At 44.7% G+C, this 230,686-nt stretch carries 220 protein-coding genes, 3 tRNA genes and 1 riboswitch (2 of these 224 running past the window's edge); of the genes, 133 read left to right on the top strand and 90 right to left on the bottom strand.

The annotated features are described in order from the left end of the window. Window positions 1-124: the 5' portion of a DUF429 domain-containing protein gene (locus F8C82_RS08995; RefSeq protein WP_151693255.1), read on the bottom strand. The gene continues 650 nt to the left of window position 1, outside the view; the window shows 124 of its 774 coding nt (coding positions 1-124); its start codon is at window positions 122-124; the stop codon falls past the left edge of the window. Window positions 125-192: 68 nt separating this feature from the next. Between F8C82_RS08995 and F8C82_RS08990 the strand changes: the two genes are divergently transcribed. Next, window positions 193-1,050 (top strand): GIY-YIG nuclease family protein, encoded by an 858-nt coding sequence (locus F8C82_RS08990; protein WP_151693254.1) that lies wholly within the window; start codon window positions 193-195, stop codon window positions 1,048-1,050. Window positions 1,051-1,390: 340 nt separating this feature from the next. Here the strand turns inward: F8C82_RS08990 and F8C82_RS08985 are convergent, their stop codons facing one another. Further along, a complete protein-coding gene (locus tag F8C82_RS08985; RefSeq protein ID WP_170266206.1) occupies window positions 1,391-5,152 on the bottom strand; it encodes a M43 family zinc metalloprotease in 3,762 nt (1,253 codons plus the stop codon). Between the two features lie 451 nt (window positions 5,153-5,603). Then, complete coding sequence (locus F8C82_RS08980) at window positions 5,604-6,638, bottom strand: right-handed parallel beta-helix repeat-containing protein (protein WP_151693252.1); 1,035 nt, start codon at window positions 6,636-6,638, stop codon at window positions 5,604-5,606. Window positions 6,639-7,076: 438 nt separating this feature from the next. Between F8C82_RS08980 and F8C82_RS08975 the strand changes: the two genes are divergently transcribed. Both F8C82_RS08975 and F8C82_RS08970 read left to right on the top strand, forming a co-directional pair. Then, window positions 7,077-7,994, top strand: coding sequence for a DUF6615 family protein (locus F8C82_RS08975; RefSeq protein ID WP_151693251.1), 918 nt, complete (start codon window positions 7,077-7,079; stop codon window positions 7,992-7,994). A 265-nt stretch (window positions 7,995-8,259) separates the two neighbouring features. Next, on the top strand, window positions 8,260-10,068 hold the full coding sequence (locus tag F8C82_RS08970) for a hypothetical protein (protein WP_151693250.1): 1,809 nt from the start codon (window positions 8,260-8,262) through the stop codon (window positions 10,066-10,068). A gap of 134 nt (window positions 10,069-10,202) precedes the next feature. Here the strand turns inward: F8C82_RS08970 and F8C82_RS08965 are convergent, their stop codons facing one another. From F8C82_RS08965 to F8C82_RS08935, 7 genes are all read right to left on the bottom strand, one after another. Then, a complete protein-coding gene (locus tag F8C82_RS08965) occupies window positions 10,203-13,310 on the bottom strand; it encodes a type I restriction endonuclease subunit R (RefSeq protein ID WP_151694071.1) in 3,108 nt (1,035 codons plus the stop codon). Beyond that, window positions 13,297-14,505, bottom strand: coding sequence for an AAA family ATPase (locus tag F8C82_RS08960; RefSeq protein WP_151693249.1), 1,209 nt, complete (start codon window positions 14,503-14,505; stop codon window positions 13,297-13,299). Before F8C82_RS08960 ends, F8C82_RS08965 begins: the two co-directional genes overlap by 14 nt. A gap of 1 nt (window position 14,506) precedes the next feature. After that, window positions 14,507-15,703, bottom strand: a complete 1,197-nt coding sequence (locus tag F8C82_RS08955) for a restriction endonuclease subunit S (protein WP_151693248.1) — start codon at window positions 15,701-15,703, stop codon at window positions 14,507-14,509. After that, window positions 15,700-17,247, bottom strand: coding sequence for a type I restriction-modification system subunit M (locus F8C82_RS08950; RefSeq protein WP_151693247.1), 1,548 nt, complete (start codon window positions 17,245-17,247; stop codon window positions 15,700-15,702). Before F8C82_RS08950 ends, F8C82_RS08955 begins: the two co-directional genes overlap by 4 nt. Continuing rightward, a complete protein-coding gene (locus F8C82_RS08945; RefSeq protein WP_151693246.1) occupies window positions 17,244-17,435 on the bottom strand; it encodes a helix-turn-helix domain-containing protein in 192 nt (63 codons plus the stop codon). The genes F8C82_RS08950 and F8C82_RS08945 overlap by 4 nt, the downstream gene beginning before the upstream one ends. A gap of 88 nt (window positions 17,436-17,523) precedes the next feature. Then, window positions 17,524-17,757, bottom strand: coding sequence for a hypothetical protein (locus F8C82_RS08940; protein WP_151693245.1), 234 nt, complete (start codon window positions 17,755-17,757; stop codon window positions 17,524-17,526). Window positions 17,758-18,116: 359 nt separating this feature from the next. Further along, window positions 18,117-18,189: transfer RNA gene (locus F8C82_RS08935), tRNA-Phe, on the bottom strand. A 100-nt stretch (window positions 18,190-18,289) separates the two neighbouring features. Here F8C82_RS08935 and F8C82_RS08930 point away from each other — a divergent pair. The 6 genes from F8C82_RS08930 (at window position 18,290) to F8C82_RS08900 (ending at window position 26,130) form a co-directional block, all read left to right on the top strand. Continuing rightward, a complete protein-coding gene (locus F8C82_RS08930; protein ID WP_151693244.1) occupies window positions 18,290-19,015 on the top strand; it encodes a type III pantothenate kinase in 726 nt (241 codons plus the stop codon). Further along, complete coding sequence (locus tag F8C82_RS08925; RefSeq protein WP_151693243.1) at window positions 19,005-20,321, top strand: hypothetical protein; 1,317 nt, start codon at window positions 19,005-19,007, stop codon at window positions 20,319-20,321. The genes F8C82_RS08930 and F8C82_RS08925 overlap by 11 nt, the downstream gene beginning before the upstream one ends. 46 nt (window positions 20,322-20,367) lie before the next feature. Further along, window positions 20,368-21,765 (top strand): tetratricopeptide repeat protein, encoded by a 1,398-nt coding sequence (locus F8C82_RS08920; protein WP_151693242.1) that lies wholly within the window; start codon window positions 20,368-20,370, stop codon window positions 21,763-21,765. 3 nt (window positions 21,766-21,768) lie between these two features. Then, on the top strand, window positions 21,769-22,368 hold the full coding sequence (lptC, locus tag F8C82_RS08915) for an LPS export ABC transporter periplasmic protein LptC (protein WP_151693241.1): 600 nt from the start codon (window positions 21,769-21,771) through the stop codon (window positions 22,366-22,368). 161 nt (window positions 22,369-22,529) lie between these two features. Beyond that, window positions 22,530-23,774 (top strand): hemolysin family protein, encoded by a 1,245-nt coding sequence (locus F8C82_RS08905; RefSeq protein ID WP_151693239.1) that lies wholly within the window; start codon window positions 22,530-22,532, stop codon window positions 23,772-23,774. 169 nt (window positions 23,775-23,943) lie between these two features. After that, window positions 23,944-26,130, top strand: a complete 2,187-nt coding sequence (locus F8C82_RS08900; RefSeq protein WP_151693238.1) for a peptidylprolyl isomerase — start codon at window positions 23,944-23,946, stop codon at window positions 26,128-26,130. Between the two features lie 371 nt (window positions 26,131-26,501). On the opposite strand, the gene rodA is transcribed toward F8C82_RS08900, so the two are convergent. Genes rodA through purH form a run of 6 tightly spaced genes read right to left on the bottom strand, consistent with a single transcriptional unit; the run spans window position 26,502 to window position 33,523 of the window. After that, entirely contained in the window at window positions 26,502-27,770 is a 1,269-nt protein-coding gene (rodA, locus tag F8C82_RS08890; RefSeq protein WP_151693236.1) for a rod shape-determining protein RodA, read from the bottom strand. Then, window positions 27,767-29,617, bottom strand: a complete 1,851-nt coding sequence (gene mrdA, locus F8C82_RS08885) for a penicillin-binding protein 2 (protein ID WP_151693235.1) — start codon at window positions 29,615-29,617, stop codon at window positions 27,767-27,769. The genes rodA and mrdA overlap by 4 nt, the downstream gene beginning before the upstream one ends. Then, entirely contained in the window at window positions 29,614-30,120 is a 507-nt protein-coding gene (gene mreD, locus F8C82_RS08880) for a rod shape-determining protein MreD (protein WP_151693234.1), read from the bottom strand. Before mreD ends, mrdA begins: the two co-directional genes overlap by 4 nt. Next, complete coding sequence (gene mreC, locus F8C82_RS08875) at window positions 30,113-30,952, bottom strand: rod shape-determining protein MreC (protein WP_151693233.1); 840 nt, start codon at window positions 30,950-30,952, stop codon at window positions 30,113-30,115. The genes mreD and mreC overlap by 8 nt, the downstream gene beginning before the upstream one ends. A gap of 6 nt (window positions 30,953-30,958) precedes the next feature. After that, window positions 30,959-31,987: a rod shape-determining protein gene (locus F8C82_RS08870; RefSeq protein ID WP_151693232.1), complete on the bottom strand. Its 1,029-nt coding sequence runs from the start codon at window positions 31,985-31,987 to the stop codon at window positions 30,959-30,961. 9 nt (window positions 31,988-31,996) lie between these two features. Continuing rightward, window positions 31,997-33,523 (bottom strand): bifunctional phosphoribosylaminoimidazolecarboxamide formyltransferase/IMP cyclohydrolase, encoded by a 1,527-nt coding sequence (purH, locus tag F8C82_RS08865; protein ID WP_151693231.1) that lies wholly within the window; start codon window positions 33,521-33,523, stop codon window positions 31,997-31,999. A 102-nt stretch (window positions 33,524-33,625) separates the two neighbouring features. Here purH and F8C82_RS08860 point away from each other — a divergent pair, with 102 nt between their 5' ends. Further along, the gene (locus tag F8C82_RS08860) at window positions 33,626-34,864 is read left to right on the top strand and encodes an ABC transporter permease (RefSeq protein WP_151693230.1); all 1,239 of its coding nucleotides are present in this window, start codon (window positions 33,626-33,628) and stop codon (window positions 34,862-34,864) included. On the opposite strand, the gene F8C82_RS08855 is transcribed toward F8C82_RS08860, so the two are convergent. Next, window positions 34,865-35,311 carry a GAF domain-containing protein gene (locus tag F8C82_RS08855; RefSeq protein ID WP_151693229.1) on the bottom strand — a complete coding sequence of 149 codons (447 nt, stop codon included), beginning with the start codon at window positions 35,309-35,311 and terminating at the stop codon, window positions 34,865-34,867. It lies immediately after the preceding gene. Then, entirely contained in the window at window positions 35,308-35,667 is a 360-nt protein-coding gene (locus F8C82_RS08850; RefSeq protein WP_151693228.1) for a diacylglycerol kinase family protein, read from the bottom strand. The genes F8C82_RS08855 and F8C82_RS08850 overlap by 4 nt, the downstream gene beginning before the upstream one ends. Window positions 35,668-35,821: 154 nt before the next feature. Between F8C82_RS08850 and F8C82_RS08845 the strand changes: the two genes are divergently transcribed. The 3 genes from F8C82_RS08845 (at window position 35,822) to F8C82_RS08835 (ending at window position 41,534) form a co-directional block, all read left to right on the top strand. Beyond that, window positions 35,822-37,945, top strand: a complete 2,124-nt coding sequence (locus tag F8C82_RS08845; RefSeq protein ID WP_151693227.1) for a gliding motility-associated C-terminal domain-containing protein — start codon at window positions 35,822-35,824, stop codon at window positions 37,943-37,945. 6 nt (window positions 37,946-37,951) lie between these two features. Continuing rightward, window positions 37,952-39,508, top strand: coding sequence for a PorP/SprF family type IX secretion system membrane protein (locus F8C82_RS08840; RefSeq protein ID WP_151693226.1), 1,557 nt, complete (start codon window positions 37,952-37,954; stop codon window positions 39,506-39,508). Window positions 39,509-39,602: 94 nt separating this feature from the next. Next, window positions 39,603-41,534 (top strand): T9SS type B sorting domain-containing protein, encoded by a 1,932-nt coding sequence (locus tag F8C82_RS08835; RefSeq protein WP_151693225.1) that lies wholly within the window; start codon window positions 39,603-39,605, stop codon window positions 41,532-41,534. Window positions 41,535-41,610: 76 nt separating this feature from the next. On the opposite strand, the gene dnaJ is transcribed toward F8C82_RS08835, so the two are convergent. From dnaJ to F8C82_RS08805, 6 genes are all read right to left on the bottom strand, one after another. Beyond that, complete coding sequence (dnaJ, locus tag F8C82_RS08830) at window positions 41,611-42,738, bottom strand: molecular chaperone DnaJ (protein ID WP_151693224.1); 1,128 nt, start codon at window positions 42,736-42,738, stop codon at window positions 41,611-41,613. A 5-nt stretch (window positions 42,739-42,743) separates the two neighbouring features. Next, entirely contained in the window at window positions 42,744-43,340 is a 597-nt protein-coding gene (locus tag F8C82_RS08825; protein ID WP_151693223.1) for a nucleotide exchange factor GrpE, read from the bottom strand. A gap of 122 nt (window positions 43,341-43,462) precedes the next feature. Then, window positions 43,463-44,032: a TlpA family protein disulfide reductase gene (locus tag F8C82_RS08820; protein WP_151693222.1), complete on the bottom strand. Its 570-nt coding sequence runs from the start codon at window positions 44,030-44,032 to the stop codon at window positions 43,463-43,465. Between the two features lie 12 nt (window positions 44,033-44,044). Next, window positions 44,045-45,355: a UDP-N-acetylglucosamine 1-carboxyvinyltransferase gene (murA, locus tag F8C82_RS08815; RefSeq protein WP_151693221.1), complete on the bottom strand. Its 1,311-nt coding sequence runs from the start codon at window positions 45,353-45,355 to the stop codon at window positions 44,045-44,047. A gap of 24 nt (window positions 45,356-45,379) precedes the next feature. Next, complete coding sequence (locus tag F8C82_RS08810; RefSeq protein WP_223279525.1) at window positions 45,380-46,051, bottom strand: DUF4290 domain-containing protein; 672 nt, start codon at window positions 46,049-46,051, stop codon at window positions 45,380-45,382. Between the two features lie 12 nt (window positions 46,052-46,063). Then, the gene (locus F8C82_RS08805) at window positions 46,064-48,427 is read right to left on the bottom strand and encodes an ATP-dependent helicase (RefSeq protein ID WP_151693220.1); all 2,364 of its coding nucleotides are present in this window, start codon (window positions 48,425-48,427) and stop codon (window positions 46,064-46,066) included. A gap of 282 nt (window positions 48,428-48,709) precedes the next feature. Between F8C82_RS08805 and F8C82_RS08800 the strand changes: the two genes are divergently transcribed. The 39 genes from F8C82_RS08800 (at window position 48,710) to F8C82_RS08610 (ending at window position 73,802) form a co-directional block, all read left to right on the top strand. Then, window positions 48,710-50,059: a T9SS type A sorting domain-containing protein gene (locus tag F8C82_RS08800; RefSeq protein WP_151693219.1), complete on the top strand. Its 1,350-nt coding sequence runs from the start codon at window positions 48,710-48,712 to the stop codon at window positions 50,057-50,059. A gap of 232 nt (window positions 50,060-50,291) precedes the next feature. Continuing rightward, a complete protein-coding gene (locus tag F8C82_RS08795) occupies window positions 50,292-51,608 on the top strand; it encodes a T9SS type A sorting domain-containing protein (protein WP_151693218.1) in 1,317 nt (438 codons plus the stop codon). A gap of 222 nt (window positions 51,609-51,830) precedes the next feature. Continuing rightward, on the top strand, window positions 51,831-52,211 hold the full coding sequence (rpsL, locus tag F8C82_RS08790; protein WP_151693217.1) for a 30S ribosomal protein S12: 381 nt from the start codon (window positions 51,831-51,833) through the stop codon (window positions 52,209-52,211). A 25-nt stretch (window positions 52,212-52,236) separates the two neighbouring features. Continuing rightward, entirely contained in the window at window positions 52,237-52,707 is a 471-nt protein-coding gene (rpsG, locus tag F8C82_RS08785) for a 30S ribosomal protein S7 (RefSeq protein ID WP_151693216.1), read from the top strand. A 14-nt stretch (window positions 52,708-52,721) separates the two neighbouring features. Next, window positions 52,722-54,824: an elongation factor G gene (fusA, locus tag F8C82_RS08780; RefSeq protein ID WP_151693215.1), complete on the top strand. Its 2,103-nt coding sequence runs from the start codon at window positions 52,722-52,724 to the stop codon at window positions 54,822-54,824. Window positions 54,825-54,837: 13 nt separating this feature from the next. Next, window positions 54,838-55,143: a 30S ribosomal protein S10 gene (rpsJ, locus tag F8C82_RS08775; RefSeq protein WP_151693214.1), complete on the top strand. Its 306-nt coding sequence runs from the start codon at window positions 54,838-54,840 to the stop codon at window positions 55,141-55,143. Window positions 55,144-55,167: 24 nt separating this feature from the next. After that, window positions 55,168-55,782: a 50S ribosomal protein L3 gene (rplC, locus tag F8C82_RS08770; protein WP_151693213.1), complete on the top strand. Its 615-nt coding sequence runs from the start codon at window positions 55,168-55,170 to the stop codon at window positions 55,780-55,782. Continuing rightward, window positions 55,782-56,414 (top strand): 50S ribosomal protein L4, encoded by a 633-nt coding sequence (gene rplD / locus F8C82_RS08765; RefSeq protein ID WP_151693212.1) that lies wholly within the window; start codon window positions 55,782-55,784, stop codon window positions 56,412-56,414. Before rplC ends, rplD begins: the two co-directional genes overlap by 1 nt. Continuing rightward, entirely contained in the window at window positions 56,414-56,707 is a 294-nt protein-coding gene (gene rplW, locus F8C82_RS08760) for a 50S ribosomal protein L23 (RefSeq protein ID WP_151693211.1), read from the top strand. Before rplD ends, rplW begins: the two co-directional genes overlap by 1 nt. 5 nt (window positions 56,708-56,712) lie before the next feature. After that, window positions 56,713-57,537 (top strand): 50S ribosomal protein L2, encoded by an 825-nt coding sequence (rplB, locus tag F8C82_RS08755; protein WP_151693210.1) that lies wholly within the window; start codon window positions 56,713-56,715, stop codon window positions 57,535-57,537. Between the two features lie 10 nt (window positions 57,538-57,547). After that, the gene (gene rpsS / locus F8C82_RS08750; protein ID WP_151693209.1) at window positions 57,548-57,829 is read left to right on the top strand and encodes a 30S ribosomal protein S19; all 282 of its coding nucleotides are present in this window, start codon (window positions 57,548-57,550) and stop codon (window positions 57,827-57,829) included. Between the two features lie 12 nt (window positions 57,830-57,841). Next, window positions 57,842-58,270, top strand: a complete 429-nt coding sequence (gene rplV, locus F8C82_RS08745; protein WP_151693208.1) for a 50S ribosomal protein L22 — start codon at window positions 57,842-57,844, stop codon at window positions 58,268-58,270. An 8-nt stretch (window positions 58,271-58,278) separates the two neighbouring features. Continuing rightward, complete coding sequence (rpsC, locus tag F8C82_RS08740; protein WP_151693207.1) at window positions 58,279-58,998, top strand: 30S ribosomal protein S3; 720 nt, start codon at window positions 58,279-58,281, stop codon at window positions 58,996-58,998. A 26-nt stretch (window positions 58,999-59,024) separates the two neighbouring features. Further along, a complete protein-coding gene (gene rplP / locus F8C82_RS08735; RefSeq protein WP_151693206.1) occupies window positions 59,025-59,444 on the top strand; it encodes a 50S ribosomal protein L16 in 420 nt (139 codons plus the stop codon). A 4-nt stretch (window positions 59,445-59,448) separates the two neighbouring features. Further along, window positions 59,449-59,655, top strand: coding sequence for a 50S ribosomal protein L29 (gene rpmC / locus F8C82_RS08730; protein ID WP_151693205.1), 207 nt, complete (start codon window positions 59,449-59,451; stop codon window positions 59,653-59,655). A gap of 6 nt (window positions 59,656-59,661) precedes the next feature. Continuing rightward, complete coding sequence (rpsQ, locus tag F8C82_RS08725; protein ID WP_151693204.1) at window positions 59,662-59,922, top strand: 30S ribosomal protein S17; 261 nt, start codon at window positions 59,662-59,664, stop codon at window positions 59,920-59,922. A gap of 1 nt (window position 59,923) precedes the next feature. After that, entirely contained in the window at window positions 59,924-60,292 is a 369-nt protein-coding gene (gene rplN / locus F8C82_RS08720) for a 50S ribosomal protein L14 (protein ID WP_151693203.1), read from the top strand. 19 nt (window positions 60,293-60,311) lie between these two features. Next, complete coding sequence (rplX, locus tag F8C82_RS08715) at window positions 60,312-60,629, top strand: 50S ribosomal protein L24 (RefSeq protein ID WP_151693202.1); 318 nt, start codon at window positions 60,312-60,314, stop codon at window positions 60,627-60,629. Then, on the top strand, window positions 60,629-61,174 hold the full coding sequence (gene rplE, locus F8C82_RS08710; protein WP_151693201.1) for a 50S ribosomal protein L5: 546 nt from the start codon (window positions 60,629-60,631) through the stop codon (window positions 61,172-61,174). The genes rplX and rplE overlap by 1 nt, the downstream gene beginning before the upstream one ends. Before the next feature lie 6 nt (window positions 61,175-61,180). Then, window positions 61,181-61,450, top strand: coding sequence for a 30S ribosomal protein S14 (rpsN, locus tag F8C82_RS08705; protein WP_151693200.1), 270 nt, complete (start codon window positions 61,181-61,183; stop codon window positions 61,448-61,450). 19 nt (window positions 61,451-61,469) lie between these two features. After that, on the top strand, window positions 61,470-61,868 hold the full coding sequence (gene rpsH / locus F8C82_RS08700; RefSeq protein ID WP_188477377.1) for a 30S ribosomal protein S8: 399 nt from the start codon (window positions 61,470-61,472) through the stop codon (window positions 61,866-61,868). Between the two features lie 18 nt (window positions 61,869-61,886). Beyond that, window positions 61,887-62,444: a 50S ribosomal protein L6 gene (gene rplF / locus F8C82_RS08695; RefSeq protein WP_151693199.1), complete on the top strand. Its 558-nt coding sequence runs from the start codon at window positions 61,887-61,889 to the stop codon at window positions 62,442-62,444. Window positions 62,445-62,451: 7 nt separating this feature from the next. Beyond that, on the top strand, window positions 62,452-62,808 hold the full coding sequence (rplR, locus tag F8C82_RS08690; RefSeq protein ID WP_151693198.1) for a 50S ribosomal protein L18: 357 nt from the start codon (window positions 62,452-62,454) through the stop codon (window positions 62,806-62,808). A gap of 6 nt (window positions 62,809-62,814) precedes the next feature. Next, entirely contained in the window at window positions 62,815-63,339 is a 525-nt protein-coding gene (rpsE, locus tag F8C82_RS08685; protein WP_151693197.1) for a 30S ribosomal protein S5, read from the top strand. Between the two features lie 20 nt (window positions 63,340-63,359). Further along, a complete protein-coding gene (gene rpmD / locus F8C82_RS08680; RefSeq protein ID WP_151693196.1) occupies window positions 63,360-63,542 on the top strand; it encodes a 50S ribosomal protein L30 in 183 nt (60 codons plus the stop codon). A 23-nt stretch (window positions 63,543-63,565) separates the two neighbouring features. Further along, window positions 63,566-64,015 (top strand): 50S ribosomal protein L15, encoded by a 450-nt coding sequence (rplO, locus tag F8C82_RS08675; protein ID WP_151693195.1) that lies wholly within the window; start codon window positions 63,566-63,568, stop codon window positions 64,013-64,015. Window positions 64,016-64,030: 15 nt separating this feature from the next. After that, window positions 64,031-65,371, top strand: a complete 1,341-nt coding sequence (gene secY, locus F8C82_RS08670) for a preprotein translocase subunit SecY (RefSeq protein WP_151693194.1) — start codon at window positions 64,031-64,033, stop codon at window positions 65,369-65,371. A gap of 3 nt (window positions 65,372-65,374) precedes the next feature. After that, window positions 65,375-65,590 (top strand): translation initiation factor IF-1, encoded by a 216-nt coding sequence (gene infA / locus F8C82_RS08665; RefSeq protein WP_151693193.1) that lies wholly within the window; start codon window positions 65,375-65,377, stop codon window positions 65,588-65,590. A 14-nt stretch (window positions 65,591-65,604) separates the two neighbouring features. Beyond that, window positions 65,605-65,721: a type B 50S ribosomal protein L36 gene (gene ykgO, locus F8C82_RS08660; protein ID WP_015361145.1), complete on the top strand. Its 117-nt coding sequence runs from the start codon at window positions 65,605-65,607 to the stop codon at window positions 65,719-65,721. A gap of 21 nt (window positions 65,722-65,742) precedes the next feature. After that, window positions 65,743-66,120, top strand: coding sequence for a 30S ribosomal protein S13 (gene rpsM, locus F8C82_RS08655; protein WP_151693192.1), 378 nt, complete (start codon window positions 65,743-65,745; stop codon window positions 66,118-66,120). A 13-nt stretch (window positions 66,121-66,133) separates the two neighbouring features. Beyond that, a complete protein-coding gene (gene rpsK, locus F8C82_RS08650; RefSeq protein WP_151693191.1) occupies window positions 66,134-66,523 on the top strand; it encodes a 30S ribosomal protein S11 in 390 nt (129 codons plus the stop codon). A gap of 24 nt (window positions 66,524-66,547) precedes the next feature. Next, window positions 66,548-67,153 (top strand): 30S ribosomal protein S4, encoded by a 606-nt coding sequence (gene rpsD / locus F8C82_RS08645; protein ID WP_151693190.1) that lies wholly within the window; start codon window positions 66,548-66,550, stop codon window positions 67,151-67,153. A 22-nt stretch (window positions 67,154-67,175) separates the two neighbouring features. Next, window positions 67,176-68,168, top strand: a complete 993-nt coding sequence (locus tag F8C82_RS08640) for a DNA-directed RNA polymerase subunit alpha (RefSeq protein ID WP_151693189.1) — start codon at window positions 67,176-67,178, stop codon at window positions 68,166-68,168. 6 nt (window positions 68,169-68,174) lie between these two features. After that, complete coding sequence (gene rplQ, locus F8C82_RS08635; RefSeq protein WP_151693188.1) at window positions 68,175-68,699, top strand: 50S ribosomal protein L17; 525 nt, start codon at window positions 68,175-68,177, stop codon at window positions 68,697-68,699. Between the two features lie 101 nt (window positions 68,700-68,800). Then, window positions 68,801-69,913: a glutamine-hydrolyzing carbamoyl-phosphate synthase small subunit gene (carA, locus tag F8C82_RS08630; RefSeq protein WP_151693187.1), complete on the top strand. Its 1,113-nt coding sequence runs from the start codon at window positions 68,801-68,803 to the stop codon at window positions 69,911-69,913. A gap of 12 nt (window positions 69,914-69,925) precedes the next feature. After that, window positions 69,926-71,215: a phosphopyruvate hydratase gene (eno, locus tag F8C82_RS08625; RefSeq protein WP_151693186.1), complete on the top strand. Its 1,290-nt coding sequence runs from the start codon at window positions 69,926-69,928 to the stop codon at window positions 71,213-71,215. 9 nt (window positions 71,216-71,224) lie between these two features. Beyond that, complete coding sequence (locus F8C82_RS08620; protein WP_151693185.1) at window positions 71,225-72,529, top strand: citrate (Si)-synthase, eukaryotic; 1,305 nt, start codon at window positions 71,225-71,227, stop codon at window positions 72,527-72,529. Between the two features lie 162 nt (window positions 72,530-72,691). Then, entirely contained in the window at window positions 72,692-73,204 is a 513-nt protein-coding gene (locus F8C82_RS08615; RefSeq protein WP_151693184.1) for a hypothetical protein, read from the top strand. Window positions 73,205-73,283: 79 nt separating this feature from the next. Next, window positions 73,284-73,802, top strand: coding sequence for a hypothetical protein (locus F8C82_RS08610; RefSeq protein ID WP_170266204.1), 519 nt, complete (start codon window positions 73,284-73,286; stop codon window positions 73,800-73,802). Between the two features lie 11 nt (window positions 73,803-73,813). On the opposite strand, the gene hisIE is transcribed toward F8C82_RS08610, so the two are convergent. The 9 genes from hisIE to F8C82_RS08565 all read right to left on the bottom strand — a co-directional run bounded on the left by hisIE (window position 73,814) and on the right by F8C82_RS08565 (window position 81,830). Beyond that, a complete protein-coding gene (gene hisIE / locus F8C82_RS08605) occupies window positions 73,814-74,401 on the bottom strand; it encodes a bifunctional phosphoribosyl-AMP cyclohydrolase/phosphoribosyl-ATP diphosphatase HisIE (protein ID WP_151693182.1) in 588 nt (195 codons plus the stop codon). Next, a complete protein-coding gene (gene hisF / locus F8C82_RS08600) occupies window positions 74,398-75,153 on the bottom strand; it encodes an imidazole glycerol phosphate synthase subunit HisF (protein WP_151693181.1) in 756 nt (251 codons plus the stop codon). The genes hisIE and hisF overlap by 4 nt, the downstream gene beginning before the upstream one ends. Then, window positions 75,147-75,860, bottom strand: a complete 714-nt coding sequence (hisA, locus tag F8C82_RS08595) for a 1-(5-phosphoribosyl)-5-[(5-phosphoribosylamino)methylideneamino]imidazole-4-carboxamide isomerase (protein WP_151693180.1) — start codon at window positions 75,858-75,860, stop codon at window positions 75,147-75,149. Before hisA ends, hisF begins: the two co-directional genes overlap by 7 nt. After that, complete coding sequence (hisH, locus tag F8C82_RS08590) at window positions 75,857-76,435, bottom strand: imidazole glycerol phosphate synthase subunit HisH (RefSeq protein ID WP_151693179.1); 579 nt, start codon at window positions 76,433-76,435, stop codon at window positions 75,857-75,859. The genes hisA and hisH overlap by 4 nt, the downstream gene beginning before the upstream one ends. Continuing rightward, entirely contained in the window at window positions 76,432-77,523 is a 1,092-nt protein-coding gene (gene hisB, locus F8C82_RS08585; RefSeq protein ID WP_151693178.1) for a bifunctional histidinol-phosphatase/imidazoleglycerol-phosphate dehydratase HisB, read from the bottom strand. The genes hisH and hisB overlap by 4 nt, the downstream gene beginning before the upstream one ends. Beyond that, on the bottom strand, window positions 77,520-78,548 hold the full coding sequence (gene hisC, locus F8C82_RS08580) for a histidinol-phosphate transaminase (protein WP_151693177.1): 1,029 nt from the start codon (window positions 78,546-78,548) through the stop codon (window positions 77,520-77,522). The genes hisB and hisC overlap by 4 nt, the downstream gene beginning before the upstream one ends. Then, complete coding sequence (gene hisD, locus F8C82_RS08575; RefSeq protein ID WP_151693176.1) at window positions 78,541-79,830, bottom strand: histidinol dehydrogenase; 1,290 nt, start codon at window positions 79,828-79,830, stop codon at window positions 78,541-78,543. The genes hisC and hisD overlap by 8 nt, the downstream gene beginning before the upstream one ends. Beyond that, window positions 79,830-80,687: an ATP phosphoribosyltransferase gene (hisG, locus tag F8C82_RS08570; RefSeq protein WP_151693175.1), complete on the bottom strand. Its 858-nt coding sequence runs from the start codon at window positions 80,685-80,687 to the stop codon at window positions 79,830-79,832. Before hisG ends, hisD begins: the two co-directional genes overlap by 1 nt. 270 nt (window positions 80,688-80,957) lie before the next feature. Beyond that, window positions 80,958-81,830: a hypothetical protein gene (locus tag F8C82_RS08565; protein WP_151693174.1), complete on the bottom strand. Its 873-nt coding sequence runs from the start codon at window positions 81,828-81,830 to the stop codon at window positions 80,958-80,960. Between the two features lie 280 nt (window positions 81,831-82,110). On the opposite strand from F8C82_RS08565, the gene rpsA reads away from it, so the two are divergent. After that, window positions 82,111-84,000 carry a 30S ribosomal protein S1 gene (gene rpsA, locus F8C82_RS08560; RefSeq protein ID WP_151693173.1) on the top strand — a complete coding sequence of 630 codons (1,890 nt, stop codon included), beginning with the start codon at window positions 82,111-82,113 and terminating at the stop codon, window positions 83,998-84,000. A gap of 82 nt (window positions 84,001-84,082) precedes the next feature. On the opposite strand, the gene F8C82_RS08555 is transcribed toward rpsA, so the two are convergent. Both F8C82_RS08555 and F8C82_RS08550 read right to left on the bottom strand, forming a co-directional pair. After that, a complete protein-coding gene (locus F8C82_RS08555) occupies window positions 84,083-85,114 on the bottom strand; it encodes an LIC11966 family surface protein (protein ID WP_151693172.1) in 1,032 nt (343 codons plus the stop codon). 1 nt (window position 85,115) lies between these two features. Then, window positions 85,116-87,176 carry a carboxy terminal-processing peptidase gene (locus F8C82_RS08550; protein WP_170266203.1) on the bottom strand — a complete coding sequence of 687 codons (2,061 nt, stop codon included), beginning with the start codon at window positions 87,174-87,176 and terminating at the stop codon, window positions 85,116-85,118. 108 nt (window positions 87,177-87,284) lie between these two features. On the opposite strand from F8C82_RS08550, the gene F8C82_RS08545 reads away from it, so the two are divergent. The 3 genes from F8C82_RS08545 to F8C82_RS08535 all read left to right on the top strand — a co-directional run bounded on the left by F8C82_RS08545 (window position 87,285) and on the right by F8C82_RS08535 (window position 90,693). Continuing rightward, on the top strand, window positions 87,285-88,376 hold the full coding sequence (locus F8C82_RS08545) for a Nif3-like dinuclear metal center hexameric protein (RefSeq protein WP_151693170.1): 1,092 nt from the start codon (window positions 87,285-87,287) through the stop codon (window positions 88,374-88,376). Window positions 88,377-88,381: 5 nt separating this feature from the next. Continuing rightward, window positions 88,382-89,176 carry a zinc ribbon domain-containing protein gene (locus F8C82_RS08540; RefSeq protein ID WP_151693169.1) on the top strand — a complete coding sequence of 265 codons (795 nt, stop codon included), beginning with the start codon at window positions 88,382-88,384 and terminating at the stop codon, window positions 89,174-89,176. A gap of 119 nt (window positions 89,177-89,295) precedes the next feature. Continuing rightward, a complete protein-coding gene (locus tag F8C82_RS08535) occupies window positions 89,296-90,693 on the top strand; it encodes a tetratricopeptide repeat protein (RefSeq protein WP_170266202.1) in 1,398 nt (465 codons plus the stop codon). Here F8C82_RS08535 and F8C82_RS08530 read toward each other — a convergent pair whose 3' ends face one another. From F8C82_RS08530 to pepE, 6 genes are all read right to left on the bottom strand, one after another. Then, window positions 90,694-91,452 (bottom strand): class I SAM-dependent methyltransferase, encoded by a 759-nt coding sequence (locus F8C82_RS08530; RefSeq protein WP_151693167.1) that lies wholly within the window; start codon window positions 91,450-91,452, stop codon window positions 90,694-90,696. It lies immediately after the preceding gene. Beyond that, on the bottom strand, window positions 91,449-92,255 hold the full coding sequence (gene map, locus F8C82_RS08525) for a type I methionyl aminopeptidase (protein WP_151693166.1): 807 nt from the start codon (window positions 92,253-92,255) through the stop codon (window positions 91,449-91,451). Before map ends, F8C82_RS08530 begins: the two co-directional genes overlap by 4 nt. 9 nt (window positions 92,256-92,264) lie before the next feature. Beyond that, window positions 92,265-92,672, bottom strand: coding sequence for a BT0820 family HAD-type phosphatase (locus tag F8C82_RS08520; RefSeq protein ID WP_151693165.1), 408 nt, complete (start codon window positions 92,670-92,672; stop codon window positions 92,265-92,267). Then, window positions 92,669-94,180: a 2,3-bisphosphoglycerate-independent phosphoglycerate mutase gene (gene gpmI / locus F8C82_RS08515; RefSeq protein WP_151693164.1), complete on the bottom strand. Its 1,512-nt coding sequence runs from the start codon at window positions 94,178-94,180 to the stop codon at window positions 92,669-92,671. Before gpmI ends, F8C82_RS08520 begins: the two co-directional genes overlap by 4 nt. A gap of 125 nt (window positions 94,181-94,305) precedes the next feature. Then, complete coding sequence (gene elbB, locus F8C82_RS08510; RefSeq protein ID WP_151693163.1) at window positions 94,306-94,986, bottom strand: isoprenoid biosynthesis glyoxalase ElbB; 681 nt, start codon at window positions 94,984-94,986, stop codon at window positions 94,306-94,308. Window positions 94,987-94,998: 12 nt separating this feature from the next. Further along, entirely contained in the window at window positions 94,999-95,697 is a 699-nt protein-coding gene (pepE, locus tag F8C82_RS08505; protein ID WP_151693162.1) for a dipeptidase PepE, read from the bottom strand. A 168-nt stretch (window positions 95,698-95,865) separates the two neighbouring features. Here pepE and F8C82_RS08500 point away from each other — a divergent pair, with 168 nt between their 5' ends. Then, window positions 95,866-96,552 (top strand): hypothetical protein, encoded by a 687-nt coding sequence (locus F8C82_RS08500; RefSeq protein WP_151693161.1) that lies wholly within the window; start codon window positions 95,866-95,868, stop codon window positions 96,550-96,552. Between the two features lie 80 nt (window positions 96,553-96,632). Here F8C82_RS08500 and F8C82_RS08495 read toward each other — a convergent pair whose 3' ends face one another. Both F8C82_RS08495 and F8C82_RS08490 read right to left on the bottom strand, forming a co-directional pair. After that, the gene (locus tag F8C82_RS08495) at window positions 96,633-98,216 is read right to left on the bottom strand and encodes a hypothetical protein (RefSeq protein WP_151693160.1); all 1,584 of its coding nucleotides are present in this window, start codon (window positions 98,214-98,216) and stop codon (window positions 96,633-96,635) included. A gap of 95 nt (window positions 98,217-98,311) precedes the next feature. Further along, a complete protein-coding gene (locus F8C82_RS08490; protein ID WP_151693159.1) occupies window positions 98,312-99,589 on the bottom strand; it encodes a sialidase/neuraminidase family protein in 1,278 nt (425 codons plus the stop codon). 83 nt (window positions 99,590-99,672) lie between these two features. On the opposite strand from F8C82_RS08490, the gene F8C82_RS08485 reads away from it, so the two are divergent. From F8C82_RS08485 to F8C82_RS08475, 3 genes are read left to right on the top strand one after another with little or no spacing between them, the layout of a single operon-like run. Beyond that, a complete protein-coding gene (locus F8C82_RS08485; protein WP_151693158.1) occupies window positions 99,673-100,173 on the top strand; it encodes a DUF6702 family protein in 501 nt (166 codons plus the stop codon). 8 nt (window positions 100,174-100,181) lie between these two features. Beyond that, window positions 100,182-100,757 carry a HupE/UreJ family protein gene (locus F8C82_RS08480; RefSeq protein ID WP_151693157.1) on the top strand — a complete coding sequence of 192 codons (576 nt, stop codon included), beginning with the start codon at window positions 100,182-100,184 and terminating at the stop codon, window positions 100,755-100,757. Between the two features lie 22 nt (window positions 100,758-100,779). Further along, window positions 100,780-102,822 carry a M1 family metallopeptidase gene (locus F8C82_RS08475; RefSeq protein ID WP_151693156.1) on the top strand — a complete coding sequence of 681 codons (2,043 nt, stop codon included), beginning with the start codon at window positions 100,780-100,782 and terminating at the stop codon, window positions 102,820-102,822. 65 nt (window positions 102,823-102,887) lie between these two features. Here the strand turns inward: F8C82_RS08475 and F8C82_RS08470 are convergent, their stop codons facing one another. The 3 genes from F8C82_RS08470 to F8C82_RS08460 are packed head-to-tail and all read right to left on the bottom strand — an operon-like array spanning window position 102,888 to window position 104,792. Continuing rightward, window positions 102,888-103,421, bottom strand: a complete 534-nt coding sequence (locus F8C82_RS08470; RefSeq protein WP_151693155.1) for a DUF2911 domain-containing protein — start codon at window positions 103,419-103,421, stop codon at window positions 102,888-102,890. Window positions 103,422-103,475: 54 nt separating this feature from the next. Continuing rightward, window positions 103,476-103,742, bottom strand: coding sequence for a hypothetical protein (locus F8C82_RS08465; protein ID WP_151693154.1), 267 nt, complete (start codon window positions 103,740-103,742; stop codon window positions 103,476-103,478). A gap of 36 nt (window positions 103,743-103,778) precedes the next feature. After that, the gene (locus F8C82_RS08460; RefSeq protein WP_151693153.1) at window positions 103,779-104,792 is read right to left on the bottom strand and encodes a helix-turn-helix transcriptional regulator; all 1,014 of its coding nucleotides are present in this window, start codon (window positions 104,790-104,792) and stop codon (window positions 103,779-103,781) included. Window positions 104,793-105,415: 623 nt separating this feature from the next. Between F8C82_RS08460 and F8C82_RS08455 the strand changes: the two genes are divergently transcribed. Further along, window positions 105,416-106,519: a slipin family protein gene (locus F8C82_RS08455; RefSeq protein ID WP_151693152.1), complete on the top strand. Its 1,104-nt coding sequence runs from the start codon at window positions 105,416-105,418 to the stop codon at window positions 106,517-106,519. Window positions 106,520-106,569: 50 nt separating this feature from the next. Here the strand turns inward: F8C82_RS08455 and F8C82_RS08450 are convergent, their stop codons facing one another. Genes F8C82_RS08450 through folE form a run of 6 tightly spaced genes read right to left on the bottom strand, consistent with a single transcriptional unit; the run spans window position 106,570 to window position 111,882 of the window. Continuing rightward, window positions 106,570-107,130 (bottom strand): DUF192 domain-containing protein, encoded by a 561-nt coding sequence (locus F8C82_RS08450; RefSeq protein ID WP_151693151.1) that lies wholly within the window; start codon window positions 107,128-107,130, stop codon window positions 106,570-106,572. A 3-nt stretch (window positions 107,131-107,133) separates the two neighbouring features. Continuing rightward, window positions 107,134-108,240, bottom strand: a complete 1,107-nt coding sequence (locus tag F8C82_RS08445; RefSeq protein ID WP_151693150.1) for a prolipoprotein diacylglyceryl transferase — start codon at window positions 108,238-108,240, stop codon at window positions 107,134-107,136. Window positions 108,241-108,261: 21 nt separating this feature from the next. Beyond that, the gene (locus F8C82_RS08440; RefSeq protein WP_151693149.1) at window positions 108,262-109,362 is read right to left on the bottom strand and encodes a TolB family protein; all 1,101 of its coding nucleotides are present in this window, start codon (window positions 109,360-109,362) and stop codon (window positions 108,262-108,264) included. A gap of 53 nt (window positions 109,363-109,415) precedes the next feature. Next, the gene (yidD, locus tag F8C82_RS08435; RefSeq protein WP_151693148.1) at window positions 109,416-109,673 is read right to left on the bottom strand and encodes a membrane protein insertion efficiency factor YidD; all 258 of its coding nucleotides are present in this window, start codon (window positions 109,671-109,673) and stop codon (window positions 109,416-109,418) included. After that, window positions 109,673-111,160 (bottom strand): cysteine--tRNA ligase, encoded by a 1,488-nt coding sequence (gene cysS, locus F8C82_RS08430; RefSeq protein WP_151693147.1) that lies wholly within the window; start codon window positions 111,158-111,160, stop codon window positions 109,673-109,675. The genes yidD and cysS overlap by 1 nt, the downstream gene beginning before the upstream one ends. A gap of 23 nt (window positions 111,161-111,183) precedes the next feature. Then, window positions 111,184-111,882: a GTP cyclohydrolase I FolE gene (folE, locus tag F8C82_RS08425; RefSeq protein ID WP_151694068.1), complete on the bottom strand. Its 699-nt coding sequence runs from the start codon at window positions 111,880-111,882 to the stop codon at window positions 111,184-111,186. 233 nt (window positions 111,883-112,115) lie between these two features. Between folE and F8C82_RS08420 the strand changes: the two genes are divergently transcribed. Then, window positions 112,116-113,174 carry a 3-oxoacyl-ACP synthase III family protein gene (locus tag F8C82_RS08420; protein ID WP_151693146.1) on the top strand — a complete coding sequence of 353 codons (1,059 nt, stop codon included), beginning with the start codon at window positions 112,116-112,118 and terminating at the stop codon, window positions 113,172-113,174. A gap of 68 nt (window positions 113,175-113,242) precedes the next feature. On the opposite strand, the gene F8C82_RS08415 is transcribed toward F8C82_RS08420, so the two are convergent. The 4 genes from F8C82_RS08415 to F8C82_RS08400 all read right to left on the bottom strand — a co-directional run bounded on the left by F8C82_RS08415 (window position 113,243) and on the right by F8C82_RS08400 (window position 122,030). Further along, window positions 113,243-116,464, bottom strand: a complete 3,222-nt coding sequence (locus F8C82_RS08415; RefSeq protein ID WP_151693145.1) for a VPS10 domain-containing protein — start codon at window positions 116,462-116,464, stop codon at window positions 113,243-113,245. Window positions 116,465-116,531: 67 nt separating this feature from the next. Further along, the gene (locus tag F8C82_RS08410) at window positions 116,532-119,066 is read right to left on the bottom strand and encodes a tetratricopeptide repeat-containing hybrid sensor histidine kinase/response regulator (protein ID WP_151693144.1); all 2,535 of its coding nucleotides are present in this window, start codon (window positions 119,064-119,066) and stop codon (window positions 116,532-116,534) included. Window positions 119,067-119,141: 75 nt separating this feature from the next. Further along, complete coding sequence (locus tag F8C82_RS08405) at window positions 119,142-120,581, bottom strand: hypothetical protein (protein WP_151693143.1); 1,440 nt, start codon at window positions 120,579-120,581, stop codon at window positions 119,142-119,144. A 33-nt stretch (window positions 120,582-120,614) separates the two neighbouring features. Then, entirely contained in the window at window positions 120,615-122,030 is a 1,416-nt protein-coding gene (locus tag F8C82_RS08400; protein WP_151693142.1) for a hypothetical protein, read from the bottom strand. Window positions 122,031-122,078: 48 nt separating this feature from the next. Between F8C82_RS08400 and proS the strand changes: the two genes are divergently transcribed. From proS to F8C82_RS08340, 12 genes are all read left to right on the top strand, one after another. Further along, window positions 122,079-123,554 carry a proline--tRNA ligase gene (proS, locus tag F8C82_RS08395; protein ID WP_151693141.1) on the top strand — a complete coding sequence of 492 codons (1,476 nt, stop codon included), beginning with the start codon at window positions 122,079-122,081 and terminating at the stop codon, window positions 123,552-123,554. 2 nt (window positions 123,555-123,556) lie between these two features. Then, window positions 123,557-124,264: a hypothetical protein gene (locus F8C82_RS08390; RefSeq protein WP_151693140.1), complete on the top strand. Its 708-nt coding sequence runs from the start codon at window positions 123,557-123,559 to the stop codon at window positions 124,262-124,264. A gap of 97 nt (window positions 124,265-124,361) precedes the next feature. Further along, window positions 124,362-124,435, top strand: a tRNA-Glu gene (locus tag F8C82_RS08385). Window positions 124,436-124,467: 32 nt separating this feature from the next. Further along, window positions 124,468-124,719 carry a 30S ribosomal protein S20 gene (gene rpsT, locus F8C82_RS08380; protein WP_151693139.1) on the top strand — a complete coding sequence of 84 codons (252 nt, stop codon included), beginning with the start codon at window positions 124,468-124,470 and terminating at the stop codon, window positions 124,717-124,719. 60 nt (window positions 124,720-124,779) lie between these two features. After that, window positions 124,780-124,853, top strand: a tRNA-Glu gene (locus F8C82_RS08375). 33 nt (window positions 124,854-124,886) lie between these two features. Then, entirely contained in the window at window positions 124,887-125,138 is a 252-nt protein-coding gene (gene rpsT, locus F8C82_RS08370; protein WP_151693138.1) for a 30S ribosomal protein S20, read from the top strand. 128 nt (window positions 125,139-125,266) lie between these two features. Continuing rightward, entirely contained in the window at window positions 125,267-125,968 is a 702-nt protein-coding gene (gene radC / locus F8C82_RS08365; protein WP_151693137.1) for a RadC family protein, read from the top strand. Between the two features lie 24 nt (window positions 125,969-125,992). Next, window positions 125,993-127,105 carry a non-hydrolyzing UDP-N-acetylglucosamine 2-epimerase gene (wecB, locus tag F8C82_RS08360; RefSeq protein ID WP_170266201.1) on the top strand — a complete coding sequence of 371 codons (1,113 nt, stop codon included), beginning with the start codon at window positions 125,993-125,995 and terminating at the stop codon, window positions 127,103-127,105. Continuing rightward, window positions 127,106-127,501 carry a hypothetical protein gene (locus F8C82_RS08355; RefSeq protein ID WP_151693135.1) on the top strand — a complete coding sequence of 132 codons (396 nt, stop codon included), beginning with the start codon at window positions 127,106-127,108 and terminating at the stop codon, window positions 127,499-127,501. Window positions 127,502-127,519: 18 nt separating this feature from the next. After that, a complete protein-coding gene (locus F8C82_RS08350; RefSeq protein WP_151693134.1) occupies window positions 127,520-128,830 on the top strand; it encodes a polysaccharide deacetylase family protein in 1,311 nt (436 codons plus the stop codon). Then, a complete protein-coding gene (locus F8C82_RS08345; protein WP_151693133.1) occupies window positions 128,827-129,741 on the top strand; it encodes a hypothetical protein in 915 nt (304 codons plus the stop codon). Before F8C82_RS08350 ends, F8C82_RS08345 begins: the two co-directional genes overlap by 4 nt. Before the next feature lie 61 nt (window positions 129,742-129,802). Next, a complete protein-coding gene (locus tag F8C82_RS08340) occupies window positions 129,803-130,735 on the top strand; it encodes a LysR substrate-binding domain-containing protein (RefSeq protein WP_151693132.1) in 933 nt (310 codons plus the stop codon). On the opposite strand, the gene F8C82_RS08335 is transcribed toward F8C82_RS08340, so the two are convergent. Continuing rightward, on the bottom strand, window positions 130,732-132,138 hold the full coding sequence (locus tag F8C82_RS08335) for an SLC13 family permease (RefSeq protein ID WP_151693131.1): 1,407 nt from the start codon (window positions 132,136-132,138) through the stop codon (window positions 130,732-130,734). The genes F8C82_RS08340 and F8C82_RS08335 overlap by 4 nt on opposite strands. Window positions 132,139-132,188: 50 nt before the next feature. Between F8C82_RS08335 and F8C82_RS08330 the strand changes: the two genes are divergently transcribed. Continuing rightward, the gene (locus F8C82_RS08330; protein WP_151693130.1) at window positions 132,189-133,049 is read left to right on the top strand and encodes a cupin-like domain-containing protein; all 861 of its coding nucleotides are present in this window, start codon (window positions 132,189-132,191) and stop codon (window positions 133,047-133,049) included. On the opposite strand, the gene F8C82_RS08325 is transcribed toward F8C82_RS08330, so the two are convergent. The 4 genes from F8C82_RS08325 to F8C82_RS08310 form a co-directional block, all read right to left on the bottom strand. Next, complete coding sequence (locus F8C82_RS08325) at window positions 133,050-133,940, bottom strand: hypothetical protein (protein ID WP_151693129.1); 891 nt, start codon at window positions 133,938-133,940, stop codon at window positions 133,050-133,052. Between the two features lie 95 nt (window positions 133,941-134,035). Then, window positions 134,036-134,788, bottom strand: coding sequence for a LytR/AlgR family response regulator transcription factor (locus F8C82_RS08320; protein ID WP_151693128.1), 753 nt, complete (start codon window positions 134,786-134,788; stop codon window positions 134,036-134,038). Then, window positions 134,785-135,810, bottom strand: coding sequence for a sensor histidine kinase (locus F8C82_RS08315; RefSeq protein WP_151693127.1), 1,026 nt, complete (start codon window positions 135,808-135,810; stop codon window positions 134,785-134,787). Before F8C82_RS08315 ends, F8C82_RS08320 begins: the two co-directional genes overlap by 4 nt. Window positions 135,811-135,832: 22 nt before the next feature. Continuing rightward, window positions 135,833-136,174: a hypothetical protein gene (locus F8C82_RS08310; RefSeq protein ID WP_151693126.1), complete on the bottom strand. Its 342-nt coding sequence runs from the start codon at window positions 136,172-136,174 to the stop codon at window positions 135,833-135,835. Between the two features lie 141 nt (window positions 136,175-136,315). Here F8C82_RS08310 and rdgB point away from each other — a divergent pair, with 141 nt between their 5' ends. Further along, a complete protein-coding gene (gene rdgB, locus F8C82_RS08305) occupies window positions 136,316-136,897 on the top strand; it encodes an RdgB/HAM1 family non-canonical purine NTP pyrophosphatase (RefSeq protein WP_151694067.1) in 582 nt (193 codons plus the stop codon). Here rdgB and F8C82_RS08300 read toward each other — a convergent pair. Genes F8C82_RS08300 through F8C82_RS08290 form a run of 3 tightly spaced genes read right to left on the bottom strand, consistent with a single transcriptional unit; the run spans window position 136,894 to window position 138,882 of the window. Then, on the bottom strand, window positions 136,894-137,439 hold the full coding sequence (locus tag F8C82_RS08300) for an RsmD family RNA methyltransferase (protein ID WP_151693125.1): 546 nt from the start codon (window positions 137,437-137,439) through the stop codon (window positions 136,894-136,896). The two genes, rdgB and F8C82_RS08300, sit on opposite strands and share 4 nt — an antisense overlap. Beyond that, window positions 137,430-138,269, bottom strand: coding sequence for a DUF3822 family protein (locus F8C82_RS08295; RefSeq protein ID WP_151693124.1), 840 nt, complete (start codon window positions 138,267-138,269; stop codon window positions 137,430-137,432). The genes F8C82_RS08300 and F8C82_RS08295 overlap by 10 nt, the downstream gene beginning before the upstream one ends. Then, window positions 138,253-138,882, bottom strand: a complete 630-nt coding sequence (locus F8C82_RS08290) for a hypothetical protein (protein ID WP_151693123.1) — start codon at window positions 138,880-138,882, stop codon at window positions 138,253-138,255. The genes F8C82_RS08295 and F8C82_RS08290 overlap by 17 nt, the downstream gene beginning before the upstream one ends. Window positions 138,883-138,988: 106 nt before the next feature. On the opposite strand from F8C82_RS08290, the gene F8C82_RS08285 reads away from it, so the two are divergent. Further along, window positions 138,989-140,404: an ATP-dependent DNA helicase gene (locus tag F8C82_RS08285; protein ID WP_151693122.1), complete on the top strand. Its 1,416-nt coding sequence runs from the start codon at window positions 138,989-138,991 to the stop codon at window positions 140,402-140,404. Window positions 140,405-140,411: 7 nt separating this feature from the next. On the opposite strand, the gene F8C82_RS08280 is transcribed toward F8C82_RS08285, so the two are convergent. Further along, entirely contained in the window at window positions 140,412-141,398 is a 987-nt protein-coding gene (locus F8C82_RS08280) for a hypothetical protein (protein WP_151693121.1), read from the bottom strand. Window positions 141,399-141,813: 415 nt separating this feature from the next. Between F8C82_RS08280 and F8C82_RS08275 the strand changes: the two genes are divergently transcribed. The 10 genes from F8C82_RS08275 to F8C82_RS08230 all read left to right on the top strand — a co-directional run bounded on the left by F8C82_RS08275 (window position 141,814) and on the right by F8C82_RS08230 (window position 150,444). Next, entirely contained in the window at window positions 141,814-142,674 is an 861-nt protein-coding gene (locus F8C82_RS08275) for a hypothetical protein (protein WP_151693120.1), read from the top strand. Window positions 142,675-142,685: 11 nt separating this feature from the next. Next, the gene (locus F8C82_RS08270; RefSeq protein ID WP_151693119.1) at window positions 142,686-144,191 is read left to right on the top strand and encodes an alpha/beta hydrolase family protein; all 1,506 of its coding nucleotides are present in this window, start codon (window positions 142,686-142,688) and stop codon (window positions 144,189-144,191) included. 143 nt (window positions 144,192-144,334) lie between these two features. Further along, window positions 144,335-145,411: an outer membrane protein assembly factor BamB family protein gene (locus tag F8C82_RS08265; RefSeq protein WP_170266200.1), complete on the top strand. Its 1,077-nt coding sequence runs from the start codon at window positions 144,335-144,337 to the stop codon at window positions 145,409-145,411. 114 nt (window positions 145,412-145,525) lie between these two features. Beyond that, a complete protein-coding gene (locus F8C82_RS08260; RefSeq protein WP_151694066.1) occupies window positions 145,526-145,705 on the top strand; it encodes an ATP-binding domain-containing protein in 180 nt (59 codons plus the stop codon). Window positions 145,706-145,721: 16 nt separating this feature from the next. After that, window positions 145,722-146,417, top strand: a complete 696-nt coding sequence (locus tag F8C82_RS08255; RefSeq protein WP_151693117.1) for a YjjG family noncanonical pyrimidine nucleotidase — start codon at window positions 145,722-145,724, stop codon at window positions 146,415-146,417. A 64-nt stretch (window positions 146,418-146,481) separates the two neighbouring features. Further along, window positions 146,482-147,342 (top strand): hypothetical protein, encoded by an 861-nt coding sequence (locus F8C82_RS08250; RefSeq protein WP_151693116.1) that lies wholly within the window; start codon window positions 146,482-146,484, stop codon window positions 147,340-147,342. Next, a complete protein-coding gene (locus F8C82_RS08245; protein ID WP_151693115.1) occupies window positions 147,339-147,821 on the top strand; it encodes a hypothetical protein in 483 nt (160 codons plus the stop codon). The genes F8C82_RS08250 and F8C82_RS08245 overlap by 4 nt, the downstream gene beginning before the upstream one ends. A gap of 3 nt (window positions 147,822-147,824) precedes the next feature. Then, window positions 147,825-149,126, top strand: a complete 1,302-nt coding sequence (locus tag F8C82_RS08240; RefSeq protein ID WP_151693114.1) for a hypothetical protein — start codon at window positions 147,825-147,827, stop codon at window positions 149,124-149,126. Continuing rightward, window positions 149,123-150,010 (top strand): hypothetical protein, encoded by an 888-nt coding sequence (locus tag F8C82_RS08235; RefSeq protein WP_170266199.1) that lies wholly within the window; start codon window positions 149,123-149,125, stop codon window positions 150,008-150,010. The genes F8C82_RS08240 and F8C82_RS08235 overlap by 4 nt, the downstream gene beginning before the upstream one ends. Further along, a complete protein-coding gene (locus F8C82_RS08230) occupies window positions 150,007-150,444 on the top strand; it encodes a hypothetical protein (RefSeq protein ID WP_151693112.1) in 438 nt (145 codons plus the stop codon). The genes F8C82_RS08235 and F8C82_RS08230 overlap by 4 nt, the downstream gene beginning before the upstream one ends. Here F8C82_RS08230 and F8C82_RS08225 read toward each other — a convergent pair. Then, on the bottom strand, window positions 150,441-150,848 hold the full coding sequence (locus F8C82_RS08225) for a DUF1761 domain-containing protein (RefSeq protein WP_151693111.1): 408 nt from the start codon (window positions 150,846-150,848) through the stop codon (window positions 150,441-150,443). The two genes, F8C82_RS08230 and F8C82_RS08225, sit on opposite strands and share 4 nt — an antisense overlap. A gap of 123 nt (window positions 150,849-150,971) precedes the next feature. On the opposite strand from F8C82_RS08225, the gene F8C82_RS08220 reads away from it, so the two are divergent. The 3 genes from F8C82_RS08220 (at window position 150,972) to F8C82_RS08210 (ending at window position 156,153) form a co-directional block, all read left to right on the top strand. Continuing rightward, the gene (locus F8C82_RS08220) at window positions 150,972-152,066 is read left to right on the top strand and encodes a hypothetical protein (RefSeq protein ID WP_151693110.1); all 1,095 of its coding nucleotides are present in this window, start codon (window positions 150,972-150,974) and stop codon (window positions 152,064-152,066) included. A 63-nt stretch (window positions 152,067-152,129) separates the two neighbouring features. Further along, window positions 152,130-155,513 carry a methylmalonyl-CoA mutase family protein gene (locus F8C82_RS08215; protein ID WP_151693109.1) on the top strand — a complete coding sequence of 1,128 codons (3,384 nt, stop codon included), beginning with the start codon at window positions 152,130-152,132 and terminating at the stop codon, window positions 155,511-155,513. Window positions 155,514-155,628: 115 nt separating this feature from the next. After that, window positions 155,629-156,153 (top strand): ankyrin repeat domain-containing protein, encoded by a 525-nt coding sequence (locus tag F8C82_RS08210; protein WP_151693108.1) that lies wholly within the window; start codon window positions 155,629-155,631, stop codon window positions 156,151-156,153. A 113-nt stretch (window positions 156,154-156,266) separates the two neighbouring features. On the opposite strand, the gene F8C82_RS08205 is transcribed toward F8C82_RS08210, so the two are convergent. After that, entirely contained in the window at window positions 156,267-157,553 is a 1,287-nt protein-coding gene (locus tag F8C82_RS08205) for a T9SS type A sorting domain-containing protein (RefSeq protein WP_170266198.1), read from the bottom strand. Window positions 157,554-157,680: 127 nt separating this feature from the next. Between F8C82_RS08205 and F8C82_RS08200 the strand changes: the two genes are divergently transcribed. The 3 genes from F8C82_RS08200 (at window position 157,681) to F8C82_RS08190 (ending at window position 162,315) form a co-directional block, all read left to right on the top strand. Next, on the top strand, window positions 157,681-158,838 hold the full coding sequence (locus F8C82_RS08200) for a cytochrome-c peroxidase (RefSeq protein WP_151693106.1): 1,158 nt from the start codon (window positions 157,681-157,683) through the stop codon (window positions 158,836-158,838). A 130-nt stretch (window positions 158,839-158,968) separates the two neighbouring features. Next, a complete protein-coding gene (locus tag F8C82_RS08195) occupies window positions 158,969-161,230 on the top strand; it encodes a helix-turn-helix domain-containing protein (RefSeq protein ID WP_151693105.1) in 2,262 nt (753 codons plus the stop codon). Between the two features lie 98 nt (window positions 161,231-161,328). Beyond that, entirely contained in the window at window positions 161,329-162,315 is a 987-nt protein-coding gene (locus F8C82_RS08190; protein WP_151694065.1) for a YpdA family putative bacillithiol disulfide reductase, read from the top strand. On the opposite strand, the gene F8C82_RS08185 is transcribed toward F8C82_RS08190, so the two are convergent. Further along, complete coding sequence (locus tag F8C82_RS08185) at window positions 162,302-162,988, bottom strand: hypothetical protein (protein ID WP_151693104.1); 687 nt, start codon at window positions 162,986-162,988, stop codon at window positions 162,302-162,304. The genes F8C82_RS08190 and F8C82_RS08185 overlap by 14 nt on opposite strands. A 75-nt stretch (window positions 162,989-163,063) precedes the next feature. Here F8C82_RS08185 and F8C82_RS08180 point away from each other — a divergent pair, with 75 nt between their 5' ends. Then, window positions 163,064-163,825: an exodeoxyribonuclease III gene (locus F8C82_RS08180; RefSeq protein WP_151693103.1), complete on the top strand. Its 762-nt coding sequence runs from the start codon at window positions 163,064-163,066 to the stop codon at window positions 163,823-163,825. Window positions 163,826-163,828: 3 nt separating this feature from the next. Here the strand turns inward: F8C82_RS08180 and F8C82_RS08175 are convergent, their stop codons facing one another. From F8C82_RS08175 to rpsF, 5 genes are all read right to left on the bottom strand, one after another. Further along, on the bottom strand, window positions 163,829-164,227 hold the full coding sequence (locus tag F8C82_RS08175; protein WP_151693102.1) for a hypothetical protein: 399 nt from the start codon (window positions 164,225-164,227) through the stop codon (window positions 163,829-163,831). Window positions 164,228-164,593: 366 nt separating this feature from the next. Continuing rightward, the gene (locus tag F8C82_RS08170; RefSeq protein ID WP_151693101.1) at window positions 164,594-166,513 is read right to left on the bottom strand and encodes an O-antigen ligase family protein; all 1,920 of its coding nucleotides are present in this window, start codon (window positions 166,511-166,513) and stop codon (window positions 164,594-164,596) included. A gap of 138 nt (window positions 166,514-166,651) precedes the next feature. After that, a complete protein-coding gene (gene rplI / locus F8C82_RS08165; RefSeq protein WP_151693100.1) occupies window positions 166,652-167,104 on the bottom strand; it encodes a 50S ribosomal protein L9 in 453 nt (150 codons plus the stop codon). Between the two features lie 9 nt (window positions 167,105-167,113). Further along, complete coding sequence (gene rpsR, locus F8C82_RS08160) at window positions 167,114-167,407, bottom strand: 30S ribosomal protein S18 (protein WP_151693099.1); 294 nt, start codon at window positions 167,405-167,407, stop codon at window positions 167,114-167,116. Window positions 167,408-167,419: 12 nt separating this feature from the next. Beyond that, the gene (rpsF, locus tag F8C82_RS08155; RefSeq protein WP_151693098.1) at window positions 167,420-167,758 is read right to left on the bottom strand and encodes a 30S ribosomal protein S6; all 339 of its coding nucleotides are present in this window, start codon (window positions 167,756-167,758) and stop codon (window positions 167,420-167,422) included. 688 nt (window positions 167,759-168,446) lie between these two features. Here rpsF and dnaX point away from each other — a divergent pair. The 4 genes from dnaX to F8C82_RS08135 all read left to right on the top strand — a co-directional run bounded on the left by dnaX (window position 168,447) and on the right by F8C82_RS08135 (window position 175,905). Beyond that, window positions 168,447-169,529 carry a DNA polymerase III subunit gamma/tau gene (gene dnaX, locus F8C82_RS08150; protein WP_151693097.1) on the top strand — a complete coding sequence of 361 codons (1,083 nt, stop codon included), beginning with the start codon at window positions 168,447-168,449 and terminating at the stop codon, window positions 169,527-169,529. Beyond that, on the top strand, window positions 169,507-170,193 hold the full coding sequence (locus F8C82_RS08145; protein WP_151693096.1) for a hypothetical protein: 687 nt from the start codon (window positions 169,507-169,509) through the stop codon (window positions 170,191-170,193). The genes dnaX and F8C82_RS08145 overlap by 23 nt, the downstream gene beginning before the upstream one ends. 64 nt (window positions 170,194-170,257) lie before the next feature. Beyond that, the gene (locus F8C82_RS08140) at window positions 170,258-175,501 is read left to right on the top strand and encodes a PKD domain-containing protein (protein ID WP_151693095.1); all 5,244 of its coding nucleotides are present in this window, start codon (window positions 170,258-170,260) and stop codon (window positions 175,499-175,501) included. Next, complete coding sequence (locus F8C82_RS08135; protein ID WP_151693094.1) at window positions 175,501-175,905, top strand: hypothetical protein; 405 nt, start codon at window positions 175,501-175,503, stop codon at window positions 175,903-175,905. Before F8C82_RS08140 ends, F8C82_RS08135 begins: the two co-directional genes overlap by 1 nt. Here the strand turns inward: F8C82_RS08135 and F8C82_RS08130 are convergent. Further along, entirely contained in the window at window positions 175,899-177,512 is a 1,614-nt protein-coding gene (locus F8C82_RS08130) for a hypothetical protein (RefSeq protein ID WP_151693093.1), read from the bottom strand. The genes F8C82_RS08135 and F8C82_RS08130 overlap by 7 nt on opposite strands. A gap of 64 nt (window positions 177,513-177,576) precedes the next feature. Here F8C82_RS08130 and F8C82_RS08125 point away from each other — a divergent pair, with 64 nt between their 5' ends. After that, window positions 177,577-178,296: a M15 family metallopeptidase gene (locus F8C82_RS08125; protein WP_170266197.1), complete on the top strand. Its 720-nt coding sequence runs from the start codon at window positions 177,577-177,579 to the stop codon at window positions 178,294-178,296. 47 nt (window positions 178,297-178,343) lie between these two features. Here the strand turns inward: F8C82_RS08125 and F8C82_RS08120 are convergent, their stop codons facing one another. The 4 genes from F8C82_RS08120 to F8C82_RS08105 form a co-directional block, all read right to left on the bottom strand. After that, window positions 178,344-182,375 carry a T9SS type A sorting domain-containing protein gene (locus tag F8C82_RS08120; RefSeq protein ID WP_151693091.1) on the bottom strand — a complete coding sequence of 1,344 codons (4,032 nt, stop codon included), beginning with the start codon at window positions 182,373-182,375 and terminating at the stop codon, window positions 178,344-178,346. A 220-nt stretch (window positions 182,376-182,595) separates the two neighbouring features. After that, the gene (locus F8C82_RS08115) at window positions 182,596-183,456 is read right to left on the bottom strand and encodes a glycosyltransferase family 2 protein (RefSeq protein ID WP_151693090.1); all 861 of its coding nucleotides are present in this window, start codon (window positions 183,454-183,456) and stop codon (window positions 182,596-182,598) included. Next, complete coding sequence (locus F8C82_RS08110) at window positions 183,453-184,502, bottom strand: glycosyltransferase family 2 protein (RefSeq protein WP_170266196.1); 1,050 nt, start codon at window positions 184,500-184,502, stop codon at window positions 183,453-183,455. The genes F8C82_RS08115 and F8C82_RS08110 overlap by 4 nt, the downstream gene beginning before the upstream one ends. Window positions 184,503-184,547: 45 nt before the next feature. Continuing rightward, a complete protein-coding gene (locus F8C82_RS08105; RefSeq protein ID WP_151693088.1) occupies window positions 184,548-185,312 on the bottom strand; it encodes a sulfotransferase in 765 nt (254 codons plus the stop codon). A gap of 107 nt (window positions 185,313-185,419) precedes the next feature. Between F8C82_RS08105 and F8C82_RS08100 the strand changes: the two genes are divergently transcribed. Beyond that, on the top strand, window positions 185,420-186,286 hold the full coding sequence (locus F8C82_RS08100) for a hypothetical protein (protein ID WP_151693087.1): 867 nt from the start codon (window positions 185,420-185,422) through the stop codon (window positions 186,284-186,286). Here the strand turns inward: F8C82_RS08100 and F8C82_RS14740 are convergent. After that, complete coding sequence (locus F8C82_RS14740) at window positions 186,275-187,489, bottom strand: ABC transporter ATP-binding protein (RefSeq protein ID WP_170266195.1); 1,215 nt, start codon at window positions 187,487-187,489, stop codon at window positions 186,275-186,277. The genes F8C82_RS08100 and F8C82_RS14740 overlap by 12 nt on opposite strands. Next, window positions 187,486-188,325 (bottom strand): ABC transporter permease, encoded by an 840-nt coding sequence (locus F8C82_RS08090; protein WP_151693086.1) that lies wholly within the window; start codon window positions 188,323-188,325, stop codon window positions 187,486-187,488. The genes F8C82_RS14740 and F8C82_RS08090 overlap by 4 nt, the downstream gene beginning before the upstream one ends. Before the next feature lie 179 nt (window positions 188,326-188,504). Here F8C82_RS08090 and F8C82_RS08085 point away from each other — a divergent pair, with 179 nt between their 5' ends. Continuing rightward, window positions 188,505-190,157, top strand: coding sequence for a T9SS type B sorting domain-containing protein (locus F8C82_RS08085; RefSeq protein WP_151693085.1), 1,653 nt, complete (start codon window positions 188,505-188,507; stop codon window positions 190,155-190,157). 14 nt (window positions 190,158-190,171) lie between these two features. Here F8C82_RS08085 and F8C82_RS08080 read toward each other — a convergent pair whose 3' ends face one another. Further along, the gene (locus tag F8C82_RS08080; RefSeq protein WP_151693084.1) at window positions 190,172-190,498 is read right to left on the bottom strand and encodes a hypothetical protein; all 327 of its coding nucleotides are present in this window, start codon (window positions 190,496-190,498) and stop codon (window positions 190,172-190,174) included. 376 nt (window positions 190,499-190,874) lie between these two features. On the opposite strand from F8C82_RS08080, the gene F8C82_RS08075 reads away from it, so the two are divergent. The 3 genes from F8C82_RS08075 to F8C82_RS08065 all read left to right on the top strand — a co-directional run bounded on the left by F8C82_RS08075 (window position 190,875) and on the right by F8C82_RS08065 (window position 194,202). After that, a complete protein-coding gene (locus F8C82_RS08075) occupies window positions 190,875-192,080 on the top strand; it encodes a T9SS type A sorting domain-containing protein (protein WP_151693083.1) in 1,206 nt (401 codons plus the stop codon). Between the two features lie 80 nt (window positions 192,081-192,160). Then, complete coding sequence (locus F8C82_RS08070) at window positions 192,161-192,733, top strand: RNA polymerase sigma factor (RefSeq protein ID WP_170266194.1); 573 nt, start codon at window positions 192,161-192,163, stop codon at window positions 192,731-192,733. Beyond that, window positions 192,730-194,202 (top strand): outer membrane beta-barrel protein, encoded by a 1,473-nt coding sequence (locus F8C82_RS08065; RefSeq protein ID WP_151693081.1) that lies wholly within the window; start codon window positions 192,730-192,732, stop codon window positions 194,200-194,202. The genes F8C82_RS08070 and F8C82_RS08065 overlap by 4 nt, the downstream gene beginning before the upstream one ends. 23 nt (window positions 194,203-194,225) lie before the next feature. On the opposite strand, the gene F8C82_RS08060 is transcribed toward F8C82_RS08065, so the two are convergent. The 4 genes from F8C82_RS08060 to F8C82_RS08045 all read right to left on the bottom strand — a co-directional run bounded on the left by F8C82_RS08060 (window position 194,226) and on the right by F8C82_RS08045 (window position 197,672). Continuing rightward, the gene (locus tag F8C82_RS08060) at window positions 194,226-194,714 is read right to left on the bottom strand and encodes a hypothetical protein (RefSeq protein ID WP_151693080.1); all 489 of its coding nucleotides are present in this window, start codon (window positions 194,712-194,714) and stop codon (window positions 194,226-194,228) included. Window positions 194,715-194,797: 83 nt separating this feature from the next. Then, window positions 194,798-195,331 carry a lipocalin family protein gene (locus F8C82_RS08055; protein ID WP_188477375.1) on the bottom strand — a complete coding sequence of 178 codons (534 nt, stop codon included), beginning with the start codon at window positions 195,329-195,331 and terminating at the stop codon, window positions 194,798-194,800. A 58-nt stretch (window positions 195,332-195,389) separates the two neighbouring features. Continuing rightward, entirely contained in the window at window positions 195,390-196,121 is a 732-nt protein-coding gene (locus F8C82_RS08050) for an NYN domain-containing protein (RefSeq protein WP_151693078.1), read from the bottom strand. Window positions 196,122-196,229: 108 nt separating this feature from the next. Beyond that, window positions 196,230-197,672, bottom strand: a complete 1,443-nt coding sequence (locus F8C82_RS08045) for a gliding motility-associated C-terminal domain-containing protein (protein WP_151693077.1) — start codon at window positions 197,670-197,672, stop codon at window positions 196,230-196,232. Window positions 197,673-197,806: 134 nt separating this feature from the next. On the opposite strand from F8C82_RS08045, the gene F8C82_RS08040 reads away from it, so the two are divergent. The 7 genes from F8C82_RS08040 (at window position 197,807) to F8C82_RS08010 (ending at window position 205,717) form a co-directional block, all read left to right on the top strand. Beyond that, window positions 197,807-199,675 (top strand): WG repeat-containing protein, encoded by a 1,869-nt coding sequence (locus tag F8C82_RS08040; protein WP_151693076.1) that lies wholly within the window; start codon window positions 197,807-197,809, stop codon window positions 199,673-199,675. Window positions 199,676-199,770: 95 nt separating this feature from the next. Then, a riboswitch (SAM riboswitch) is annotated at window positions 199,771-199,875 on the top strand. Between the two features lie 85 nt (window positions 199,876-199,960). Then, window positions 199,961-200,374 (top strand): OsmC family protein, encoded by a 414-nt coding sequence (locus F8C82_RS08035; RefSeq protein ID WP_151693075.1) that lies wholly within the window; start codon window positions 199,961-199,963, stop codon window positions 200,372-200,374. Next, window positions 200,371-201,546 (top strand): trans-sulfuration enzyme family protein, encoded by a 1,176-nt coding sequence (locus F8C82_RS08030; RefSeq protein ID WP_151693074.1) that lies wholly within the window; start codon window positions 200,371-200,373, stop codon window positions 201,544-201,546. Before F8C82_RS08035 ends, F8C82_RS08030 begins: the two co-directional genes overlap by 4 nt. A 2-nt stretch (window positions 201,547-201,548) precedes the next feature. Further along, window positions 201,549-202,097, top strand: a complete 549-nt coding sequence (locus F8C82_RS08025; protein WP_151693073.1) for a YeeE/YedE family protein — start codon at window positions 201,549-201,551, stop codon at window positions 202,095-202,097. An 11-nt stretch (window positions 202,098-202,108) separates the two neighbouring features. Further along, window positions 202,109-202,528, top strand: a complete 420-nt coding sequence (locus F8C82_RS08020) for a YeeE/YedE thiosulfate transporter family protein (RefSeq protein ID WP_151693072.1) — start codon at window positions 202,109-202,111, stop codon at window positions 202,526-202,528. A 5-nt stretch (window positions 202,529-202,533) separates the two neighbouring features. Continuing rightward, complete coding sequence (locus tag F8C82_RS08015; RefSeq protein ID WP_151693071.1) at window positions 202,534-203,508, top strand: homoserine O-acetyltransferase family protein; 975 nt, start codon at window positions 202,534-202,536, stop codon at window positions 203,506-203,508. A 370-nt stretch (window positions 203,509-203,878) separates the two neighbouring features. Further along, window positions 203,879-205,717 carry a PLP-dependent aminotransferase family protein gene (locus tag F8C82_RS08010; RefSeq protein ID WP_151694064.1) on the top strand — a complete coding sequence of 613 codons (1,839 nt, stop codon included), beginning with the start codon at window positions 203,879-203,881 and terminating at the stop codon, window positions 205,715-205,717. Between the two features lie 401 nt (window positions 205,718-206,118). Here F8C82_RS08010 and F8C82_RS08005 read toward each other — a convergent pair whose 3' ends face one another. The 5 genes from F8C82_RS08005 to F8C82_RS07985 are packed head-to-tail and all read right to left on the bottom strand — an operon-like array spanning window position 206,119 to window position 209,449. Further along, on the bottom strand, window positions 206,119-206,706 hold the full coding sequence (locus F8C82_RS08005; protein ID WP_223279522.1) for a YdeI/OmpD-associated family protein: 588 nt from the start codon (window positions 206,704-206,706) through the stop codon (window positions 206,119-206,121). A gap of 4 nt (window positions 206,707-206,710) precedes the next feature. Further along, entirely contained in the window at window positions 206,711-207,256 is a 546-nt protein-coding gene (locus tag F8C82_RS08000) for a 3'-5' exonuclease (protein WP_151693069.1), read from the bottom strand. 53 nt (window positions 207,257-207,309) lie between these two features. After that, window positions 207,310-208,254 carry a phosphotransferase gene (locus F8C82_RS07995; RefSeq protein ID WP_151693068.1) on the bottom strand — a complete coding sequence of 315 codons (945 nt, stop codon included), beginning with the start codon at window positions 208,252-208,254 and terminating at the stop codon, window positions 207,310-207,312. Between the two features lie 50 nt (window positions 208,255-208,304). Then, window positions 208,305-208,937 (bottom strand): nucleotidyl transferase AbiEii/AbiGii toxin family protein, encoded by a 633-nt coding sequence (locus F8C82_RS07990; protein ID WP_151693067.1) that lies wholly within the window; start codon window positions 208,935-208,937, stop codon window positions 208,305-208,307. Next, a complete protein-coding gene (locus tag F8C82_RS07985; protein WP_151693066.1) occupies window positions 208,937-209,449 on the bottom strand; it encodes a helix-turn-helix transcriptional regulator in 513 nt (170 codons plus the stop codon). Before F8C82_RS07985 ends, F8C82_RS07990 begins: the two co-directional genes overlap by 1 nt. Window positions 209,450-209,937: 488 nt before the next feature. Here F8C82_RS07985 and F8C82_RS07980 point away from each other — a divergent pair, with 488 nt between their 5' ends. From F8C82_RS07980 to F8C82_RS07875, 22 genes are all read left to right on the top strand, one after another. After that, a complete protein-coding gene (locus F8C82_RS07980; protein WP_151693065.1) occupies window positions 209,938-211,128 on the top strand; it encodes a DEAD/DEAH box helicase in 1,191 nt (396 codons plus the stop codon). A 22-nt stretch (window positions 211,129-211,150) separates the two neighbouring features. After that, window positions 211,151-211,600: a cold shock domain-containing protein gene (locus tag F8C82_RS07975; RefSeq protein WP_151693064.1), complete on the top strand. Its 450-nt coding sequence runs from the start codon at window positions 211,151-211,153 to the stop codon at window positions 211,598-211,600. Window positions 211,601-211,924: 324 nt separating this feature from the next. Continuing rightward, window positions 211,925-213,019: a sensor histidine kinase gene (locus F8C82_RS07970; protein WP_151693063.1), complete on the top strand. Its 1,095-nt coding sequence runs from the start codon at window positions 211,925-211,927 to the stop codon at window positions 213,017-213,019. Beyond that, window positions 213,016-214,353, top strand: a complete 1,338-nt coding sequence (locus F8C82_RS07965) for a sigma-54-dependent transcriptional regulator (protein ID WP_151693062.1) — start codon at window positions 213,016-213,018, stop codon at window positions 214,351-214,353. Before F8C82_RS07970 ends, F8C82_RS07965 begins: the two co-directional genes overlap by 4 nt. 470 nt (window positions 214,354-214,823) lie before the next feature. After that, complete coding sequence (locus F8C82_RS07960) at window positions 214,824-216,101, top strand: Glu/Leu/Phe/Val family dehydrogenase (RefSeq protein ID WP_151693061.1); 1,278 nt, start codon at window positions 214,824-214,826, stop codon at window positions 216,099-216,101. A gap of 57 nt (window positions 216,102-216,158) precedes the next feature. Further along, a complete protein-coding gene (locus F8C82_RS07955; RefSeq protein WP_151693060.1) occupies window positions 216,159-217,277 on the top strand; it encodes an NAD(P) transhydrogenase subunit alpha in 1,119 nt (372 codons plus the stop codon). A gap of 2 nt (window positions 217,278-217,279) precedes the next feature. Continuing rightward, window positions 217,280-217,588, top strand: coding sequence for an NAD(P) transhydrogenase subunit alpha (locus tag F8C82_RS07950; RefSeq protein ID WP_151693059.1), 309 nt, complete (start codon window positions 217,280-217,282; stop codon window positions 217,586-217,588). Beyond that, window positions 217,585-218,970, top strand: coding sequence for an NAD(P)(+) transhydrogenase (Re/Si-specific) subunit beta (locus tag F8C82_RS07945; protein WP_151693058.1), 1,386 nt, complete (start codon window positions 217,585-217,587; stop codon window positions 218,968-218,970). Before F8C82_RS07950 ends, F8C82_RS07945 begins: the two co-directional genes overlap by 4 nt. An 11-nt stretch (window positions 218,971-218,981) precedes the next feature. Next, entirely contained in the window at window positions 218,982-219,401 is a 420-nt protein-coding gene (locus tag F8C82_RS07940) for a GreA/GreB family elongation factor (protein ID WP_151693057.1), read from the top strand. 11 nt (window positions 219,402-219,412) lie between these two features. Continuing rightward, complete coding sequence (locus tag F8C82_RS07935; RefSeq protein WP_170266193.1) at window positions 219,413-220,114, top strand: DsbA family protein; 702 nt, start codon at window positions 219,413-219,415, stop codon at window positions 220,112-220,114. A 53-nt stretch (window positions 220,115-220,167) separates the two neighbouring features. Beyond that, the gene (locus tag F8C82_RS07930) at window positions 220,168-220,755 is read left to right on the top strand and encodes an MCP four helix bundle domain-containing protein (RefSeq protein ID WP_151693055.1); all 588 of its coding nucleotides are present in this window, start codon (window positions 220,168-220,170) and stop codon (window positions 220,753-220,755) included. A 134-nt stretch (window positions 220,756-220,889) separates the two neighbouring features. Continuing rightward, window positions 220,890-222,194 carry a Na+/H+ antiporter NhaA gene (gene nhaA / locus F8C82_RS07925; protein WP_151693054.1) on the top strand — a complete coding sequence of 435 codons (1,305 nt, stop codon included), beginning with the start codon at window positions 220,890-220,892 and terminating at the stop codon, window positions 222,192-222,194. A 183-nt stretch (window positions 222,195-222,377) separates the two neighbouring features. Further along, entirely contained in the window at window positions 222,378-223,145 is a 768-nt protein-coding gene (locus F8C82_RS07920; RefSeq protein WP_151693053.1) for a helix-turn-helix domain-containing protein, read from the top strand. Window positions 223,146-223,231: 86 nt separating this feature from the next. Next, a complete protein-coding gene (locus F8C82_RS07915) occupies window positions 223,232-224,692 on the top strand; it encodes a serine hydrolase (protein ID WP_151693052.1) in 1,461 nt (486 codons plus the stop codon). A 25-nt stretch (window positions 224,693-224,717) separates the two neighbouring features. Beyond that, window positions 224,718-225,362 carry a hypothetical protein gene (locus tag F8C82_RS07910; protein WP_151693051.1) on the top strand — a complete coding sequence of 215 codons (645 nt, stop codon included), beginning with the start codon at window positions 224,718-224,720 and terminating at the stop codon, window positions 225,360-225,362. A gap of 173 nt (window positions 225,363-225,535) precedes the next feature. Then, entirely contained in the window at window positions 225,536-226,558 is a 1,023-nt protein-coding gene (locus tag F8C82_RS07905) for a serine hydrolase domain-containing protein (protein ID WP_223279520.1), read from the top strand. Window positions 226,559-226,709: 151 nt separating this feature from the next. Then, window positions 226,710-227,432, top strand: coding sequence for a CPBP family intramembrane glutamic endopeptidase (locus tag F8C82_RS07900; protein ID WP_151693049.1), 723 nt, complete (start codon window positions 226,710-226,712; stop codon window positions 227,430-227,432). Between the two features lie 183 nt (window positions 227,433-227,615). Then, entirely contained in the window at window positions 227,616-228,614 is a 999-nt protein-coding gene (locus F8C82_RS07895) for a C45 family autoproteolytic acyltransferase/hydolase (protein ID WP_151693048.1), read from the top strand. 196 nt (window positions 228,615-228,810) lie between these two features. Next, the gene (locus F8C82_RS07890) at window positions 228,811-229,488 is read left to right on the top strand and encodes a DUF4386 domain-containing protein (RefSeq protein WP_151693047.1); all 678 of its coding nucleotides are present in this window, start codon (window positions 228,811-228,813) and stop codon (window positions 229,486-229,488) included. Then, window positions 229,481-229,777 carry a hypothetical protein gene (locus F8C82_RS07885; protein WP_151693046.1) on the top strand — a complete coding sequence of 99 codons (297 nt, stop codon included), beginning with the start codon at window positions 229,481-229,483 and terminating at the stop codon, window positions 229,775-229,777. The genes F8C82_RS07890 and F8C82_RS07885 overlap by 8 nt, the downstream gene beginning before the upstream one ends. Before the next feature lie 70 nt (window positions 229,778-229,847). Then, window positions 229,848-230,411, top strand: coding sequence for a Crp/Fnr family transcriptional regulator (locus F8C82_RS07880; RefSeq protein WP_151693045.1), 564 nt, complete (start codon window positions 229,848-229,850; stop codon window positions 230,409-230,411). A gap of 61 nt (window positions 230,412-230,472) precedes the next feature. Then, window positions 230,473-230,686 carry the beginning of an NAD(P)H-dependent oxidoreductase gene (locus F8C82_RS07875; protein WP_151693044.1) on the top strand. It continues 365 nt past the right edge of the window, so the window shows 214 of its 579 coding nt (coding positions 1-214); it begins with the start codon at window positions 230,473-230,475; its stop codon lies beyond the right edge, outside the window.

Raw genomic sequence — 230,686 nt, 5'->3', positions numbered from 1 at the left:
TTACGTTGATCTCCTTAGGAGCTTCCTTCAAGTTGAATTCCTTCAAATCGTAGTTTGCCTCAAATATTCCATTATTACGCCACTTGCTAGCAGCATCCCATCCAATAATTCTGATTTGAGACATTTTAGAGAGTAGAGGGTTCGTTTGTCCGAAGATCACTAATTTGAGGTCATATTCCTAACCGCTCTTTCATGAAGTCAAAACGTGGTATCTCAATCTCCCAATATCTCACTTCGGGCGATGCCAATGGTGTAGTCTGTGGTTATCTCTCTAATTGGACCGGACAGTGTGTTCGGTTCCCAAGAAACTTGCTTAAGAGTGCGCAAGAAAGAGATGAACTTCAGAGGCCTGGTGTGTATTTCTTAATTGGAAGCGACCCTGATGATTTATCTCAGTCGCTAGTATATGTAGGTGAATCTGAGAACTTAGCCGAACGTCTTTCCAATCATGCGAGAGATGCAAAGAAGGAATTCTGGGAGAAAACCATTGTCTTTAGTTCCAAAGATGAAATTCTAACAAAGGGACATGTCCGATACTTGGAAACACGTCTTATCAACGAATTGACGAATGCCAAGCGATTGAATCTGGTTAACAATGGAGCGCTGAAAGATCCCAAACTTCCAGAAATTGGTCGAGATGAAATGGAAGCCTATCTGGATAATCTGCGCCTCCTTATGCCCATGATGGGCTTTGACTTTTGGGAGGAGGATGATCGTGATTTGTTGCCCAAAAAGCAAAGACAATTGCTATTTGCAAAGTTGACTAGACCATCCGTGGAAGCCAAAGGGTATCTCACACCAACAGGATTTAAAGTATTGGCAGGGAGTCAGATGGGGAGGGAGCCTCGTCCAAGTTTCTCTAAAGGCTACAAAGCACTTCGAGACAGGCTCATTTCAAAAGGTTTCGTGGGCGTAGATTTCCAATTCGTTTCTGACTATGAGTTTTCCAGTCCGTCAGCAGCTATTTCAATCATAGCCGGCATGAGTTTAAACGGAAGAGATTATTGGAAAGACGAGCGTGGAAGGAGTTTGAATGAGATGGAGAGTTGAGACGTTAGACAGGTATACAGCCTTCATGATTTACTTGAAGTGATTCGATTGTAAGAGCTAATGAATGATATTGTTCGGTCTGAAGTCTGAGTAGGGCGGGTCAGAGATGAACAACAAGTGCAATGTCCTATTACCGTTCTCAGAATGATAACCGGTCACAAATCAGAAAAGGCTTTTCTGAAGTATATCAAGATCAGCGAAAGGGCGGCGGCGGAGATGTTGGCGGAGTATTGGAGAGGTCGGTAAATTACCATAGACTATCAATCCTTACGTATATACGTTTTAGTGATAAAGTCAAGTAAAGAGCCTGAATAAAGGGGGCAAGGTCATTTAGTACTGGTTAATCCTTCTTGACTACCTGAAAAATTCTTAATGTTTCTGAGCTTTCAACTTTAATCATGTATGCTCCAATAGGTGCATTGATTATAACATTAAAAATTTGACCGTTAGGATGCTGATTCGTAGATATTAATTTGCCGGAGGCATCATAAACAGTAATTACTACTCCTGAAATTGGTGATCTCATTTCAATGGTAAAATCGCCTTTACTTGGATTTGGGAAAACTCGATCTGGTCCTAATGTCACGCCTTCATGCAATCCAATCGCAGAGATTACATGGCATGAGGAAGTGTCAATGCAAGTTCCACGAGTAATGCTAACTGCATATGATCCATTGTTTGTGGGTTTGAATAGCTGATTTACTTCCCCGATTATTGGTGTCATTCCATTGTTACAGTCTAACCACTGATAGCTCGCCCCGCTTTGATTCGCCAATAATGTGGTGCCTGCTTGAGTTACCGAGGTATCTATTTTTTCAATTGTTAAGGAGATATTTAGAATACTGTCGCAACCATTCGCATTGTGAAGCGTATCTACATAATTTCCTGATGAAGTGAGAACCCTACCTAGAGGAGAGATGTATTGATTACAAGAGGTTACTTGGATTTGACCCGTTGATTTTGGAAGTATTACCAAATTAGTCTCAATAATGCTGTCACAACCAGATGTTCTGGCAATCGTGTCTACGTACAAGCCACTTTGTAAATAAACATTACCCGTTGGGGACACATATCGCTCACAGGCGGTGTCATTCAAACTCACAAAAGCAGAAGGCGAAATTGTTAAGTTGATAGAAATCACGCTATCACAACCAGCCGAGTTAGTAAGTGTATCAGAGTAATTTCCGCTTGAAACGTAAACATTTCCCATAGGCGAAATAAATGAATCGCACGAGCTAACCGTCAATGATGAATAGGATCGAGAATAAATTGTGAGATTGGTTTGAATGATACTATCACACCCTGAATTTGCCGTCAACGTATCCGAATATGTTCCACTTGATGTGTAAATTTTGTTAGAAGGAGAAGTGTAGCTCACGCACGCATTTACTGTTTGACTAGTGTTCGCCGCGTTGTTAATAGTCAAGTGAGTATAGACAACACTATCACAAGTGTTTAATGAAGATAGGGTGTCAGAATAATCGCCTGAAATAGAATAGACTAATCCAGTGGGAGAAGTGTAAGGACCGCATGAAATTGCGGTGTCATTATAGGATTTTGTTTGATGAATGGTTAGGTCTGTCGTTACAATACTATCGCATTGATATTGATTAGATAGGGTATCAGAGTAAAATCCACTGCTCGTATATGTAAGTAGGCTGATTGGTGAAGTGAAGGAATCACACGATGATACGGTTAAAGTATCAAAGGTGTTTGCACCCACCGTTATCACTTTGCTAATCAAGCTGTCAACTCCATAAGGTTGATAAAGTGACCTTAAGGTAACGGTGTACCTTCCAGGGAGAGCGTATATGTGAGTTGGAGATGTGGCTGTATCACTTTGACCATCTCCAAATTGCCACACATAATCAGTAGACTCAGTACTCAGGTTTGTGAAAATCACTGATTTACTTGTACAGTCTGGATTGGTGAAGCTAAAGTCGGCAACGGGGTTAGGTAGCTTGTTAATTGTATCCGATAGAATAGAACTCCACTTCCCCGTACTATCCTTTGATTGAAGATGAAGTACATTGCTTCCTATTGGTAGGGAAGATAGATCAAGTGTGGTGCTAAGGTTTAGTATTGTGCTTGGTGGGCTGAGTTGTACCGATTTTATGGTGATAGTGTCATTGTTAAACCAATATCGATACATCGTCATCAAGTTGGTGGAGGCGTGGTCTATTTGATTCTTAATGAAGTGTTGACTTATTACACTACTCCACCTTCCACTGTTATCCTGAGACCTGGCATGTAGGACATGTACACCTAAGGTCAGGCTTTCTGTGGGAATATCATTAATTGTCCAAGATTGGTTTAATGATCTATAGAGGGTTTTTCTATTTTGAGCATCGTCGTCAAACCAATACTCAAATCTCGTAATTCTTTTATTTTCATCAGTTTGAACAGGTCGTTTTATAAAGTATTCACTGTAAACAGAGGACCATGTTTGATCTAAATATTGAAATCGAAAATGCACCGTGTGAACTCCTGCAGAAAGCTGAGATGTGTTGATATTTCTATCAATGAGTAGATTTTGCTTAGGGCTTGTGTATGTTCGTATTCTAGAGATTTGATTATCATCAAACCAATACTCATAAAGATTGATGCCTGGCCCAGAGGACAATGCTCTTGCTTGATAACTGATATCCCAACCTCTTGAAGTGATTGTGTCGTTCGATTTGAATAGAATATAAGCTTCGCTTGCGGTTGAAACAGATGAGGTGATGCTCCCGCTAACTAAGGATGCTACAGGTAGTGAGTTTGTGCTACTTCCATTGTAAATGAATAGTGTGTCACCTAATGCGAGATCTAGTTGATTGATGGAGAAAATAATGGAGCTGTTGTTAGAGGATGGATTAACATGCCATGAGCAGAAACTATTGTTTTGATAGTTGGATGTGTCACTTCCATCAGTGAAGTTTCCTGAGTTTGATGTGAGAGTTTGCGTTCCAAAGCAAGATGGGGTAGAAAGGCCTTGAACACCAACATAAACTAAATCAGAAGCAGAACATCCATTTGAATCTGTCACAACAACCTGATATACACCTGTAGTTAGATTGCTTAAAGAAGTATCTACGCTTCCATTAGACCATAAGATTTGATAGGGACTTGCTCCACCTGTAATATGAATTGAAGCTGTACCATCATTGGTGGAGTATGAAGAAGCCGAACTAGCGGATGCCGTTGCATTAAGGCTTGAACAATCGGAGTTGGATTGCCATTGAATTCGTAGAGAATATGGTGAGCATCTATCGTATTCTTGATTGGAGTTAGAAACTTTTATGCCTATTGTTCGATGTGAGTTATTTTGTTTGTTGAATACGATTTGCTCTGAAGTAGCACTTGAATTATACGAACCGCTGTACCAATTAGGTGAACCGTCTAATTCAAATAGTTCTAGGTCATAATTCTTTGAAAGCTCGGTTAGGCTAACCGTTAATGTTCCTTCCTCTTGGAGTGAAATTTCAAACCAGTCTACGTCTCCAGCATGAAAGATCCTAGATGAGAGTGTCGTATCTATAGTAGATCCTGAGCCAGCGTTAAATACTTCTCTAGCTATAGATGCACTGTTATTAGGTTCATAGGTGTCAAGCGCGAACCATTCATTGTTGTTTAAATAGCGAAGCGGTTGAATGTCTGGACGTCGTGGAGCAAGCAGAGCGACGTGCATCCTATCTTTCTGGTCTTTCGTGAAAAGACTGTGGCAGTTGTAGGTGTAGTCCATGAAGTTTTCAATCATCCCAGGCGGAAAGCCAAAAGTGCAGGAACCACTTTGGCATGTATCATTACGTGTTGTTCTGGGTGTGTCGCTACAGTAATCTCCGTACAGACTAAAACAACCACCTTGGAATGTATGAAACAGGCCAAGGTAGTGACCAATTTCATGTGTTAAATTAGTTGGAAGTACAGTGTCAGAATATATTATTAGTCCATCAGTAGAATCCGAGGCCAATTGGTTTGTAGCGCGTAATAAGGTTACGGGAATACTATACGGTTCTAGTCCTGCCAAGCTGCTGGGAATAGGAAGGTATGCTTGCCCTAAGCTTAGAGTATTTGAGTACGGATCGAGTAACAAGCCATATGGAGAGTACCAAATGTTCATATACTTGTGGGTTGACCATGTGTTGACATGTTTGAATGTGCTATCAAATTTATAAAGTGAGATTCTACCTACGTTTGAAGGTAAAGGTGAACTTATTCTGTTAATTCCGCTATGGGGATTACCGTTTTCATCGGAGCGTGCTAGTCGGAATTCAATTTGAATATCTTCAGCTAGATAAGAGTATAACGACGTTGGAACGCTATTCGCTCGGAAATGATTATTGGTTTGTTCGATTTGCCAATGAATTGACGAATCGCTAATGTTAGACCCATGCCCGATTGCCTCCCCAGGTCTATGAATAACATGAACCACCACAGGGATAACCACAACCCCAGGGGAGTTGCAGTCCACTCCACCTTGTGGAGGGATATGTTGTCCTTGTGCTTGGTAAAATACCAAACCAAGCACTACTTTGAGTATGAGTGCTAATTTTCGTTGCATACCTGAAGGGTTATCGTTCCTGAGCTTTCACCCTAATCTCTACAGGTAGTGTTCCATCGGCATTTGTTTGCCCTGCAATGATTATTTTATTGAAATGAGGATTATGAGGAACTCCTCCGGGTTTCCAAGGGAAGTCGCCGCCCGTGATGCCTATATCTGTACCATTAAATCCTGCATTAGCTGCTGGGCCAGAGGGATTTATTTCATAGCGATTGCCAGGGTTGTAAGTGTTTCCAGGGTAATTGCTAAAAACGCTAGCTAAGGCCACGTTAAACTGGTTGCCCGAGAAGTAATTGGTATTCTCAAAGCAAGCGCTTCCAATAAAGAGGTTGTTTATGAACTGATTGTTCGATCCGCGAGAACACCGAGGATAGGGAACTGGCTTTTGATCAAAGCACGGCGTTAAAAAGATATTATTGGAAAAGACGGTGTTGTTGACATCCGTGTATTGAGAACTTGATGAGTCTAAAAAGACACAGTTCTTAACTGTTGCTCCGTGAATTTCACCAATAGTATTATATATCACACAATTGGCCAGCACTCCGCTAAACTTCTCAACAGCAAGTGCTCCTCCGCAATAGAGCGATCTAATTGGACTTCTTCCTCGAATTTCTGTCTCTGAAATGAGTCCACTCATGTTAGGCGCTCCCCAGCTATTCAAGTACTCAACAGAGCAACGGCTTATATTTACTTCAGTCGTGTTGGTCCCACTTACTCCAACACTCGTTTGAAAGTAAATTCCTTCCAAGTGAACATCTAAATTGGGTTGAGTAATCACCGCACTATAAACCACAGTTATTCCTGTTGTGCTAGACGAATCCATTGAGTATCCAGCTCCAATTATAGTAATATCCTTATCTATTAATAGGCTGTAAAAAGTTGCACCCCCAGGTAAATAAATTACATCACCACTATTAGCGGCATTGTACGCGGTTTGTAAATCAGTGAAAAACTGACTGGTACTATCACTTTCAACACTAATTAGTCGTTGAGAATACACTTGAAAAGTAGATAGAAGTCCAAAGTAGATGAGGAGAGATTTCATAGAGGGGGATTGTAGGGGTGTTCCTACAAGGTATTGATAAAAAAACACTCATTCAAATTTGTGGTTACTTTCCACCTTACTCAGGTAGCGGTGAGTCAAAGAGGCATGTGAAAAAAATGGCAAGCTCTTAAGGACTACCAAATGGCATCATTCTAACAAAAACCAGAGCTGGGAAGGCCAGAGATAAAATCAAGAAGGAGTATGAGCTCATTGCTTCACATACAGCCAGATGAACCTTTGCAACGCTGAATTACAAACGAAATGTGCCGACGACTGTCCTCAGAATGGTAACTTGTCACAAGTCAGAAAAAGCCTTTCTTAAGTATATCAAGATTAGTGAAAGGGAAGCGGCGGAAATGTTGGCGGAGTATTGGAAGGGATGAGATACTGAATAAAGTACTATCTTACTAAAGAAGACAGACTTAAATAATATTTGATATGGCGTATGAAGAATCATTGATGTTGATGCTAAAAAAAGCCGCTTCGGAAGTTTATCATTCAATGCGCGTGGTTAGTTCTCGAAATGAGCAGCCCATTGCTCAATTGAGAGAAGAAGCGCTAACATCTATTCTGCTAAAGGTGCTAGTTGAAGAGGCCTGTAACTACACAGATGTTGAGTTAGCCTGTAGGAATTTGAATGTTAATGAGTCCAAGACAGGGGTTGATATTGAACTATGGCTTGGGAATGACGATGAAAAATATTTGAGATTTTTTATTCAAGCCAAGAGTTATCAGAATTCGACAGATGGTCTATCGTCATATCCTCATGTTACAGCAGCTCAGTGCGAGCAATTGATAGACTTTGCTCGAGAAAAGAAGGCAATACCTTTGTATGTCTTTTATCAGCATATTGAAGATCCGATTTCATTTAAAGACTGTAATCTAATAGATGATTTATCTAATCTGTCAGAAAGTGGTGTTATACTACGCTCAGCATTTGATGTTAAGGCACTGATTCATAAAGAGAGCTTACCATTTGATTCACTCATTCAAAAAAGCGGTGATTTTAATTTTGAAGGTGCCTCAGCTGAGATAATCTTAAATTCTTTGAGAGATAGTGATTTAGGTTTTCCATTTCTGTTGAAATCTCTTGCTAAGATAAATCCGGATAGAGCTGAAGACGTTAATGAGAGATTGAAAGAGATTAACTTTCGAAGTAACCTGGGATTGTTCTTACTGTTATTTCCAGGCTTTATGGATGACGGGAAAAAAGTGCCAATTCATAAAGTAAAAAAAGAGAAAATTTTAATGTTAAGCTCAGAGTACAAGGAGGTAAAACACCTAGTGATAATCAATAATCATAATTTCCGGTACGATAACAGAATCAAGAATATTGATGCTGTATTGAATGATTGATCTTGTTATTTATTTATCTCAATTAAAGATTTGTTTCTAATTTTTAGCACTATTTATTTCCAAAATGAATGGCATTTTAGGTTTGTTTTGATTGATCATGAAGAACAAGATTATATAATCTTTCAAAGTGTTATTCAACATGCACAAAATGCCACCGATGAAGGAATAAGTGATCTATTTCTTATATAATAATTACGTATGTCTCATAGAGAGGATAATATTGTAAGTTTATAACTACTTCTTTCTAAATCTCACCCTCTCGAATATGATTTCTATAGATGAAAACGATGTATTGGCTGCCATTTTAAGTGGACAAGTGGCTTCAAATGACGAATACAGTGTATGGTTTCAGGGAAATTCCTTTCCAGTAAAGGAGCTCTTCCGTAAGGCGCATGAGTTGTCAGGGAAGAGTATAGTCAATCCAAATTTCACGACTGATCAGGCTCAGTCTAAACTCTGGTCCCTTGGATTTCCGATTGTAGATCCAACATGCGATGAGTGGCATATTTCATATAAAGAACTAGAGTCATTTTCAATACTGATCAAGAGAAATGGATATGATTCATCCAACAGAATTGATAAAAACATTGGCGATTTTCTCAATCAAATCATTTGGCAGAAAGCCAAAAAATGGAGAGAAGGCTTAAAGAAATTAGGTTGGGATGTGAAAGGGAGAATGAGTTGGAATGAACAAGCTAATAATACTGTTGGACAGCGGTTTAGGAAGTTTGTTTGGTATCGTGTTCTTCCTAGGACTCGTGTTTCAGATTTATTATTCTACACTATTGGATTTGAGGAGTCTGGCGAGATAGTCTACAAAATCGATGTAAAATGGGATAATGAGTTCTTTACGTCTAGGAATGGGCGTGGGAAAGCATTTAATGAATATCGAAAACAAAATGGCCTACTGTGGCAACGAAGAAGATTAAGTAAGGGTGAGCATGTCGAAATAAACGAATTAATAGAATTGTCGAATTCCTATTTCACCGGTTGCGAGGTTGAGTATGCTAAGCTTTCAAGTTTATTATTTCCTAATGAGCGGTTAATGAGGCTAACATGGAATACAAATTCATGGACAAAGCCAACAAGGCACGAATATGATATTGCGAATATCAATAATTCAAGTAGTAGGTTCGATGAGAAGTATGGATATGCGAATGAGGAATGGTTGTTTAGCCATGAGTTTACAGTGGGAAAAGTTCAATTTGGATTTATTGAAGGTGCTTCGAAACTTGGTGATAATGGACCAAGCTTACTTGAGAGAGTGCATTTGTTTACCATCAATGATAAGTCAAAATCAAAATACTACGTTGGATACATTGATAACTTGGAAGTGCTTAATCAAGATGAAATCAATAATCTTCCGCTAGGTAAATGGAATGAAATTGTCAAAAGAGATATTCAGGAGATTGAAGGAAGCTTAGAGTATGTAAAAGAAAGGCAATGGTTACCGAATGTCAAGTTTAATATAGAAGACGTTCAGCTGCTAGATGAGTTGCTTGTGATGAAAGGTTCGAGCAATTCTAAACAGAATCGATTCGTACCGTACAAAGTATCCAAACTTGGAGATGAAATCTATAATCTCTATAAATCCTCAGAGCAAGTACAGGTGCAGTGGAAGTCTGGTAGAGGTAATCCACCTGACGAATATGAGATGAATACAAAGGCTAAGAAGAGAAAAGTTACAAGGATACACACTGATCTAGTGAATGGTCTTGCAGATTATCTTGAGTTGACATATCCGAAGGATCAAATCAGCGCAGAGCTATTTCGAATTGATAATAAACTGATCGATATAGCTGTTAGAAACTCGAATACCTTCATTCTGTTTGAAATTAAGACTTCCAAGATAGCCAAGGATAATATTCGCCAGGCTTTGGGGCAGTTATTAGAGTATGCGTATTACTCAGACTTGGAGATTGAAAGTCTTATTATAGCTGGACCAGCTGCCATGTCAAAGAATGATCTGGATTACCTAAGAAGGCTTAAACACAAAACACAAATTCCCTTAGAATATTGGCATATTAAAGTTGCGCAGGGACAAAAGGATAGCGTCTTAATGAAGTATGTATAAGGTGTTATTAAGCTAACTCCGACTATTGAGACTTTAGCAAGTACTTTTCCCGGAAAACTTCCCTCATGCATAATAGTTTTTGTAATGAGAAATTGGCTGAGATGTTGGCGGAGTATTGGAATAGGTGAGGAGAGCTATAATTGCCCTCCCACTCCTTTAAATTTGTCCACAAATGAAGATATCTTTTGAAATACACTTTGCTTTTTTGTCAAGTACTGAGGATTCAAAGGACTCATTTTTGGTAAAAGTGCATTGAGTTCAGTTCCATTCACACTTGCGTATTCTCGTCTTAAAGAAGCTGAAATGTATCGCTTAGCCGCTTCTACATTCAAATTTTCTTCGGTGATGAGCTCCGTTGCTTCAGTTTTCTGTTTGCGTTGAGCATAGGAGAAGAAAGAATCAATCACACTTGCTTTATCTTGTATTTCATCAAGTTCGGTGTCATTGATGAAATCTACAATTAAGCTTTCCTTGGCTCTGTTTCCTATACTTGAACGAATAACTCTTCTGATCTCTTCGATTAATGAAGCCTTGTCCTTCGTTTTCTTGTTGTGTTCAAAGATGAGTTCAAGGATATAATCGAGGTTTATCTCTTGGGACTTAAGCAGGTCGACCTCAAAGATCACATCATCCCAATCAATGGTTGACTCCTCAGCTTCCTTGCCACGGCGTTCTTTTCTCAGCCAGTCACGAATGTCATTGTAAGTTGATCGATAATCTTGAACTCTACGCTCAGTTGGTAAATCAATATCGCGATAAGCCGCAATGTTCTCATCGCTTATAAAATGCGTATCCTTAAAAGCTTCGACGGCATCTGGGTCACTAGCGTCGAGAGTTTGAATTGCTTTTAAGTGGGTGAACTCATCATAGTTTTGGAGAATGTTCTCAACTCTTAAATATTCACCAAAGATTTTGGCGAATTCTTTTTTGTCCTTTTCCGTGACTATTTCATCAGGATTTGGGAATTTTTTATTGAGATCATTAACTACATCAATAAGGCCTCTTCGAGCATCACCGGAATTAATATCTGTGAAGCCTTCAAGATATTCCCTGAAGCTTTTTTCTAAAACTACATCTTTGGTGTTCTTATCTCCGAAAAGTGTTATAGCATCAACCGTAGCTTTTTCTAAATCGCGAAAGGTAATAATGTTTCCGAAGGTTTTAGTAGCGTCGTAGATTCTATTGGTTCGAGAGAACGCTTGCATTAAACCGTGATAACGGAGATTCTTGTCGACGAACAACGTGTTAAGAGTTGGCGCATCAAAACCAGTAAGGAACATGCCGACTACAATGATTAAGTCAATCTCTTTGTTTTTAACTCGTTTTGCTAGGTCTCTGTAGTAGTTCTGGAACTCTCTGCTTTCAACGCCATAGCTGGTTTTGAACATCGAATTGTAGTCAGAGATGGCATTGGTCAAAAACTCTTTTGCACTTTGATCCAAAGCTGATGGTTCAAAGGTTTCGTCGGCAATTTCTCCAATTGCATTTTGTTCTTCGTTTGCTGCAAAAGAAAAGATGGTGGCTATCTTCAGTGGCTTTTCGCTTTCCTCCTGAAGCTTATTGAGCTCTTCATAATAGCATTTTGCAGCGTCAACACTACTTACCGCAAACATTGCGTTAAAGCCACTGTTTCCGCCTTTGGTTCTATGTGTCTTTTGTTTGAAGTTTTGAAGTACGTACTGCGAAATCTCTTTGATGCGAATTGGGTGTAGCAGGGCGCTTTTATTCTCTGCGGCACTTAGCTTTTTCTCATCTATTTCTGTTTCAATGCTCTTAAACTTGGGGCGAACATCATTGTAATCTACCTTGAATTTTAGAACCTTTTCATCCCTAATGGCATCTGTAATAACATAAGAATGTAACTCTCTCCCAAAAACACTTGCCGTGGTTTCAGCTCCTAATGCATTCTCTGGAAAAATTGGTGTTCCAGTGAATCCGAATTGAAAGAATTTTTTGAATTTTTTATTGAGGTTCTTTTGTGCTTCACCGAATTGAGAGCGGTGCGCTTCATCAAAAATAAAGACCACTTGTTTCTGGTAAACAGGTAATGCGTCTTCATTTTTCATGAGGTTGTTCAGCTTCTGAATGGTAGTGACGATAATCTTGTTATCATCTTGTTCAATGTTCCGCTTTAAACCTGCTGTACTTTCAGAGCCATTTACACTTTCAGGAGAGAATCGTTGGTATTCTTTCATAGTCTGAAAGTCCAAGTCCTTACGATCAACCACAAAGAAAACTTTATCTATGAAGTCAAGTTCGGTTGCAAGTCTCGCTGCTTTAAAGCTCGTAAGGGTTTTTCCTGATCCTGTAGTATGCCATATGAAACCGCCGCTTTCATTGGTTGACCATTTTTTAGCATGGAATGAACTCTTAATCTTCCACAAAATCCGTTCTGTAGCTGCAATCTGATATGGCCTCATAATGAGGAGGGTATCACTTGTGTCAAATACAGAATATGTAAGCAATACCTTAAGGAGGGTACCCTTCTCAAAGAATGTAGCCGTGAAATCCTTCAAATCCTTAATTAATGAATTATCAGCCTTCGCCCAGTTCATGGTGAAGTCATAGCTGTTCTTATCACGTCTTACCGTATTTGCGAAGTAGCGGCTGTCTGTCCCATTTGATATAACGAAAACCTGCAAGTACTTGAACAATGAATTGTCACTATTAAAGCTTTCCTTGCTATAGCGATGCACTTGGTTAAAAGCCTCGCGAATAGCGACTCCACGCTTCTTAAGTTCTACCTGCACTAGAGGTATGCCATTGACCAAAATGGTTACATCGTAACGATTGGAATGTGTTCCTTTCTGCTCAAATTGTGAGATGACTTGTAGTTTGTTTCGCAGGACATTATTCTTGTCTACCAGATAAATGTTTTGGATATGTCCATCATCAAATACAAAGTCATAGATATAGTTGTCGTGAATTTTTCTGGTCTTATCTATTATACCATCTCCTGGCTTGTCTAAATACTCCTGAACGAAGCGAGCCCACTCACTATCTTTAAACTCCATGCTGTTCAATGTCTGAAGTTGGATTCGGACATTAGCCAGCATAGCTTCCTTTGTGTTTATCTCTTTTGAGTATATGTAACCTTGGTCAATCAAATCTTGGATAAACTCAGTCTCAAGCGCGGATTCTGTCTGATAAATAACCGGAGCCTCATGAAGATCTGAGTACTTCGTATACTTTTCAAGTACTATGAAGTTATTTGATTCCGCTATAGTCTTATACTGTGGCATTTTCTTGATTTTCAACTTTCACTACTGTTGAGTGAAAGTGATAGATTTTGATTATTACCTCTTTAACTAAGAATCCTAGCATACGTTTATTGTCCTCTTCGAGTATCGAGACTTCATCTCCGTGGTGTTTAGAGTGACTCGACAGGTTGATGATGCGTTTGTAATAGGATTGACGTCCATCTTCTGGTAATAGCTCTTCCCAATTATTGTATCCTAAGAAAGTCGAGGTCTTCTCTAATACGTTTCTTAAAAAATTAAAATGGTATTTCTGAATTTCTCCAGAATCTGCCACGTTTTCAAGTTCCTTTAGCAATGTGAGATGATACGAGAAAGGTGAGTCTTTAGGTTGGTCTATCAGATCAAAAGTACTGTCTATATATTTTTCTAACCGCCATTTTCTAGTTCCTTTCTCTCTGCTGAATTCATTAAATAATACATTGTAAAATAGTGGGTTGTGGGTTGTTACAATGAACTTCAATTCAGATGTGCTCGATTTTATCAAATCAGCAATATCAACAGCTAATTCAATTAAGTGGGTATCGTCTAATGAACTTACAGGGTCATCAATGAATACGTATTGTAAATCATTGAATTGGTCTGTTTCTCGATCAGCTTCGTCTGCTACATTTAAAATATTGACTGTTTGAGCTAGGAGGCTGTAAAACACGCTCCAGATAAAGCAACTTTCTTCTCCCTTTGAAATCTTGACATTTCCTGGTTTAGCTTCTGTGCCCTCCTCAGTTGATGAAGGAATTTCTTGAGAATCCTCATTGAAAATCGGAATCGAATTATCTCCAGTTTCAAATGAGAATCGAATCTCAGAAAATTCTTCATTAAAGGTTGGAGTCAATTTATCGTTGGTATAGCGTTGAAAGTGCCTCGCAATATTGGGTTCTTGTCCTTGATCAATGAGTATCCATTTAGTGTATTTATTGGGGTGGATTTGTAATTTTCTGTCAGTGTCGTTCTCTAAATCATTATCCCAATAAAACAAGTCCTCTGTGAAAGCGTTGTAATATAGCACTTTAGGTTTCGGCTCCTCTTCTGGCTCAGTTTCAATTTCTTTAGGTGCTATCAGTTCTTTGAATTCCTTGGATAATCGAGTCTTGCCAGATCCATTGAATGCATAAATTACTTGTAATTTTTTATTGGCATCTCTCAGTGTTGTTGCAATTTCTGTTAAAGTCTTACTCATGTTACGCTTCTAAATTTTCCTCGGGAAAGGTTAACAACATTTCACTGTAATATTCATATTGTTTTTGTCTTAACTCAATCTCTTTTGGGAGTCCTTCACTGATAGAATTGGTAAGCATGTCAAATTTGTCGAGGATAGAGACTATGCTCTCTTGCTCTTTGGGGGACGGGATAGGAATCACTGCTTTGCCTAGCCCTTTTGAATTGATAGCAGAAATTTTACCTGTTCGAATATGTTGTCTTATTTGATCATGAAACTGCCTTGTGCGTGTGAAGTATGCAACGTACTTTGGATTTAATTTACTTCTATAAGAGAAACAAGCATCATGTATAACTACGCCTTGATCACCTAACCAGGCAGTTCCTTGTCCGATATCTTCAATAGTTTCACCAGCTGCAACGATTACAACATCTCTCTTTTCGGCAATTCTTAGGTTTTTCTTCTCAACTAAATCCCTGCTAACGAAGGATTTCGTTTCATTGGCCCAAACACCATAGTGAGTGTAAATTTCACCGTAATGAATGCATGGTACGCCTGCTGAAATTATGTCAGTTTTTACGAAACGCTTACCTCTTTGAAATTCACCTACATCCTCATGTCCCAATGGTAGATGTGGTATATCTCTCCCATGAAAATTGAACAATAGCTCACGGTAGAAATTATATTGTTTATTTCGTGCTACAAGCTCCGTTGCAAGCTCCGTTGCAAGCTCCGTTGCAAGCTCCGTAAAAGAGTCTAATATTCGCACAATTTCTTCCTGAACTGCAGGTGCAGGAATAGGTATTGGAATTTCCATCAGCCTACCTTTAGTCAATTTGGCTCTCCCGCCGCCCGACAAGAAAGGAATATAATTCACGATTCGTAAATAATGGAATAAGAACCTATTCTCTAGCTTAGTTCTTCCACGCAACACATGAACATGGTTATTTGCCCAAAATTTACCCATTGCCCATTGCACTGAGTAATTTTCAAGACTTGCAGATCCATCTTCGGCTACCAACACATAGGTGCCTTCATGGGTGAAACCATCCACATAGTCTTGTATGTTATTTGCTCCATAATAAGGAGTATCCCCCGGTACTCGTAACGAAGCCTTTACTGGTTTTCTACCTGAGTTTTCAATGATAACGTACTTTTCATCGCCTAGAGTTGACCACTCTAATTCTTTGCCCTCTAGTAGTTTATTTAAAAAACTCATCCTTCAATCTCTGTAATAATGGCATTAATGTCAGCACGTAGCTTATCGATGTTCTCTACAATTTTTGAAACTTTCTCGTTCAATTCAGAAATGTTTATCGGTTCTCGATTGTCCTTCGCTTCTACATAGGAGGTTACTGAAAGATTGTAATCATTTTCCGAAATCTTGGAATTCTCGACGGAAATTGATACATGGGCCACTTCCAATTTGTTAGCGAAGAGTTCCATAACCTTTGCAATGTGCTTATCGGTCATCACATTGTTATTGGTTACTTTCTTAAAGAAATCCTCACCGCTAGCATCAATAAATTGAGTTTTTGTCTCTGATTTATGCTTGGAGAGCACTAACAGGTTGACCGCTATTGTCGTTCCAAAGAAAAGATTTGGAGCCAAAGAAATGACGGTTTCTACATAGTTATTATCCACTAGATATTTTCGAATCTTTTGTTCAGAACCGCCTCGGTAAAAGATGCCAGGAAAGCACACAATGGCTGCCCGTCCTTTACTTGACAAATAACTCAAAGCATGCAATACAAAAGCAAAATCGGCTTTTGATTTTGGAGCAAGCACACCCGCAGGAGCAAAACGGTCATCATTGATCATGGTTGGGTCGTCATCACCAACCCATTTTACAGAATAAGGCGGATTTGACACAATAGCATCAAAAGGCTTTTCATCACCTAAATGTGGTTCTCTAAGTGTGTCGCCTAATACAATGTGAAACTTATCGTAATTGATGTTGTGCAAGAACATGTTCATACGTGCCAAATTGTAGGTGGTGTGATTTACTTCTTGACCGAAGAATCCTTGCTCTATGATGTGATTGTCGAAGTGTTTTTTAGCTTGTAAAAGCAATGAACCAGAGCCTGCTGCAGGGTCATAAATCTTGTTTACTGTTGACTGTCCATGCATTGCCAATTGAGCAATGAGTTTGGAAACGTGCTGAGGCGTGAAAAACTCACCACCAGATTTTCCTGCGTTGGCGGCATAGTTGGAGATTAGGAATTCGTACGCATCACCAAAAAGGTCAATTTGGTTGTCTTCAAAATTTCCGAAACTCAATTCAGCAACACCTTTAATAACTGCAGCTAGTCTGCTGTTTTTGTTTTCGACCGTATTGCCAAGTCGTGTGCTTGTTGTGTCGAAATCTGCAAACAGCCCTTTAATGTCTTGCTCAGACGGATAGCCATTTGCTGAACTTTCAATGGAATCGAAAATGGCTTTTAAGTCTGTGTTTAGATTAGGGTTTGTGTTGGCAGTTTTGGCAATGTTGACAAAGAGTTGACTTGGATAGATGAAGTAACCTTTGGTCTTTATCGCATCGTCTTTAATTTCAGGTGTGATTACATCATCTGATAGACTCGGATAGTTCACACTCTCATCTCCACCTTCAATATAATTGGTGAAATTTTCACTTATGAAACGATAGAAAAGCGTCCCAAGAACGAACTGTTTAAAGTCCCATCCATCAACAGAACCGCGTACTTCATTAGCGATTTTCCATATTTTATTTTGCAGTTCCTGTCTTTGTGCTATGCTAGTCATTCTTTATCTTTTAGTAAGTCTTGCGGTTTAACTTCTAGTATTTCGGCAATCTCGAAAAGTATTTGGAGTCGTGGCTGCTGTCTATTTTGTACATAGCCGTTAACCATGTTGTAGCTTTTTCCAAGCTTTTCAGCTAACCACGTCTGCTTAATTCCCTTCTCTTCTAGTATCTCTTTTATCCTGTTCATGTTGATCAGAGTCTGATGGCAAGTTAGTTGAATATCCTGGATATCTTGAAAATTGAGATATAAAGTGTTTTAAAGTTGAGATGGGGTGTTAATGGTCATACACTGGAACTTTAAATGGAACTCTACTTAATAATATCCCATGTCCACTTACTTCATTCTTACCTGCCTGAAACCTCGTCACACTCCCAGCAAACGCTGGGTGGTTCCTCAACATCTTTTCAATGTTGTTCTTGGACATAGACTCTCCTCCTTCACGGGCTAAGTAGTTCTGTATGTGTGGAATAATCCATGAAGTGAGGTTGCTAATATTCGGTCGTTTCATTGCAAGCGTCTTCACTTTTTCTTCGCTCGTTCCTAGTGGCCCAAAGAAAACCATAAATGCTTTGAGCTAAACCCACGATCCATTCGTAGTTAATTGCTCATGCGCATCGTTCGTTGCGAGAGTCCTAAACTAAAAATGCCCTGCAGCAAAAAATATCTATAGCACATATCTTGAACGGATTCACCTTCGCTCATTCTTCGCTCGGTAGTTCCTGGTGGCCCAAAGCTGCAGAAGCACAATAGCCTCGGACTAAAGCCATCGGGACTACTTTCATTTACGTCTTCGCTGAAGTGAACTTCGCTCAGTTGTAAACGAAAATAGCCCCGCATCAAAGATGCGGGGCTATTGCGTTTCTGCTGTGGTGCTGGACGGAATCGAACCGCCGACACAAGGATTTTCAATCCTTTGCTCTACCAACTGAGCTACAGCACCGGTAGAAGATTTGCTAGGGGAAACGTTTTTCCCTGTTGCGGCGGCAAATGTAAGCCATAATTTTTATTCTGCAATAGTTTTTGGTGCTTACCTTTACGGAATGAATGCCACTTTGGATTGGGGAAATACCCGTGTGAAGATCGGACTTTTTGAGGGTCAGCGACTTCGGCGCGTGGACTACATCGAAAATAATCGTCCGGATGTCGTGAAAATTTTGTCAGATTACCTGCAAAATGTCTCTCCAACGTCTATTCTATGGATGGCTTCAGGGGAGGTTTCGGAGGCGGGACGACTCCTTTTTGAGGATTTGAAGGCGACTCCGTTTACACATCAAACAACATTGGCGCACTCTTCTGTGTATGCAACTCCGCACACCCTCGGGTTAGATCGCATCCTAAATATGGAAGCCGCTTATTTTGAGTTCCCTCAAAAAAATGTTTTGGTGATTGATATGGGGACCTGCATTACCTATGATATTCTAAATTCAGAAGGGGTGCACGAAGGTGGAAGCATTGCCCCTGGATGGAAAATGAGATTGAGTGCTATGCACGAGTTTACCGCGAGTTTACCGCATGTAGAGGCACTTCCCACAGATCTAATTGGAGTTGACACCCTCACTTCTTTGCAGTCTGGAGCGTATAATGGAATGAAGAATGAATTGACGGAAACAATACGTCAGTATGAAGCCCGTTATAGCAACCTTCATGTAATACTGACGGGCGGAGATGCAGAGGCCTTTGACCTTCAAGCAAAAAAAGCCACCTTTGCACGTCAAAATTATACGCTACACGGACTGAATGCGATCCTTTTACAACATGCGCAGTGACTTTCGCCGTTTATTCGGCCTCTCTGTATTGATTCTCTTCGCGGCTTCGGCTACCGGTCAGACGGTATCTCCCTATTCCATTTTTGGGAACGGTGAACGCGAATCTGGAAAATTGGCCAACCAATTGGGCATGGGCGGGATTTCCACGGGACTCCGAGATCCACTCCAAATCAATATTTCTCAACCTGCTTCGTATTCTTCCTTGCTGTACACCACCATCGAAATAGGAGGTTTCTACCAAGAGACGTTCCTGAACGATGGGGCTCAACAAGTTCAAACCAATAGCGGTGGTTTTAATTACCTAAGTCTGGGATTTCCTCTCGGAGAGAAGTTGGGTATGTCGATTGGTCTCTTGCCTTACAGCAAAGTGGGGTACGATATTGAGGCCCGTACATCTACTCCTTTTAGCGATGCCAACGTTCAATATTCGGGCGAAGGTGGTTTCGATAGAGCTTATTTTGGATTGGGTTGGGAACTTTATAAGGGTTTATCTGTTGGTGCTAACGGTAGCTACTACTTTGGATCTAGTGAAAGATTGACGACCGTTTTGTTTGACAATACCAATTTCTATCACATTACTCGCGAAGAGAACATTTTGGCTTCAGGCTTTAGCTGGGATGCGGGCGTGCAATACCAAATGAACTTTAGCGGCGATAGAGATTTGATTCTGGGAGCGACGTTCACTCCAAAAACCACTATGAGTGGTGAAGTGAATGATCTGCAATACACCTTTACACAAAACGCTTCGGGTACTCGTTTCTACAACGATACCGTTTATTCTACGCAGGCCAAAAATGTTAACGTTGTCTTTAACTCCAATTACTCATTTGGGTTTACTTTTGGCGGCCGTCACGAACAGTTGGTACAGCACGCTTGGAGTTTTGGCGCAGGGTATAAGTTGATGAATAGAGATGAACTTACCGCCTCAACAGAAATTCGAGGAGAGTATCAGCAAGGGTTCCGTGCCAATATCGGTGGTCAAATGATTCCGTATTACACGTTTGACATGAACCGAGGAAATTATTTTTCTCAGATCGATTATCGACTCGGAGCGTTCTATGAGAACACAGGGTTAGTAGTTGGAGGTGAGGCGATTAACGACTTTGGTGGAACCATCGGATTGGGGCTTCCAATCGGTAGAAGAACACAGGCGCCAGGCGATGTAAAGCTGGCTACATTAAATATTGGAATGATTGTTGGACGTAGAGGCACAGAGGCGTCCGGCAACATTAGTGAAACATATACTAGGTTCGTTGTTGGACTTACGTTGAATGATAAATGGTTTACTCAATTCAAGTACCGCTAATTTCAAAATGATGAAACGGATACTGTCAATTTTAGCCTTGGGTCTGATGACTCAAGCAGTTTACGGTCAAGATAACCCTTACGGAGCAAATGATGCAGATAGCATCCGTTGCTTTGAGAACTACAACATTGCTGGTTCTCTATTTAATTCAAAACAATACGCTCAGGCGTATGAATCTTGGGATATCGTTTATACCACTTGTCCAGGTTACCACAAGAACCTGTACATCATGGGGCCAAACATTATCAAGTATAAGCTCAAGGAGGTTGAAGAAGCAGGTGATGAAGCTGCAAAGAATGCACTCGTTGACCAACTTCTTGCACAATACGATACTCGTATGAAGTACTTCCCAGGTAAAGAGGCATACGTTACTGCTGCTAAAGCATACGTTTTGTATCAATACCGTTTGGATAGCTCTATGAACGAGATCTACCAAATGTATGAGAAGGCGATTTCCATCGATCCAAAAGAGATGTCAGCTACTCAAATTCAGAGCTACTTCTTCGTAGCCGTGAAATTGTTTAACGAAGACGCTCTTGAGCTTTCTGAAGTGTTCGATATCTACAACCAAATTGATGAGGCGGTTGCAGCCAACACGGATGATTTGAACGTTGAGCTTGCTGAACTCAGAACTAAGAGAGATTCAGGTATGCTTGACGCCAGAGGGGCTCGTATCCTTCAAAGCGATTCACTTAGCCTTCGCAACTTCATAGCGGTTAAGAGCAACATCGATATCAAACTTCGTCCGATTCTTTCTTCTTGCGACAAAATCGCTTTGGTGTACAACGCTGAAAGCTACGCGGAGAACAAGGACAACGAAACTTGGATTCGCCGTGCGGTTCGTACCCTAGGTGCAGAATACACAAATGATAGTGGTGAAGTGGCATCTTGTCGCGATAACCCATTGTTCTTTGAAATGACTGAGCGTCTTTACCAAATGAATCCTTCTACAGAAGCGGCTCGCAACATGGGACGTCTAGCATTGGCTCGCAAGGATTACAGCAAGGCACTCCAGTACTTCGGTGAAGCAATGAACCAAGAGTTGGATCCAGTTCTGAAAGCAGACGACTTGTTGAAGTACGCTTACTGTCAGCAACAACTCGGCAGATTGGCAGATGCCAAGTCTAGCATCATGCAGTCAATTGCGTTGAATAAGACAGGACAGGCTTACCTACAACTTTCAGTAATCTACGCTAGTGCAGCTGGGGTTTGTGGTTCTGATGCCGTTGAGAAGAACGCCGTTTACTGGGCTGCTATCGATAAGGCCAACATTGCAGTGAGCCTTGATCCTAGCTTGAGAAGTGCGGCAAACCGCGCCATTGCATCTTACAAGAAAGGTGTACCTACCAAGCGTGTCGCATTCGACCTTGGCAAAACGGAAGGAACGAAATACACTATAGGATGTTGGATTAACGAAACCGTTACTTTCGAGTTCTATAACTAAGAGATGAATTCCACACGGACATATCATAGGATGAGGGGGATAGCTTTGGCTGTCCCTCTCTTTTTGTTTATCACCGCTTGTGTGAATGATCAAAAACAGGTTCGTGAAACCGTGAGTGAATACGATGGCCCGCTTCGCGTTCAGAAGGAGGTTGATTATACCTACACGGATAGTGGAATTGTTAAATTGAATTTTGTTGCACCTCTCGCACTGGATTATTCGCATCTCGAGGAAGATGCCTATCTGAAGTTTCCAGATGGAGTAGATGTCACCTTCTTTTCCGACTCAGGAACTGTGGAAACGACCTTGCGCGCAAATTCTGCCATTCAATTTATTGATGAGCAGCGTTGGGAAGCGGAAGGCGATGTTCAAGTACACAGCGTAAAAGGGGAATCCCTTGCTACGGAAAAGTTATATTGGAATATGAAAACCCACCGTATTTCGTCTGATCAACAAGTGACGATTACAACACCCGATTCGAAGATATGGGGGAAGGGGTTTGAGGCCGATGAAAACATGAATGAATACGAGATACACGAAGTATTCGGAACGATATTTTTAAATGAATCAGACTCGACAGAAACGACTACTGAGGACCTTTGAGTTCCTTTGGATGATTGCCGCTGCCGTTATGGTAGTGGAATGCTATGTAGCATTCTCGGGTGGCGATACCACGAGAGGATTGATTTTGTTACTTTTGGGATTGTACGCTGGCTTCAGGTACGTAACTACGGGTATGAAGCGTAGAAAACTCTAATCCCTATATGGCTGAGCCTTATATAGTCATTCTTCTCGCGCTCCTCGCTTCCGCATTTTTTTCGGGAATGGAGATCGCATTTTTATCGGCCAACCGCTTGCAGATTGAGCTGGAAAGTAAGAAACGCCGACTTCCGAATATCATTATATCGTATTTGGTAAAGCACCCAACGCGCTTTATCTCTACAATGTTGGTGGGGAACAACGTGGCCATTGTCCTCTTTGGTCTTTATCTACCTGATATTCTCAGTCCGTATTTCCAGTGGACTGACTCAGAGTATCTCGTACTCCTTTTGCAGACCATCATTTCTACGGTTGTAGTGCTCTTTTTGGCTGAATACTTACCAAAAGCGCTCTTTAGCGCTCGATCGAACGAAGGCCTTAAAGCCTTTTCGATTCCAGTGGTGGTATTCTACTTGCTGACCTATCCCATCGTTTCAGGGATAACGTCTATCTCGAAGTATCTCCTTCGCGTGGTTTTCAAAACCAACCTCGATTCTGATCAGCCCGTTTTTTCGAAGGTGGATATCGATCATTACATCGAAGAGAACACCAACAACGACGATGAAGAGGTGGATCACGAGATCGAGATTTTCCGAAATGCCTTGGATTTTAGTGATATCAAAGCCCGTGAATTCATGATTCCTCGCACGGAGATTCTCGCTGCTGAAAAGGCAGAGGGCATTTCTGAACTCCACCGAAGATTTATTGAAACTGGGTATTCCAAAATCATCGTTTACAACGAGAACATCGACAATATTATCGGGTACGTTCATGCTTACGAGCTTTTCAAAAAGCCTGAAAATATCCGCTCTATTCTCCGCCCCGTTAGTTTCATTCCAGAAACGATGACGGCTAATGATGTCCTGAACCTCTTTACCCGCGATAAGCGCAATATGGCCATTGTCCTCGACGAGTTTGGCGGCACTGCTGGTCTAATCACGCTGGAAGATGTCGTTGAAGAAATCTTTGGAGATATTGATGATGAACACGATACCGATGAGCTTCTGGAGCGTCAGGTAGGTCCGAATGAATACATATTTTCCGCTCGTTTGGAAATCGATTACCTCAATGACGAGTATCGTTTTTCACTCCCCGAAAGTGACAATTATACCACGCTAGGTGGATTGGTTACCGATATGCTGGAATCCATCCCAGAGAAAGGCGAACGAGTAGCGCTAGATGATTACATTTTGGAGGTTCACGATGTCAGCTCCAACCGCTTGGAGGAAGTGCGGGTTTTGGTGAGATAGTAGAAAGTCTACAGCTCGGTTGGAACCTGTGGCCCGTGCGATGGACGTCGCGTCCTCAGTACCAGCGCACATAACATCATTATTCCGGCGAAATTCTACCCTCGATACTCCCATTATTCCACTTGTACTTGTATATTCGCAACCTTGAACTAAAACTTCCTTCGAGTACATGGCTACTTTGGATAACATTCGTAAACGATCAGGTCTTGTTATTACCTTGATCGGCGTGGCGCTAGGCGCATTCGTGTTGACCGATGCTTTGGGCAGCGGCGCAACTTTAAATAGTGCAAATCAATCTATCGTTGGTGAAATCAACGGTCAGACGATTGATAACACTGACTTCTCCAGTAGAATGGAGGAGATCCGCAAAGTGGATCAAGCCTATTCTAATTTAGCTTCAAGTGCTTTGGCAAACATCGTTTGGCAGAATTGGGCACGTGAGGTTGTGATGGGTGAGATGTATGACGAACTCGGCTTCAAAGTAACAGGTGCCGAATTGAGTCAAGAGGTGATCAACAACCCGAACATTCGCCAAATGCCTGCTTTCCAAAATCAGAATGGCATGTTCGATCCAATGTTGATGTCTCAAATGTTGGATAACCTCGAAGCACAAGCATCGCAAAACGAACAAGCTCTTGAGCAGTGGAACGGATGGGTTCGCTTTGAACAAGACGTGAAAGAGCAAGCGCTTACCTTCAAGTTTAACGACGCTGTTGAGTTGGGTGTATACACTCCAAAAGCTCTAGCTCGTCACAACTACATGTATGGCAATGTGTCTCACGATATCGCTTTTGTTCAATATCCTTACGCCGACATCGCTGATGATGAGGTAGAGGTAACAGAGGCCGATTTCAAATCTTACTACGAAGAGAACAAGTTCAAGTACAGCCAGCCTACAGAGTCTCGCGATATCATTTTCGTAAACTTCCCATTGGAACCAGCACAGCGCGATAAAGACGCAGCTAGAAATGAGTTGATTAGCTTGATCAACAAAAAGGGAGTTTACAACAATCAAACCGGTAAAACCGATAGCATCCCAGGTTTTGCGGATACAAAAGATGATTCAACCTTCGTAATGCTCAACAGTTCTCTTCCATACCGCAGTGGTTTCTGGAGAGAAGGACAGTTGGGTAACATGGATTCAATCATGTTCAACGCAGAGCCAGGATTCATCTATGGTCCATACGAAGAAGCAGGTGCATACAAAGTAACCAAGCTTCAGGAAGTTCGCATGTTGCCAGACTCAGTGGAAGCTCGTCACATTTTGATCGGCATTCAATCTGAGCGCAATCCAGAAGGTCATCCTCCTGCAGAAGCAAAGTCAATTGCCGACAGTCTTTTCGCGTACGTGAAAGAGAACAGAGGCGAGTTTGCTACCGTGGCGAAAGAAATGTCTGAAGATCCAGGTTCAGGTGCTGAAGGTGGTGATCTTGGATTCTTTGGTCCTAATCAAATGGTTCCTTCTTTCGGTAACTACTGTTTCCAAAATGAAGTGGGTGATCTCGGACTTGTTTCAAGCCAGTTTGGTTACCACATCATTGAAATTCAAGACCAAAAAGGTTCTTCTAAAGCTGTTCGTGTGGCTACGTTGACAAGAGACGTAGTAATGTCGAACGAAACGGAGAAAGAAATCTATAACCGCGCTGCTGAATTTGCTGCAGCTGTTGGTACAGGTGATTTTGCTGCTGTTGCAGAAGAGCGAGGGTATGTAGCTCGTCCAATGACAGAACTGAAAGAGAACGCCGATAACATCCCAGGTTTGGGTCAAGCTCGTCCAGTTGTGAAATGGGCGTATGGCGCTATGATGAATCAAACGACAGGCGAAAGTGGTGTTGAAGTAGGTGATATTGAACTCATCAACAACGACAACACTGCTTATGTAGTGGTTCAATTGACCGATGTTGCTCCTAAAGGAACGAAGTCGTTGGAGCGCGTGCGTGAGCAAATTCGTCCAATGGTGATCAACCGCGCTAAAGCGGATCTTATCATGGAGCGTGCTAAAGCGGACATGGAAGGCAAAGAAAACATCCAAGCCATCGCAAATGCTTCTGAATACAACATGAGCATCCAGCAGATTCGTTTGGGTAATGGTGCTATTACCGGTGCGGGACAAGAGCCTACTGTCGTGGGTCAAATGTCAGCATCACAAACCGGAACCATCTATGGTCCAGTTGCAGGCAACCAAGGAGTTTACATTTGGCAGCAAAACGCAGCAACGGAATTCCAAGACAAAGGCGATTACAACAACGAAGCTAACGCACAAACGAGCTCTATCAAGAGCCGTGTGAACGCTCAACTTCTCAACGCTCTCTTGAAAGAGGCGGAAATGGAAGACAATAGAATTAGATTTTATTGATAAGTACTAGGTAGGTATTAGGTGCCGAGTACTATGTTATAGAAACCTCCTCTGTGCAATGCATGGGGGAGGTTTTTTTGTGGACGGGTGTTTGGTGACGGGGGACTGATGTCTGGTGACGGGTGACCGATGTCTGGTGACGGGAGACGGATGTTTGGTGATGGAGGATTGATGTCTGGTGTTGGGAGACGGATGTTTGTTGATGGGGGTCTGCACAGGCACTAAGTGCTCGTATGGATTCGAATGGAGACACCGAGCAATTGTTCAGTCTGGATGCTAACGTCTACATGAACTCGGTGCATGACGTTGGACATGGATCACTAGACATCCAGCATTAGTCACCCGGCGATCTCATCATCAATCACATCATCTCACAACTCATCCCACCTATTCGCATCCAAGCGTATAAAGATGAAGAGCAAGGTGGTAAAGCCCCACAAAGAAGATCCCCCGTAGCTAAAGAAAGGCAGAGGAATGCCAATTACGGGCGCTAGGCCTAGTGTCATAGCGATGTTGACGGCAAAGTGGATGAAGAGAATGCCAACGACACTATAACCGTAAATGCGTGCGAAATTGCTTTTCTGTCGTTCGGCTAAGAAGGTGAGCCTTCCTAGTAAGCCTAGGAAGAGTAATACGGTGATGCTACTCCCTACAAATCCCCACTCTTCGCCTACCGTACAGAAGATGTAATCGGTACTTTGTTCGGGTACGTAGTTCAACTTGGTTTGGGTTCCTTCTAAGAAACCCTTCCCTGAAAGACCACCAGAGCCAATTGCGATCAGCGATTGCTGTGTGTGGTAACCCACGCCCATGGGGTCGTCTTTGAGCCCTAAGAGGACGCTAATACGATCGCGTTGGTGTGTTTGTAATACGTTGTTGAACATAAAACTGGTTCCATAGGCTACAACGGAAGAGTAGAATACGAGGCCTATTAAGGTCAGGGTGATTCGCTTTTGATTGCGCAAGGTCCAGTAGGCCAGTCCTCCAGTAACGATGATGGCGCCAATAACATAGATAGGAGGGAAGACCAGTGAGAGGATGGCGACCAGCGCACTTAAGAATGCTAGAAATAGATACATGCCCGGTAAACCTTCTCGGTAAAGAACCAGCATGAAGGATACAAAAACCAAGGCCGAACCTGTATCCGGTTGGGCTAGAATGAGCAACATGGGGAGCCCCATAATCACAATGGGCCACCACCTATATCTCCATTCTCTAACGTCTACTTGAAGCGTGCTCAAGTACTTCGACATCGCCAGAGCGGTACCAAACTTGGCAAATTCAGAAGGCTGTAAACTAAAGGATCCCAGTTGAATCCAACTCTTATTTCCTCCTATCTCCTTACCGATGATAAGTACTAGAACGAGAAGGAGTAGGGTAGCGCCGTAGACGGGATAACTGATGTTGTGGTACAATCGAACGTCGCTGAGTAGAATGGCTAGGATGAGAACACCACTGGTAAAGATCCAGATCATCTGCTTGCCATACTGCTGCGATGTATCCATGATGCTTTTGTGCTCCTCGCTGTAAACCGCGGCATAGATGTTAATCCAGCCTAGGAATACCAGCGCGGCATACAAGAAGACCGTCCACTTGTCAATTCGGGTAAAGACACTTCCAGATCTCGCTCGTGCACTCATGGTTCTACGTAAAGTGAATCGTTCCCGTACAACTCAATGAACTGCTTGCGGTATTCCTCGCTGAGAGAACCGTTAATCATTCTTTCGTACATGCTCTCTCTACTGATTTCTCCCGTGAGGTAGTATTCCGTAAGGAGAGATGCAATAGGAGCAGCCCATCTGCTTCCCCAATAGCCGTTTTCTACTACAATGGCTATGGCAATTTTTGGATTGTCTTTAGGTGCGAAGGCAATAAAGATGGAGTGATCCTGACCGTGAGGGTTTTCGGCTGTACCCGTTTTGCCACAAATTTCAATGCTTTCAATTCTACTGGCCCTTGCCGTACCGTGTTCAAATACATCGAACATCCCTTCAATAACCACGGGGAAATGCGCGGAGTCTACAGTGGTGTATTTGGGAACGGTGTATTGGGGATCATCAAGAGGCTGACCGTCTACCGATTTAACGATGTGTGGAGTGTAGTAGTACCCTCGATTGGCTACAGCAGCGGTCATATTTGCAAGTTGGATGGGAGTCACCAACATCTCTCCTTGACCAATTGCTAAGGAAATGGTACTCACCGCTTTCCATCCGGTATAGCCAAAGGCCCGATCGTAGTAATCTGCTGTGGGAACTAATCCTCGCCTTCCCGTCGGTAAGTCGTTGTTCAAGAATTGTCCAAGTCCAAAACTCTTTACGTGATTGCTCCAGGCATTCATGCCCTCTTGTGCCGATGGATAGTTTTCAATGATGCGCTTGAAGACGTTACAGTAATAGTTGTTGCAGCTCTTTTCGATGGATTTCCGCAATGCCATAGATCCGCCTCCACAGTGGCAACCTACATGGAGTCGACCAAAATGGAACCCACCGTGACAGGTGTAGTGTGTGTATGGATGGAGCGTTCCCTCCTGCAATCCAATTAGGGCATTGACGATTTTAAATGGGGAACCTGGAGGATATTCAGCCAGTAATCCACGGTCAAAGAGCGGTTTGTTAATGCTGTCGCGATAGAGACGCGTGTAATTGACACTTCGCTGTCTTCCTACCAATAAGTTGGGATCATAGGTAGGTGCACTCACAAGGGCGAGGATTTCTCCTGTTGAAGGTTCTATCGCCACAATGGAGCCACGCTTACCTCGCATGAGTTCCTCTCCCAGTTGTTGCAGTTTGATGTCGATGGTGCTCACCACATCTTTCCCAGGGACAGGAAGGGTGTCGTATTTTCCATCCATGAAACTGCCCACTTCTCGGTTGTGGTTGTCTACGAGGATGTAGCGTCGACCCGCTTTCCCTCGAAGAACTTCTTCATAGCTCTTGTCAATACCACCTTGGCCAGTTAGGTCGCCCATACTGTAGCCCGGGTTGGCTCGGATGAAGCGCTCGTTTACTTCCCCAATAAATCCAACTACATTGCCTGCACCGTGGATGGGGTAATCTCTCAAAACCCTTTTCTGGGTATAGAATCCTTTGAATTTGTACAGCTCCTCTTGAATGCGGGCATAGCGATCATCCGACATCATCCCGTAAAAAACAGAAGGTTGATACGGAGAATAGCGACGTGCCTTATCGAGGTATTTGAGGACATACGTGGTGTCTACATCCAATAAGTTGCAAAGTAAGGCCGTGTCAAAAGGTTCAACCTGACGAGGAATGACCATAACGTCATAGCCCACTTGATTGGCTACGAGTAGTTCACCGTTTCTGTCGTAAATATACCCTCGGGAAGGATAGAGCTTCACCTCGCGTTTTGCGTTGTCTTCCGCGCTTAGCTTGTACGTCGCGTCTAAAACCTGAATAGAGAAAAGTCGCCAAAGGAAGATGATTCCCAAGGTGGCAAATAGAAAGTAGAATAGTAAGTCTCTTCTCATGACTCCTCCCGATAGACGAATAATTGCGTGATGTAGATCATCACTAGGGTAACCGGCACAGAGATAAATGTACGTGACAAGACGGAAAGAACCTCACTAATTCGGAAGGCTTCCATGAGGAAAAGCCAAAAGTGATGGACAATGATGCCAATTGAAACGTAAGTAAAGAAGCGAGAGCTACCCATGGTCCATAGGCTAACTCTACTCAAGTCTTCATCTGCGCGCGGATACGTCAGTCGCAAAATGGTCGGTCGGAGATAGGCGAGTAAAAGTGTGGCAGAGGCGTGTGCCCCTCCAGAGTTTTCAAAGATGTCGATGATCAATCCCGAGGCAAATCCCCAGAAAAGCAAGTTTGTTCTACTCATTCCCGCCGGAAGAGTAAGGACAAATAGCACGTATAGATACGGGTTGAGATACCCCGAAAGTTGAATGTGATTCAATATCAGAATTTGGAAAAGCGACAAAAAGAGGAGTCGCCCTATGGTGCGCAGCGTATCACTCATCGTCTTGTTCTTCTCGGTTTTCCAATTCTTCTCGTTCTCCTTTCAGTAAGTCAACTACAATGTAAACATGATCCAATGCGCTGAAGTCGGTGGCCAAGGTAAGCTCCACTTCATAGAATTGATCTTGTGGTTCAATGTAGAAGGTGTCCACTATTCCAATCGGTATTCCTGATGGGTAAAGTCCTGATCGGGTGTCGGTTACTACCGTGTCGCCTATGCGGAAATCTGCTTGATGTGGAATATCGCTCAGCTGAACATGGCGATAATTCATGTTAGAAGGCCATGAGATGGATCCAAAGAAAGGAGCGTTCATGAACTTACCAGATAGACGTGTTCTGCTATGGATCAATGGTATGACGGTGCAAAAGTGCTCTGAAACATCGGTAACCAAACCCACGGCACCGTCTCCACAAATCACACCCATATCGGGTTGAACGCCATGGATGGTTCCTCGGTTCAAGGTCAGATAGTTGTTACGCTTATTGATGGAGCTGTTGATGACCTGAGCTTCGAGAAAGTTGTACTGTTGAATGTATAGCGTATCAACAATACTATCTCTATCCACATAAAGTGAGAAGTAGGATGACTCCAGCGCAGAGCGAAGAGCGGCATTTTCTGACGCGAGGTTTCTGTTGGTTTCGCTGAGATTGATGAAATCTCGAACAGCGCGGTAGTTTTCCAACAAGCTTCCCGATACGGCATTCGCCGAAGTAGCTACTGCGGATTTGTGAAACGCATTCGCTCGAACGATCAACGTCAATGCTACAACCTGTAAGGCAATAAACAGCAGGAGAACCCGCCTCTTCCAAAAGAATTGCAGCAAATATTGCATCTAATCTTATCGCATTAAGAGCGTACGGTACTTATCTAGGTTTTTCAAGGTAATGCCCGTTCCACGAACCACGGCACGAAGTGGATCTTCAGCAACGTATACAGGAAGATCGGTTTTCATGCTCACACGCTTGTCGAGTCCGCGAAGGAGTGAACCCCCACCGGCCATATAGATACCGCTGTTGTAGATATCGGCTGCCAATTCTGGTGGAGTCATCGACAAAGCTTCCATAATTGCATCTTCGATACGAGTGATGGACTTGTCAAGAGCACGAGCAATTTCCTTATAAGTTACCGTGATTTGCTTCGGTTTTCCGGTAAGGAGGTCACGACCTTGAACATCCATATCATCCGGAGGATTGGGAAGGTCATCAAGAGCTGAGCCCACTTGAATTTTGATCTGCTCTGCCGTGCGTTCACCTACGTAAAGGTTGTGCTGGGTTCGCATGTAGTATGAGATATCATTCGTGAACACGTCGCCGGCCACTTTGATACTCTTATCACAAACAATACCTCCCAGGGCTAGGACAGCAATCTCGGTGGTACCACCTCCGATATCAATAATCATGTTCCCCTTTGGTTCGAGGACATCCACCCCGATACCAATGGCCGCAGCCATCGGTTCGTGGATGAGATATACTTCTTTAGCATTGGCCTTCTCGGCAGAGTCCTTTACCGCGCGTTTTTCAACCTCGGTAATACCGCTTGGAATACAGATTACCATGCGGAGTGTAGGAGAGAAGTACTTGCTTTTTAGTGATGGGATGCTCTTGATCATTTCGCGGATCATGTGCTCGGAAGCCACGAAATCCGCAATCACACCATCTTTCAACGGACGGATCGTCTTGATGTTCTCGTGCGTTTTACCGTGCATCTGCATCGCGGCATGACCAACGGCCATAATGTCGTTTGTGCTGCGATCGAGCGCAACGATAGACGGAGCATCAACAACAACCTTGTCGTTGTGAATGATTAGTGTATTCGCCGTACCAAGGTCGATGGCGATGTCTTGAACAAAAAAATCAAAGAGTCCCATTCGTGTGGATCAGTGTTTAAAGTGACGGTAACCGGTGAATACCATGCCCATGTTGTTGGCGTCGCAATAGTCGATGCTCAACTGGTCTTTGATAGAGCCACCCGGTTGAATTACCGTATCGATTCCTTCACCGTGTGCAATTTCAACGCAGTCAGGGAAAGGGAAGAACGCATCCGATGCCATAACGGCACCGTTCAAATCAAAGTTAAACGATTTTGCTTTTTGAATAGCCTGTCTTAAAGCATCAACGCGTGAAGTTTGACCAGTTCCGCTTGCGAGAAGCTGACCGTCTTTCACGAGAACGATGGTGTTCGACTTGGTATTCTTGCAAAGTGCGCTAGCGAAAAGTAAGTCTTTTACCTGAGCTTCAGTAGGCTCAACTTTGGTAACGGTCTTCAAATCTTCCGCTGCGTCTGTGTGGTAATCGCGTTCTTGAACCAACACACCGTTTAGGGCCGTACGCGCAATAAATTCTTGCGGACGAATATTTTTCACAACGAGAATGATGCGATTCTTCTTCTGCTTCAAAATCTCAAGTGCCTCTGTCGTGTAACTAGGCGCTAAGATCACTTCGAAGAAAATATCGTTTACTGATTCTGCTGTTTTTCCATCGATTTCTACGTTGGAAGCGATGATGCCACCAAATGCACTTACTGGATCTCCCGCCAAAGCATCGGTCCATGCCGTAAATACATCGCTGCGCTGAGCCAATCCACAAGCGTTGTTGTGTTTGATTACCGCAACGGTAGGATCTTGCTTCCAGAATTCTGCGATCAATTGAGCGGCTGCGTCTACATCGAGAAGGTTGTTGTAACTTAACTCTTTTCCGTGAAGTTGCTCAAACGCTTCATCTAAATTTCCGTGGAACCAACCTTGTTGGTGTGGGTTCTCTCCGTATCGAAGGGCTTTTCCGCTACGGATGCTGCGCTTGAATGAAGTGCTCTGTGGAGCAAAGAAGCCGTGGATGGCTGTATCGTAATGCGATGAGATGTCGAAGGCGTATCCCGCAAAACGGAAACGTTCTTCCAAATTGGTTTCGCTGTTGTTCGCTTGAAGAACTTCCAAAGTCTCGGCGTAGTACTCGCGAGATGGAACGATCAATACATCCTTAAAATTCTTTGCCGCGGCGCGAATCAATGAAATCCCGCCAATATCAATCTTCTCGATAATATCCTGCTGAGAAGCACCAGAAGCAACGGTTTCCTCGAAAGGATAGAGGTCCACAACCACCATGTCGATGTCTGGAATGTTGTGTTGTGCTTTTTCTTCCAAGTCGTTCTCGTTGTCTCGACGGTGAAGGATCCCACCGAAGATGGCAGGGTGAAGCGTTTTAACTCTTCCGCCAAAAATGCTCGGGTAATTCGTCTGACTTTCAACTGGAATAACGGGAAGCCCAAGACCTTCTAAAAAGGATTGAGTTCCTCCTGTAGAATAGAGAATTACTCCGTCTTCGTGGAGTTTACGTGCGATGGGCTCAAGACCATCTTTGTAGAAAACTGAAAGTAGTGCGCTCTTGATGCGTTTCTTGCCGCTCATGTGGTGGGATTTACAAAGGAGCAAAAGTAGTGAAATGCGGGGGGTGTGGCAAGGTAATTATTGAGTCAGATTTATCGTACTTTCGACTTTCAAAGAATCGACATGAACATTCTCCAGATCACCAACGAAAGTGTGCGCTTTGCATGGGAGTCTCTCGTGGCTAACAAAGTCCGTACAGTACTGTCTCTCATGGGAATGACGTTGGGGATTTTCAGTATCATCTTGGTTTTCTCCATCGTTGACACTTTTACCAAATCCATTCGTGATTCCATGGAAAGTGTGGGTAGCGATGTAGTGTATATCCAAAAGTGGCCTTGGGGCGGCGGCGGCGGACAATGGTGGAAGTATTTCCAACGTCCGGAACCGACCTATGAGGAACTGACGAAGTTGCAGCATCGTCTAAATACTCCTGAATATGCGGCTTTTATGATGGTGATTTCGGGTAACTTGAATTACCGGAATAACGTGACGGAGAACGTGCAGATGACGGGAGTGTCTGCTGATTACATCGATATCTGGAAGACGAAAATCGACAATGGTAGATATTTCAGTCCATTGGAATCGAATAATGGTCGGCCTGTTGTTTTGTTGGGATACGATGTGGCGGAAGGTCTCTTCGGAGCATTGGACCCAATTGGACGTGAAATTCGCGTGCTCGGAGAGAAGGTGACTGTGATTGGAGTGATCGCCAAGGAGGGGAGTAAGATGATTGGTCAGAGTCACGACGAACTCATACTACTTCCTGTGAACTTCATGCGTCGAAAAGTTAATGAGCACCAAATTCAAGGAGCGGCCATTATGTTGAAGGCCAAGGAGGGAATTTCCTTAGATCAAATGAAAGCCGAAGTGGAAGGAGTGATGCGCGGATTACGTCGACTTCGCCCTAAGGCTGAGGACAATTTTGCTTTGAACGAAATCAGCGTGATTCAATCTGGAGCAGAAATGCTCTTCAGTGTACTTTGGTGGGCAGGAGTGATTATTGGCGGATTTGCCTTAATTGCCGGAGGTTTTGGTGTGGCTAATATTATGTTCGTAAGTGTGAGCGAACGAATCTCGCAGATTGGAGTTCAGAAGGCGCTCGGCGCGCGTTCCAGTTTTATTCTCACTCAATTTCTGGGAGAAGCGGTAGTTCTCAGTTTGATCGGTGGCTTCTTTGGATTGTCGCTCACTTACCTTGTGCTAACCATTGTCAATGCACAATTTGATATTGAACTCGTGCTGTCGTTCAACAACATTATGATCGGCGTGTTTACCTCTGCTTTTATTGGGGTGATTTTCGGAATATTTCCTGCGCTCACTGCGAGTAGGAAGGATCCGGTGGAAGCAATGCGGGCGAATTGATCAAAGTACCATGGCAATTTCTGCACATACAGCGTTGAGGAAATCTTCATCTTCGCTGGTGAAAGGAGATGCGTAATGAGAGTCGATGTCCAGTTGGGCAACTAGCTTTTGCCCCTTGTGGATGGGAACCACAATTTCCGATTTCGTCTCAATGCTGCAAGCGATGTAATTGTCTTGCTCACTTACATCTTGAACAGTAAAGGTCTCTCCAGATACGGCCACCTGACCGCAGATTCCCTTGCCATAAGGAATGCGAGTGTGTTCAGTTTCGGCTCCAGCGTAGGGACCAATTTCCAAGATTTGTGTGACGTCGTTCATGTAGTAAATGCCGACCCAGTTGTAATATCGAACACTCGACTTAAGCGTCTCACAAACATTTTTAAGTCCACTTTGACCCTCGGTTTGAATGATCTCTCGTACGTGGTTCAGTATGTCGGTGTAATTCATGCTTCTACAATGTAGGGTGTGAAAATAATAGCGGCAATGGCCACTGCAAAGATAGCCGCTATGAGAACGGCTCCTGCAGCAATATCCTTACATTTTCCAATAAGGGGATGGCGATCGGGATGTACAGCGTCGGCGAGGTTTTCGATAGCGGAGTTAACGGCTTCAAGCGAAAGCACCAATGCGGAAATAAGTAAAATATTAACCCAGTGAGCTGAACTAATGTGAAAGTAGAACCCGGCAACAATGACCGTTAAGAGAGCGGTGATGTGGATTTTAAAGTGAAATTCGCGAAAAAGGGAGAATAGTCCTTTAAAGGCTACGCCAAATGCGCGAATTCTCGAATTTTTTGAAACCATACCAACCGTAACTAAGTTCTTAACGTATAATCAACAAAGTTGCACAATCAAACATTCACAATCAACATTTACCAATCGACAGGAAACCTTATGGAAACATATTATTATAAGAGTGGTAAATGCATTAATTTGCACGCTGAATAAACCCTATTCGATGAAATTACCACTACAACTGCGATGGCTATTTATAGCTATCATGAGTATGGCGGGCACAGCTTCATTCGGCCAAGCCACTCAATTTACGCAAACTCCTAACGCTTCGGTGTGTACAGGAGATTCTCTCACAATGACGCTAACGGTTTTTCCAACCTATCTAGCAAACAACAGTTTTTCAGTATTCCTTACCCCGGGAAATGCGGCAACCGCGGATTTCACAAATGCTGCAACGGAGGAGTTGCCGATTGCTAAGTGGATTCCCAACACAGGTTTTCCTGCATCGGATACGAATGATGCTGGTACCAAGCAACTGACGGTGATTATTCCGGAAACGATTACTACGAATGGTACGTACTCCATTCGAATCGAGTCGGATAACCCTGCTACCATCAGTAACAACGTATTCGAAGTTGCTGTGAACGTTACCATCCCGGCGAGCATCGATTCCATCCGAGGTGGTTTCGACAACGTGTATACGCCAGGCGATACAACGGACTGGGGTAGATGTACAACAGATACCGTGATTTTATATGCCAACCCGGGTTTCAATTACCAGTGGTACTTGAACGGTGTTCCAGTTCGCATTGCCCAGCCGGGTAGAACGGATGATCGTCTGGATTCATTGGTGGTTTATGCTCCAGGTGATTACTACGTAGAAGTGAGCTCAGGGCCGGTTTGTCCGGGTACTTCAGAACATCAATTGATTCTGAATTACATTCCTGCGCCTGTTATTCAAACTCAAATTTCTCCTTGGGTAGAAGTGTTGGATGATCCTGCCAACTTGTTAATCGATAGTATCCAATTCTGTGAAGCAGATTCAGTGCTTCTTTACGGATTGCCAGAAGCTTTCCCACTGGTTGAGGATTACCAATATCGCTGGTTGAGAGATTCTGTCAATGCGATGGGTTTCGATTCTCTCGTGCCTATTAAGGGAGGAATGAACGATAGTATCTGGATTACTTCAGACATTGTCAATCAATCGGTAGTACCTAATTACATGAGGTTCTACTTAGAAGTAACAGAATTGAATTCAGGTTGTGTCGCTGTTTCAGAATTCCCTCGCTACTTCTTTATGGATACGATTCCAGATGTAGATTTTAGTGCCATTCCATGGCCAGGTGAAACTAGTGCACCAACTACTATCTGTATTGAAGACAGTATTCTCTTCCGCGCCAATACTATTGGAGGTTCAGATTATCACTACCAGTGGCAAGTGCAATATCCATTGGGGAATTCATGGCAGAATTTGATCAATGATACTTTGCCAGAACTACAAGTAGACACAGCTCTGGTTCCTGATTCAGCTGTATATCGACTTCGAATTGACAACTTTACCTGTACCTATTGGTCGGTGCCAATTCAAGTGAATGTGGTTCCGAATCCATTCTTCCAATTCTTACCGGGTGATTCTGTGGCACTTTGTCCAGGTGACTCTGTACTCGTAGCAGTAAACGGTAATGGTTTGCAGTACACTTGGTCTGACGGATTTATTGGTCAGAGCCGATATGTAAGCACTCCAGGTTCGATGTGGGTACAGTCACAAGGTGTTAATCATTGTAGATATTACGATACTTTGGTTGTTTACCCGTTGGTAGTTAATGCCAGCGCTGGTCCAGATCAAACCATTGGTATTGGCGACAATGTACAGATGGCCGCTTCAGGTGGTGTGACGTACAGATGGTATGCGGATAAGCCTGTTTACTTCAGTGATGATAGAGATCCGAATACGCTCTCTCGTCCAGTGGAGGATACAACCAAGTATTATGTTGAAGTGACCGGAGCAAATGGCTGTACGGCGATTGATTCCATGATGGTTTATGTTGAAGATCCATTTGGAGGTAATCCGAACTTGAGCAATGTTCAAAACGTAATGACTCCTAACGGTGACGGTATTAATGATTATCTCGATTTGAGCGAGGTGATTAAGACCGACAACTGTGAATTGACCATCATGAACCGATGGGGTGCCACAGTGTACACTGAAGAGAATTACTCAAACGGATGGAGTGGAACCAATGATGGCGGCGATGAGTTGTCTGATGGTACGTACTACTTCCTATTAACATGCGGTGATGAAGTACGCTTCAAAGGACCTATCACTCTCATTCGCAATAACGACTAAGCCGCTATGAAAAAGTCATATTTACTTACGCTCACATTGGGATTGGTGATGGGAACTGCATCGCAGGCTCAGCAAATTCCACTCTACAGCAACTACTTCTTCACTCCATTTATTTACAACCCTGCTCAATCGGGCTCTACGGGGGTAACGGAGGCCAGCATGATGCACCGTCGTCAGTGGTCAGGCATTGAAGGTGGTCCAGAAACTTCTGCCATCACGCTTAATGGAGCGTTGAATCGTGAAAAGGTTGGATACAGTATTTACGGGTATCAAGACCGCACAGATATTATCCAACGCATCGCCATCTATGGCTCTTATGCCTACCATGTTCGCCTATCTGACAAAAACTCTTTGAGTTTCGGTTTGGCGGCTGGATACTTGGATAACAACATCGATTTCGACAAAATCCGTGTACATGAGGAATACGATCCACTTCTATTCCCAAATCTTCGTCGCGGTAATTTCGACCTAAACTTTGGTGTGAACCTTCGCATTGGAAGCTTCCAAGTAGGAGCTGCGGTTCCACAATTGTTGGGAGCTCCGGTTGAGTATTCCAACAACTACAGTGGTCCGGTTGAGTACAGTTTGATTCGTCACTTTGTATTCAACGCACAGTACGATTGGGAGATTCAAGGAAACAAGCGTGTATTGAGCCCGATGATTATGGTTCGTACAGCACCGAATGTTCCAACTCAAATTGATGCGGGTGCCATGTTCAACATGAAAGACTACGGTTATATCGGAGCTATGTTCCGTTCTGACTATGCTATCACTGCGAATATTGGTGTTCACCTAACAGAGCAATTGAGTGTGGGTTATGCATACGATTTCAGCACCAACACTTACGGTTCTCAGTTGGGAACTTCTCATGAGTTTATCTTGACGTACCGCTTTGGTTCGAACCGCGAGATGGAACGCCTCGAAAATGATATCAACCGAATTAAGGCTAGCCAACGCAGTCAGAAGGAAGATATGGACGAAGAACTCAGAGAGCGCTTCGAAGAGTTCAAGGAAGAAATGGAAGCTCAGAATAAGCGTCAACTCGAAGAAATGGTTGACGGAATGACGCTTTCAGTTCCGGGTCAACAAGGTGATGGTCAAGGTACAGCAGGACAACCAGGCAGAACGGGGCAGCAAGGTGCTGACGGCAGACAACCGGGTGCAACGGGACAACCAGGTGCAACTGGTCAACCAGGAACTTCGGGTCAACCGGGAACTTCTGGGCAACCTGGTACCACCAATCCACGTACTGGTGAAACAACCGGCACAGGAGGCACTGAGAATGGTGGATTCCCTACCGAAAGTCTTCCTGGAAGCTATGCTCCGGGATCACCGGGCTACTATGTTACAGCTGGTGTATTTGGAAATGAAAACAACGCCCGTAGATTGATGGAGCGTTTACAGGGTCAAGGATTGCAAGTGAATATCTTCAAAGACTCTGTCAACAACATGTACTATGTATATCTATTGAGATTCAATGATTACAACAGTGCAGACAACGCGAAATCATCTAACTTAAATGGACGATATGATGGTCGTTTGTGGATTAAGATTGTAGAGTAATCTGCACTCCAAACACAAAGTGATTATGAATTGACTAAAGGGCCGTTTATGTATAAGCGGCCCTTTTTTTGGCTAATAAAAACCCCTCTCCCTCATGGTTAGAGCCCAGAATGTACTGCTATGGATTTGCTTTTTTACTCTTTCGTTTACTTCGAAAGCGGCCCACCTAGTAGGTGGTGAAATATCCTATGAATGTACAGGAGGAGGCAACTATGAAGTCACCTTGCGCATCTATCGAGACTGTGCAGGCGGAGGTGCTGGCTTTGACGGCTCCATTACCATCATGGTTTTTGACGCCATTACGAATGCAACGGTGAAATCCATCAGTGGAGTCACACATGGTAATGTTCAAAATGTACCCCTCAACTTAGGTGATCCGTGTTTAACGGTGCCAGCCGGACTGTGTATCGAGTATACCGAATATGTGGCATCCGTGAACTTACCTTCTTCACCGAATGGATATGTAATCACTTATCAGCGTTGTTGCCGTAATAGCTCCATCTCTAACATTCCCACTCCGGGCAACTGGGGGAATACCTATACCATCAATGTTCCTCCAAACGACCCATGTGCAAATGCACCTTCATTTGCCAATACCCCACCTGTGGTTATTTGTTTGAATGAGCCCTTGAGTATTGATGCTTCGGCTACAGATATAGACGGAGATTCTCTGTATTACGAGTTTTGTGAGATTCTCCATGGAGGTGCGCCGAATAACCCGGCTCCAACTCCTGGTCCTCCGCCGTATCAAAAGATTCCGTTCAACGCTCCTCAAACATTCGACAATCCTATTCCAAGTAGTCCTCAGATTACCATCGATCCAAACACGGGATTGATTACAGGAGAGGCTAATCTTCTCGGACAATACGTGGTAGGAATATGTGTGTCGAGTTATAAGAATGGCACTTTTGAAACGACAGTTCGTCGGGATTTTCAATTCAATGTGAGCAGTTGTGTGCGGAATGTGGTGAGTGATATGGTGACTCAAGCCGAAGATAGTTCACTCTATTGTGCGGGTAGAACAATCACATTTACCAATCAATCCAGTGCCAATGCCACTACGCTTTTTTGGGATTTTGGGGATACGACTTCTGTGAACGATACCTCTTGGTCCATGAGTCCAACATATACTTTCCCTCGACCTGGCATTTATAACGTGACGCTGATTGCGAACCCAGGAACAAGTTGTTCAGATACGGTGGTTGAGGTTTTTGAGGTTTATGAAGATCCAGAATTGGAGTGGGGGATATTAAGTGGAAGTGTGTGTTTTAAAGTTCAGGAAATTTATTTCGGAGCCATCGGCATTAACATTCCTCGTAACCCCACTTTTGAATGGTATTTTGGTGGTAATCCAGCGCCGAATATCACCTACTTCCAAGGTGCATTCCCTCCGGCTATCACTTGGCCGTTACCAGGGAAGTATCCAGTAACAGTAGTGATGAAATCCAGTACTTGTGTGGATTCCATTGTAGATACCATAGAGATTGTTCGATTCAATCAAGTGGTAGATGCAGGGCCTGATCAAATCATTTATGAGGGAGAAAATGCCACCATGGATGCATCCGGCGGGGTTCGATACCGCTGGTACGCCGATCACCCTGTTTACTTCTCGGATTACACGGATCCCAATACACTCACTCGTCCTGTGGAAGACACCACAAAGTACTACGTGGAAGTCACTACGGCAGATGGATGTGAGGGGATTGATTCGCTTCTCATCATTAAGGTGCCGCCAAACTGGCCCAATCCCGATTATTCAGATTTGCAGAATGTGATTACTCCCAATGGGGATGGACTAAATGATTATCTCGTCATAGAGGAAATCACGCGCGGTAGAAGTGTGAAGTTTATTCTCATCAACCGTTGGGGTACAGAGGTATATCACGAAGATCAATACGACGGCCAGTGGCACGGACAAAGCGATGGAGGAGATCCTTTACCTGATGGTACGTATTACTATATCATCCAAGAGGGGGTGAATGTAATCTTTAAAGCGCCAGTGACGATTATACGGAATGGAGATTAGACATGAGTCTCCAGACACCGACACCAGTCATCAGTCACCAAACAAATAAAAAGCCGCTCCTAAGAGCGGCTTTTTTTTATTGACCAAACATGTCTTTCACACGTTCAAAAAATCCTTTTTCATTCTTGCCAGGATGAGGCTGGAAGTTGTCGGAGTTTTGAAGTTGTTCGAGAATCTTCTTCTCTTCACTGGAGAGGTTTTTAGGAGTCCACACATTGAGGTGAACTAGCAAGTCGCCTGTTCCATACCCCTCAACGCTTGGAAGTCCTTTACCCTTTAAGCGGAGAACCTTACCACTTTGAGTACCGGCATCAACTTTCACGCGGGCTTTGCCAGTGATCGTAGGGATTTCAACACTTCCTCCCATGGCAGCAGTAGGGAAGGTGATGTACATATCAAAATGTAGGTTATTACCATCGCGCTTCAAGGTTGGATGTTCCTCTTCTTCGATGAGAACCATAAGGTCGCCTGCTGGGCCTCCCATTGGGCCTGCATTCCCCTTACCGCTCACGCGCAACTGCATTCCGTCAACTACCCCTGCAGGAATTTTAATGCTAACGGTCTCTTCTTTTCTCTCAAGTCCATCGGCACCTACGCCAGCAGGCTTCTTATCGATGGTTTTACCTGTACCATGACAAGTAGGACAAGCGCTAGCCGTTCTCATCTGACCGAGAATGGTGTTTTGAACGCGCTGTACTTGACCCGAACCGTGACAAGTAGAACAAGTCTTATAGCTTACGCCATCTGCTGCTGTAGCGCGACGAATCTTGATTTTCTTCTCCACTCCATGAGCGATATCCTCAAGAGTGAGTTTTACGCGAACGCGAAGGTTGCTACCACGTTGGTGACGAGAGCCTCCGCCGCCACCGCCGAAGCCTCCAAATCCACCTCCGCCGCCAAACGCGCCGCCAAAGATGTCTCCAAAATGACTGAAGATGTCGTCCATGTTCATACCACCACCGCCAAAGCCGCCGCCGGCGCCAAAGGCTTGGTGACCAAACTGGTCGTATTTCTGACGCTTCTCGGGGTTTCCAAGAACTTCGTAAGCTTCTGCCGCCTCTTTGAACTTGGCTTCCGCTTCTGCGTCGTCTGGGTTCTTATCAGGGTGATATTTGATGGCTAACTTTCGGTAAGCCTTCTTAATCTCATCCTGACTAGCGCTTTTGCCTACGCCGAGTATGTCATAAAAATCACGCTTTGCCATTGATCTTAGCTTTGTGGTTCACCATCGGCTACAACCACTTTGGCATAGCGAAGAATCTTTTCTCCGATGTAGTAACCCGGTTCAATTTCATCAATCACCTTACCTGCCATATCTGGTGTAGAGGCAGGAATTTTAGTGATGGCTTCCATGAAGTCAACATCGAACTTCTTACCAACGGTGTTTTCCATTGGCTTGAGGCCCTTTTGCTTCAAGGTGTCGTTTAATTTGTTGTAGATAAGGGTGATTCCCTTGGTGCTTTCGCTGTCAGCTTCTGCTTCGCTAATGTTCTTTAGCGCGCGTTGGAAATCGTCCAACACAGGAAGCATGGCATTCAATACCTCGCGATTGGCTGTGGTAGAAAGCTCAACTCGTTCGCGCGCATTGCGCTTACGGAAGTTCTCAAACTCAGCGTAGAGGCGAAGGTTTTGGTTCTTCAACTCCTCAATTTCGCTTTTGAGCTTTCCTATCTCGTCAGAGGCATTGTCACCTTCAGAAGCTTCAACGTTAGTTTCTTCGTTTTCAACAACTTCTGTAGCTGCATTGTCAACCACCTTCTCTTCCTGAGAGGCTGCTGCTTTTGTCTCTTCGCTTTTCTTGGTCATTTTCTGCTGTTTTACGCGTTCTACACGCGATCAAAAGGTTGGCAAAGGTAGTGCCATCCAACAGATTACGCCAATCTGACAGAAGAGAAATAAAGGGAAATGACAAGAGTTGTGCTGAGGTGTCAGCGTTTCAGCTTTTCAAGCTCGTATTCAAGGCGACCAACGTGGAGATGTTGACTGATCAATTTACCTTCACCATCAATCAAGAAGCCTGTTGGAATCGCATTAATTTGGTAGAGTGCCGCAATGTTCGAACGCCATCCTCTCAAGTCACTTACGTGATTTGGCCATTTTTGATCGAGGTCTTCAATCCCCTTTTTCCAAGAGCTGATGTTTCGATCCAATGAAACTGAGAAAATAGTAAACCCGTTCTCTCCATTGGCAAATTGCGATTTGTTGTATTTGTCGTACGCCGCAACAGCTTGAGGCATGGTTGCTTTACACGGGCCACACCATGACGCCCAGAAATCAATATAAACTACTTTTCCACGTAAATCACTCAAGCGAAGGGTGTCACCAGATGGGGTTCTTCCCACAATTTCTGGAACGCGTTCTCCAATGCTGAAGATTTGATTGGATTCGGCGTTTTCTACTGGAGTAGAAACTTCTTCTGAGCTTGCGAATTCACTGTACCCTCCGTAGGCCAATAGAGCTACAAAAGGGACAATGCTAAATAGTTTATTTGCTTTCATGTCGTTTGCGTTTTAGTCCAATCTAACAATCTCTGCGCCAATGTTTCTCAAGCGCTCGTCAATGCGCTCGTATCCGCGATCAATTTGTTCGATGTTGTGAATGGTACTGGTTCCTTCAGCACTCAATGCGGCAATCAAAAGTGAAATACCTGCACGAATGTCTGGTGAAGTCATAGTCGTAGCTCGAAGTGAATACTTACGCTCGAGACCAATTACGGTGGCACGGTGAGGGTCGCATAAGATGATTTGAGCTCCCATGTCGATCAGTTTATCCACGAAGAAAAGTCGGCTTTCGAACATCTTTTGATGAACGAGAACACTTCCTTTAGCTTGCGTAGCCACTACGAGAATAATACTCAATAGGTCGGGTGTGAACCCCGGCCAAGGTGCGTCGGAAATCGTCAATATACTTCCGTCAATAAACGTATCAATGGCGTAGATATCCTGTGATGGAATAAAGATGTCTTCCCCTCTGCGCTCGAGTTGAATCCCCAGTTTTTTGAAAACTTCGGGAATCACTCCTAATTCGTCGTATTCAACATTCTTGATCGTGAGCTCACTCTTGGTCATGGCTGCCAAGCCAATCCACGATCCCACTTCAATCATGTCAGGTAGACATCTGTGATCGCAACCACCGAGTTTTTCAACTCCGGTAATCTTTAGGAGATTGGAGCCGATGCCCTCAATCTGTGCTCCCATGCGCACCAACATTTTACAAAGCTGTTGGAGGTAAGGCTCACATGCGGCATTGTATATGGTAGTAACTCCTTCGGCTAATACCGCTGCCATAACAATGTTGGCTGTACCCGTTACGGAGGCTTCATCCAACAACATGTACTCGCCCTTGAGTCCTTCTGGAGCTTCTACGCCGTAGAATTCCGACTCTTCCTCGTAAACGAATTTTGCGCCTAACTTTTGGAATCCGATAAAGTGGGTGTCCAATCTTCGTCTACCGATTTTGTCGCCACCTGGCTTAGGAATGTATCCCTTGCCAAAGCGAGCGAGGAGCGGTCCCACAATCATGATGGAACCACGAAGGGCACCACCTCTTTCCTTAAACTCCTTAGAGAATAGGTAGTCGATGTTGATGTCGTCTGATTGGAAGGTGTATTCACCCGGACCCTTTTTGCGAATCTTCACACCGAGATCTTCTAGGATGTCGATGAGTTTATTGACATCGCGAATGTCGGGTATATTGGATATGGTGATTTCCTCATCGGTGAGTAGAACGGCACAAAGGATTTGAAGCGCTTCGTTTTTCGCTCCTTGTGGAGTAATTGATCCGTGTAGCTTTTTGCCGCCGCGAATTTGGAATGTAGCCATCAGGCAATCGGGATTGGAAGGTGATTACTTCTTGTTATTGTTGCTGCCACTTGGGCGTTTGCGTGCCTTGCTCTTTTTTCTCTTTCTGTTGTTGGAGGAAGAGCTTGCACCCGTATGTGTTGGAAGAATGAGCTCGTTGGAGAGTTCAATCCCCTCTAGATCTAGCTTACCCTCTGCAAGTGTGTTCAACTCCTGAAGGATCACACTATCATCTACCGTGTCTTTGTTCCAGGTGAGGTAACTCTTCTTCATCTGATTGGCGATTTGACGCACCAATTCTCGTTTTTCCTCCCCATCTTCACGCTTAATAGCCTCTTGAATCATATCTCGAACGATGTTGCCGTAATGGCGCATGCGGTAGTTGCGAGATGGGTACTCAATTTGGTCGGGAAGACCTGCGAACGTGTCTGCAGTAGGAATGGGGTAGGGAGAGTCTACGTCCAGTTTGAAGTCACTCATAATAAAGAGGTGATCCCAAAGCTTGTGCTTGAAATCAGGGGTATCTCTCAAGTGAGGGTTCAAGTTGCCGATTACATCAATGATGCTTTGGGCAACGGCATTCCGCTTTTCTTTGTCATCAATCGTAAGGCAGTGTTCTACCATGCGGTGAACATTACGACCGTATTCCGGAATTTTTAGGTCCGGTCGGTCGGTATTGTATTCCACGTCGGGAATATGTGATAAATCTTTCGTCATGTTATGCGGAAATTAGGCTCTCGCCTTCTGCAATTTAGCAAACTTCAATAAGAGGCGTTTTTCCCCAGCGTTATCAAAATGGATGACCGCTTTTCTATCGGCTCCTTGTCCAATAACTTCTTTAACGGTGCCCAATCCAAAACGATCATGAATAACGCGCTCGCCTTGCGCTAAGTCTTCTGGAGCTCCCTTTTCTACGCCTTGCAAGTTCTGATTGGCATCGGAAATGCTTCTGAGCTTTTGATGCTTGCGAGGAGGAACAGGTCGATGTGTGGGTTCAGACTTCGTTTTCTTTTCAAACTTAGGTCGCCCTCCAAAGTTATCGTTTCCTTTTGAAACGACATTGCTTTTTGGTGCTTCGAAAGCATTGCGCACTTCATCAGGGGGGGAATAGAATCCTCCGAACTCAGGAACGCGGATATCTAAGTACTTTTCGTCTATCTCTTCAATAAAGCGACTCGGTTCACAATCGATTAGTTTTCCCCAGCGATAACGAACATGAGCATAGGTGAGGAAGGCTTGCTTCTCAGCACGGGTTAAGGCCACGTAGAAGAGTCGTCTTTCTTCCTCCAGTTCAGAACGCGTGTTCATGGACATCATAGAAGGGAACAGGTTTTCTTCCATCCCCACGATGTACACATATGGGAATTCAAGACCTTTTGCAAGGTGGATGGTCATCAAATTGACCTTGTTCACATCTTCAGGATTGTCTTTATCGGCATCAGTCAACAAGGCAATGTCTTCCAAGTAATACGAAAGCGATGCGTCTCCATCTTCAATTTGCTGCTGCTGCTCGCTAAAGTCCTTGATGCCGTTTAGCAATTCTTGAATGTTTTCATATCTCGAAACCCCTTCAGGCGTCTTGTCTTCAGATATGCTCTTGATGAGGCCAGAGGTTTTGGCTATGTGTGCCGCTACTTCAAAAGCGTCGTGCTTGGAGGCTAAGACAGAGTAACTCTTAATGCGTTCAACAAAGTCGAGGATGCGTTGCTGCGTAGGTTTGTTGATGCCTGTTGGGTAGAGGTAGATGTTTTCTGCAATCTCCCACATGCTCTTCTCCTGGGCGTTGGCAACATTGATCAATCGGTCGATGGTTGTCTGACCAATTCCTCTTGCAGGGTAGTTGATCACGCGCTTGAAAGCTTCTTCGTCAATGGGGTTGATCGCCAAGCGAAAGTAGGCCAATAGGTCTTTGATTTCCTTGCGTTGATAGAAGGAAACACCACCGTAAATTCGGTAGGGGATGTTTCGCTTTCTCAATGCGTCCTCAAACGCTCTACTCTGAGAGTTGGTGCGATAAAGGATACAGAAGGAATTCCACGCTTCGCGATTTTGTTGATGGAGTTCAAAGATGTTTGAGGATACGTAGTTCCCTTCATCAGAATCGCTCACAGCTTTGTGAACGACAATTTTTTCACCGCGATCATTAGAAGTCCAAACGTTCTTCTCGAGCTGGTCTTTGTTCTTCGAGATGATGCTGTTAGCCGCTTCTACAATGTTGGAGGTAGAGCGGTAATTCTGTTCGAGTTTAAAGGTCTTGGCATCCGGGTAATCCTGCTGGAAATTGAGAATGTTGCGAATGTTGGCCCCACGGAAGGCGTAGATTGACTGAGCGTCATCACCTACCACGCATACGTTTTCGTACTTGCTAGCAAGTGCTTTTACAATCAGATACTGACTGTGGTTTGTATCCTGATACTCGTCCACCAAGATGTATTTGAATCGCTCTTGATACTTGGCGAGTACGTCGGGGAATAGGTGCAGGAGTTCATTGGTCTTTAAGAGAAGATCATCAAAATCCATCGCTCCTGAACGGAAACACTTTTCGGTGTAGGCCTTATAGATGTTGCCGAGCATTGGCATTTTTGCCGCTGCGTCATTCTCTTGCAAATCAGCGCGATTCGCGTACGCTTTTGGAGTAATTAGATTGTTCTTGTACGACGAGATACGTCCTTGAACAGATTTCGGTTTGTAAATCTCCTTGTCGAGATTGTTCTCTTTGATGATTTGTGAAATCACCTTTAGGGAGTCTTCACTGTCGTAAATCGTGAAATTGGACGGATAGCCCAATCGACTCCCTTCAATTCTAAGAATCTTGGCAAAAACCGAGTGGAAGGTTCCCATCCAGAGGTTTTTAGCTTCGCTTTCACCTACAATCTTGGCAATACGCTCTTTCATTTCTCGAGCGGCCTTGTTGGTAAATGTAAGAGATAGAATTTGAAAGGAATCAACGCCTTTTTCCATGAGGTGAGCAATGCGATAGGTAAGGACACGGGTTTTGCCCGAGCCAGCACCAGCTATCACCATCATTGGACCTTCCGTTGCGAGAACGGCTTGTTTTTGAGCGTCGTTAAGTTGATCGATATATGAACTCAAAAGGAGTGGATTTTGTAAAGTGAAGGACGACAAAAATAAGGAAACACATTGGCGCTCAAAGAGTACTCACTCGGGAAATTACGCTTCACATGAATATAGATGGATATCGTACTTACCCATGGCGATTCATTCATCCAAATGAGGTGTTTGATTTATCTTCATTTCATCGGTAACTATTTGTAAAGGGGATTTCACTCCTTGTCCATACCCGTTCTACTCTTTGCTGTTGTGGTATTGACAATTTATCAAGACATTCCTCCACCTAACACAAACTCTCGTCTGATGAAAAAATTATTATTCTTGGGGATTAGCCTATTTTTCTCGGTTAGTCTGAGTGCCTCCCACTTATTGGGCGGTCAATTATCTGCACAATGTAACGACGATCCTAATACGTCTGGTTTTGAGTACGATATCTCCTTTGTTATCATTCGTGATGCAAACGGAGTGGGCTTGGGGCCAACTCAAAATATTGAAATCGCTCCAGCTGGAGGGTCGGCCATGAATACCACTGTGACTCAAGCCAACAGCATTACGTTTGCAATCGGTTCGCGCCAAATTGAAATTGTTTGGTATGAAGGATCGGCCACGCTACAGCCTAATACGAATTATACTTTGTCTTGGAATTCTTGCTGTCGTCCCATGGGTGTTTTGAACATTCCGAACAGCGTCGGTCAATCTATGCATTATTGGGCGCAGATCAATACGGGATCGTCTTGCAATAGTACTCCACAATTTGTGGCTCCGCCTTTACTAGTATGGCCGAATCAAATTTCTTGGATGGGCTCAATCGCTGCATTCGACTTTGACGGTGATGCTCTCACATATGGATTAGATGTTCCATATGGCCAAGCAGGTACACCAAATGCAGGATACACCATGCCGAGCTCATTGCCAGGTGGTCAGCCTAATGTCGATTCTACCAATGGTCTTTTCCAATATGTAGCAGATGGACCAGGTTCATACAGTTTGGTTTATGAAATTACAGCCCGTGATGCCAATGGGGTGGTGAATGCTATCGTTCGTCGCGACCTCTACTTAGAAGTTATTCCAATTCCAGGAAGCCCGATTAAAGTAGTTCCTGCGCTTCCAATCAATAATCCGCATCACGACTGGGTAGTGGGTAATCCAGATACATTGGTGTTCCAAGCCGCATGTGATGGTGGAATTACAGCATCGTACCACGTGCCTGATTTTGTGGATGTATCCAAAATTGATTTCTGGGTCAACCAATACAAGTTTGCCGATAGTGCAGATGTGTTCTTCACCTATCGTCCAACCATGAGCGATATCGGAACCGAATTCCCAGTGGTCGTTCGTTTTGAAGGTGGTGATCTAACTTGGGATGAAGTGTTCTACGTTGGAGCTAAAACCGATGTGGGGCTTGAAACCCTAGAACATGGTCAAGCTTACATCTTCCCGAATCCTGCCAAAGATAAAATTACAGTGGCCTTTGATTCTCCTATGTCTTCTATCCGAATGGTAGATGCTACAGGTAGAGTAGTGGCAGAGGCTGATCTATCTAAAGTAGTAGGTGAATGGTCTAGTGACCTCCAACTCCGCGCCGGTATTTACTTTGTAAATCTTACCGATGCAAACGGAGTGAGCTGGACAGAGCCATTGATCATTCAATAAGTTATTAATTATCCTCACTTTAAAGTCTCGACTTCGGTCGGGACTTTTTTTTGATAGCTGCTCGACTTCCAAGATTTCTCTTAGAAGGTGTCTCCACTGTACGAAAGACAGAGCCCATGGGAATGTTCGAGAGTGGATGTTTTGATGACGTTGTAGGTTAACTTTTGCATTGCGGGAGCGGTTGTTCAAGAGGTGTGTATCTTCGCCTCTAAATTTGAGAAATACTAGATTGATGATTACAAGTATTCGATTACTCCTTACCATTTTGGTGATGTCGCCTATGTTGTCGCATGGCAGTGTTCTTGGAGGGACGATCAAAGCGGTGTGTGTAGATGATCCTGCAACCCCACAGCGGGAGTATTACGTGGAGATCAATATCATTCGAGATCACGGCTCGTCGATCACCAATACTAGTGATATCTATATCAACGATTCCGTATTCGCGTTGCCGCTTGCTTACTCCTACTTGATTCCCAATACCATGGCTCCGCTGGAGTTTATTCAGTATGGAGATACATTGTTGTTCGCGGACTACTCAGCCTATTGGTTAGAGTGGCAAGAGTGCTGTAGGAGTTCTTTGGTTCAAAATGTGACTTCTACCGATAGTGTGTATATCCATGCTTATTTAGAAACAGGAGGAAGTTGTAACAGTCTGCCTGAGTTGGTGGCTCCGCTCAATCCGAACTGGAGTGCAACTATTGGTCAGGCTGCCTTAACGATGTACGACAGAGATCACGACTCGCTCCTATACGCCATGAGTTTCCCTATGATTGACGATTCAACGGCAGCTCCATTTCAGATTATTCAAGGAACGACTTCCAATCCCTTCACGGTAGACGCCAACGGAATTTTACGTGGAGATCGCGTAGAACAAGACGGCATATTTGCCTATGTTATTCAAGTGAATTCCTTGGATGCTAGCGGCACTTCCAATGGGTATGTTCGGCTGGAATCGGTGTTGGGGTTTTCGTCCCAGGATGTTGAGATTCGGGTTCGTCCCGGTGCAAAGATCACTGATCGATTTCATCAATGGACAAGCGGAAAGTTAGACAGTGTGCGTTGGGTAGTGGGGAGTACTCCTTTGGCGAATGCGAAGAACTATTTGCCAATCCATCTGCAACAAGCCTTATTTAGAGATTCATTGGGAATAGCTGGGGATAGCGCTGTGGTTAGTTTCCAGTGGAATCCCAGTACGCCAGAAGTCGGTTATAGGATTCCCATGGTTGTTCGCACGCAAATCGGAGCTTCGCGTTACGATGAGGTGGTTTGGATGTTTGCGAAAACCGGAATCGGCTTGAAAGAGTGGGGCTTAGAGGCCGCAGTGGTCTATCCAAATCCCAGCGGTGGAGAATTGCATATAGCGACCGAAAGAGGAGATCATAGCTACCAGTTAGTGGATGGATTTGGACGAGTGCTACTGGACCAGCTAGTAGAGAATCCAGGTTCGATAGAAGATCTTGATTTAGAACTTCCCGAAGGCGTTTATCACCTTTTGGTTTATGGAAGTGAAAACCGGGTGCGTCATGTCAAATGGGTTATTGTGAAATAGCCCAAATGAAGGGGCTATATAATAATGTTATAAAGTAGAGGGGAGAGTCGGTCATTTTGATCGACTTTTTCATTTCTCATCAGGCGGGAGCCAAATGTCAGATTATCAGTAACATTTTCACGTAAACCATTGTGGGATAGGTTTTTTGTTCTACATTTGCAGTCCCTAAAAAATAGGGGATAATTACGTATTTGCAAGATTATCAACGCAATAAGGTAACAGATGCCAACGATTCAACAGTTAGTTCGCAAAGGCAGAACGAAAATTGAGAAGAAGAGCAAGTCGGCCGCTCTGGATGCCTGCCCGCAACGCCGTGGCGTGTGTACTCGTGTTTACACGACTACACCAAAGAAGCCAAACTCGGCAATGCGTAAGGTAGCCCGTGTCCGCTTGACGAATGGGAATGAGGTGAACGCCTACATTCCAGGTGAAGGTCACAACCTTCAGGAACACAGTATTGTATTAGTGCGCGGTGGTCGTGTTAAGGACTTACCAGGTGTACGCTATCACATTGTTCGTGGTGCATTAGACACTGCCGGTGTAGAAGGTCGTAACCAACGTCGCTCGAAGTACGGAACTAAGCGTCCAAAAGCTAAGAAGTAAAAAGCAGTAATCATTTCATTGCGACATGAGAAAGACCAGAGCTAAAAAGAGAATCCTTTTACCGGATCCAAAGTTCAATGATCCATTGGTAACAAGGTTTGTGAATAACTTGATGTACGACGGCAAGAAGAGTGTTGCCTTCAGTATCTTCTACGATGCACTAGAAATCGTAGCGGAGAAGACGGAAAGCGCTAACGGTCTTGACGTTTGGAAGGAAGCATTGACAAATGTAATGCCGCACGTAGAAGTGCGTAGCCGCCGTGTAGGTGGTTCAACCTTCCAAATCCCTATGCAGATTCGCCCAGAGCGTAAAATCTCCATGGCGATGAAGTGGTTGATTCAATATTCACGTTCACGTAACGAGAAGACAATGGCAGCTCGTTTGGCTGCTGAGATCGTTGCCGCTTCTAAAGAGGAAGGTGCAGCAGTTAAGAAGCGTATTGATACGCACAGAATGGCTGAAGCTAACAAAGCATTCTCACACTTCCGATTCTAAATCTTTAGAAAATCATGGCAAACAGAGATCTCAAATACACAAGAAATATCGGTATCGCTGCACACATCGATGCTGGTAAAACAACGACCACCGAGCGTATTCTTTACTACGGTGGTGTGAGTCATAAAATTGGTGAGGTGCACGATGGTGCAGCTACTATGGACTGGATGGAGCAAGAGCAAGAGCGTGGTATCACGATCACCTCTGCCGCTACTACATTGAACTGGCCATACCGTGGAGACAATTACCACGTAAACATCATTGACACTCCGGGTCACGTTGACTTTACTGTTGAGGTTAACCGTTCCCTTCGTGTGTTGGATGGTTTGGTATTCTTGTTCAGTGCGGTAGACGGTGTTGAACCACAGTCTGAGACCAACTGGAGACTAGCAAACAACTACAACGTACCTCGTATTGGTTTCGTTAACAAGATGGACCGTCAAGGTGCCGATTTCTTGAACGTAACTCGTCAGGTAAAAGATATGTTGGGTAGCCACGCGTTGCCACTTCAGATTCCAATCGGAGCTGAAGCGGACTTCAAAGGGGTTATCGACTTGATTAACTTCCGTGGTATCGTTTGGAACGAGGAAGATATGGGTATGACTTTCGAGGAAGTTGAAATCCCAGCTGACCTTCTTGACGAAGCTACGGAGTACCGTGAGAAATTGTTGGAAGCAGTAGCTGAGTTCGACGATACTCTTATGGAGAAGTACTTCGAAGATCCAGAATCACTTTCTGAGCGTGAGATCCTTAACGCATTGCGTGAGGCTACTATCGCTGGTAAAGTAGTTCCAATGATGTGTGGTTCCGCGTTCAAGAACAAAGGTGTTCAGGCTATGCTTGACATGGTGATGGAAATCCTTCCTTCTCCACTTGACGTTGACGCAATTCGCGGAACAAACCCTAAGACTGAAGAAGAGGAGTCTCGCAAGCCTAGCTTCGAATCTCCATTCGCAGCACTCGCATTTAAAATTGCAACAGATCCATTCGTAGGACGTCTTTGCTTCACTCGTGCATACTCAGGTATCCTTGAGTCTGGTTCATATGTATTGAACACTCGTACGGGTAAGAAAGAGCGTATCTCACGTATTTTCCAAATGCACGCGAACAAGCAAAACCAGATTGATTCTTTGGGTGCTGGTGATATCGCTGCATTGGTTGGATTTAAAGATATCAAGACTGGTGACACACTTTGTGATGAGAAGTCGCCAATCGTTTTGGAATCAATGGACTTCCCAGATCCGGTTATCGGTTTGGCAATTGAGCCTAAGTCGAAAGCTGACGTGGACAAGTTGGGTGTAGCTCTAGCTAAATTGGCTGAAGAGGATCCAACCTTCCAAGTTAAGACCGACGAAGATTCAGGTCAGACTGTAATCAGTGGTATGGGTGAGCTTCACTTGGACATCATCATGGACCGCCTTAAGCGCGAGTTCAAGGTTGAGGTTAACCAAGGTGCTCCACAGGTATCTTACAAAGAGACTATTAAAGGCACTGTTGATCACCGTGAGGTTTACAAGAAGCAAACGGGTGGTCGTGGTAAATTCGCCGATATCGTTGTAGTTATCGAGCCAGGTGAGGAAGACAAGCCAGGTTTGATCTTCGTAAACGAAGTGAAAGGTGGTAACGTACCTCGTGAATTCATTCCTTCAGTAGAGAAAGGATTCAAGGACGCGATGTCAAACGGTGTATTGGCAGGATTCCCTGTAGATAGTTTGAAAGTTACTTTGAAAGACGGTTCATTCCACCCTGTGGATTCCGACCAACTTTCATTTGAATTGGCAGCGAAAATGGCGTATAGAGAAGCTCTTCCAAAGGCTTCACCTATTTTGCTCGAGCCTATCATGAAACTCGAAGTTCTTACTCCAGAGGAGAACATGGGTGACGTAGTAGGTGACTTGAACAAGCGTCGCGGTCAAGTAGAAGGTATGGATAGCCGTAACGGTTCTCAAGTTATCAAGGCTAAAGTACCATTGTCTGAAATGTTCGGTTATGTAACGGACTTGCGTACTATCACGTCAGGTCGTGCGACATCAACTATGGAGTTCTCACACTTCTCTGAGACACCTAAGAACATCGCTGACGAGGTAATTGCTGAGGTTAAAGGAAGAAAAGCTTAATAGAGTTCATCAAATGAGCCAGAAGATCAGAATCAAATTGAAGTCTTACGACCACAACTTGGTAGACAAGTCTGCTGAGAAGATCGTTAAGACGGTGAAGAGCACAGGCGCAGTAGTAAATGGTCCAATTCCATTGCCTACAAACAAGCGTATTTTCACAGTGCTCCGCTCACCACACGTGAATAAGAAAGCCCGCGAACAGTTTGAGCTTAGCTCATACAAGCGTTTGCTCGACATCTATAGCTCGTCGTCTAAGACGATCGACGCTTTGATGAAGCTCGAGCTTCCTAGTGGGGTTGAAGTAGAGATTAAAGTTTAACGGACGCATTAATCAATAGTTGAGATGCCTGGATTGATTGGTAAAAAAATCGGAATGACCAGCATTTTCAGCCCGGAAGGCAAAAACTTGCCTTGTACGGTACTTGAGCTTGGCCCATGTGTGGTTACTCAAGTGAAAACTGAAGATGTCGATGGTTACAGTGCCGTGCAGATTGGATTTGGCGAGAAGAAACACGCCTCACAACCTGCCGCCGGCCATGCCAAGAAAGCTGGAACAACTGCAAAGAGAAAGTACGTGGAATTCCGCGACTTCGCTGCAGATTCAGTTAAGTTGGGTGAAACATTGAATGTAGACATGTTCGCCGAAGGTGAATTTGTCGACATCGTGGGAACTTCCAAAGGGAAGGGTTTCCAGGGTGTTGTTAAGCGCCACGGTTTTGGTGGTGTTGGACAAGCTACCCACGGTCAGCATAACCGCCTACGTGCACCGGGTTCAATCGGTGCCGGTTCAGATCCTTCACGCGTATTCAAAGGAATTCGCATGGCTGGTCAGATGGGTGGTGACCGCACCAAGATTCAAAACCTTCAAGTGTTGAAGGTCGACACTGAAAAGAACCTTCTTATTGTGAAGGGCTCAGTGCCGGGAGCGAAAAACTCATTCGTAATCGTAGAGAAGTAATGGAACGCACGGTCATCAATACCCAAGGAAAAGACTCCGGACGTAAGATCGTACTCAACGATGGAGTATTCTCTATCGAACCAAATGAGCACGCGATTTACTTGGACGTTAAGCAGTACCTCGCTAATCAGCGTCAAGGTACGCACAAGGTGAAGGCTCGTGCGGAAGTATCTCGTACGACCAAGAAGCACCACAAGCAAAAAGGAACTGGTGGAGCACGTTACGGTTCATTGAAAGGTCCATTGCACCGCGGAGGTGGAACGGCTTTCGGTCCTGAACCACGTGACTACGGTTTCAAATTGAATAAGAAAGTTAAGACTTTGGCTCGCCGCTCTGCTTTGAGTATGAAAGTGAAGAATGATCAAGTTATCTTTTTGGAAGACTTGAACTTCGATGCTCCTAAGACCAAGCAGTATGCGGAAATCCTTAAAGCTTTGGGACTTAACGACAAAAAAAGCGTTGTAGTTGTAGGAGATACAAATAAAAACGTATATTTGTCGTCCCGAAATTTTGAGGGGTCGAAAGTTGTAACAGCCTCTGATTTAAGTACTTATCAGATTATGAACGCGGGAACGCTAGTACTTACAGAAGGTTCGATTGAGAGAATTGAGAACGTATTAAGCGAAAAGTGATGGAGAATATTTTAATCCGTCCGATCATCACAGAGAAGGCATCAGCAGACAGCGAGGAGCGCAATCGTTACTCGTTTGTTGTACGTCGTGACGCCAACAAAGTGGAGATCAAGAAAGCGATTGAATCGTTCTACGGAGTTAACGTAGATGCGGTTCGCACTCAAGTTGTTCCAGCTCGCAAGATGAGTCGTTACACCAAGGCAGGAATGATCCAAGGATCAAAGTCTGCATACAAGAAAGCCATCGTGGACGTACGCGAAGGAGAAATGATTGATATCTACAGCAATATCTAATAGCCATGGGGGTAAGAAAACTTAAACCGACATCGCCAGGACAACGCCACCGCGTAGTCAATGAATATTCGGCGATTACGAATTCCGCCCCGGAAAAGGCTTTGCTGAAAGGTAAAAAGCGAAGCGGCGGACGTAATAACACAGGTAAAATGACCATGCGCTATATCGGTGGTGGTCACAAGAAGAGATATCGCGAGATTGACTTCAAGCGCGAGAAATCGAACATACCTGCGGTTATTAAGAGTATCGAATATGATCCAAACCGTACTGCATTCATCGCCTTGGCGGTTTATGCTGACGGGGAGAAGCGTTACATGATTGCTCCGAATGGCCTACAAGTAGGTCAGTCAGTAGTGAGCGGTTCTAACGTAGCTCCGGAAGTGGGTAATGCAATGCCATTGTCTGACATTCCATTGGGTACTGTAATTAGTTGCATCGAATTGCGTCCTGGTCAGGGTGCTGCAATTGCTCGCTCTGCGGGTTCATTTGCACAGCTTTTGGCACGTGACGGTAAGTATGCAATTTTGAAAATGCCAAGTGGTGAAACACGTATGATCTTGGTTACTTGTATGGCTACCATCGGTGTAGTTAGCAACAGTGATCACGCTCAAACGGTAAGTGGTAAAGCCGGTCGCAACCGTTGGTTGGGTCGTCGTCCACGCACACGAGGTGTTGCTATGAACCCGGTTGATCACCCAATGGGTGGTGGTGAAGGTCGCGCGAGCGGTGGTCACCCACGTTCAAGAACTGGTGTTCCAGCTAAGGGTTACAAGACCCGTACGCCGAAGAAGGCGTCAAACCGTTACATCATCGAAAGACGAAAGAAATAATTAAAGGGATATGGCTCGTTCGCTGAAAAAAGGACCCTACATCCACTACAAACTCGAGAAGAAAGTTCTCGCGAATGTTGAGTCGGGTAAGAAGACGGTGATCAAAACTTGGTCAAGAGCTTCGATGATCTCTCCAGAATTTGTTGGACAGACCATCGCCGTTCACAACGGACGCACTTTCGTGCCGGTGTATGTAACGGAGAACATGGTAGGTCACAAACTCGGAGAATTCGCACCAACGCGTACTTTCCGTGGCCACGGAGGTAACAAAAAGGACAAAGGCAAACGATAATCGACAAACGAAATGGGTGTACGTAAGAAAAACAGAGCGATTGCTCTGAAGGCAGCCAAGAAGGAGAAGGCGATTGCAAGTTTAAACAATTGTCCTACATCTCCGCGCAAAATGCGCTTGGTAGCGGATATGATCCGTGGAGTGGAAGTTGAGAAAGCAATGTTCATGTTGAAGCATTCACCGAAAGAGGCTGCTAGCCGCTTGGAGAAATTGCTTCGTTCTGCCTTGGCCAATTGGGAAGCTAAGAATGAAGGACAGCGCTTGGAAGACCACAACTTGATTGTACAAGAAATTCAAGTGGATAGTGGAAGAATGTTGAAGCGAATTCAAGCTGCTCCGCAAGGACGTGCTCACCGAATCCGCAAGCGTTCAAACCACGTAACACTTGTTGTGGGAAGCGCTGCTGCTACTGATGTGAACGAGACTACTGAAGCCAAATAAACGAGACAATGGGACAAAAGACGAACCCTATCGGGAACCGACTTGGATACATTCGTGGCTGGGAGAGCAACTGGTACGGAGGACGTAACTACGGCGATAAGCTCGCTGAAGATGCAAAAATCCGTAAGTATCTCTACGCCAGACTAACAAAAGCGAGTGTGTCGCGCATCATTATTGAGCGCACCTTGAAGCTCGTTACCGTGACAATCACTACGGCTCGTCCGGGTATTATCATCGGGAAAGGTGGTCAAGAAGTAGACAAGCTACGTGAAGAGTTGAAGAAACTCACTAAAAAGGAGGTTCAAATCAACATTCACGAGATTAAGCGACCTGAGTTGGATGCCAAGTTGGTAGCTGACAGTGTTGCCCGCCAATTGGAAGGACGTATCTCTTTCCGTCGTGCTGTGAAAATGGCCGTTGGTGCAGCAATGCGCATGGGAGCTGAAGGAATCAAGATCCAAGTATCTGGACGTTTGAACGGCGCAGAGATGTCACGTTCTGAAATGTTCAAAGATGGTCGTACTCCACTGCACACATTCCGTGCGGACATCGACTATCATCAATCTGAAGCTCACACGACTTACGGTCGTATTGGGGTGAAGGTTTGGATCATGAAAGGCGAGGTGTATGGCAAGCGTGACTTGTCTAACATGCTCGGCAATGTGAAGAAAACCGGCGGCGGAAACCAGAAAGGTGGTTCTCCAAAGCGCAGAGGTGGAAAGAAGTAATCAGAGGATATTAAATCGTCGTACCGATGTTATCACCGAAACGGACGAAGCATAGAAAAACGTTCAAGGGCAAAATGAAGGGCAATGCCCAAAGAGGTACTCAATTGGCTTACGGGTCATTTGGTATCAAGTCCCTTGACTCAGTATGGATGACCTCTCGTCAGATCGAGGCCGCCCGTATCGCCGCAACACGTTATATGAAACGTGAAGGTCAATTGTGGATTCGCATTTTCCCAGACAAGCCTATTACGAAGAAGCCTCTCGAGGTACGTATGGGTAAGGGTAAAGGTGCTCCTGAATATTGGGCAGCCGTGGTTAAGCCAGGTCGCATGCTCTTTGAACTCGATGGTGTTCCATACGAGATCGCTAAAGAAGCCTTGCGCCTAGCAGCACAGAAGTTGCCGGTACGTACGAAGTTTGTAGTCAGACGAGATTTTGAAGCTTAATACGATGAAACAGTCAGAAATCACTGGTCTAACGACCGAGGAGCTTCAGGAGCAATTGGTAGAGTTCGAAATGAACCTCACCAAAATGCGAATGACACACCACATCAGTCCGTTGGAGAATCCGATGAGCTTGAGATCAACTCGTCGCGATATTGCTCGCATGAAGACTGAACTAGCGAAGAGAGAAACAGAAGCTTCAGCAAAAGCATAACACGCGATGGAAACAAAGAGAAATCTCCGTAAAGAGCGTATTGGGGTTGTAACTAGCTCCAAGATGAACAAAACCGTTACGGTAAACGTGCATCGTCGCGTTAAGCACCCATTGTACGGTAAGTTTGTCAACTTCAGCAAGAAGTTTCACGCACATGATGAAACAAACGATTGCAACGAAGGCGACACCGTACGCATCATGGAAACACGTCCACTCAGCAAGACTAAGAAGTGGAGAGTAGTCGAAATCATCGAAAGGGCTAAGTAAGATGGTACAACAAGAATCGAGACTAAAAGTAGCCGATAACACTGGCGCGAAAGAGGTGCTTTGCATCCGCGTGCTAGGTGGCACGAAGCGTCGTTACGCTTCTGTAGGCGACAAGATCGTTGTTACTGTGAAACAAGCAACCCCTAGCGGAAACGTGAAGAAGGGTTCAGTTTCTACAGCGGTTGTAGTTCGCACAAAGAAAGAAGTACGTCGTCCAGACGGATCATACATCCGTTTTGATGATAACGCTTGTGTACTCTTGGGTGCAACGGGTGAAATGCGCGGTACACGTGTATTCGGTCCTGTTGCTCGTGAGTTGCGCGATCGTCAGTTCATGAAGATTGTATCTCTTGCGCCTGAGGTGCTTTAATCGAATAATGAGAGAAGCAATGGCAAAGTTTCATATCAAGAAGGGAGACAACGTAACGGTAATCGCCGGTAACTCTAAAGGAGAGACTGGACGCGTTATTCGTATGATCCCAAAGCAAAACCGTGCCGTCGTAGAAGGCGTGAACATGGTTTCAAAGCACCAGAAGCCTAGTGCTTCTAACCCGCAAGGGGGTATTGTAAAAATGGAGGCTCCAATCCACATCTCTAATTTGATGTTGATTGATCCTAAAGAGAACGTTCCTACACGTGTTGGACGTCGCGTAGAAGACGGCAAGATCGTTCGTTATGCGAAGAAATCAGGTGAGGTAATCAAGTAATGGATATGCAACCAAGACTTAAAAGCGTTTACCGCGAGAATATCGTTTCGGCGTTGACCGAAGAATTTGGTTATAAGAACCAAATGGAGGTTCCACGTCTTCAGAAAATCGTACTTAGCCAAGGTGTTGGTGGTGCGGTTGCTGATAAGAAGATGATTGAATACGCGGTTGATGAAATGACAATCATCGCAGGTCAAAAGGCCGTGATGACAAAATCGAAGAAGGATATCTCTAACTTCAAACTCCGTAAAGGCATGCCGATCGGAGCACGTGTTACTCTACGTAGTGACCGTATGTTGGAGTTCTTGGATCGTTTGGTATCGGTATCTCTACCGCGTATCCGCGACTTCCAAGGGATCAAGGACGGTTTTGATGGCCGTGGTAACTACACAATGGGTATCACTGAGCAAATCATCTTCCCTGAAATCGACATCGACAAGGTGAATAACATCACCGGTATGGATATCACATTCGTAACAACCGCGAAGACTGACAAGGAAGCTAAGGCCTTGTTGAAAGCTTTCGGATTACCTTTTAAAAAGTAAGCGAAGATGGCTAAAGAATCAATGAAGGCCCGCGAGGTCAAGCGCGAAAAACTCGCTGCGAAGTACGCTGAGAAGCGTGCCGCTCTAAAAGCAGCAGGAGATTATGAAGGACTACAGAAGCTTCCTAAGAACGCTTCTCCAGTTCGTCTTCACAATCGTTGCAAGTTGACCGGACGTCCACGTGGTTACATGCGTCAGTTTGGTCTTTCACGTGTAATGTTCCGTGAAATGGCAAACAAGGGATTGATCCCAGGTGTGAAGAAAGCTAGTTGGTAAAAAGAATAAAGCGAAAGAGATGATCACTGACCCAATCGCCGATTTCCTAACTCGTGTTAGGAACGCTGCCAAGGCCGGCCATAAAGTGGTTGAGATCCCAGCGTCTAAGCTGAAGATCGAAATGACTAAGATCCTGGTGGATCAAGGATATGCGCTTAGCTACAAGGTAGCGGAAGACGGTCCTCAAGGCACCATCAAGATCGCCCTAAAGTACGATGCGCTAACCAAGCAACCAGCATTCCGCGGTCTTCACCGTGTGTCTAAGCCAGGTCTGCGCCAGTACACCAATGTAGAAACTATGCCACGTGTGAAGAACGGTTTGGGTGTAGCTATCGTGAGCACTTCTAAAGGAGTGATGACCGATAAGCAAGCTCGTGCCAACAACGTAGGTGGTGAAGTATTATGCTACGTTTATTAATCTGCAAAGAATAAGACCATGTCAAGGATAGGTAAGGCTCCCATCGCCATTCCCCAAGGCGTCGAAGTGCAGGTGAACGGAAACGTTGTGACTGTAAAAGGTAAACTCGGAGAGTTGACTCAGGTAATTTCTGAGCCGAATATCTCAGCTTCTGTTGAAGAAGGAGTTATCAACGTTGAGCGTGCAAACGACGAAAAACCTACACGTGCTCAGCACGGATTGTATCGCGCTTTGATCAACAACATGGTTGTTGGTGTTTCAGAGGGCTTTAAGAAAGAACTAGAATTGGTCGGTGTAGGTTACCGCGCTGCCAACCAAGGTCAACTTCTTGATATCTCAGTAGGTTACTCACACAATATCGTGTTTGAGCTTCCAAGTGAAATCAAAGTTGAAACGAAGTCGGATAAGGGTAAGAACCCTTTGATCACTCTCACATCTCACGACAAGCAGCTTCTCGGAGCTGTTGCAGCGAAGATCCGTTCGTTCCGCAAGCCGGAGCCGTACAAAGGAAAAGGTATTCGCTTTGTTGGTGAGCACATTCGTAGAAAAGCTGGTAAATCTGCAGCTAAAAAATAAGTAGGCAATGGCACTCACTAAGATCGAAAGAAGAAATCGCATCCGCCGTCGCATCCGCAAGAATATCGCGGGTACTGCGGATAGCCCACGCCTTGCTGTTTTCCGTAGCAACAAGGAGATCTACGCTCAGTTGATCGACGACGTTACTGGAAAAACGCTTGCATCTGCGTCTTCTCTTGCAAAAGAGATCACAGGAGCAGAAGGAACTAAATCAGATAAAGCCAAGCTCGTTGGTAAGGCAATCGCTGAAAAGGCTCTAGAAGCTGGAATCAACGCTTGTTCATTCGACCGTGGCGGTTATTTGTATCACGGACGTGTAAAGTCTTTGGCTGAAGGAGCTAGAGAAGCCGGACTCAAATTCTAATTGACCATGTTGAAAGGTATCAAGAACGTAAAGACCGTTAAGCCATCAGGTTTGGAACTCGTTGACCGCCTAGTAGGTATTCAGCGTGTAACTAAAGTGACCAAAGGTGGACGTACTTTCGCTTTCTCAGCCATGGTGGTTGTAGGAAATGAGAACGGAATCGCTGGTTACGGACTCGGAAAATCTAAGGAAGTTTCTGAGGCGATCACCAAGGGAATCGAGGACGCGAAGAAGAATTTATACCGTATTCCACTAAATGGAACAACAGTTCCTCACGAAGAAGTTGGAAAATTCGGTGGAGCTAGAGTATTTTTGCGCCCCGCTGCGCATGGTACCGGTGTAATTGCCGGGGGTGCTATGCGTCACGTGTTGGAGAGTGCAGGTGTTCATGACGTATTGGCCAAGTCGAAAGGGTCTTCTAACCCACACAACTTGGTAAAGGCAACTTTCGTTGCTCTTTTGAAAATGCGTGATGCACGTGAAGTTGCTCGTCAACGCGGAGTGAGTATGAGCAAAGTGTTCAACGGTTGATCCGATAAATACAACGAAAGATGTCGAAAGTAAAGATCACCCAAGTGCGCAGCGCGATCAATCGCCCAGGCCGCCAAAAGAAAACCCTCGAGGCTCTTGGCTTGCGTAAGATGAATCAAACTGTAGAGCACGAAGCCACAGAACAGATTAAAGGTATGATCACGAAAGTGGCGCACCTTGTGACTGTAGAAGAAGTACAGTAACAACAGTATAAAGGATCAAAGCAATGGATCTTAGTAATCTCAGACCCGCAGAGGGTTCTACGCATAAGGGTATCCGCATTGGTCGCGGTGAAGGTTCCGGTAAAGGGGGCACTTCAACACGTGGTCACAAAGGTGCAAAGTCACGTTCGGGTTACTCTCGTAAGATTGGTTTTGAAGGTGGTCAAATGCCACTTCAACGCCGCGTACCAAAATTCGGTTTCAAAAATATTAACCGTGTTGAATACCGTTCGATTAACCTCGACGCAATTCAGGCACTCGTTGATAATAAGATTGTTACCGATACGGTAGACAGAGAAGTACTTGTTGCAAATGGTTTGGCCGATAAAAAGGACCTTATCAAAATTTTGGGTCGTGGCGAATTGAAAGCTAAATTGACCATCAAAGCAAACAAGTTCAGTGAAACAGCAAAATCAGCCATCGAAGCTCTAGGTGGAGTGGCTGAGACGCTCTAAGCGCCTATTTACCGCATGAAAAACTTCATCGAAACGCTGAGAAATATTTGGAGAATCAAAGAGTTGAGAGAGAAGATTCTCCTCACTCTTGGTTTACTCTTAGTATACCGTGTAGGGTCTAACGTGCCACTACCAGGAATCGACATCGCAAGTCTAGAAGGATTGAAGGATCAAGCAGCCGGAGGTCTTATGGGATTGCTAGATGCCTTTACCGGTGGTGCATTTTCAAATGCATCAATCCTCGGATTGGGTATTATGCCTTACATCTCAGCTTCGATCGTAATCCAACTATTGGGTCTTGCGGTTCCTGCTATTCAGAAGCTTCAAAAGGACGGCGAGAGCGGCCGTACTAAATTGACGCAGATGACTCGCTACCTGACTATCGCCATTTGTGCGGCTCAGGCACCGGCGTACATCGCTAACCTTGGTATGCAAAATGTGGGCTACACGCTTCCACAGAACCTCTTCTGGGTTCTTTCTATTGCTACCTTGATTGCAGGTACCATCTTTGCCATGTGGTTGGGTGAACGTATTACCGATAAAGGTATCGGAAATGGTATCTCCCTATTGATTATGGTGGGTATCATTGCTAACCTACCTCAAGCATTCATGCAAGAGTTGGTTGCTAAAGTTGAACAAGATTCAGGTGGCTGGGTAGTATTCATCCTTGAGATGGCCGCTATCTACCTTGTAATCATGTTTGCTATCGCTCTCACACAAGCAGTTCGAAAAGTGCCTTTGCAGTATGCAAAACGCACCGCGGCAGGTGGAGCAGTAGCAGGCCGTCCTCTTGGACGTGATTATTTGCCACTCCGAGTGAATGCAGCCGGTGTAATGCCGATCATCTTCGCTCAAGCCATCATGTTCATTCCTATTTCAGTGGCTTCCTTCAATCAGTCGGAAAGCATGTCTTGGGTACGCAACTTCTTCGGAGATATTCAAGGTGTTTGGTATAACCTTACCTTTGCGCTCTTGATTATTCTCTTTACATATTTCTATACAGCAATTCAGGTTAACACCAACAACATTGCTGACGATTTGAAAAGAAACGGTGGTTTCGTACCGGGCGTTAAGCCAGGGCGGTCTACTGCCGAATACCTTGACGAGATATTGAGTCGTATCACCTTGCCAGGTGCATTCCTTCTAGCAGTTCTAGCAATTTTGCCAGCAATTGCAATGATGACAGGTATGACGCAGCAATGGGCTCAGTTCTACGGAGGTACTTCTCTCTTGATTATTGTAGGTGTGGTATTGGATACCCTCATGCAAATTGAGAGCTACTTGTTAAACCGTCACTACGATGGTTTGATGAAAACGGGTCGTTTGAAAGGGCGTTCAACTGCTAATGCAATCTAAGTAATGGCTAAGCAAGGAGCAATTGAACAGGACGGAACCATCACAGAAGCATTGTCGAATGCGATGTTCCGCGTAGAACTAGAGAACGGCCACGTAGTGACTGCACATATTTCCGGAAAGATGAGAATGCACTACATCAAACTTCTTCCGGGAGACAGAGTTAAGCTCGAATTGAGCCCATACGATTTGACCAAAGGACGTATCGTATATCGATACTAAAACAGACCAGAGCGATGAAAGTAAGAGCCTCTATCAAAAAGAGAAGCGCGGACTGCAAGATTGTACGCCGCAAAGGCCGCTTGTACGTGATCAACAAAAAGAACCCGAAGTTTAAACAACGTCAGGGTTAAAAGAATTAATTCAAAGGAATTATGGCGAGAATTGCTGGTATTGACTTACCAAAGAACAAGCGAGGCGAGATCGGCTTGACCTATATCTTCGGCATTGGCCGTAGCCGCGCACGTGAAATCCTTACCCAAGCGGGTGTAGATTTTGACACTAAAGTGCAGGATTGGAATGACGATCAGCTTACTGCGATCCGCACCGTTATCTCAGATGGATACAAGGTGGAAGGCGAACTTCGTTCAGAGGTACAGCTTAACATCAAGCGTTTGATGGACATCGGAGCGATCCGCGGTATCCGTCACCGTCTAGGTTTACCACTACGTGGACAACGTACGAAGAATAACTCTCGTACTCGTAAGGGTAAGCGTAAGACTGTTGCAAATAAGAAGAAGGCTACGAAATAATAAGTAGGGAGTCATGGCAAAGTCAACAAAGAGCGTAAAGAAGAGAAAAGTGAAAGTGGACCCGGTAGGGGAAGCTCACATCAGCGCTACTTTCAACAACATCATTATTTCTCTAACCAATACTACTGGTCAAGTGATCTCTTGGTCATCAGCTGGTAAGATGGGCTTTAGAGGATCTAAGAAGAACACTCCTTACGCTGCTCAAACTGCTGCTGAGGATTGCGCAGGTCGCGCAATGGAAGCCGGCCTTAAGAAGGTAAAGGTTTATGTGAAAGGTCCAGGTAATGGTCGCGAGAGCGCTATCCGTTCACTTCACAACGCCGGTATCGAAGTTACTGAGATCGTAGATATCACTCCGATCCCACACAACGGATGCCGCCCTCCGAAACGCAGAAGAGTATAATCGAACTAGAAAAAGACCAACGAAATGGCAAGATATAGAGGTCCCGTTACCAAGATCGCACGTCGATTTGGCGAGCCGATTTTCGGCCCGGACAGCGCTTACGAAAAGCGTCAATATCCTCCTGGACAGCACGGTTTCGCACGCAAGCGTGGTAAGAAATCAGAATACGCGGTTCAATTGGCAGAAAAGCAAAAAGCGAAGTACACTTACGGTATTCTAGAGCGTCAATTCCGCAACTTGTTCGAGAAAGCTTCTCGTTCTAAGGGAATTACCGGTGAAGTGTTGTTGCAATACTGTGAGTCTCGATTGGACAACGTAGTATTCCGCATGGGAATCGCTCCAACTCGTCGTGCTGCACGTCAGTTGGTGGGTCACCGTCACATTCTAGTGAACGGCGATATCGTTAACATTCCTAGCTTCAGCGTGAAGCCTGGAGATAAGATCTCCGTTCGTGAAAAATCTAAATCACTAGAGGTTATTCAAAACACGGTTTCTAGCCGCAGAAATGACTTTGAGTGGATCGAGTTTAACGACAATACATTGACTGGTACATTTGTTAGTGTTCCTCAGCGCGAAATGATCCCTGAGAACATTAAGGAGCAGTTGATCGTAGAATTGTACTCGAAGTAATCACATTAATCCCATCGTGCATATGGCCATCCTCAATTTCCAGAAGCCCGACAAGGTAATTATGAATTCATCGACCGAAACTGAAGGTCAATTCGAATTCCGTCCTCTTGAACCGGGTTATGGACTTACCATCGGAAACGCGTTGCGCCGCGTCCTCCTGTCCTCTCTTGAGGGCTTTGCCTTCACGTCAGTGAAGATTAGCGGAGTAGAGCACGAATTCTCAACAATCAAAGGAGTTGTTGAGGATGTTACCGAGATCATTTTGAACTTGAAGCAGGTTCGCTTTAAGCGTCAAATTGAAGAGCAAGAGAGCGAAACTGTTAAGGTAACTCTTACAGGTAAAGACGTTCTTACTGCCGGTGATATCGCCGGGTCTATCAGCGCTTTCCAAGTGTTGAACCCTGACTTGGTAATCTGTCACATGGAGCCAAGCGTGAAACTTGAGATTGAATTGACAATCGAAAAAGGTCGCGGTTACGTTCCAGCTGAAGAGAACAAAAAGTCGGATGCAGCGATGGGTACTATTGCTATCGATGCTATCTATACTCCGATTAAGAACGTTCGTTACAGTATCGAAAACTTCCGTGTAGAACAGAAGACTGACTACGAAAAGCTTCTTATCGAGATTACGACTGACGGTTCAATTCATCCTAAAGATGCGTTGACTGACGCTTCAAACATCTTGATCCACCACTTTATGTTGTTCAGCGATGAGCGCATTACTTTGGAAGACCAAGAGAGCAAAGAAACTGATACATACGACGAGGAAATCCTCCACATGCGTCAGCTCTTGAAGACGAAGTTGACTGACCTTGATTTGTCAGTTCGTGCATTGAACTGTTTGAAAGCAGCTGAAGTTGAGACTTTGGGTGACCTAGTGACTTACACTAAGGCTGACCTTATGAAGTTCCGCAACTTCGGTAAGAAGTCTCTCACTGAACTTGATGAGCTTGTACACAACAAGGGCCTAGAGTTCGGTATGGACATCACAAAGTATAAATTGGACAAGGAGTAAGTAGAAATGAGACACGGTAAGAAATTCAATCACCTGGGCAGAAAGTCGGCTCACCGTAAGGCGATGCTATCAAACATGGCTTGCTCGTTGATCGAACACAAGCGCATTAACACCACCGTGGCGAAGGCACGTGAACTTAAGAAGTTCGTTGAGCCTTTGATCACTCGTTCTAAAGAAGATAGCACTCACAACCGTCGTGTTGTATTCCGTTACCTTCAAGATAAGAACGCTGTTACTGAACTTTTCCGCGAAGTGAGCGTGAAAGTAGGTGACCGTCCTGGTGGATACACTCGTATCATTAAAACGGGTAACCGTCTTGGTGATAATGCCGATATGGCAATGATCGAGTTGGTGGACTTTAACGAACTATACACGAACGAAAAGTCAACTTCATCTAAGAAGAAGTCTACTCGTCGTGCTGGTAAGAAAGTTGAAGCAGCTCCTGCAGCTGAAGAAGCACCAGCTAAAGAAGTTGAAAACTCAGCAGACGTTGATACCAACGAAGCTGGTGAAGAAGCAAAAGGTGAGTGATCATCCTATGACTTTAGCATAACTGAAAAAGGATAAGACGCCTGTCTTATCCTTTTTTTTTGCAATCTAAGAACGTAACTTACACAAAAAGAGCAGATTCCATGGCATACGAACACCGTAAACCAGCAATTCTCCTTCTTGAAGACGGAACCGTTTTTTACGGACGATCTACTGGATTGGATGGTACAGCATGGGGTGAAATTTGTTTTAACACGGGTATGACCGGCTATCAAGAGATCTTTACAGATCCTAGTTATTTCGGTCAATTGATGGTTACCGCTACTGCGCATATCGGTAATTATGGAACCTTTGAAGAGGAGGTGGAAAGCGACGGCGTGAAGATTGCAGGCTTGATCTGTAAGAACTTCTCTACTCATCAAAGTCGCCCAGCTGCTGATCATACGTTGTATGATTACTTTAAGGCCAATAACAAGGTGGCCATTTGTGATGTGGATACTCGCGCATTGGTACGTCACATCCGCGATAGCGGGGCAATGAATGCGATTATTTCTACAGAGATTACCCAAATCGACGACCTTAAAGCGGAGTTGGCCAAAGTTCCTAGCATGGAAGGTCTAGAGCTCTCTTCTAAAGTGAGTACTACAGAACCATTTGTGTATGGTGACGAGAATGCTCCGTTCAAAGTGGCTGCCCTCGATTTGGGAATCAAGAAGAATATCCTTCGCAACCTCGCAGAACGCGGATGTCAAGTTCACGTTTACCCTTGGAATACACCAGCGTCTACTCTCCTTGCATTAAATGCAGATGGATTGTTCTTGTCGAATGGTCCGGGTGACCCAGCTGCGATGCCAGGTGTGGTGGACGAAGTGAAGAAATTGATCGAATCAGGTTTACCCATCTTTGGTATCTGTCTCGGTCATCAAATGATCTCATTGGCATCTGGTCTGAGCACTTATAAGATGCACAATGGTCACCGCGGGATTAACCATCCTATCAAAAATATCCTTACCGGAAACGGTGAAATCACATCTCAGAACCACGGCTTTGCTGTGAAGATGGAAGATGTGGAAGCTTCGGAGATTGTGGAATTGACCCATGTCCACCTCAACGATGGTACCGTAGCAGGAATTCGACGAACTGATGTTCCAGTTTTCTCTGTACAATATCACCCAGAAGCAGGGCCAGGTCCGCACGATGCACGATATTTGTTTGACCAATTTGTTGACAATATGAAGTCGGCGGTTAACGCCTAAAAAAACCAAAACATGCCTTACATTACTTCTATTCACGCCCGTCAAATCCTTGATTCAAGAGGCAATCCGACTGTTGAAGTTGACGTACTTACTGATGCAGGTGCATTGGGAAGAGCGGCAGTTCCTTCTGGAGCTTCAACAGGGGTGCACGAGGCGGTTGAATTGCGCGATGGCGACAAGAATTCCTATATGGGGAAAGGTGTCCTTCGTGCAATTGAAAATGTAAACAACGCTATTGCCGAGGAATTGGTAGGTTACCCAATCGAAGATCAAGCGGGTATTGACGCTGCGATGATTGAACTCGATGGAACCGAGAACAAGGCAAATCTTGGAGCAAACGCTATGTTGGCCGTTTCTCTGGCGGTTGCGAAAGCGGCAGCACAAGAGAAAGGACAAACTCTTTTCAACTACGTTGGAGGGGTGAATGCCCGCCAGCTTCCTGTTCCTATGATGAACATTTTGAATGGGGGAGAGCACGCCGATAATGCTATCGATTTCCAAGAGTTTATGGTGATGCCTTTCGGAGCTTCTTCATTTAGCGAAGGACTCAGAATGGGTACTGAAATCTTCCACCACCTAAAAGCTGTATTGAAAGAAAAAGGATACAGCACCAACGTAGGTGATGAAGGTGGATTCGCACCAAACATTCAATCGAACGAAGAAGCCATTGAAACGGTATTGATCGCTATTGAAAGAGCGGGATACAAGGCCGGTGAAGACGTTTGGATTGCAATGGACGCCGCTATTTCTGAGTTGTACGACAAAGAGCGCGGTGTATATGTATTCAAGGAAAGCGATGGTCGTGAAATGACAAGCGATCAAGTGGTAGAATACTGGACAGAGTGGGTGAATAAGTATCCTATTATTTCTATTGAAGATGGTCTTGATGAAGACGATTGGGAAGGATGGGAAAAGCTCACGGCTGCTATTGGCGACCGAGTACAGTTGGTTGGAGATGACCTTTTTGTAACCAACGAGAAAAGAGTTGCCCGTGGTATTGAACAAGGTGTTGCAAATAGCGTTCTAGTTAAGGTGAACCAAATTGGAACCTTGACCGAAACCATCAATACCGTCACTTTAGCTCAGAACAATGGCTACACGTGTGTGATGAGTCACCGTTCAGGAGAAACAGAAGATAGTACTATTGCAGATCTTGCTGTAGCCTTGAATACGGGACAAATCAAAACAGGTTCTGCTTCGCGTTCTGACCGTATGGCTAAGTACAATCAACTTCTTCGCATTGAAGAGATGCTTGGCGATACAGCAATTTATCAAGGAAAGAACTTTAAGTACATTAAATAATAGCTCGACATGGATCGTATCAAAGAACATTTTCAATCAAAAGTTGCAGACGCACAAAAAGAAGTTCGTGACTTCGTCGCTGAACACGGTGATGAAGTAATTGGTGAGATCAAAGTGTCGCAGCTTTATCAAGGTATGCGCGGTATGCCTGCCCTTATCTGTGAGACTTCTAAGCTCGATCCAGAAGAGGGTATCCGTTTCCGCGGTTATTCTATCCCTGAACTACAAGAAAAGCTTCCTAAAATGCCAGGTGGCAAAGAGCCTCTTCCAGAAGGTATCTTCCACCTGATGTTGATGAATGAAGTTCCAGATGATGAGCAAGTTCGTCGCTTGAGCAACAACTGGGCTCGTCGTTCTATCGTTCCTCCTCACGTATTCAAAGTGATTGATTCACTTCCTCAAAGTGCTCACCCAATGACTCAGTTCGTTGCTGGTATCATGGCACTTCGTACGGAAAGTGAATTCTCTCGTGCTTACCGCGCAGGTATCCACAAGAGTGAATACTGGATGCCGAACTACGAGGATGCAATGAACCTTATCGCACGCCTTCCGCGTGTGGCTGCATATATCTATCGTCGCGTTTACCACAATGGCGAGCACATCGAACCAGATCCGAAGTTGGACTGGGCCGGTAACTTTGCTCACATGCTAGGCTTCGATAACGAGGAGTTCAAAGAGTTGATGCGTTTGTACATGACCATCCACTCAGATCACGAAGGCGGTAACGTTTCTGCACACGCTGTGAAGCTTGTAGGTTCTGCACTCAGTGATGCTTATTTGAGCTTCTCTGCGGGAATGAACGGTTTGGCAGGTCCACTTCATGGATTGGCTAACCAAGAGGTAATTCGCTGGACTCTCGCTATGCGCGATGAGTTGGGTGGAGGACTTCCTTCTAAAGAGCAAATTGCAAACTACGTACGCAAGACGCTTGCCGATGGTAAAGTGATTCCAGGATTTGGTCACGCTGTATTGCGCAAAACCGACCCACGTTACGAAGCACAACGCAAGTTCGCTTTGGAACACATGCCACATGACGAGATGTTCTTGATTGTGAGCCGTATTTACGAAGTGGTTCCAGAGATTCTTAGCTCTACAGGTAAGATCAAGAACCCTTGGCCAAACGTGGATGCACACTCTGGTCAGTTGTTGATGCATTACGGTTTGACAGAGTACGATTTCTACACTGTATTGTTCGGTGTTTCTCGTGCACTAGGAACCATGGCGAACTTGATTTGGGACCGTGCACTTGGTTTCCCAATCGAGCGTCCAGGTTCTACAACCACTGCACTTTTGAAAGACAAATTCGGTAAGTAATTTTCGAATTAGACATATTAGAAACCCTTCGATGAAAGTCGAGGGGTTTTTTTGTGCTGTTCAGCTTTCTGGAAGTGGATTGATAAACAGAACTTGAAGCACTAGATATTTGAACGTAACATCTCAAGTTGTACTTTCAAGATTCAATTCAACTCTCTTTCAATGAAAAACTTTATCCTAACAGGGTTACTTCTGATTTCGACTTTTCCGCTTTATTCTCAAGATTTCGATTTTGAATTGGAACCGAATTTTGAAACTACGGCAGATGTTACGGCAGCAACGGAGAACTATCTTACTGCTGCCAAATGGTTAATTAGCTCTCCTCATGATCCAGACAATTCTGATTGGAAGAAAGTGGGCGCTTATACCTTAGCTTGGATTTCGGCTACCGATTCGTTTGGAGTTACTCTTTCGCAAGAGATGCTGTCTTTCTCAGAGGACAATTCATCTTTACTTTTGATCTTCACTGCTGCTTGGGGAATTCATGCTTTGGAGAACCCGGAAGACTTAGATGATCCCGCTGCATGCTGTTTTGCTGCGATTACGGTAGTATTAGACTATGCAGAATCCAATGAGAGTAGCCTTGAGAATTCTCGTAGCTTGCGCAAACTTCAACGTTTGCAGCGCAAAGGCGAATTGGAGGAATGGGCTGTGGATGTAATTCCCAAGAGGTAGCTTCAACCACATCACTCTATGGGATGATGGGAAGAGGTGAGGTTAAAGAGATGTCTCCTACAATTTTGTAATTATGAAGATGAAGTCCATTCTCCTGTATGCATTTAGCCTAGTGTCCATGAACATTATGGCGCAACCGGATATTGAAGATATTGTGATCCGGAATGCCGAAGATGCTCATGATGAATTGGAAACCGTAGAAGAGTGTGCAGATTGGATTCTGACCAGCTCTTACAACCCGAATGATCCCACTTGGGACCAAATGAGTGGCTTTATTCTCAACTGGGCGCGGCATACCAATGAATTTCCCATTCGAATGCGCACAGAGCTTACGGGCTTCATGAAGAAGAATCCCGTTCTGATGAGCGTGTACTTGGCGGGGTGGATTCGATTTGCCATCCATCATCCTGAGGCTAGAGGGAATGAATTGAATTGCACCGATGCCGCACTTACTTCATGCGTTCAATTTTATTCTACCCATAAGGAACAGCTAAAGACAGACCCCACTTTGGATCAACTGGTGGATGTAAGTGATCAAGGTGAACTCATCCTTTGGATTTCCAAGGAGCTTCGTGAGCTCGATTCCAGAAGTCGATAGTCGCAAAAGCCTTACTTAGACCTTGCACGGAGAACCGTTTCAATGTCGCCCAAGGTAAATCCTTTCGCTTTGAGCAGTACAATCAAGTGATAGGTGAGATCAGCCACTTCGTTTAAGAAGAGCTCGTCGTTGTTGTCTTTTGCCTCAATAACCACTTCCACTGCTTCTTCTCCCACTTTCTGAGCCACTTTGTTGATTCCTCGTTCAAAAAGAGAATAGGTATAGGAATCTTTTTCACATTGGTCAATTCTTTGGGTGATGGTCTTCTCTAATTGATAGATATACCCCTTTGCGCTGCGGTCTGCAAAGCAGGATTCGGTGCCCATGTGACAAGTAGGACCCAATGGGGTAACCGAGATGAGCAGACAATCGGAATCACAGTCTTCTGTCATGCTCACAACGGTTAACTGATTGCCAGAGGTTTCACCTTTGGTCCAAAGCCTGTTTTTGGATCTGCTGTAAAAGGTGACGATTCCTTCCTCTGCAGTTTTTTGATAGGCTTCTGCGTTCATGTAGCCAAGCATGAGCACTTTAGACGTTGTGTTGTTTTGGATGATAACGGGTATCAAGCCATCACCTTTCTTGAAGTTGAGATTCATCGTATGGGAATATTGTAGTTCTTTAATGTTGATTTCAGATTGGGAACTGGCAAGATGCCAAAGTGGAAAACACTGGCGGCCAGCCCTCCTGTGGCTTCAGTTTTTGTGAAGAGTTCCACGAAGTGTTCTGCACTTCCAGCTCCTCCGGAGGCAATGATGGGTATATTGACACCATCGCATACAGCACGAGTTAACTCCACTTCAAATCCTTTTTTGGTTCCATCACTACTCATAGAGGTGAGGAGAATTTCACCCGCTCCCAATCGTTCTACTTCTGATGCCCAATCTATGGTTAGAAGAGAAGTGGCCCTTTTTCCTCCGTGGGTATACACTCTCCAGTTCTCATCTTCGTCATAATTGGTGTCGATGGCAACCACGACACACTGTGAGCCGAATTTTTTGGACAATTCTCGAATCAACTGGGGATTTGCAACCGCCGCAGAGTTAATCGAAACTTTATCCGCTCCCGCAGCCAATAAAAGCCGAACATCTTCAACCGTATTGATTCCACCGCCCACTGTGAAGGGGATGTGAACCTCACTAGCCACACGCTCTACCATAGTCAGCAATGTTTTTCGCTTTTCGTTGGTTGCCGTGATGTCCAAAAAGACTAACTCGTCCGCCCCTTCCAAAGCATAACGTTGCGCCAATTCTACAGGGTCTCCAGCATCCGTCAGATCGTTGAAGTTGACCCCTTTTACGGTTCTCCCACTCTTGATGTCCAAGCAAGGAATAATTCTTTTCTTCAACATAATTCTCTTAGATCTTTTAAGCGAATCTTCCCTTCATAGAGGGCTTTGCCTACAATAGCACCAAAACAACCCAAGTTCGAAAGAGCCATTATATCCGAAAGGGATGAGATGCCCCCACTGGCAATGAGGTCGACGTTGGTTTGTTGGAGAATTTTCGCGTAGATATCCATAGATGGACCTGCCATCATTCCGTCCTTAGAAATGTCCGTACAGATACAAGACTGTATTCCTTCGTTCTCATAGTCGAGAATAAAGGGGAGGAGTTCGAGGGAAGATGTTTCATTCCAACCGCTGGTGGCAATTCTTCCATTTTTGAAATCTGCCCCGAGAATCATTTTGGAAGGACCATAGTGTTCTAACCAACGCAATGTCGTTTCGCGGTCTAGGGCAGCAATGCTTCCTAAGGTGACTTGAGTGGCACCGCTATTCAATGCGATCTGGATGTCCGCATCAGATTTGATTCCTCCTCCAAAATCCACAATGAGACGGGTACGGGTGGCAATTTGCTCCAATGTGCGTTGGTTGACAATCTTTTGGGAAGCTGCGCCGTCTAGGTCTACCACGTGCACATGCTGTATCCCATTGGCTTCTAGTTCTAATGCCACTTCCAAGGGCGATTGGTTGTAAACAGTTGGTTTGCCATAATCTCCTTGAGTAAGCCGAACACACTTTCCGTTTAGAATATCAATAGCAGGAATGATTTTCATAATTCGATGAAGTTTTTCAAAAGTTGCATACCTACATCTCCTGATTTTTCAGGGTGAAATTGGGTCGCGTAGAAATTGTTTTTGTTGATGGCCGCACTAAAAGGCTCGATGTAATCACAGGTTGCTATCGTATACGGACTGACATCGGCCTTGTAGCTGTGTACGAAGTAGAAATCATCAGACTCTGTGATGCCGGTGAATAATGGGCTCTGAAAGTTGGACATTGTATTCCAGCCCATGTGAGGAACTCTTTGAGAAGGAGGGAAGTGACGTACAACAATCGGGAAGATGCCTAATCCACGGGTGTCTCCTTCTTCGGAGTAGTCACACATGAGTTGCATTCCCAAACAGATTCCCAGAACGGGTTGTGTAAGTGTGGGTAGCAGCTTGTCGATGCCCGTGTCTTTAAGCACTTTCATCGCGGAGCGGGCTTCGCCTACACCTGGGAAAATCACTTTGCTAGCTGTCTGCAACTCTTGAAGTGAGCTCGTGATCGTACAGGTGTAGCCTAGTCGAGATAAGGCGTTCTCCACCGACCGGGTATTCCCCGCATTGTAGTTGATAATGGCAATCATAATTGTCCTTTTGTGCTGGGAATTCCCAAGTTGCTATCTACCGTCTTAGCCATTTTAATCGCCTTTGCAAAGGCCTTGAAAATCGATTCGATCTTGTGGTGTTCGTTTTCTCCAATTGCCTCAATGTTCAAGTTACATTTGGCGGTGTCTGAGAATGATTTGAAGAAGTGATAGAACATTTCGGTTGGCATCTTGCCGACAAACTCTCGTTTGAATTCAGCCTTCCACACTAACCAGGGTCTTCCCCCGAAATCAACCGCTACCGTCGTCAAGCAATCGTCCATGGGCAAGGTGAATCCATAGCGTTCAATGCCTTTCTTTTGGCCCAAAGCACGATCAAATGCTTCTCCTAAAGCGAGGGCCACGTCCTCAATGGTGTGGTGCTCGTCTACTTCCAAGTCTCCTTTGCACTGAAGGTCTATATCCATCATCCCATGCTTGGCCACTTGCTCTAACATGTGATCGTAGAATGCAATTCCCGTGTTGATCTTGCTCTTTCCAGATCCATCGAGATTCAATGAAAGATCAATTTGTGTTTCCGCTGTCCTCCGACTCACTTTGGCGGATCGGGGTATTTTCTTTAGATAGTGATATATCTCTCTCCAAGAAGTAGTGACAAGGTCCGCCTCAGCACTTTCATCACTTCCGATTAGAATTGCTCTCGAACCTAGGTTCTTAGCCAATTGTAGATCCGTGTATCGATCGCCAATCACATAGGATTTACTCAGGTCGTACTCGCCATAGATATAGGCATTCAATAGTCCCGTTTTAGGCTTTCTAGTGGGGGCTTGATCTTCCGGGAAAGAGCGGTCAATGAGAACTTCGTCAAAGCTCACGCCTTCTCCTTTAAACGTCTGGATGATTTTATCTTGAGCTGGCCAGAAGGTGTCTTCAGGAAATGATGAAGTCCCAAGTCCATCTTGATTGGTTACCATGACGAGCTCGTATTCGAGTTCTTCGGCGATGGCGGAAAGCCAACGCAAGGCACCGGGGTAGAATTCCAGTTTCTCTAGGCTGTCGAGTTGTTTGTCGATGGGAGGCTCTACCACCAGCGTACCATCTCTATCAATAAACAAGACCTGTTTCATGATTCTAATTTTTGAAGGGTTTCAATCAGTCTGGTGTTTTCTTCCTGACTACCTATGGTGATTCGAAGCGTGTTCTTCACGAGTGATGATCTGTCGCGAACAATTACTTTTTCTGCCATCAGATGCTTGAAAATTTCCTGGGCATTATTGAATTCAACTAAGATGAAATTGGCTTGAGAGGGATAGATCTTCACTACGGACCCCAAGGCTGCTAGCGATTGTTCCACTCTAGTTTTTTCCGATTTGATTCGAGCCACTCTTTCCCTTTGTTGAGTTGGGTTTTGTAAAGCATGGATGGCGGCTTCCTGATTGAGTCCGCTTACATTGTAGGGAGGTTTTACCCGATTCATCCAATCGGCAATGACGGGCGATGTAAAGGCCAATCCTACTCGAGCGTTTGCCAACCCCCAAGCTTTGCTCAAAGTTTGAAGCACGATCAAGTTTTCGAATTCATCCAACCGAGAAATCCAGGAATTCTCATTCGCAAAATCGATGTAGGCTTCATCAATCACAACAAGGAGGTTTGTATTGAGAATTCGTTCCATCCATTTTGAACTCAATAGGTTTCCCGTTGGGTTGTTGGGAGAACACATGAAAACTGCTTTGATGCGGTCTTCGCTTTGGATGAGATCAAGAGTGGATTCGTCGATGTCGAACTCCGTGTTCAGCGGTAGCTCTATCAGTTTTACATCATGAATGGCTGCGGTTACTGCGTACATTCCATAGGAAGGAGAAATAGCAGCTACCACATCGGTTCTGGGTTCACAGAATGTCCGGAAGATCAAATCAATGATCTCATCGCTTCCATTTCCAACGACGATTTGATTTTCTGAAACGCCACGTTGCACTGCGAGTTGTTCTTTCAGGAGCTTCTGCATTGGATCTGGATACCGATTGTAGTCTCCAAAAGGGCTTTCATTTGCGTCTAGATAAACGTCAGCATCTCCTGCGAACTCATCTCTGGCGCTGGAATATGGTGTGAGTTTGGCAATGGCAGGTCGGACCCACCGTGATACATCAATCATTTTGTACGTCTTTTAATCGGATGGAAACGGCGCGTTTGTGGGCGAGTAATCCTTCGGCTTCAGCCATTATTTCAATGGCTGGACCAATATTTTGAATGCCTTCACGAGACAGTTCTTGGTAGGTGATATACTTGGTGAAACTGTCTACCGATACCCCACTGTAGGCTTTGGCAAATCCGTTCGTTGGCAGAGTGTGATTTGTTCCGCTTGCATAGTCTCCAGCGCTTTCACAACTGTAGTTGCCCAGGAATACGGAGCCTGCATTCACTACTTTTTCAGCGTAGGCCGAAGCTTTCTCTACGGCTAGTATGAGGTGTTCTGGAGCGTAGATATTGCTGAATTGCATGCAATCGTCCAATGTGCGTAGAAGTATACCCCGACTATTATCTAGCGCTTTCATGGCCGTTTCTGATCTTGGCAGTTCCATCACTTGGCGTTCAACCTCACAAAGTGTTTCATTGAGTACTTCATCTGAAGTGGACAGAAGTATCACTTGACTATCTGGACCGTGCTCCGCTTGAGAGAGGAGGTCGGCGGCTACATACGAGGGTACTGAAGATTCATCGGCGATGATCAAGACTTCGCTTGGTCCGGCAGGCATGTCGATGGCCGTTCCTCGAACAGAAACCAGCTCCTTTGCTTTTGTGACATATTGATTTCCCGGCCCGAATATCTTATTCACCTTAGGGATGGTTTCTGTGCCTATAGCCATTGCTGCTATGGCTTGTGCTCCGCCTACTTTGAAAATTTGCTGAATACCTAGGATAGAAGCAGCATAGAGAATGGCGGAATTGATGGTTCCGCTGGCATTCGGTGGAGTACACAGGATCAGATTTTGACATCCTGCTAGTTTAGCGGGTATACCGAGCATGAGAATGGTTGAAAAGAGGGGGGCGCTCCCACCGGGAATGTAGAGTCCTACGGTTTCCATTCCCACTCCTTTTCGCCAGCAGGTTACGCCTTTGGAGGTGGTGATGTATTCAACGGGACGAATCTGTCTACTGTGAAAGGTGGTTAGATTTGAAATAGCAAGGTCGATGCTTTTCTTCAAGTCTTCGGAAATGGAACCTTTTGCTTCTTCTATTTCTGATGAAGAAACGGCCAGATTCTTCAAATTGGCACCCTCCAATAGTGCGCTCAATTCTATGAGTGCTTTATCTCCGCGTGCTTCAACCATGGCAATGATTTCCGAAACGCGTTCCGTCAGCGATTCAGTTGAGTAGGAAGGACGAGTACAGAGCGCATCCCACTCTTTTCTTTTCGGGTTGATTAACTTTTGCATTACAAGACCATTTTATCAATGGGAACAATGAGAATGTCTTCAGCTCCAGCGCGCTTCAATTCATCGATGACATCCCAAAACTTTTGTTCGTCAATTACCGAGTGCAGAGAACTCCAACCCGGTTCAGAAAGGGGGAGGACCGTTGGAGATCTAAGGACAGGAAGAATGGAACTGACAGCGGCTATCTTCTCGTTGGGGACGTTGAGCAAGATGTATTTTGAGTTTTTTGCGCGTTGAACGGCCTTGATTCTAAACAAGAGCTTGTCTAGGATTTCTTTAGCCGTTTCAGTGATGATAGGTGCACAGGCTAGAACCGCTTCAGAAGTGGCCACGGTTTCAATTTCCTTTAGATTATTCTTAAAGAGAGTAGATCCAGAGCTCACCAAATCACAAATGCCATCTGCCAGACCAATGTTTGGCGCAATTTCCACCGATCCAGAAATTTCGTGGATTTCAGCAACAACATTCTTAGACCGCAAATAGGCAGAGGTTGTGTTGGGGTAAGAGGTCGCGATCTTTCTACCTTCAAAATAGGTTACTTCAGAACCGACTGCACTTTTTGGGATGGCGAGCGATAGCCGACATCTGGCGAATCCCAGTCTTTCTACCACGCGAACGTTGGAGCCTGATTCCACCAAGAGGTTTTTGCCAATGATTCCAACATCCACAACTCCATCTTCTAGATACTGAGGGATGTCGGAGTTCCGCAAATAGAAAATCTCCAGCGGGAAGTTGGGTGTGGTGACCTTCAGCTGATCGGTGCCATTGTCTACGGCAATTCCACAACTGCGGAGAAGCCTTAGGGAGTCTTCATTTAATCTGCCACTCTTTTGGATGGCAATTTTCAGGGTGTTCATGAAAGTTTAGAAAATGTCTGAACAACCCGAATCGGAAATAAAAAAACCCGTCTGATTGCTCAGACGGGTTGATGAAAAATATTGTGGAGGTCAATACATATCATTCTCACCTCGCCTGATGGCAAGTATGAAAATGATGATGATGGTTTTGACTAAAAGACATTTCTCTATGTTGTGAAGTGCAAATGTATGAATTGATTTGAGAATTCAAATTTGAGTTCGATGAGGCACGTTTTGCGGTATGTTGAGGGAAAATGTTCGCAACAGCTTCTAGTCTTGTACGAAGGAAGATTGGATCAATTCGAATGTTTCACCCTTCCATTGGTAGGAGCAATTGCATCTGTAGAACGTATCGTAATCTGCGGTGTTTGCATGTTCATACAGTTGTTGTTCTTCTCGATTTAGGGGACAAATCACTTCTTGGAAGAGATCATTTAAGTGATAGTTGATAGAGAGAATTTTAGTGTTAGCATCATAGCTCACCCCTTCATTGAAGCTTCTTGCTATCACGTGTAGGTTCAGTTCATAAACGAATGAAGCGCTGTCAATGCGTACAAGATCAACATAGGATTCAAAGCAAGTATTGCAACCCATAACTTCTCCCTTAAGTAAGTACTTAGTTCCTGAAGTGGATTCCAATTGGTGAATGGCGGTATATCCATCCGTTGGGCCTTCCGAAAGAATCTGATATCCATCTGAAAATTCCGAAGGTCGAAAGATGAGTAGACTCATTCTGGAGCGATAAGATCCTCCTGTTTTTTCATCTAAGTTGAAGCTCACCAGATTTTGATCGGGAGAGGAGGCGACTTGTAATGAAGAAGCGAAGGCCTTAGTCATTTCCAATTGACCAAACTCATCCAAGGCGACAAGCGATGTCAGGTTCTCAAAAATCCATTCATGGTAGTAATAGATGAGGTTTATCGTCTCCACGCTGTCAGATAAGCTTTCGAAATCGGCTTCTAGTTCATCCATGTGGCGAGGAGAAATATGCAATGAATCGAGCGGGTAGAAGGCCACCCATGGACTCAGCCTTTCATAGTCAGTGATTAAGTAATTCGTTTCCTCCAGAAGCTCATCAAATGTAGCCTGAGCGAAGGAATAGATTGGCGAGATGATTAGCAGAAAGGCTGCAAATTTTATCATAGGGGAAGAGGGATGTTTCTCGGGCGCTTCATTCAATTTTAAGGCGGCCTGTGAAGGCAAGCATCAATTTAGGAAGAAGCGGAATCATAAAACACTAATCTTCAATCAAAATGCACAAATAAAGATACTTGTTGATGCTAGAAATTCTCCTTACATTTGCGTCCCTTTTTCGAAGGTCTTGGATAAGTGTGGAAGAGGGTGATTTTCAATTAAATGTAAAACGTCTCCAGAGGTTTGCCTTAAATCTTATCAACGCTGGATACAAATCATCTTAGGCCGCATGGCAGAAGAAAACAACAAAGCCGCTGAAGCAAAAGCTGCAGCAGCGGAAGAAAAAGCAACAGCAGCTGCAGAAGTAGCTGAGGTTGAGACTGAAGAGACTGAGGAAGAGGTAGATCTTACCCCAGTTCAAGAGACCGAATTTGATTGGGAAGCTTACGAGAGCGGAACAACCAAGCGCGGTTCTGCGTACGAAGAGCTTGCTCAGATGTACGAAGATACTCTTGGTTCATCAGTTGAGCACCAAGTAGTAAATGGTAAAGTGGTTACGATCACTGACCGTGATGCTATCATCGACATCGCTTCTAAATCAGAAGGTGTTGTATCCTTGAACGAGTTCCGTTACAATCCTGACCTTAAGGTTGGTGATGACGTAGAAGTACTCGTTGACAAGCAAGAAGACAAGTATGGTCAGCTTGTATTGTCTCACCGTAAGGCTCGTGCTATCAAGGCTTGGGACCGCGTGAATGAGGCTTACGAAGCTGAAGAAGTAGTAAACGGTTACGTGAAGTGTCGTACGAAAGGCGGTATGATCGTAGACGTATTCGGACTAGAGGCGTTCTTGCCAGGTTCACAAATTGATGTGAAGCCTATCCGTGACTACGACGCATACGTAGATAAAACCATGGAATTCAAGATCGTTAAGATCAACCAAGAATTCAAGAACGTGGTTGTTTCTCACAAAGCTCTTATCGAGGCTGACCTTGAAGAACAGAAGAGAAAAATTATTTCTCAGCTTGAAAAAGGTCAAGTACTTGAAGGTGTGGTTAAGAACATCACTTCTTACGGTGTGTTCATCGACCTTGGTGGTGTTGACGGTTTGGTACACATCACTGACCTTTCTTGGAGCCGTATCAATCACCCATCTGAAGTGGTTGAACTCGACGAGAAACTCAACGTTGTTATCCTTGACTTTGATGAAGCTAAGACTCGTATCCAATTGGGTATTAAGCAACTTGCTGCTCATCCTTGGGATGCACTTAACGAAAACCTATCGGTTGGAGATAAAGTGAAAGGTAAAGTTGTTGTTCTAGCTGATTACGGTGCATTCGTAGAAGTTCAGCCAGGTGTTGAAGGTTTGATCCACGTATCAGAAATGAGCTGGAGTACTCACCTTCGTTCTGCGCAAGACTTCGTGAAAGTAGGTGATGAAGTAGAAGCTGTTATCTTGACATTGGATCGCGAAGATCGCAAGATGTCACTTGGTATGAAGCAACTCACTCCAGATCCATGGGCTGATATTCAGACCAAGTACCCACAAGGAAGCCAGCACAAAGGTATCGTTCGCAACTTCACTAACTTCGGCGTATTCGTTGAATTGGAGGAAGGTATTGACGGATTGATCCACATCTCTGACCTTTCTTGGACTAAGAAAATCAAGCACCCAAGTGAATTCACTAGCATTGGTGCTGAGCTTGAAGTTAAAGTTCTTGAGGTTGACCTCGAAAACCGTCGCTTGAGCCTTGGTCACAAGCAAGTTCAAGAGAACCCTTGGGACAACTATTCTGCAGTATTCACTGTAGGTAGCGTTCACGAAGGAAATGTGACTGAAGTATTCGACAAAGGTGTGAACGTTATGTTCGAAACATTCGGAGTTGAAGGTTTCTGCCCAGGTCGTCACGCTCACAAAGAAGACGGTTCTCCAATCAAGGTTGGTGACAAGCTCGACTTCAAAGTGATTGAGTTCAGCAAAGATGCTCGTCGTATCGTAGTTTCACACACTCAACTTTACAAAGAAGTTGCAGGTGGAGCTGAAGATCACGCTGAAGCAACGGATGCTAAACCAGCTCGCGCAACAGCGAAGAAAGCAACTCAAAACGTAGAGAAAACTACATTGGGTGACCTTGACGCTCTTGCACAATTGAAGAAAGACATGGAAGACGGAGAATAATCTCCCTTTCCTCTTCAAATAAAAAAACCCCCGTCAGAAATGACGGGGGTTTTGTTTTTAGTGATTAGAGGAAGACTGCTATTTATGCGTGGTCATCAAAGAAGTCTTCTACTTTGTCTTCCCATGCTTCCATGGTTTCTTCTCTGCGTTCATTCACGCGCTCATTGGTTTCATTGAACTTTGGAACCATAGCGTTGAACTCTTCCACGGCTGCGTTAAACTCTTCAATTTCGTCTTTGGAGAGGTCGCGCTGATCCTTAGAGTCGATGGTTTGCTTCAACTGCTCGAAGTTGTCTTTCGCTACAAAGAAGTCCACCAAATTCGGCATCTCCTTTTCTACTTCGTTGATGTAGAAGTTCAGCACACGACGTGCGCCAAGAATGAGCTGTGGATCGCTGTCTTCGTGATATGGACTCATGGTGTCTAGAATCACCAATCCTTCTTCAGCGGCAGCCTTCAAGGCCTGTGAGCTTTGTTCAAGACTAAGTAGATCGTTGTTATTTAGTGCATCAATGGTGTATTGCTCTTGAATCTGCGCCTTAAATACGATCAAGAATACGCGGTTGTAATACCCCAAGGCATCGCTGGCCTTCTTTATGCGACGATCGCGGCGACTCATTTCACCATCTACCAAATTGATGTTGTACTTGGTAGCAAAAGCCTCTTGTGCGTCTTGGTAAATTCCAAAAGCGCTATCCAGTTTCTCAGAAGCAATTTCTTGTGCTGTCAAGTAGGCCTCCATGCCGTCGTACGATTGCTCGGCGATTTCTTCCAAGTTCATGATCTCGCCATAATCTTCGCGCATCACAATTTGCGTTAAGCGGAGGTAGCTCAGTACTTCCACACGGTATGAGTTATCGCGCTTAAGTGGTCCTAAACGATCAATTTCTCGAATGACTTCACCGAGTTCTTCAATCACAGCCTGACGCTTTCTCTCCAAAGTGCGGGCACTTCTTCCACGCGTGGCAGCTTTGAGATAACTCCAGGTTTCCCCTTTCATCTCATCCACGTGTTCAGAGATGGTGTTCATGTACTCAAGAGCCTCTTGAGTGGTTTGTGCGAAAAGCGTACTTCCAAAAGAGAGAAGTAGCGAAAGCGCAATGGTAATTCTCATGTTAGTTGGTATTTAATAATAAGTAGTCGTTTAGAATTTGATACGTTTCAGCAATCCAAGGATCATTTGAAATACTTCGAATATTCCTCTCATTTTCGTCTTCGTTCACCGACGTAAAGCGCATGGTGTAGCGAGCAGGAGCAACGCTGTATGGAAGGTTTTCAGAAAGATGGATGAAGAACTCTTCTCTGTCAGTGGTGTCCATATAAGACTGGTAGAAGGCTTCATAGTTGAGTGGAACAGACTTGTCCTTTTTCTCTTCCTGTTCTTCCGAAAGGACAGCTATGTATTGAGTCCAATCGCTGTCGTTTTGAATGCGTCGCGTACTGAGTTCCTTTAAAGCCTCTATAGGGAGTGGATCTGCTGGAAAGTAGTATGTCTTCTTCGTTACCGGTTCAAAACTCAATGCCGAAGGATAGGATGATTCATTGAAGCGAGTGCCACTGTATTGCGAAGGAAGGGCAATGTCAGGTTGAACGCCCTCGCCTTGATGTGTTTGCCCCGTCACGCGATAAAAGGATGCAAAAGTGATTTTGATGACATACGGGTCCGTCTCAACGGTATTGCCATTTTCATTGCGGATTGTAAGCGGTAGGATGCGCTGAGCCGTAGATTTTCCAAATGTCGAATTTCCTACAATGATCGCTCGGTTTCTATCCTGCATGGCTGCCGCGAACAATTCCGATGCTGATGCACTGTACTCGTTCACGAGAATAACCATGGGTTTGTCGAATAGAACTCCACGGTCCATGTCTTTCAATGTTTCAAGCTGATCTAGGACCGAAGTGGATAGGATGGAAAGAGCTCCGTAATTGATGAAAATTCCCGATAATCGAATGGCCTCTTCCATGGAGCCTCCACCGTTGTCTCGCAGGTCGAGGATGAGTCCTTCTACACCTTCGCGCTTCAGTTGAATGAGAGCCTTGCCCACATCGGTGGCACATCCAGAATTTCCTTCCCCTTCATAGAAAGAGGGTAAATAGAGGTATCCCAGTTTCCGCTCTCCTTCCAAGAGGTAACTTTGGATGATATTGCTTTGTACTTCTACAATGGATTGTCTCAATGTGACATGAACCTCATCACCGCTCTTTTTCCTGAGGTGAAAGGTGGCTTCTCCCGAATCGCTCGTTTCGATTAATGCCTGCACATCAGCAGTAGACATACAGGTAAAGTCCGTTGGTTTTACTCCTTTCGCCCCCGTTCCAATAATGATGTCACCCGTATTGATGTCATTCGAATTCCAAGCGGGGCTACCTGGTAGAATGTTGTAAATCTCAATTTCACCCGCCTCGTTTCGGTAGACCTCTATGCCATAAGTCATGGTGTTTTTTGACAACTGCGTGGCAAACTGTTTGAAGTCGGCCATCGAATACAAGGTGGTGTGTGGGTCAAATGCGTGAGCGACAGATTTTAGAAATTTATCTGTAATGTATTGATCGATGGCGCCGTAGCTGTTGATCGTGTTTTCGAATCGGCAAATCATGTTTTGGCCGACTTGATACTTCCACTTATCGATTTCTTCAGCCGAAGGGGTTCTTTCCAAATCGGTGGAATCTCGAGCTCCAATAATGGCAAATAGCACATTCATCTTGAAATAGGACTTCCAATAGGACTTCCAATTTTGATTAGTCAATTCCTCTTTGTCGAAGGTTCGGTACACATCATTCCCAGAAAAAGAGATCGGGCTTTTACTGGTCTCGTCGAGTAGTTGAGCAAGTGCAGAGAACCGACTCTTATAGGTGTCGATACTAAGGCTGATGAAGTCGCAGGTTTTCTCTCCGCCTAATCCCGCCGTGTATTTATATACTTCAAGTTTCTCTAAATCAGAGCTAGTGAAGAATTGTTGGCCTGAGTTGATGGATGAGATGAATTCTTCGTAAACCAATTCGGAAAAGTTCGAATCAATATCTCTAGGGGCGTAGTGAGAAGTTTGGGCGGCGACAATGATATCGTCTGCAATGTGACAATTAGCAACATCTTGGCCTTTTACGATCGTCGTGAAGAAGGAAAAAACAAGGAGGAAAGGAAAGAGAGTCCTTGTAGTTGAGTAGGGAGCGTTCATGTTTGAGAGTATAACGGGAGGGCAAGATATTAAAGTCCGCGTTTTGCTGCAAGACATGAGATGAGGTCGCTTTCTGCATAGTCGGTCATCTTGCCGTATCTTCGTTTTATGAGAGTAAAAGACATCACTCAATTTTTAGATAGTATGGCTCCGCCGGCTTACCAGGAGTCGTATGACAACAGTGGACTCCTAGTAGGTGACGCGAACGCAGAGATAGAATCGGCCATCATAAGTTTGGATGTAACAGAGGAAGTAGTGCGCGAAGCGATTGAAAAAGGAGCGGGTCTCATTGTGTCTCATCATCCCATCATTTTTGGTGGACTGAAACGATTGACGGGAAAGAATTATGTGGAGCGAACGGTTATGCTCGCTATTCGACATGGGATTGCGCTTTATGCTATTCACACCAACTTGGACAATGTATCTCACGGGGTTAATGCCAAATTGTGCGAAGTGCTAGGCTTGGAGAATACGAGAATCTTGGCTCCTAAAGCTGGGATATTGCGAAAGTTGGTCACCTTCGTTCCAAAATCCCACACCGAAGAAGTGGTCTCTGCATTATTTGCTGCTGGCGCTGGTCATGTTGGGGCTTATGATCAATGTTCCTTCCGATCAGAGGGTGTGGGAACGTTTAGGGGAGGTGAGGGCACTGATCCCTTCGTTGGAGTTCCCGGAGAGCGACACGAAGAAATCGAAGAGCGGGTTGAAGTCATCTTGCCGGTTGATCGAACCAAAACGGTACTGGCTGCATTGTTTGAAGCGCACCCCTACGAAGAAGTCGCCTGGGATCTGTTTCAGCTCGAGAATGAGCTACTCGAAGTAGGAAGTGGCATGATCGGGACTCTTCCTAAAGAAATGTCTACTGAGGCGTTCCTAGCTCATCTCAAGAAAAGTGTGGGTGGTGTAGTTCGATTTACTCGTCCCGTTTCGGATACCGTAAAGACCATTGCGGTATGTGGGGGATCAGGAAGCTTTTTATTGAAGAATGCCATAGCGGCAAAGGCCGATGTTTTTGTTACGGCCGACTATAAATACCATCAATTTTTTGATGCGGAAGATCGAATTGTCATCGCAGACATCGGACACTTTGAATCCGAACAGTTTACGATTGATCTGTTATATGATGCAGTTCATGAAAAATTCCCTAATTTTGCCACCTTTCAGACGGCAGTCAAAACGAACCCCATTTTATATCTATAGGCTATATGGCAAAGACGAAAGAATTGACGGTCGAAGACAAGCTTCGCGCTTTGTACGATCTTCAGATTATCGATCGCAGAATTGACGAGATCCGCAACCTTCGCGGTGAATTGCCATTGGAAGTTGAAGATCTTGAAGACGAAATTGCTGGTCTTGAGACTCGTGTTGAGAAAACTTCTGCAGAAGTAAAGGAACTCGAAGACGAAATCAAGGATCGCAAGATCACGATCAAGAACGCCACGGAAAAAATCAAGAAGTACGAGGAGCAGCAAAAGAATGTTCGCAACAACCGCGAGTTCGATGCTATCTCTAAGGAAATTGAATTCCAAGAATTGGAAATTCAACTTTCTAATAAGCGAATCAAGGAATTTGAAGCCAAGATCGCTAACAAGAAGGAAATCAAGTCGGGCACTGATGCTAAACTCGCTGAGCGCAAGAATCACCTTGAGTTCAAGAAAGGTGAGTTGGACAGTATCATGAACGAAACTCAGAAAGAGGAAGAGGTTCTTCTTCAGAAATCAGAAGAGTACGGAAAGCAAATTGAAGAGCGTCTTTACACAGCTTATCGTCGCATCCGTGAGAAGACTTTGAACGGTCTTGCGGTTGTTTCTATTGAGCGTGGCGCTTCTGCCGGCTCATTCTTCGTGATTCCACCACAACGTCAGCTTGAAATTGCACAGCGCAAGAAGATCATCACCGATGAGCACAGCGGACGTATTCTCGTTGACCCAGAATTGGCTCGTGAAGAAGAAGAGCGCATGGGGAAAATGATTGAAGATATCTTGGCGAAGGCTAAGTAATCATAGATTATCTGACTAATTTTAGGGGTTCACATCGAGCCCCTTTTTTTATGCGCGTACGTTTTCTATTTTCTCTCTTATTGCTCTTGGTTTCAGTGTGTTCCTTTGCGCAGTTTCCGATGGATAAGAAGCTGAAGCAAGCGCATGAATTGATTTTTACTCTCAAGTTTGACAGTGCAGAAACCATTCTCAATTCGTACGAGAAGGATCACCCCAATCAGCAAACAACTTCCTACTTAAGGTTCAATTTATTTTTCCTTCGCCATTTTGTGGATGAAGATGAGGCGGCGTTTACTAAGGATAAGCGCAAGATGTTGGATTGGTTAGAGGTAGTGAAAGATGGAGATGAATCAAGCCCGTATTATCACCTCTACGTTGGTGAAATGAAGTTCGAAATGGCCGCTCTGGAACTGAAGTTCGGGAGGATGTTTAGCGGTGCCCAGTATGCCCTAGGAGCGCTGAGTTCCATGGAGGATGGTCAAGAAGAGTATCCTGATTTTGTTCCCTTAAAAGTGGGTGCTGGAGTATTAAATGTCGCCATTGGAAGTGTTCCCGATAATTATCGATTTCTGACATCCATGTTGGGATATTCGGGTGATCTAGAATTGGGTCTTCAATTGTTGAGAGAATCAACCCAAGTGTCGGAACAGCCTCAGTGGAGTTATTTGAAGACTAAGAATGTATTTGTCTATGTGTACGTGGCTCAGCAACTCAACCCCAACGTTAAGCTGAGTGTGAAGTCGTACGGCTTAGATCCTCATACCAATCCTCTTCTGGCCTATTTAGAGTCTAGGTTGCTCCAGAAAGAGGGCGACATGGATGAGTTGATCGATATGCTTTTGGACGTTCGCGCTATTCCCGGCGTTCATGATTTTCCTTACTTGGTATACACGCTGGGACGGGCGAAATTAACTCGAGGAGATGAGGATGCCAATCTTCACTTACTCTCGTATTTGCAGATGAATAAAGGCGTCAATTACAACAAGTCGACTTTGCGCTTTTTGAGTTGGTATTATCGATTGAGAGGACAGAATGCTCGAATGGAGCTGTACCGTTCTAGGGTTTTGGAAGAGGGTACCGCATCTGTAGGAGCTGATCTTGAAGCACTTCGTGAATGTGAAGTTGAACCCATTGCCTTGGAGCTCTTAAAAGCCCGTTTAGCCTTTGATTCAGGTCAGCATCAAAAGGTTTTGAGGATGCTGAAAGGAAAGGAGTCTCAAATTTGCCGTACCCAGAACGATCACATGGAATTCCATTATCGACTCGGTAGATCGTACGAGCAACTGGAAGACGTTAAGAATGCCATCACCTCATTAACTAACGCTATCAAGTATACGATAGAGCCGATAACGGTTAACAGAGTGTACTCAGAGTTGCATCTGGCCTTGCTTTATGAGCAGACCAAAGAATTCGTCAAAGCGCGCGAGCACTACGAAAACGTCCTAGAATTTGACGATTATCCTTGGTATGAAGGGACTCAGCAAAAGGCCAAAGCCGGACTGGAACGTTTGGACTGATTACTTGCTACAAACGTAGAGAGGTTCTCCTTTTGGAAGGCGATACTTATCGAATTCCTCAGATGGAAGAATTTCGGAGAAATCCACCTTTGTAACTTTGAACCCTGCATTTTTCAGACGATCCGCATAGTCTTTTCCGTACTTGCGAACATGGTCGTACTGACCGAATAGTCGTTCTCTTTCAGCGGGATCAGTAATGCTTGGATCTTCCACTGTAACCTCTTGATTGGGGATATATGGCACTTGCATAATGGCCATTCCTCCTGGCTTTAGAACCCGACAAAGCTCGCGCATGCACTGTTGATCGTCGTCTACGTGTTCCAAAACATGGTTGCAAAAAACCACGTCAAATGTATTTTCCTCGAATGGAATATCGTGAATGTCCATGGAGATATCCGCGATCGGTGAATCTAAGTCAGCCGTCGTGTAATCCAAATTTGACATTTTTCTGAACCTTCCATAGAAGCACTGCTCTGGTGCAACGTGTAGCACTTTTTTAGGCTGAGTGAAGAAGTCGGACTCGCGCTTTAAGTAGAGCCACATTAAGCGGTGGCGTTCCAAGCTATTGGTACCAGGTGAAAGGGCGTTTTCGCGAATATTGCCTCCGTAACCGTACGGGAGGAACTTTCTATATCCCTTGCCGTCAATGGGGTCTACAAATCGAGAACCACCATAGAGAACTGGGGCGAAAAACTGAACCACATAACTCAACCGGATGAGCCAGGGTCTTGGAATATACTTGAGCGCGAACTTAATCATCGTGTGAGTGGTACTTTGAAATCTTCAGCAGGAAGGCCTAATGCTTCGTAAACATAGTCAAAAGTGGACAGTACATCTGGTTTTCCATCCACAATAGCCACATCGTGTTCAAAGTGAGCCGAGTGTTTTCTATCGCCCGAAACAATCGTCCAACCATCTTTCAAGTAAGCCACACGATGAGTACCCATGTTGATCATCGGTTCAATGGCTAGAACCAATCCTTCTTGAAGTTTCTTTCCTCTGCCACGTCTTCCGTAATTCGGAACCTGCGGATCTTCGTGCATGGTTTTTCCAATACCATGTCCAACCAAGTCTCGAACAACACCGTAACCATGCGCTTCCGCGTGTTGCTGAATGGCCCATCCGATATCTTCCAAGCGATTTCCAGCTCTCATTTGCTCAATTCCCAAGTAGAGAGATTCCAAGGTGACATCAAGTAATTTTTTCACCTCAGGCTTCACTTCGCCCACGGCAAATGTGAAGGCGTGATCGCCGTAATAACCATTCTTTAGGGCCCCACAATCTACAGAGATGGTGTCTCCTTCACGCAGTGGTTCGTTATCCGGATACCCGTGAACAACTACTTCGTTTTTGCTCATGCAAAGGGTGTTAGGGAAGTCGTACATACCCAGAAATCCAGGTTCTGCACCTTGGCTTCGGATGTAGTCTTCCGCTAGTTTATCGAGATAGAGTGGAGTTACACCTGGCTTGATTTCCTTTGCAACCACACCCAAGGTTCTCGATACGATTTGAGCGCTTTCACGCATCAATTCAATTTCTTCTTTCGACTTATAAATAATCATAAGGTCAGCTTATCTGCCAAGACCAAAAAGGCCTTTTTTCTTTTTAGTTTTCACTTCTAACTCACGGTTAGAAATCATCTGGTAAAGTTCTCCCCAGCCCGGGAATCCGCCCACATTTCTATCGTCAATAAAAATGTCGGCGTTCAATTTGCGAGGAACATCTTTGTCGGTGGGGTCTTCGTTCGGATAACTCTTGTTCACCGCGTAGAACTCAATCCCATTCTCTTTGCAAAATTCAACGGCATGGTCTAGTTTCCTTCCGTTTCTGTAGGTCCATAGGATGAGACGATGACCGTCTTTTTCGAGTTGTTTCAGCGTTTCGAAAGCAAACAACATAGGTTTGCCAATCTTTGGATAGGCGTCTTCAACAATGGTTCCGTCGAAGTCAACCGCAATGATTAAGGACTTTGGAATCATTTGGATATTAAGCTTTTGCCGGTCATAGCGCTAGGCTGTTCAATTTGCATCAATTCTAAGAGGGTAGGAGCGATGTCCCCCAGTTTACCGGTACTCAATTTATAACTATCCACATCATTCCCAACAAGGAAAACAGGTACGGGTTGAGTGGTGTGCGCCGTATTCGGAGATCCATCTGGATTGATCATACAATCAGCATTTCCGTGATCCGCTAGGATAATGAAGGTGTAATCGTTCTTCAACCCAGCTTCCACAACAGCTTGAGCACAACTGTCTACCGTTTCACACGCTTTGATTGCGGCCTCCATACTACCTGTATGACCTACCATATCTGGATTGGCAAAGTTGAGACAGATGAAATCGGCCTCACCACTTTCCAATTCGGGAAGGATAGCATCGCGAATATCTGCGGCACTCATCTCAGGCTGGAGGTCGTAGGTAGCCACCTTTGGAGAAGGGCAAAGTAGGCGTTTTTCTCCTTCGAACTCCGTTTCTCTACCGCCGGAAAAGAAGAAGGTTACGTGAGGATACTTCTCTGTTTCTGCAATCCGGATTTGTTTTTTACCCGCCTTTTCGAGAACCTCTCCGAGTGTTTCGGTGAGATTTTCTTTCTCGTAGAGAACGTGAACACCTTTAAAGGTGTCATCGTATCGAGCCATGGTCACATAATAGATGTCCAAGGGCTCCATGTTCTGTTCTGGAAACGCTCTTTGGGTAAGCGCTTGTGTAATTTGTCGACCTCTATCTGTTCTAAAATTGAAACAGATGACAACGTCGTTGGGGCCAATGGTAGCCAATGGCTGTCCACTCCGGGTTATCACAACAGGTTCAATAAATTCGTCGGTTACACCATTGGCATAACTGTCTTCCAAAGCCTTGGCTGGCATAGCGTAGCTCTCACCTGTGCCGTGAACCATGAGGTCGTAGGCTTTCTTTACGCGCTCCCAACGGTTGTCGCGATCCATCGCGAAATATCTTCCTACAATGCTGGCAATATGGCCTGTAGTTTTTGCCATATGGTTCTCGAGTTCTTCCACGTACTTCTTCCCACCTTTCGGGTCGGTATCTCTACCGTCTGTAAAAGCGTGAACAAATACCTTGTGCAAACCTCGCTCTGAAGCTGCGCTGAGAAGGCCCTTTAAATGCTTAATATGACTGTGAACGCCGCCATCACTTAGAAGTCCGATGAGGTGAACTTTGCTCTGATGCTGTTCGGCGTGTTCGAAGGCTGCGATGAGTTCAGGATTTGCGGCAAGACCGCCATTGTCCACTTCGTTGTTGATGCGAACGAGGTCTTGAAATACCACTCGTCCTGCGCCGAGATTCATGTGTCCCACCTCAGAGTTTCCCATTTGGCCTTCGGGAAGACCAACATCCAGGCTAGAGGCTTCAATTCGGTTGTTTGGATATTTCGTGTACAGGCTATCTACAAAGGGAGTATTCGCTTTGTCAATAGCAGAAACAGATGGGTCTTTTGCAATACCCCATCCGTCTAGAATCATAAGCATGGTTTTCTTCACGGCAATATCCTTTTCAATGAAAAAACGCCTGAACAATAGTGGTTCAAAGCGTTTGCAAAATTACAGGTTTTTGTTCGGACTAAAAGGGTCGCGTCTATCTCGTTCTGTTGCGATCAAATGAGAGCGAGAATTTTATCCAATGCAAGTTCGATATTTTTCTTCACCTCTACGATGTTTGCGTCCATCATATAGCAAGGTGCACACACGATTTTGTTCGATTCGTCCACGCTCACTTCTCTCACAGTTTTCATTTCAGATTTTGCCCCCGTTGCTTCAACACCGCCGCTAATAGCCGCAATATCATACGGAGATCCTTCTGCTGTGGAGCCTACCGAGAGCGTTGAATGGTAGTTGGACCCCTCAAGTGCTTTTGCAACAGTAGTTGGACTCATACAGAGTGCACCTATGGGTTTCCCCGCGCTTACGAAGTCGAGTATGAGGTTTTTAACACTTTCATTGATCGGGCCATTTGGACCTTCAAAGGCCCATTTGGTAAAATTTTTAGCCGTACCAAATCCGCCGGGCATCATGAGCACATCATAGGGACTGGCATCAAAATCACTGAGTTTGACAATTTCTCCACGCGCGATTCTCGCCGATTCTACGAATACATTTCTCGTTTCTTCCATTTCAGAACCATTGGTGTGATCAATCACATGGTGCTGTTGGATGTCCGGCGCAACGCACTGATACGTATGACCTCTTTCCGCAATGGCGAGTAGCGTTAGAACGGCCTCTTGAATCTCGGTCCCGTCATACACTCCCGAACCGTGCAATAGAACTGCAAATTTCATAGTGAATGTTTTTTAAAGTAAGTCGCTCCAATCTCCTGGAGCACGCTCTATGGCAGCAACCCCTTTTCTAAAAAGTCGTGCCGTAAGTTCGCCTTTCAATTCAAGTTTATCTCCTTCCCTTCGAAGCCAAGAACCTTCTCTAAGGCCAACCACAGGCTGTTCATTGAAGTGATGGAACTCATTGATGCGTGTTTCACGCGTTTCACCCATGTGAGTAGAAGAAGGGTCGGGGTCCAAATAATGTGGATTGATGTTGAAAGGTACCAGTCCAAGGGCGTCAAAGCTCGGAGGGTAAACGATGGGCATATCGTTAGTTGTTCTCACCGTAAGTCCCGTCAAGTTAGATCCAGCGCTAGAACCCATGTAAGGTAAACCATCTTCAACGGCAGATTTTAAATCGGCCATCACTCCAAGATCGTACAAGGTTTTAACTAGTACAAAAGTATTGCCTCCACCAGTAAAGACTCCTTCCGCCCAATTGAGAGCCTCTGTGTGATTTTCAAAAGTGTGAATACCTCGCATAGTGTATCCCCATTCTGTAAATCGCTCGGTTGCTTTCTCGGTGTATTCGTCCCAAGTTATTCCACCTGGACGAGCATATGGGATGAACAAGATGTTTTTTCCCTTAAAGAATGAACTCACCTCTTCCTTTAGGTAGGAGAGGTAAGGTTTACCGTGGATGGATGAAGTGGATACAATGAGAAGTCTCATGTCAAAGTCATGTCTTGCGTTGGAAGTAGCTGTAAAGATAGCGGCTTGCGGAAATTGACCCAATGTTAATGCGTAAAAAGAGAGATTGGATGAGATGGATACAAAGGATAATTACACATGGAATTATCTATCACAATTGCTTTCTTTGTCTGAACAAAATAAAAATCAATGAAAAACTCTTTCTCTCTACTAAGAATTATAACGCTTGTCATTTTTCTAGGTGCCTCTGCTCAAATTTATGGTCAACGCGTTGTTGTTAGACGTGCTGACGGGACGTCAACCATTCAGGAAGGACGTCAGAGAAGACAGGCACATAAAACCTATCCTATCGCCATCAAATTAGCTGCATCTGAGATATTGTACGGTAACTACATGGTAAATGGCGAATACCGCTTCATAGATGATTTCACTATTGGAGGAGGTCTTGGTATTACCTCTCAAGAAGGAAACTACTTGGCATCGGTCATGGAAGTAAACGGAATGTACAAAGGCGGGTCAAATGGAACCGGTTTCTCATTTAACATAGAACCGAGGTATTATAATGATGATGCCTTAGAAGATAATGCGATGTTTTATGGTATTGGCTTTATGAGAAGATCGTATAATGTCCTTAGAGAAGATTCTTACGAGCCTTATCCTGAGGAAATTAGCGCGGTTTATAGCGACTTGTATTTGTCGTACGGAACTTCCATTGTTATTGGAGATGTTGTTGTTTTGGAAGGATTTATATCTGGAGGTATTCGTTTTATTAATGGGGAGATTTACAACCGATCTACTTCTCAAGTCAATGATATTGAGGACGGAACATACTTTGTGAAATTTGGATTGTCCTTGGGATATGTATTTAACAACTAGAAGCTACAATTGGGCTCAACAAAAAAAGAGGTTGTCTCAAAAGTTGAGACAACCTCTTTTTTATTGGGGTATGATGTGATTTAGTTAAAAGCTTTGAAGTTTCCGAATCTAAACTCATCTCCACTTGATCGGATCCAAATAGCTTCGCCGTTGCCTTTGTAGACTTGGCAACTTCCCCTAGGGCGGTAGCATAGATCATCGTCGTCTTCCGTTTCATCAATGACTTGATAGGTCATGTTCCCTTGTAGGTCCATGGTTACCATGGCAATCACAGAACTTGTGATTCTCGCTTCATGAATGTCGTCGTCTTCGCCTGACCAATATTCTATGTTGTCTTCATCATCCAAATAAAGGATGTGCAATTTATCATCGAACACAATGGTCTGGAATCCTCCGAAGTTTGGATTAGTTTTATCATATCTCTTAGGAATGACAGATGTCCAAGCTATATCTCCATTAGGGTCAATGTTTTGTACCAACAAATCGCCGTAATCGTAAGTGTAGTAGACAGTAGTATTACCTCTTCCGTCTGTTCTTGTATATGCATGAACCTCATAAATTTCAAAGATTACAACGATACCTCCATCTTCTCGTTTGATCGTATTCCGCAGTTTGAAGGGTCTTCTCACTTCGTCACCATCTTCAATATCATCTTCATCCATGTAGTGAAGACGTGTTTCATTGTCGAATTCGGCAACGGTCTTTCCCTTTACGGTCAAGCTGTCTTGATCAAGACTAATAAAGAAGGTGCCTGAGTTTCTGTCGTAGCGGTCAACTCCATACATTCCGGCGACGTAGAAAATGTTGTTCTCATTGTCTTGGTTCAATTCGGCGCTGTTCACGTAGTATTCACTCAGTCCTAAATCGACTTCGAAAATCTCATTGGTTTTGGTGTCAATTTGAAAGAATAACCATTTTTTATTCGGGGCGTCATCAATTATTACGTCGCCTCTATCTTTGTCTGATTTTACGGATACAAACAGAATGATATTCCCATTTTTAGTAAGCGAAGCGTCTTTTAAAGTACTGTACTCGTACGAGAAAGGAAATTCAATTTCTAAGTGAAACTGTGAGTTCAGATTGCTGTCGAGTATATCAAGATTGGTAATGCGATTGTCTTCCTCTTCTTCGAATTGATGAGTGGTGAGCACGAGCGTCTTATTGCTATTTCTGTCGCGGTAAACAGAGTAAGATCCTTCATCATCGTCATCGGTATGAATGGTGGTAATGAAATCAAGTTCTCCAAACTGCCCATCTTCAGAGATGATAGATCTGAAAATATAAGTCTCGTTTTTTCTCTTGTTGTGATTCCAGTAGATAAGGTGGAATTCGCCATTTTCAACACGGATGTCAACCAAATGACATTCTTTTCCAAGGTATTCAGGGTGGTCTTCGACTTCCATTGACCAATACAGCTTGTGAGAATCTTTGTCGAATTTTGAGAGTATTAGAGTGCCTGTGGAAAATAGACCTGGTGAAGTGTAAGCCTTTAGGTAGATGTACTCGTGATCCACAAAGATGATGTCGGTAGTGGAGACATCATCCATCTCAATCAAGGGCCCCCAGGTAAGGTTCATGTTGTAATTGGCAAGCGGGTCATCTTGCTGTGAGTAAAGTCTTGTGCTAACGATTAAAAGCACAATCAGAGAGCGAAGTAATTTCATGTCTGGTTACAGATTTGTGATTAATGAACCAAACTTAGGAATAAATCTATGTTCATTCGTCGAAATCATTCACTCTGTAGCAGACGGTTTCAGAACTATTTCCCCTCTAATAAAGCCGTCCACACCTGTAACTTCCCATTGCGGAACTCGGTCCATATAGGTCGTACACGACCATTGTAGGCATCGATGTCGTTGTAATCACCAAAGAATACAAATTCTAGAGGCAAGAAGCTTTCATCGTTGACAAATTGTTCGGTCCAAGTATTTCCTCCATCGGTTGATGTGGCTACAATGACATCGGTTTTTGCATCGTTGTGGTTGCGACGATCGTAGTACACAGCGTGTACGTGACCCGTGATTGGGTCTACAGTCATCCATGGAAGGAATTGCATGGTATGTGTCGTGTCTCCATTTACACGGATAGGTTCGGTCCACGTGTTACCGCTGTCAGAGCTATGGGCAATCCAAATGTCCATGTCGGTTTCTCCATTGCGCAAATCGGCCCAACACACGTAAACTCGACCACTGTATTCTCCATTGGAAGCATCGGCTGCGGTAATGGGCATTCCATTGCTTCGGTTCAATCCGGGGATGTTTACAGTCCAACCTCCAGGCTGGTCGGCAACCGTTACATCGTGCTCCCTCCAGGTCTTTCCTCCGTCAAAGGAATGATCAAAGTAAATTTTTTCATCATAGGCCCAAGCAACGTATATCTCACCATTGGGTCCAACTGCTGGGACTGCTCCTTCAGTGGTTTGATCGTCATCAATACAATTGCCACTCAGCTCATTAATCTGAATGGCCTCACTCCAAGACTCTCCGCCATCGTCACTTCGAGCAAACAAGATATTGGAGAATTCGCTGGAGTCTTTAGATCCATAGGTGTCAAACTGCGTCCATGTGCAGTACACGGCATTGGTATTTAAATCCACCGCTGCCCATTCTTTGTCTTGGTCTTTGGGATGATTCAACCCCATGTAACTTCCTTCACTCCAATCTTCACCACCATTGTCGCTCCACTGACAAACAATGCGATCCAAGATTTTAGGGCTACTCCAGTTTTTACCATCGGGGTCGCTCAAATGGAAAAACAAGAATCGACCATTGGTATCGCTGATCACAACGGGGTCTCCCCACACGCCATGTGGACTTTCAAGATCATCGGTTGTCCAAGTTTTACCGCCGTCTTTGGAGTAATAAACGCGGTCGAGTATACTACCTGCAACCAGCACATCTGGATTGCTGAGGCTAATGGCGATGGATGGCTCACAAGGGCCAAATGGATATGCCGGAGCTTCTTTTATCAACACGGCTGTTTGCGAGTGCAACAGAGTTGAAAGACAGATCGAAAGGAGTAGAGTAAGCTGTTTCATGGTCATAAATGTAGCAACAAGTATAACGAGTACGTCAGAAATTCCGTTCAAACCTATCTATGATTTATGCTACCTTGCCCGCCATGAAGCAAAGTAAGAACATCGCCCTCGCACTGGGTTGCGCCATCATCAGTGCATCGTTTACACACAAACACGAGTACTATGTCAGTGTGGGGGAGATGGTTCTGAATGCAGATTCTGAACATCTTGAAATAGCCATGCAATTATTTACGGATGATTTGGAATACGCCCTTGAGCAATCCGAAGAAATCCAAATTGATGTTCTGAATGACGATGATGCCGAAGAATTCATTGAGAACTATATTGAATCTCATTTTGCCATTTGGGGTCAGGATGGGAAGAAGTTGGATTACGACTTAAAAGGAGTAGAGGGAGATGCCAACGCAGTGATTGTGTATCTGGAGTCGGACGATTTGAATTCCGGCCAAAAGATTCAAGTTCAACACAAGGTTTTGATGGATTATTTTCCTCATCAAATCAATATTCTCAAGGTGGGACTGGGGGATGGTCGACTTTCCTACCGTTTTGATGCTGACCAGCAAATTCAACAGATATCAATCTAACTGCGCTTATGAACGATTTTGAATTGTACTTCCGGCTGGGCTACGAGCATATCACCGATTTGAATGGGATGGATCACATCCTCTTTTTATTGGGGCTAACCGCCATTTATCAATTCAAACACTGGGGAAGACTACTCGGTGTGGTAACGGCATTTACTGTGGGGCATACCGTCACTTTGGTATTGGCTGCTATGGATGTCATCTCTGTCAATGCCGGACTGGTAGAGTTCTTAATTCCAGTCACCATTCTCATTACAGGCCTTGTCAACTTGATGCCCGTTGGTCAAAACCCCAAGAACAATCTCCGCATATTCATCGCACTTTTGTTTGGTTTGGTTCACGGTTTGGGCTTTTCAAACTTCTATCGAATGATGACCATGGGCGATGCCGATACATGGGGATATTTGCTTCCATTTGGTCTGGGAGTAGAGGTTGGCCAATTACTAATTGTCTTCTTGGTGCTGCTCATTACAGCTATTCTTCATAATTTCATGCGCCTTAAGCTACGTGACTGGAACATTTTTAATTCGGGTCTAGTGAGCGGTATTGCGGTCTATTTGATGATTCAGACCTGGCCGTTTTAGAACTTAGTAAACTTTCTGTTTGATGAAATTAAACCGAATCCTCTCCGCGGTATTGGGCGTTGCTGCTCTATTTGCAACGGCACAAGAGAATACCAATCAGAGTTTGTTCAGACAATTGGGACAAGAACTTCCCACTCCAAACGTATACCGAAATGGAGCAGGGGCCCCAGGTCATGAATACTATCAACAAAAAGCAGATTACCGCATGCAAATTCATCTAAATGATGAAGAGCAGCGCGTAGATGGCAAGGAGGAAATTACATATACGAACAACAGTCCAGACCCACTAGAATACCTCTGGTTGCAATTGGATCAAAACATGCGCGCACCTAGCAGCATGACCAATCAAATTGCAAAACCTCAGTTGTATTCCGATGGTCGAGTGTCGGATATTCGTCACTTGTTCTGGAATTTCCCAGGTGGTTTTCACATTGAGAAAGTGGGTACGGATAGTACTGACATTCCCTACACTATCGTGAACACCATGATGCGTTTGGATTTGGATAAACCGCTTCAAAGTGGTGAGTCGATTACCTTCAATGTGGATTGGTGGTACTTGATCAATGACCGCATGAAACTCGGTGGAAGATCGGGATATGAGTATTTTGAAGAAGAAGACAATTACATCTACACTTTGGCGCAGTTCTTCCCGAGAATGGCCGTTTACAACGATGTGGATGGATGGCAGAATAAGCAATTCCTCGGAAGCGGGGAGTTCACACTACCCTTTGGAGATTACGAAGTAGAGTTAACCGTTCCTGCAGATCACATTGTTGCAGCAACTGGAACGTTGATGAATGAAGATGAGGTTCTCACTTCAAAGCAATTGGAGCTTTTGAAAGTGGCAGCGGATAACAAGGAAACTCCAACCATCATCATTTCCCAAGAGGAGGCGATCGCCAATGAGAAAGAGAAAACCTCCAAAGAGAAGACTTGGGTTTTCCACGCTGAGAATGTGAGAGATTTTGCCTTCGCATCCAGTCGTAAGTTCATTTGGGATGCCATGGGAGTGGACATCAATGGTAGAACGGTTATGGCGATGAGCTACTATCCAAAAGAGGGGAATCCACTTTGGGAAGAGTACAGCACCCGTGCCGTGGCAACCACTTTGGAAGTATACAGCAAGCACACTATAGATTATCCTTACGAGAAGGCCATTTCAGTACACACCGACCGAATTGGAATGGAATACCCAATGATTTGTTTCAACGGCTATCGTCCTCATGCCGATGGGACCTACTCTGATGCCACCAAATATGGATTGATCAGTGTGGTTATTCACGAGGTAGGTCACAACTTCTTCCCGATGATTGTGAACAGCGATGAGCGTCAGTGGACTTGGATGGATGAAGGTTTGAATACCTTTATGCAGTACTTGGCAGAACAGGAGTTTGAAGAGAATTATCCTTCAAGAAGGGGGCCTGCGGCGAGTATCGTTCCTTACATGGAAGGCGATGTAGCCGGAATGATGCCTATCATGACAAACTCAGAAAGCATCTTACAATTTGGAAACAATGCTTACGGCAAGCCCGCTACAGCGCTCAACATTCTTAGAGAGACCATTCTGGGACCAGAGTTGTTCGACTATGCCTTTAAAGTGTATGCCGAGCGTTGGGCGTTCAAGCATCCTACTCCTGCGGACTTCTTCCGTACCATGGAAGATGCTTCAGCCGTAGATCTAGACTGGTTCTGGAGAGGTTGGTTCTACACCACTAATCACGTCGATATCAGCATTACAGATTTCGAAGCACAGAAAGTGGAGATGGAGAATGGCAGCGAACTCCACTTGGTTCAATTGACTTTTGAAAATCAAGGTGGCTTGGTTATGCCTGTGATCTTGAAGTTCACGCTAGAAGACGGGACTACGGTAGATATGCGAATGCCCGCTGAAATCTGGCTGAAGAGTGAGAAGAGTTTCAAGAAAGTATTTACGTTCTCCCAAGAGGTTGAGCGCGTTGAACTCGACCCCAATTTGGAAACGGCAGATACCGATCGTTCAGATAACTATTGGCCTTCACAAGAGAAGAAGGGAACCTTTCTTTCTCGAATGTTTGGAGGATCATAATTCCAAGCGAAATAAAACAAAAAGGCCACCTCGAAAGGTGGCCTTTTTTTATGGGAGGAATCCAATTAATCGTTGGTAGGAGTGATTTTGAAAGATACCATGGTGGTGTCCCACATCATCTTCAAATTCGATTTTCTTCCTTCGGTTTCAAGAACAATGGTGAAGGGTTCCCATGTCACTTCTGTTTCTTGGGTTTCAACTTCAAAACGAAGAACGTCATTGTCTTCGTTGTATCGGTAAGCACCCCACTGACCTAAGTCGGAGTTTAGGATCACTGTCCAACTGTCTTCTGAAGGAATGGTGTACAAACTGTAAGTACCCGCTTCAATTTCTTCACCGTTGATTTCCACATCTCCTGTGAAAGTGATTTCGGTTGCGGCATTCGCTCCTGTTCTCCAAACTTTGTTGAAAGGAACCAAGCCACCAAAAATGTCGCGGCCCTTCTTGTGTGGTCGACTGTAAACTACTTTGATGTAGGTATCGCCAACGGTTGTAGTGGAGATGTCCAGTGGACTAGATTTAGGCTCCAAAGTGCCTTGGGCTAGGGTTGTTCCGGAGAAGCCTACAATGAGTGCTAGAAGTGTAAAAATGCGTTTCATCTGCTTTGTTTATAGTTGATTTGATTAGACAATTTTAAGTCTGATTTTGTTCACCTAGATGTTCTCAGACATATAGGAGAAGTGCAAAATGGACAATGCTGCAAAAGAGAAGAGCAGGTATCCCACCGTTGCCATGAGGAACAACCAGTTTTTCTGCGCTCTCATGATGTAAATCCCAACGGCCAGTATACCCACTCTAGAAATGATAAATAGCGGTAGATGCTGCTTTGCATCAAATACGGCGTGAACGTTCGAAATCGTGAGGAACATATCTAGCATGATCAATGCGACCAATACGATAAGTGCTACAGAATTTTTCATGCATGTGTTTTGAAATGGCAAGGTACGAAGGAGTTGTTATTCACCTTCGTAGTTTTGGTATCCTAATCGGTAAAGCCGACGCATTTTTCGAAAGCGGCTTCTGGGTGCGGTGATGATCAGACCTGGTCCGTGACTCATGAACACACTCTCTAGCTCGTAATTCCACTGTACTTGAATTTGGAAATAGGTAAACTCATCATCCTTATGGAGCACCACTTGTGAATGGTGGATCGGTTTGGTTTCGATGTAGGGGGCATTCTTTCGTTCTACCTTAAATTCGATGGTTTCCGTTGGAGTGTTCTTTCCAACGGTTACGCCTACTACATCATCAAAGTAGTTGGCAGTGTTGAGGTCTGGGAATTCAAGTCGACGTTCTTGACTGACTTTGAGAGATTCAATTCTATCTAAAGCCAGCAAGAGGTTGTCAGACTTCTTGTCTTTTCTACCCAGTACAAACCAGCGGTTCCGGAATTCTTTCAGCAGAAAGGCGTGGAAGATAAAAGAATCGGGCTTTCGCGCTTTAAACGACTGATAGGTTATATGTAGTTGTCGTTTGCCCTGAATGGCGTGATAGAGCGTGTCTAAGTGTTCCAATCCCTTTAAGCGAATGTTCTTTTCAAGGTTGATGATGGGGGCGTTCTCGCTTTTGTGCGTGAGAATTTTATCCTCCAGCCGTTGCACCATCCCGCTCAAATCGTGGAAATGACTGAACCCTGAAAACTGTCGAAGGATATCTACCACTTCGTGCAGTTTGTCGATGTCTGTATCATTTAAAGGGGTGTTGGTAATGGAGTATTCGGGGTCGCTATATCGATAGTACTTCTTGTCGTACACTTCTATAGGAGCATTGTAGCCCAGCTGATCAGAGCGCAGCATTTGGAGGTCGAGCTGGATGGTACGTTTGCTCACGCCACCTCGAATTCCAGCATACTCATAGAGGCCATCGGCACAGGCATCCATTAAATCTTCCAACTCAAAACGTCGGAATTTATTCCTAAGACACTGATCTAGAATTCGATAACGGATGAGAGCGTTGCGGTTGGCTGGCATGAATGAATTTTTTTTGAAAATAATTATTACTACGCAAATAGATTGCGTAGTTGAGTTAATTCTTTGCAGTGTTCAATGAGTCATCATTCAGAACGCGTTCTTGCAAAAGAGATTGACAATCATCTCCTCTCCGAATTTCTGGGAGGAGAGAAGTGTTACAGTGGAATTGGATGTTTCTAACGGCATTTTCCCTTGAGCTCTTTGAGTGATCAAGTTGGTATCCATCAGCACTTCTCTGTCACGGTCGCCGGTTCGATTCCGGCCTTTCCAAATGGAAAGTAACTCAGTTGGTAGAGTATGACACTTGCTTATGGTGCAAGTTTTATTGTTCCTGGTTCGAATCCAGGTATGCCCTTACGGGTGTAGCTCAATTGGTAAGAGTACCTCTCTTTTATGTTTTGGGGAAGATGCAGCACCTGGTGCGGTACTGCAGTGTTGAACGAATAGGATACCGTTGTTCGTCGATGTGTTTTTCTTCGCTCTCCAGCAGAAGTAGTCTCTCTCCTGCTTTCTGTCCGATAGTATAGAAGCTCATATCTACGATTAACTCAATATGAATTCCACCCTGTGGCTCTTAGGCGTCTTCCCTTTTTATTCAGTAATCATTTTTAATTCTCAAGACTATGGTACAGAAAGTAATCGTAGCTCCCGGTGAAGTCATAGTCCTTGTTAAAGGCAAAGAAGTCACACGGGTTTTAGAAAGAGGAACACATTATGTGTTCGGACGTCAGAGGGTAGAGCGATACCATCTCGCAGAGAAGTTCATACCTCGTAATATGACGCTCCAGGTGGCTTTGCAAAGTGAAGTCTTAAAGTCCATGTTGAACGAAGTGGATGTTTCCCAAAGTGAGGTGGGATTGGTGAGTGAAAAAAACCGACTCATTCAAGTTCTTACTTCTGGAACGCATGCGTTTTGGAAATCGGAGCTAGCACCTGAAGTAACAGTAGTAAGTATGGCGGAAGCGGAAACTTGCAACGAATTGCCTGTAGAGTGGTTGGATCGATTGGTCACTTCAATGCACGTTCGTAAAGTGATGGTAGAGAGAGGTGAAGTGGGCTTGCTCTGGAAAGACGGTGAGTTTGTTCGCACGTTGAATGCAGGTGTGTATCGATTTTGGAAGAACAACCAAGATTTGGTGATCAAAACGGTGAGCACACGGATTGAAACCGTCAACTTAAACGGTCAGGAGCTTTTGACAAAGGACAAAGCCGCCGTTCGGTTGAACTACACTTTGACATATAAAGTGAACGATCCAAAAGTAGCAGTGGAAGCTGTTGCCAATATCAGCGAATACCTCTACAAAAAAATTGCATTAGCCATTCGAGAGGTTGCCAGCGGACTTTCCTTGGAAGATTTGTTGGCCGCTCGTGAGAAGGCGAATGATCAAATTGTAAAGTTGATACAGGCGAATACCGCGTTGGTGGGAATTGATATACTAGACGGTGGTTTAATTGATGTAATTCTGCCTGGCGATGTCAAAGACATCTTGAACATGGTTCTCATTGCGGAGAAAGAGGCGCAAGCTAATGTGATTCGCAGACGAGAAGAAATGGCAGCGGTTCGAAATAGCTTGAATTCAGCTAAACTTATGGATGAGAACCCAGTTCTCTTCCGATTGAAAGAGCTTGAACTCGTTGAGCGCATTTCTGGTAAAGTAGGCGCGCTTAACGTGAGTGGTTCGGGAGAAGTTCTCGAACAATTGAGGAAGTTGATATCCTCCGAATAAAAAGAAACCCCGATGTGTAGTGCATCGGGGTTATTGGGTTGGTGAGGGTGTCAGTTTGTCGAGTTGTCGTACCAACTTACTTTATCACCCACGGCTACACCGTGACTGAGGCTGTAGCCTGCTGGCAGCTCTAGAACGTAGCTCGCAGGTGCTTCTGAACGAAGTGGTGCATCGCTAAGTGGCTTTGCATTGTTCACCATTGAAACGATTTCACGTTTGTTGTTGATGTAGAGAATATCTAGTCCCATGTAAGTGTTTCGCATCCAGAAGCTCTGCAAACGCTCTTCGCCCATAGGGAAAAGCATTCCGTAAAAATCAGGTTTAAAAGAACGGCGATACATCATTCCATACTGGCGCTCTTCTTCAGATCGAGTAATTTCCAGAGGAAGTGCAACTAAAGTGTCTCCCGTTTCGGCTTTTGTGATCCAAACCGATCCGTCTTCTCTAAACTTCGGCTCGTAGGGTTGAGATTTTGATGTGCCACTTCCGCTATTCCCATCCTTGTTTCGAGTCGGAGCACTTTCGCGATTACATGAACCAAACTGCGACACAATGAACAGTGCCATCGCAGCCAATACGAGTATTACTCCAAATTTTCTAGCAAATTGCATGGCTTACTTCTTTTCTGTGTTCGTCAATTCTACTGGCTTAGCAAAAGCCATCATCACCAAACCAATGAGAACGAGTGGAATACTCAACCATTGCCCCATATTCAAACTCATGCCTTCTTCAAAAGCTGTCTGATTGGCTTTGAAGAATTCCACCACAAATCGGAACCCGAAGACCAGCACCAAGAAGGTGCCGAACAAAAATCCATTCCTTAAGGCAAAGTTGCCCTTCCTGTAAAGAGCATACAGGATGAAGAAAATCAAGAGGTATGCACCGGATTCGAAAAGTTGAGTTGGGAGTCGAGGTACGCCTAGAACTCTGAATGTAAACGATCCGTCATTGTTGATTACTGGCTCAGTGTCGGCTAGAACAATGGCGTGTAAATCATTGATGTCTTGTGTGTTGAAGTATTGAGCGATGTTTCCGAAGAGGGCATTCACCTGAGGCTGGTTAAATGGAACTCTAGGGTAAGCCGTTACGGAAAGAATAGGGTAGGTTAAACTATCGGTTTCAAGAGATTCTCCTGTGAATACAGCTGTAGCATACTTAATCTCTTGCGAGTATCGCGTTTCTCCCAATGGTCGCTCGATGTTTTTTACAAAGACCGTTTCGATACTACTGTTGTCAATCTTACCATAAATTTCTGAGTTCATCCAGTTTCCAAAACGGATGAAACAGCCAGCGAGGGCAACGGTAATCACCAATCGATCCAAGGTGTAAAGCATGGCTTTCCTCTCTTTCTGTTCGCCAGAAAAGTATTTGGTGAGTTTCTTTCCGTAGAAATACATGGCGATGATGAGAGCAATCGCAGCACCGTGGCTAGCCAATCCGCCTTGCCAAACTTGGAGAATTTCCAATGGATGCTGACTGTAGTATTCCCAATCGTAGAAGAAACAATGTCCCAATCGCGCACCTACGATTGTTGCAATAACAGCGTAGGTTAAGAAGGAGTCCATCAACTTAATGTCAATACCCTCTTTTTTGTAAATGCGAATCATCAATTGATAGCCCAGCACGAAGCCCATGGCAAACAGGAGACTGTACCAACGGAGAGTGAATCCGAAAATATCCAATCCGAAGTCGGCGTCCCAAAATATGGTCAAGTAGTTCATTTTGTGTTTTTTCGGGTGTGATTATTCAACCCAATCTGCAATAAACAAGTTGGTGCTGTGGTCTCCGCCGTTATTTCTGTTGGATGCGAATACGAGCTTCTTTCCATCAGGTGAGAACATAGGGAAGGCATCAAACACCCCGTCATACGTGATTTGCTCTACCTCATTGGTGTTTAAATCCAGCATGAAGAGATTGAATTTGTAAACCTTGTCGCTGCTGTGATTGGATGAAAAGATCACCTTTTCTCCCGAAGGATGGAAGAAGGGTGCCCAGTTTGCTCGACCCAGGTCGGTGATTTTCGTCAATTCAGTTCCATCCACATTACAGGTATAGAGTTCCATTTCCATGGGCTCCACTAAGCCCTGCTTCAATAGAGAGGTGTAGTGTTCTATTTCTGCTTCAGTTTTTGGACGAGAAGATCGGAAGATGAGTTTCTTTCCATCGGGTGAAAAGAATGCGCCACCGTCGTAGCCCAATCCAGAAGTAATTTGCTGAACATTGGAACCGTCAATGTCGCAGGTGTACAATTCGAGGTCGCCACTTCTATCACTGGTAAACACAATCTTGTCTCCCTTAGGTGAAACGGTTGCTTCCGCATCATAGCCTGGACCCTCAACAAGGGTGTCAATCACTTCTCCTTTCAGGTTGCTAACGTAGATGTCAAATGTGTTGTACACTGGCCAAACATATCCTTCGGAGCGGTCAGGCACAGGCGGACAAGCGGAATCTCCTGCGAAGGTACTTGCATAGAGAATGGTGGTATCTCCAGGTAGGAAGTACGCACAAGTGGTTCTTCCCAATCCGCTGCTAATCCGAGTAGGTTTAGTAAGCGTAGCACTGTCACTGTTCCAATCAAAGGCAAAAATATGGTCGCATTCCAATCCCCAAGCGCTGTTGTTGCTTTGGAAGGTGAGCATGGTTCCGTCAAAGCTGAAATATGCTTCGGCGTTGTCGCCTCCCCAAGTGAGTTGTCTCACATTGGCCAAGTGTTTTTCCTGTGGATAATGGATATAGGAAACCGCTGTGGCTCCAGAGTGCCCGTCTGTTTCTGATGAGGAATTAGAGCCATTACAGGCCACCATTGCCGATGCTAAAATTAGCAGTCCGAGTATCTTCTTCATTCTAGATTGAATAATGGAGCTGCAAGATAAGTAACACGGTGTGATTACAAGAGTTACTCTTCAGATTGCTTTTGGGATTTTAAGGGCACAGGGTCATATCCAGACGTTCCCCAAGGGTGACACTTACTCAGTCTTTTTAATCCGAGCCACGATCCTTTGAGGGGTCCCCATTCCACAATGGCTTGTCCCATATATTGAGAACAGGTTGGGGTATGTCTACAACTAGGTGGAGTAAGTGGAGAAATTACATAGCGATAAAGGCCAACCAAGAGCAGGAGTGGAAGACTCAATATCCAGGTTAGCCATTTCATCAACTTTGTATGCTGTAGGATGTGCCGTCTTTTCCGTCTTTCAAAACAATACCGCTGTCTGCTAACTTGTCTCGAATTTCGTCACTGAGTGCAAAGTTTTTGCTTGCTCGAGCTTCCTGACGAAGTTCGATGAGGATTTGCATCACCGTGTCCATTTCTCCTTTGTTGGAAGAAGCACCTGCATTCACACTTTGCAATCCGAGAACATCGAAAATAAAGGTGTGCATAGTTTCTTTCAACAGCGTCAAATCCGAAGAGGTCAGGCTTTCATTTCCAGCTTTGATGGAGTTGATCACACGAACGGCATCGAACAATTCGGCAATGAGAATCGGACTGTTGAAGTCGTCATTCATAGCCGCATAACACTTGGCCTTCCAGTTGGCTACATCAAAGGTCGATTTATCTCCTCCTTCTAGTTTCTCGAGGGTGTCCAATCCTTCCATGAGTCGGAAGAAGCCTTTCTCCGCTGCCAGTAGGGCATCGTTAGAGAAATCAAGTACGCTGCGGTAATGTGCTTGGTGGATGAAGAATCGAACCACAGATGGGTGGAAACCTTTCTCCAAAATGGGCGTGTCACCCGTAAAGAGTTCGTAGGGCAACAAGGTGTTTCCTGTACTCTTAGACATGCGCTTGCCGTTCAGCGTAAGCATGTTTGCGTGCATCCAATTTCTCGCACCATTGTGTCCGTGTGAGGCTTGATTTTGTGCGACCTCACATTCGTGATGTGGGAATTTTAAGTCCATGCCTCCACCGTGAATGTCAAACTCTTCACCGAGGTATTTGGTCGACATAACAGAACACTCCAAGTGCCACCCTGGGAAACCAATTCCCCAAGGGGATGGCCATCGCATGATGTGACTGGGAGATGCATTCTTCCAAAGGGCAAAGTCCAGCGGACTGCGCTTGTCCGATTGTCCGTCCAAATCGCGTGTTCCGTCCAGTAGCTCTTCAATCTTACGACCCGAAACGATGCCGTAATGTTGCTCTTTGTTGTATTTCTCTACATCGAAGTACACGGAACCGTTTACTTCATAGGCCAAGCCCGCATCGATGATCTGTTTGATCATCTCGATTTGCTCTACAATGTGTCCTGTAGCAGTGGGTTCAATGCTTGGCGGAATGGCGTTAAAGCGACTCATAACGTCTCTAAAACCTACGGTGTATCGCTGAACGATCTCCATGGGTTCGAGCTGTTCAATTCTCGCTTTTTTTGCAATCTTATCTTCGCCTTCGTCGGCGTCATTTTCCAAGTGGCCCGCATCAGTGATGTTGCGAACGTAGCGCACCTTGTAGCCCAAATGACTCAGGTATCGGAAGACCATATCAAAAGAGATGAAGGTTCTACAGTTTCCCAAATGCACATCGCTGTATACGGTAGGACCACAAACGTACATCCCAACAAAAGGGGAATTAATCGGTACGAAGGTCTCCTTTTGTGCACTTAAGCTGTTGTAGATTTTCAGCTCGTTGGTCTCGAATAAGGCCATTTGAAATTAGGTGTTGGAAGTGATTATGCGCCGAAGGAGGTTTCCATTCGAATGAAATCGAGGAATTCTCTTCTTACTTTTTCATCTTTGAATTTACCACCGTATTCAGCGGTGATGGTGCTGCTTTCGATATCGCGGATACCACGTGAGTTCACACAGAGGTGTTTTGCATCTACTACACAAGCAACATCTTCTGTTCCAAGAGCCGCCTGAAGAGCCTTCACGATTTGGCGAGTCATGCGTTCTTGAACCTGTGGGCGCTTTGCATAGTAATCTACAATGCGATTCATTTTACTGAGGCCAACCACTTTGCCGTTGGAAATGTAGCCAACGTGAGCACGACCTACAATAGGGAGAAGGTGATGCTCACAGGTACTGTACACAGTGATGTTTTTTTCGATCAACATCTCACCGTACTGGTAGCTGTTTTCAAAAGTTGAAAGGCTCGGCATTCGATCGGGATTCAACCCGCCAAATGTTTCCTTCACGAACATTTTGGCCACACGACGAGGAGTTCCCTTCAAACTATCGTCCTCTAGGTTAAGCCCCAAAGTGTTCATAATCCCGCGAACATGTTCCTCAATGTCGCGCATTTTCTCGTCATCAGACTTGTCGAAAGCACCCGGAAGTAGTGGGGTTTCGGTTGATGAACTAAGGTGAGAATCACCTACTGACTCTATGAGCTCATCCACTAGCTGGATTTTCTCGTCTTTTTGACTCATTCTATTGCTCTTTGTTTCATACAACATCTAAAAGATGTTATGAGTTTGCAAAGGTAGTTGATTTGTTGCACGTAGCCGTTCCTTTGTTTATTGGTTATGCATGGTTAATATTTTCTCAGAATCATTCTTGATTTAAAAAAATAAGTATCAACTTGCCAAAGCCCGTGATTATAGTTTTAGCTAACCCAGAGTATTAACTCGAACGGATTCATTCTGTTTGAAACTGAGACATCATGTTTGTCAAATTTTTAGGCACAGGTCACGTGCTACCGGGAACGAAGGTGACCAATACGGACTTCTTAAATCATACTTTTTATGATGACAATGGTGAGGTGTATCCCATGGAGATGCCTGTGCTCTTGTCGAAATTTGAAGAAATTACTGGGATTGGTGAACGCCGATACGCCCGTGATGAGGAACGTGCTTCTGACTTAGGAGCGATTGCTGCCAAAGTAGCGATTGAAGAAGCTGGAATCGATAAGAACTCCATTGACTTGGTGATTACCGCGCACAACTTTGGTGATATGGATAAGGGTACGGGACGTACGGATATCCTTCCGAGTTTGTCTTCTCGTATTAAGCATTTACTCGATATACGCAATGATTCGTGTATCCCATTCGACATCTTATTTGGTTGTCCGGGATGGATTCAAGGTGTTCTCCTCGCTGAAATGCACTTGCTTGCAGGAAAGGCCAAGCGTGCTTTGGTAGTGGGATGTGAAACACTGTCGAGAGCCGTAGATCCTTACGATAGAAACGGGATGATTTTTGCCGATGGCGCAGGAGCCTGTGTGATGGAGCTTTCTGATCGTCCTGGAATTCTCGGTTCAGCAGTGATGAATAAAGCGGCGGATGAAGCGTACTATCTATATGAAGGTGTATCACAACGCCCAGGTGAGGATATTCACGATCGCTTCATCAAAATGAAAGGACGAAAGATCTATGAATTTGCTCTGAAGTATGTTCCCGATGCCATGAAAGCGGCAATGGATAAGGCGGGAGTAGAGGCGAAAGATTTGGACAAGATATTCATGCACCAAGCGAATGCGAAGTTAGACCACGCTGTGGTTGAGCGTTTTTACCGTCTATATGGTATCAAGGAAATTCCTGAGAACGTATTGCCAATGAGTGTGAACTGGTTGGGTAACAGTTCGGTGGCAACCGTTCCAACTTTGTTCGACTTGGTACGCAAAACGGAATACGAAGGTCATAAAGTTAAAGAGGGAGATACCATCTTATTTGCTTCGGTAGGGGCAGGGATGAATGTGAATGCATTCGTTTACAAGATGTAATATCACTCTGTCTAGAAATAAGAAAGCCTCCCAAATCTGGGAGGCTTTCTTATTTATTCCGTTCTCTATTATTCCACTTCTGGAAGATCACCTTCAAGATAAGGAGCACCTTGAGCATAGGCTTCTTCCTTGATGATTAGGAGTTGGTCACCTGTTTGATTCAAGGTTGTTACTATGCCAGCAATGGCAGAGCGAACAATGTCAAGTTCGCGCATTTGTGTGCCCGTTGGAGCTGAGGTTGAGGAATAACTTCCCCAAGCAGTGATTCCCAATCGGTCGTTGAGCGAAGAAAGGGTTTCAAACTCTCTGCTGCTCAAGCTTTGATCACCATTCATTTCAATGCGAACATCTGCCAACTGGTTGTCAATTTGACGCAGTTGAGCCAATAGTTCCAAGGATACTCCAGGAGTGTTGCGAACTGCTGCTTCGAGTTGTTTCACGAGTTCCGCTTGACGATCGAGTTCGTTGTCCAATGCGGTTAGATCGCGATTGGCCTTGTCTACAAGGGCTTGGAAGGCTGCTAGCTCGGCTTGGTCTTCAGCTGCAGAAGGATTGTTGTTAAGATGCTTCAATTCAAAAGTAGCTGGTTCAGAAAGTGCAGTGGTTGTGCCATTTACCGTTCTATAAATCTGAACGGAGTACGTTCCTTCCGGTGCGAAACCTGTGCTGCCGTTGTTGGTGATTGGTGCACCGCGTTGCGAAATGTATGATTTGCTTTGAACGCGACCGTCCCATGTTAAGCGCTTCACTCCACTGCCATCGGCGGTGTTGATTCGGCGAATCTCTGTGCCATTTTCATCTGAAATGATGAAGGTTAAGAAGTTGCCTTGCTCTCGGTCTTCGGCTCTCAACGCTTCTGCAGAAGGATATTGAATAGGATCCATCTCTTTTTCTGCTTCTACACGCTTGCCTTTTAGAGTGGGAGCGGCCTCTTTGATGAAGTAGGTAAAGGTGGCTCCCACGGGAGCATTTTCGGCCATGTAGTACGAGGCTCCCATGAAACCGGGCGCACCGTACCCCAATGGAGTGGCAAGGTTGTACACAAGTCCGTCGGTAATAGGGAAGATGTGCGCATCACTTTCAAATACATCATCTTCCATGTGGCGAAGCGGGGTGTAGTCGTCCAAGATGTAGAAACCTCGACCAAAACTAGCGAGTACTAGGTCGTTTTCGGTGCGTTGAATTTCAATGTCGCGAATTGCCACGGTTGGCAAGCCTGCTTTCAATTGAATCCAGTGCTGACCGCCATCTCTTGTGAAATAGATGCCAAATTCGGTACCTACAAAAAGGAGATTTGGGTTTTCATGATCTTCGGCAATGCTGTACACACTTCCACGTTTCGGCAAACCTGCACCGATGTTTGTCCATGTTTTACCTCGGTCGCTACTTCTGTATACATATGGCTTGAAGTCGCCATTCTTATGGTTGTTGAAAGCGGCATATACCACTTGGTCATTGTGAAGAGAGGGTTTGATGTCGTTCACATACGTGTTAGCCGGTACACCAGGGAAGGTGTTGTAGCGGGTCCAATTCTGGCCGTCGTTGTCGGTTACTTGAATCAGTCCGTCGTCTGTACCCGCATAGATAAGGCCAGGGGTCACCGGGCTTTCTGAAAGGGCTACAATGTTTCCATAGATGGTGGTAGATTGATTCTTAGCAATCGCATCTACGCTCCAAACTTTGCCCATTACAGGAAGTGTGTTTCGGTCGATTTGTTGCGTAAGGTCAGGTGAAATCAACTCCCAACTATTCCCTCGATTGGTTGACTTGAAGATGCGGTTTGCCGCAAAGTAGAGGGTGTGATTGTCGTGTGGACTGATGATCAGCGGAGCATCCCAGTTCCAGCGCAGTGGCTCTTCATCTGGACCTACATCTGGTTTAATCGGCAAGGCTTCACCAGAAACCTTGTCAAAACGCACCAACCAACCGTATTGAGCTTGAGCGTAAATGGTATTTGGATCGTACGGATCTACTTGGCTTTCGAAGCCGTCTCCTGTGTTGGTCACAAACCAATCGCTATTGACAATTCCCCTTTGGTTGATGGTTTGGGAAGGTCCACCTAAAGAGAAGTTGTCTTGTGTTCCTCCATATACATTGTAAAAAGGAGTGTTGTAATCTACCGCTACACGGTAAAATTGAGTGATAGGTAGGTTGGGCTTGAAGTGCCATGTTGAGGCGTTGTCCCATGTTTCGTAAAGACCGCCATCACATCCCATTAAGAAATGACTTGCGTTGTTCGGATCAATCCACATGGCGTGGTTGTCTACGTGTTTTCCGGGTTCGCCAACGGCTTTGAACGTAGCACCTCCATCTGTAGTGTACTGAGCATAGGTGTCCATGGAGTAAACTGTGTTCACATCATGCGGACTGGCGAAAATTTCTACGTAGTAATTGCCGCTGGTGGCATGTCCGCTCATTTTATTCCAACTCGCTCCGCGATTTGAAGAGCGGTAGAATCCGTGACCTTCAATACATGCATACAGCACGTCTGGGTCCACCGGACTAATATCCATCCCAATCCTTCCTACATCTCCAGAAGGGAGTCCGCCTCCGAGCTTTTCAAAATCAGCACCACCATTGGTTGATTTATAGATAGCTGATTCGGGACCGCCAGAGATGTACGTCCAAACATGACGCCTTCTTTGATGGGCTGTAGCGTAGATGACATCCGGATTTCGTGGATCTAGGTGAACTTCATTCACACCGGTGTGTTCTGAAATTTCGAGAATCTTAGTCCAAGTTTCGCCACCGTCTTTGGTTTTATACAAACCGCGATCTCCTCCTGCCGACCATACAGGTCCGTAGGCTGCAACGTAAACAACATCCGAGTTTCTCGGGTCTACGGCAATCATGCCAATGTGTTCTGAATTCTCAAGTCCGACTTTATTCCATGAACGACCACCGTCTTCACTCTTGTAAAGACCATCGCCATAGGCAACACTGCGTTGGTTGTTGTTTTCTCCGGTACCTACCCAAACTACATCAGAATTGTTGGGATCGATAGTGATACAACCGATGGAGTAGGAGCCTTGACCGTCAAAAATCGGACGGTAAGTGATTCCGTGATTGGAAGTTTTCCAAACCCCACCGCTCGCAGCGGCCACGTAGTATTCGTCTGGATTATTGGGGTTGATGGCTAAATCGGCAATTCGACCAGAGGTCATTGCGGGACCGATACTCCTAAAGGACAATCCAGAAATATTTGCCTTTTCAAGTGGAGTGGATTCATCTTGTCCAAAGCTCGCTAGAGAGCCTGCGGCTAAGATGAGACTAAGCGTAATGTGCTTCATCTTCGGTATGTTAGGGGTTGTTGAGGTAGTTAAAGGTATAAAACCTCAAGATAGCGATAAACTAGGGTCACGAAAGGTACGACGTAATCGTTTCAATCAATGTCAGTTTGTGGAACGGCTTGGTCAATAAGTCGTTCATCCCTGCTTCTAAGGCCTTTGTCTTGGTTTCTCCCTGAACGTCGGCAGTAAGGGCTATGATTGGTGTGGAGGTGTTTTTGCCCTCATTGCGAATGCGTTGTGTGGCTTCAAATCCGTTCATGACAGGCATTTGAATATCCATCAAAATCAAATCGAATTTTTGAGCCAGTGCCATTTCGGTAGCTTCTAATCCATTCGTAGCAATCTGAATGGCTACACCTGTGGTATCCAACATTTTTTGAGCGACGAATTGATTCATCTTATCATCTTCTACTAGTAGAATGGTTTTATCCGACAAATTCGCAGGGGTAGAAGCGGTGGCGTGTTCATCCTCTTTTCCAATTTCAAAAGGAATGGAGAAATAGAAGATTGAGCCTTTGCCAATGGTGCTTCGAACAGAGATAGTTCCGCCCATCAGTTCCACCAATTGCTGAGAGATGGCAAGTCCTAGGCCTGTTCCGCCATACCTCGAATGAATCTCCGAATTGGCTTGCTTGAACTCGTCAAAGATGGAGGCCAAATTGCCCTCTTCAATGCCAATTCCCGTGTCTTCAACTTCAAAGCCAATTCGAACGCGTGAGAGCATTTCTTCATCTTCAAAAACGCGAAGATGAACGTGTCCCGCTTCGGTAAACTTCACGGCATTAGACAGAAGGTTGTTGAGGATTTGTCCCAAACGGTCTGCATCACCGTAGAGATAGGTAGGAATACTGGTGTCGATTCTAGAGTGGATGAGCGTTCCATTCGATTCCGCCTTGCTTTTGTTTAAGGCAATGATGTCTGAAATCAAGTCGCCGAGCTTGAAATTTCGAGGTTGGAGTCGAACGCGCCCTCCTTCCAGTCGCGAATAGTCTAGAATGTCATCCACTAAGGCGGTGAGGCGCTGAGAACTATGGTTGATGTTTCGAACGAGTTGCTCTTGGTCTGGAGATAGATTATCGCCTAGCAATAGTTCGGTGAGTCCGCCAATTGCATTCATCGGCGTTCTAATTTCATGACTCATCTTACTCATGAAAGTGGAGTTCTCTCGCAGCGATTCCTCCAAGAGCTTATTGGTTCGTTGCAGGCGTTCATTTGTCTGCTCAATCTCTGATTTTTGGGCTAAGATGGTCTTGTGATCTTCAGCGCTTTTCTTCCGTTTTCTTGTGATTTGAATAATCATTACCAGGACCACAATCGAGAAAATAACCACAGTGACCAGGAGGATGACAAGGAGTTGATTCACTTTGGATTTGGTCTCCAGTTTTTCCTCACTCAATTGTCGCTTATTTTGCTCTTGACGTGATTCTTCCTTGATTCTCGAAATCTCTGCTTGATAGATCCGTGTTGCTACGTCTAGACCTTTGCGTTCACTTTGAAGTTGCTTTTGAAGGTCAATTAGCCCGCTTTGAAGTCGGATGACCTCTTTCAGAGAATTACTCTTTTTAGCCAGTTTGATCCAAAATTCGAGAGCTTCAATTTTGAAGGAGTTCAAGTTGGATGATACGGCTAAGTTGTAAGCTGCCTGAACTTCATCTGCTGCTTCCGATAAATTGTTGACTTCATAGCAAACCCGGGCTTGCTGCAAAAGAGAGCGGACTTCGTGATAGGTCGACTCATTGAGCAGGGCTTGGGCTAAAGCGCTGTCTGCATAAATATGTGCAAGCTCGTAATTTCCTCGCGCGTATTCCTGATCCACATGAGCTTGAAGGATTTGCCATAGCCGTTCTCCATAAACAGGGTATTCACGCGGAATCTTTTTCACTTGATTCAAGCTGCGGCTTAAATGAGAACTCACGGAGTCATACAGCTCCATTTTTGTGAAGAGTTCTGCGAGATGAAGGTGACTGTGTGAAATGTTATCAGGTGAGTGATATGACTTTCGAATGGAGAAGGACTTTAGGAAATAGGTTCGGGCCAATTCATAGTTGCCGTGTTCTTGAGCAATGAGGCCTAGGTTGTTTAAAGCTACCGTTTTCGCCTTTTGCATGGCAAGCTCATTATCCTCAATGTCTAGCACATTCTGGTAGTAGTGCGCTGCATTGCCAAACTGCTTCAGGTCGTAAAAAATGTTGCCAACATTGATGAGCGCATAGGAGAGTGATGCGTAGTTCTCAACCTGTTCGTAGTATTCCGACGCCACCATGTAATTCTCAATGGCTTGCTCGTAAAGGCCAGCTCCTCTGAAAATGTTCCCAAGATGGCTCTTCAAATCAGCTGATGCGATGGTGTCTTTTTCGCGTAAGGCAATCTCCGAATACGCTCTATTCAGTTGGATAGAGCTCAATGGATCGAAAGACGCTAGGGAGTAGATGTTTCGGATGTAGTATTTTACATCAGAGGTGTCGGCCAAGCCAGTGCGTATTCTTGCTTGAAGGGAATCGATAATGCGCTCTTGTCCGGAGTGTGCTGCGGTTTGTCCTTGAACAGAGACCGAGAGAGTTAACGCTGCAAACAGAAATCGTATCAGTAGTCGTTGAGGCATGGTAGTAGTCGCTTGACGCACTACCAAAATAAGGACAAATGCGTGAAAACGACTACATAATGTCACCAAACCTTCTTACAACCTGAAATAGACTGTTGCCACAAAGATGTTATCGGTTATGGTCCGAGAAGTAGGTTGAGTATAAAGGTCTGAATACAAGTAGAAAGAGTCAGATCTAACCTTTCTTGAATAGGTTAGGTCAACACCCCATTGGTTTGCTTTATATCCCCAACCCAATGAATACTGATATGCAACAGGTTCTGAAGTCTTGAATGGAGTAGAAGTGTAATGGTAACCCCCACGTAGAAACATCTTATCCAATCGCAACTCTCCACCCACTCGAATGTCTTGTACACCTTTCAGTTGGTTGTCGATATCCTCATTCAAATAATCGAGTTCGCCTGGATATCTTCTCGCAGATACACGAGCAGTGGTCATGTCTTGGTAGGAGTAATCCACAGAGATCAAACCGTACTTGTCGAAAACGTAAGCATATCCAGCGCCGAATACCATAGGTGTTTGCATTCGCCATAGGAAGTCGTCAAAAGGTTGATAGCTATTGAGGCTTCCCCCACCTGTTTTGTCATACGAAGTGAATTCCAAACTTCCCGATTGAGCAAAGCTCCAGAAGGTAGGGCTGTGAATGTAGGCAGAAACGCGACCAAAGTTTTCGGGAGTCCACAAGACACCTGCATTGATTTGAATACCAGTCCCTCGAATGTCATTATTGTCTTTCATGGTGAAAGAGCGGAAACTAGAAGCGGGGTCAAAGTTGCTTTCAGAATAGATTTCTCTCGATTGATAGAGGATGGTAGGAATCACGATGGAGCCTCCAAAATGCCATTCATTGTCTTTTTCATACGCAAAGTCGAGGGCGAATTCACCTCGGCCTCCATGGGAAATGAAGCTCTCCTTTTGTAAGACGTCCGTACCCCAAGCATATTGTTCCCAACTTGAAGTTCCACTGTTGAATCCGATGAGTTCAACATCGGCGGCGAGTTGCTCGAAGATGAGTCCAGCGCCCCAAAGGTCAGCTGAATTTGGAGAGTAGAAGTCGGCATTGTCAAACCATTGGTCAACAATAGAGCCGTCGGTATTGGTCGCATTGATTTGCTGTTCAAAACCGTAATCATTGGTTCTGTTGTAGCGGATGCCAAAATTGAAACGGGCATCATCTTCCAGGTCGGTTACGAGCACAATTCCAAACTGATGAAAACTAAATCGTCCATCAAGCCCTTCCGTGCTTTTGCCATAGTGTCCTGTTTCTGTGAGAGTATTGCGGTAATTAGTAGAGAAGCTCAGCTCGTCGTGACGGTAAACCGCAAGTCCTGCAGGGTTCATTGCCGCTGCGCTGAAGTCGTTTCCCAGAGCTGAAAAGGCTCCGCCAAGCGCCATGTAACGAGCGCTTCCATAATCCGCTTGTCTGCTGAATCGAACCACATCGTTGTACGATTGTCCAGTGGCGGCTGTGCTTATGATTAGGGCAAGGATTACCCCTTGAGCGATATTTCGCATGATTGTGTTTTGCTGTGATTTTACCCTATGTGATTATCTACGCCCTGATCTAGAACTTCTAGAAGGACTGGATGATCTTGACGGACTGCTTGGTGCTGAGCTTCTGCTCGGCGCAGTAGATCTACTCGGCGACGTGCTTCTACTAGGAGAAGTGCTCCGACTTGGGGAGGTGCTTCTACTAGGAGTGGAAGAACGACTAGGAGAATAACTAGGTTCGTAATTATTCGATCTAGAAGGAGTAGAAGAAGGTCTGCTTGTGCTAGGAGTAGTGCTTCTAGATGGAGAATAGTTGTTGGACCTACTTGGTGTAGCTGTGTTTCTATTCTGACTTGGTCGAGTGGCTGGAACCGAGGAAGGTCTTCTGCCTTCTGAAGTAGACGGTCGACTATTGCTTGGTCGTTCCATTGTTGGTCGAGAAGTAGATGGTCGGCCAGCAACTACTGGACGGCTAGAAGAAGGGCGAATTGTATTTCTGTTCGCAGCACTATTTCTATTGATTGTAGATGCGGGAACTTCTGCCAAGGTTGAAGGTCTTTCGCGTCCCGAGATGCTGCGTGTAGGAGTTCGAGTAGGCGTCGCTTCAGTGCGCAGTCTGCTCGGTCTTGTTGAACCGTTGGTGCTCACAGTGGGGCGAGCCGCCACCGTATTGCCCTCTCGACTAGGTCGCGCTGAACCATTTGAGTTCATGGTTGGACGAGCGGCTACCGTGTTGCCACCTCGACTTGGTCGAGAGGTAGGGTCTGTCTTACCGCTACCGCCAATGCCGCCTCCTCTTGGTCGGGAGGTTCCAATGTATCGGTTTGGTCGAGCTCCGGCGTAAGTTCTATCGTGCGTGCTTGGTCGCCCTCCTGGACGATAGCCGGGTTCGTACCAACCGCCACCGCCGTAGCCTGGGTATCCCCATCCTGGGTAACCGTAACCGGGATAGTAACCCCATCCTGGTCGGAAATATGGAGATGGATATCCCCAACCCCAGCCCATGCCCCATCCATAATAGAAGGGATCATAGTAATACATGTATGGGTTGTACCAAGAATTGTAGGATGCAAAACCATAGTTAAATCCAATGCCAAAGCTGAATCCGGGTTGCATCCATGGGGAATAGCCGCTGCTGATAAAGACGTTGGTTGTGGCCTGAGAATTTTGAGCGTGCTCTTCTTCTAAATAGGTGGGGTCATAGTAATCGTAACCATTAGTTGAACCACTTGATGATCCTTGAGAAGAAGGTGAAGTATAGGATGAGGACGATTCGTCGATTAAGCCTAGGTCGTCGGCTAGCAAGCTTCCGCCGTATTCAGAATCGTAATAAATTCCATCGTCGTAATAATTAGAGACGATAGAGTTCGAGCTCGTACAACTTACCATAGCAACCGCAAGGGGAAGGGTAAGAGCTAAAATCTTCGTGTGTGCTGTTGTATTTCTCATCGTCATCGTCGCTTTTTCTTTCATAACTTCGCACTTTGGAAAGTTACAAATTTCATACCAAAGAACTTTATAATGGCGAAGGGATTAACTTCGAGAGCAGAGGATTATTCCAAGTGGTATAATGAACTCGTGAGTAAAGCGGATTTAGCTGAAAATTCAGCTGTTCGTGGATGTATGGTGATTAAGCCTTATGGTTACGCTATCTGGGAAAAGATGCAGGCTGAACTCGACAAGAAGTTCAAACAAACCGGACATCAGAACGCCTACTTCCCTCTGTTTATCCCCAAGTCTTACTTTAGTAAAGAGGCAGCACATGTGGATGGCTTTGCCAAAGAGTGTGCAGTCGTTACCCATTATCGTTTGAAGAACGATGAAAACGGGAAGGGTATTGTTGTAGATGAGGATGCGAAGCTAGAGGAAGAGCTTATTGTTCGTCCTACTTCTGAAACCATCATCTGGGACACCTATAAGAACTGGATTCAGAGCTATCGCGATTTGCCGATTTTGGTGAACCAATGGGCCAATGTGGTTCGATGGGAGATGAGAACTCGTCTTTTCTTGAGAACAGCAGAGTTTCTTTGGCAAGAAGGTCATACCGCCCACGCTACAGAAGCCGAAGCCATAGCCGAAGCCGAGCAAATGCTCCACGTATATGGTGATTTTGCTGAGAAGTTCATGGCAATGCCAGTGGTACGAGGGATTAAGTCGGCCAATGAACGTTTTGCGGGTGCCCTTGAAACCTATTGTATTGAAGCGTTGATGCAAGATGGTAAAGCGCTTCAGGCGGGGACAAGTCACTTCTTAGGACAAAACTTTGCGAAGGCATTTGATGTAAAATTCCAAACCAAGACAGGTTCGGTTGAGCATGTTTGGGCAACGAGCTGGGGTGTTTCTACCCGTTTGATGGGCGCCTTAATTATGACCCATTCAGATGATCAGGGATTGGTTCTCCCTCCAAAATTGGCACCTATTCAAGTTGTGATTGTTCCGATTTACAAGGGAGAAGAACAGCTCGCTGAGATCAGCGAAGTCGCCAACAAGATTAAAAGTGAGTTGGAAGATCACGATATCTCGGTGAAATTCGACAATCGCGACACCCATAAGCCAGGGTGGAAGTTTGCAGAATATGAAATGAAAGGGGTGCCTGTTCGCATTGCCATCGGTCCGAAAGATTTGGAAAACGGCACTGTGGAAGTAGCTCGTAGAGATACGTTAGAAAAGCAAACCTATAATCTGGATGAGGTTGTGCCTACCGTTCGCGGCTTGATGACCGAAATTCAAGAGTCGCTGTACAATAAGGCGGCTAGCTTTAGAGAAGAGCACACAACCTCGGTGGATACTTGGGAAGACTTCTTGAAAATCATTGAAGGAGACGGTGGTTTTGTTTCCGCTCACTGGGACGGTACACCTGAAACCGAAGAGAAGATCAAAGAAGCCTGTAAGGCAACCATTCGCTGCATTCCATTGGATGCAGTAGAGGAAGAAGGAAAGTGTATCTTTAGTGGGGCACCTTCAAAGAGACGAGTGCTATTCGCTAAGGCCTATTAATTATGGAAGAAACTCCTCAATGTAATCCGAAGATCATCGAACTGCTGAGTACCAAATCGAGTACAAAGCAGTTGGTCTTCCGTCAGACTAAAGAAATGTTTGCGCTCCTAAAGAAGTGCTTGCAGGAAATTGCAGATCAATTGAACAATCAGATTTGCAATGTCGATTCTAGTGTGGTGGTGGATTATGTAGATAGGGGAGAGTATGAAGCTGAGATTCGCTTTAGCGGGGATGTCATCATTTTTCAAATGCACACCAACGTGTTTACCTTTGACAAAACACATGGTATTTGGAAGAATAGCTATGTGAGAGAAGATAGCATGCGGGCCTATTTTGGTATGATCAACATGTTCAACTTCCTTTCAGATAGCTTAAAGTACAATCGATTAGGAGATGTTGGTCATCTTATAGGAAGGGTGTTTGTGAATAAAGACAAACACTTCTTTGTTGAAGGCAAGCGACAATTTGGCTATCAGTTCAACAATGTGGCAGGCGACGTGCTTGATGAAGACAAGTTGAAGAAGATTGTGGAGATGTCGCTCATCTATGCCTTAGACTTCGATTTGACCACGCCTGACTTCAACTTAAACCGAGAAGTGACGGTGCATCAAATTCAAGCGATGAGTAGCGACTTGAAAAGTTCAACATCTAAAAAGTTGGGTTTCAGGTTTAAATCAAATATTGAGACAAATGCTTCGAAAAAATCTTAGCGTAGCTATTGCAGGATTAAAAAAGCGTCTTACATTTGCACCCGCTAACGACACAAAGGAACTGTTTTGAGATAAACAGTAGTGTTCTTTACATATTGGCCCGTTCGTCTAGCGGTCCAGGACATCGCCCTTTCACGGCGAAGATCACGGGTTCGAATCCCGTACGGGTCACGAAGTTTTTAATTAAACTGAAGAGAATTATTATGGCAAATCATAAATCAGCATTAAAGCGTATGCGTCAAACGGCTAAGCGTCGTGTGCATAATGCTTATTACCACAAGACTACGCGTAACGCGATCCGTCGCCTCCGTGCAAACACGGATAAGGCTGATGCTTCTGCGAAGTTGCCTTCTGTGATCTCAATGATCGACAAGTTGGCAAAGCGTAACATCATTCACAGCAATAAAGCTGGTAACTTGAAGTCTAGCCTTACCAAGCACGTAAACAGCTTGTAAGAACAGTCTCAAGTCCTCATAAAATAGAGCCGACTATTTCGATGGTCGGCTTTTTTTTATGGCCCGTTCGTCTAGCGGTCCAGGACATCGCCCTTTCACGGCGAAGATCACGGGTTCGAATCCCGTACGGGTCACAAGGTTTTTAGAGTTATTGAAGGAGTTCAATTATGGCAAATCACAAATCAGCACTAAAGCGTATGCGTCAAACGGCTAAGCGTCGTGTGCATAATGCGTATTACCACAAGACAACGCGTAACGCTATTCGCCGTCTTCGTGCCAATACAGATAAAGCTGATGCTTCTGCAAAGTTGTCATCTGTGATTTCTATGATCGACAAGCTTGCTAAGCGCAATATCATTCACAGCAACAAGGCTTCGAATTTGAAGTCTAGCCTTACTAAGCACGTGAACGCACTCTAAGTTGCATACCTCATTTTGTAGAAGCCGACTGTCTTTCGATAGTCGGCTTTTTTGTTTTTATCCGATTGTAAACGTTTGTTCTCGTTTATTGCAATTGGAAGTTTTGATATTCGTGGAAACACTAAACCATGAGCTCAAAAGACAATACTCCCATTTCAAAGTTGACAGCTACAGATCGACCTAGAGAACGTCTATTACAATTGGGGAAATCGGTGTTGTCTGATTCGGAATTGATTGCCATATTGCTCGGTTCGGGACTGAAGGATAAGTCGGCTTTAACACTTGCCAGAGAGATGCTACATAGCGCTGGAGGGCTCCGGTCTATGTCTCGTTGGAATTCGGATGATTATCTGAGATTTCCTGGAATTGGTGAAGCCAAGGCTATACGGGTGATTGCTGCATTTGAGTTGGGTAGACGCTATCCTCTAGAACCTCCCAATACAAGGCCGGTCATTACTAATTCGTCAGACGCTTATGAACAGTTTTACCCAGTTTTATCCGACCTCAGGCATGAGGAGTTCTGGGTTCTCTATCTTTCCAATGCCAACAAGGTTCTCTCTCGTGATCGATTATCTCAAGGTGGAATGACGGGGACGGTGACGGATCTTCGCATCCTGTTTAGGAGGGCGTTGATGGTCCACGCAACAGGAGTGATCCTCGCTCACAATCATCCTAGTGGAAACTTGGAACCGAGTAGTGCAGATCATAAACTCACACAAAAGGCTGTTGAGGCAGGACGATTTATGGACATTGCGGTAATGGATCATTTGATCGTTACGCCTGACGATTATGTTAGCTTTGCAGATGAAGGCTGGATACATATTCGGTAGATTTGTCTGTTCAAGAAGACTAGTGTGATAAAGGTTATCAATTTAGTTGGCGCAAGGCCACAGTTTATTAAGGCATCGGCTCTTTCTAAGGCGTTTAGAGCCAGTTCTGAGTTTGATGAGATATTGGTTCACAGTGGCCAACACTACGACGTGAAAATGTCGGACGTCTTTTTCAAAGAGCTGGGTATTCCCGAGCCGAAGTATAACCTGAACATAGGAAGTGATTCTCATGGTGCACAGACCGGAGCTATCATGTCGGCTTTGGAACGTGTTTTTGAAACCGAGAAACCGGATGTTCTCGTGGTGTATGGAGACACTAACACTACTTTGGCTGGTGCCTTGGTTGCGTCTAAGTTGGGAGTGCGAATTGCTCACGTAGAAGCGGGGTTGCGTTCGTATAACTATTCCATGCCCGAAGAAATCAATCGAAAACTGACAGACGCCCTTTCGTCTTGGTTGTTTTGTCCTTCGGATGATTCCATTGCCAACCTGATGAAGGAGGGGATAGGAAAACTTCCTGCTCAGTATTCTCCTTCCCATCCATGTGTACTCAACACAGGAGATATCATGCTCGATGTTGCGATGGAAATGGGGGAGCAAGTGAACGATCGACCGGCAGAATTGAAAACACTCCCTTCCAATAAACCCTATGCCCTTCTCACCTTGCATCGGAATTTCAATACGGATGACATTTCGAGGTTGAGATCTATTCTTACAGGTGTGGCTCAATTGGCAGAAGACTATCCCGTTGTATTTCCTGTCCATCCACGAACTGCTTCAAAAATTCCAAGTGATATCATGGAGCTCCTTCAAGAGGAGTCGTGTTTGTTCCTTGCACCTCTCAGTTACAGGGGTATTGTTGGCATGTTGAAGCATGCAGGTGTGGTAATCACTGATTCTGGGGGCTTGCAGAAAGAGGCCTACTACTTCAAAAAGGGCGTGGTCATTCCAAGAGCTGAATCGGAGTGGGAGGAAATTGTAGCTACAGGTTCGGCCATACTCACCGATGCAAATGGACAAAAACTAAATGAGGTTGCCCGCGAGTTTTTAAGCAATCCCCCTACGAAATTCCCAGAACTGTATGGAGATGGGAGAAGTGCAGCGCGCATGTTAAACGCCATTTTGAAAGGCTTCTGAATGAGTACGGATTTACTACATACACGTGCAAATGGAAGTTGGTCCTTGGCCATGGCTGAGTTCAACAAGTGGATGTTTCTGAAGGCCTATGTGGAACGCATTGATGCCGTAGCCGAGAAGCGTGCCTTAAAAGAGTCGGAAGCTTGGTTGTCACGCACAGAAGCGCCTTCCGAATATCGCGAAACACCCCTGTGTAAGCGATGGAAATCTAATCCACCAACCTCCGATCGTGAATGGAAATTTTGGATCGCCATTCATCAACGACATCTATTTGTTCCACTGTCCATTCGCGGTTCTTTTTATTCCGACTTTCCTGCGTTTTCTGCAAAGAGCAGACAACCGGATTATGAATTAACTCGCCTTTTTTATGAAGGTCTTCGCCGTAGAGCAGAGTGAATTTCTCATCTTCGTATTATGAGGGTATATGCAGAAGTAATCACTCCTAGAGTTCGTTATGCCATTTTGCTTTTGCTTCGAGATGTGCTAAAAGCTCAAGGAGTTACCATTACAGATAACTGGTCAGATTTCGAGGCCTATGAAGGCCCTCGACTCATTTACGGTCGGGCCAAGTTAGAGGATGTACCTTCCATCTTTAATGTGGAATTGCTGCAAGAGAAGGATATCAGTGAACAAGACATCAATGTGTCGAAGAGAGAGGACGGGCTTCCCTATTTTTTCCAGACTTCGTCTCAGAGTGCATTGCCCTTCGACGTTTTTGCTGCATCGTTTTACTTGGTGAGTAGATATGAAGAATATCTGCCGCACATCAGTGATCAACACGATCGATACCCAGCGACGGAAAGCTTGGCATATCAGCATGGGTTTCTACAAAAACCGGTGGTGAATCACTGGGCTTTGTGGTTGAAAGATGTCCTACAGGCATCGCATTCAGGATGGCAATTCTCGGGAACAAAATACACGTATACTTCGTCTATTGATGTAGATAACCTCTACGCCTACAAAGGGAAAGGTGGTTTTAGAACCATTGGAGGATTTGCGAAAGACTTTGCTTCCTTCGATTTTTCGAATGCTCTGAAGCGAGCCAGATCCATCCTAGGATTGATGAAAGACCCCTACGACACCTTCGAATTGCAACGTCAGTTGGTAGAAAAGCACCGTGTTCCTGCATTGTATTTCATGCTCTTCAGTGAATTTGGGGAGTACGATAGAAACATTCCGATGTATAGCAGGAGGTTACATGAAGTCGTTCGATCCATCAACGATTTTTATCCCGTAGGAATTCACCCTAGCTACGGTTCTCACAAATCGCATAGAGTGTTGCAGAAAGAGATTAGGGGATTGGAAGAAGCGCTTCGGATGCCGGTTAAGCGAAGTAGGCAACACTTCCTCAAACTCACCATGCCTCAAACATTTAGAGACTTGGTAGACTTTGGGATTGAAGAGGATTACACCATGGGATATGCTGGGGAGCTCGGCTTTAGAGCGGGTATTTGTACGCCGTATCCTTTCTATGATTTGGAAATGGAGGTTGAATTGAAACTCACTATGTATCCTTTTGCTATGATGGACGGAACGCTGATTTACTATCAGAACATTCCAGCAGCTGAAGCAATGGATCACTTCAAGCCTATTGTAGATGCGGTGAAAGATGTAGATGGGCATTTGATTTCTGTTTGGCACAATCGCATTTTCTCAGAGGCTTCTCCTGAGTGGGAAGGCTGGAACGACGTTTATGATAACCTGCTCTCCTACGCAAAAGCATGATTAGATACGTAAAAGCTGCTGACTTAGACACGGATAAATGGGATGCGTGCGTCCATCGCGCTGAGAATGGATTGGTGTACTCCACATCTTGGTATCTCGATATTTTAGGAGAAGACTGGGATGCACTGGTGTTGAACGACTACGAAGCCGTAATGCCTTTAGTATATCGGTCTAAATATTCGGTTCCCTATATCTTCCGACCCACCGGGGTTCAGCAATTGGGCCTCACAGGGGAAAAAGCCGACGATCCCGATCGATTCAAAGCATTTTTAGAAGCCATCCCATCAAAGTACAAGTTGATGGATGTGTTCACCAATTCGTCCAATGCAGTGGAAGAGCTCGATTCCTCTTGGAAGAAGAGTGAGCAGGTAAATTTGCTCTTGGAATTGGAGGATACGTATGAGGGAATCTATCGTCGTTTCTCTTCTCAAACCAAGCGAAACTTAAAGAAAGCCCAGAAGCAGAATTTCAAGATCTTCGAGTACGATCCGCCGGAAGTACTCATCCGATTGTTCAAGGAGAATCAAGCGAATAAGTACAGTGTGTCTGACGATTTCTACCAGAAGATGACACACTTAATGCATGTCCTGATTCACAAGAAAGCAGGGCGAGTTTGGACCATTCACGACGAACACAACTCGGCCACAGCCGGAGCATTCATCATGGAATACAAGGGAAGAGCTACGCTGCTGTTTACTGCAACCGATGAATTTGGGCGAGATACACATGCACTTACTTATCTGATCAATGAATATCTCGTCTATCAATCCGGGCATTTAAAATGCTTCGATTTTGAAGGCAGTAATGTTCCAGGCATCCGAAAGTTCTATGCCGGATTTGGAGCGAGAGAAGACAATTACTACCACCTTAGAAAAGTGAATCTCCCGCTGCCATTTCGTTGGCTTTTTTAGGCGGTCTAATAAATAGTTTCAATAACTTTGAAATCATTATAGACGATCAAGGCAAATTGAAATGACAACCGTTCAGCTTCACTACATAGTAGAACTCGACAATCACCGACATTTTGCAAGAGCCGCAGAAGCTTGCCATGTCACCCAACCCACACTTTCCATGCAGGTTCACAAACTGGAGGAAGAGCTTGGTGTACTGGTTTTTGATCGATCGAAGCAGCCGGTAACCCCTACCGAAATTGGCAAGCGAATTATTGAGCAAGCCCGCGTAGTTCTCCATGAAATGGGGAGAATTGAGCAGATTACTCAAGAGGCGATGGGCCATTATGAGGGCGAGTTTTATTTAGGAGTTATTCCAACGGTTGCTCCATACTTGCTGCATCGCGTGCTGCCAAGAATTAGAAAGATCTTGCCTCAAGTTCGCTTTGTGATTGAAGAATTACAAACGGATACCATCATTGAAAGACTGCGTAAGGATCAATTGGATGCGGGAATTCTCGCAACACCACTGGATGAGCGCGGAATCATTGAAATGCCTCTGTATTTTGAACCTTTTATGGCTTTTATTCCTGAGAATCACAGACTGGGCAAGGAGAAGTTTATCACGAATAGTGAACTCGATATCAATGATCTACTACTGTTGAACGAGGGGCATTGTTTCCGAAACAGCGTACTCAATTTGTGTGATCAATCCACACTTCGTGAAGAAAAGCCTGTCCGATTGGAGTCTGGGAATTTTGACACTCTTATCCGCTTAGCTCAACAAGGATATGGTATGACGCTATTGCCTTATCTAACGGCATTGGATTTACCTGAAAGCTTGAGCTCTATGATCAAGCCGATTGCGGAACCACGTCCCACTCGCGAGATCAGTGTGGTTTACAGTAGAACCCAATTGAAAATTGGCGTCATTGAGAAAATTGCGGCAGCCGTTCGCGCCTCTGTGCCGGAAAAACTCATAGAGGAACGCCACCAGGTGATTGCTCCGGTTTAAAGAAAGAGGGACATCACATAGACAATGGCAGTAATAACTAGGGTTGCTGCCATGTTCATCCAGATTCCGCTTTTCACCATGTCGATGATCTTCAACATACCACTGCCAAAAACAATGGCGTTGGGAGGTGTGGCCATGGGGAGCATGAAAGCACAACTGGCTCCAAGAGTTAGTGGAAGTGCGAGTAGCATGAAGTCTACATTGGTCGCGACGGATATCGCGGCAACGATGGGCATCATGGCTGCCACGAGCGCCATATTACTCATGACTTCCGTTGCCCAAACGCCTAGGACGGCCATCGATAAGATCCAGAACAACATGGATGACTCCGACTGATCTGAAAATAGGTCGGTCACATGGGACAGTAGTCCAGAGGCATTCATCCCTTGAGCAAGCGCCATTCCACCTCCAAATAGCACCAAGATTCCCCAAGCGAGCTTTCGAGTGTCTTTCCATACCAAAAGCGGTTTGTCGGAATGAGCAGGGATTACGAATAGAACTAAGGCCGACAAAATCGCAACGCTTGTATCTGTGAATTCGGGAATTGGGATAAATTCTAGGATATTGGGGCGGAAAATCCACAATGCAGCGGTGGATGCAAATACAATTGCTACTTTTCTCTCGGGTCCATCCAGTGGACCCAATTTATCCCATTCTCGGTTAAAGTAGGCTTTGATACTTTGGTTCGTCTTCGACCCTTTTCCCAAAATTAAGGTCAAGATGAAATAGGCCATCGCAAATAGGGTTGCCGCTATCGGTAGGCCTACTTTGAGCCATTCAGCAAAGGAAATTTCTACGCCTAGTTCAGCTTGATAAAACCCTGTGAAAACGAGGTTGGGAGGTGTGCCTATTAAGGTTGACATTCCGCCGATATTCGCAGCCCATGCGGTTCCTACCAGCAAGGCAATGTTCGTCTTGTGATCTTCAAACCCCGCCTTTTGGAGCAATTGAATCACACTGAGAACCATAGGTAACATCATCACTGTGGTTGCCGTATTGGAAATCCAGGCGCTCAAAAAAGCAGTGGCAAGCATAAAACCCAATAAGATTCTTTTGGGGGAAGCGCCAATACTTCGGATGATCCACAGCGCAATTCTCCTGTGCAAATTCCACTTTTCGATCGCTAGAGCGAGTACAAAGCCTCCAAAGAATAGATAGATCAACGGATGACCATAGGATTGTGTTACTTCCTTTAACGGCAAAACTCCGGTGGCAGGAAGCAGCAAAATGGGAAGCAATGCTGTAACCGCCAAGTTGACGATTTCTGTTATCCACCATACTAGCATCCAAGCTAAAACACCCACCATTAGCTTTTCAGGTTCGCTAAACGCATGGGAAGGCAGGTAGGTAGAAAGTCCGAATAAAGCGGGTCCAAGAATGTATGGAATTTGACGTATATTCATCGTTAGAGTAACCTTCTCTATTAAACCTGTTGAAGATAAACCAAACTTAAATGGGATTTGAATTAGAACCCATTCCTCGGGTAAAAGGTCTGGATAAGGAAACCTTTGTTCGGGAATATTTACGACCCAAGCGACCCGTTATTCTAGAAGATTTCGCGAATGGTTGGCCGGCTTTAGAAAAGTGGGATATGGATTTCATTCGCTCCGTGGCAGGAGATCATATCGTACCTCTTTATGATAACTCAAAAGTAGATTATTCGAAGAAGGTGAATGAACCGATTGCCGAAATGAAGATGTCGGACTACATTGACATTCTGGAGAGCGGTCCAACGGAATTGCGAATTTTCCTCTACAATATCTTCAAGTATGTTCCTGAACTTTGTGATGATTTTACCGCACCTGAATGGGCACCTCGCGTTTTGAAATCGTTTCCTATGATGTTCTTTGGAGGAGAGGGTTCGAATGTTTTCTTGCACTATGACATCGATATGAGTCACGTTTTCCATACAAATTTTGTGGGGGAGAAGAAGGCGATTCTATTTGATCACAAATACAAGAAGGAACTTTACAAAATCCCATTTGCGGTCCACAATGTAGAGGATATCGACATTGATAATCCAGATTTTGAAAAGTGGCCAGCGCTTGCGAATGTGAAGGGGTTGGAAGCCCATTTAGGTCATGGTGATACCCTGTTCATGCCTTCGGGATGGTGGCATTACATGAAGTATTTGACACCGAGTTTTTCGCTTTCCTTACGCGCTTTAGACAGCAGGTTTTCTAGCAAGTTGAAAGGGCTGTACAACGTGGCTGTGATGCGCCAAATCGATAATGTAGCGAGAAAAATCGGAGGGCAAGATTGGATAGACTACAAGGATAGGTGGGCGATTCGCCGCGCTGAGAGCACCTTGTGATTACAAATCATTCCATCCCTCTACTCGAATCGGGATGGTATCCTTTATTCCAAATGGCAGTATGCGGTTGCTGATTTCATAACCATCTCGATTCACTTCCACTGTTTTCCAATCATCACCCCGCGTTATTTTGAATTCAATGTTTTCAGATTGAATGGGGATACGCAAGATCGGAGTGCCGTTCTCCATGCGTTCGAATCTATAGACCCCGTCGGCAGGGTTCCAACCGTTGATGCTCGAAGCCATGTAGAATTCCGCATCCTCCGGCGTATTGGCGGGAAGCTCAACTAGGCACAAGTAGCGATAGGGATGGGTTTGCATACACAGATCTTTCCAGTTTTGAATGAGGATGCGCTGTGTACCGGATTTGTTGAGATGACGCTCTTCGATGTCTTCCCCTTTCGCAGAGACTTCCACAGTGTTCCACGTACCTCTATTGATCTTGTATGCTGATCCTGCCAAGCGAGAAGGTAAGGTGATTTTGTAATTCTGACCTCCCAAGTGGACCGCCCTGTATTGATCATCGGCTAATTCCCAGTTGTTGAACTCTCCAGATAGGTAGATTTCATTCGGAAAGGCCGTTTCCTCAGGTACTCGGATGTATAGTTCAATTCCATCGCAGATCACCTTGGCTCGGTCTTGCCATTGTTGAATGCGAATGTTTAGCTGAGAGATGTCTAAGTCGGCCAAGAAGCGATTGTCGATGTCTTTTCCACAACTATCTACCTCCACACTATTCCAATCTCCTCTGGTAAACTTGAATTCAATATGACCAATGCCTCTGGGGATTTCAACGGTTCCACCTCCTGTAGGCGTTCTTTTTACTTGGAACGACGGATCTCCAGGATTCCATCCATTAAAATTCCCAGCCACGTAAATAGGTGCGTTCATGGGGGTTTCAACCGGAATCTGCTCGATATTCAAAACTAGTGGATCTTGGCAAGAAGCGACCAATAGGAGAAGACTGATATATTTGAACAAGGCTCTCATTGATTCAACCACTGATTAAAGTCTTTCATTCTACTTCTGCTCACTAATACACGCTCAGGAAAGGACGGATGAACTTCTAAGGCGTATTGAGAGCTCCCATACTTTTCAACCTTTTGAATACACGGGTAGGAGATGATGAGTTTTCTGCTGATTTGGAAGAAGTGTTTGGGGTCGAGTGTTTCGCACATTTGTTGAAGGGTACCTTCAATAATTACCGCGGGCCCCGTATTTGGAACAAGGTACAAAGCATCGTCATCCGCGTAGAAGTAAGCAATGTCTTCTTGTGTAAAGCGTTTCAATTTTTCGCCAACACGAACAGCCCACCGCTCTCGGTAACTCGATTTTGCAGGAGTAAAGGCCGCAATCAACTTTTCAAAATCAACTTTGGGGTTGGAGTGCTGTACAAATTTGTCTACCGCCGCCTGAAGGGCTTCGGGCATAATTGGCTTTAACAGATAATCCACACTGTTCACCTTAAATGCTCGAATGGCATACTCGTCAAAGGCCGTAGTGAAAACGACTGGAGAAGTAACCTCAATACGTTCAAAGATGTCAAAGCTCAATCCGTCTGATAATTGAATATCCATGAAGATAATATCCACTTCCCGATGGGCTTCAATAACAACAATGGCTTCCTCCACACTATCAGCAATGGCAACCACGGATACGCTTTGTGAAAGATCTTCTAACAAACGTTGAAGTTCTCTCTGTGCATGAGGTTCGTCTTCTATGATAAGCGCTCTAATCACGATCTTGGGATGAGTGGAAGTTGTACAACAAAGTTACCGTCCTGATTGATAATTGAAACCTCCTTGTCGCTCAATTGATGAAAGCGCTCACGGATGTTCTTCAGTCCAAATCCTGTTCCTGAATCCAGTTGTCTTCTAGGTTGATTGGTATTGCCTACGCTTAAGATGCCTTCATCATAATTCACCCAAAGTGTAAGCGGCTTTTGCTTTGAAATGACATTGTGCTTGATCGCGTTTTCAACCAGAATTTGAAGAGTCATCGGTGGAATGGACCACTGATTTAGGTTTTCTGGCCATTCGGCATGCACGATGAAGTTTTCTTCAAATCGAGTTTGACAGAGGTACACAAAGGAATCAAATAGCGATTTTTCCCTTTCTAGTTCTACTAGGTCGTTTTCGCGATTTTCTAGGATGTACCGATAAACGGTTGAGAGCTGACGAACGAATTGTCGGGCTCTGTCTCCATCTTCTACAATAAGAGAAGATAGGGTATTGAGACTGTTAAATAGAAAATGCGGGTTGACTTGAGCTTTTAAGTTTTCAAACTGCGCTTGGGTGTGGAGGCGGTGAAGTTTTTCCTTTTCGGCCTCTGCTTTTCGCCAACTATCCATCAATTCGTAGCCTAGGTCCAATCCAACGTACACCAACATAATGACGGATGCTACGGTGATGTGCAAGTAAATGACGCTATTGGCTACATAAGTGAAGTAATCTCCAGTGGCTACTTTCAATTTAAAGACAGGTCCAAGAAGAAAGACGATCAGCAAGAAGAGGATTCCAATTCGATTGAGAATGACGCGAAGTGGACTTGATACCCCTGCTTTTGCTGGATTTTGCCTTCTCATAAAACGAAGCATCTTCAAGAGGAGAAAGAAGAAGATGACGTCGATGTAAAGCGCCCCAAAATTCATCTGTCCCCAATTGCTTGACGCAGAGAGAATGATACCACCCACAAGATTGTACAACAGTGCCAATCCTATGCTGATGATCACATCGATGAGTTGTTTTTTGAGGGACTTCACAGTTTGAAGATAGCGAGGGAAATTAATATAGCTCTACAATTTCGTCAGATAGAAGAAATTGGCCGCTTTCTAAGGTGATTCTGTATTCCCCATGGCTCATCTCGCTGAGGTCTAATCCCAAATTGGTGTTCTCTGTTCCGTTTAATTTTTGAAGATGGATACGTTCTCCATTGGGACCGTAAATGCTCAATTGTAAATCAGCTTTTAGAGGGTTGATGTAGTTGAATACTACCAGTTTGTTAGCGCGCTCCATTTTCCATTGCACCATTTGTACACTTATGGGGGCGGGCAGTTGTGGAGCGGTAGATGTCGCAGATAGAGTTGTTCCCATTGCAAAGGCTAGGATAAATAGAAAGGTTTTCATGACTCACGGTTTTAGTTGATGAGTCAAATGTCACAAGGTGGGGAAGAAATTAGGTAAGCGATGTCGGTGAGTGGTACATTTGAAACGGTGAATGGTTTGAACAATAGAACCGATGCTACCGTTGACATTCAAAACAGTATTATGAAACTAGTATTCGCAACGCAAAACGAGAATAAACTGAAGGAAGTTCAAGAGCTCATGCCCGAGGGAATTGAATTGGTGAGCTTGGCGGATATTGGACATACGGAAGAGTTGAATGAAACGGCAGTTACCCTAGACGGCAATGCTCGCCAGAAGGCAGAGTTTATCTATAGAACCTACAATATGTCGTGTTTTGCCGATGACACCGGGCTGGAAGTTGACGCATTAGACGGTGCTCCAGGAGTATACAGCGCACGATACGCTGGGCCAGCCAAAGACTCAAGAGCCAACATGATGAAGTTGATTGATGAACTTCACGGCAATCCGAATAGAGGTGCTCAGTTCAGAACCGCGATCTGTCTGTTCTTAGATGGAGACATCCACACTTTTGATGGAGTGGTTCGAGGTGCTATTCTTGAGAGTCCAGTTGGGGACGGTGGTTTTGGATACGATCCCATCTTTCGTCCAGAAGGTGAAACGAGAAGCTTTGCTCAAATGACTTCCAAAGAGAAGAATACCATGAGTCATCGGGGAAGGGCCATTCGAAATCTAGTTGACTGGCTTTCCGAAAATGTAGGTTAATTCTCTGATTCTTCTCCGAAAATAGCGAAGTGTACACTGCCGTACTTGCGAGTGTCTAGCAAATCAGGATGATCAGAAAAATCGTTTTCCATGCCGTGTTCAAGCACGAATACTCCTCCTTTGCGGAGCAGACCCTTAGATAAAACCGCTTCGATCAGCTCATGATGGCCTTCCCATTCGTAGGGAGGATCGGCAATGACAATATCGTACTTATTCAAGGTGCGTTGGGCGAACTTCAGTGCATCGCCTTTCAGTACTTCAATTTCTGAGTAGCCCAGTTGTTCAGCAGTTTTTTCGATGAACTTGGTGCAGCCCGGGTTGATGTCGACAGCCACCACCTTACGCGCTCCTCTGGAAACGAATTCGTAGCTCAAGTTGCCCGTCCCAGCAAAGAGGTCGAGTACCTCTACTTCATTCAAATTGTACCAGTTCATCAAGATGTTGAACAAGCTCTCTTTCGCTATATCCGTAGTAGGACGAACGGGGAGTTTTGCCGGAGCTTTGATGATCTTACCTCTGTGTCTGCCGCTAATTATCCGCATGAATGAAGTTGAATTAATGCTGCGTTGGTGCGAAGTTCTACAATGGGAATGGCATTGGAAGGATGAATATTTCCGGTGAATTCCATCCACTCTATGTTTCGGATGTACTTGGATAAAGTACTCCACAGTCCGAAATTCTCGGTGAGTGGACCACTCACTTTCATCGGCACTTCATCTTGATTGAACTTCAATTGCTCGTAGGCGAAAAGGACGTAGTACAACGCGTCATCTTCCGATTGAATAGCGTATGTGTTTTGAAGCAACAACGATCCATTAGAAACCGCAGTAACGCTCAGTGCTCCAGGGTTGTAGTCAATGTACATGTGCTGACCAGGACGCGTTTTCCAGTGGCGTGTAATCGCGGTGGCGTGTATTCCTGCATCGGGAAGTGCGAGCAGGTTGGAATACACCTCAGCTACGCGTTCCAATTGAGCGGGGATGCGCTCGTGAATGAGAACGGATTCCATTTCATCCATTTCTGTAAAAGCAAAATTCCCCTTGCCGAGAGTGGCCTCTGAATATGTCGAAAACTTACTTTCGTCAAACAGTGCCTTGGGAATCCACGTGTTCAGGTTGCTTTTCCATCCCATTTTATACGACCCAAAAGGTTCGTTGAATTGTTTGAGCAATTCCAATACAGCGTTGGGATCAGACGAGAGTTCGTACTCAGCAAGTAGAACGATGCGACCTGTTGGCTTGTGTGCCAATGAAAAAGAAAGTCCATCTCCCGCTTGGAAGATGGACAGTTCTCCTTCTTTCGAAGATAATTGTTCAATCGCAGGGTCAATAAATTCTCCGCGAGTGATGATGCTATTATTTCCAGTTACCACTCAAAGAAACTTCTGTGAGTGATCCGATAGCCAAATAGTCGTTTTTCAGCTTATCGAGGAAGTATGAATATTCGCCGGATTTGTAGTAATCGGCAAAGAGATCTTCGTTTTTGATGGCCGCTTCGAAAACCGGCATGTACTGACGGTTCTTCATGATTTGAGAAGCTTCCAAAGAAATAGGCACTTTGTTCTCATTGAACGGAACGTAGTACATTTCTTCCATAGGGTCGAAATCTGGAGACAAGTCCATCTTGCTTCTCACGGATTCTTGACCAATAACACGACGAATGACCGTGTCTTTCAACATGTCTTTTTGGTAAACCTTACTGTAAGCCATGTAGCTGGAATCCTTGCGTTCCTCGATGTTCACCATACCGGTGTCTACAAAAGCAACAAGATTGTCCAAGTTCGGAACGTATGTTCCGTAAATTCCTTTGTACACCTTTTGTGCATCGCGGATGAGCTCTAGACGCTGCTTAGCTACATTTTCACGCTTCGTTTGAATTCTCTCAAATTCAATAGGTTCCATGATCACACGATAGATCTTGAAACACAAGAAGACTGCCAAAAGCAATAGCGCCGCGCGAATTGCAAGAATGATTTTTCCGTTCATAGCCTTAATAAGAGTGGTTTTCGAACGCTGACAAAACTACAATTTTTTTTCAACGGATAAAGTTGGTAGAAGGTTTCTGAGGCACTTAAATTGCCAAGATTCTCCTATGGATGTAAAACCTTCTGAAATAGCGCATCAGCTTCGTGCTAACTTTCCTTTTGAACCAACGTCGGATCAAGATGCCGCGTTGGGTTCAATGGCAGAATTTCTATGCGATGACCGCAAGGATGTGGTGTACGTATTAAAAGGTTATGCGGGTACAGGGAAAACGACATTGGTTCGATCTCTTACCAAAACGCTACCTCCTCTCGATTTCAAAACTGTACTCTTGTCGCCTACAGGTCGAGCCGCAAAGGTGATGGCGAGCTATTCCGGAGAAAGAGCCTACACCATTCACAAGGCGATCTACATTCCTCAGCGCTCACCGGGGGGAGGGATGATGTTTGGACTTCGTCCCAATAGAGCGAGTAATACCCTGTTTATTGTGGATGAAGCTTCGATGATTTCCGATGCGACCATTGAAGTTTCGAGAAACTCTCTACTCGAGGATTTATTGATGTTCGTCCAGATGGGCTCGGGAAATAAGCTGATGCTGATTGGGGACACGGCCCAGCTTCCTCCTGTACATTACGATACGTCGCCAGCGCTTGACCCCACAGTTCTTGGATATTACGGCAAGGAAGTCTACCTGGCAGAACTCACTGAGGTCATGCGTCAGGCTGCCGAATCTGGAGTGTTGAAGAATGCAACGCAACTCCGCCAACTTCAAGTGGATGTGTCTTCTCCCAAAATAGAAGAAACAGCCGATGTACATCGATTATACGATGGCTATATGATTGAAGAGGCCTTGAATAACGCCAATAATGAAGGTCTTGAGAACGTCGTGGTCATTGTTCGATCGAACAAGCGAGCCAATATGTACAATCGTCAGATTCGTTCAAGAGTTCATTGGAGAGAGGACAGAGTGGCAACGGGAGATTACCTCATGGTAGTTAGAAACAACTACTTCTGGTTGCCGAGCAAGAGTAGGGCAGGCTTTTTGGCAAATGGAGATATTGTAGAAGTATTGGAATTGAGAAATTCCATGGAGATTCACGGATTGAGTTTTGTGGATGCTACTGTCCGGTTGCCCGACTTTCCCGATGAAGAACCTTTTGAAACCAAGCTCATATTGGATGTGCTAGACTATGAAGGGCCGTCTTTGAGCAAAGAAGCACACGATCAACTCTTCCAAGGCGTTTGCGATGATTACGCCGATGAACCTTCTAGGTCAAAGCGCATGGAGCGAGTAAAGAATGACCCTTTCTTCAACGCACTTCAGGTGAAGTTCTCTTACGCCGTTACTGGTCACAAAGCCCAAGGCGGTCAATGGAAACACGTATTCATTGAACACCCGTGGTTGCCAGAAGGAGAGGTAGATCTCGAATACCTCAGGTGGCTCTACACGGCCTTTACACGCTCAAGCGAGCAGGTGTATTTGATTGGATTTCCCGACGATTTCTTCCTGCATCCTCCGCAGTAATTTATTTTTATTTCACTATTTGAAGAACTTCATTGACATGCATTCTTAATTGGCTAAAGAATGATGAACGTTGACGAGCTGCACTACCAGAAATTTGTACACCCATATTCATGTGAGAAAGAAAGGCAGTTTCAAAATCACGACAAAACGCCTCATCATTCGTACTTATCAGTTCGATGCCAGAGTAGGCAATCCAAGCTTTTCTATTCGAATTGATATTAGCCAACGCTCCGTTCGCCATCATTATATAATCACATAAATAGACTTCGGTACGGTATCTTGCTCGCTTTTGATTCTGTTTCGTCCTATACTCACAATCATCGATCATTTTTAAGACATCGTCTATAATACTAAGGGCTGTAGGACGCAGAATGTGTCCTGAGTAGTAGCAATATTTGATTTGCTCTAACACATTTGACAGCGTTCTCGTAGTCCAAAGTTCTATAGTTGATAGTTTGTTGTAAGTATTAGCTATTTCTGACGAAAGTTGAGATAGTCTATTTGAGATTTCCTCTGGTTGAAATACATGATGAAGATGAGCTGCGGAAACTGCTTGACTGCGTATCCATACTTGTAATTTAAAAATGCTAAGGTTCGGATATTTGAAGTAGTGAAATAGAGGGAGATCACGAGCCGAATAGTACAGTGTTGCGTTTGGAAAGAGCGTTAACTCTTGTAGATCATTCAATATTTTTTCAAAGTAAATTATCATGTCTTGCTCCTTCCTAATCTTCTCCGATCGGTTGAAGAGTACAACATTGTTTGAGTTTGATTGCATGGCATAGTCAGTAGATATTAGATACTTAGAACTCAAGTGCATCACATCACTGAGAGTGAGCTTTGTCTTTCCATTAATCTTGCGGTAGGCACATGCTAGAGAGGTGTTTAAATCTGAACTCAGCTTTTCAGCAAGATTGGTATGTGTCCCGAGCTTTGCTTTATAAAGCTGTATGAATGATTTCTGAAAGTGATCTAGAGCTATTTTGTTTTTCATCTTGGGTTAATTGGGTGAAGAAATATTCGCATTTAATGCGAAAGAATTAGCTCAGAGTGCTTGCTTTTGCATCAGATGCGAAACTTGAGATAAAATATTGAAGAACGGTGCGAAAAACCTTCGGTTGCTTCGCTTCAGCTGCGAAAATGAATATTCACTTCTTGTTAAATTTGTAACGATAAAAATAGCGGATAGAAAATAAACCCGTGAACAACCCATAGAATGATTTATTATGAAGGCAATACTTGTGCTTTTCGCCATAGTTGGTGTAGGCAAATTCAGTTGCGCACAATCAACGCGCGATATAATTACAGATAGTACGGTTGTGCGCTTTAGGTTCGAGGTACATGAACAGACCGTACCTTATTTAAAACAGGGGCTTTCTCCTAATGATATTGATGTCTCTGAACGTGATATGTTGAAACAACTAGAGAGTCAGATGGTCGTATCTCAAGGTATTAACAATCTCGATGAAAGATTCTTTCAAGTTGAAGTTCTCAGCTCCACTGAACTCGAAGATTGGATTTCTTCTCCAGATTTACTTTTGTATACACCTAGAGGAAGTTACGGATACACCGATGGAGAACAAGTTTTTCATTTTCCATATTCGGATATAGAAGTCCGTGAACAAATTGAAATAACAGAGGAAACCGATCGATTGGGATATCTGCCGATAATGATGTTTTTCCCAGATGTTAAAGACGAGTTTGTTTCTAAAGCACAAGAAGGTGGAGCAAGTTTGATTGAACTTTCAGATCGTGCATTTACATTGACTTGGAAGGATCGTACAATGACCTTCTATCCACAAGAGTTGAAGATAGAAACAGCTTATAGTATAGAGAATGAGCGAATTGTAACGCAGCAATGGTTTCAGTTGTTTGCGCCTTATGGATACGTGGAGAGTGTTCGAATAGAAGAAATCACAAGAACAGATCTCCAAACGCCAGTTACATTTAGTACATACTCAGAATTTAGCAATCACGTTTTGGAAGATCCAAATTCCATAGTGCCTAAATACACTGATCAAGCTTTCATTCAGATCCATCCGAATCCAATTGAGAATGAATACGAAGTAGTATTGAAAGGAATTGCCGATGATGAAGTAAGGTTAGTGCAAATCAGAGATTATTTGGGAAATGTTATTCATTCACACAAAGAAGCAAAGGCTAATAATGGTGTGATTGAATTGAATGGTACATCCTATCCATCAGGAGTGTTGCTTATTCTCGTATACACTCAAAACGGAGTTTACATGGAAACAATTAGCAAAAAATAAGTCTTGTAGCCATGAAATACACAGTATCTATACTCTCATTCTTCCTCACTTTTACTCTACAGGCACAGTTCACAGTGATTCAAGACAGTTCTCTTTCATTTGAAGACCCCTTAAATGAAAATACTCAGCCTATTACCTTTTCTACCCCACCGGATACAACAATTCCAAAATTGGTTTTTTGGGTTCACGGATTGGCTGGTGATGTTCAATCTTGGAATAGGGTTCAAGCTTCAACTGAAAATCAAACTGGAAACCCAATACAAGGCTATCCTGAGCGAATTACTGAGGGACTGGCTGTTGACTATTCGGGAAGGGAGAACTTGAGGATATTTCAGCTTGGCAGTTTTGTGAACAATAACATCATGGAACAATGGCGGGTGGCAGTAGCTCGGCGCGACACCCTTCCAGTAAGTAAAAACTTTGCAATAGCACATAGTCAGGGTGGAATCGTATTGAGAGCCATTCGGTATAACAATTTGCACTACTCCTCAATCAATCCTTCGCAGTTTGGTGCTTTTGCCACTTTTGACTCACCACATGGCGGTGCTTATATCATAAATTCCACTCGTCCGAGTAACGGAGATGTCCAAAAGTGGATAGAAGAAGGATGTCGGAAGTTGACTGCCGCTAAGCTAACCGAGATAAGACACTCGAAGTGGTATTTGAATTTTCTTTTGACCTCCGACGTGGTTCAGAAGTTTGCAAAAGGCGCATGTTCAGGGTTCGAAGGCTTAGTATTACCCATAATTGTTGATGCCATTCGCAAACCTGTAGGTCAAGATTATGCGGTTGGAGCACCGAGCTTGTCAATATTGAATACGGACGCTCAATCGGATACCATGAAAGTTGTGACCATTGCAGGTGTGGAGGAAGAACCTGTCTTTTGGCGAGTCCTTCACACAATGACCTATACTAGCGACACTTCGCTTTCAGGATCGATGTTGTTCAATGATCCGTTTTCATTAAATGAAGATGATGAAATGACGGTTTTCATTAACTCGCTGATTTTGAATTACAAGTTTAAGAGAGCTTACTACCAATATCTGTATGACGATTATTGGAATATGGTTGCTAGAGGAGTGATTCCAATTTGGCAAAGTAGATATGGATTACAAGATGATGCCAATACGTTTAAACACGCTTATCAATTTTTAGGCAGCGCTAATTTGAGATGGAAACGCTTCATTGGGGCGAGGCGAGATACGATTCTATTTAATAACACCTACACATGTCGCTGCTCAAGTCGTCCACCTTATGTAGTTAATGATCCAGCGCAATGTGGTACTATTCTGGGGACAGGTTGTATGGCTACTCCAAATTTTAACCAGATTGTTGTTGAGGAACCCAACGATGGGGTGGTGACATTGGCCTCTCAACTGGATTATCCAGGGGCTCTAGCTGAACGAATGGAAAAAACTAACCATATGCAGGCTAGGAATTGCGATGAGACAAAAGCTAAACTAAATCTGTTGTTCAATGGGAGGAGAGGTAAGGAATTCAGATTGTATAGAAGATGAAGATGATGCTCACATTTTTATGGATAGCTCTAACACTTTTGTCTTCATGCTCTAAACATGATGATGAAGTTAATTTGCTCAGCGGCCCACCGAAATTAGAAGTGGTTTGGCGCACATCTTTATTGGAGAATAAACGATTGAGGATGTCTTCTATAAATCCGGTGATGTATAAAGATGTTGTAGTATTCAGTTCTGATCGTGTAGTGAATACTGTGCGTTCCCCAGTGGTTTTTTTAGATACTGCCACTGGAGAGATTCGTGATTATTGGACGGACTTTTCAGATGGACCATTTACCTATCTCGATGAATCCATGGCACACGAGGGGCAATATTTATTCTTGAGTGGTCAACGATCCGTGGATTGCATTAATATGGAGACCCATCAAACTCAATGGCATGGACCTGCGGGTGATAATTCGCCATTGATTTATGTGAGCGATGGTTTTTTGTACAGAGGTTTTGAATATGATGGAATGAATCCTACGAATAACAGCGCAGCGATTATGCGTACTCCGGTAGATTCTCGAGACTGGGATACGGTGTATGCTTTTACGCGCACGGATAGATACAAACCAGGCTTTGATTCTATGGGTTTTGGCACATTGACCAATGGTGATGAAGTGGTAGTTTGGAAGAATCGAAGTATTACGGGAAGCTCAGATCGAACAGATATATTCGCTTACAACTTGACGGCAGATACACTTCTGTGGCGAAATATGGATTTTGTTGAAGGGTCAGGAGTGATTCCATTGAAAGTAGAGAGAGGAGTAGTTTATGGCCTCCTTCGCAATCACGCTGTGGCACTTGATTTGGCCACAGGAAACACAATTTGGTCTCAAGACTTCAATTCAGTAAAGGCATCATTCCCGTTACAATTTTATGAAGGAGATTTCTATATCAATGGTAATACTATGTTGATAAAAGGACCGGCTCATGAAATAATGGGATTAAGCATTGAAGATGGATCAATTTCTTGGCTCAGGAAAGATTTAGATTTTGGCATCGAAGATCGGTTCACATATTTTGAGGGCAAGCTATTTTTTACTACCACAGAATTAGCTGTAATAGATGTTCATACTGGTGAGCGAGTTCTGGAATCAAGTCGAGTTGAACACTTAGGCAATCTTGAAGGCAGAGTCACTATAGATCCCATCCGTCGAGTTATGTATATGAACAATGGACTGGAGGCTTTATGTGTGAAAATTCCGGATGATATTTAGTTTGTGATCTCGTTTAATTCTGCTCGGTTCCAATTGATAACCGGGCCCGTTTCCTAAATTCGAACATGAGTGTCTGGACCTCAGTATTCGTCGATATGGTAGTAATTAACTGCAATCGGTCACAAAGCCCAAGGCGGTCAATGGAAACACGTATTCATTGAACACCCGTGGTTGCCAGAAGGAGAGGTGGATCTCGAATACCTCAGGTGGCTCTACACGGCCTTTACACGCTCAAGCGAGCAGGTGTATTTGATTGGATTTCCCGACGATTTCTTCCTGCATCCTCCGCAGTAATTTGCACCTTTGCGCTATGCGAAATATCACTCACCTCTTTTTCGATCTAGACCACACCCTGTGGGATTTTAAGACCAACAGCAGAGAGACTCTTTCGGATTTATTCCACGAAATGCGTTTGAATGAGCACGGTGTGCAACGTGTGGAGGAATTCATCGAAACCTACGAGCTGGTGAATGACGAAAAGTGGGCAATGTATCGTTCAGGTGAGATTGATAAGGAAACTCTGAGAACTACTCGATTCTTAGACTCCCTTCGTCGGTTTGATGTGGAACACCCCGAGTTGTCCCATCGAATGGAAGCAGAATACATCAAGCGTTCTCCGCATAAAACCCATTTGTTTCCAAGTACTCTGGATGTGCTAGAACACCTTGGGAAGTCCTATGAAATGCACATCATCACCAATGGCTTTAGTGAAGTTCAAGATATCAAGCTCGAAAAATCTGGACTTAAACCTTTCTTTAAAAGTGTCATCACATCGGAGGAAGTTGGAGTAAATAAGCCCGATCCTAAGATCTTTCTTCATGCGCTTAAGTCCGCAGGGGCAGAGCGAAAGTATTCTGTGATGATTGGAGATAATCTGGACGCTGATATTCGCGGGGCGCGGAGAGTGGGAATGCATCAAGTGTTCTTTAACCCAGATGGAATGCAGCACTCAGACAAGGTGTCAGCAGAGATTCGCCAACTTTCTGAACTGCTTGAGTTGCTCTAGTGTAGCTAGTTTCTTTCAAGACTTTGGTCGCCACTTCGTAACTTTTGCAATTATTGTCTTGAAGATGAGAAGTGTTGCCGTTTTCTGTTTACTTGTTTTAACCGTGCTTTCCTGTAAAAAGGAAGTGCTGAATACCGTTGTTGGCAACTCACCTCCTGATGATTTAACAGTGTCTTACGAGGTTCGAAACCAGTATATTGAACGTGTGTATATTACGGTTTTAGGTCGCAAGCCAACCGCAAGTGAGTCTGACGCAGCTCGTTCTATCATCGACCCAAATCCAAGAGATTCTTCGCTTCGCTATCAATTTGTTAGCTCCCTTCACAACAGTAGAAGTGCTTCCGTCAAACGCTGGGATGACATTCGATCTGAGCTTCTTGAAAGTGTAGATACGACCTATGTCGTTCAATTAATTTCGAATTTAGAAACCTTGATGCAAGGAGCTCCACCCAATCAGTGGTTCCTCTATCAGATGGAAATAGATCGATTGGAACGAATTCACTATGCTGTAGATAGTCTGCATTCAGGGGCGTATTCACACGCAGAACTACATCAATACGCCATTGATAATCCTATATATGACGATATCAATATGGGATCTGAAAACTTCGTCGTATCAAGCTTTGATCATTTCTTTTATCGATATCCGACTCAATATGAACTTCAATCTGCCAAGCGAATGGTAGAGGGGTTTCGAGATGTGCTTTTCTTGCAAAGCGGAGAAGGGAAGGGGGATTATTTGAAGATATTCTTTGAATCAGCAGCCTACTCTGAGGGACAAGTACGCTACGTGTTTTCGAATTATTTGTTTCGCGAACCCCGTTCAAGTGAACGGCAATATCAGCAGGCTCTATTCGAAGCCGACGATGATTTTATGGGAATGCGCGCTCGTGTGATGTCTACCGATGAATACTTCTTCCAATGAAACACTTCTACCTCTACCTGTCGGTTCTTCTCATCGCTTCAGCCTGTACCAAGGTTGAGGTGAATCAGTATGAAGTTGATCCCGTTGAAGTTTCAGATGACCATGCGGAGAAGAGCAGAAGGAAGTCGGACCTTCAATTAATGAGTATAATGTACTCAGATGTCTTTGGTCAGAGTATCACCCAATCTGAACTTCAAACCCTCTCAAATACCTACAATTCTTTTGGGGATAAACAGGTGATTATTGATCGTTTAACTTGGCGTTTCTTGAATGATGTACAAGCAGATTTGCCACCACAATCGGAGTGGACAGCAAACCCTGAGGGATTGGTCAATACTTTATTTCAGCGCTATTTATCGAGGTATCCAGATGAAATGGAACGTTGGTATTACGTGAATTGGATGTCCGATAACCCCGATTTAGAAGTCAAGCATCTGGCCTATGTGCTGCTAACATCGGATGAATACAGATACTACTGAGTCATGAACCGGAGAGAATTTATCAAGAAAGGGAGTCTTACCGCCTTGGGAGTGGCAGGTTTACCGTACATCCTACCTTCGGGTCGACTCTTTGCGGCGACAGGCGCTCGAAAAGTGAATCACGTTGTGTTTTGTCTTTTTGCAGGAGGAGTTCGGAACTGGGAGAGTGTTCAAAAGGCAGAGGGAAACCTCATGCCAAATATCCTTAGTGGAAGCGAAGCCATCAGTTCAGATTTGGTGGGAAGTATGTCGAATTTACCCTCGTCACCGCTATCCTCCTCCATGCAATCCATGGGAACCTTGTTCCGTGAATTCCGGTTTTCATCGGGACCCACCGGACATTACAACGGTCATACTACGGCACTTACTGGTCAGCATACGTCTACGGCATTGAATCTGCGAGCTGCTCCTGATATGCCCACGATCTTTGAATTGTACCGAAAGCACAACTCACCTTCCACTTCGGCAACCAATGCATGGTGGGTGTCTCATTCCAACAACTTATATCCGCTCCTCAATTACAGCACACATCCGAATTATGGTCCAGCATATGGAGCCAATCAAATTGCACCAACGCAGTTGTTTCAAGGGAGTAGTTTGGATGCTTTGGGACCTGAGTTTTCCATCGATCCCGACATTCAAAGTGAATTAGAGAGGTTAACACATTTTTCTAATTCACAATTCGATATTCCATTTTCGGCAGCCGCTGGTTTAGAGAACACCGTAGAAGGACGTGAACAGATTCAGGCTTTCCTTTCTCAAATGGTTCAAGCCGCACAATCTGGGCAGCATATCAACCCATGGAGTGTTCCGAGTGGCATGAATGGAGATATGCTAAACGTGTTTTATGCCGAAGAGATATTGAAGGAATTTAAGCCCGAATTATTGGTGGTGAATATGTTTGGGGTGGATGTGGCACATACCAATTTTACAGGCTATTGCGATAATCTCAGGCGAGCCGATTGGGCGGTTGCTCACCTTTGGAATACCATTCAAAATACACCGGGAATGGCCAATGACACTCTGTTGATTGTGGCTCCCGAAATTGGAAGGAATGCGAATCCAAATACCATCGTTGATGTGAATGGTCGTGCCGCTCTAGATCACACTACTGACGACGCCGTATCTCGCGAAATCTTCTGTTTGATGCTGGGGCCAGCGGGTATTGTTCAGGCCAATCAGAGTATCCAAACAGTAACAGGAGAGAGTATTGATATCGTTCCAACTATTGCCGATGCTTTGGGCTTCGGTTCGGAAGTGAGTGGAATTCTACCTGGACGTGTACTTCAAGAGGCTTACGTATGATCAGAGCACTGAAGTATATCGCCGTATGGATATCGATTTTTGGGCTCGTCATGTGTACCAAGGAAGATGATTCTCCCAATCCATTTGACATTCAGGACCCGGTGGTGGAATATCCAGATACCGTTGATCCTGCTACCATCGTCGGGCTGCACAAGTACATTTTCTCAGTTAAATGCGCTAATCCAACTTGTCACGATGGTTCGTTTGAGCCCGACTTCAGAACGGTGGAGTCTACCTACCAAACTTTGGTGTATCATCCAGTGACTAAAAATAACGACAATGGCGACTTTGATTTTAGAGTGTTGCCCGGAAAGCACACGGAATCCTGGTTACATGAACGGTTGGTCACCACAGATGAAGTGATAGGAAGAATGCCGCTCTATGCGGAACCTCTTTCATCAGAAGAAATAGGGTGGGTTATTCAATGGATCAACGATGGTGCACCAAATGCAGATGGCGTTCCAGCGATATATCCCAATCAACTTCCCAGTATCAACGGTTTTGCTCTTTTTGATGCGCAGCAAAATAGAGTGGACACCGTTCGGATGAATGGTAATTTATCTCCGGTTCTCTTAACCAACAATCAACCGTATACCATGTATGTTTTGGTAGAAGATGACAGTACTTCCGTAAATGATCTGTTGGTGAATACAGGCAAGTTTGCGTACGACGAGTTCGATTTTTCGAATGCTACATCCATTACAGCCACTCCATTTGGTGGGGTAGCACATGCATTACAATTCAATTCGAATCAATTTACACCCGGAGATACGGTCTGGTTTAGATACTACGTTCGGGACACTGATAATCCAACAACAGTAGAGTTTCCAAACGATAACTCTCCGTTCTATTTTAGAATTCTAGCTTCATTTGTCGTCCAATGAAAAGGGTAGCATTCATTTTGTTCACACTAGTCCTTTTCTCAGCTTGCACGAGTGAATTGGATTTAGAAATTAAGCCGAACTTGACCTTGAAAAGGGTAGGGCCATCTACGGTTGTTGCCCTTCAGGATAGCATTCGTTTTGAAATCGACTATGAGGATGGAGATGGCGACTTAGGGGAAAACGAGCCCGATGTGAAGAATCTCTTTGTACTCGATAATCGAATCGATTTGGAGTATTCCTATCGCATCAAATCTCTGGTGCCCGGTGGTGATGAAGTGCCTATTAAAGGAACACTCATCTTCACATTGCCCAACACCATTATCACCGACGGAAGTACATCGCAGTCGGTCACTTATTCCATTTGGGTGGTTGATAGAGCCGGACATAAAAGCAATACGATTTCAGCCGGCCCTATTACTGTTGTGGCGCCTTAAGACATGGCATAGAAGATCAGTCCAAAGATCATTAAACTGACGATTTGGTAACCTCCGTTGATGAGGATGTACACGAGTGATTTTCTTTCATACATGCCCGTTACACCGGTATTCATCGCTATAATTCCAAACCCGAGATAGAGTCCGGAAACGCGCAGTACCTCTTCCAGAGAACCCATATGGTTGTAGAGGAAGTAGGAGGCGAAGGTGGCCATAATGAAGGCGAATAGGAAGGCCATTCCGAAGATTTTACCCATTCCCTTTCGCGCTTCAGGATCTTCCATATCAATCCCTGCGGCTTTAGCCCAAGCCGTACCAAAAACTTTCGGGTTGTACCAAATAAATCCAAGTACAAAGGATGAGAGTGTGGCGAGTAGAATGGCAAACCAGTTAATACTTTCCATGGTGAATTCGAGATTAGGTGGTGAATGATTATATGAAATGTAGTCAAATCGGATGAATTTATTTTAGCCTTGGTTTAACGGAAGTTGAGATTTGGATTTGAGAACTTCGTCAAAAAGCTACCCATGAAACACCTCCTATCCCTCGCCTTTCTTCTTAGCACCCTGTCCATTTCTGCGCAGTTGGAATACAACGTAGGAGTAGATACCACGTCTAATTCCAACCCTGAAATACTCCACTTTTTAAAGGGGTATTTGGATGAGATGATGACTCATGCTGAGGCCGAGCCGCAATCGTATTTCCTAGCAGAAGACGTAGAAAAATTTGTGGAGCCTGATTACATTATGAAATTGATCGGTGGTCGGAATATGTATCAACATACGCGGAAAACAGTTCTCTCTATTCGCGACTTCGACGACTACGCGAGAGTTCAAGTGCTGTTTAGTGTTGATGTGGAAGGCTATCCGTTTCAAGTGTATGGAGTTGGTAATTATTATGTAGCCCGCATTAATGGAGATTGGAAGCTTCGCGTGCCAGCGGCGGTATTGACCGAAGATTGGCATTCTGCAGCAGTACGACACATACATTATCACTTTCCGCCCTATCATTCCTTCAACCGAGTGAGAGCTATGGAGTTGAGTGCTAAAGTTCAGAAGCTCGAGTCGGATTGGGGGGTAGAACCCATCGACATCGAATACTACTTTGCCGATACTCAAGATGAAATTGAGGCGCTTAAAGGGTTCGACTACAATATTTTCATGGCGAAGAATACAGCAGCTGGAGGCTTTGCTTTTGTGGAAGAGGGATATACATTTTCGTCGGGATGGGGTGAGGGTTACTTCCATGAAATTGTACACATCTATTTGAATCGGCTATATCCAAACTCTCCCTTGCAAGAAGGAATCGCGGTGTATTATGGCGGAAGCATGGGACAAGAGGCTACATGGCATTACGGTCGCTTGGCGGATTATCTAAAGGAACATCCCGAGATCTCTCCATCGTCCCCAGACTTTTATTACATGGACGACAAGACCAATCCACAAACTACTTTGGCGGCATCAATTTGCAGCTATGTGTTTGAAAAAGAAGGCTTGGCGGGTTTAAAGCGATTGATGGATTATACCGACATCAAAGAGCTATATGCCAGTGAATTCGATCTTCATTCCACCGACGAAATCGATGCTTTTCTGCGAGATATTCTGGTTCAACTATCGGAATAGTCCATTCGGTTTCCTGAGCGAAAGGGAACGTGTATCTTTGCGCAGCTACAGAAAATCGCACAGATGGAATCACAGAAGTCTTACAAGCCCACACATAAGGTTCGTATCGTTACTGCCGCGTCACTATTCGACGGTCACGATGCAGCCATCAATATCATGCGCCGTATCATGCAATCTTCGGGTTGTGAGGTCATTCACCTCGGACACGATCGCAGTGTTGAAGAAGTGGTGAATACGGCTATTCAAGAAGATGCGAATGCAATCGCAATGACTTCTTACCAAGGTGGTCATACCGAGTATTTTAAATACATGTATGACCTTCTCAAAGAAAAAGGTGCAGAGCACATCCGCATTGTTGGTGGAGGTGGAGGAACCATTCTTCCAGAAGAAATAGACGAATTGCACGCTTACGGAATTACCCGTATTTATCACCCAGATGATGGTCGCGCTATGGGCCTTCAAGGGATGATTAACGATTTGATTGAACGATCAGACTACGCCATTGGCGATGTGCTTACCGACGAGATTGAGCGCATTAAAGACAAGGAGCCCCTTGCCCTTGCGCGATTGATCAGTGCAGCTGAAAACTATCCTGAGCAAAGTGCTGCCGTGTTCGAAGAAGTTCACGAAATGGCAGCCCAACACGATATCCCAGTTTTGGGAATCACAGGTACAGGTGGAGCGGGTAAGTCTTCACTGGTGGATGAATTGGTACGCCGATTCCTCATCGATCACGAAGACAAGCACATTGCTGTCATTTCCGTAGATCCATCCAAACGCAAAACGGGGGGCGCACTTTTGGGCGACCGCATCCGAATGAACGCGATCAACCACCCTCGTGTGTACATGCGTTCACTTGCTACACGTCAAAGTAATCTTGCCCTTTCTAAACATGTGGCCGAAGCGGTTCAAGTGATGAAAGCGGCGAACTTTGATTTGATCATTCTTGAAACTTCAGGTATTGGTCAAAGTGACACCGAAATTCTCGACCACAGCAATGTTTCTCTCTATGTGATGACGCCAGAATACGGTGCTGCGACACAGTTGGAGAAAATTGACATGCTCGACTTTGCTGATCTTATCGCCCTCAACAAGTTCGATAAGCGCGGAGCTCTGGATGCACTTCGCGATGTGAAGAAGCAATACCAACGCAACCACAATATGTGGGAAGCGAAAGTGGACGATATGCCTGTTTTCGGCACCATCGCTTCGCAGTTCAACGATCCGGGTACCAATCAGTTGTACCGCACGATTATGGACACGATCGTGGAAAGAACAGGTGCGCAAGCACTGGCTTCAGAATTCCACATCACCGAGGAAATGAGCGAAAAAGTGTTCGTTATTCCTCCTCATCGTACCCGTTACCTCAGTGAGATTTCTGAGAACAACCGCGGTTACGATCAGTGGGTAGACAATCAAGTGGAAGTGGCTCAGAAACTCTATGGCTTACAGAGTTCAATCGAAACCATTTCTGCCACAGAATTAGAAGATAAAGACAGATTGCTCAAAGGTCTTCAAGAGCAATTTGAAAAGACCAAACTCGACCTTGATCCACACAATTGGGAGATTCTTCAAGGTTGGGAGGCTAAGCGCCAGATGTACAAAGATCCGGTGTACAGCTTCAAGGTGCGCGATAAAGAAATCAAGATTCAAACGCACACAGAATCACTTTCTCACAGCCAAATTCCAAAGGTGGTTACACCTAAGTACAAAGGCTGGGGTGACATTCTTAAATGGATTCTTCAAGAAAACGTTCCAGGTGAATTCCCGTACACCGCGGGCATCTATCCTTTCAAGCGCGAAGGTGAAGATCCAACGCGAATGTTTGCCGGAGAAGGTGGGCCAGAACGTACGAATAAGCGCTTCCACTATGTGAGTTTGGGCATGCCAGCCAAGCGTCTTTCTACGGCGTTCGACTCGGTTACACTCTACGGAAACGATCCCGCTCGTCGACCAGACATTTATGGTAAGATTGGTAACTCTGGTGTGAGTATCTGCTGTTTGGACGATGCGAAGAAACTGTACTCTGGTTTCGATCTAGCCGATCCTAAAACATCGGTTTCCATGACCATCAACGGTCCCGCTCCAATGCTTCTCGGATTCTTCCTCAACGCTGCTATTGATCAGCAATGTGAGAAGTATATTGTGGAGAACGGCTTGGAAGCGGATGTGGAGAAGGTGCTCAAATCGAAGTACGACGACAAAGGATACACACGTCCCACTTATCAAGGTGACCTTCCAGAAGGGAACAATGGTCTTGGTTTGATGCTTCTTGGCGTAACAGGAGATGAGGTTCTTCCTGCCGATGTTTACAACAAGATCAAAGCGGCTACCATCTCTGTGGTTCGCGGTACCGTTCAGGCTGATATCTTAAAAGAAGACCAAGCTCAGAATACGTGTATTTTCTCTACAGAATATGCCCTTCGTTTGATGGGGGATGTTCAGAGCTATTTTATCGATAACAGTGTAAGAAACTTCTATTCGGTTTCAATTTCGGGCTACCACATTGCAGAAGCAGGTGCAAACCCTATCACGCAGTTGGCGTTTACTTTGGCCAATGGCTTCACATACGTTGAGTACTACTTGAGTCGCGGAATGGACATCAACAAGTTTGGTCCGAACTTGAGTTTCTTCTTCTCGAATGGTGTAGATCCCGAATACGCCGTAATTGGTCGTGTTGCACGTCGAATTTGGGCAAAGGCACTCAAGCAGAAATACGGTGCAGATCCTCGTGCTCAAATGTTGAAGTATCACATCCAAACCTCTGGACGTTCTCTTCACGCGCAGGAAATCGACTTCAACGATATTCGAACCACCCTTCAGGCATTGTACGCGATTTACGACAACTGTAACTCGCTTCATACCAACGCCTATGATGAAGCGATCACTACTCCAACAGAGGAAAGTGTTCGTAGAGCAATGGCCATTCAGTTGATCATCAACCGAGAGTTGGGCTTGGCGAAAAACGAAAACCCAATTCAAGGAGCTTTCATTATTGAAGAGTTGACGGATTTGGTTGAGGAAGCGGTGTTGACAGAGTTCGATCGCATTACCGAGCGCGGTGGCGTATTGGGAGCGATGGAAACCATGTACCAACGCGGAAAAATTCAAGAAGAGTCTTTGTACTACGAAACCCTGAAGCACACTGGAGAGTATCCAATTATTGGGGTGAATACTTTCTTGAGTTCCAAAGGTTCACCTACGGTCTTGCCGAAAGAGGTGATTCGTGCTACCACGGAAGAAAAAGAGTACCAGATTTCCATGCTTTCAAATTTGCAAACCGCAAACGAAGAGCGTGCGAAGGAAGTGCTTAGTCGTGTTCAGAAAGCAGCCATCCACAATGAGAATATCTTTGAGGTGTTGATGGAAGCTTGTAAGTTCTGTTCTCTTGGCCAAATTACAGAGGCCATGTTTGAAGTAGGGGGACAGTACCGCAGAAACATGTAAGCTTACAAGTAATAGTAGAAAAGGCGGACTTCGGTTCGCCTTTTTTTATGGACTGAATTTTTTCTGCACACAACCTTTCACCAATATCGCCGTATGGTTTGTAAATTACATTCTTATGAAATTACTGTACACAACCTTACTATCATTCTGTGCCGTTTCTGGCTTTGCGCAGAATGATATTTTCGACGCTGCCAGAACGGGAAACGTAGAAGCGGCAAAAGCCATGGCACAAATCAATGTGGACACCTTAGCGAGTGAGAATGGTCAAGGCTATTCCCCACTCATTTTAGCGGCGTATCACGACCAAACCGAATTCATTCAATACCTCGTTGAACAGGGAATTGACGTGTCTGGAAGTGAAGGCGAACCCACTGCATTACAAGCGGTTTGCTACAAAGGCTTCACGGAAACATGTGCCGTATTGCTAGAAGCCGGAGCAAATCCAAACTACAAAGATCCCAATGGTATGAGTCCACTTCATTATGCTGCTCAGTTCAATCACATTAACATTGTGAATCTATTGTTGGAAGCAGGAGCGGATGTCAATGCCACGGATCTAAATGATCGGAAGCCTCTAGATTATGCCGTGCTACTCAATCACACAGAGGTTGTTTCGGCACTTGAAAAAACAGAGGAATAAAAAAAGCCCGTGGTCATTGCGACCACGGACCTCTTTCCTAATACAACTTACTAATTCTACAACAAGGGAAACTTCCGATTGTTGTGTGAGTTGGTTAAAAGATAGGGCAATGTTTATTGCTTGATTACCTTTTGAACAAGTGTTTCTCTCGGAGTAGAGATTTGGATGATGTATAATCCAGCAGGCCAGTTGGTGGTCGGGATATCCTGACTCACACTCTCTCTCGTAGCACTGTAGATTTCCACCCCAGTTGTATTGAAGATTCGTATTTCGGCGCCTTCTGAACCGCCTGTGATTTGCAAGTGATCGTTGAATGGATTCGGTTGTGACAATGTTGTTGAAACCGAATTCTCGTCAATTCCGATTCCCGTGATGGTGAAACATGCCGAGGTATCGGTACACACATTACCGGTCACAATTACCGCATACATTCCATTCGCGGTAGCATTGAAGATTGGAGAGTTAACTCCCGTAGATTGCATGGTGTTACAATCGATCCAATCATAAGAGGTAGCATTGGTGCCTGAAGCGTTAAGCGTAGTACCGTTTTGAACGACCACTGGAACAAGATTCTCTGTATTCACAATTTGACGAACAATACTGTCGCATCCACCACTGCTCTGAAGCGTGTCATAGTAGCTTCCGTCAGTATTTACGTAATGACCAAATACCATGGCAGAATCACCAGGACATAGGGTGATGAGTGGCAAGTTTCCAGAAAGACTTGAAGCAACTACAAGTGTTTGCTCTACCACACTATCACAACCTACAGAAGAGGTAAGAGTAGTGCTATACGTTCCCGCTTGTGATTCCCAATTGCCAAAGATCATGGCGCTATCTCCTGAACAAACCGTAATGTTTGGCAATACCGTGGCAGGGAAGTTACAGATGTTTTGAAGGGTAAGGATGCTCGATCCGCGGTTGCTGGAAGAGTGTTGCGATAGAGAAGATCCGCTTCCCTTTGCCCATATCAAACTAATGTTGGTTGCTGTGTTCGGGAAAGTGTAGTAGCTAGCGCTTTGTCCTACACGACTTCTGCTTACCACTACCGTGCGTACCGAACCGCTGGTGGTGTTTGACGTAACAGTCGCACTGCTCGACAGTGCTGAACCAGCTGTGTGAGTGCCTAGTTGACGCTCTTGAAAGTTACCAGCTCCGTCGGTGATCATTGTGTATCTACCGCTCATAGAGCTTCCACCAAATCCATACCCGAACCAGGTACCGTTCATTCCCGTCATTTCAATTTCCACCATGTTGGTATTGGTGTTGACGGTCACCGTAATATCCATGTTGTTCGTTCCACTTACAGTGGTTGAGCCTCTCAGAATCTGAGCCGATGTATTCAGCGAGAATCCAACGCATAGAGCTGCGATGCTAAATAGAGTTATCCTTCTTTTCATAAATGATAGAGTTAGTATGCCTCCCATTACGTGGAAGTGGAGATTATGGTTGCGTTGATTGAAAAGAATTCGAATGGATTTTAAACCACTGGAATCTCCGCGCATCTGAAAGACAAACGAATACCCTATGAAATACTTTCTCAAAATGGCCGTGCTTGCCGTGGGTTTACAGTCGTGCCAGACGGATGAACCTCTTCAACCTGGCAATGCTGATCCTGTTAAATGGGAGACGATTACCGCTACTCTTAATATCGATCCCGATCATTTGCCAGATTATGTGAATCCGTCTTTTCCGAGTTTTTACAACAACGCTTTCTTCGCCCGCTTTGACAATACGCCTGCGGATAATATGATCTCAAATGAAGGGGCGACTTTGGGAAGGGTGCTCTTCTATGATGTATCGCTGAGCAGAAATCGGTCGGTATCCTGTGCCTCCTGTCATGCGCAGCATGAGTCTTTTTCAGATAAGAATCAATTTAGTTCTGGGTTTGAAGGGGGGCAAACCACAGTGCACTCTATGAGGTTGGCAAATGCGAGGTTTTACGAAGCGGGTTCTTTCTTCTGGGACAAGCGTTCGGCTTCCCTAGAAGAGCAAAGCACACAGCCTATCCAGAATGGTTTGGAAATGGGATTTGACTCACTTCATGGAGGAATGTTACGTGTGGTTGAGCGACTAGATTCTCTATCCTACTATCCACCGCTATTTGATTTGGCCTTTGGTGATTCGTCCATTTCTGAAGATAGAATTCAGAAGGCTCTTGCGCAGTTCATGCGTTCAATAATCAGCGTCCATTCCAGGTTTGATGAGGGATATGCGCAAGTTTATGATCCAACTGCACCCGGACAAGGTATCGGTGCATCTTTTCCAAACTTTACCGCACAAGAGAATAGAGGGAAAGCCATCTTTCTAGGTCCACCGAATACAGGGGGAGCTGGATGTGCAGGTTGTCATGTTCCACCGGCCTTTACTTTAGTTGGTGTTTCATTGTCGAATGGATTGGATGCCGGAGAAACGACGGTGTTTAAGTCACCGAGTTTGAAAACCATAGATGAGGGGCAACACTTCATGCACGATGGACGATTTTCGACCCTTGCTGAAGTGGTGGAGCATTACGACAACGGCATTCAAAACGGACCTGCACTCGATCCTCGACTTCGCGTAAATGGTCAGCCATTGGTTCTCAATCTAACCATGGCTCAGAAGGCAGATTTGATCGCTTTCCTTCTCACACTAAGTGATCCAACGGTGTTAGCTGATTCCAAATACAGTGATCCCTTTAAGTAAGAGTGGATAGCGATGGGAGCAGTAGGAAGTGGTGGCTTTGGAGATGTGGCTTTTTTTGTTCGGTGAGATTCGGGTCACTCCGTTTTTGTCGACCTATATTTGAAGGCCATTCCTAAAAAATAGGTGTACAATGTCTCTTCAAGATCCCATTCAAACCGCTGCAGATTTTGTGAACAGCACGTCGCGTCACATTTTTCTTACGGGAAAAGCGGGAACGGGTAAGACGACTTTCTTGCGAGATTTAGCCAATCGAACACACAAGAACTATTTGATCTGTGCTCCTACGGGAATTGCCGCTCTAAACGCCAATGGGGTGACGATTCACTCACAGTTTCTCTTGCCTTTTGGAAGTTTTATTCCTGATCCAACCTACCGTTTAACAGCGGAGCAGGAACGCGGGTTTCATACCCGAGAGATACTTTTCCGATCGCATCCACTCAATGCTGTACGTCAAAAAGTTCTACAAGCCTTAGAGCTTTTGGTGATTGATGAAGTAAGCATGCTAAGGGCGGATGTCTTGGATGCCATTGATGTTCGCCTCCGTCAGGCTAAGAACAATTGGAAGAAGAGTTTTGGGGGTGTGCAGGTATTATTTATCGGTGACTTGTTTCAACTTCCTCCCATTTTGAAAGATGCTGAACGCGGCGTGATGTCGCAATTCTATCCCAGCATTCACTTCTTTCATGCCCACGCATTGCGGCATGAAGGATTTGTCTATGTGGAGTTGGAAAAAGTGTTTCGTCAAACCGATGATGTCTTTATCAATGTGCTGAACAACCTTCGGCAGAATGTGATTACAGAGGAAGATAGAAAACTCTTGAATGCTCATTTTAAGCCGGGAGCAGAGCGTGAAGAAGGAGTGATAACCCTTGCTACTCACAACCGACAAGTGGATGAGATCAACACGAGGTCTCTGGAAGCTCTAGAGGCAGATACGTATTATTACAGTGCTACCGTGGAAGGTGATTTCCCAGAGAGCATGTATCCCTGTGAATTGAAGTTGGAATTGAAGGTGGGCGCTCAGGTGATGTTCATCAAGAATGATTCGTCTATTGTCAAGCGCTATTACAATGGCAAATTGGCCAAAGTGGTTGATTTGGATGAGGATACCATTACCGTTATTCTCGATGGTGAAACGGATGAATACATTGTTCCACAAGAGAAATGGGAGAACACCAAATATGCCGTGGAAGACGATGAGATCAATCCTGAACTGAAGGTGGTTGGAGCCTTCTATCAATATCCCATCAAACTCGCATGGGCCGTGACCATTCACAAGAGCCAGGGACTCACATTCGACAAAGCACTTATTGATGTCGGTAAGGCCTTTGCGCCAGGGCAAGTCTATGTGGCACTGAGCCGATTGCGAAGTCTAGATGGACTAACCCTGCGAACACCCATTCCAGCAAGTGCCGTTGATAACGACGCCGAGGTAGTTCGTTTTACAGAACAGAAGAAGTCGAATCAAGATCTTGAAAGTGCGTTAAACACTGGAAAAACACAATACATTACAGAGTTGGTGATGGAGGCTTTCAATTTAGACCCTGTCCGACTCAAGATGGATAAAGTAATGTCCAAGTGGCCGAGTGTTCTGAATTTTAATTTGGAGCGAATTGACAAGTGGCCCAGAACCTGGAAAGAATCGTTCGAGGAGTTATATGGTGTGAGTCAGACTTTCAAAGCGCAGTTGTTTCGACTGCTTCAAGGGGGAGATCATCAGCAAATGTTCGCTCGATTAACGAAAGGTGCAGAGTATTTCGAAGCTCAACTCAAAGAGCGCCTCCTTCTCATTTATGGTTTTCAAGCCGACATTCAACGCTTCAAAGGGGTGAAGAAAATGACCAACGATTTAGAAGAAGTCGATCTTCAGATCATTGGGGTATGGCAGCGTGTTGCAACAGTGGTTGGATGGACTCAGAGTTTATTGGGTGGAGGATTGCCAGAGAAAGATCCACGCATTCAAGAGAGAATTGTCAAGTGGAGAAAAGAGCATATTGAAGCCGAAGTGGAACGCGCCAAGAACGATTTATCGCTCATGAGTGGCAAGCGTTCTCGTAAGGGCAAAAAACGCACAGGTGAGGTGAAGACGAAGAAGGAATCTACCTATGAAGTGACCTTTAAGCTCTTTGATGATGGAAAGGATATTGCTGAAATAGCCAAGGAACGCGATCTCACAGAAGCCACCATCGTAGGACACTTATCAAGAGGAGTTTCTATAGGTAGAGTAGATCTAAAGAAGTTGATGGACGCCGATAAGGTGGAGGAAATTGCCAAGACCTACAAAGGGCAGGATTCGCTCTCTGACTGGAAGGCCGACACAGGAGATGCTTATAGTTACGTAGAACTGAGATTGGTGCAAGCCCACTTGAATGCCGTAGGTGAAGACGAGTGAACATAGCCACTAGTAACCTGTTGCAAGTAGGTAGAACGAATGTTAACGGAGCTGTTCTCATTTTCGAGAAAGAGGTTACAGAATATTCGTCTAGAAAAATGATAGAAAGGCAAGTAGTGTACGATATAGTTATTGTTGGGGCAGGACCCATTGGGCTAGCATGTGGAATAGAAGCTCAAAAGCGAGGATGGAACTACGTTATTATAGACAAAGGTCCTCTCGTTCAATCGCTTTATAATTATCCATTGGGAATGACCTTTTTCTCCACAAGCGACAAGCTTGAAATAGGAGATGTTCCCTTTATAAGCCACAACCACAAACCGACCCGAAGTGAAGCCCTTGAATATTACCGGAGGGTGGCTCAATCTTGGAAGTTAAATCTGGCACTTTATGAGTCGGTTGAAGAGATTACAGGAGAAGATGGAGCGTTCTCCGTCCAAACTTCAAAATCATCCTACACCGCGAAGAAAATCATCATTGCCACCGGATTCTACGACATTGCACATCGCTTGAATATTCCTGGTGAGGAGCTGCCTAAAGTGCAGCACTACTACCGAGAGGCTCACCCATATTACGGGCAAAAGTTGGCCGTGATTGGAGCTATGAATTCCGCCGTGGACGCAGCACTCGAATGTTGGCGCAAGGGGGCGGAAGTCACCATGATTGTCCGCAAGGGTGAAATTGGTGACCGGGTTAAATACTGGGTTAAACCAGATATTGAAAACCGCATTGAAGAAGGGAGCATCAAGGCCTACTTTCATTCTGAAGTACTTGAAATCCGAGATCATTCCATTCGGATTCAAACACCCGAGGGAGAGAAAGAGATTGAAAACGACTTTGTATTGGCCTTAACGGGCTATGAACCCGACTACTCATTCTTGAGCAAGTTGGGAATACAGCAAAGTGAGGATGGACTGCGAAAACCCATCTATGACTCTGATACCATGGAGACCAATGTGAGCGGAATCCATCTTGCGGGCGTGATTTGTGGCGGAATGGAAACCAATAAATGGTTCATTGAAAACAGTCGTGTTCACGCAGAGGTCATTGCGAAACACTTGGAGAATCATCTCACTGCCATCTAACGGGCTCTTTTCCTAACTTCCAATAAACGTAGGTAGAACCTGCTGAAGTGACACGTGTTTTAATGGGGAGGATAAATTTTTCATTGTACCACGCTTCGTAGATGTGGCCTGGAGCAACGGCAAAGCGGTGGGCGACTGGGATTTTTTCAAAGGAAGTAAAATGGCTATTTAGAGAGTCTTTCTTAATCTCCGATACTTGATAAAACACAATATCTCCAGAAGTGGAGTTAAAGATAGGAAGGTCGATGGTGTCCTTTATCGTATCGATTTTACTCAGCAGTAAATCCAGCTGGATGGCATCTATGGTGCCCGGTAAGATAGGGTAAGGGATAAAGTCGCCGCCTTGGCTAACACTGGCTGATTCACGCGAATACTCAATCTGTGTCTTTTTACTGCCTTGGTGATTCACATGTTTAAGTGGACGTCCCCAATGATCGAGTTTCAAGGTGTCTTCAAAGTGAAGCCCTTCTGCAACCATCGACTGTGTGCGCAAGAATCCATCATCCGTGGGTACGATATGGATAAATACTTCAATTGGAGTTTGAGACAGCACACCATTATCTTCAATAAACATCTTATAATGTGCACTTTCGGCTTCTATTTTAGTGGCATTACTAGGAATGCGTGTACAAGCCAGCGCTAAAAGAGGGAGTAGAAAAGCTGCATATTTCATACTGCAATGTACGTACAGAATGGGTCAATTCATCTCGTCGAAGTATCTTGCTGATTCAAATGCAATTTTCCTATCATGAAGTATGTGTCTTGGAATGTTAACGGTGTAAGAGCTGTTGCGAAGAAAGGTTTTGCCGAAGCCGTAAAGGCGATGGAGGTAGACGCGATTTGTCTGCAAGAAACGAAAGCAACTCCCGAGCAAGTAGAAGAAGCCGTCGCTGAGTTAGAAGAGTATTCTGTTTACGCCGTTGGGGCAGAGCGGAAAGGGTATTCTGGTACCGCTATTCTGACAAAAGTGAAACCACTATCCGTGTCTTACGGCATTGGTATAGAAGAACACGATACAGAAGGAAGAGTGATTACCTGTGAGTTTGACGAACATTACCTCGTTACAACCTATGTTCCAAATTCTGGAAATGGATTGAAGCGATTGGATTATCGCAGTGAATGGGATGTAGCGATGCTGAATTACTTAAAAGGATTGGAAGAATCTAAACCCGTGATTTGGTGTGGCGACTTAAACGTAGCTCATCGTGAGATTGACATTGCCCGCCCGAAGTCGAACTACAACAAAACGGCGGGTTATACTCAAACTGAAATTGATGGGATGACTCGCTTTTTGGAGTCAGGTATGATTGATACATTCCGTTCTCTTCATCCTGATGAGGTGAAATACTCTTGGTGGAGTTACCGAGGAGGAGCAAGAGAGAAGAATATTGGCTGGCGCTTGGATTACTTCCTCGTTTCGGAAAGCTTGGAGAGCAAAGTGAAAGAAGCCTTCATCCTCAATGAAGTTGAAGGCTCCGATCACTGTCCTGTTGGAGTTGTTCTATCTTAAACTTCAACCAGCTTTCGCGAGTTGATTTTCGTGAACAGCTTCAAACATATATTCGGCCCGGGCAACCTTTGAGGTTCGCTTCGGGCCTTTTAGTATGCGGACAAATACCCGCAGTTTTACTTGTCTTTTTTCGGAGGAGTAGAAGCGTGCGAGAAGTTCTACAGTGTCGCCAACTTGGGCGTCATCAAACTTGTCGAGTTCTACGCGTCTTCTGAATTTCTCGTATTCAGGTGCAACACTGATGAGTGTTTGACACGGTTCTTTGGTGCTTTCTTCAATCTCTTGAAGGAGTTCCCAAAGCTTCAGTTTGCCGTTGGAATCGGCTTTTGGAGCAGTAACCTCGAAAGTTCTGCTGAAGGTGTTACTGGTTTCGGCTTTGATGCTTTTCAATAAGTCTTTCATAATAGTAAGGGTATGGGGGATAATACACTGGATTCAGGACGGTTCGAAGCGGTGTTCCAATAGTGATTTCGTTGATTACCACAGACTTGATTCATCATTTGTTTCATGATTGCAAAAATTTGAATGGACATTGTTTACAGATTTTGGGTTAAAAAAAAAGAGGTGATTCCTTGCGGAAGCACCTCTTTCTCTGATTGTCTTTTTCGGGTCACTTAACGTGATGTGAGGCACTCCTGCGGTATGCAAATACAATTCATCACCCACATAAAATTGCGGTGACCGAATTGAATTGTATACTGCTTCGAAGTGTTCACGGTACGAATTTAACGAATGTGTTTAATTAATCGTGTAGAAGGCCTCTGAAAATTATTGGGCCTTGATACTGTCTCTATAACGGATGAAGGCATTGTAGAGTTGGGGATCTTTCATTTCAGCGATATTCACACTGGAGATAAATTGCTGAATCTCTGTGTTTTTTATCGGTCCACGAATGCGGCGAAGCGACTGAACCACTAGGTTTTGATACTTCGGATTTTGATCTTGTCCCACTATACTCAACATCATGAGTGCAGCACCTTCTGCATTGCCTGTTTCCATAAAGATGGTGGCTTTGTCAAGGCGAATAGTGATGTTAAACGGACTGATCTCTAATCCCTTATTGTACATCTCCATGGCTTTATCGTATTTCTTTTGGTAGAAGTACATTTTGCCGTATTGAGAATAGGTTGCCACATGCCATGGATGAATCTCTAGTGCGCGTTCAAAAGCCGATTCAGCTTCAGCAAATAACCTCGGATCATGCCCACGCATGGTAGCGGTTACAGAATTGGAAAGCCCCGCAAAGTAAGGGATGGGATTTGCAACGTAATCCACATCCACAATGTCTAGATCTACGTCTTTATACGTGTTTAAGATTTGCACGGGGTCTTGGTTGTCATTCCCAATATTGATGATGGAAACCTTTGCTTCCTGAGGGAATCGTCTTCCAGTAACGAAAGTGCTAAACAGGGCAAGAACGAGAATCAGTCCATTGGCAGCAGATGCTTTGAAGTGATACGATTTCGTTTCGTGAAGAATGAACGCTGCTGCAAACATGGCAGGAATAGCCAGATCAACTCTCTCAATCGGGAACTCGCCCATAGCGTAGGCGGAGAACCCAATAAAAAGGGCCACAGAAGAGAGGAGGATTTTGTGTTCTTCGCGGTCTTGTGATTTCTTGAGTTTCAGTATTCCCATTCCCATAACTCCTCCAAAGAAAACGATGTAGAGTAGTCCACCTGGAATTCCTCCTTCTGCAAACATCCACACATAATCATTGTGTGGTCTAAGCATGGCCGTTTCGCCATTGGATACTCTCGTGTTGGTATGAGCGAGGCCGTATTTTGGAAAGTTAATTTTCCATTGACCTGCGCCAACGCCTTCCAGAGGATGTTCTGCAACCATCTTCATAGAATGGCTCCAGTACAAGAAGCGAAGTTCAATATTGTCGGATGCAACAACGGTATCCTTCGACTTAGATAGTCCTGAAACACCAACCAATCCCATGAGGATGATTCCAAAGACGATTCCAATGACTTTGGTAGGGATGAGTGTCTTTTCAGCGTCTTTTACCTTAAAGACAATCACTCCCACCAACAAGAAAATGGTGGCTGCGAAAGTGCCTATCCAAACGCCTCTGGTCTTTAAGAGGATAATCAACAAAACGCTGAGACCAAGAGACAGCATTGCGCCGTTCTTCCAACGTTTGTCTTTGTCCCAAAGGGAATAAAGAGAGCCAGCAGCGCTGAGCAGCATGGCAGCACTTAGAAAGTTCTTATGTCCAAATGGAGCTCGGATGTTGAGGAGATCTTCCACTTGCAAGTATGCGCCTAGTCCGAGGGCACCTCCTACAATACCATAAACCACCAATCCTCTAGAAAAATCTCGGTAGGTGAGATACTTTCTTTGGATGGCCACGCTACCTAGAAGAAGGACGGCGCCATACAGTGCGAAACGGGAAGAGGTGAGGAGCCATTCTGGCGAGCTGTAAATCTCCGCGATGAATCCTGTGAGGGTCATCCATGCAGTAAAAACGAGCCAGAGAATAGAGAGGATCGGAATTTTTGTTTCCGATTTGTTCTTGGAAAAAATGAAAATTCCAGCGCCTGATAGGAGAGCAGACCAGACTAAAGTTCGGATGATAAGGAAGTGCTCCGTTATTCCCGTATGCTTGATGATGGGAGTTAATCCGAATGCGATGATAAGAATCCAACCAAGGGTGGTGGTAGCTCTAGAATTTTGGCTCATGCTGAAAAGGACTTAGACGACACAAGGTACAATCTAAGCACTTCAAATCGCAAGCCTTTCGATGAGGTAGGGGTATAAAAAGCGAAGTCCCGCCAAAAGGCGGGACAGATCGCAATAAACAAAGCTGATGGTTACTGCTTACGCGTCGGTTCCAACTACTTCGAAGTTGTAGTCGAAGCTCACCTCACGGTGAAGGCGCATTTTAGCAGTGTGCTTTCCAACGTTTTTGATAGAACCACCAAGGATTTGGATGAAGCGACGATCCACTTCGTAACCCATTTTGGCAAGTTCATCAGCCAAGCTGCTATTGGTAATGGCTCCGAAGAGTTTACCGTTTTTACCAGCTTTAGCAGAAATCTTAAGTTCAGCTTTCTGAAGGTTATCAGCGATTGTTTTCGCGTCTTCGATCATCTTCGCCTCTTTGTGAGCGCGCTGACGAAGGTTTTCTGCTAGAACTTTCTTTGCTGATTCAGTAGCTAAACGAGCTTTTCCTGAAGGGATCAAGTAGTTACGACCGTAGCCGTCTTTTACTGTTACCACTTCGTCCTTGAATCCAAGGTTCTCTACGTCTTGAATGAGAATGATATCCATGGTAAACCCTTATTTCAAGTTGTCAGCCACGTATGGCATAAGGCCTAGGTGACGAGCACGCTTGATGGCAACTGACAATTTGCGTTGATACTTAAGTGAAGTTCCTGTGATACGACGTGGAAGGATTTTACCTTGCTCGTTTACGAAACGAAGAAGGAACTCAGGATCCTTGTGGTCGATGTGCTTGATGCCGTACTTCTTGAAACGACAATACTTTTCCTTGATGCCGGTGTCAATGCTGATCGGCTGAAGGTAGCGGATTTCGCTCTGTGAAGAGGCTTGTGCTGTTTGCTCCAGATTCATGATACTCTAGAATTAGGCGTTAGACTTTTGCTTCTTGCGACGCTTATCTGCGTACTCCACACCGTACTTGTCCATCTTAACGGTCAAGAAACGCATGATACGCTCGTCACGCTTCATTTCTACTTCCAATGGAGCGATAGCCGCACCTGGAGCTGTGAATTCAACAAGGTGGTAAAAACCACTCTTCTTTTTTTCAATTGGGTAAGCGAATTTCTTCAATCCCCAATTTTCATGATTGATGATCTCTGCACCATTCTTCTTAAGAATGTCGAGATACTTGTCTGCCGCTTCCCTTACCTGTTCATCAGATAAGACGGGATTCAAAATGAAAACGGTCTCGTACTGGTTCATAAATAGTTGAATTTGAACACGATTCACGTTTATTCGTAAATCGGGCGGCAAAGATAGAATAATGATGTGGTTTATGCAAGAGATTGAGTAGATGGCAGATGCTGGCGCAAAGCCTTTTTTCATTCTCTCTTAGAAGCCGTAAAAATACATACTTCCTAGCAACGGTATTCCCCACATCTGAGTATGGTTTGATTTCTGTCAGTTCTTACTTAAATGTGGTTAAATCAGTAAGTGGGGTGCTTGAGATCTGAAGTTTTGAATAAGCGGATTTTATCTTGAGTCGATCAAACCTAATTTAATGTATAAGCCATGAATGAGTTCGTCATCAAGTATTAAGTCTGTATGCGTTTCAATAGGGATGTAGAGGTTTTCGGTGGTTACGCTTCTAAATTGGAATGAGTGTGACCAAGGAATAAGGCTCATAGAGTTGATGGTGCAGGAAGTGTTCAATTTTACGCGGTTGGAAATTAGGTGAGTATTTGCTTAGGATTGGGATCCCTTAATGGGCTCTGTTTCTTGAGATGAGGTTTCAACTAAGGCATTTTAGGCTCGACTCTCACAGAACGAGTTCAGGAGTTGTTGGTCTCCTAGGCTCTACTCTTGTGAAAAGATTGTTGAAAATGTTAGTTCTCTATCCTCTCAAGTCTGTTGCGTGCCCTTTTCATTCTACTATCTTTGTCCTTCTCCTATGAGCACAGATAATCAATACATCGTTTCAGCCCGTAAGTATCGTCCATCTACCTTTGAATCGGTAGTGGGGCAATCGCATATCACCAATACCTTGGAGAATGCAATTGAGAAAGATCACTTGGCTCAAGCTTTGTTGTTCTGTGGACCACGTGGTGTAGGTAAAACCACTTGTGCACGTATTCTCGCTAAGAGGATTAATGAGCACTATGGTGGAGAGAACGAGGATTACAGTTTGAATATCTTCGAACTCGATGCCGCATCGAATAACTCGGTAGATGATATTCGAAACTTGATTGATCAAGTTCGCTTTGCGCCTCAAGTAGGCGAATTCAAAGTGTATATCATCGATGAGGTTCACATGTTGTCTCAAGCGGCTTTCAACGCGTTTTTGAAGACGTTGGAAGAACCGCCTAAGCACGCCATTTTCATTTTGGCAACCACGGAGAAACACAAGATCATTCCTACGATTCTCTCTCGTTGTCAGATCTTCGACTTCAAGCGAATTACGGTTGAAGATATCGCCAAGCACCTCGCTTGGGTTGCCCAACAAGAGGATATCACTGCAGATCCTGATGCGCTTCATCTCATTGCTCAAAAGGCAGATGGCGCATTGAGAGATAGCCTTTCCATCTTCGATAGAATTGCCTCTTTCTCAGATCAGAACATCACCTACCAGGCGGTACTGGATAATTTGAATATCCTCGATTACGACTACTATTTCCGAGCCGTTGATTCGATTATGGCAGGCGATGTTCAAAATACGCTTTTGCTGTTCCGAGAGGTATTGGATAAAGGCTTTGATGGCCACATGTTCATTACAGGCTTGGCCGCTCATTTCCGCGATTTGTTGGTGGGGAAGGATGCAGCAACCTTGTCGCTTTTAGAAGTGGGTGAGAATATCCGCCAACGCTACATCGACCAAAGTGGACAGTGCAGTTTGCCTTTCTTGGTAAATGCCTTAAAAGTCTGCACGGAGTGCGATGAAAAGTACAAGGCGAGTCACAATCCTCGCCTCCACGTTGAAGTCGCATTGCTTCAACTTCTACAACACGTCGCGTTTGCCGACGAAAAAAAAAAATGACGATCCAAAACGGATAGTCCTTCCAGCCCCCGGTCAACCAGCTTTAGCACCCGCTCAGGCAAAGTCAGCTCCGCGCCCTGTTCAAGAAGTTCATATAGAGGTTGAAAAACCAGCCTCAACGCAAGAGGTAGCCCCTTCTAAACCAATTCCTCAACCCAAAGAAGACCCTGTCGTTTCTCGTCCGTCTAAGCGCGGCTCTAGAATGCGCGGATTCTCTTTGAAGGATATGGATGCTCCGAAGGAGGAGACAAAAGACGGCGAAGTAGAGGAAGAGACCCTTTCATCTACTCAAGGCCTTCCCGAAGAGTATTTTTCGGAACACGAAATGAAGGATGTTTGGAAGCGATACCTGTCTAAGGTGGAGCACAAGAAATCCATTTACAATACCCTCTCCCGCCACGAGCCTAAGTTGCTAGATAAGACGATCATTGAATTGGTTCTAGACAACAAGACACAAGAAGGATATTTGCAATCGGGACGCGCCGACCTGATGGCCTTTCTTCGTACGGAGCTCAAGAACTTCAAAGTGGAATTGAAGACGGTAATTACAGAGAGCGAGCAAGTAAAGAGTTTGTACACTCCGGATGAGAAGTATAGACATATGGTAGAGAAGAATCCATTGTTGGCAGAATTCAGAAAGAAGTTAGACCTCGACTTAGAGTAATTGCCTCACTTCTTGAAGGTTGAATTTCGTAGTTTAGACCTGCTAACTTGAATTTAACCTCACTATGAAGCAACGAATAGGCGCTCTCATTACTCTCACATTTGTTGCGATTTCTACAATCCTTTGGTGGAATTCACCAACTGATCCAAAATCAAAGTATCGGGAGATAATTGCCAATCATCCTTTTGCTCAGCGAAAGGCGATGACCGTAGAGGAATTGAATTCCATACCCAAGAAAGATCGACCTGATTTGGCTTGGGAACAGAACTTCCTTGCAACGATAGATCCGGCTTTAGGGCGCCCCGCACCAGAGCGTTTGTCCGTGGTCTACCAGACCATTGCTGCTCAGTATAATTCAAACAAAGTCACCCCGGGGTTTGCCACAACTCCATGGGAGGAACGCGGACCTAACAATGTAGGAGGACGCACGCGGGCTATTATGTACGATCCCAATGACCCTACTCACAAGAAGGTTTGGGCGGGTGGTACATCAGGAGGCTTATGGTACAATAATGACATCACAGATCCCACTTCAACTTGGATAGCTGTTAACGACTTTTGGGCAAACCTATCGGTTACGGCCATTGCACATGATCCGACCAATTCGAACATCTGGTATGTAGGAACAGGCGAAGGTTGGGGAACCGGTGCAACCCGAGGAGCTGGAGTATGGAAATCAACCGATGGAGGTTCAACTTGGAACCAATTGTCGGCCACCACTTCATGGTATTACGTGAATGACTTGATAGTTCGCAATGAAAGCGGAACAGGGGTACTTTATGTAGCCTGTAGAGATAACTTTTACAGTGGCGCATGGCATGGAAACGGTCAGGGGTTGCAACGCTCCATCAATGGTGGTACGAGCTTTTCCCAAGTGTTGCCGAATGTTTCGGGACAGAGCTACAACTATGCACCTGCCGATCTGGAATTGGCCAGCAATGGTCGAATTTGGGTAGGGACGCAATCGGCCTCTTATGGAGGTGGAGGAGGAAGAATTCTCTACAGTGATAATGGAACGAGTTGGACCACGGCATATTCCTCTTCTGGTACAGGCAGAGTGGAATTGGCATGTGCACCGAGTAATGCATCTTTTGTGTATGCTGTAGTGGAGAGTGGCGGACAAGTTCATGAGATGGTCAATACAATTAATGCGGGCTCTACGTGGAATGCCATGAATGAACCGAGTGATGCCGACCCTGGAATTCCCGCCTCCGACTTCAGTAGAGGACAAGCCTGGTACGATTTGATTTTAGCCGTCCATCCCACCAATCCCAATATGGTTTATGTGGGAGCTATCGACTGTTTCAGAAGTTCGAATGGCGGAAGTACATGGACACAACTTTCCCATTGGTATGGAGGTTATGGCTTCCCGAATGTCCATGCTGATCAACACCAAATGATCTTCAACCCGGGTAACTCCAACGAGATGCTATTGGGCAATGATGGAGGAATTTACCGAATGACAGGAACTGCTGGAACCACTTCTGTTTCGTCTCGAAATAACGGTTACAACGTCACCCAGTTCTATTCCTGTGCGATTCACCCCAATGCAAACAATGTTCAGGCATTAGCGGGTTCGCAAGACAACGGTACACAGCGATTTACTTCACCAGGTGTCGGTGCGACCAATGAGGCTACAGGTGGTGATGGGGCGTTCTGTTTCATCGATCAGACCAACCCCAATCTGTGGATATCCTCCTATGTGTATAACACCTATTACAGATCCATCAACGGAGGTACGTCCTTTTTGAGTACAGAAATTTTGAATGATCCCAATACTGGACGGTTCATCAATCCCGCCGATTACGATGATAATCTCGGGATACTATACTCTGCCCGAACGAACTCAACTCTAAGTAGAGTGAGTAATGTTGCGGGGTCGCCAACAGCTTCGTCCATTGCGATTAGCGGAATGTCGGATATGGCCTCGCACATTCGTGTTTCGCCTTACACGACGACCTCTACCACCTTATTCGTCGGAACAGGATCGGGCGACTTGTACAAGGTGACCCAAGCCAACGGAAGTCCTTCCTCTACGAGTATTGGTTCCGCACTTCCGGCAGGATACATCTCTTGTGTGGAGGTTGGCGCTTCTGAAAATGAGTTGATTGTGACGTATAGTAATTATGGAATGACTTCCGTTTGGTATACCAATAATGGTGGCGCTTCTTGGGTTTCTAAGGAAGGCAGTTTGCCTGATATGCCTGTGCGTTGGGCCTTGTTCAATCCTCACAATAGAAATGAAGTTCTACTAGCTACAGAGGTGGGCGTTTGGACGACATCCAATTTCAATTCTACCTATCCTTCCTGGTCGCCAAGCAATCAAGGGTTGGCGAATGTTAGGGTGGATATGCTCCAAATGCGCAGTTCAGATGACGAAGTGATTGCAGCCACCTATGGACGAGGCTTGTTCACGAGTAATGGATTCGCGCCTCCAGCCATGCCAGTTGCCAATTTTGGAGCAGTAAAGACCGTAGCATGTACCAATGAAGCCATTCAACTAGTGGATTCGAGTACGGGAGTTCCAACTTCTTATAGCTGGAGTATTTCTCCGAATACGTATAGCTACATCAACGGGACTGGCGCTTCATCCCATCAACCTGAAGTGCATTTTAGCGCTGCTGGGCAGTACACCATTACTCTAACGGTTTCGAATGGAAGTGGCACCGATACGAAAACGCGAAATCAATTTATTCAGGTAGGTGGATATTCTTTGCCATTTACGGAAGACTTCCAATCGAGTATTTCAGATTGGACTTTAGACAATCCGGATGGGAGTCATACATGGAAAGTGGTAACGGCCCATAATGGTTCATCCTCCAACAAAGCTGCAGTAGTAGAGAATTACTTCTACAATGGTGTGGGACAAAGAGATGGTTTGATTTCACCTCCACTCAATTTCTCCAGCTATGCTTCGGTTTCACTGGATTTTGAATATGCCTACCGCCGCTATGGAGTGGGGTATGAGGATAGTTTAGCCGTATATGTTTCTACGGATTGTGGTACCACTTGGACTCGTGTTGCTTCTTACAAAGAAACAGGTAGCGGAGGTTTCGTAACAGGGCCGAACAACACCAATGCATTTGTGCCAACTGGAGCTTCAGAATGGTGTGGAGCCAGTCCGGCATGTCCGACCTTAGATATCAGTGCATTTGCTGGTCATTCGGATGTGTTGGTAAAGTTTGAAAACATCTGCGGATATGGAAACAATCTATATATCGACAACATCAACATTCAAGGGGTATCCGCCTCTCCACCTTCATCAGCTTTTCATGTATCCGCTACTTCTGTTTGTCCGAGCGAAGTGTTGAGCTTGACCGATAATTCAACGGGTGGTCCAACCTCTTGGAGCTGGAGTTTCTCACCTCCTACAGGGGTATCCTATGTAAATGGTACCAATGCGAATAGTCAATCTCCACAGGTGAGTTTTTCTACGCCAGGAACGTATTCCATCAATTTGACCACTACAAATTCCTATGGTTCAAACGCCTCTTCTCAAGTAATTCAAGTAGACTCATTAGTGGTTTCTACGGTGAGTGTAAATGCCATGAGTACAAATGTTTGCTTCGACGAGCAGGTGGCCTTCGTGGCAGGTGGATCGAATCTGGGAACCCATCCTCAGTACTTGTGGTACCTCAATGGAATTCTACAACCGAGTACATCTGTATCATGGATCCATTCTTCTTGGTCGGTGGGAGATTATGTGCAATGTAAGGTGATCCCAGATGTGGATTGTCCAGCTGCGGATACGGTAAGCAGTTCGATTATCAATATGACGGTAGACCCTGGACTTAATCCTATCATCTCTATCAGTTCAGCCGATACGGTTTGTGGGGCTACAGCAACATTGGTTACCATGAATTATTCCAATGCAGGACCAAGTCCAACGATAGAGTGGTTTGTTGATGGAGTTCAAATTGCTCAAACCGGCGCTTCAGTCTACATTTCTCGTCAAGTGGACTACACGCTCTACGGGGTGCTTACAACAGATGAGCCCTGTGAGAAGTCGGATACAACTCCGCTCAAAACGATTTATGTAGACACGGCATATTCACCTAGTGTCTCTTTGGTGAGTTCACCGAGTTCGGTATGTGCGGGAGATTCTGTGTTTTTCACGGCAACAGGACTGGGAGCAGGGCCTGGAGCCTATTACCAATGGGAAGTAAATGGAATCGTCCAATCTGGAGTAACGGGAAACACTTTCTTTATACCAGCGCTACAGGGAGGAGAGTATGTGCTAGTGAGATATTTTACTACTCAGAACTGCTCTTTCTCGAATTTTGATTCCGATGTGATTCAGATTCCTGCAGGAAGCGGACCGCCATCTGTTGCTATTCAGCTAGATTCGTCTAGTGTTGGTAGCTATTGTGACGGTCAAAATTTTGTCTTCACGGCCACGGTTAGCAATGTCTCCCCATATGAAAATGTCACTTGGATGAAGAATGGAGTAGTAGTGGGCACAGCTCATCATGGAGTATCTCAAACGTTTAACGGTCTAAATAATGGCGATCAGATATCGGCTACGATCACCTCCACACTTCCATGTGTGTTAAATCGGATAGATACAAGTGATGTTCTGGTCATGAATTTGGCACCTCTACCAGTGGTCACATTGACGGGGTCCATTTCTCGCATGAACCTTTGCGAAGAGGATACAGTGGACTTGACATTTAGTCCTTCGGGTGGTACACTCACGGGACAGGGTCTAGTCGGAAATCAGTTCATTCCAACGATTGCTGGCAATGGAGTGAAGTGGGTTCGCTATGCTTATGCCGACCCTTCCACGGGCTGTTCGACCTATCAAGTCTTGAATTTCAACGTGACTTTAGTTCCCAAACCAACGGTGAATTACATCAACGGTAAATTAGTTACCCCTCTCAATGGATATGATTACCAGTGGTACGACGGCAATGGAGTCATTATCGGGGCAACAAACAGTTCATACACTCCCACTCAAAATGGAGTGTACCGATTGGAAGTATCGAAAGATAGCTGTTCGAAGATGTCTGATGAGTTGATAGTAGATGATATCAGTGTCCCAGAATGGAAGGGGATTGAAGCTCTGTTATTGTATCCGAATCCAACACAACGAATGCTTACACTCTATTCGAACTCTACAGTTACGGATGAGGTTGTCTTGACCATTTCCGATGCAAAGGGAGCTGTGTTGACCACTCGAAGTACAACGATAGAAATCGGTGAAAATCGCGTGGAATTCGATTTGTTGAATTGGCCTCCGGGTGTGTATACCCTACAGATTCAAGGTAGAACTGGAGTTGCCGTCAGAACTTTTGAAGTAGCACAATAATGCGACGTTGGATTGGAGTAGCGCTTCTAGCTGTATTGGTCAGCTGTAGTTCAAAAGTGGGACATCCGCAGGATTCTGGATATGTGTCAAGAGGTATTTCAGGTCAGGGGCAGCGGTACATTTCCATCACTTTTGTTCCCGGCGATGGACACGTTCGTCCCATTGAAGGAATCAGCCTAAATGAAGTGCCTCTGTCCTACAATTGGGAGAGTGGAACAACGACCAAGTTGGAATCATTTTGCCTGATTGATGTGCGATCCGAAACGGGGATGATCCTAGACTCAACCTACTATGCACTCTTTATTGCTGATGAGTTTGAATTGGAATTGATATATCCAGATGGAAGTGTTCAGGAACTCCTACTGGAAGAAGTAGAATACAACGCAGGATTGCGAGCTCAGTAGTAGTAGTTATACCTCGATGAATATGTATCAAACCAATCTACATTGCTTAATCTAACCCAATACCCAGCTCTGAAATTACTGCTGTACAATCCAGGTACTCGAAATGGCGGTTTGCTCAATCGTTCGTATTCTCCTACTGGGAGGTGCCGTTCGCGTTTATCAGGCAGCACGTATAGAAGCAAGGTGCTTACGGATTGATATTGCCCCAGACTTTCTAGATAATCCAAGTACTGGTGTGTAAGCTCGTCATCGTTTGGATTTTGCTGCAACTTCAATTCGTAGCTCACACAGTGGTAGAGTGTGTCATTGAGTTCTTCTGGATTTTGTGAGGCTGAGTGAACATCTTCACCGTAGTATTGAACGACGTCTTTCAATATATGCATGACGATATCTTGCGAGTCCTCCCTAATTCTTCGGCTCCAAAATCCCGTCACATATCGGTTTGTATTGGTTGTTTGTTCTTCAATAAGCAATTGACAGATGTCGAACATGGAGTAGTCCGATCCATCGGTTAGATAGTTTGAATGGATGGCAAACTGTTTCTCGTAAAACTCCTCCTTCGAAATAAATCGATCGTAACCAATGTGTCGAACTACTTTGAAGATATTCACCAATACCTCAGCCTTTTCGGGAAACAGGGAATTGCTTTGGTTATACCGATCTGAATACTGAACATAGGTAAGTATGGGGTTTTCAGATTCTAATGCGGCTGGAAGCAATTCGAATAGGTGGTTGCGAATGGAAGTGTTGAGGTATTTTACGTTTCGATCATTCCCTCTAGGATAGGGCTTTAAGGTGAGGGGAACACTATAATTTGTGTCGGGTGAATAAACATTGAGTACGTTGTCATCCACCTCATAAAAATGAAATGGACTATAGCCTGTTGGACTAATGTCTGCATACTTTTTTACTCGGTTATCAAGCTTGTTGATTTCATTGTTATTGGAAGAATACGAGCTGTAAATCGAAAACACACCATAGCCAATTGAATCGCCGATGAACTCTGCGAGGTATTGACGAATGATAGCGTTTGGAATGTGGCCTCGATAATGTGTACGGTGTATTGGAAAGAACAAATCGGGGTCTTTCTGATGATCTTTCTCGTAGTAGAATCGATCGGGATAATATTGTCCTGTAATTCTGTCGATGGAATAATACTCTGCTTTGCATCGTAGGCTTAATCCGCCTTTTTCTACTTCGTGTAAGGAAATTGAATCAGGGTTGAAATCCGCAGGAAGAGTTGCGGGAAGATTGAAAGATTTGACTTCCATTACCCATCCCTTTTCATTTGTAATACAAAGGGATATATTCCTCTTTGTGATTTCTATAGGTGTAATCCAATAGGCCGATGTTCGATGGCCAGTCCACCGCACAATACGAATGGATTTCTCAGTTAGCCAATCTGTGTTTTGTGGGAGGGGTGGAAATCTACTTTCATTGATGGTGTCGTGATAACCGCATTCAAAGTAGGGTTTTCTATAGGTGTTGTCGTATTCTGTAAGGAGAGAATAAATCGATACAGATTCTCCTGTCCGCAGTTCGTAACATCCACTAAGACTGAGTAGTAGAAGGAAGTAGAGTGAGGATTTTAGAAAGCGGAGACGCATAGTGTAAGATTGTAGCGTGAATTTAATGAACTTGAAAAGAATGATTCCTAGTATCTTCGTTCACATGAAAGTATTCCGATTTCTTCCGGTTGTGATCATGATGGCGATGTTGACTTCCTCTCAGAATGCGCCACTTATTGAGAAGTACGAGTTGATGGGACGCTTCGAGCCTTCTGAGCATTCTGATTTTACCTCATTGCCTTCTCGTTACACCAATAGAGAAAGCGCATGGTTGAGAAAAGAAGCTGCTGAAGCCTTTATGTTGATGGCAGATTCGGCCGCTGCAGATGGCATTCGAATTTTCGTCGTTTCAGCAACTCGAAATCATGAATATCAAGAAGAAATATGGACAAGAAAATGGGCTTCTCAAAATGGCGACGAAGCAGAAAAGGCCCTTGCTATCTTAGAATATAGTTCTATGCCAGGAACCTCTCGTCACCATTGGGGAACGGATCTCGATATTAACTCCGTAGAACCCTCTTACTTTGAAAGTGGTCAGGGGGCACGTATCTACGAGTGGATGAGTGCAAACGCGCATAAGTTTGGATATTTTCAACCGTATACGGCCCAGATGAGAGGGCGAACGGGATACAATGAAGAGAAGTGGCATTGGTCGTATCAACCCATCGCACGTAAACTCCTGAAGGCTTATAATCACCTGGTTACTCCAGAGGATATTTCTGGATTCCCAGGGGCGGAAGTGAATGCTGAGATTGACGTAATCGGGAGATATGTTAATGGAATTGCAGATTTTCCCGGCGATCCATTTGTATCACCCATCTAGAGAAAAAGAAAAGGAGCAATGCCATACAACATTGCTCCGATTTGTTTTTAGAAGGCATTCAAATCTACAGGTCTCAAGGCGCCATACCATTTCAGTATGTGTTCACCTAAGTCTCCTGCATCTACGTGGAAGATGTAAACTCCAGATGCTATCGGGACACCGTAGTCATTGGTCAAGTCCCAAGTTACCCAAGTGGAGGCGTTGTTTTTTACAATTTGTCGGATGAGTGTACCATTGGTACTGAAAATGGAGATAGTACAGACTTCTGGCAAATTCGTCACTTTAACGGTATTGTCCAATTGTGAATTTTCATAAGCACTAGAGGCGTAATACGGATTGGGAACCACTCGAATATTGTCCAGTGCCGTGGTAGCGGTCTTCCGATCGGAACGCACCGTTGCAAAGGCTGTTGTATTGAATTTATACATAGGATTCGAATTGTTCTGTGGAGTAGTGTTGGCCGGTTGATAGGCCCCATAAGGACGATTCATTCGAATACTCGTTCTCGCTTCTGAAGGCATATTCGTATATGGGTCATTCTCAGCATAAACAGGAGTAGTGATAGGGATGTTGGTGTAGAAACACGCTTGGAAAATTCTCCGTTTGTTAATCGAAGATTCCAACGCCATGAATTCACTGTACATCGGGTTGTCCTTTTCATCATTTCCCTTGTAGGAAACGTCAATGAGGTCTAGTCCCCAGGTGACTTCTGGTGCAAATACATAGATGTAATGCTGACCTCCAAAGCGGTAACCTCCTGTGACATTGTCGCCTGGACTGACCGCTACAGTAGGAGTGGGGTTCCACAACATGTCATTTCCTCTTTCAGCGATCATCCAACTGTTTTCACCAAAAGCCATGTTGAGGCGTTGACCTGTTTCCACGTCGATGGCATAGCCAGGAAAGTACGACCATCCCTTGCCTTCGTTGGAATTATCGCGAACGAGCTGACCGTTCTGAAGGATCCATCCGTGTGCATTTCTCAGGCCGAGTTTCGCCGCTTTACCTTCAGAAAGTGCTGTGTCTTCACACATTTCAAACACGGGAACACGGGTCCATTTTGAAGGATCATCTGTATAGACAATGTCTACCGAGTGAAGATTCTTAGGATGAAGGCGTGAGCCAACATTGTTCACGATTTTATCAGAAGGTCCCATGCCATATACCGCATAACCCGAATCTGTTCCTCGATCCAAACCACTGGCATAGTAGAACGGTGCCCATGTTCCGCCAATCAGGTCCTCAAAGTACTGTTTCGGATCACCGCTGAAGTCTTTGTAAAGAAAGGCAGGTGCTTTTTGAGGATTGGTATTCGCTCCAGCTAGAATCCAGTTTAGAGGCGAGTAAGAGTCATCATCAGGAACACCAGAAAGCCACGCTTTGGTAGGATCGCTAAAGACGGTTTGAGCCGAGATGATTCCCGCATTAAAGATTCCATTGGTATCATTTCCTGGTTGTCGAACATTCTCTACGGTGATGGACAGCCCGAGTTCAGGAATGATTTGCTCGTTTAAGAATCCGATGTTACGTCGGGATGGAATCACGTCGGTTTCCGTTTCTAGTGTCCAATTGGCATCGGAGTCGGTTCCGTCGAATTTCATCACATAAGATCCTGCAGGAACATTTTTCGGATCTACCACTTTGACTTCCACAGGACCTCTGCCCGGTACATATGTGGCGCGTTCAGCACTGAAGGTGTTTACAATTTCATCTTCCGTTTCACGCGTCAGTTGCAGGTCAATTCCAGAGTTACCCATTCCTTCAATTCGGGTGATTTCTACCCCATCTCCATAGTCTGCATTGAGAATCAAACCGTCTTCTTCCGATTCCGTTCTATGCGGAATACCAGTGTAGGTGGCGATATTACTCCGACCTGCGATGAAAGGTTTCCGCTGACCATCTTCTCCAGAATAAGGGTCATACGGTTCATATTCATTGTAAGCATAAGCCACTGCGGTGAAGTAGTACTCTCTATGATTCACAAGAGTTCTAGTAGAAGTTGCGAATACATCTTCCGTAATGCTAAAGTTCATCTTGATTCCGTCGTTGTTGGTTTCAAGCGTCATGTCGGTTGGGATGAGCTGGTTGATTTCTGGATCCACCTCCCAATTGACCAATTGGGTGACATTGTTTCGCAAGTCGCACTGAGCAATCAATCTCGATTGAGCAGGATCGTAGCGATCAGCGATGGAAACGTTCTTGTTCTTAAATTGAAAAATTTGGAATCCCTCAAATATGTAATTGAAGTAATTTGGATTTTCGGCCAATACCTGAGCCTCTGTTTTGTTTGGAGGAAGGGGGATGAGTGGATCTTTTTCCGAGTAATCTAAATTCGCATTGTTGGAGGCTGGAGAATAGCTCAAGGTGAGAATCAGCTCTTGATCGAGTTCAATGATCTCAAGGTCGGGAGCGTCAGGTCCGTTCAAGACTTGGAAGCAATTGTCAAAGAGCTGTTGGGCTTTATCATCAGCAAAAATTACTTTCTCTACCGATGCGAATAATTCTTGTGTTTGGAAGTTTCTCTCCCAAACGACACCGGTGGTGATGAAGTTGAGAGCACCTGGAGCCAAAGAGAAGGGCCCTGCATTGTGCAAGCCTCGTTTGTCTTGCTTGTTGCTTGGAGATTCAAACCAGTTTTGATCGGAAGTTGGCGCAGTTACACCCGTGGTATCAAATGTATTTCCCGGATAGGCAAAGAGGGTGGCCAGTCCAGATCCATTGGCGGTATATCCATCCCCGTTGTTCGTATTCCCCGGACCAGATGGAGATTCCACCACTAAGGGATTGCCATTCTTCCATCGGCTTCGCATGTAATTGTAAAAGTCAGCGGCATTTTCAGGGTCGCCGGAAGCTTGATCGTTGCCCCGGTTGTAGTACATGAAGCCCGACATGATGATTCGCTCGTTCAATCCTGTGGCTAGGTTTTCCCCCACGCAATTGCCGTTTTCATCTCGCACTCCATCAACGCAACCATCTCTATCATTGTCTTTACCATCAAAGTAATCGGCAAATGGACCTTGAAAGAAATCGAACCCAACTGCAGGTGGGTAGTATCCATATCCCAAGGAGCCATCGTCAAAGTCATCCGCGTTGTAGCAGTAGCCCAATCCTCTTGGAATATCACACCCAATGAGGTCGTCATCGGCAAAACCGAGATCGGGATCAAACCAAGTGGTGAAGTAGGTTTCAGTGAGTCGGAAGGTGGATTTGTTGATGATGCGATAATTGTTGAAGGTCATATTGTTGATTTCGTCGTTCGTTGCAAAGGCGAAGGCCTGAGCCCGAATTTCAAAACCAAGGGCACCTGCTTGAGTCTCGGTGTGGACGTTTCCTCGGTCGTTGTATACCCACCAAAGCGTCTGATCTCCATAGAGCAGGTCAACTTCTTTTTGTTGACAATCGTAGGAGCGGTCAATGTCATACGCAGGATAATCGACCATTGGATCGTATTCTTCATTTCCATCCCGGTCGATGAACGGAGCGAGGCGGTATGCCAGTTCTCCATCTGCACCATGAGCTGGCCAATTGAGAATAATTTCAGGGATATTGGCCTCATAACCGGGGAATTCGGCGCCTACGTCACAGTCTGGATCATCCTGACAATCCAGCCATGCCTTGTGGATTTCTACTTGCTCGCGGTAGATGAGCCAGTGTCTGTCGTATTTATCACAGACTTCTTTTGTTACGGTGGCAAGACCGTCGTTAGACAGAGGTCCGGGCCAGAAATCACTACCTTTTTGTCGGTAGGTCATGGCGGCTAACTTGAGCTGATTTCCTTCGTCTACACCACCTAGCCAAAGGGCTCCAGCAAACATGGAGTGTAGGTTGCTTCCTTTTGGAACTTCGTATCGAGGTTGATTCAGATCCCACCACATATCTCCACCACCAAGAATGGTAGCGCGCACATTGTTAAAGTTGAGGTCGGATTGTGCCTGAGCAGGCTGACAAAGTTCGGCAACGGTTTTATTGCTGGAAGCATTTTGGTTGGCCAAAGGCAGGCCTGGAATTTCCCTTGCATGAGTATGCGGGGTTAAGGCCATTCCGACCCATAGAGTGAAAAGGGAGAGCGTTCTTTTCATAATGATGCAGAGGTTGAGTTAGTAGTTTTTTACCGCATATTGGCGTTTGAGTTTAGTGTCAGTTGAGTAGCATAGTTTCAACAGTATTCCCAAGGGGGTAGAATGGGAGAGAGTAGGGTAGGAGGAGGTCTTACCGATACTATGAAAACGAGAAGATTTCTCGATCCGTTGGGTCAAGTGCGTGATTTATCGATAGATGAGGGGGCAGGACGGTGGTCTTTTAGACTCTAATATGGGCCCAGGCGAGCAGTTTTAAAATGCTCGACTTGAAGGTGTTTTCCGAGGCTGCATAGTGTTGGACAGCATTGGAGAATTCTCTCCGTTTGTGTGCATTTCGAGCCATGTGATAGTGACGCTGTGCTCGAAATTTGGAGAGGTCAACAGCTGAAATCCAACCGCGATTGGCGGCGAGTTCAACGGCGTTTTCAACATGGCACTCATGTTCTTCTTCGTTCTTCGTCATTCCGTGTCCCAAGCGGTAGCGTGTATCTACATTCGGAATGCGAACAAAGGTGCATTGATGGAAGAGAGCCACGGTCCACAAAAGCGCATCTTCTACTCCGTGAATGCTAGGATCGGTTTCAAAGCTCCAATCCATGGCCTTTTTACGAATGGCGCATGCTGAAGGAGTGATGGGGTTGTGCGTCCAAATATCCAGTGGACTTAGAATCGGTTGATCTCTTCGCTTTCGAATTTGGCCCGTTTCAGCACACCACTCCCAAATGGGATGATAGATCAAATCCGCTTCGGGATGATTGAGGATGGCTTTGGAGATATGCTCCAATTTATGAGGGGTCCACACATCATCAGCATCGAGAAAGGCGATGTAATCAGTGGTGAGTTTTTCCATTCCTGCATTTCTGGCTGATCCTAAACCTCCGTTTTCTCGCGTGATGATCTCTACGGGAAGATCAGGATGTGCGGTGAGGAAATCTTGGATAATGGATGCAGATCGGTCGGTAGATCCATCGTTTACGATACAAATTGCATCGGGTAAACGGGTTTGATGCACTACTGAATTCAGTGTTTCAGTGAGGGTGCTTTCAGCGTTAAATACAGGTATGAGGACACCAATGGTCATTCGTTCGACTTCTTTTGAGTCGGGTCAAAAAGTGCACCCGGAAATAGTTTGTTGATGAGCTTTCTCAACTCTCCTTTTATTCCAAGCCACGTTGTTAGGTTGCTTAGGATATAAAAGAAAGTGGTAGCCAGCATGCTTAGGGGGAGCCAAGGTTTCCAGTAGAGAAACTCAAAAAAGAGTCGAAGATTGTGTTTGGCATTTTTCCAATCCCATCTTTGTCTGAACAGACTGCCGCTCCACCATCCAGAAACCACTCGATGTGCCTTTCTCACCCGTTTCGTATCGGGATTAGCATGGTGGTTAATGAAGGCGAGAATCTTCAGTATCTCATCGTATACCACAGGGGTCAAGTTGGCTCGGTGACGTTGAGTTACTGGATGCGTTCGGAAGTAGTTCAACGTTTTTGCACAGTATGCAAGGTCGCCGTTCATGAGCAGTTTGGCATAGAACATCCAATCGCCGTTTAGCTTCCAACCCGGTTCAGCTCCACCTACACCAGTATACGCTGATTTTCGAATGAGTGCCGCACTTGCATTGGGTATGGTGTTGTGAAAAAGTAGGAATCGAGAAGCTTCATCTTTTCCCTCATTGATGAAGTCACTTTCCCATCTAGAAGCATCGGCAGGAAATAGAAATCGATAATCCTCGAGGTAACTTCTTAGCTCATCACCGGATTCATCCACTACACACGTTTGTCCGTAGGCAAGAACTACATTGGGATTCTGATCTAAGATGGGTACGAGGTTTTCGAGAAGATGAGGTGAGGCGAAGTCGTCACTTTCAGCAATCCAAATGTATTCGCCTTTGGCCATCTCCACTCCTCTGTTCCATTGCACAAAGGTGCTTCCCGAGTTTTCCGTGTTGAAGTGAGTACGAATGCGAGAATACCTCTCGGCGTATTCCTGGATGATATCTCGGGAAGAATCTGGGGAACAGTCGTCTAGAATAATGACTTCCAAATCGTCATAAGACTGATTCAAAACACTTTCTATTCTCTGTTTGAGAAAGGGTGCATGATTGTAATTTGGAATGATGACTGAAACCACAGGCAAGAGCGTGTTGCTTATTGTGCGAAAGTACGTTAACTCTACTTATTGGTCGTAGCCAAACCGTGTGAGTACATCAGAAACAGAGGAAAGGTCGATCTCGGCTGCTCTTCGACCTCGGTCGGGGTGAATGCGATCAGAGAACGTTTTCACCAAGTCTTCTCCCACAAATCGACCCAAATCTGTGAGGGCCGTGCCACCTTGAAGAATGTCCTCGTATTTTATGGTCTTTTTGCGCGATTTCGGAACCAGAGCCATTTGCCGCTCCGCTTCTACCACATATTTTTTCCAAAGTTGAAGGTTGAAGTTGAGGTCGTTCAGGCGTTCATCGAATACTTCTCCATCAATCTCATTTCTTCGCTTCAAGCTGTCGGCCACCGAACTGGGATGGCGAATCACGTGAATCACTTTTGCCTTCGGATAGAGTTTTAGCCACATCGAAAGTGTAAAACTGTTTCTCGGATCTTTAAATCCCCATTTTTGATTGTGTAACCACATGACCATTCGGTTTCGAGGTCTTCCGGCAAAGACAAAATCGGAAGGGTCGAGTTGAAAGTGATTTACATACATCCCCATAGCTGATTGAGGCGCTTCTACCGCGGCGGGGAGAGGAGAAGGATCAATCCAAGAAGATCCATGTTCTTTCATCACCTCTTGATTCACATTTAAAAAGGGGAACGATTCTTCGTTGTGATCCCGGTGTTCTCCCATATTGATACCACAGTCGTGCAATAGTTTAGCAACGAGTGAAGTGCCAGATCGGTGCATACCAATAATGATGATGGGGCGGTAGAATTGAAGCCTGAACATGGGGAATAGGTTGTGATAGGGAAGGTACAATCTGCATTACAATCCTGAAAGTAATTCTGCAGAGAGATTGGGGTTTGAGAATTCACATCGGTATGTATCTTTACCGAATGCGCATACTTATTTATGGCTTGGCCAAAAGTGGAACTACGGCACTGCATATTCGAATTAAGCAGGCTATGGAGTCTGACCTCAATGTGGAGGTTATGGAAGTCTTTGAACCGGTGAAAAGGAGCGGAGATGACTTTGTAAAATTGGATGGAACGAGCTTTCCGCTGGCGGAGCATACGCTTATCAAAGCCTTGATGCCAACGGTTGCAGGCAATGGCGCCACTCCAGAAAGTATGCTCGCAGATTATTCGGATTTTGACAAGAAGATCTTCATTAATAGAGATCCCCGCGATCGATGGATTTCGGGATTTTTCTACCGCTGGTTCCATCGCCATCGTCCGGATGAAAAGGAGTTTGAGCGGGCCATACGCTTGACGCAATTCAAAGAGAAGCACCCGTCTGATGTTCCGTTTTATGCACTTTTCTCAACCAGTCCAGCGCGTATCGCCTCATGGAAAGAACGCCAAAAGAATCAATTGAAAGGGGTCGATTCTTTTATTGATGAAGCGTCCTCACGAGATTGGTTGATTTTGAAGTATGAAGACTTCATGGATGGAAAGCTAGATGAACTCGAGGAATACCTCGGACTCAAGATTTCAAGCAAAGACGCCGAAGATCAGCGTTTTTCGCACGTTGCCAGATCCAAGAGCTATGGCAGTTGGCGCAGGTGGTTTACGCCTGAAGACGTTGAAATGTACGGCGATGTCTTCAATCCATTCCTCGAAAAGCACGGGTATGATGCAAGCGATTGGAAATTGAAACCCCAAACCAGTTTGCCATCTGCCGAAGGGTCGGAATACATGTACAAGCTTTTTCACGGTCAGGCAGCCAAGCGCAAAAAGAAAGGGTGGCGATTATTCCGCTGACCAACGTTGATCGATGTAAACACCAGTGCGTGTTGTGCTGAATAAGTCGCCACTGTTGAAGTAATCTCCTTCGCCTACTTCAAATACCAAAGCCGATTTCACATCATCTGTCATGATGTTGTGCTGGGTTAATCGCGCATTGATCGTGTATTTTCCAGTCATGAAGGGAACTTTATCCAACTTGCAACGCAGAGTGCCGTTTGGAGGTAATGTTCCAAAGTGCTCTCCTGCCAAATGGTTGGATAGCGCACAGATAAAACCGTCGTTTTCTCTGCCAATGCTCAATCGAACATTAAGACCTTCGGGAGATTTAGCTCCCGTGTATCCCACTTCTAAAACAGCCGTTTCTCCTGGGGTAAGTTGGGACAATTCCGTCCCGTCTTCAGCTATAAAACGCATGCGCGACAACTTTACAGAGCCCGTTCCTTCGCGATCGGTTCGTGCCTCCAGTTGCACATCTAGCGCCTTTTCCTCCAGTGATTGATGGTAGAACCTTGTGATTTCATCTGCTGTGCCGTACTGGGTGAGTTGACCTCCGTCAATGTAAGCCGCATCGTGACACAGGTCCTTAACGGCCCGCATGTTATGGCTTACAAATAAGATCGTCCTACCTTGGTTTTGGGAGACACTTTCCATTCTTTCCAAGCACTTCCGTTGAAAAGAGGCATCACCAACCGCTAGAACTTCATCGATAAGGAGAATTTCAGCGGTGAGATGTGCGGCGACAGAAAAGGCCAGACGTACCTTCATTCCACTGGAGTAATGCTTCACTGGCATGTTGATGAACTTCTCAACCCCAGAGAAGTCAATGATTTCATCCTTGGCTCGTTCAATTTCGCTCTTGGACATTCCCAAGATGGAGCCGTTCAAGAAAATGTTGTCCAGGCCGCTCAATTCAGGATGGAAACCCGTCCCCACTTCTAGCAAGCTTGAAATTCTCCCTCTTGCTGTGAATTTCCCTTCGCTGGGATACGTGATTCTAGAAAGCAATTTTAGTAGGGTACTCTTTCCGGCGCCATTGGGGCCAATGATGCCCAATACCTTTCCTTCTTCGATGTTCAAATTTACATTGCGAAGCGCCCAAAAAGTGTCTTTATCTCTTTTCAGTGAGTTGGTGAGTTTTCCCAAAAGAGTAGAGGACTTCGCTCCGTGAAGTTGGTATTCCTTCCCTAGGTTTTCTATTTCAATTGCCGGATTACTCATAAGGTGTCTGCCATATTGCGTTCAACTTTGTGGAAGTAAATCCAACCTGATATCAAAACGAAAAATGCGATAGCGCAACTGATGGAGACATGGGATGAATTGATCTCACTTCCAAAGAGTCCGTAACGCGCGATATCAATCGGACCAGCCATAGGGTTCAGATAAGCGATCCATGTATTCGATTCTCCAACGGCTCTGCCCAAAATTCCACTGGGATAAGCAACGGGTGTTAGGAAGAACAGGAATTGAATGACATAGGGTAATGCGTGTTGAATATCTCTGTATTTAATGCCTAGAGAGGATGTCCAAAGTGAGATTCCCATTCCTGCCACTACGGTAAAGAGAACGGCAAGAAGAATGAGAGCAATGGAAGTCGAATACGGCATATTGAAGATAGGCATGAGGGCCAGCAGTAGTACCAGTCCTATGGCCAAATCAATCAACCCTACCCCTGCCTTGCTAAATGGGAGTACGATTCGCGGGAACCAAATCTTTCGAATCATGTGCTGCGCTTGGACCAGCGATTGTCCGCCTTGTACGGCCGAATAACTGAAAAACGACCAGAGGATTTGTCCGCTTAACGCAAAGAGCGGATAGGGCGCATGGCCTGTGTTAACGCTGAGTACCTTGCTAAAGAGGAAGGTGAGGATGGCAATTAAAAACAGGGGTTGGATGATGGCCCAAACATATCCCAGTCGAGTTTGAACAAACCGAACTCGGAAATCTCTTCGAGATAGAGATCCCAGCAATTCTCTGTAATTCCATAAAGTTGACAAACCGTTCGACGCGGATTTACTGTTCGCGTCGACCACGGTGATAGGTCGGTTCTCAGCCATGGTGGGAAATTAGCGAAAATTGTACAGTGCGAAGAAGCGGGGATTCATCATTGATAAATCTGCCTCAAATAGAGTTACCTATTTCCCGATTTCAGTGAATGTTCACGTATTAATAAGTAGATTAGGCGTTAGTTTCGTGTGAAACGGACGTGTTGTATCTCTCATAAATAGCCGAGTGAATGCTCAAAGAACTTTTTGGTAATCCACGAATTTGGGTGCGTTTTTTTTGCGTGATCAATGCCTTGTTGACTCCCTTGATGGTGTCTGCACAATGCAATGTAAGCGCCAATACTGATACCGCTTCGGCCTGTGTGGGCGATACGGTGTATTTAAGTGCTTCGGGTGCAAGTAGCTATGATTGGAGTGGTAGTTCAAGTTTGAGCTGTTCGTCGTGTGCTACTCCATATGTGATTGTTGGCAATACGCCGGATACCATCATCCTAAAAGGAACCTCTGCTAGTAATGTTCCCGCCGTGAACGGAGATTTTACCTCGGGAAATACAGGGTTTACAAGTCAGTATGTTTACAATGCCACTTCCATTTGGAATGAAGGTACCTATGCTGTGGGTACTAATCCCAATTCTGTTCATCCCAACTTCGGGACATGGGGAGATCACACTACGGGATCTGGCAACTACATGCTCGTAAACGGTTCAACCTCAGGAAATAGGATTCTTTGGCAGCAGAATGTGGCATTCCCAGCGAATACAACCGTAACCATGACATGGTGGATGCTCACCTTTGTTACACCTCCGGGCTCGCTTATTTTGCGAGTGAACGGACAGAATATCGGAGCACAAATCAGTACACCTAATAGCGCTGGTGTTTGGAGCAGAGCACAGTTTTCCTTTACTACGCCGAACGCAACGGGGAACTCCAACATTCAGATTATTACCGTTTCGAGTTTGGTAGCGGGTAACGATTTTGGATTGGATGACATCAGTTTTTTTTACAACTGTGAGAGCTATGATACGGTCTATGTGGTGCCGAATTCCAAGGCCTACATTCAAACACAACTCAATACGGATACAGAGGGGTGCGATGAGCTCTGTGCAAATTGGACCAACTTATCGTCTCTAGATTCTACACAGGCAACATATTGGTGGGATTATGGAGATGGTTCACCTATTGATACTGCTTTCACAGGGAGTCACTGTTATACCTCGCCGGGCGAATATTTCGTGAAGCTTTTTGCAGAGAGCAATACGGGTTGTCCAGATTCCACATGGCTCGATACCATAGTGGTGGGACAAAGCCCGGTGATTACATCCATCCAAGTATCAGGTGATGGAGGCTATGTGAACAATGGAGTATATGTTCAACCTTCACAGAATCCAGAAGTTAGCATACAAGTTAATCTTGCCAGTGGACTGCAAGTTAGCTCCATAGAAGTGGACTGGGGCGATGGTCAATCGAATAGTTACACTCCAGGAGGAGCCGTGTCTACTTTTTCAGCCACACATACTTATGTAGATTTTGATCCGGCACAAATCTGTGTTCGCGTGGAAACGGATTTAGGATGTTCAGATGAAATATGCACTGCGGTTTCCTTCACTCCGTTTGTGGAAACACCCAATGTCTTTTCACCCAATGGAGATGGTATTAACGATACGTATGTTCCCCATTTCAATGCGGCAGAAAGAGTAGAATGGACCGTCTTCAATCGTTGGGGGAAAGTTGTGTTTAAGAGCACCACCTTGGGCGAAGAATGGGATGGAACCACCAACGGAAGAAAAGTTTCTGAAGGGGTGTACTTCATCGTGGCTCGTGCTTGGGGAGCTTTCGCCAGAGATCCTTATGAAGTGAATGGATCCATCAATGTGATGTACTAAACTGACGGCTCCGCTTATCGAATGATGGGCACTTCAAATTCGTAGATGGAGTCTGGCGTACAAGAAGTGATGTAGTAGAAAGTCGGGTATTGGCCCTTGTAGAGTGTGCAAGAGATACTCGCTGGCTTATCCAACTGAACGCGCACATTCACCTTTACTTTACCAGTCACGTTGAGTGAGTCTGCCGTTCCTTTTTGTCCATCTACTTCCCAAACAAAATTTTCAGGTCCTGCAAACTTGAGGTAGTAATTAGGCGGTGTATACGTGTAAACCTCTTCCGTAATATCCGGGGTACAAGCGCCTAGAAGGGTTAGTGCAAACAACACAAAATAATTTTTCATCGTAGAATAATTAAATGGTTGAGAGCAGAGTGTGGAAGAGGAGGGGGGGACAAAACCTAATCTGCTTTTCAATACTTCGAAATTAGGAGGAAGTGGCTTGGGATGGGGTCAGTTTTCGTTGATTGGTAGAAATTGAACTATAAACAGATGCTTCTACTCGAAGTTTGGAATTGGAATGATGGAAGGTGTCCACAACAATAGTCGGAGTGTTGACATTGTTTTCTGAGGTTAATATGCTTTTAATCAATTGGTTAGTTCAATATTTTAAGTTTGATATTTCCATGATTTACCATGGATGAAAAGTATTTTACGTTTTGCTGTCACCCCTCTACACCCCCTGCCGTAGTAGTGAGTAGAGAATCTAATCACGACTGTTATGAAAAAACTACTATCCCTTCTTTTTGCCGCCTTTTCGTTAGGTGCCCTAGCACAGGTCAACTTAGATGTTGATGTTTACAGCAACACCCAGCTTCATCAAGGTGTTGCAGTGTTCCTCTATGAAAACCATCAAGGTGCAGCAAGTATTGCTGATCCACGTGATTTTACTCAGGTAGAATACACATCTGGTAATGGTAGAGCTTCCTTCACGATTCCATCTACGCTAGACACGGTCCACTTTGGAACTTTTGATTGTAACGGTACTTTTTATCAGAAGAAACTCTATTTGAATCCATCGATATCTATGTTTAATGACACACTCATTTATTCCACGTGTGATCCATCAGATTGTCAAACGATGCTCAAATCCGAGTTCACGTCTACTGATTTAGAAGTTCAAGCAATTTCTTTACGCGAGTGGAACTGGACTAATCTGACCAGTGTGGATAACGAGTTTGTGGTGAATGGGTCATACTATTACTCATCCCCATCTAACATCAACATCGCTTCCATTTCCGTACCTAAGTCATCATTCACCACAGGTCCTGTGAGCATCTTTTTCAGACGCGATACAACGTGTGCAGCCACTTGGGATTCACTTTGGTACAACGGATCTTCACCGAGGATTACCTGTAATGCCGAGTTCTTGATTGATACTGTAAACTCAGGTGTTTTCAATGGTCAACTTATCTTGGGAGAGATCTCAACTACTTCTGCAGGATACATTTTTGATTACATGTGGAGTTTTGGTGATGGTTCGGTTTACAACGTTCAGTATCCAACGCACACTTATGCAAGTACAGCTGCATCCTATAATGTTTGTTTGACCATCCTCGCTACTGATGGCGTAGACACTTGTTCAAGCACATTCTGTGATACCATCACATTTGACTCAACCGGTGCTCCTGTGTTCAAGACAGGCTTTACCGTGAATGTACTTGATCCTGCTGAACTCTCCATGGATGAGAATCTACTTCAGTCTTTGAAACTATTCCCGAACCCAACTGCAGGTGATGCAGTACTGACTTGGGATGCTGCTTTAGACGTGAGCGAGGTAGATGTGTTCACCATTAACGGTCAGAATGTAACTTCAGTAAAACCGGAATACAATGAAGTAAAACTCTCAGCTTTGCCAAGCGGTGTTTATTTCGTTCGAGTTCGTACGCCGTTCTCGGTAACTGCTCAACGACTCATCGTTAATTAACGATATTCAACGAGAATTTGAAGTAAAAACCTGTAATGCCACCTCGGTTTCTCGGGGTGGTATTGCAGTTTAAATCATCGATGAGCATAAATCTAGAAGCGGTCATCCAACAATGTCGGAAGAACAACCGACGTGCGCAATTTGAGTTATATCAACATTGCTTCGACCGACTTATGCTCACATGTAACCGATATAAGAAGAATAGAGAAGACGCGTTGGCCTTGCTAAATGCGGGCTTCTTGAAGGTTTTGACGAATTTGGATAAGTACGACGACCGTCAGAGTTTTATGCCATGGGCATCTACAATTATGGTTCGTACTGCCATTGATGACTTTAGAAAGAACAAGGCTCAGAAACTTCAGATGGTGTATTGTGAAACAGAAGAAGAGTTGGAAGGGAGCGCTTCGGAAGATTTCTTTCACGATGTAGTTTCAGCGATGAGCGCAGAAGAGATCAAGAAGATCATTTTCGAATTACCGGATAATGAAAGACTGGTGTTTACGCTTCACGAAATGGAGGGATATAAACATCATGAGATTGCAGCTGAATTAGGGGTGACAGAAAGATCTACCAAACGGTATTTGAAGTCGGCCAAGAAGATGTTACAAGACGAATTAGGAAAGAACCAACATATTCAATCCATGTTCTCATGAGTAAGCTCTGGAACTCCATAAAGAACAAAGTTGACGAATCGGCTACCTCTATGCAGGAAGGCGATTGGGCTGCTATGGAATCACTTTTGAATGAGTCGCCTGCCACTGCTCCGAACCGCAGCCGTAGATGGGGGCTCTTCACTGTGTTGGTTTTTGGAGTTATGGCGTTGAGTGCATTGCTTGTTCAACCTTGGTCTCACACCGAGCCATCAACTGAGGTAACTTCGTCTGAAACGGTTATTCCTATTGAAGAGTCCAACCTTTCGGATGAACCTGATTCTAAGGAGATATCCTCTCAAGAGTCATCCGTAGCGGTGGTATCTTCATCGTCAACTTCGGGTACATCTGGAGGGCATACAGAAGCGTCCGTACCATCCTCTACAGCGAATACAGAGGCACAACCTTCTAATAATGCACTGTCTTCAACTCCTACGGTTGGGGCTCCATCTCAGTTATCGTCAGCGTCAACCCCAACATCCAACAACGTGAGGAAGGTTCAACCAGAAGCGGGGGCATTGGCGACTCAAAGTGCAAATGCAGATGTTCCAGAGACTACAATGGAGAATCAGGTGCCTGGTTCAGAATCCGAAGCCTTCGCCAACGAAACACCTAGAATTGAACTCGCACAGAAATCATGGGTATCGCGTTCCGATCATCCACTCGGAACAGATCAGATTGAACGCACGGTAACGCTTGAGGAAGAAGTTGAGAGTTCTGAAACTCTAGAGGACGCTGCGAGCGAGGCATCAGAAAGTCCAAGTTCTATCCTGATAAATTCATCAACGGCCACTAGTACGGGGATGTTTGCAGAAGGACATTACGCCATTTCACCTTCTCTAAATTCGAGCTTATTGAGTAATGAGTTGGGTTTGGAAATCGGGTATGACTGGAAAGGATGGACCTTCCAAACGGGTGCCCATTATGTAAATACCAGTGGTTTTATTTCTACGGATTACAAGGAGAATGTACTTGAGTATGATACCACCACTTCAACGTCATTCGAGTTTGGTGTTGATACATCCGTTGTGAAATATTGGGTGATTACAGGCTATTATACCGGTGAGTACCGCTACGATACCACCTATACGAGCTACACAGACACAATTATTACCACCGATATTGATTCGACTTTAAGCCAGGTGTCACGCACCAAGCGCACGCACATCACTACCTCGTATGTTCAGATTCCATTAGTGGCGGGTTACGAATGGAGAAGCGGGTCATGGGGAGTGAAACTACAAGGTGGAGTAAACTTCAGAAGTACAACTTATGTGAGTGATGAGTTTCAATCCACGACAGCGTGGGGTGTGGATGCCATTCTTCGTCCGGCAATCTCGTACCACTGGACCGATGATTGGAGCGTATTCCTTCGAACATCATTCAGACTCCCTGTAACCTCCGATCCACTCTTGAACCGAAACCGTTTCACGAGGATGAGCTTTGGAGTGGGAGTGAGGTATAGATTTTAGTATGTAGACTCCAGACGCCTTATTCATCTCACAAACCTTCCTTTCATTTCTGGACAAGTCACGATTTCTGAATTGACATGCCATAATGTATCGTGGTTGAGACTCAGTTGAACATCTTCAAAAATGATGATTTGTTCAATATCACCATGGTTGCAAGGTGGTTGGGGGCTTGGTTTCGGAGGGATCTTGCTGTTGTCAATAAGGATGCAATCTGCACCAAACGCGAGCTCGTCTTCACAGTGTCTGATGGTATCGCTGTAGAGAGTGATCGATTCGTTCGATCGTATCCAATATCCACTGCCCTTGAAATTGACCATACACGCCCCACCGCTATACGTGAAGCTACCATTGGGCAGGATGTTCAAGTTCGCTCCGAAAGGAATGGCTCCATATTTAGGTTCCAGCCAAACACCCGTAAATGAATTCTCAAGGTTTCTAGGTGAATATTCAGAGCTCTCTAACGAACAACCAATGAACAGAGAAATCAAGATCCATACGCCAATCCACTTCATGACTTTGTTTTGAGGTCAATGCTCAAATATTGTTCCTCAACTACGTCGGGTTTAACGAGCAATTGCCAACTTAAGGCCAGAACCTATTCCACTTCTCCGTGTTCCACCCAAATCAACCTCGAAGTGTCGTAGCCGATATCGGTAGCCACTTCAAGGAATTTAGTTTTAACGGAGTCGGGTAAAGAAGTAGTTCTTGAAAGAATCCAGAGATAATCAGTGTCTTTACCAGCAACTAGAGCATATTGGTAATCGCCTTCTAGAGCAACCACATTATAGCCAGAGTAGAAGGGACCAAAGAAGGATACTTTGAGGGCAGCTACATTGCTAGAGTCTCTGAACTTTGCCGTTCCCACAGCTTCTTCCCATTCCTTTTCCACGTAGTTGTAACCTCGATTAATCACCTTTACATCTCCATTTTCTTTAATGGAATAGGTGGCCGTCGTGTTGTTGAGGTTCTCTTCGAATTTGAAGTCGAAGCGGGCAATTTCGTACCATTTGCCCATGTATTTTTCCAATTCAAAGGGGTGGTAAGGAGTGGCTGCTTTGGGAATAGATTGACAAGCGGTTATCGTCAACCCTAGTATAGCAATCCAATACAATTTACTGAGCTTCTTCATGATCATAGTGATTCTTTAGTTCCAAACAAATCAGGCGAAGAAGAGTTTGAGTTTTACATCATTTGTTTCGAACGTAGATGAGTTTGAATCGACTTTTTGGTCCTTCTCGGCTGTCAATCTCAAAGCTGCCAATAGATTTGATAAGAGGAGTGAGTTTTTCAAAACCGTAGTTCCTCGAGTCAAAGTTGGGCTGTTTCTTCTGTATCAAACTTCCCACGTCACCCAAGAAAGCCCATCCATCATCATCAGATAAATCTTTAATTGAAGATGAGATGAGCGCAATTTCCTTTCGGGTAATCTTATCGAATTTTGGTCTTGATTTGCTGTCCTTTTCCTCTGGTTTCTCAGCCGTAGGGCTTCTCAGAATTTCAATGTAGATGAACTTGTCGCACGCTACAATGAAGGGATTAGGGGTTTTCTTCTCACCAATGCCAATAACGAGCTTTCCCGCTTCTCTCAATCGCGTTGCAAGTCGAGTGAAATCGCTATCGCTCGAAACCAAACAGAAGCCATCTGCATTTTCACTGTAGAGAATGTCCATCGCATCGATGATCATGGCGCTATCAGTGGCATTTTTTCCAGAAGTATAGGCGTATTGTTGGATGGGGGTGATGGCATTTTCCAATAACAAGTTCTTCCATTTTGTCAATCCGGGTTTGGTCCAATCTCCATAGATTCTCTTGATGGTAGGGTTACCGTATTTGGCAATTTCTTCCATCATTTCTTGAACGTGACCAGAGGGAATATTATCACCATCAATGAGGACGGCAAGGTTGAAGTTGGAAGGCATTAGAAGATGTATTCGTCTGTGATTTTATCAGACGGGATTAGTATTCTAGAAAGGTAAAAACAAATGTTGGGTATCAGCGGGATTCTGAAAGAAATCCCACCTTTCTCGCTATCTGGAAAGTGTCACACTTCCCGTTTCAATTTGCTCCACACCCATGGAATCAGCGTAGGTGAGTACCCAGAAATAAGTGCCTTCGGGGAGGTTGTCGCCATTCCAAGTGAAGTCGTGCTTGGACGTTTCAAACACGCGTGTACCCCATCGGTTAAATACCTGTAGATTGAGTGTGCAATTGGGGTTGGATTCAACGGCCCTGAAGTAATCGTTGATGCCATCTCCATTCGGCGTGAATATATTGGGGAGTTTCATTTCGCAGGTACAATCCTCCACATATACATAGGCTTGATCCACCAGTGTTTCGCAGGCAGTTTTTACGGTTACACTATACAGTCCAGAAGAAGAGACGCGAATGGACGGCGTGGTTGCTCCCGTGTTCCATAGGTAGGTAGCGTTTTGGGCAGTGTAGCGCAGTATTGCCGATTCACCTTCGCACAAGTGAACATCGTTGAGTTGTTGGTTTAGGGCTGATATTTTCGAGACTTCAATCGTATCGGTAATGGTGTTACATGCAGATGAAATACGTGCGATATAGTTACCTGCTTCAGTGATTTCTATGATAGAATCTGAACTGCCATTGCTCCATGAGTAATTCAAGTTGGAGCCATGACCAATATCTAGAATCAGCGTGTCATCGGGACAAAGAGTGGTATCCTCGGGTAAGTCTAAGGAGATATTCGCAGTACTTGCCCAACTGAGGCAAAGATTGTCTAAAGTCCCCGTTAGTTGTCGTCGAGATTCTCCACGAATGGTATTCCCAAATTGAACATGGGTGAGATTGTCTACACTTCCTGAATACGTCAACGAAACCGGTGATCCAGGAAGGTGAACGGAGTAATTAGGATCACTGTAAACACTAAGTTCGGCACTGTTTGCACTCGATTTTCTAAGCGCTACATAATGCGTTGTTCCCAGAGGGAGTGAAACAATTCGAGTAGATTGTGTCTCCTTTAGGGAATCCAAAACGGAGATGAAGAAATACAAGTTGCCATCCGGTGGATTCTTTCCATTGAAGCCGACCATAATTCCATCCTGATCACCTTTATTGTGCCCCGTACATGGAGGGTCGTTGCATTCATAGTAGAACTCATCCGTTCCTTCGGTGAGAGATAGAATCATGTGACCCGAATAGGGAAGGCCGTACTTCGTTCCAACAGTGACGGGGGTAAATTCGATACGAGCTTCCCAGCAATCTCCTTCATTCATCGATCTGCCAATAGGGGCTTGAAGTCGTTTCTGAAATTCGCGACACTTGGCGCCGTTTAGGAAGTGGACCGCTCCATTTTGAATCTCCACCTCACTACCAACTTGTGTCCAGCCATTCGTCGAAGAGAAATCCGAAGAGAAATCACATTGCGCCCGAGCAGGAGTACACCACAAGAGTGTACTGAGCAGAAGCAAAGCAATGAAGGGAGCGCAAAGTGAGTTAGGTCTCATTATTTTCGAATGTACAGAAATTGGAGGCGAACTCTTGAAAATGAATTAGTCGTCTTAGTGTGTATGTATGTAGATTTAGTAAAAGGCCATTCAACCCTGAACTACGCTGAATCGTTAAGTTGTAAATTCAACGTATGAATCGAGCTCTCCTCTTAGTCCTCTTTTGTATTTCAGTTTATCCAGTTGATGCGCAGGTATTGCTACCCTTTCAAGACCGCGGGCTCTGGGGATATCGGAACGCAAATACCGAATGGGTGATTGAGCCTCAATATGAGTATGCCAACTTCTTTTCAGAGGGGGTGGCACCTGTTCGAATGAATGGATATTATCAATATATCGATGGATCAGGCATCATTGTGTCTTCCATCTTTGAATACGCTTCGACCTTCGAGCATCAACGAGCGAACGTATATGTTGATGGTGGTTGGTGGATCATTGACAGGAATTTTAACCCGATTAACAAAGAGCCGTACAAGAGTATTTCATCGATCGATTCTAATTTCTTCAAGGGGAATTCGGATTCTCAAATCGATATATTCAATAGGGATGGCAAAATCTTGGTTACTTGTTCTTCGTTTCAGCATGTTACATCAGGAAAGTACAGAATAACCACACACGAGGATTCAGTTCCTAAACAACTGTTATTATTTGCTGATGGAACATACCGCATTGAAGTTGCGGACGAGTATGACCACCAACAGTTGACTTGGGATAGTTACCTCCTTTATTCGGAGGATTCTACTTTTTGCATAAATCAATTTGGAGATACCCTGTTTTCATTTTCGCAGAAAGAATATCATTTCCCTCAAGTAGGTGCTTATCAGTTTCCTGTTTCAGTCTATTGGATGCATGATTCCTTGCAAGGTCTTTGGTTAAGTGGATTGAAAGGAGTGATGAATTCACAAGGAGAGTTTACTCCAATTTCTTCTGATTGGAGATATGGAGGTCCCATGATGGGAAATCGTGGATTTGCAAGGATTGAAAACGGAAAGTATGTTTTGGTCAATTCTTTTCACGAAGTGATTTCGAATATGGAGTACGACGAAGTTGCCAGTCCGTTGGAGCGGGAATGGAATAGTGCTCAACCTCTGAACAGCATGGTCAGAAAAGGTCAATTTTGGTGGGTGATTGATAGTGAAGGAGAATTGATACATTCATATGTCGATACGCTCTCCGATATTCACCATTACTTGTATTCTACCACGCTGAATATTGGAGTCTTCTATTCCAATAATGGATGCTATGCTTATCATTTTAGTTCCGATGTGCTTTATGGTCCATTTACCCGGATGTATAGTGTCGAAGAATTGAATGGGGCTTGTGTATTTCTCGGTCCATATGAGAAGGTATTTTTTTTAGAATCTGGAGAAATTGTTTCAGCGGATTCTTTTATCCAATCAAACAGGAGCAATCCGATTAATATCATTTCGCGGTTAGAATTCAACTTTCGTGAAACGCAGAGCGAAAACAGGCTGAATGAAACCAAAGTAGATACTGGAATTCAGGTTCTGATTGATGTTGACCAATGGCAGTGGAGTGTGGATTCAGAGTACCTTGGATATCAGGTGTGGATCGTTAATAATAGTCCTGATTTTCGGTACATCGATCGGGAGAATCAAGAGTTTTCCATGACTATTGAAGCATTGGATATTCGAGATGGCCTTTGGAAACCAATACATGGAGATAGTTTCAAAAGTGTGCCGTCTCTAGACCAGCAGATGATCTATCCTCATGAAAAGTTTTCCTACGTTCTTCCGAGGATGACAGGAGCAATGGAAACTTCGTTGAGATTGAGATTAGACGGAGTCTTTCGCAGAGGTCAAAACCGGAAGTTTGAGTCAAGAGTGGATACTGTGGGGGGAAAGGAAGTAATCTCAATGACGATGTTAATTAATTCTCTCTCCGAGAAAAGTCCTCGTTATCGTCCGGTATACAGCAACGAAATCCCCGTCCGTATCAATCCTCAACAGTTTTGGAGTCGGTCAGTTTTGGAAATGGAATAGGAGATCACGTGATTCCTACTGCTGTGAAATTTGGCAACTTCCTGTTTTTTGCTATACATTTGTCGCTGCTAATACGGCAATACGTTTTTTACATATACTTATCGAGAAAGGTGGAGGGACTGGCCCTGTGAAACCTTAGCAACCCTTGCAATGTGCAAGAAGGTGCTAAATCCATCCTGTGAATCAGGAACAGATAAATCAAAAGAGAACAGAAGCTTCTTTTGACTATTTGTCAGAAGAAGCTTTTTCTTTTTCTACCCGACTCGATACTAATGTGCAGTTAAGATGAAGGTAGAATTAACAAGAACCGACCACTTATTTCAATTTGATGTCACCTCCGAAAATCATTCGGTAAAGGTGACCGCCAACCCCGCTATGAGCGCTCCCGATGCCGTGGGCTTTCGCCCTATGGAGCTCTTACTTTCTTCTCTAGCGAGTTGTCTTTCTATTGATGTCTTGAACATCCTCTATAAACAGCGCCAGAAAGTGGAGTCTTTTGCAGTAAAGGTGGAAGGAACACGCAGCGATCAAATTCCGTCGGTCTTTACCCAAATTGAATTGCAGTTTGAACTGCATGGCGAGATAGAGAATGCCAAAATTCAACGGGCTATCGATCTCGGATTAGAGCGCTATTGTTCCGTGTACCACTCCCTTTCGCCTTCCATCCGTGTAGAATGCTCTTATTCTTTGAACGCATGAGCCAATCGCATTTTGAAACCCTTGCTATCCGCGAACAAATGGAACGCACGGCTCAGAACGAGCATGCTGCTCCACTGTTCCTAACGTCTAGTTTCACTTTTGATTCAGCCGAGGGGGGAGCGGCACTTTTTTCAGGTGAATCCGATGGAAATCTCTATTCCCGATTTTCAAATCCAAACACCTCGGAATTTGCGAGGAAGCTTGCCCACTTAGAAGGATACAATCATGGAATTGCCACTGCTTCTGGGATGGCCGCCGTGTTTACGGCCTTTGCTGCGTTGGTGAAAAGTGGGGATCACATTGTTGCTGCGGCCAATATCTTTGGGAATAGCCTCCATATTTTGCAGGCAATTTTGCCCAACATGGGGGTGGCTTGCACTTTGGTAGAGGTAAACGATAATGCGGCTTTTGAGCAGGCAATTCAGCCGAACACGAAGCTCATTTTCGTAGAGTCGCCAGCAAACCCAACGCTCACTCTTGCTGATTTGTCCTTTCTGGGCAAGCTCTGTGCAGAGAAGGGACTATTGTTTTTAGTAGACAATTGTTTTGCAACACCCTATCTGCAACAGCCCAAAAGATATGGGGCACATTTGGTGATTCATTCTGCAACCAAGTACATCGATGGACAGGGCCGAGTGTTAGGTGGAGCGATTGTGGGCAACGAAACTGAAGTAGGCGCTTGCTACGATTTTATTCGGAGAACTGGAGCCACACTGTCACCTTTCAATGCATGGGTGCTCTCAAAGAGTTTGGAGACGTTGGCCGTTCGAATGGATCGACATTGTAGCAATGCCCAGCTACTGTGCGAATTCCTTAAGTCGCACCCAGAAGTACAAGAGGTCATTTATCCCCATGATATCGATAACCCGCAGTATGAACTGGCAAAAGCACAGATGTCGCAAGGAGGTGGATTAGTGGGGTGCGTTGTTCGTGGAGGTGCAGAGCGTGGAGCGAAGTTTTTAAATGCACTTCAGATGCACTCGTTAACGGCCAACTTGGGAGATACTCGAAGCATTGCGACGCATCCTGCTTCCACTACACACAGCAAACTTTCGAAGGAACAGCAACTGGCTGTGGGGATATCACCGGGGTTTCTGCGGTTTTCCGTAGGTCTGGAGCATCACGAAGACATTATTAACGACGTTGAACGCGCACTTGAAAAATCGAAGTAAGCATGGACTTTATCACTAAAACTATCAATGAACCATGGCCGTGGTATGTAGGTGGGCCACTCATTGGTCTGACTGTAATTCTCCTTCTGGTCATGGAAAAGAAGCAACTCGGAATTTCATCGAGCTTGGTTTATATCTGTTCCGTTGCAACACCCTTTACGTTTGATTACTTCAAGAATCCTGAAAAGATCAAATGGCAATTCTATTTTGTGATCGGTTTGGTGTTGGGGGGCGTTCTCGTTGTGGTTTCATCCGATCACTATCTCGTTAATCTCAACCCAGAAACCGTGAGTGAGCTTGCTCAATTGGGCATTTCGGTGAACCCTGGATACCTTCCTGAGAACCTGCTGGCACCCTCGCTTAGCACCATATCCCTCTTGTTCATTGGTGGAGTGTTTGTGGGCTTCGGGGCGCGATATGCGAACGGCTGTACGGCAGGTCACGCCATTATGGGAATGTCGCAGTTGGCACCGAGTTCCATTCTCGCGACACTTTCCTTTTTTGTAGGTGGATTGTTGACCACCTATTTCATTCTCCCTTATTTCTTCTGAGTTTAAACATTATGAAAGCAATCAGATACATTCTCTTCGGCATATTCTTCTCCATCATTCTGATTAAATCGGAGGCTATTTCTTGGTACCGAATTTTTGAAATGTTTCACTTTCAGTCCGTACACATGTATGGATTGATCGGTTCGGCTATTCTAACAGCCTTTATTGGACTTCGAATTCTGGGACTCAAAACTGCCCCAAAACCGCTTCAACCTCATGCTAACATTTTAGGTGGATTGAGTTTTGGTGTTGGATGGGCACTGACAGGGGCCTGTACCGGGCCTATTTTTTCGCTGTTGGGAATGTACCTCGGCCCCGCAGCCATTGTTCTAGTTGGTGCCTTGGTAGGTGTAGTGATCTATGCCTCGGTCAAAAGCCGACTCCCTCATCAACTCAGTAAGCAATGGACTTCTCGCAAAACCGTATCGTAGAAAGGATGAACAAGCATATCTGGAAAAGTGAAGCGCCGCTTGAGTTGGAATCGGGAGCGTATATTGCTCCATTTCGATTGGCCTATCATACATGGGGGGAAATCAATGATAACCAAAGCAATGTTGTATGGGTATTCCATGCCTTAACGGCGAATTCCGATCCTTCCGATTGGTGGCCAGGAGTGGTCGGGAAAGACTGTGTGATTAACCCCGACGAACATTTTATTATTTGTGTGAATACGATTGGGGCACCCTATGGAAGTTCGGCTCCATCTGACTTGTCCTTTCCAGAATTTACCGTTCGTGATGTGGTGAAGAGTCAGTTGCTCTTGGCGGAGCACTTGAGGATTACTCGTATTCAACTCGCAATTGGAGGTTCTTTTGGTGGGAGTCAGGCGCTTGAGTTTGCCTACAGTTTCAAGGGCCAAATCGACAAACTAGTTCTCGTGGCTTGCGCAGCACGCGAATCTGCATGGGGAATTGCCATTCATCAAGCGCAGCGATTGGCGTTACAGGCAGATGCAACCTTTGGTCAGCCGGATGGAGGTAAACTCGGACTCAAAGCTGCGCGCGGCATCGGACTGCTCACCTATCGAACTCCTGAAGCATTCCATCAAACCCAAAGCAATCCCGATGATAGAATTGCCAATCACAAAGCGGCATCCTATATCGATTACCAAGGCGATAAACTGGTGTCGCGATTCTCGTCGCTTTCATATTACTATCTCCACAAATGCCTCGATACTCACCATATTGGTCGCGATAGAGGCGGAGTAGAGGTGGCATTATCCACTATCCAAACTCCAACAGTGGTAATTGGAATAAACAGCGATCAATTGCTGCCAACCTCCTTGCAAAAGATCATAGTTCAAGGTCTTCCCAATGCAAGGTATGTAGAGATACAATCTGAATTTGGACACGATGGATTTTTGGTGGAGGCCAAGCAGTTGGCGAGGGTGTTGAGGGGGGAGAGGTTTTAGGTGTTTAAAGGGTTTAAGGGGTTTAAGGGGTTTAAGATGTTTGATGTGTTTGGTGACGGGTGACGGGTGACGGATGACGAATTGAGGATTTCAGGGGCTTGAAGCCTGGTGTCTGGCCTTTGCTTTCCCGGTGTAGATAACCGCCAGCGGCGGTAACTCCGCTAGCCCGATGGTGAGGAGGAACGACGCTACCTAGGGCTAGGTTTAAGGGTTTGACAATGCTGTAAAAGACCCAAGTCTACGTGGCGCCCTTTCATTCTAGTTCCAACTTTCCACAAATTTCGAGGGTTCCATGCCCTCATCTTTAACTCATCCATTAATTTCGCCTCAGAAGAACAATAGAGGTACGCTTATTTGTTGACACACTATGATGAAAGACACTTCCCTTACGAGCTTTTTGCAAGCGGTTATCAAGAACCTACCGATGGATTGGATCAACCTGACAACTCATCGTTTGGATATTTACAATGAATCTCGGGCAAAGACGGAATTCCTTGAGAAACTAGAGGAATTGTATGAAAAAGGGGAGAGCAGTGTGAAGGCGTTGGAAGCTTTGCCAACGGCGTATGATTACATCCGACTTGGACATCCACTTTCTTCTGTACTCGAATGGGCATTGGCTAAAGATCTCGGGTTGAAGTCTGAAGAGGTAATTACTTTTTCTTCTCGCACTATGCCGCTTTTGGCAGTGCTTCGAGCCAATCATTTTAGTCGTACCCAAACTCGTGTTCTCTATACGGGGGATTTTGCTGATCTGCTGGATGTGCGAGCCCTTCAGGAAGTGTACGACTATGAATTTGTGATGGAGAAGTACACCGTCGGGGACGCGATTGCGCCTTTTGATGGAACGACGGTTTTGGTTCAATTTTCTGAGCATCCAGAGCGTGCAGAGCTCGATTCGGCCATCGATATTCATATTCAGCTATTGCCCAACTTAGGGAGTATCGTTCTGATTGATACTGAGAATGCCAGTGAGTTTGTGAAAAGCATTCAACATGTTCGCAGAAGAGAGTCGATCGCTATGACTCCAGCAAATTGCCTGGTCACTATAAAAGGCCTGCTGGGACAAGCCGTCTCAGGTTCTGCCGTAAATCCAGAAGTGCTCGAACGTTTGCGAAGCACGATTGCAGATATTACGGGATCGAAAACTCCAGCGGCGGTTGCTTCAAGTGGACTATCAATTCAATATGCCATTATGATGGGGTTGATTGATAGCGCGCGCGTCAATCATCCAGGAAAAGAAATAAAGATCATTGTTCCGCCGAACTGTTACGGAGGTACGAATGATCAAGCGCGCAGAGTGGCTGCAGCATTGGATTCTGTGGAGGTGATGGATCTTCCTGTGGATGGGGCGAACGACATGGTTCGCAGTACAGAGAAGGTGTTGGACACCTGTGCTCAACTCGATGCCGTTCCATTAATCATTGCAGAAATTCCGACCAACCCACGTGTTGAAGTTCCCAATCTCGACGATTTGAGAGCGGTGCTCAGTGCATCACGAAATACGCCGAATGGCGATACAGCTGTTCGTCCAGTGTTTATCCTCGACCAAACGTTTTGCCCCAATGTGCAGTTCGTTAAAGAGGATGGAATTTTATCTGAAGTACAGACCATTTCCTATGTGAGTGGTTCAAAGTTTCCAAGCGGAGGAAAGTGTACTGCGGGCTATTGCGTAGCGAATGACGAAGCGGCACATCTGATGGAAGCAATCGCCAAGCATCTTGAAATTTGTGACAATCAGGCTACAGCGCTCCAAGTAGAAATATTGAACGAGCAAATGCCTTCCATGCTTCAACGCATTGCGGATGCCTATGTGAACACTCGAGAATTTGTGCGCTTCATTGAAGAAGTGTTGCCAGAAGCAAAAATCAACTTTGTTTCTGAAGAAGTGGTAGCCCAAGGGTTTACACCTTCGGTCTTTTCACTCGATCTACCTACCAAAGGCGAAACGCCAGAAGCTCGCGAGGAATACAAGCGCATGCTCAATCTGAAACTCATCCATATGATGATCGATGCAATTCCACAGGACAGCAAGTACTGCGTGAGCTACGGTCAGTTGAAAGGCTGTTATTGGACCATTCCAGCCACCTCTACACAAGGAACAACCAAGGAAGAAGACAAAGATTACATCGCTCGCGTTTCGGTTTCAGGTGACCTCGACCTAGAGAAGCACAAGGAAGTGTTTAGGAAGTTTGTGGAGGGGGTTTGAGAGGTTTAAGGGGTTTAAGGTGTTTTAGGGGGTTAAGATGTTTTATGTGTTTGGTGACGGGTGACGGGCGACGGGTGAGAACCTTCAAATCTCTCCTACCGCGCGAATTCTTTCGCGTGGGTGTTTATTGGTAGGGATGGTATGTTAGAAGGGTTTAATGGGTTTAAGGTGTTTAAGGGGTTTAAGGTGTTTAAGGGGTTGATGGAAGTTGGGTGACGGGTGACGGATGACGGAAGTTGGGTGATGGGGGTGGACGACTGGAGTTTGCAGCCGTCCCGATACTAACCGCCAGAGGCGTTAACTCCATTGGCCCGATGATGAGGAGGAACGACGCTACCTAGGGCTATGCAAAAGGTCGGATAGCGGGTGATGGATGACGGAAGCTTGGAGTCTGAGAACCGCTAGCGCCTGAACTGCTTTGGTGTTTGTCCGTTGTTGGCATTTTCAATGATTTCGGAAATGCGCTTGTTACGAGTTTCTTCGCGCTTGGCTGAGGAAACCCAATAAAGCAAGCCTTTTTTAATGGAATTGCTCAAGCTCTCATAGAATTCCAAGGCTTTTGGGTTTTGGGAAAGAGCAAGATTGAAGTCGTCGGGAACAACGAGGTTTTCAATCTTGTCCAAGATGGTCCATGAACCATTTTCTTTAGCCACCTCGATACTCCGGTGGCCAGCTTCGGTCATATGTCCTCGCTCTATGAGGAGTTTTGCTTTGTCTTTGTTCACCTTCGACCAATTGCTCTTGGCTTTGCGCTTACAGAAATACTGAATGTAGCTTTCTGCATCGAGCGATTTTTTGGTGCTGTCAATCCATCCAAAACAGAGCGCTTCGTCAACGGCGTCACTCCAACTCAGGTTGAAACGGGGTGAACTTTTCTTGTAGAAAATAACCCAAACAGCATCTGTTTCAATGTGATTCGTCTCCAGCCAATTTCGCCATTCAGCTTGATTGGTAGGACAGAATTCTTCTATATGTGGTGATGTTCTCAAAATCTCAATCGATAATAGTCCAGAGAATTTTAGCAATGTTCTTGGCATCGTCTACCCCTCGGTGATGGGTGCCTTCTAACGGAATGTTTAGATGTTCCAACGCGCCTGCCATACCCGTTTCATGACCGAGTTTGTTTTTGAGAGCGAAGAGCGTTTTTACATTGATGTGGGAAGGTCCAAATGGATACCCTCTATTCAAATCGGAACACTGACGCTTGAACTGGTTTAAGTCGTAGGCACCATAGCTCGCCCAAGCTCTGCTCGTGCTGAGGTATTCGTCTTTCAATATTTTCAAGGCCTCTTTGAATGAGATTCCATACTCGTCAATCATCTCTGGAGTGATGGTGGTCAGCTCCGTACAGAATGGACTAATCGTGGATCTTTCAGGACGTACTAGTATCCCTCGATTATCGGTGATTTCACCGGTATTAATATCCAATGAACAGATGCCAATTTCGATGATGTCGTTCATCATGCCCTCTGGCGTAGGTCCATTCCAGCAAGTCGCTTCAATGTCTACAACCAGTATTTTGTCTAGTTTTTTTGCCACGGCAGAAAGGTAGGAAATTTGACACCTGGGATCCAACACCTAACATCTATCACCTACCTCCCAATCACTGCCTTAGTAACTCGTTCGCTGTAGCTATTAATCTTCCAATGACCAGGACTCCATCCTTTAATGAAGCGATGGAAATCGGCCCACGCCACGTGATACAGTGAGCGCCATTCTGCTTCTAGTTCTGGGTTTGGAATAGGGAGGCTGTTTTGAAGATGCCGAAAGTAGGTGTTAAGAATGCGAGTTTCGTAACGCTCGCAGTCCTCTTCATACAAGCAGCTAGATACGAAGTAAGCGAGGTCTTTCATTCCACATCCACCTCCCACATATTGAAAATCAACTCCGGCTACTTCGCCATTTGGAGAAAAGCAAAAGTTGGCGAGTTTCGCATCGCCGTGAACGAGTGTTTTGTACGTGCAGGAATTGAGTTGTTCATCAATAGCTGATGCTGCATTTTTCAGTGCCACGTCGTCTAAGGCCTCGAGCTCATTGGGACGAGTAGCTAAATGCCAATAGGTTCCAACTTCCCAAAGTCGCTCAGGTTCCATTCCAATGAATCCTGCGTGATATTGAGCCAGCCATTGAATACAGGCTTCCATTTCAGTCCAACTCACCTCTGACTTTCTGAGATTAAATCCAGAGGCATTGAGATCTTCGAGTACAATCAGGATTTCATTTTCCAAGTGCTCAACTGCTATACATCGTGGGATTCTTGCTTTGCTGGTGAGTGCGTATCGATCATACCAAGCGGTTTCAACTTCATATGACTTCAACTTCCGTTGATGTCCAATATCCGAATTCCATCCTCTTGGATGATTGCCTGCGGCCCCGTGTTGAATATGCTTCACCACCACACTCGAATACTCGCTCTCCAACAACTTTATTCGCACAATTTCACCATAGTCGCTCCAGAGGTTTTGGATAACCTCCTGCGCAACAATAGCAGATGCATTAGTCAGTCGAAGAATTATAGATTGAATTTGAGGCGACATGGGAAGGGGTGCAAACGAAAACAAAGATAGCGCAGCCAATAGCTTCTAGCCTACACCAAATCTTCAAGGTCAAGCTTAATCAGTTCCCAAGCCTTGTTTCGCAGACAATTTGGAGAGGGTTCATGTTCTGCTTTCTCAAAGTGAATCAATTGCTTGCGGAGTTTGCTAGGTTCATCACCAAAAGGATTTCGCTGATGATAAATTTCAAGCAATTCTTCAATTCTAAAATGATCGAGGAGTTCATGAATGTCCCAAAAGTCCTTCTTTCGTCCACCGTTTGAAATGACCTCCAACTTCATGGCTGCAATTTCATGTATAGATGCGAATCGAATTTTCTCTTTCTGATCAATCGGAAAGACAAATGGGTCGGTATAAAATAGATCAAGTTTGATCAGTGAATCATGGGAATTACCGATAAAGTAGGACTTGCCCATGCCGAACTCTTCATGTTTATCGTATTGTACCACGGGAAATTCTTCCAGTAGCGCTTGTTCCAATTGTATGTGGTCTAAAGTACCGTATTCTACGTCTGTGAAAAGGTCAATGTCAACAGATTCCCTATGTCCCAGTTGCAAACTCAGTGACGTACCTCCTACCAATCTAAATGGATTAAACTCCTTGCGCTGCATCAATTTTACAAGGGAGTTCCATAGTAGAGGTGAAACTGTATTTTTGTAAAGCATCAATCTAATTCGAATTCAAGGATATTCTTTTCAAAGGCTTTCAACCTACTGGAACCCATTTGTTTGATTTCTTCCACAATAGTGGACTTACCATAGAATGAAATCATCGCTAAGATTTCTTCGGTATTTCCTCTTTCAAGGATTCGCTGAATCACAAATCGCTTGTGCTCAATCCAGTCAATTTTGTCTATGCTTGTATCCCAGAAAAGAGCTTCTCGAAACACACTTAGATTGGGTTTGTCGAGAGAAAGCTTACTCTTTGCAACAGCTGTATCGTAGCTCGCTTGTATCATTTGAAAATAGTCGCTTTCAATTTGAAATACTTTACCCAGTTTAATGGAAAGAACAGGGTTAATCGCTCTTCGCTGATTGATGATAGCGCTAATCGTCTGTTTGTGTTCTCCTATTTGAGCTGCAAGTTGTGAACTGCGAATCGAACGCGATTTTAGTTCACGTTTTAGAATAGCTCCGGGGTGAACACCTCTAATCTTATGTATTTCTGGAAATGACATCACTGCAAAAGTAAACAAATTTGTTTACTATTCAGACTCCTGGCATCTGGCTTCTGAAACTAATTATCCAAGCTTCCGTCACCCGATACCCGGCACCCGTCACCGAACCCTCAACCTCAACGTTTTCAGCCTCCAACGTGCTAAGCGGTTATAAATCAGTGTATTTTATCTTATCCCTCGATTATTAACCGTATCTTTGCGCTTCACATCCTTAGCGGGATTATGGTCAAGCACTATTCCCTTCTCACCGATTTAGCTAAGTATTGAATGAATTAGCTAGAATCTTGCCCAAACCGCTTACGTAATTAGTCTTATTACATCACTTCACATTAAAGCTCGATTTTCTTCGAAGCTTATTTCGATTACTTGTTTACGTAGCGTTACGCTAGGGAAGAATTTTTCTTGTTCCCTCATGCGGCAGCCAGCTTTATTCTGCAGAAACATTGCACCTGTTTCTATTATTAAGGTGCTCTTTGGTACATACCATTATGAATACACGTTCTAGACGACCGGCTGCAAAAGCTGGTTCGAGAAAAAAAATAAATCAAAAACCTGCAAAGGGTAAGAAAAGCACAATTGATATCAATTTGCTTACTCAGAAAGCCAGTGCACAGCCTGAAAAGACGGTTTATGTAGCGGAAAGGACTTTTGCAGAAATGCCCCTTCACGCCCGACTACAGAAAACCATCGCTAAAAAAGGTTTTAGCACACCAACAGAGATCCAAGATAAAACCTTGGAGCACTTGCTTGCAGGTCGCGATTTGATGGGAGTGGCACAAACAGGTACTGGAAAAACAGGTGCGTTCCTTATTCCATTAATCAACCGATTGGTTTCCGGTAAAGATTCATTCCGAATTTTGGTCTTGGCTCCAACCCGTGAATTGGCATTGCAAATTGACGAAGAGTTCAAGAGCTTAACTTCTGGACTCGGATTGTACAGTCAGTGCTTCATTGGCGGGACCAACCTCAATCGCGATTTACAAAAGCTGGGAAGAAAGAGTCACATCGTGATCGGTACACCAGGTCGCTTGTTGGATTTGTACCAACGAAGAGCGATCAAGTTCAGCGAGTTTGATGTATTGATTTTGGATGAATTCGATCGCATGCTCGACATGGGCTTCAACAAAGATGTCCATCGAATTACTTCTCAAATGTCGAATCGTAAGCAAACACTTCTATTCTCGGCAACGGTAGACCGAAAGCAACAGGGATTCATCGATCGTTTGTTGACCAACCCGATAGAGGTGAAGGTGAGCAATGGCGAAACCACTGGGAAGCATATCGACCAAGAGATCATCAAAGTAGTGGATGGTCAAGATAAATTCGGGATGTTGACCGATCTACTCGGACAACCTGAATTCACCAAAGTTTTGGTATTTGCTGAAACGAAGAGATGGGTAAGTAAGGTGAACAAGATGCTAACGCAATCGGGCTTTTCATCCGACGAAATACACGGAAACAAATCACAAAATTACCGTCAGGTAGCATTGAAGAAGTTCAGCAGTGGACGTATTCAGATTCTCGTTGCAACAGATGTTGCTGCGCGCGGTTTGGATGTTTCTGATGTTACACACGTGATTAACTATCAATTGCCGGCTAGCATTGACAGTTACATTCACCGTATTGGCCGAACAGGTAGAGCCGGAAAGCAAGGCAAAGCATTCACATTTATTAATTAAAACTTAAGACTGGTAAAAATTTATGGGTAAGTCACAGGAAACAAGTTTCAAAAAGGAAAGAGAGAAGAAGAAGAAGCTGAAGAAAGATGCTAAAGCAAAACGTAAGGAAGAGAGGAAGATGAACAGTGATGGTTCAGCAGAAAGCTTCACTTATGTAGACAAGTTTGGCAATTTCTCTGATACTCCACCACCTCCAGCAGAGAAAATGAAAGCTGAGGATATCGATGTGAGTACGCCTAAAAAGGAAGATAGAGCAACGGTGAAGGAACTCGAAACTGAACGCACAGGTGTAGTGACTTTCTACAACGACGCCAAAGGCTATGGCTTTATCAAGGATAAGTCCACGCAAGAGAGTGTTTTTGTACACGTCAACAACACCACAGAACCTATCACAGAGGGCAACATGGTTACTTTTGAAGTAGAAAAAGGACACAAAGGCCCCACTGCAGTTAAGGTTACCGTGAAGCGATAGTTTCACCTCTTTTTATCGACGCGCATCTCTACTTTATGGCTCAATTCCTGTGGAAGATAAGGCCATAGCAGAAAGTAAGAAGGGGGGAGCTCTCCCCTCCGCCGCGCTTCGGTTTTGGCGTCCAACGCCAGGCTTTGGTCATCCGCCACCTAGCCACCGTCATCCATCCTCCAACATCCTCCACCGAACCCCTAAAACCCCTGAAACCCCTAAAACATCTCAAACCCCTAAAACCTCCAACCCCCTCCCAAACTTTCTTCCTATTTTCATCTTCTCGGCATAAACATTGAGGCAGGATAAGCTTCAATTTTACAGGATTTGTACATGGCACAAAGCGAACAGATAGATGAATTGAATGAGCGCATTAAAGAGTTAAAGTGCCTGTATGACATTTCAACTTTAGCATCTGATTCTTCGCTCAATATGAAGCAGAAGTTACAGGCGATTGCGGATCGGATTTCTCACGCGTGGAGATATACATCGGAAGCAGTGGCGGAGATTCGAGTAGGGAATGATCACTTCGTGTCAGGTACTCTCTTAGAGCCGAGTGTATTCATTTCCGAACCCTTTTATTTCGATGCCGTTAAAGTGGGATTTGTTCGCGTCCATTATCCATCTCCTAAGCGCACAGCCGCAGATTTTCTAAAGTATGAGCATCTACTCTTGAGAAAACTCGCGGAAGAGGTTTCCACCCTGTACGAGCGCTATAAACGACAGGAAAGAGAAGAGTTGCTTCAACGATCTATGGAGCGTAACGACCGATTGGCCATACTCGGCGAGTTAACAGCTGGAATTGCTCATGAGCTCAATACCCCACTTGGAAATATTCTGGGGTATGCGGAGTTTATTGCAGAAGGTGAGGGCCTTCCTCAAATGAAGAAGGACGCCTCCAAGATTATTCGATCGGCTATACACGCTAGAGAGGTGGTTAAGAAACTGATGTTCTTCAGTTGTGAAATGCCCGAGAAGAATGAAACGGTAGATGTCAATCAAGTTGTAGAAAGCAGTCTGGATCTCTTACAACCCACCTTGAAGTCGAAGAGGATTGAACTAGACCTGCTTTTGGAGGAAAACTTGCCTTCCATAATCATTGATTCCATCCAGTTAACCCAAGTGATTTTCAACTTGATTATCAATTCCATCCACGCGTCGGACGCTGATAGTAGAATTGAAGTTTCAACTACTTTTAAATCCGACTGGCTCCAACTTACGGTAAAGGATAACGGAATGGGGATTCCAGAAGATATCCGAGACAAAGTGTTTGAGCCGTTTTTCACCACGAAGGAGGTGGGTGAAGGCTCGGGATTGGGCTTGAGTGTGGTGTATGGAATCGTTCGAAAGCACGGTGGTCACATTCATTTTACTTCCGAGCTAGATAATGGGACTACCTTTGTAGTCAATCTACCTTTAGCGCCATGAGTAGCCACATCCTTGTAGTTGATGATGATCGGGATTTTCGCGAGTTAGTGACTCGACAACTCGAAGAACTCGGCCACATTGTTTATCCGGTTGGAAATGCCGTGGATGCCCTTGATATGATAAAGGGGAATGCACTCGATTTACTGATCACAGATTTGCAAATGCCCGGTGTTCCGGGGATGCAGCTTGTCAAATACGTGTCTGAAAAATATCCGGACATCCCAGTATTGGTGGCGACAGGCTTTCCGTCGGTAAAGGGTGCCGTGGAAGCGGTTCAATCTGGCGCGGTCGATTATTTAGTCAAACCCTTTACCAAGGATGAACTTTCAGCAGCCATCGGAAAGTCGCTTGCAAATACTCCAACCCCTCAGGTAACTCCTACTATTGATAAGAAGCAGCAAGTTGATCAAAGCCAATCTTCTGCTACATTTCACGGAATCATTGGGAATTCTGAGGCGATCAAGCGAATGATTGAAATGATCAGTCGAATCAACAATACAAATGTGACTGTTCTCGTAAATGGCGAGAGTGGAACGGGAAAAGAGTTGGTCGCACGTGCCATTCATTACAGCAGTCACAATGCGAAGTCGCCCTTTGTGGCTGTGAACTGTGGCGGTATTCCTGAAAACCTATTAGAGAGTGAGCTGTTTGGCTATACCAAGGGGGCTTTCACTGGAGCAGAATCCAACAGGGCAGGCTTTTTTCAAGCGGCTGAAGGTGGAACTATTTTTCTCGATGAAATTGGCAATGCTTCTCAAGCCGTTCAACAACGATTACTGAGAGTTCTTCAAGAAAAAGAGGTGACTATGATCGGTTCGCAGAAACCTCAGAAAATTGATGTACGTGTGGTTGCAGCTACCAATAGCGACCTCTACAGTATGGTGGAGAAAGGCACTTTTCGAGAGGATTTGTATTACCGATTGAATGTCATCAACCTTCACATACCACCACTTAGAGATAGAACAGATGATGTCCGACTTCTAGCTGAGTTCTTTCTCAATAAATTCTCAAAGGAGTTCGACGTGCAACGACCACAAATGGATGACGCTGTTTGGCCCATCTTGAATACGTACAGTTGGCCGGGTAATGTAAGGGAGCTGGAAAACACCATTCAACGCTTGGTGATTCTCGCAGACGGTATCATCCTTCCCGATCATTTGCCTCCTCATTTTCGCCAGTCTTCGCCTTCTCCAACTCGTCACCCTCTTAGATCCTTGGAAGAGGTGGAAAGAGAACACATCCTCAGAGTGCTAGAAGCCACAGATAATAACAAGACGAAAGCGGCCGAGATTCTTGGTATAACACGAAAGACCTTGCGGCAGAAGTTGAGCTAAAATACATTTCGCACATTAGATCAGCCGGGTATAAATTACCCGGCTGGTTCTTTTTTACCCACTTTGATTTTCCTCGATTCAATGTTGTTTTGAGGTTATTCTTCTGATTTTCAATTCAGTAAATCGAAATAGGTTTTCAGCGTTCTGAGTGGGCATGCCTATTGACTACATCTGGGCATGTTTAACCCAGCGGAAATGAAAACAAGTTTGAGCTTGTGCAACAATTGCGACTTTGAAAGGTCTTGCACTTTGCGAAATGGGGTCGTTGTCGTCCACTGTCAGGAGTATCGCTTGAGCGATGATCAAGTCTCTATTCCTACCTATTTGAATGCACCAATAGAGGAAAACGTCCCGCAAATCCATAAGCACTTTCACGGTCTGTGTTCAACCTGCGATTCGGCTGCAGGTTGCGAGTGGCGAAGAGATGACTTTATAACCTTTCATTGCGAACACTATAGCTAGTGAAAATCATGATCACAAAAGAATCACCTAAGATGGGAATGTACGAGAACGTGCAACATCAGTTTAACAAGGCAGCGGATATTATCAACTTATCTCCAGCTGTTCGAAAGATCCTCAGTATCACGAATACTGAAATTGTTGTTCACTTTCCAGTGAAGTTGGACAATGGTACGGTTCAGGTTTTTACCGGATATCGCGTCCAGCACAATAATGCCTTGGGCCCATATAAAGGTGGACTTCGATATCATCCAACTGTGGATATTGACGCTGCTAGAGCTTTGGCTACTTGGATGACTTGGAAAACTTCATTGGCTGGATTGCCATACGGTGGAGGGAAAGGTGGAATTCAAATCGATCCTAACCTGTATTCGGATGCGGAACTGGAACGAATTACGCGCAGGTTCACTTTTGCCCTTGGCGATAATATCGGCCCAGAACACGACATCCCCGCACCAGATGTCAATACTACTCCGCAAACCATGGCATGGATTGCCGATACGTTTATGAGCACGCGATCTACCAATGAGCGAACCAAGTACTCTCATGTGGTTACGGGTAAGCCGGTTGGTGCTGGTGGACTTGAAGGTAGAGATCGAGCCACAGGTTTTGGAGTCGTGGTAGGAATTCAAGAATGGGCAAATCACAATAATTACGAGCTGTCCGGCAAGAAATACATCCTTCAAGGCTTCGGTAACGTAGGGTACTGGGCTTCCCATTTTATGCGCGCGAAGGGCGCAGTGTTGGTTGGCGTACAGGATGCCAGCGGATCAATCTATAACAGCGATGGCATTGATCCAGAATCTCTGTTTGAATTTACAGAGAGGAATAATAAGTGCGTGGCTGGCTATCCTGGCGCTTCCCCATATCCTCAAGCTGATTTCTTCAGTTTGGATTGTGATATTCTCATCCCAGCCGCGATGGGAAATCAAATCACCGCAGGGAACGCACATTCTATCAAGGCACTTCTCGTTGCTGAAGGGGCTAACGGCCCAGTAGACAGTGACGGGAGTGAGATCCTTGAAAGTAGAGGAATTGCCGTGATTCCAGATATCTACTGTAATTCAGGTGGGGTGATTGCGAGTTACTTCGAATGGCTACAAAACCGCAACGGTGAGTTGTGGTCATTGGAGGAAGTGATGGAAAAGCTCGAAAAGAAAATGAAGAAGAGCTATGAAACCATGCAGTCTATAGCGAACAAATACAACACCGATTTACGCACAGCTGCGTATATAGGGGCGCTCCAGAGAATTGAACAAGCATACATCCAAAGAGGGATTTTCCCTTGATGGATCGCGATGCAAAGCCCATTTATTCTCTTTTTATTCAAGTAGTTAGCCTTAGTTATGTTCAATTCAATTGGAGTGATTGGAGGACTTGGCCGTGATGGCCGAGTTCCTCTAACCCCGTCATCGGTACAAGAATTAATTCGATCTCTGGAAATAGAAGTTTATTTCACTTCAGGTTCGAGTTTGGCCGCAGGATACAGCGACTTAGAGTATGAGGCAGTAGGGGCTCAGGTGGTCTCGAAGCAGGAGGTCATCCGTTCAGCTGATCTCATCTTGACCACCAACGAAATGGACTTCGTCTCTGAGCTTCGCCCGCATCAATACGTCGTGGGAGTTTTCAATTTCCTCTATCACAAAGAGAGGCTTGTACCATTTATCGATCGGGAATTGACGGTTTACAGTCTGGATCTCTTGCCGAGAACGACGATTGCTCAGTCCATGGATGTTCTTTCTTCCATGGCTTCCTTGGCGGGATACAAGGCGGTTATTAAAGCGGCAAACCTCTATCCATCGGCATTTCCTATGCTGACCACTGCAGCAGGAACCATCAAACCAGCACAGGTGTTGGTCTTAGGCGCTGGCGTGGCCGGTCTGCAGGCCATCGCGACGGCCAAGAGATTGGGAGCGAGGGTTGAAGCCTTTGATGTTCGAAGTTCGGCCAAAGAGGAAGTTGAAAGTCTTGGCGCTCAGTTCATAGAGGTTGAAGGCTATGCTGAATCCAGTGCCCATGGGGGGTACGCGATGGAACAATCCGAAGCGTACAAGGCCAAGCAGCAATTGCTCATTAAATCTCGGGTTGAAAAGGCCGACATCGTAATCAGTACCGCCAACATTCCAGGTAAGAAAGCTCCGGTTTTAATGGATAAGTCCAGTATGGAATCCATGCATCCTGGAAGTGTGATTGTGGATTTAGCATCAGACCAAGGAGGGAACTGTACGGAGTCTGTGGATAACCAAACTGTTCATCACTTTGGAGTCACCATTGTTGGAAGTTCAGCACTGGCAAGTGAGATGGTACATGCGTCGTCCACTTTGCTGTCAAACAACTACACCTCCTTCCTCAAACACCTGCACAAGAACATCGATAACCCTCTGGATCCACTACTGTCTGAAAGTAGAATGGTGGATAAAGGAGTGTGTACGAGACCAACCATTAACACAGAAAGTAAATCCTAGAAATGGAGTATTTCATTGAACATATTGAACTCTTTTACTTCCTCATCTTAGCCGTTTTTCTCGGTGTTGAGGTCATTTCCAATGTTCCGGCTGTATTGCATACTCCACTGATGTCTGGAGCAAATGCCATTAGCGGAATTGTGGTGATTGGTGCCATTCACGTCTTACTCTCACTTCCCAATGAGAATTATGTAGGATTGATTCTAGCTGGCATTGCGGTGTTTGTTGGGACTCTAAATATATCCGGCGGATTCTTTGTTACGAGTAGAATGCTCTTACTATTCGCTAAAGACAAAAAGCAAAGATCATGATGTACGTACCTAGTATCGGTTACTTGGTGTCTACAACGCTCTTTATCGTAGGCCTCAAATACTTGAGTATTCCTTCCAAAGCAGCCAAAGGAAACAGTGTAGCCGCCATAGGAATGGTGTTGGCCGTTGCAGTAACCTTGTTGGGTTTCTCCATGGACGATTGGCATGTGAACAAGGCGATCATCTTGATCTTGGCTATTGGAGCAGGTGTATTCCTTGGTCGTTCGATGTCGAGGAGAGTAGAGATGACAAGAATGCCACAGCTCATATCGCTTTTCAATGCAACTGGGGGCGCGTGTGCAATGCTGATTGGGATATCTGAAACCATGAACAGTACAGAGGAGGGCCTTCCTCCGTTGATGCTTTCGCTCATCTGGCTTAGCGTTTCCATTGGAGCAATGTCGCTCACCGGAAGTTTGGTTGCGATTCAAAAACTTTCGAATAAGTGGAAATTGAAAGTGGGGCCACGAGTGCGACGATTGAATCGAATTTTGCCCCTCTTAATCACGGCTATTGCGGTGGTGGCATTGTTGGGTATATCGGGATATTCGACTTCTATGGTGACGGTCATGATTTCGCTATTGGCCCTTCTCTACGGAGTCACTTTTGTTTGGCCCATTGGTGGAGCAGATATGCCTGTGGTCATCAGCTTGTTGAATGCGTTGACGGGCGTGGCAACCGCACTGACAGGGGTCTTGTTCGACAATAAGATCATGATTGCCGGAGGCATTTTTGTAGGAGCGGCTGGATTGATTCTCACCTTGATGATGTGCAAGGCCATGAATCGCCCCTTGATTAATGTTCTCTTGGGGGCGAAGAATTCAAGTTCCACCGGATCGTCGGCCTCTTCAGAAATTGTGGAAACAAGTGTGGCGGAAGTCACGACACAGATGGCATTTGCGCAGAAGGTCGCCATTATTCCGGGCTATGGTCTGGCGGTAGCTCAGGCACAACAACTCTGTGGTCAATTGCAGAAATCACTTTTGGCTCGAACAACCGAGGTGGATTTCATCATTCATCCCGTTGCGGGAAGAATGCCAGGACACATGAATGTGTTGTTGGCAGAGGCGGATATCGACTATGAACATCTGTATGAGATGTCCGATGTCAATGATCAGATGAATGCCTACGATATGGTTTTAGTGGTGGGTGCGAATGATGTAGTCAATCCAGCTGCTGAGAGAAATGAAGACAGTCCAATTTACGGTATGCCCATCATTAAAGCGCATGAAGCGAAGCAAGTGGTCGTGGTAAAACGAAGTATGAATACTGGCTATGCGGGCATCGAGAACGAGCTGTTCTCCGAGCCGAACTGTAAGCTTCTCTTTGGAGATGCCAAGTTGATATTGAAGGACATTCTAACTGAATTAAAACATCTTTAATACTGTTACACATGAAGTACGGAAAGCTCATCATGGCCCCATCTGAATACGAATTGATCATGAACCTTTTCAATAGAGTTCAACCTAAAGATGTGGTACACAAAGCGTGTTACGATAAGCTTCGATTGGAATTGACCGAAGCCAACATTGTAGAAGAGTCTCAAATTCCTACCGATGTGGTTCGATTGTACAGTTACATCGATGTTCAAACCCCCTTCGGTCGACTTGAGGATTATCAACTTGTCATGCCCTCTCAAGATCTGAGAGATCCAAAGAAACTCTCGATTCTTACCCCAATGGGGACCGCTCTTATCGGTTACGCTCAGGGAGATACGGTACTTTGGAACTTCCCGGTGGGGGAACGTCAAATTCTCATTAATCGGGTTGCGCAGGCGCTTCCGAAAAACCTGCGAGAGTTGGAGAAAAAATGAACCACTTGACCTTGGATCATACGAAAGAAGAGAGGGGTGAACCTAGAGTGTTGAATGGAATTTCCCATCTTCATTCAGAGGCTGATGCTATGGTCATCCACTATTTTTCTGATCCAATTAGCATCGAGTGTTATGATGAAGAACACAAGCTGTCTCGATTTCTAGAGAACAGCGGACTAACGATTCCCGTCCGATATCACATCGGTGAGTTAAGTCCATTCCTTTTTGAGAGCGCGGTAGATACAGGCTTGTTGCCCGTCATTATGTCTCAACGTTGGATGAGAGCGTCGGAGCAATACGACTATCCCATTTCAGGCAAAGTGTGGATTTCCGACCCTCCATCGAGCATGTTTCCCTTGATCATTCACGTAAAGGCGGCTGAAAGTCAGAGTGCGGAGAAAGCAATAGACTTCTACAAACGCTTGCGTGAACGCATGATGTTTAGCGGTAGGAACCCCAATAGGAATCATGAACTCGTAGAGGCAGCGAAGCGAAGCCATCTCGATATAAAGCTGATTCGCAAGCAATGTTCAAGAGCCGCCGTGCGCTGGTATCAGGATGATTTAATGTTAATCGAAAAATTGGGAATAGTAGGTTTTCCTGCCTTTGTATTTGGGAGGGAAGCCCATCCACGATCCTATGATCATTCCATCTACTACACTGCTGAACAGCTCATTCATGAGATCCAGAAAAGAGAAAGGGTAGAAGATTGACAGTGCGGAGTGGTACTTCCATTCACTGATTTTTTAAACTGAAATTCAATTCGATGATGATAGAAAAGATAAAATGGGTATTTGCCGTCTTAATCGTGTTTTTGGTCATTCTCGGAACGAATTTGATCGATAGGAGAAACTTCAAACAGCTCAAGAATTCGGTGGAAAACATCTATGATGATAGGATGGTAGCCAGCAATTTAATTTACCGAATGACGAGTCTGCTTCGAAATCGTGAATTGCTGATCGTTAGAAGTGATACCACCCATTATGACGAGCGAGTGAGGGTTTTTGAGGATAAGTTCAAGGATATCATTTCAGAGTATCGCAGCACCAATCTCACAGATTTTGAGCAAATAGAACTAAGCAGGGTGATTGAGGCTAAGAATCAATTGAGCCGAATAGAAGAACAACATGTCCAGTTGGGGCAACACAATCTCGACGTCATCGTTGGGCGATATGACCGAATTTATCGCCACATGGATGAGCTCTCTACCATTCAAATGGAAGAAAGTGCCAAGCAGAAGCGGATAAGTCAGAAAGCCATGGACTCCGTAGAGTTCTTCACAAATATTGAGATATATATGCTGGTTTTCCTCGGTGTTCTAGCGCAAGTCATCATCTTGTACCGATCAAAATAGGGCTTGCAAAGGCGTATAGAGTTTCGTCTTGAATGCCCTTTTATCATCCAAACATCGCTCCACCTTCCGCTTGTCCCGCTTGAAGAGATTTGATAATGAACGCATTCAACCCATAGAATGCTAAGTCCAAATGAATGAGATTAGATCCCATCGACAAATATGTATTGCTTCCCATCAACCGATTTATCAGTAACTCGTCCACCAGTGGGATTTTATTATTTGCCTCTGCAGTCATTGCATTAGTACTTGCTAATTCCCCATTGAAAGAAGAGTACCATCATTTTTGGGAACACACTTTCACCATTGGTTTTAGCGATTTTTCAGTATCCAAATCCCTGCATCACTGGATCAATGATGGACTGATGTCCGTTTTCTTTTTCGTTGTCGGACTGGAGTTGAAACGGGAGATTATGGGAGGTGCACTTTCCAAGCCTAAGGATGCTATTGCGCCCATTTTTGCAGCGCTTGGGGGCATGGTCGTTCCGGCTTTACTGTACTGGATTTGGAATCCGGCAGGAGAGGCTTCCAATGGTTGGGGAATTCCCATGGCTACAGATATTGCCTTCGCCTTGGGGATACTTTATCTCTTAGGGGATAAGGTGCCGATTGCGCTAAAGGTGTTTTTAACAGCGCTGGCCATAGTAGATGATTTGGGCGCTGTGCTGGTCATCGCATTTTTCTACACGTCGGATATTTCCACCCTCAGTCTGCTGATAGGCGGCGGTTTTCTAGCGGTACTATTGTTAGCCAATCTATTAGGAGTGAGAAATACGTTGTTCTATGGAATTGTTGGGATCGGTGGACTGTGGTTAGCATTCCTCCTTTCTGGGATTCACGCTACCATTGCAGGAGTGATTGCGGCATTGACCATTCCGGCTAACGTAAAAATTGGTGATAAACGGTTTGTTGTAAAAATGAATGATCTCACCAATGCATTCGAAAGGGCGGCACCCAACAACGTTACGCTAGTTACAACAGATCAACTTCATATCCTCGACCGAATCCGACGTTATTCCAAGGCCGCAATGACTCCCTTACAACGTCTTGAACACAGCATGCATCCTTTGGTGAGCTTTGTAGTTATGCCCATTTTCGCTCTCGCCAATGCTGGGATCACGTTCTCGGGAAACTTCTATTCGAACTTGGGCAGTTCGGTCAGTTTGGGAGTCCTCTTTGGACTGGCTTTCGGGAAGTTTATCGGAGTAGTTGGATTCACGAAAATCCTCGTTAAGCTCAAATTGGCAACCCTTCCAGAGGGTGTGCGTTGGCGTCAGCTTTACGGTACAGCATTGCTCGCAGGCATCGGTTTTACGATGTCCTTATTTATCACAGACCTGGCATTTGTAGACAAGACGTATATCCTACAAGCGAAAATTGGAATCTTCATCACCTCCCTGTTATGTGGATTAGGTGGGTACTTGATTTTGCGCAAAAGCTGAATGGGTGTTGTTCGGTATGGAGCCTACATCAGAATGGGAGGATGAGGTATGGGGGGGGCATTCATCTGTGATGTACGTTTACTTAGATTAGTCTTCGGAATTCGTAAATTTTGCGAGATGATCAACTCCAAACGTTGAATTCTGCAAAGGCTATCTTTGCTCTACTGAATGAACTAATTATCAATGGATTACCTCGTTACCCAACCAGACGGTGAGTTGAAAAACTACATCAGCCATTATTGGGTGGGTACATGGAATCTAGATAGTACTCCTCCAAACGATTCCTACTACGTAATCGCCAGTAGTACCACGGAGTTTACGTTTGGTTTTAGTGGGTCGGGCAAAGAAGATGATCTTCTGTTTTCCATTGTACACGGGCATACGCAAGAGCCGCTTCAAAAGATGGTAGAGGGCTATTATCACTTGATTGGAGTGTCCATATATTCCCATGCCATCCCCTCACTATTCAATATTCCAGCGTACGATTTAAATCGGGAGTTTTTGCCGTTGTCGATTTTTTTGGGAGGCGAGGGAGAAGAGTTGAACGATAGAATCGCCAATGCGAGAACTTCCCGCGAACGCTTAGAAATACTCGATGATTACTTTAAGGGGCGCTTGAAGCATCAGCGGGAGAGCGATGTGAGAATGCTTAAGGCGATAAAGGAAGTTAAACGCTTCAATGGCAACTCTAAAATCATAGATCTGGCGAGTGATTCCTTTCTTTCTCAGAAACAATTTAACCGTCGTTTTAAAGACTTTTCAGGTTTCAATCCCAAGACGTTTTCGAAGATTATTCGTTTGGAATCGGCCATAAAGAACTATCCAGCGTTCCCCAGTTTAACGGAATTGGCACTCAAAGTGGGGTACTATGACCAAGCTCACTTTATTCGCGAATTCAAAGAACTCACGGGTTTTAGTCCGCGTGAGTTTTGGAAGTTGAGTGAGAAATAGGGCTAAGAATGTCCATTTTATACAATTCAGGCAATCGTGTAAGTCTGAGTTTTGTTGGTGTAATGACTCCTTGTACAAGTTGAAATATGAAAATCCAAAGTCTGTTCATAGCATTTCTGCTCCTGTTGAATACCTCTATAGTACTGGCTCAAGTGTCAACGGATTCGGAGTTGTTTATCACCCTAAAAACACAAGACAGCCTTTTCTTTGAAAGAGGTTTTAACCAATGTGATTTGGTTTTCTTGGAGAGTCATTTGACGGAGGATCTAAAGTTCTATCACGACCAAAGTGGGTTTCAAGACAGGGAGGCTTTTTTTGAGAACACTAGGAAGTACATCTGCTCTGGCTCTGGGGCTAAACCCATTCGCACCGTGGATCCAACCAGCTTAGCGGTCTTTCCCTTATATGATGAAGGCGAGATTTACGGGGCTATTCAGACAGGCGTTCATCATTTCTACCTCAGAGAACAAGGGGTAGAGGATGTTTGGACAAGCACGGCAAAGTTTACCCATGTTTGGGTTTTGGACAACGAGGCTTGGAAATTGAGCGAAGTGCTGAGCTACGACCATCAACCACCAACGAATGAGCAATCGCTCAACACCATTGAACAATTATTGGTGGAGAGCAATGTTCCTGCTTTAGGGCTTGGCATTATTGAGAATGGCCAATTGACGAAAGTGGAAGTGTATGGAACCTTGGACGGAAAGCGAACGGCACCCTACAACACCATTTTCAAAGTGGCATCACTTACAAAGCCAATTGTAGCCTTGCTTACTTTAAAGTTGATTGATGAAGGTCTGTTGGAACTGGATGAGCCACTTTATAAATATTGGGTGGATCCCGACCTTGTAGATGACGCACGCCACAAGTTGTTAACGCCAGAAATTATTCTCTCTCACCAAACGGGTTTCCCCAATTGGCGGTACATGACCGAGGCCAATGTGCTTGCTTTTCAATTTGATCCGGGTACGAGGTATCAGTATTCTGGCGAAGGTTTTGAGTATCTGCGAAAGGCGATAGAAAACAAGTTGGGGAAGAGCATGGAAGAGTTAGCAGAAGAGAAGTTGTTTGGTCCTTTGGGAATGAATGACACTCGTTTTTGGTGGGATGCAGGCATGGACGAATCGAGATATGCGTATAACTTCAATGAGAATGGTGAAATGATAGAGGTCGATAAGTACTACGAAGCCAATGCTGCGGCCAATCTGCTAACTACGGTTGAAGATTATGGCAAATTCGCAGCTTATGTGGTCAATGGTGCGGATCTCTCGGATACCTTATTTCAGAATATGTTAGCTCACCATGTTCAACTCCGAGAAAACGACTTTTTCGGTCTGGGGTGGGAAATTCTAACCGGTTTTCCAAATGATGAATATGCCTTGCTACACACAGGTAAAGATCCGGGTGTGAGTACATTGGTCATCGTCTTTCCTCATTCCAAAAACGGCTATATCATCTTTCTTAACGGAGATCATACCGATCCCGTGTATGAAGAAATCTTGACCCATCAACTCTATTTGGGAGAAGCCCTCTGGAACAAACGCTGAAACCTTGCACCTTTCCCCCTTCAAAATGAAAACACAACTGAAATTTATTGTAGCAGTGCTGTTTACTTCTTGTGCGCAAGAGTCGAATCAAACAGCTAGCCCGCGCCAAGAGAGCTCTTTAGCTATTCAAGCAGAAACAATCGTTCAGCCATCTGTCGGAGATACGCTAGGTGAGTTTATTCACACGAAGTACATTCATTCCGAAGGGTCCAATTATCAGTTAGTCATTGAGAACAGTTTTCCAAAAGGGGGATTTTCCTACACCGATACACATGGGAATGCACTTGCGTATGTTGTCTTTTGGACGCGTATCACGAATAAGGGAAGTTCGCCCATCGATCTACATTTAGATTTCCCCGCGAGTGCATTTGAGCTGCATTCATCACCTGGCATTAACTTCAAAATCTACATGCCATTGGACACTATGGATGCGCGCCGTGCTCCACTGGAGAATTATGGATTGAACAACATAGAGTCTTTGTTAGATGATAATTTAGATAAAGGTTCTTCACGGACATACGCTATTGCTCCGAAGCAGAGTCATGCCTTTTATGCTGTGGTTCTGACCAGTGGCAGGATTAACGGTACAGTGCGTGCTGGGTTGAAGTTGGATGGACGCAAGGCGTTCTATAGTGTGAATGGGGTGGAGGTTCCTTGTGGGAGCTTTTAGCCGAAGGATTCCGAAATTTATTTTGAGCAAACAGACCTGTCAGGCGCCACATCGCAAGGAGAAGAGCTGTTTAACACCCATCATTCAATATGCCTTTTACCTCGTCTTACATGGTTAGATTTCTATTCGTCATAGCGCTTCTCTTTTCTTCATGTTCGAGGAAGGTCGCCCCGATGTCTTACCAATATTCGGTGCCAGAATCGGGGGATTGGCAAACATCACACTTCAAAGCCTACGATATCGACTCTTCTGGAATTTATCAGTTGTTCAATCAACTGAATGAAGGCGGTCATGCAATCCACAGTATCTTATTAGTAGTGGATGAAAAGCTAGTAATAGAGGAGTATTTTGATGAATATAGCCGACTAGATCGTCATGATCTTCGATCTGTTAGTAAGAGTATTCGATCCCTTTTAATGGGGATTGCAATAGATCGTGGTTTCATTGAAAGCATAGATGATCCCATCTACAAATACTTGCGTCATCCAACACCACAAAAAAACATGGATAGCCGCAAGGAGCAGATTACGATTCGACATCTCTTGACCATGTCTACAGGTCTCGATTGCAATGATTGGGACCGTCACTCCTTGGGTCAAGAAGATAGGATTTACAAGAAGGACGATTGGCTCCAGTACTTCATCGATCTTCCCATGGTGAATGATCCGGGCGCTGTGTCCCACTATTGTAGTATGGGCACCGTGCTTGCCATGGAAGTGATTGCTCAGGCTGCAAACATGCCGATCGATGAATTTGCCAATCAGTATTTGTTTGAACCGCTAGGGATTGAAAATGTCGGGTGGGAGCATACTTCTCAGAAGGAGATCAGTTCATCGGCTTATAGACTGTCTATGACCCCACGAGATATGGCCAAGATCGGTCAGTTGGTTCTGAATGGGGGAGATTGGAATGGCCGTCAGATTGTATCGGAAGTTTGGATAGAAGAATCCACCTCTGCATTAACCTCCATCACGGGCATACCGTATGGATTGCTATGGTGGAGAATTCCCCTTGTTGAGGGAGATCAGAAGTACGAGTTGATTGCAGCAACGGGGAATGGAGGTCAGTATATCATGATTTGTCCGGAGTTGGATATGATTGCCGTTTTTACGGGAGGTGCCTATAATTCTGAAGACGACAAATTTCCCTTTGTGATTATGAGAGAAATATTTATTCACACTTTTAAAGGTAATTGACAGTCGGTTTACACCTCCCTGATTTGTGAATAGCCGTTCAGCGCGGCTTTTATCTGAGCCGAACACTATTGTGAAATACGATACCTTACTAGAAGAAATTTTAGGTATAGGATTGAGAATAAAGTGAAGAAGAATTTGAATCTAATTATAGATGATAAAGCACCGTGAAAAAATAAGTAAAACGAAGACTGTACTTGTTTACATAGCAACCCTGTTATTGGGCTATGTACTATTTATCATTCCAGATGTCTTCTTTGGAGTGACAAAAATCAATGGAGGTAAGCAAGGTGTCAATTTACTTTTCATTGCCCTCTTCCAGTTTTTATCCATTTCGGCATTACTGTATGTCTCGCTAAAACTACTGAAGGTGGATTTTACGTTCATCGGTTTAAAATTCACGAACTTCAAGAAAGACGTGCTTCTAGGGATAGTTTTTGGTGCCCTCTGGACTATTCTACAATTTGTCATATTTATTCCTTTCACGGGAGGAGCCGATCGGGCGGACATCAAAGGGATGCTTCAGATGTACGACGGGAGTCTAACAGGACTTCTATCCTTTATTGCTCTTGGTGTGATCGGTGGCGGCATTACCGAAGAGTTGTTTAATAGAGGGTTTCTCATCAATGTCCTCAAGGGGGTGTTTCAGAACCCTAGAACGGGGTTGTGGATATCTGCCGTCCTGTCTATTCTGATATTTTCATTGGGCCATATGCCGGTAACCGCATTGGATTGGTTTGATATCCTTGTGCCGACCCTCATGTATACCTTGTTGTTTGTTTTTACAAAAAGACTCACGGCCTCTATTGTAGCCCATGGTGTGTACAATTCGTCAGCCATCCTTCTTACATACTACATGTATTCAGACTTCGTGTAATTGACGGAGGACAAAAGGGGTAGAACGATCGGTTGCATTGCTATTCTGACGGGCAGAAGAAAGTCCAGGCTTGGGGATAATAGAATCACAATTTTAGAACAGGAGAATACGAATACCGGTTTGTTTATCGATAATACAATCGATGATGAATAGACGACAACTTTAAAACAATAAAGAGCAAGAATGTATCACCCTAGATTCTATGGAGATTTTTATAACATGGGGCTCAAATATGGTAGCCTATTGTTGAATAAGGCAAATTTCGTTTTACCAGAGATTAGTAAGGAAAAGTTCGAATTCGGTCTTCAGTCCTATGCCCATCTGCAAAACTTTTATTCCGAAGTAATAGAAGAGATTGAAGGGTTTGCGGAAGGAATAAAAGACAAACCAGAGAATGTGGGTGCATTCTTATTGAGCCTAGGTGTATTCAATAGTGCGGGTCAATGTAGCGTCTTTGCTTTTCGGAACAAAGAGTCAGTTCTCTTTGGAAGAAACTACGACATGCTCTTTGAGTTCAAAAAGTTCACCGAGAGTAGCCTAATTGCCCCTCAAGGTAAATTTGCCTACATCTGTCAGTCGGATGTGTTCATTGGTCGTTCTGATGGAATAAATGAAAAGGGGTTAGCCATTGCCATGTCATTTGTGAATGGGACAAGAATTCAACCGGGAGTAAGTTTTCATTTCATAGTGAGGAGAGTCTTGGAAGAATGTGAATCAACACAGCAGGCGGTAGAACTGATTCAAGAGGCACATGTGTCTTCTGCCAATAACTTTCTAATTGCAGATAGGTCGGGAGATTTGGCGGTTGTTGAATCTTGTCCGCAGAAAGCCATGGTCAGAAAGCCCAAATCTGATGAGAATTTCATCAGCATCACGAATCAGTTTCAATTGGCTGAAATGAAGAGTTTTGATGATGGAGGTGTTGAGTGGAGTAAGAGTATAGAACGATATGAAGGATTGGAGAGGCAGTTAAAAGGCATGTCGAGCATAGACTTGGACAGAGCTAAAGAAGTCCTGTCTGATGAATGTGTCTGCTTAGATTTGAAAAAGCAAGGATTTGGTACCATTTGGTCGGTCGTTTCAAATCTCAATGAATTGAGAATAGAAAGAGCTGAAGCCAAGCCTAAAGTCAAAAACTATAAGCCTGATACCCGATTGCAATGGTGGCTCAATAAGCGGTGATGTGGGGCTTTATATTTTGCATTGAAACCACATAACGGTATGGAGGTGAGGAGTGATAGATCTCTGGCGGCCCGTGAAATATAATCGTGCAAAGGCTGGTTTCCCGATGGGTTGTAGAATGTCCCTTTTATACAATTAGCCCCCCAGTTCAGTAGGTAGTTTTGCTTCATTATTAAACATAATGAAAGGACAAAACATGAAGAGTAACGCGAGAATTGCAGGTGGGTTAATACTTCTCAGCTTCATCACGGGATTGCTAAGCGTGTCGCCAGGTGTAGATTCAGCAGACTATCTTACCGAAGCGGCAGGTCAATCAAATCAAACCATTGCAGCGGCGCTGTATCAATTTATTCTGGCCATTATTTACGTGGGGATAGCTCTTTTATTCTTTCCTGTATTTTCTAAGCTCAATAAGATGCTGGCGGTGAGCTTTCTGGGTTTTAGAATCATCGCTACAACGCTGATGCTCGTGGGAACCGTTCTTCTCCTTTCCATACTCGTTCTGAGTCAAGGTTATGTGAATCACCCTACATCTGATACCCACACTCTCCATATCATCGGGAATATGCTGAGGTATTCTCGCGACTATTTCAATCATGTGTTTATGGTGCTTGTATTGGGAATCAGCAATTTAATCGCGTACTATATTTTCTTTCGGTCAAGGCTTATTCCTTCATGGATATCCATTTGGGGGATGGTAGGAACCCTGCTATCCATGACGGCCAGTGTATTGCTGATGTTCCAAGTATTTGACGTAATCACAACGGAGTATTTGATACTCAATACACCAACCGCAATTGTTGAATTATTGCTGGGTTTCTGGTTGATTATTAAAGGATGGAATACCCGTGATTTGCCGTTCGCCCATGAGTAATGCTATACCGTTGCCAACCGATATTGATATAGAGGTTTACCGAACAACCTTCCAAACAGAAGGTGAGTTTACCTCGTTCTTACTCGATGTACTGGAACACTGCTTTCAGCTAAAAATCTCCCTTGATTTGGAAGATAGAGACAAAGTACTCCGAATTGAGTCTCAGAACATCGTTCCAAGATCTTGCCTTCAGAAACTCTCCAGCTTGACGGATGTAGAAATGAGTATTTTGGAAGATGAACGTGACACAGCGGAGCCTGGGTTTCTCCTTCCTCAGAGGGATGTGTAGATTTGTAGAGGACGTTGGGTTGTACTCCCATTCCGTAACTTCGAGAACTACGAAAGCAATCAGTGGGTAGATGAGGGAATATTTGAAATCATTTGATATCCTGACGGAGGATGAAATCGATTTGTTCGAGAAGCTGATCGTTCGGAAGTCCATCAAGAAAGGCGACTTCTTCATACAAGAAGGACATACGTGTAAGGAAATTGCCTTCATTGAATCTGGGCTTTTTCGTTCCTATTACTATTCTTCAGAAGGGGAGGAGGTTACCTATTGTTTCTCCTTTTCCAATTCCTTCACAAGTGCGTATTCTTCTTTCTTATCTCAGACGCCAACAGTAGAGAATATTCAAGCCCTCACGGATTGTGAGTTGTTGACCATTTCTCGGCGTGAGATTCTCAAATTGGAGAAGACGAGCTACAATTGGTTGAAGTTGTTTAAAGTGATGGCCGAGCAGGAATTCATAGGTATGGAGAAAAGGATATTTCTCTTGCAAAGGGGGACGGCCGAAATTCGCTACCGTGACTTGTTGAGCCATCAACCGGAATACTTGCGCTTGATTCCTCTGAGCTATTTGTCCTCTTACCTCGGGGTCACTCCTCGCCATTTAAGCCGAATCCGAAAAGCGATTTCGAATTAGACATTTGTCCTTTAGCAGCTGTTTCATTGTGCGGTTCTTTGAAGTCTAAAATCGCGAGAACATGAAACAGATCGTAGTCATTGTAGGGCATCCCAATAAAGAAAGCTTCAATTACGCTTTAGCCGATGCTTACGTTCAAGGCGCCCTTCAATCCGAGGCACAAGTGAGTCGTATCAACATTGCAGACCTAGACTTCAACCCCAATATGTCATCCGGAAATCGGCAGGCCTCCCAACTGGAACCAGACCTAAAAGAGGCGATTGAAAAAATCAAGA

The sequence above is a fragment of the Phaeocystidibacter marisrubri genome (assembly GCF_008933165.1).
GTDB classification, from domain to species: domain Bacteria; phylum Bacteroidota; class Bacteroidia; order Flavobacteriales; family Schleiferiaceae; genus Phaeocystidibacter; species Phaeocystidibacter marisrubri.
The sequence above is the reverse complement of the archived record's forward strand: the minus strand, read 5'-3'. Positions and strand labels throughout refer to the sequence as shown.

Excerpts from the sequence above, each read along its gene's own strand:
- F8C82_RS08990 (WP_151693254.1), top strand. The coding sequence starts at position 193 with ATGAAGTCAAAACGTGGTATCTCAATCTCCCAATATCTCACTTCGGGC.
- F8C82_RS08985 (WP_170266206.1), bottom strand. The coding sequence starts at position 5,152 with ATGAACATTTGGTACTCTCCATATGGCTTGTTACTCGATCCGTACTCA.
- F8C82_RS08980 (WP_151693252.1), bottom strand. The coding sequence starts at position 6,638 with ATGAAATCTCTCCTCATCTACTTTGGACTTCTATCTACTTTTCAAGTG.
- F8C82_RS08975 (WP_151693251.1), top strand. The coding sequence starts at position 7,077 with ATGGCGTATGAAGAATCATTGATGTTGATGCTAAAAAAAGCCGCTTCG.
- F8C82_RS08970 (WP_151693250.1), top strand. The coding sequence starts at position 8,260 with ATGATTTCTATAGATGAAAACGATGTATTGGCTGCCATTTTAAGTGGA.
- F8C82_RS08965 (WP_151694071.1), bottom strand. The coding sequence starts at position 13,310 with ATGCCACAGTATAAGACTATAGCGGAATCAAATAACTTCATAGTACTT.
- F8C82_RS08960 (WP_151693249.1), bottom strand. The coding sequence starts at position 14,505 with ATGAGTAAGACTTTAACAGAAATTGCAACAACACTGAGAGATGCCAAT.
- F8C82_RS08955 (WP_151693248.1), bottom strand. The coding sequence starts at position 15,703 with ATGAGTTTTTTAAATAAACTACTAGAGGGCAAAGAATTAGAGTGGTCA.
- F8C82_RS08950 (WP_151693247.1), bottom strand. The coding sequence starts at position 17,247 with ATGACTAGCATAGCACAAAGACAGGAACTGCAAAATAAAATATGGAAA.
- F8C82_RS08945 (WP_151693246.1), bottom strand. The coding sequence starts at position 17,435 with ATGAACAGGATAAAAGAGATACTAGAAGAGAAGGGAATTAAGCAGACG.
- F8C82_RS08940 (WP_151693245.1), bottom strand. The coding sequence starts at position 17,757 with ATGAAACGACCGAATATTAGCAACCTCACTTCATGGATTATTCCACAC.
- F8C82_RS08930 (WP_151693244.1), top strand. The coding sequence starts at position 18,290 with ATGAATGCCACTTTGGATTGGGGAAATACCCGTGTGAAGATCGGACTT.
- F8C82_RS08925 (WP_151693243.1), top strand. The coding sequence starts at position 19,005 with ATGCGCAGTGACTTTCGCCGTTTATTCGGCCTCTCTGTATTGATTCTC.
- F8C82_RS08920 (WP_151693242.1), top strand. The coding sequence starts at position 20,368 with ATGACTCAAGCAGTTTACGGTCAAGATAACCCTTACGGAGCAAATGAT.
- lptC (WP_151693241.1), top strand. The coding sequence starts at position 21,769 with ATGAATTCCACACGGACATATCATAGGATGAGGGGGATAGCTTTGGCT.
- F8C82_RS08905 (WP_151693239.1), top strand. The coding sequence starts at position 22,530 with ATGGCTGAGCCTTATATAGTCATTCTTCTCGCGCTCCTCGCTTCCGCA.
- F8C82_RS08900 (WP_151693238.1), top strand. The coding sequence starts at position 23,944 with ATGGCTACTTTGGATAACATTCGTAAACGATCAGGTCTTGTTATTACC.
- rodA (WP_151693236.1), bottom strand. The coding sequence starts at position 27,770 with ATGAGTGCACGAGCGAGATCTGGAAGTGTCTTTACCCGAATTGACAAG.
- mrdA (WP_151693235.1), bottom strand. The coding sequence starts at position 29,617 with ATGAGAAGAGACTTACTATTCTACTTTCTATTTGCCACCTTGGGAATC.
- mreD (WP_151693234.1), bottom strand. The coding sequence starts at position 30,120 with ATGAGTGATACGCTGCGCACCATAGGGCGACTCCTCTTTTTGTCGCTT.
- mreC (WP_151693233.1), bottom strand. The coding sequence starts at position 30,952 with ATGCAATATTTGCTGCAATTCTTTTGGAAGAGGCGGGTTCTCCTGCTG.
- F8C82_RS08870 (WP_151693232.1), bottom strand. The coding sequence starts at position 31,987 with ATGGGACTCTTTGATTTTTTTGTTCAAGACATCGCCATCGACCTTGGT.
- purH (WP_151693231.1), bottom strand. The coding sequence starts at position 33,523 with ATGAGCGGCAAGAAACGCATCAAGAGCGCACTACTTTCAGTTTTCTAC.
- F8C82_RS08860 (WP_151693230.1), top strand. The coding sequence starts at position 33,626 with ATGAACATTCTCCAGATCACCAACGAAAGTGTGCGCTTTGCATGGGAG.
- F8C82_RS08855 (WP_151693229.1), bottom strand. The coding sequence starts at position 35,311 with ATGAATTACACCGACATACTGAACCACGTACGAGAGATCATTCAAACC.
- F8C82_RS08850 (WP_151693228.1), bottom strand. The coding sequence starts at position 35,667 with ATGGTTTCAAAAAATTCGAGAATTCGCGCATTTGGCGTAGCCTTTAAA.
- F8C82_RS08845 (WP_151693227.1), top strand. The coding sequence starts at position 35,822 with ATGAAATTACCACTACAACTGCGATGGCTATTTATAGCTATCATGAGT.
- F8C82_RS08840 (WP_151693226.1), top strand. The coding sequence starts at position 37,952 with ATGAAAAAGTCATATTTACTTACGCTCACATTGGGATTGGTGATGGGA.
- F8C82_RS08835 (WP_151693225.1), top strand. The coding sequence starts at position 39,603 with ATGGTTAGAGCCCAGAATGTACTGCTATGGATTTGCTTTTTTACTCTT.
- dnaJ (WP_151693224.1), bottom strand. The coding sequence starts at position 42,738 with ATGGCAAAGCGTGATTTTTATGACATACTCGGCGTAGGCAAAAGCGCT.
- F8C82_RS08825 (WP_151693223.1), bottom strand. The coding sequence starts at position 43,340 with ATGACCAAGAAAAGCGAAGAGACAAAAGCAGCAGCCTCTCAGGAAGAG.
- F8C82_RS08820 (WP_151693222.1), bottom strand. The coding sequence starts at position 44,032 with ATGAAAGCAAATAAACTATTTAGCATTGTCCCTTTTGTAGCTCTATTG.
- murA (WP_151693221.1), bottom strand. The coding sequence starts at position 45,355 with ATGGCTACATTCCAAATTCGCGGCGGCAAAAAGCTACACGGATCAATT.
- F8C82_RS08810 (WP_223279525.1), bottom strand. The coding sequence starts at position 46,051 with ATGACGAAAGATTTATCACATATTCCCGACGTGGAATACAATACCGAC.
- F8C82_RS08800 (WP_151693219.1), top strand. The coding sequence starts at position 48,710 with ATGAAAAAATTATTATTCTTGGGGATTAGCCTATTTTTCTCGGTTAGT.
- F8C82_RS08795 (WP_151693218.1), top strand. The coding sequence starts at position 50,292 with ATGATTACAAGTATTCGATTACTCCTTACCATTTTGGTGATGTCGCCT.
- rpsL (WP_151693217.1), top strand. The coding sequence starts at position 51,831 with ATGCCAACGATTCAACAGTTAGTTCGCAAAGGCAGAACGAAAATTGAG.
- rpsG (WP_151693216.1), top strand. The coding sequence starts at position 52,237 with ATGAGAAAGACCAGAGCTAAAAAGAGAATCCTTTTACCGGATCCAAAG.
- fusA (WP_151693215.1), top strand. The coding sequence starts at position 52,722 with ATGGCAAACAGAGATCTCAAATACACAAGAAATATCGGTATCGCTGCA.
- rpsJ (WP_151693214.1), top strand. The coding sequence starts at position 54,838 with ATGAGCCAGAAGATCAGAATCAAATTGAAGTCTTACGACCACAACTTG.
- rplC (WP_151693213.1), top strand. The coding sequence starts at position 55,168 with ATGCCTGGATTGATTGGTAAAAAAATCGGAATGACCAGCATTTTCAGC.
- rplD (WP_151693212.1), top strand. The coding sequence starts at position 55,782 with ATGGAACGCACGGTCATCAATACCCAAGGAAAAGACTCCGGACGTAAG.
- rplW (WP_151693211.1), top strand. The coding sequence starts at position 56,414 with ATGGAGAATATTTTAATCCGTCCGATCATCACAGAGAAGGCATCAGCA.
- rplB (WP_151693210.1), top strand. The coding sequence starts at position 56,713 with ATGGGGGTAAGAAAACTTAAACCGACATCGCCAGGACAACGCCACCGC.
- rpsS (WP_151693209.1), top strand. The coding sequence starts at position 57,548 with ATGGCTCGTTCGCTGAAAAAAGGACCCTACATCCACTACAAACTCGAG.
- rplV (WP_151693208.1), top strand. The coding sequence starts at position 57,842 with ATGGGTGTACGTAAGAAAAACAGAGCGATTGCTCTGAAGGCAGCCAAG.
- rpsC (WP_151693207.1), top strand. The coding sequence starts at position 58,279 with ATGGGACAAAAGACGAACCCTATCGGGAACCGACTTGGATACATTCGT.
- rplP (WP_151693206.1), top strand. The coding sequence starts at position 59,025 with ATGTTATCACCGAAACGGACGAAGCATAGAAAAACGTTCAAGGGCAAA.
- rpmC (WP_151693205.1), top strand. The coding sequence starts at position 59,449 with ATGAAACAGTCAGAAATCACTGGTCTAACGACCGAGGAGCTTCAGGAG.
- rpsQ (WP_151693204.1), top strand. The coding sequence starts at position 59,662 with ATGGAAACAAAGAGAAATCTCCGTAAAGAGCGTATTGGGGTTGTAACT.
- rplN (WP_151693203.1), top strand. The coding sequence starts at position 59,924 with ATGGTACAACAAGAATCGAGACTAAAAGTAGCCGATAACACTGGCGCG.
- rplX (WP_151693202.1), top strand. The coding sequence starts at position 60,312 with ATGGCAAAGTTTCATATCAAGAAGGGAGACAACGTAACGGTAATCGCC.
- rplE (WP_151693201.1), top strand. The coding sequence starts at position 60,629 with ATGGATATGCAACCAAGACTTAAAAGCGTTTACCGCGAGAATATCGTT.
- rpsN (WP_151693200.1), top strand. The coding sequence starts at position 61,181 with ATGGCTAAAGAATCAATGAAGGCCCGCGAGGTCAAGCGCGAAAAACTC.
- rpsH (WP_188477377.1), top strand. The coding sequence starts at position 61,470 with ATGATCACTGACCCAATCGCCGATTTCCTAACTCGTGTTAGGAACGCT.
- rplF (WP_151693199.1), top strand. The coding sequence starts at position 61,887 with ATGTCAAGGATAGGTAAGGCTCCCATCGCCATTCCCCAAGGCGTCGAA.
- rplR (WP_151693198.1), top strand. The coding sequence starts at position 62,452 with ATGGCACTCACTAAGATCGAAAGAAGAAATCGCATCCGCCGTCGCATC.
- rpsE (WP_151693197.1), top strand. The coding sequence starts at position 62,815 with ATGTTGAAAGGTATCAAGAACGTAAAGACCGTTAAGCCATCAGGTTTG.
- rpmD (WP_151693196.1), top strand. The coding sequence starts at position 63,360 with ATGTCGAAAGTAAAGATCACCCAAGTGCGCAGCGCGATCAATCGCCCA.
- rplO (WP_151693195.1), top strand. The coding sequence starts at position 63,566 with ATGGATCTTAGTAATCTCAGACCCGCAGAGGGTTCTACGCATAAGGGT.
- secY (WP_151693194.1), top strand. The coding sequence starts at position 64,031 with ATGAAAAACTTCATCGAAACGCTGAGAAATATTTGGAGAATCAAAGAG.
- infA (WP_151693193.1), top strand. The coding sequence starts at position 65,375 with ATGGCTAAGCAAGGAGCAATTGAACAGGACGGAACCATCACAGAAGCA.
- ykgO (WP_015361145.1), top strand. The coding sequence starts at position 65,605 with ATGAAAGTAAGAGCCTCTATCAAAAAGAGAAGCGCGGACTGCAAGATT.
- rpsM (WP_151693192.1), top strand. The coding sequence starts at position 65,743 with ATGGCGAGAATTGCTGGTATTGACTTACCAAAGAACAAGCGAGGCGAG.
- rpsK (WP_151693191.1), top strand. The coding sequence starts at position 66,134 with ATGGCAAAGTCAACAAAGAGCGTAAAGAAGAGAAAAGTGAAAGTGGAC.
- rpsD (WP_151693190.1), top strand. The coding sequence starts at position 66,548 with ATGGCAAGATATAGAGGTCCCGTTACCAAGATCGCACGTCGATTTGGC.
- F8C82_RS08640 (WP_151693189.1), top strand. The coding sequence starts at position 67,176 with ATGGCCATCCTCAATTTCCAGAAGCCCGACAAGGTAATTATGAATTCA.
- rplQ (WP_151693188.1), top strand. The coding sequence starts at position 68,175 with ATGAGACACGGTAAGAAATTCAATCACCTGGGCAGAAAGTCGGCTCAC.
- carA (WP_151693187.1), top strand. The coding sequence starts at position 68,801 with ATGGCATACGAACACCGTAAACCAGCAATTCTCCTTCTTGAAGACGGA.
- eno (WP_151693186.1), top strand. The coding sequence starts at position 69,926 with ATGCCTTACATTACTTCTATTCACGCCCGTCAAATCCTTGATTCAAGA.
- F8C82_RS08620 (WP_151693185.1), top strand. The coding sequence starts at position 71,225 with ATGGATCGTATCAAAGAACATTTTCAATCAAAAGTTGCAGACGCACAA.
- F8C82_RS08615 (WP_151693184.1), top strand. The coding sequence starts at position 72,692 with ATGAAAAACTTTATCCTAACAGGGTTACTTCTGATTTCGACTTTTCCG.
- F8C82_RS08610 (WP_170266204.1), top strand. The coding sequence starts at position 73,284 with ATGAAGTCCATTCTCCTGTATGCATTTAGCCTAGTGTCCATGAACATT.
- hisIE (WP_151693182.1), bottom strand. The coding sequence starts at position 74,401 with ATGAATCTCAACTTCAAGAAAGGTGATGGCTTGATACCCGTTATCATC.
- hisF (WP_151693181.1), bottom strand. The coding sequence starts at position 75,153 with ATGTTGAAGAAAAGAATTATTCCTTGCTTGGACATCAAGAGTGGGAGA.
- hisA (WP_151693180.1), bottom strand. The coding sequence starts at position 75,860 with ATGAAAATCATTCCTGCTATTGATATTCTAAACGGAAAGTGTGTTCGG.
- hisH (WP_151693179.1), bottom strand. The coding sequence starts at position 76,435 with ATGATTGCCATTATCAACTACAATGCGGGGAATACCCGGTCGGTGGAG.
- hisB (WP_151693178.1), bottom strand. The coding sequence starts at position 77,523 with ATGAAACAGGTCTTGTTTATTGATAGAGATGGTACGCTGGTGGTAGAG.
- hisC (WP_151693177.1), bottom strand. The coding sequence starts at position 78,548 with ATGATTGATGTATCACGGTGGGTCCGACCTGCCATTGCCAAACTCACA.
- hisD (WP_151693176.1), bottom strand. The coding sequence starts at position 79,830 with ATGCAAAAGTTAATCAACCCGAAAAGAAAAGAGTGGGATGCGCTCTGT.
- hisG (WP_151693175.1), bottom strand. The coding sequence starts at position 80,687 with ATGAACACCCTGAAAATTGCCATCCAAAAGAGTGGCAGATTAAATGAA.
- F8C82_RS08565 (WP_151693174.1), bottom strand. The coding sequence starts at position 81,830 with ATGATAAAATTTGCAGCCTTTCTGCTAATCATCTCGCCAATCTATTCC.
- rpsA (WP_151693173.1), top strand. The coding sequence starts at position 82,111 with ATGGCAGAAGAAAACAACAAAGCCGCTGAAGCAAAAGCTGCAGCAGCG.
- F8C82_RS08555 (WP_151693172.1), bottom strand. The coding sequence starts at position 85,114 with ATGAGAATTACCATTGCGCTTTCGCTACTTCTCTCTTTTGGAAGTACG.
- F8C82_RS08550 (WP_170266203.1), bottom strand. The coding sequence starts at position 87,176 with ATGAACGCTCCCTACTCAACTACAAGGACTCTCTTTCCTTTCCTCCTT.
- F8C82_RS08545 (WP_151693170.1), top strand. The coding sequence starts at position 87,285 with ATGAGAGTAAAAGACATCACTCAATTTTTAGATAGTATGGCTCCGCCG.
- F8C82_RS08540 (WP_151693169.1), top strand. The coding sequence starts at position 88,382 with ATGGCAAAGACGAAAGAATTGACGGTCGAAGACAAGCTTCGCGCTTTG.
- F8C82_RS08535 (WP_170266202.1), top strand. The coding sequence starts at position 89,296 with ATGGATAAGAAGCTGAAGCAAGCGCATGAATTGATTTTTACTCTCAAG.
- F8C82_RS08530 (WP_151693167.1), bottom strand. The coding sequence starts at position 91,452 with ATGATTAAGTTCGCGCTCAAGTATATTCCAAGACCCTGGCTCATCCGG.
- map (WP_151693166.1), bottom strand. The coding sequence starts at position 92,255 with ATGATTATTTATAAGTCGAAAGAAGAAATTGAATTGATGCGTGAAAGC.
- F8C82_RS08520 (WP_151693165.1), bottom strand. The coding sequence starts at position 92,672 with ATGATTCCAAAGTCCTTAATCATTGCGGTTGACTTCGACGGAACCATT.
- gpmI (WP_151693164.1), bottom strand. The coding sequence starts at position 94,180 with ATGCTTATGATTCTAGACGGATGGGGTATTGCAAAAGACCCATCTGTT.
- elbB (WP_151693163.1), bottom strand. The coding sequence starts at position 94,986 with ATGAAATTTGCAGTTCTATTGCACGGTTCGGGAGTGTATGACGGGACC.
- pepE (WP_151693162.1), bottom strand. The coding sequence starts at position 95,697 with ATGAGACTTCTCATTGTATCCACTTCATCCATCCACGGTAAACCTTAC.
- F8C82_RS08500 (WP_151693161.1), top strand. The coding sequence starts at position 95,866 with ATGAAAAACTCTTTCTCTCTACTAAGAATTATAACGCTTGTCATTTTT.
- F8C82_RS08495 (WP_151693160.1), bottom strand. The coding sequence starts at position 98,216 with ATGAAATTACTTCGCTCTCTGATTGTGCTTTTAATCGTTAGCACAAGA.
- F8C82_RS08490 (WP_151693159.1), bottom strand. The coding sequence starts at position 99,589 with ATGAAACAGCTTACTCTACTCCTTTCGATCTGTCTTTCAACTCTGTTG.
- F8C82_RS08485 (WP_151693158.1), top strand. The coding sequence starts at position 99,673 with ATGAAGCAAAGTAAGAACATCGCCCTCGCACTGGGTTGCGCCATCATC.
- F8C82_RS08480 (WP_151693157.1), top strand. The coding sequence starts at position 100,182 with ATGAACGATTTTGAATTGTACTTCCGGCTGGGCTACGAGCATATCACC.
- F8C82_RS08475 (WP_151693156.1), top strand. The coding sequence starts at position 100,780 with ATGAAATTAAACCGAATCCTCTCCGCGGTATTGGGCGTTGCTGCTCTA.
- F8C82_RS08470 (WP_151693155.1), bottom strand. The coding sequence starts at position 103,421 with ATGAAACGCATTTTTACACTTCTAGCACTCATTGTAGGCTTCTCCGGA.
- F8C82_RS08465 (WP_151693154.1), bottom strand. The coding sequence starts at position 103,742 with ATGAAAAATTCTGTAGCACTTATCGTATTGGTCGCATTGATCATGCTA.
- F8C82_RS08460 (WP_151693153.1), bottom strand. The coding sequence starts at position 104,792 with ATGCCAGCCAACCGCAACGCTCTCATCCGTTATCGAATTCTAGATCAG.
- F8C82_RS08455 (WP_151693152.1), top strand. The coding sequence starts at position 105,416 with ATGGTACAGAAAGTAATCGTAGCTCCCGGTGAAGTCATAGTCCTTGTT.
- F8C82_RS08450 (WP_151693151.1), bottom strand. The coding sequence starts at position 107,130 with ATGCAATTTGCTAGAAAATTTGGAGTAATACTCGTATTGGCTGCGATG.
- F8C82_RS08445 (WP_151693150.1), bottom strand. The coding sequence starts at position 108,240 with ATGAACTACTTGACCATATTTTGGGACGCCGACTTCGGATTGGATATT.
- F8C82_RS08440 (WP_151693149.1), bottom strand. The coding sequence starts at position 109,362 with ATGAAGAAGATACTCGGACTGCTAATTTTAGCATCGGCAATGGTGGCC.
- yidD (WP_151693148.1), bottom strand. The coding sequence starts at position 109,673 with ATGAAATGGCTAACCTGGATATTGAGTCTTCCACTCCTGCTCTTGGTT.
- cysS (WP_151693147.1), bottom strand. The coding sequence starts at position 111,160 with ATGGCCTTATTCGAGACCAACGAGCTGAAAATCTACAACAGCTTAAGT.
- folE (WP_151694068.1), bottom strand. The coding sequence starts at position 111,882 with ATGAGTCAAAAAGACGAGAAAATCCAGCTAGTGGATGAGCTCATAGAG.
- F8C82_RS08420 (WP_151693146.1), top strand. The coding sequence starts at position 112,116 with ATGTTTGTCAAATTTTTAGGCACAGGTCACGTGCTACCGGGAACGAAG.
- F8C82_RS08415 (WP_151693145.1), bottom strand. The coding sequence starts at position 116,464 with ATGAAGCACATTACGCTTAGTCTCATCTTAGCCGCAGGCTCTCTAGCG.
- F8C82_RS08410 (WP_151693144.1), bottom strand. The coding sequence starts at position 119,066 with ATGCCTCAACGACTACTGATACGATTTCTGTTTGCAGCGTTAACTCTC.
- F8C82_RS08405 (WP_151693143.1), bottom strand. The coding sequence starts at position 120,581 with ATGCGAAATATCGCTCAAGGGGTAATCCTTGCCCTAATCATAAGCACA.
- F8C82_RS08400 (WP_151693142.1), bottom strand. The coding sequence starts at position 122,030 with ATGAAAGAAAAAGCGACGATGACGATGAGAAATACAACAGCACACACG.
- proS (WP_151693141.1), top strand. The coding sequence starts at position 122,079 with ATGGCGAAGGGATTAACTTCGAGAGCAGAGGATTATTCCAAGTGGTAT.
- F8C82_RS08390 (WP_151693140.1), top strand. The coding sequence starts at position 123,557 with ATGGAAGAAACTCCTCAATGTAATCCGAAGATCATCGAACTGCTGAGT.
- rpsT (WP_151693139.1), top strand. The coding sequence starts at position 124,468 with ATGGCAAATCATAAATCAGCATTAAAGCGTATGCGTCAAACGGCTAAG.
- rpsT (WP_151693138.1), top strand. The coding sequence starts at position 124,887 with ATGGCAAATCACAAATCAGCACTAAAGCGTATGCGTCAAACGGCTAAG.
- radC (WP_151693137.1), top strand. The coding sequence starts at position 125,267 with ATGAGCTCAAAAGACAATACTCCCATTTCAAAGTTGACAGCTACAGAT.
- F8C82_RS08355 (WP_151693135.1), top strand. The coding sequence starts at position 127,106 with ATGAGTACGGATTTACTACATACACGTGCAAATGGAAGTTGGTCCTTG.
- F8C82_RS08350 (WP_151693134.1), top strand. The coding sequence starts at position 127,520 with ATGAGGGTATATGCAGAAGTAATCACTCCTAGAGTTCGTTATGCCATT.
- F8C82_RS08345 (WP_151693133.1), top strand. The coding sequence starts at position 128,827 with ATGATTAGATACGTAAAAGCTGCTGACTTAGACACGGATAAATGGGAT.
- F8C82_RS08340 (WP_151693132.1), top strand. The coding sequence starts at position 129,803 with ATGACAACCGTTCAGCTTCACTACATAGTAGAACTCGACAATCACCGA.
- F8C82_RS08335 (WP_151693131.1), bottom strand. The coding sequence starts at position 132,138 with ATGAATATACGTCAAATTCCATACATTCTTGGACCCGCTTTATTCGGA.
- F8C82_RS08330 (WP_151693130.1), top strand. The coding sequence starts at position 132,189 with ATGGGATTTGAATTAGAACCCATTCCTCGGGTAAAAGGTCTGGATAAG.
- F8C82_RS08325 (WP_151693129.1), bottom strand. The coding sequence starts at position 133,940 with ATGAACGCACCTATTTACGTGGCTGGGAATTTTAATGGATGGAATCCT.
- F8C82_RS08310 (WP_151693126.1), bottom strand. The coding sequence starts at position 136,174 with ATGAAAACCTTTCTATTTATCCTAGCCTTTGCAATGGGAACAACTCTA.
- rdgB (WP_151694067.1), top strand. The coding sequence starts at position 136,316 with ATGAAACTAGTATTCGCAACGCAAAACGAGAATAAACTGAAGGAAGTT.
- F8C82_RS08300 (WP_151693125.1), bottom strand. The coding sequence starts at position 137,439 with ATGCGGATAATTAGCGGCAGACACAGAGGTAAGATCATCAAAGCTCCG.
- F8C82_RS08290 (WP_151693123.1), bottom strand. The coding sequence starts at position 138,882 with ATGAACGGAAAAATCATTCTTGCAATTCGCGCGGCGCTATTGCTTTTG.
- F8C82_RS08285 (WP_151693122.1), top strand. The coding sequence starts at position 138,989 with ATGGATGTAAAACCTTCTGAAATAGCGCATCAGCTTCGTGCTAACTTT.
- F8C82_RS08280 (WP_151693121.1), bottom strand. The coding sequence starts at position 141,398 with ATGAAAAACAAAATAGCTCTAGATCACTTTCAGAAATCATTCATACAG.
- F8C82_RS08275 (WP_151693120.1), top strand. The coding sequence starts at position 141,814 with ATGTTGAAACAACTAGAGAGTCAGATGGTCGTATCTCAAGGTATTAAC.
- F8C82_RS08270 (WP_151693119.1), top strand. The coding sequence starts at position 142,686 with ATGAAATACACAGTATCTATACTCTCATTCTTCCTCACTTTTACTCTA.
- F8C82_RS08265 (WP_170266200.1), top strand. The coding sequence starts at position 144,335 with ATGTCTTCTATAAATCCGGTGATGTATAAAGATGTTGTAGTATTCAGT.
- F8C82_RS08255 (WP_151693117.1), top strand. The coding sequence starts at position 145,722 with ATGCGAAATATCACTCACCTCTTTTTCGATCTAGACCACACCCTGTGG.
- F8C82_RS08250 (WP_151693116.1), top strand. The coding sequence starts at position 146,482 with ATGAGAAGTGTTGCCGTTTTCTGTTTACTTGTTTTAACCGTGCTTTCC.
- F8C82_RS08245 (WP_151693115.1), top strand. The coding sequence starts at position 147,339 with ATGAAACACTTCTACCTCTACCTGTCGGTTCTTCTCATCGCTTCAGCC.
- F8C82_RS08240 (WP_151693114.1), top strand. The coding sequence starts at position 147,825 with ATGAACCGGAGAGAATTTATCAAGAAAGGGAGTCTTACCGCCTTGGGA.
- F8C82_RS08235 (WP_170266199.1), top strand. The coding sequence starts at position 149,123 with ATGATCAGAGCACTGAAGTATATCGCCGTATGGATATCGATTTTTGGG.
- F8C82_RS08230 (WP_151693112.1), top strand. The coding sequence starts at position 150,007 with ATGAAAAGGGTAGCATTCATTTTGTTCACACTAGTCCTTTTCTCAGCT.
- F8C82_RS08225 (WP_151693111.1), bottom strand. The coding sequence starts at position 150,848 with ATGGAAAGTATTAACTGGTTTGCCATTCTACTCGCCACACTCTCATCC.
- F8C82_RS08220 (WP_151693110.1), top strand. The coding sequence starts at position 150,972 with ATGAAACACCTCCTATCCCTCGCCTTTCTTCTTAGCACCCTGTCCATT.
- F8C82_RS08215 (WP_151693109.1), top strand. The coding sequence starts at position 152,130 with ATGGAATCACAGAAGTCTTACAAGCCCACACATAAGGTTCGTATCGTT.
- F8C82_RS08210 (WP_151693108.1), top strand. The coding sequence starts at position 155,629 with ATGAAATTACTGTACACAACCTTACTATCATTCTGTGCCGTTTCTGGC.
- F8C82_RS08205 (WP_170266198.1), bottom strand. The coding sequence starts at position 157,553 with ATGAAAAGAAGGATAACTCTATTTAGCATCGCAGCTCTATGCGTTGGA.
- F8C82_RS08200 (WP_151693106.1), top strand. The coding sequence starts at position 157,681 with ATGAAATACTTTCTCAAAATGGCCGTGCTTGCCGTGGGTTTACAGTCG.
- F8C82_RS08195 (WP_151693105.1), top strand. The coding sequence starts at position 158,969 with ATGTCTCTTCAAGATCCCATTCAAACCGCTGCAGATTTTGTGAACAGC.
- F8C82_RS08190 (WP_151694065.1), top strand. The coding sequence starts at position 161,329 with ATGATAGAAAGGCAAGTAGTGTACGATATAGTTATTGTTGGGGCAGGA.
- F8C82_RS08185 (WP_151693104.1), bottom strand. The coding sequence starts at position 162,988 with ATGAAATATGCAGCTTTTCTACTCCCTCTTTTAGCGCTGGCTTGTACA.
- F8C82_RS08180 (WP_151693103.1), top strand. The coding sequence starts at position 163,064 with ATGAAGTATGTGTCTTGGAATGTTAACGGTGTAAGAGCTGTTGCGAAG.
- F8C82_RS08175 (WP_151693102.1), bottom strand. The coding sequence starts at position 164,227 with ATGAAAGACTTATTGAAAAGCATCAAAGCCGAAACCAGTAACACCTTC.
- F8C82_RS08170 (WP_151693101.1), bottom strand. The coding sequence starts at position 166,513 with ATGAGCCAAAATTCTAGAGCTACCACCACCCTTGGTTGGATTCTTATC.
- rplI (WP_151693100.1), bottom strand. The coding sequence starts at position 167,104 with ATGGATATCATTCTCATTCAAGACGTAGAGAACCTTGGATTCAAGGAC.
- rpsR (WP_151693099.1), bottom strand. The coding sequence starts at position 167,407 with ATGAATCTGGAGCAAACAGCACAAGCCTCTTCACAGAGCGAAATCCGC.
- rpsF (WP_151693098.1), bottom strand. The coding sequence starts at position 167,758 with ATGAACCAGTACGAGACCGTTTTCATTTTGAATCCCGTCTTATCTGAT.
- dnaX (WP_151693097.1), top strand. The coding sequence starts at position 168,447 with ATGAGCACAGATAATCAATACATCGTTTCAGCCCGTAAGTATCGTCCA.
- F8C82_RS08140 (WP_151693095.1), top strand. The coding sequence starts at position 170,258 with ATGAAGCAACGAATAGGCGCTCTCATTACTCTCACATTTGTTGCGATT.
- F8C82_RS08135 (WP_151693094.1), top strand. The coding sequence starts at position 175,501 with ATGCGACGTTGGATTGGAGTAGCGCTTCTAGCTGTATTGGTCAGCTGT.
- F8C82_RS08130 (WP_151693093.1), bottom strand. The coding sequence starts at position 177,512 with ATGCGTCTCCGCTTTCTAAAATCCTCACTCTACTTCCTTCTACTACTC.
- F8C82_RS08125 (WP_170266197.1), top strand. The coding sequence starts at position 177,577 with ATGAAAGTATTCCGATTTCTTCCGGTTGTGATCATGATGGCGATGTTG.
- F8C82_RS08120 (WP_151693091.1), bottom strand. The coding sequence starts at position 182,375 with ATGAAAAGAACGCTCTCCCTTTTCACTCTATGGGTCGGAATGGCCTTA.
- F8C82_RS08115 (WP_151693090.1), bottom strand. The coding sequence starts at position 183,456 with ATGACCATTGGTGTCCTCATACCTGTATTTAACGCTGAAAGCACCCTC.
- F8C82_RS08105 (WP_151693088.1), bottom strand. The coding sequence starts at position 185,312 with ATGTTCAGGCTTCAATTCTACCGCCCCATCATCATTATTGGTATGCAC.
- F8C82_RS08100 (WP_151693087.1), top strand. The coding sequence starts at position 185,420 with ATGCGCATACTTATTTATGGCTTGGCCAAAAGTGGAACTACGGCACTG.
- F8C82_RS14740 (WP_170266195.1), bottom strand. The coding sequence starts at position 187,489 with ATGAGTAATCCGGCAATTGAAATAGAAAACCTAGGGAAGGAATACCAA.
- F8C82_RS08090 (WP_151693086.1), bottom strand. The coding sequence starts at position 188,325 with ATGGCTGAGAACCGACCTATCACCGTGGTCGACGCGAACAGTAAATCC.
- F8C82_RS08085 (WP_151693085.1), top strand. The coding sequence starts at position 188,505 with ATGCTCAAAGAACTTTTTGGTAATCCACGAATTTGGGTGCGTTTTTTT.
- F8C82_RS08080 (WP_151693084.1), bottom strand. The coding sequence starts at position 190,498 with ATGAAAAATTATTTTGTGTTGTTTGCACTAACCCTTCTAGGCGCTTGT.
- F8C82_RS08075 (WP_151693083.1), top strand. The coding sequence starts at position 190,875 with ATGAAAAAACTACTATCCCTTCTTTTTGCCGCCTTTTCGTTAGGTGCC.
- F8C82_RS08070 (WP_170266194.1), top strand. The coding sequence starts at position 192,161 with ATGAGCATAAATCTAGAAGCGGTCATCCAACAATGTCGGAAGAACAAC.
- F8C82_RS08065 (WP_151693081.1), top strand. The coding sequence starts at position 192,730 with ATGAGTAAGCTCTGGAACTCCATAAAGAACAAAGTTGACGAATCGGCT.
- F8C82_RS08060 (WP_151693080.1), bottom strand. The coding sequence starts at position 194,714 with ATGAAGTGGATTGGCGTATGGATCTTGATTTCTCTGTTCATTGGTTGT.
- F8C82_RS08055 (WP_188477375.1), bottom strand. The coding sequence starts at position 195,331 with ATGAAGAAGCTCAGTAAATTGTATTGGATTGCTATACTAGGGTTGACG.
- F8C82_RS08050 (WP_151693078.1), bottom strand. The coding sequence starts at position 196,121 with ATGCCTTCCAACTTCAACCTTGCCGTCCTCATTGATGGTGATAATATT.
- F8C82_RS08045 (WP_151693077.1), bottom strand. The coding sequence starts at position 197,672 with ATGAGACCTAACTCACTTTGCGCTCCCTTCATTGCTTTGCTTCTGCTC.
- F8C82_RS08040 (WP_151693076.1), top strand. The coding sequence starts at position 197,807 with ATGAATCGAGCTCTCCTCTTAGTCCTCTTTTGTATTTCAGTTTATCCA.
- F8C82_RS08035 (WP_151693075.1), top strand. The coding sequence starts at position 199,961 with ATGAAGGTAGAATTAACAAGAACCGACCACTTATTTCAATTTGATGTC.
- F8C82_RS08030 (WP_151693074.1), top strand. The coding sequence starts at position 200,371 with ATGAGCCAATCGCATTTTGAAACCCTTGCTATCCGCGAACAAATGGAA.
- F8C82_RS08025 (WP_151693073.1), top strand. The coding sequence starts at position 201,549 with ATGGACTTTATCACTAAAACTATCAATGAACCATGGCCGTGGTATGTA.
- F8C82_RS08020 (WP_151693072.1), top strand. The coding sequence starts at position 202,109 with ATGAAAGCAATCAGATACATTCTCTTCGGCATATTCTTCTCCATCATT.
- F8C82_RS08015 (WP_151693071.1), top strand. The coding sequence starts at position 202,534 with ATGAACAAGCATATCTGGAAAAGTGAAGCGCCGCTTGAGTTGGAATCG.
- F8C82_RS08010 (WP_151694064.1), top strand. The coding sequence starts at position 203,879 with ATGAAAGACACTTCCCTTACGAGCTTTTTGCAAGCGGTTATCAAGAAC.
- F8C82_RS07995 (WP_151693068.1), bottom strand. The coding sequence starts at position 208,254 with ATGTCGCCTCAAATTCAATCTATAATTCTTCGACTGACTAATGCATCT.
- F8C82_RS07990 (WP_151693067.1), bottom strand. The coding sequence starts at position 208,937 with ATGCTTTACAAAAATACAGTTTCACCTCTACTATGGAACTCCCTTGTA.
- F8C82_RS07985 (WP_151693066.1), bottom strand. The coding sequence starts at position 209,449 with ATGTCATTTCCAGAAATACATAAGATTAGAGGTGTTCACCCCGGAGCT.
- F8C82_RS07980 (WP_151693065.1), top strand. The coding sequence starts at position 209,938 with ATGAATACACGTTCTAGACGACCGGCTGCAAAAGCTGGTTCGAGAAAA.
- F8C82_RS07975 (WP_151693064.1), top strand. The coding sequence starts at position 211,151 with ATGGGTAAGTCACAGGAAACAAGTTTCAAAAAGGAAAGAGAGAAGAAG.
- F8C82_RS07970 (WP_151693063.1), top strand. The coding sequence starts at position 211,925 with ATGGCACAAAGCGAACAGATAGATGAATTGAATGAGCGCATTAAAGAG.
- F8C82_RS07965 (WP_151693062.1), top strand. The coding sequence starts at position 213,016 with ATGAGTAGCCACATCCTTGTAGTTGATGATGATCGGGATTTTCGCGAG.
- F8C82_RS07960 (WP_151693061.1), top strand. The coding sequence starts at position 214,824 with ATGATCACAAAAGAATCACCTAAGATGGGAATGTACGAGAACGTGCAA.
- F8C82_RS07955 (WP_151693060.1), top strand. The coding sequence starts at position 216,159 with ATGTTCAATTCAATTGGAGTGATTGGAGGACTTGGCCGTGATGGCCGA.
- F8C82_RS07950 (WP_151693059.1), top strand. The coding sequence starts at position 217,280 with ATGGAGTATTTCATTGAACATATTGAACTCTTTTACTTCCTCATCTTA.
- F8C82_RS07945 (WP_151693058.1), top strand. The coding sequence starts at position 217,585 with ATGATGTACGTACCTAGTATCGGTTACTTGGTGTCTACAACGCTCTTT.
- F8C82_RS07940 (WP_151693057.1), top strand. The coding sequence starts at position 218,982 with ATGAAGTACGGAAAGCTCATCATGGCCCCATCTGAATACGAATTGATC.
- F8C82_RS07930 (WP_151693055.1), top strand. The coding sequence starts at position 220,168 with ATGATGATAGAAAAGATAAAATGGGTATTTGCCGTCTTAATCGTGTTT.
- nhaA (WP_151693054.1), top strand. The coding sequence starts at position 220,890 with ATGAGATTAGATCCCATCGACAAATATGTATTGCTTCCCATCAACCGA.
- F8C82_RS07920 (WP_151693053.1), top strand. The coding sequence starts at position 222,378 with ATGGATTACCTCGTTACCCAACCAGACGGTGAGTTGAAAAACTACATC.
- F8C82_RS07915 (WP_151693052.1), top strand. The coding sequence starts at position 223,232 with ATGAAAATCCAAAGTCTGTTCATAGCATTTCTGCTCCTGTTGAATACC.
- F8C82_RS07910 (WP_151693051.1), top strand. The coding sequence starts at position 224,718 with ATGAAAACACAACTGAAATTTATTGTAGCAGTGCTGTTTACTTCTTGT.
- F8C82_RS07905 (WP_223279520.1), top strand. The coding sequence starts at position 225,536 with ATGTCTTACCAATATTCGGTGCCAGAATCGGGGGATTGGCAAACATCA.
- F8C82_RS07900 (WP_151693049.1), top strand. The coding sequence starts at position 226,710 with ATGATAAAGCACCGTGAAAAAATAAGTAAAACGAAGACTGTACTTGTT.
- F8C82_RS07895 (WP_151693048.1), top strand. The coding sequence starts at position 227,616 with ATGTATCACCCTAGATTCTATGGAGATTTTTATAACATGGGGCTCAAA.
- F8C82_RS07890 (WP_151693047.1), top strand. The coding sequence starts at position 228,811 with ATGAAGAGTAACGCGAGAATTGCAGGTGGGTTAATACTTCTCAGCTTC.
- F8C82_RS07885 (WP_151693046.1), top strand. The coding sequence starts at position 229,481 with ATGAGTAATGCTATACCGTTGCCAACCGATATTGATATAGAGGTTTAC.
- F8C82_RS07880 (WP_151693045.1), top strand. The coding sequence starts at position 229,848 with ATGAGGGAATATTTGAAATCATTTGATATCCTGACGGAGGATGAAATC.